The organism is Flavobacterium sp. GW823-FHT06G12, from assembly GCF_058794775.1.
The window spans coordinates 732,760-902,684 of sequence record NZ_JBXAHE010000002.1 but is presented as its reverse complement, the minus strand read 5'-3'; the positions used below and the strand labels follow the sequence as shown (position 1 = coordinate 902,684).

At 33.2% G+C, this 169,925-nt stretch carries 136 protein-coding genes and 3 tRNA genes (1 of these 139 running past the window's edge); 83 read left to right on the top strand and 56 right to left on the bottom strand.

Annotation, left to right across the window (positions count from 1 at the left end; all coding sequences use genetic code 11):
- Positions 1-136: 136 nt before the first annotated feature.
- Positions 137-277, top strand: coding sequence for an rSAM-modified peptide (locus AC1Q5Z_RS10795; RefSeq protein WP_198854836.1), 141 nt, complete (start codon positions 137-139; stop codon positions 275-277).
- A 17-nt stretch (positions 278-294) separates the two neighbouring features.
- Here AC1Q5Z_RS10795 and AC1Q5Z_RS10790 read toward each other — a convergent pair whose 3' ends face one another.
- Positions 295-2,067 carry a helix-turn-helix domain-containing protein gene (locus AC1Q5Z_RS10790; RefSeq protein WP_198854837.1) on the bottom strand — a complete coding sequence of 591 codons (1,773 nt, stop codon included), beginning with the start codon at positions 2,065-2,067 and terminating at the stop codon, positions 295-297.
- 166 nt (positions 2,068-2,233) lie between these two features.
- Between AC1Q5Z_RS10790 and AC1Q5Z_RS10785 the strand changes: the two genes are divergently transcribed.
- The 3 genes from AC1Q5Z_RS10785 to AC1Q5Z_RS10775 all read left to right on the top strand — a co-directional run bounded on the left by AC1Q5Z_RS10785 (position 2,234) and on the right by AC1Q5Z_RS10775 (position 5,107).
- Positions 2,234-3,412, top strand: a complete 1,179-nt coding sequence (locus tag AC1Q5Z_RS10785) for an acyl-CoA dehydrogenase family protein (RefSeq protein WP_492444746.1) — start codon at positions 2,234-2,236, stop codon at positions 3,410-3,412.
- A gap of 88 nt (positions 3,413-3,500) precedes the next feature.
- Complete coding sequence (locus AC1Q5Z_RS10780) at positions 3,501-4,283, top strand: DUF3050 domain-containing protein (RefSeq protein ID WP_198854839.1); 783 nt, start codon at positions 3,501-3,503, stop codon at positions 4,281-4,283.
- A 68-nt stretch (positions 4,284-4,351) separates the two neighbouring features.
- Complete coding sequence (locus tag AC1Q5Z_RS10775; protein ID WP_492444744.1) at positions 4,352-5,107, top strand: SGNH/GDSL hydrolase family protein; 756 nt, start codon at positions 4,352-4,354, stop codon at positions 5,105-5,107.
- A 7-nt stretch (positions 5,108-5,114) separates the two neighbouring features.
- Here AC1Q5Z_RS10775 and AC1Q5Z_RS10770 read toward each other — a convergent pair whose 3' ends face one another.
- The gene (locus AC1Q5Z_RS10770) at positions 5,115-5,462 is read right to left on the bottom strand and encodes an S-adenosylmethionine decarboxylase family protein (protein WP_492444742.1); all 348 of its coding nucleotides are present in this window, start codon (positions 5,460-5,462) and stop codon (positions 5,115-5,117) included.
- A gap of 317 nt (positions 5,463-5,779) precedes the next feature.
- On the opposite strand from AC1Q5Z_RS10770, the gene AC1Q5Z_RS10765 reads away from it, so the two are divergent.
- The 4 genes from AC1Q5Z_RS10765 to AC1Q5Z_RS10750 all read left to right on the top strand — a co-directional run bounded on the left by AC1Q5Z_RS10765 (position 5,780) and on the right by AC1Q5Z_RS10750 (position 8,767).
- A complete protein-coding gene (locus AC1Q5Z_RS10765; protein WP_492444740.1) occupies positions 5,780-6,322 on the top strand; it encodes a cysteine hydrolase family protein in 543 nt (180 codons plus the stop codon).
- A gap of 15 nt (positions 6,323-6,337) precedes the next feature.
- Entirely contained in the window at positions 6,338-7,150 is an 813-nt protein-coding gene (locus AC1Q5Z_RS10760; protein WP_492444738.1) for an AraC family transcriptional regulator, read from the top strand.
- A gap of 71 nt (positions 7,151-7,221) precedes the next feature.
- Entirely contained in the window at positions 7,222-8,187 is a 966-nt protein-coding gene (locus AC1Q5Z_RS10755) for a nitrilase family protein (RefSeq protein WP_492444736.1), read from the top strand.
- 73 nt (positions 8,188-8,260) lie between these two features.
- On the top strand, positions 8,261-8,767 hold the full coding sequence (locus AC1Q5Z_RS10750) for a GNAT family N-acetyltransferase (protein WP_198854845.1): 507 nt from the start codon (positions 8,261-8,263) through the stop codon (positions 8,765-8,767).
- A gap of 47 nt (positions 8,768-8,814) precedes the next feature.
- Here the strand turns inward: AC1Q5Z_RS10750 and AC1Q5Z_RS10745 are convergent.
- Positions 8,815-8,901, bottom strand: a tRNA-Ser gene (locus AC1Q5Z_RS10745).
- A 61-nt stretch (positions 8,902-8,962) separates the two neighbouring features.
- Positions 8,963-9,832 carry a LysR substrate-binding domain-containing protein gene (locus AC1Q5Z_RS10740; RefSeq protein WP_278019817.1) on the bottom strand — a complete coding sequence of 290 codons (870 nt, stop codon included), beginning with the start codon at positions 9,830-9,832 and terminating at the stop codon, positions 8,963-8,965.
- 90 nt (positions 9,833-9,922) lie between these two features.
- Here AC1Q5Z_RS10740 and AC1Q5Z_RS10735 point away from each other — a divergent pair, with 90 nt between their 5' ends.
- Positions 9,923-11,164: an MFS transporter gene (locus AC1Q5Z_RS10735; protein ID WP_198854847.1), complete on the top strand. Its 1,242-nt coding sequence runs from the start codon at positions 9,923-9,925 to the stop codon at positions 11,162-11,164.
- Between the two features lie 373 nt (positions 11,165-11,537).
- Here AC1Q5Z_RS10735 and AC1Q5Z_RS10730 read toward each other — a convergent pair whose 3' ends face one another.
- The 6 genes from AC1Q5Z_RS10730 to AC1Q5Z_RS10705 all read right to left on the bottom strand — a co-directional run bounded on the left by AC1Q5Z_RS10730 (position 11,538) and on the right by AC1Q5Z_RS10705 (position 17,939).
- Positions 11,538-12,566 carry an asparaginase gene (locus AC1Q5Z_RS10730; RefSeq protein ID WP_198854848.1) on the bottom strand — a complete coding sequence of 343 codons (1,029 nt, stop codon included), beginning with the start codon at positions 12,564-12,566 and terminating at the stop codon, positions 11,538-11,540.
- Positions 12,556-13,692: a 1-acyl-sn-glycerol-3-phosphate acyltransferase gene (locus AC1Q5Z_RS10725; RefSeq protein WP_198854849.1), complete on the bottom strand. Its 1,137-nt coding sequence runs from the start codon at positions 13,690-13,692 to the stop codon at positions 12,556-12,558. Before AC1Q5Z_RS10725 ends, AC1Q5Z_RS10730 begins: the two co-directional genes overlap by 11 nt.
- 63 nt (positions 13,693-13,755) lie before the next feature.
- The gene (locus tag AC1Q5Z_RS10720; protein WP_286964884.1) at positions 13,756-14,535 is read right to left on the bottom strand and encodes a TatD family hydrolase; all 780 of its coding nucleotides are present in this window, start codon (positions 14,533-14,535) and stop codon (positions 13,756-13,758) included.
- Positions 14,536-14,851: 316 nt separating this feature from the next.
- Complete coding sequence (locus AC1Q5Z_RS10715) at positions 14,852-16,495, bottom strand: S41 family peptidase (protein WP_343589564.1); 1,644 nt, start codon at positions 16,493-16,495, stop codon at positions 14,852-14,854.
- A gap of 131 nt (positions 16,496-16,626) precedes the next feature.
- The gene (locus AC1Q5Z_RS10710; RefSeq protein ID WP_492444732.1) at positions 16,627-17,352 is read right to left on the bottom strand and encodes a tetratricopeptide repeat protein; all 726 of its coding nucleotides are present in this window, start codon (positions 17,350-17,352) and stop codon (positions 16,627-16,629) included.
- A 2-nt stretch (positions 17,353-17,354) separates the two neighbouring features.
- Entirely contained in the window at positions 17,355-17,939 is a 585-nt protein-coding gene (locus AC1Q5Z_RS10705; RefSeq protein ID WP_198854853.1) for an RNA polymerase sigma factor, read from the bottom strand.
- Between the two features lie 130 nt (positions 17,940-18,069).
- Here AC1Q5Z_RS10705 and AC1Q5Z_RS10700 point away from each other — a divergent pair, with 130 nt between their 5' ends.
- From AC1Q5Z_RS10700 to AC1Q5Z_RS10680, 5 genes are all read left to right on the top strand, one after another.
- A complete protein-coding gene (locus tag AC1Q5Z_RS10700) occupies positions 18,070-18,369 on the top strand; it encodes a hypothetical protein (RefSeq protein ID WP_343589561.1) in 300 nt (99 codons plus the stop codon).
- A 173-nt stretch (positions 18,370-18,542) separates the two neighbouring features.
- The gene (locus AC1Q5Z_RS10695; RefSeq protein ID WP_492444731.1) at positions 18,543-19,526 is read left to right on the top strand and encodes a hypothetical protein; all 984 of its coding nucleotides are present in this window, start codon (positions 18,543-18,545) and stop codon (positions 19,524-19,526) included.
- A 112-nt stretch (positions 19,527-19,638) separates the two neighbouring features.
- Positions 19,639-21,591 (top strand): DUF7849 domain-containing protein, encoded by a 1,953-nt coding sequence (locus AC1Q5Z_RS10690; RefSeq protein WP_492444729.1) that lies wholly within the window; start codon positions 19,639-19,641, stop codon positions 21,589-21,591.
- A gap of 135 nt (positions 21,592-21,726) precedes the next feature.
- Positions 21,727-24,354 (top strand): CHAT domain-containing protein, encoded by a 2,628-nt coding sequence (locus AC1Q5Z_RS10685; RefSeq protein ID WP_492444727.1) that lies wholly within the window; start codon positions 21,727-21,729, stop codon positions 24,352-24,354.
- Complete coding sequence (locus AC1Q5Z_RS10680) at positions 24,314-24,751, top strand: retropepsin-like aspartic protease (RefSeq protein WP_198854858.1); 438 nt, start codon at positions 24,314-24,316, stop codon at positions 24,749-24,751. Before AC1Q5Z_RS10685 ends, AC1Q5Z_RS10680 begins: the two co-directional genes overlap by 41 nt.
- A 51-nt stretch (positions 24,752-24,802) precedes the next feature.
- On the opposite strand, the gene AC1Q5Z_RS10675 is transcribed toward AC1Q5Z_RS10680, so the two are convergent.
- Complete coding sequence (locus AC1Q5Z_RS10675) at positions 24,803-26,101, bottom strand: TCR/Tet family MFS transporter (protein ID WP_492444725.1); 1,299 nt, start codon at positions 26,099-26,101, stop codon at positions 24,803-24,805.
- A 406-nt stretch (positions 26,102-26,507) separates the two neighbouring features.
- Between AC1Q5Z_RS10675 and AC1Q5Z_RS10670 the strand changes: the two genes are divergently transcribed.
- Both AC1Q5Z_RS10670 and AC1Q5Z_RS10665 read left to right on the top strand, forming a co-directional pair.
- A complete protein-coding gene (locus AC1Q5Z_RS10670) occupies positions 26,508-27,479 on the top strand; it encodes a glycosyltransferase family 2 protein (protein ID WP_343589552.1) in 972 nt (323 codons plus the stop codon).
- A 981-nt stretch (positions 27,480-28,460) separates the two neighbouring features.
- Entirely contained in the window at positions 28,461-29,132 is a 672-nt protein-coding gene (locus AC1Q5Z_RS10665) for a transmembrane-type terpene cyclase (protein WP_492444722.1), read from the top strand.
- Positions 29,133-29,136: 4 nt separating this feature from the next.
- Here the strand turns inward: AC1Q5Z_RS10665 and AC1Q5Z_RS10660 are convergent, their stop codons facing one another.
- From AC1Q5Z_RS10660 to AC1Q5Z_RS10635, 6 genes are all read right to left on the bottom strand, one after another.
- Entirely contained in the window at positions 29,137-30,093 is a 957-nt protein-coding gene (locus tag AC1Q5Z_RS10660) for a Wzz/FepE/Etk N-terminal domain-containing protein (RefSeq protein WP_343589548.1), read from the bottom strand.
- A gap of 276 nt (positions 30,094-30,369) precedes the next feature.
- Positions 30,370-33,546, bottom strand: a complete 3,177-nt coding sequence (locus AC1Q5Z_RS10655) for an efflux RND transporter permease subunit (RefSeq protein ID WP_198854860.1) — start codon at positions 33,544-33,546, stop codon at positions 30,370-30,372.
- 92 nt (positions 33,547-33,638) lie between these two features.
- Positions 33,639-34,706 (bottom strand): efflux RND transporter periplasmic adaptor subunit, encoded by a 1,068-nt coding sequence (locus tag AC1Q5Z_RS10650; protein WP_286971416.1) that lies wholly within the window; start codon positions 34,704-34,706, stop codon positions 33,639-33,641.
- A 12-nt stretch (positions 34,707-34,718) separates the two neighbouring features.
- Positions 34,719-36,053: a TolC family protein gene (locus tag AC1Q5Z_RS10645; protein WP_198854862.1), complete on the bottom strand. Its 1,335-nt coding sequence runs from the start codon at positions 36,051-36,053 to the stop codon at positions 34,719-34,721.
- Positions 36,054-36,146: 93 nt separating this feature from the next.
- Positions 36,147-36,746: a TetR/AcrR family transcriptional regulator gene (locus tag AC1Q5Z_RS10640; RefSeq protein ID WP_492444719.1), complete on the bottom strand. Its 600-nt coding sequence runs from the start codon at positions 36,744-36,746 to the stop codon at positions 36,147-36,149.
- A 108-nt stretch (positions 36,747-36,854) separates the two neighbouring features.
- Positions 36,855-37,376 carry a YceI family protein gene (locus AC1Q5Z_RS10635; protein WP_492444717.1) on the bottom strand — a complete coding sequence of 174 codons (522 nt, stop codon included), beginning with the start codon at positions 37,374-37,376 and terminating at the stop codon, positions 36,855-36,857.
- Between the two features lie 320 nt (positions 37,377-37,696).
- Between AC1Q5Z_RS10635 and AC1Q5Z_RS10630 the strand changes: the two genes are divergently transcribed.
- The 4 genes from AC1Q5Z_RS10630 (at position 37,697) to AC1Q5Z_RS10615 (ending at position 41,949) form a co-directional block, all read left to right on the top strand.
- Positions 37,697-39,211 carry a matrixin family metalloprotease gene (locus AC1Q5Z_RS10630; RefSeq protein WP_492444715.1) on the top strand — a complete coding sequence of 505 codons (1,515 nt, stop codon included), beginning with the start codon at positions 37,697-37,699 and terminating at the stop codon, positions 39,209-39,211.
- Positions 39,212-39,355: 144 nt separating this feature from the next.
- The gene (locus AC1Q5Z_RS10625; protein WP_278019833.1) at positions 39,356-40,330 is read left to right on the top strand and encodes a polyprenyl synthetase family protein; all 975 of its coding nucleotides are present in this window, start codon (positions 39,356-39,358) and stop codon (positions 40,328-40,330) included.
- A 66-nt stretch (positions 40,331-40,396) separates the two neighbouring features.
- Complete coding sequence (locus AC1Q5Z_RS10620) at positions 40,397-40,750, top strand: hypothetical protein (RefSeq protein ID WP_091490550.1); 354 nt, start codon at positions 40,397-40,399, stop codon at positions 40,748-40,750.
- 74 nt (positions 40,751-40,824) lie between these two features.
- Complete coding sequence (locus tag AC1Q5Z_RS10615; protein WP_492444712.1) at positions 40,825-41,949, top strand: SprB repeat-containing protein; 1,125 nt, start codon at positions 40,825-40,827, stop codon at positions 41,947-41,949.
- 24 nt (positions 41,950-41,973) lie between these two features.
- Here the strand turns inward: AC1Q5Z_RS10615 and AC1Q5Z_RS10610 are convergent, their stop codons facing one another.
- Positions 41,974-42,525, bottom strand: a complete 552-nt coding sequence (locus tag AC1Q5Z_RS10610) for a hypothetical protein (RefSeq protein ID WP_198854868.1) — start codon at positions 42,523-42,525, stop codon at positions 41,974-41,976.
- Between the two features lie 116 nt (positions 42,526-42,641).
- On the opposite strand from AC1Q5Z_RS10610, the gene AC1Q5Z_RS10605 reads away from it, so the two are divergent.
- From AC1Q5Z_RS10605 to AC1Q5Z_RS10575, 7 genes are all read left to right on the top strand, one after another.
- Positions 42,642-45,416 carry a 2-oxoglutarate dehydrogenase E1 component gene (locus tag AC1Q5Z_RS10605; protein WP_198854869.1) on the top strand — a complete coding sequence of 925 codons (2,775 nt, stop codon included), beginning with the start codon at positions 42,642-42,644 and terminating at the stop codon, positions 45,414-45,416.
- 86 nt (positions 45,417-45,502) lie between these two features.
- Entirely contained in the window at positions 45,503-46,741 is a 1,239-nt protein-coding gene (gene odhB / locus AC1Q5Z_RS10600) for a 2-oxoglutarate dehydrogenase complex dihydrolipoyllysine-residue succinyltransferase (protein ID WP_343588643.1), read from the top strand.
- A 218-nt stretch (positions 46,742-46,959) separates the two neighbouring features.
- Entirely contained in the window at positions 46,960-49,452 is a 2,493-nt protein-coding gene (locus AC1Q5Z_RS10595) for a TonB-dependent siderophore receptor (protein ID WP_343588644.1), read from the top strand.
- 64 nt (positions 49,453-49,516) lie between these two features.
- Positions 49,517-49,849 carry a hypothetical protein gene (locus AC1Q5Z_RS10590; RefSeq protein ID WP_343588645.1) on the top strand — a complete coding sequence of 111 codons (333 nt, stop codon included), beginning with the start codon at positions 49,517-49,519 and terminating at the stop codon, positions 49,847-49,849.
- A 13-nt stretch (positions 49,850-49,862) separates the two neighbouring features.
- Positions 49,863-50,162, top strand: coding sequence for a hypothetical protein (locus AC1Q5Z_RS10585; protein WP_198854873.1), 300 nt, complete (start codon positions 49,863-49,865; stop codon positions 50,160-50,162).
- Between the two features lie 5 nt (positions 50,163-50,167).
- Complete coding sequence (locus AC1Q5Z_RS10580) at positions 50,168-51,718, top strand: PepSY-associated TM helix domain-containing protein (RefSeq protein ID WP_345156884.1); 1,551 nt, start codon at positions 50,168-50,170, stop codon at positions 51,716-51,718.
- A 64-nt stretch (positions 51,719-51,782) separates the two neighbouring features.
- Entirely contained in the window at positions 51,783-52,895 is a 1,113-nt protein-coding gene (locus tag AC1Q5Z_RS10575; protein WP_492444708.1) for a PepSY-associated TM helix domain-containing protein, read from the top strand.
- A gap of 53 nt (positions 52,896-52,948) precedes the next feature.
- Here the strand turns inward: AC1Q5Z_RS10575 and AC1Q5Z_RS10570 are convergent, their stop codons facing one another.
- Both AC1Q5Z_RS10570 and AC1Q5Z_RS10565 read right to left on the bottom strand, forming a co-directional pair.
- Complete coding sequence (locus AC1Q5Z_RS10570) at positions 52,949-53,296, bottom strand: toxin-antitoxin system YwqK family antitoxin (protein ID WP_198854876.1); 348 nt, start codon at positions 53,294-53,296, stop codon at positions 52,949-52,951.
- 211 nt (positions 53,297-53,507) lie between these two features.
- Complete coding sequence (locus tag AC1Q5Z_RS10565; RefSeq protein ID WP_492444706.1) at positions 53,508-54,500, bottom strand: TlpA family protein disulfide reductase; 993 nt, start codon at positions 54,498-54,500, stop codon at positions 53,508-53,510.
- 156 nt (positions 54,501-54,656) lie between these two features.
- On the opposite strand from AC1Q5Z_RS10565, the gene aspS reads away from it, so the two are divergent.
- The 18 genes from aspS to AC1Q5Z_RS10475 all read left to right on the top strand — a co-directional run bounded on the left by aspS (position 54,657) and on the right by AC1Q5Z_RS10475 (position 74,683).
- Complete coding sequence (aspS, locus tag AC1Q5Z_RS10560) at positions 54,657-56,408, top strand: aspartate--tRNA ligase (protein ID WP_198854878.1); 1,752 nt, start codon at positions 54,657-54,659, stop codon at positions 56,406-56,408.
- A gap of 308 nt (positions 56,409-56,716) precedes the next feature.
- Positions 56,717-56,911, top strand: a complete 195-nt coding sequence (locus tag AC1Q5Z_RS10555; protein ID WP_007137066.1) for a cold-shock protein — start codon at positions 56,717-56,719, stop codon at positions 56,909-56,911.
- A 242-nt stretch (positions 56,912-57,153) separates the two neighbouring features.
- Positions 57,154-57,519 (top strand): NADH-quinone oxidoreductase subunit A, encoded by a 366-nt coding sequence (locus AC1Q5Z_RS10550; protein ID WP_095929654.1) that lies wholly within the window; start codon positions 57,154-57,156, stop codon positions 57,517-57,519.
- Positions 57,520-57,669: 150 nt separating this feature from the next.
- Positions 57,670-58,218: an NADH-quinone oxidoreductase subunit B gene (locus AC1Q5Z_RS10545; protein ID WP_111378918.1), complete on the top strand. Its 549-nt coding sequence runs from the start codon at positions 57,670-57,672 to the stop codon at positions 58,216-58,218.
- A 1-nt stretch (position 58,219) separates the two neighbouring features.
- Complete coding sequence (locus AC1Q5Z_RS10540; RefSeq protein WP_198854880.1) at positions 58,220-58,741, top strand: NADH-quinone oxidoreductase subunit C; 522 nt, start codon at positions 58,220-58,222, stop codon at positions 58,739-58,741.
- Between the two features lie 21 nt (positions 58,742-58,762).
- The gene (locus tag AC1Q5Z_RS10535; protein WP_111368854.1) at positions 58,763-60,001 is read left to right on the top strand and encodes an NADH-quinone oxidoreductase subunit D; all 1,239 of its coding nucleotides are present in this window, start codon (positions 58,763-58,765) and stop codon (positions 59,999-60,001) included.
- A gap of 56 nt (positions 60,002-60,057) precedes the next feature.
- Positions 60,058-60,588 (top strand): complex I 24 kDa subunit family protein, encoded by a 531-nt coding sequence (locus AC1Q5Z_RS10530; protein ID WP_492444702.1) that lies wholly within the window; start codon positions 60,058-60,060, stop codon positions 60,586-60,588.
- Position 60,589: 1 nt separating this feature from the next.
- Positions 60,590-61,960, top strand: a complete 1,371-nt coding sequence (nuoF, locus tag AC1Q5Z_RS10525) for an NADH-quinone oxidoreductase subunit NuoF (protein WP_179003261.1) — start codon at positions 60,590-60,592, stop codon at positions 61,958-61,960.
- A gap of 92 nt (positions 61,961-62,052) precedes the next feature.
- On the top strand, positions 62,053-63,081 hold the full coding sequence (locus AC1Q5Z_RS10520; RefSeq protein WP_091490522.1) for an NADH-quinone oxidoreductase subunit G: 1,029 nt from the start codon (positions 62,053-62,055) through the stop codon (positions 63,079-63,081).
- Between the two features lie 6 nt (positions 63,082-63,087).
- Positions 63,088-64,140 (top strand): NADH-quinone oxidoreductase subunit NuoH, encoded by a 1,053-nt coding sequence (gene nuoH, locus AC1Q5Z_RS10515; RefSeq protein ID WP_198854881.1) that lies wholly within the window; start codon positions 63,088-63,090, stop codon positions 64,138-64,140.
- A gap of 88 nt (positions 64,141-64,228) precedes the next feature.
- A complete protein-coding gene (locus tag AC1Q5Z_RS10510; protein WP_109191389.1) occupies positions 64,229-64,774 on the top strand; it encodes a NuoI/complex I 23 kDa subunit family protein in 546 nt (181 codons plus the stop codon).
- Entirely contained in the window at positions 64,775-65,314 is a 540-nt protein-coding gene (locus AC1Q5Z_RS10505; RefSeq protein WP_008466105.1) for an NADH-quinone oxidoreductase subunit J family protein, read from the top strand.
- Entirely contained in the window at positions 65,314-65,634 is a 321-nt protein-coding gene (gene nuoK / locus AC1Q5Z_RS10500) for an NADH-quinone oxidoreductase subunit NuoK (protein WP_008466103.1), read from the top strand. Before AC1Q5Z_RS10505 ends, nuoK begins: the two co-directional genes overlap by 1 nt.
- Positions 65,635-65,640: 6 nt before the next feature.
- The gene (gene nuoL / locus AC1Q5Z_RS10495; RefSeq protein WP_343588649.1) at positions 65,641-67,524 is read left to right on the top strand and encodes an NADH-quinone oxidoreductase subunit L; all 1,884 of its coding nucleotides are present in this window, start codon (positions 65,641-65,643) and stop codon (positions 67,522-67,524) included.
- Positions 67,525-67,534: 10 nt separating this feature from the next.
- On the top strand, positions 67,535-68,974 hold the full coding sequence (locus AC1Q5Z_RS10490) for a complex I subunit 4 family protein (RefSeq protein WP_343588650.1): 1,440 nt from the start codon (positions 67,535-67,537) through the stop codon (positions 68,972-68,974).
- 66 nt (positions 68,975-69,040) lie between these two features.
- Positions 69,041-70,432 (top strand): NADH-quinone oxidoreductase subunit N, encoded by a 1,392-nt coding sequence (locus AC1Q5Z_RS10485; protein ID WP_492444698.1) that lies wholly within the window; start codon positions 69,041-69,043, stop codon positions 70,430-70,432.
- Between the two features lie 162 nt (positions 70,433-70,594).
- Complete coding sequence (locus AC1Q5Z_RS10480) at positions 70,595-71,365, top strand: Bax inhibitor-1/YccA family protein (RefSeq protein WP_198854885.1); 771 nt, start codon at positions 70,595-70,597, stop codon at positions 71,363-71,365.
- Between the two features lie 468 nt (positions 71,366-71,833).
- Entirely contained in the window at positions 71,834-74,683 is a 2,850-nt protein-coding gene (locus AC1Q5Z_RS10475; protein ID WP_492444696.1) for a pectate lyase family protein, read from the top strand.
- 55 nt (positions 74,684-74,738) lie between these two features.
- On the opposite strand, the gene AC1Q5Z_RS10470 is transcribed toward AC1Q5Z_RS10475, so the two are convergent.
- From AC1Q5Z_RS10470 to amaB, 5 genes are all read right to left on the bottom strand, one after another.
- The gene (locus tag AC1Q5Z_RS10470) at positions 74,739-75,140 is read right to left on the bottom strand and encodes a hypothetical protein (RefSeq protein WP_492444694.1); all 402 of its coding nucleotides are present in this window, start codon (positions 75,138-75,140) and stop codon (positions 74,739-74,741) included.
- Positions 75,124-75,687, bottom strand: coding sequence for a LemA family protein (locus AC1Q5Z_RS10465; RefSeq protein WP_343588655.1), 564 nt, complete (start codon positions 75,685-75,687; stop codon positions 75,124-75,126). Before AC1Q5Z_RS10465 ends, AC1Q5Z_RS10470 begins: the two co-directional genes overlap by 17 nt.
- A 6-nt stretch (positions 75,688-75,693) precedes the next feature.
- A complete protein-coding gene (locus AC1Q5Z_RS10460) occupies positions 75,694-76,737 on the bottom strand; it encodes a hypothetical protein (protein WP_492444691.1) in 1,044 nt (347 codons plus the stop codon).
- Between the two features lie 33 nt (positions 76,738-76,770).
- The gene (locus AC1Q5Z_RS10455; protein ID WP_343588657.1) at positions 76,771-77,583 is read right to left on the bottom strand and encodes a leucine-rich repeat domain-containing protein; all 813 of its coding nucleotides are present in this window, start codon (positions 77,581-77,583) and stop codon (positions 76,771-76,773) included.
- Between the two features lie 156 nt (positions 77,584-77,739).
- The gene (gene amaB, locus AC1Q5Z_RS10450) at positions 77,740-79,293 is read right to left on the bottom strand and encodes an L-piperidine-6-carboxylate dehydrogenase (RefSeq protein ID WP_492444689.1); all 1,554 of its coding nucleotides are present in this window, start codon (positions 79,291-79,293) and stop codon (positions 77,740-77,742) included.
- A gap of 180 nt (positions 79,294-79,473) precedes the next feature.
- On the opposite strand from amaB, the gene AC1Q5Z_RS10445 reads away from it, so the two are divergent.
- Positions 79,474-80,430, top strand: a complete 957-nt coding sequence (locus tag AC1Q5Z_RS10445; RefSeq protein ID WP_492444687.1) for an MBL fold metallo-hydrolase — start codon at positions 79,474-79,476, stop codon at positions 80,428-80,430.
- 51 nt (positions 80,431-80,481) lie between these two features.
- Positions 80,482-80,772: a type II toxin-antitoxin system RelE/ParE family toxin gene (locus AC1Q5Z_RS10440; protein ID WP_343588660.1), complete on the top strand. Its 291-nt coding sequence runs from the start codon at positions 80,482-80,484 to the stop codon at positions 80,770-80,772.
- A 2-nt stretch (positions 80,773-80,774) separates the two neighbouring features.
- On the opposite strand, the gene AC1Q5Z_RS10435 is transcribed toward AC1Q5Z_RS10440, so the two are convergent.
- The 3 genes from AC1Q5Z_RS10435 to AC1Q5Z_RS10425 form a co-directional block, all read right to left on the bottom strand.
- The gene (locus AC1Q5Z_RS10435; protein ID WP_091128812.1) at positions 80,775-81,086 is read right to left on the bottom strand and encodes a hypothetical protein; all 312 of its coding nucleotides are present in this window, start codon (positions 81,084-81,086) and stop codon (positions 80,775-80,777) included.
- A 138-nt stretch (positions 81,087-81,224) separates the two neighbouring features.
- The gene (locus tag AC1Q5Z_RS10430; protein ID WP_343588661.1) at positions 81,225-81,764 is read right to left on the bottom strand and encodes a 3-hydroxyanthranilate 3,4-dioxygenase; all 540 of its coding nucleotides are present in this window, start codon (positions 81,762-81,764) and stop codon (positions 81,225-81,227) included.
- Positions 81,765-81,867: 103 nt separating this feature from the next.
- Positions 81,868-82,965, bottom strand: coding sequence for an endonuclease/exonuclease/phosphatase family protein (locus tag AC1Q5Z_RS10425; RefSeq protein WP_343588662.1), 1,098 nt, complete (start codon positions 82,963-82,965; stop codon positions 81,868-81,870).
- A gap of 129 nt (positions 82,966-83,094) precedes the next feature.
- On the opposite strand from AC1Q5Z_RS10425, the gene AC1Q5Z_RS10420 reads away from it, so the two are divergent.
- From AC1Q5Z_RS10420 to AC1Q5Z_RS10365, 12 genes are all read left to right on the top strand, one after another.
- A complete protein-coding gene (locus AC1Q5Z_RS10420) occupies positions 83,095-84,171 on the top strand; it encodes a serine hydrolase domain-containing protein (RefSeq protein WP_492444684.1) in 1,077 nt (358 codons plus the stop codon).
- A gap of 154 nt (positions 84,172-84,325) precedes the next feature.
- Positions 84,326-85,225 (top strand): S66 peptidase family protein, encoded by a 900-nt coding sequence (locus AC1Q5Z_RS10415; protein ID WP_286971473.1) that lies wholly within the window; start codon positions 84,326-84,328, stop codon positions 85,223-85,225.
- 182 nt (positions 85,226-85,407) lie between these two features.
- Positions 85,408-85,779: a YraN family protein gene (locus AC1Q5Z_RS10410; RefSeq protein WP_492444682.1), complete on the top strand. Its 372-nt coding sequence runs from the start codon at positions 85,408-85,410 to the stop codon at positions 85,777-85,779.
- 122 nt (positions 85,780-85,901) lie between these two features.
- Positions 85,902-86,558, top strand: coding sequence for a hypothetical protein (locus AC1Q5Z_RS10405; protein WP_008466087.1), 657 nt, complete (start codon positions 85,902-85,904; stop codon positions 86,556-86,558).
- A 385-nt stretch (positions 86,559-86,943) separates the two neighbouring features.
- A complete protein-coding gene (locus AC1Q5Z_RS10400) occupies positions 86,944-87,507 on the top strand; it encodes an RNA polymerase sigma factor (protein WP_345156869.1) in 564 nt (187 codons plus the stop codon).
- 470 nt (positions 87,508-87,977) lie between these two features.
- The gene (locus AC1Q5Z_RS10395; protein ID WP_492444681.1) at positions 87,978-89,156 is read left to right on the top strand and encodes a FecR family protein; all 1,179 of its coding nucleotides are present in this window, start codon (positions 87,978-87,980) and stop codon (positions 89,154-89,156) included.
- Between the two features lie 190 nt (positions 89,157-89,346).
- Complete coding sequence (locus tag AC1Q5Z_RS10390; RefSeq protein ID WP_492444679.1) at positions 89,347-92,574, top strand: SusC/RagA family TonB-linked outer membrane protein; 3,228 nt, start codon at positions 89,347-89,349, stop codon at positions 92,572-92,574.
- 8 nt (positions 92,575-92,582) lie between these two features.
- Entirely contained in the window at positions 92,583-94,076 is a 1,494-nt protein-coding gene (locus AC1Q5Z_RS10385; protein WP_343588669.1) for a RagB/SusD family nutrient uptake outer membrane protein, read from the top strand.
- A 99-nt stretch (positions 94,077-94,175) separates the two neighbouring features.
- Positions 94,176-95,258 carry a SusE domain-containing protein gene (locus AC1Q5Z_RS10380; RefSeq protein ID WP_286971485.1) on the top strand — a complete coding sequence of 361 codons (1,083 nt, stop codon included), beginning with the start codon at positions 94,176-94,178 and terminating at the stop codon, positions 95,256-95,258.
- A gap of 113 nt (positions 95,259-95,371) precedes the next feature.
- On the top strand, positions 95,372-96,766 hold the full coding sequence (locus AC1Q5Z_RS10375) for an alpha-amylase family glycosyl hydrolase (RefSeq protein WP_343588671.1): 1,395 nt from the start codon (positions 95,372-95,374) through the stop codon (positions 96,764-96,766).
- 44 nt (positions 96,767-96,810) lie between these two features.
- On the top strand, positions 96,811-98,991 hold the full coding sequence (locus AC1Q5Z_RS10370) for a glycoside hydrolase family 97 protein (RefSeq protein ID WP_492444676.1): 2,181 nt from the start codon (positions 96,811-96,813) through the stop codon (positions 98,989-98,991).
- A 277-nt stretch (positions 98,992-99,268) separates the two neighbouring features.
- Positions 99,269-102,385: an Ig-like domain-containing protein gene (locus AC1Q5Z_RS10365; protein WP_492444674.1), complete on the top strand. Its 3,117-nt coding sequence runs from the start codon at positions 99,269-99,271 to the stop codon at positions 102,383-102,385.
- Between the two features lie 155 nt (positions 102,386-102,540).
- Here the strand turns inward: AC1Q5Z_RS10365 and AC1Q5Z_RS10360 are convergent, their stop codons facing one another.
- The 3 genes from AC1Q5Z_RS10360 to AC1Q5Z_RS10350 all read right to left on the bottom strand — a co-directional run bounded on the left by AC1Q5Z_RS10360 (position 102,541) and on the right by AC1Q5Z_RS10350 (position 107,309).
- Positions 102,541-103,095: a DUF5683 domain-containing protein gene (locus tag AC1Q5Z_RS10360; protein WP_198854900.1), complete on the bottom strand. Its 555-nt coding sequence runs from the start codon at positions 103,093-103,095 to the stop codon at positions 102,541-102,543.
- Between the two features lie 244 nt (positions 103,096-103,339).
- Positions 103,340-106,705, bottom strand: coding sequence for a transcription-repair coupling factor (mfd, locus tag AC1Q5Z_RS10355; RefSeq protein ID WP_492444672.1), 3,366 nt, complete (start codon positions 106,703-106,705; stop codon positions 103,340-103,342).
- Entirely contained in the window at positions 106,698-107,309 is a 612-nt protein-coding gene (locus AC1Q5Z_RS10350) for a hypothetical protein (protein WP_198854902.1), read from the bottom strand. The genes mfd and AC1Q5Z_RS10350 overlap by 8 nt, the downstream gene beginning before the upstream one ends.
- Before the next feature lie 311 nt (positions 107,310-107,620).
- Between AC1Q5Z_RS10350 and AC1Q5Z_RS10345 the strand changes: the two genes are divergently transcribed.
- Both AC1Q5Z_RS10345 and AC1Q5Z_RS10340 read left to right on the top strand, forming a co-directional pair.
- Positions 107,621-108,559: an L-threonine 3-dehydrogenase gene (locus AC1Q5Z_RS10345; RefSeq protein WP_343588675.1), complete on the top strand. Its 939-nt coding sequence runs from the start codon at positions 107,621-107,623 to the stop codon at positions 108,557-108,559.
- Between the two features lie 174 nt (positions 108,560-108,733).
- Positions 108,734-109,930 carry a DUF418 domain-containing protein gene (locus tag AC1Q5Z_RS10340; protein WP_492444669.1) on the top strand — a complete coding sequence of 399 codons (1,197 nt, stop codon included), beginning with the start codon at positions 108,734-108,736 and terminating at the stop codon, positions 109,928-109,930.
- Positions 109,931-110,018: 88 nt separating this feature from the next.
- Here AC1Q5Z_RS10340 and AC1Q5Z_RS10335 read toward each other — a convergent pair whose 3' ends face one another.
- Entirely contained in the window at positions 110,019-111,899 is a 1,881-nt protein-coding gene (locus AC1Q5Z_RS10335) for a M1 family metallopeptidase (RefSeq protein WP_492444667.1), read from the bottom strand.
- 64 nt (positions 111,900-111,963) lie between these two features.
- Positions 111,964-113,598 carry a S8 family peptidase gene (locus AC1Q5Z_RS10330; protein ID WP_198854906.1) on the bottom strand — a complete coding sequence of 545 codons (1,635 nt, stop codon included), beginning with the start codon at positions 113,596-113,598 and terminating at the stop codon, positions 111,964-111,966.
- A 302-nt stretch (positions 113,599-113,900) separates the two neighbouring features.
- Here AC1Q5Z_RS10330 and AC1Q5Z_RS10325 point away from each other — a divergent pair, with 302 nt between their 5' ends.
- The 3 genes from AC1Q5Z_RS10325 (at position 113,901) to AC1Q5Z_RS10315 (ending at position 123,842) form a co-directional block, all read left to right on the top strand.
- Entirely contained in the window at positions 113,901-119,894 is a 5,994-nt protein-coding gene (locus AC1Q5Z_RS10325; protein ID WP_492444664.1) for a T9SS type A sorting domain-containing protein, read from the top strand.
- Positions 119,895-119,897: 3 nt separating this feature from the next.
- The gene (locus AC1Q5Z_RS10320) at positions 119,898-120,599 is read left to right on the top strand and encodes a glycoside hydrolase family 78 protein (RefSeq protein WP_198854908.1); all 702 of its coding nucleotides are present in this window, start codon (positions 119,898-119,900) and stop codon (positions 120,597-120,599) included.
- 132 nt (positions 120,600-120,731) lie between these two features.
- The gene (locus tag AC1Q5Z_RS10315; protein ID WP_492444662.1) at positions 120,732-123,842 is read left to right on the top strand and encodes a T9SS type A sorting domain-containing protein; all 3,111 of its coding nucleotides are present in this window, start codon (positions 120,732-120,734) and stop codon (positions 123,840-123,842) included.
- Between the two features lie 77 nt (positions 123,843-123,919).
- Here AC1Q5Z_RS10315 and AC1Q5Z_RS10310 read toward each other — a convergent pair whose 3' ends face one another.
- Both AC1Q5Z_RS10310 and AC1Q5Z_RS10305 read right to left on the bottom strand, forming a co-directional pair.
- Positions 123,920-124,777, bottom strand: a complete 858-nt coding sequence (locus AC1Q5Z_RS10310; protein ID WP_343589569.1) for an MBL fold metallo-hydrolase — start codon at positions 124,775-124,777, stop codon at positions 123,920-123,922.
- Between the two features lie 76 nt (positions 124,778-124,853).
- Positions 124,854-125,774 (bottom strand): DUF8428 domain-containing protein, encoded by a 921-nt coding sequence (locus AC1Q5Z_RS10305; protein WP_198854910.1) that lies wholly within the window; start codon positions 125,772-125,774, stop codon positions 124,854-124,856.
- Between the two features lie 321 nt (positions 125,775-126,095).
- Between AC1Q5Z_RS10305 and AC1Q5Z_RS10300 the strand changes: the two genes are divergently transcribed.
- The 5 genes from AC1Q5Z_RS10300 to sufD all read left to right on the top strand — a co-directional run bounded on the left by AC1Q5Z_RS10300 (position 126,096) and on the right by sufD (position 130,594).
- Positions 126,096-126,425, top strand: a complete 330-nt coding sequence (locus tag AC1Q5Z_RS10300; RefSeq protein ID WP_026727150.1) for a HesB/IscA family protein — start codon at positions 126,096-126,098, stop codon at positions 126,423-126,425.
- A gap of 83 nt (positions 126,426-126,508) precedes the next feature.
- Positions 126,509-127,957, top strand: a complete 1,449-nt coding sequence (gene sufB / locus AC1Q5Z_RS10295; RefSeq protein ID WP_198854911.1) for a Fe-S cluster assembly protein SufB — start codon at positions 126,509-126,511, stop codon at positions 127,955-127,957.
- Positions 127,958-127,964: 7 nt separating this feature from the next.
- Positions 127,965-128,453, top strand: coding sequence for a flavodoxin family protein (locus AC1Q5Z_RS10290; RefSeq protein WP_198854912.1), 489 nt, complete (start codon positions 127,965-127,967; stop codon positions 128,451-128,453).
- Between the two features lie 11 nt (positions 128,454-128,464).
- On the top strand, positions 128,465-129,211 hold the full coding sequence (gene sufC / locus AC1Q5Z_RS10285) for a Fe-S cluster assembly ATPase SufC (RefSeq protein WP_008466070.1): 747 nt from the start codon (positions 128,465-128,467) through the stop codon (positions 129,209-129,211).
- A 66-nt stretch (positions 129,212-129,277) separates the two neighbouring features.
- Positions 129,278-130,594, top strand: a complete 1,317-nt coding sequence (sufD, locus tag AC1Q5Z_RS10280; RefSeq protein WP_111368792.1) for a Fe-S cluster assembly protein SufD — start codon at positions 129,278-129,280, stop codon at positions 130,592-130,594.
- A 290-nt stretch (positions 130,595-130,884) separates the two neighbouring features.
- Here the strand turns inward: sufD and AC1Q5Z_RS10275 are convergent, their stop codons facing one another.
- Entirely contained in the window at positions 130,885-132,234 is a 1,350-nt protein-coding gene (locus AC1Q5Z_RS10275) for a serine hydrolase domain-containing protein (protein ID WP_492444658.1), read from the bottom strand.
- A 219-nt stretch (positions 132,235-132,453) separates the two neighbouring features.
- On the opposite strand from AC1Q5Z_RS10275, the gene AC1Q5Z_RS10270 reads away from it, so the two are divergent.
- From AC1Q5Z_RS10270 to AC1Q5Z_RS10245, 6 genes are all read left to right on the top strand, one after another.
- The gene (locus AC1Q5Z_RS10270) at positions 132,454-133,668 is read left to right on the top strand and encodes an aminotransferase class V-fold PLP-dependent enzyme (protein WP_492444656.1); all 1,215 of its coding nucleotides are present in this window, start codon (positions 132,454-132,456) and stop codon (positions 133,666-133,668) included.
- 12 nt (positions 133,669-133,680) lie between these two features.
- Entirely contained in the window at positions 133,681-134,106 is a 426-nt protein-coding gene (locus AC1Q5Z_RS10265) for a hypothetical protein (protein WP_492444654.1), read from the top strand.
- Positions 134,107-134,108: 2 nt separating this feature from the next.
- The gene (locus AC1Q5Z_RS10260) at positions 134,109-134,534 is read left to right on the top strand and encodes a SufE family protein (protein WP_492444653.1); all 426 of its coding nucleotides are present in this window, start codon (positions 134,109-134,111) and stop codon (positions 134,532-134,534) included.
- Positions 134,535-134,621: 87 nt separating this feature from the next.
- Positions 134,622-134,945, top strand: coding sequence for an SUF system Fe-S cluster assembly protein (locus tag AC1Q5Z_RS10255; RefSeq protein ID WP_012023258.1), 324 nt, complete (start codon positions 134,622-134,624; stop codon positions 134,943-134,945).
- Positions 134,946-135,027: 82 nt separating this feature from the next.
- Positions 135,028-135,537, top strand: a complete 510-nt coding sequence (locus tag AC1Q5Z_RS10250; RefSeq protein WP_492444651.1) for a DUF2480 family protein — start codon at positions 135,028-135,030, stop codon at positions 135,535-135,537.
- A gap of 77 nt (positions 135,538-135,614) precedes the next feature.
- Positions 135,615-136,565: a DUF3078 domain-containing protein gene (locus AC1Q5Z_RS10245; protein ID WP_433765106.1), complete on the top strand. Its 951-nt coding sequence runs from the start codon at positions 135,615-135,617 to the stop codon at positions 136,563-136,565.
- Between the two features lie 141 nt (positions 136,566-136,706).
- On the opposite strand, the gene hflX is transcribed toward AC1Q5Z_RS10245, so the two are convergent.
- On the bottom strand, positions 136,707-137,939 hold the full coding sequence (gene hflX / locus AC1Q5Z_RS10240; RefSeq protein ID WP_492444648.1) for a GTPase HflX: 1,233 nt from the start codon (positions 137,937-137,939) through the stop codon (positions 136,707-136,709).
- Positions 137,940-138,080: 141 nt separating this feature from the next.
- Between hflX and AC1Q5Z_RS10235 the strand changes: the two genes are divergently transcribed.
- Together AC1Q5Z_RS10235 and AC1Q5Z_RS10230 are read left to right on the top strand one after the other, a co-directional pair.
- Entirely contained in the window at positions 138,081-139,172 is a 1,092-nt protein-coding gene (locus tag AC1Q5Z_RS10235; RefSeq protein ID WP_343589600.1) for an acyltransferase family protein, read from the top strand.
- 48 nt (positions 139,173-139,220) lie between these two features.
- The gene (locus tag AC1Q5Z_RS10230) at positions 139,221-140,366 is read left to right on the top strand and encodes an SGNH/GDSL hydrolase family protein (protein ID WP_492444646.1); all 1,146 of its coding nucleotides are present in this window, start codon (positions 139,221-139,223) and stop codon (positions 140,364-140,366) included.
- Between the two features lie 216 nt (positions 140,367-140,582).
- On the opposite strand, the gene AC1Q5Z_RS10225 is transcribed toward AC1Q5Z_RS10230, so the two are convergent.
- From AC1Q5Z_RS10225 to AC1Q5Z_RS10200, 6 genes are all read right to left on the bottom strand, one after another.
- Complete coding sequence (locus AC1Q5Z_RS10225) at positions 140,583-141,440, bottom strand: hypothetical protein (protein WP_343589604.1); 858 nt, start codon at positions 141,438-141,440, stop codon at positions 140,583-140,585.
- Between the two features lie 137 nt (positions 141,441-141,577).
- Positions 141,578-142,915, bottom strand: coding sequence for a DUF5689 domain-containing protein (locus AC1Q5Z_RS10220; protein ID WP_492444644.1), 1,338 nt, complete (start codon positions 142,913-142,915; stop codon positions 141,578-141,580).
- A gap of 19 nt (positions 142,916-142,934) precedes the next feature.
- Positions 142,935-145,754 (bottom strand): carboxypeptidase-like regulatory domain-containing protein, encoded by a 2,820-nt coding sequence (locus AC1Q5Z_RS10215; protein WP_492444642.1) that lies wholly within the window; start codon positions 145,752-145,754, stop codon positions 142,935-142,937.
- A 205-nt stretch (positions 145,755-145,959) separates the two neighbouring features.
- Positions 145,960-147,174 (bottom strand): MFS transporter, encoded by a 1,215-nt coding sequence (locus tag AC1Q5Z_RS10210; protein WP_343589609.1) that lies wholly within the window; start codon positions 147,172-147,174, stop codon positions 145,960-145,962.
- A gap of 262 nt (positions 147,175-147,436) precedes the next feature.
- The gene (locus AC1Q5Z_RS10205) at positions 147,437-148,480 is read right to left on the bottom strand and encodes a Gfo/Idh/MocA family oxidoreductase (RefSeq protein WP_343589611.1); all 1,044 of its coding nucleotides are present in this window, start codon (positions 148,478-148,480) and stop codon (positions 147,437-147,439) included.
- Positions 148,481-148,688: 208 nt separating this feature from the next.
- Positions 148,689-149,759: an NADH:flavin oxidoreductase/NADH oxidase gene (locus AC1Q5Z_RS10200; RefSeq protein WP_492444639.1), complete on the bottom strand. Its 1,071-nt coding sequence runs from the start codon at positions 149,757-149,759 to the stop codon at positions 148,689-148,691.
- A gap of 200 nt (positions 149,760-149,959) precedes the next feature.
- Between AC1Q5Z_RS10200 and rseP the strand changes: the two genes are divergently transcribed.
- The 4 genes from rseP to AC1Q5Z_RS10180 all read left to right on the top strand — a co-directional run bounded on the left by rseP (position 149,960) and on the right by AC1Q5Z_RS10180 (position 151,911).
- Positions 149,960-151,303: an RIP metalloprotease RseP gene (rseP, locus tag AC1Q5Z_RS10195; RefSeq protein ID WP_343589615.1), complete on the top strand. Its 1,344-nt coding sequence runs from the start codon at positions 149,960-149,962 to the stop codon at positions 151,301-151,303.
- 83 nt (positions 151,304-151,386) lie between these two features.
- Positions 151,387-151,460, top strand: a tRNA-Asn gene (locus tag AC1Q5Z_RS10190).
- A gap of 39 nt (positions 151,461-151,499) precedes the next feature.
- A tRNA-Asn gene (locus AC1Q5Z_RS10185) sits at positions 151,500-151,573 on the top strand.
- Positions 151,574-151,626: 53 nt separating this feature from the next.
- Positions 151,627-151,911: a GIY-YIG nuclease family protein gene (locus AC1Q5Z_RS10180; RefSeq protein WP_343589707.1), complete on the top strand. Its 285-nt coding sequence runs from the start codon at positions 151,627-151,629 to the stop codon at positions 151,909-151,911.
- 776 nt (positions 151,912-152,687) lie between these two features.
- On the opposite strand, the gene AC1Q5Z_RS10175 is transcribed toward AC1Q5Z_RS10180, so the two are convergent.
- Both AC1Q5Z_RS10175 and AC1Q5Z_RS10170 read right to left on the bottom strand, forming a co-directional pair.
- Positions 152,688-153,371 (bottom strand): hypothetical protein, encoded by a 684-nt coding sequence (locus AC1Q5Z_RS10175; protein ID WP_492444637.1) that lies wholly within the window; start codon positions 153,369-153,371, stop codon positions 152,688-152,690.
- A 120-nt stretch (positions 153,372-153,491) separates the two neighbouring features.
- Positions 153,492-153,770, bottom strand: coding sequence for a hypothetical protein (locus AC1Q5Z_RS10170; protein WP_343589709.1), 279 nt, complete (start codon positions 153,768-153,770; stop codon positions 153,492-153,494).
- A 192-nt stretch (positions 153,771-153,962) separates the two neighbouring features.
- On the opposite strand from AC1Q5Z_RS10170, the gene AC1Q5Z_RS10165 reads away from it, so the two are divergent.
- Together AC1Q5Z_RS10165 and AC1Q5Z_RS10160 are read left to right on the top strand one after the other, a co-directional pair.
- Entirely contained in the window at positions 153,963-154,358 is a 396-nt protein-coding gene (locus AC1Q5Z_RS10165) for a helix-turn-helix domain-containing protein (protein WP_198854942.1), read from the top strand.
- 208 nt (positions 154,359-154,566) lie between these two features.
- Complete coding sequence (locus AC1Q5Z_RS10160) at positions 154,567-156,762, top strand: S8 family peptidase (protein WP_343589711.1); 2,196 nt, start codon at positions 154,567-154,569, stop codon at positions 156,760-156,762.
- Between the two features lie 72 nt (positions 156,763-156,834).
- Here AC1Q5Z_RS10160 and AC1Q5Z_RS10155 read toward each other — a convergent pair whose 3' ends face one another.
- From AC1Q5Z_RS10155 to AC1Q5Z_RS10105, 11 genes are all read right to left on the bottom strand, one after another.
- A complete protein-coding gene (locus tag AC1Q5Z_RS10155; RefSeq protein ID WP_198854945.1) occupies positions 156,835-158,031 on the bottom strand; it encodes a C1 family peptidase in 1,197 nt (398 codons plus the stop codon).
- A gap of 222 nt (positions 158,032-158,253) precedes the next feature.
- Entirely contained in the window at positions 158,254-159,414 is a 1,161-nt protein-coding gene (locus AC1Q5Z_RS10150) for a BamA/TamA family outer membrane protein (protein ID WP_278019894.1), read from the bottom strand.
- A 69-nt stretch (positions 159,415-159,483) separates the two neighbouring features.
- Positions 159,484-160,452, bottom strand: a complete 969-nt coding sequence (locus AC1Q5Z_RS10145) for a SphA family protein (RefSeq protein ID WP_492444633.1) — start codon at positions 160,450-160,452, stop codon at positions 159,484-159,486.
- Positions 160,453-160,518: 66 nt separating this feature from the next.
- The gene (locus tag AC1Q5Z_RS10140) at positions 160,519-161,694 is read right to left on the bottom strand and encodes a helix-turn-helix domain-containing protein (RefSeq protein ID WP_492444631.1); all 1,176 of its coding nucleotides are present in this window, start codon (positions 161,692-161,694) and stop codon (positions 160,519-160,521) included.
- A gap of 123 nt (positions 161,695-161,817) precedes the next feature.
- Entirely contained in the window at positions 161,818-162,396 is a 579-nt protein-coding gene (locus tag AC1Q5Z_RS10135; RefSeq protein ID WP_343589714.1) for a DUF4136 domain-containing protein, read from the bottom strand.
- A 247-nt stretch (positions 162,397-162,643) separates the two neighbouring features.
- The gene (locus AC1Q5Z_RS10130; RefSeq protein WP_492444630.1) at positions 162,644-164,044 is read right to left on the bottom strand and encodes a DUF2252 domain-containing protein; all 1,401 of its coding nucleotides are present in this window, start codon (positions 164,042-164,044) and stop codon (positions 162,644-162,646) included.
- Positions 164,045-164,089: 45 nt separating this feature from the next.
- A complete protein-coding gene (locus AC1Q5Z_RS10125; RefSeq protein WP_198854951.1) occupies positions 164,090-164,893 on the bottom strand; it encodes a hypothetical protein in 804 nt (267 codons plus the stop codon).
- Positions 164,894-164,964: 71 nt separating this feature from the next.
- The gene (locus AC1Q5Z_RS10120; RefSeq protein WP_492444628.1) at positions 164,965-165,975 is read right to left on the bottom strand and encodes an HAD family hydrolase; all 1,011 of its coding nucleotides are present in this window, start codon (positions 165,973-165,975) and stop codon (positions 164,965-164,967) included.
- 56 nt (positions 165,976-166,031) lie between these two features.
- On the bottom strand, positions 166,032-167,714 hold the full coding sequence (locus tag AC1Q5Z_RS10115; protein ID WP_286972119.1) for an arylsulfatase: 1,683 nt from the start codon (positions 167,712-167,714) through the stop codon (positions 166,032-166,034).
- A 600-nt stretch (positions 167,715-168,314) separates the two neighbouring features.
- Positions 168,315-169,748, bottom strand: a complete 1,434-nt coding sequence (gene pyk, locus AC1Q5Z_RS10110) for a pyruvate kinase (RefSeq protein ID WP_492444626.1) — start codon at positions 169,746-169,748, stop codon at positions 168,315-168,317.
- Positions 169,749-169,753: 5 nt separating this feature from the next.
- Positions 169,754-169,925: the end of an IPExxxVDY family protein gene (locus AC1Q5Z_RS10105; RefSeq protein WP_198854955.1), read on the bottom strand. 317 nt of this gene lie beyond the right edge of the window; 172 of the gene's 489 nt are visible here — the last part of the coding sequence; its start codon lies off the right edge, out of view — the gene reads right to left on this strand; it ends in the stop codon at positions 169,754-169,756.

The window sequence follows — 169,925 nt, the reverse complement described above, 5'->3', positions numbered from 1 at the left end:
AGAGCAAAAAACTATTAAAGGAGGAGATGATCCAATTGATCCGAACGAACCTAAAAAAGGTGGCGGAGGAAACGGAAATAACTAAAACGATATCTGAATAAACCTTTTTAAAACTAATCCAAAAAAATATAAAGTCATGAAAAATAGCAAATTAACATTCAAAGATTTTCAATTAGATACAATCTCTAAGAAAGAGCAAAAAACTATTAAAGGAGGAGATGATCCAATTGATCCGAACGAACCTAAAAAAGGTGGCGGAGGAAACGGAAACAATTAATAAGCCAATACTTTTAACTAAATATTATTCGCAAATTGAGCTGGAGACACTCCAGTTCTTTTGCGAAATGATTTTGCAAAAGAAACTGCATTTTTAAATCCAACACTTTCTGCAATTGCTTGTGTAGAATATTTACGATACAAATGATTCGTAATCATCTGGTTAATAACATAATTAATTTTCAACTCATTAGAATACTCACTAAAAGATTTTCCAAATCTTTTATTTACTACATAAGACAAATAAGTGGTATTAGTTTTGATTTTTTTTGCCGCATAAGCAAGTGTAAAATCGGCATTTAGATATTCTAATTTCTCTTCTAAAGCCAATAATTTCTCTACAATTTTATTCTCTTTAGCTTCGTCAATACTCAAATTCGCATTTTCTTTTTTCAAAATAGCATCATCCGTTTCAGGAACTTCAACTATTTTTTCGAGAGCGACATTTTCTATTTCGACTTTTTCATGTTCCTTTTTCTCCAGATTAGCTTTGAACTCTTCAATTAAAGCGTTCATTTTCTTTTGAGCTCTATTTTTGTCCCTAATATTTTTGATAAGGAAAAAGACAATTCCAATTACCAGAATTACATAAAATACCTTTAAGGCTTTGTTCCAAAATACCTCATATTTATATTTCTCCTGAACATCAAGCATTTCTTGGCTTAAATCTGCGGTACCTAATTTATAGTTTACCTCTAATGCTTCTTCTCTCAGATTTCCTTCATATTTTTCATAAGAATCTAAGTATAATTTAGAGTGTTTATAAGCCAACTCTGGTTCATTTTTAATACTGTAAATTTTAGCCTGTAAATAGTTGGATCTAAAAAAGTTAATATCAACCGTTTTGTTTTTTTGGCTAATAGAGTCTACTTTCTTTAAAAAAATAAGAGCTCTATCATATTTTTTTATCGAATAATAAAGGTCTCCTAAATTAAATGCAGCAATTTTATATAGGCTTTCATTTTCAACCTGTTTGGCATAAAAAGAGATATCATAATAAATTTTCTCGGCATTGGTATAATCCTTTTTAAATACATAAATATTACCCAAACTAAGTTTAGAAGTAATCTTATTGTCGATAAATTTATCCGAAAAAGCTATACTCTTCTTATAATAGTACTCTGCAGAATCTAGTAAATAAGTCTTTTCCCTATTTTTGGTATAATATCCTTCATAAGAATTCCCAAGATTGATATAGCTATTACTTTTTGCATTCTGAAACTGATCTTTATCGTACAAACCTTCGTTCTTGTCCAAAAACGCTTCATTCTGTCTTAAGATCTTTATTGACAATTGATAATTGCCAACGCTCTCATTCAATAACGCAATATTTGCTTTAAATTTTACAATTTGTACAACATCATTTATCTTAGAAGAAAGCTTAACTCCCTCCTGGTAACTGCCAAGCGCTTTACCATAATTAGATCTCTTCCAATATGTAAGTCCTCTATAGTTACATAAATAAGCGTGCAGTTTTATTTTATCAGTAGACTCAGGAATTTTATTTAAATGCTTTAAAGCCTCTGCATACATTTTTTCAGACTGGGCAGCATTTTCTTTTAGCTGATACAAATAAGAACCTGCCCCATAAGCAAAAGTCTTATGAGCCTCATTATCAGATTTAAGGACCTGATTAACATAAATCAAACCGTCATCATAATTTCCGTTTATACTAAAACGAATTTTATCCCGTAATTCTAAGTACTTTTGTTCTGTAAGCTCTCCATTGGTCTGAGCCGTTCCATTGCAAAATATTAGTAAGAAAAAGACAAAAGAGATTATCAGCCTCATTTAAATTGTTTTTGGAATTCAAAAATAGTCTATAAATTATCAATAAACTACAATTAATTTGCCAAATTCCTATTAATTTTATTTTTGCAATAAATAAATATAACATTTTAACACGTATTTGTTATATTTATATTATGTAAATTTGTTTGCTAAAAAATTATATAACATGAAACCAGACCTATTTCAATCTCCAGATTACTATAACTTAGATGATTTGTTAACAGAAGAACACAAATTAGTTCGTGAGTCTGCCCGTGCTTGGGTTAAAAGAGAAGTTTCTCCTATAATAGAAGAATATGCTCAAAAAGCAGAATTTCCAAAACAAATTATAAAAGGTCTTGGCGAAATTGGTGGTTTCGGTCCTTATATTCCGATAGAATATGGAGGCGCTGGACTAGACCAGATATCTTATGGTTTGATTATGCAGGAAATCGAAAGAGGCGATTCTGGTGTAAGATCAACTTCTTCTGTACAGTCTTCTTTGGTAATGTATCCTATTTGGAAATACGGAAACGAAGCGCAACGAATGAAATATCTTCCAAAACTGGCAACAGGAGAATTTATTGGTTGTTTTGGTTTAACAGAACCAGATCACGGTTCTGATCCTGGAAGTATGATTACTAATTTTAAAGATATGGGCGATCATTATCTTTTAAATGGTGCCAAAATGTGGATATCAAACGCACCTTTTGCAGATATCGCTATCGTTTGGGCTAAAAATGAGGAAGGCCGAATTCACGGTTTAATCGTAGAACGTGGCATGGAAGGTTTTACAACTCCAGAAACTCATAATAAATGGTCACTTCGTGCATCTGCAACAGGAGAATTAATTTTTGACAATGTAAAAGTTCCTAAAGAAAACCTTTTACCAAACAAATCTGGTTTAGGTGCTCCGCTTGGCTGTTTAGATTCTGCTCGTTATGGAATTGCTTGGGGAGCAATTGGCGCAGCAATGGATTGTTATGATACTGCTTTAAGGTATTCTAAAGAGAGAATCCAGTTCGGAAAACCAATTGGAGGAACACAATTACAACAGAAAAAACTAGCAGAAATGATTACCGAAATCACAAAAGCACAATTATTAACTTGGCGTTTAGGTGTTTTAAGAAACGAAGGCAGAGCAACAACAGCACAAATTTCTATGGCAAAACGCAATAACGTAAACATAGCAATTACCATTGCACGCGAAGCAAGGCAAATGCTTGGAGGTATGGGAATCACTGGAGAATACTCGATTATGCGTCATATGATGAACCTAGAAAGTGTAATCACTTATGAAGGAACTCATGATATACATTTATTGATTACTGGAATGGACGTAACCGGAATTCCTGCGTTTAAATAATTGATAATTATTAAAATATATACAAAATCAATCTAAAAAGCTTCTTCTTGACGGAGAAGCTTTTTATCTTTGCATCAAAATTTTTAAAATGAATATCGAAACGATAAACAAAAGCATACAATCACAAAAAGACCAACTATTAAACCATTCTTTATACAATAAGATTCAAAACATAGATGATTTACACAGCTTTCTAGAAACTCACGTTTTTGCTGTTTGGGATTTTATGTCGCTTTTAAAAGCATTACAAGCCAAACTTACTTGTACGACAACACCGTGGTTTGCAACCAAAAATCCAGAAACTCGTTATTTAATTAATGAAATTGTTCTTGCAGAAGAAACTGACTTAACGATTGACGGAAGAAGACAAAGTCATTATGAAATGTACTTAGAAGCAATGGAAGCTTGTGGCGCTAATACCACTGGAGTTTTAAGCTTTTTATCAGAAGTACACTCTCTTCAGAATATATTTGTTGCCATCAAACAAAGTTCATTGCATCCAAACGTAAAATCATTCTTAGACTTTACTTTTAGAGTTATCGAAGAAGGAAAACCACACGAAATTGCTGCAGCATTTACTTTCGGGAGAGAAGATTTAATTCCAAGCATGTTTACTCAGATTTTAAAAAATTTCCAAAAAAACCTTCCAGATACGGATCTAACAAAATTGCTTTACTATTTTGAAAGACATATCGAATTAGATGCCGACGAACACGGACCAATGGCAATGCAAATGATTACAGAATTGTGCGAAGAAGATGCTCAAAAATGGAAAGAAGTTGAAGAAGTTTCAATTCTTGCCCTAGAAAGACGCATTGCACTTTGGAATGCCATCGAAGAAGAAATCGTGATGAAAACCGAAATGGTTTAAAATCCAAACCCATATATTTAACGTAACTATTTGTTTAAAGCGACTTCACAATCTTATTTAAACAAATTATGAAACCACATTTTAAACAAATAGTTACCATTATATTTTCAATATTTCTTTTGAGTTGCAACGCCGAAGAAAACTCCACTCCTACTGCTACAAATCCTCCAGTTGTAACTCCACCCAAAACACCAGAACCTCCAATTGCCAGCAAAGTAAATTATTTAGCTTTAGGCGACAGTTATACCATTGGTCAAAGCGTTTGTGCAACTTGCCGTTTTCCAGAACAACTTAAAACAAGTTTAGCCACAATGTATTCCAGCACCGTTTCACTCAAAATAATTGCAACAACAGGCTGGACAACATCCGATTTGATTTCAGCAATCAATTCCCAAAATTTGGACTCCAATTACGACTTGGTAACACTTTTAATTGGTGTCAATAATCAATATCAGCACAAAAATTTCTCTGTTTACGAAAAAGAATTCCCAGAATTGGTCAACAAAGCCATAATGCTTGCCAAAGGCGATAAAAAAAATGTTGTCGTCATTTCTATTCCAGACTACTCGTATACCCCATACGGGCAAGCGCTTGTAGGAAATCAGAGCAACAAAATTTCAGCAGAAATCACACAATACAATAACTTTGCAGAGAACTATTGCAACACCAATCAAATTGCTTTTGTATCGATTACAGAAATCACTCGAGAAGGGCTTAATAAGCCAAGTCTTGTTGCTTCAGATGGTTTGCATCCTTCAGAAGCTGCTTATAAAATGTTTGTGGATAAAATGATGCCTAAAATCAAAATAGCACTGCAGGATTAATTAAATATTAGCGGGTAATTTCGAAATCTTTGATAACCTCTGCTTCAAAATATTCAATATAATCAACTATTATAGCACGAACTTTTTCTACATCTTGAAGATAAACATCCAAATTAAGTAAATTATATTCAGGCCAAGTGTGTATACAAATATGTGATTCTTTCAAAAAGTATGAAATCGTAAAACTTTCGTTTTCAAAATCATGCACCGCCACTCCAACTTTTTCCAATTCGTGTTTTTCTAAAATGAAATTGGTAACCGCAACAAAACCTCTGCTATTGGTAAGCTTCGAAATTTCGCCGACATGTAAAGTAACCAATTTATGCAATCCTGGCGAATAAGGAGGTAAATCCATCAAATTATTTATATTACACAGGAGCCAAATATATAATATTTCTACAATAAAGTAATGTGGGAAACCGTATTTTAAAAATAACTTTTTAGGCCTATGTGTTTGTGATTTTTTCTTTTTTAAGGAGCAGAAATTTTGTTTTTCAGTACGGCTTTAGTCCCGCTATCCGCTTTATCTTTTGTGGTGAACCCCACCACAAAAGGATGCCGCTACTATCGGGGCTAGATTAGAAGTATCCGTTTTTTATAGAAAATATATCTACTTTTGTTAAAGTTGATTCTTTATGATTCAAATTCCACAAAAGCAGATTAAAAACTTCCATGAAATTAGCTCCCGAAGAATTACTAGTAATTATTGATCCTCAAAAAGATTTTACAGATCTTGACGGAGATTATGCAAAAAGACATCCAATTAGTCATATACAACGAGTTCAAAGTCAACTAAACGATTTAATCAAAAAGCTCGATAAGAATAAATTCGTGATTATTTTTTCCAATTATCAAAAAGACCAATTTGGGCCTGGAACTTCCATGTGCATTGAAGAAACAAAAGGCCATGAAATTGATCTCGACTTTGATGATTCTTCAATCCTAATTTCAAAAACACAACATAGTAGTTTTTCATCTGAAGAATTTAAAAACTTTCTAAAAGAAAATCAAATTCGCAGACTTGTTTTATGTGGCTTTTTGGCAGAATACTGCATAAAACAAACAGCACTGGACGGACTGAAAAGCGGTTATGAAATAGTGCTCCTAAAAGAATTAATTCAAACCGGAGACGATGTCCAGCACAGAATTGAAGAAGTTTTAGTAAATTTAGAAAATCAAGGCGCTATAATAAAATACAATCTTGATTTCGAATAAACATCGATTTTAAACATGCAAGTTTCACCCCCAAAAGAGTTATCTCCTTATATTAAGCATTATCTGTTTTTAGATAATAACGAAATTGCTGTACAAAAATTTCGCCTGTTTTCTGATGGTAATACTGGCCTTGTATTTTCTGTAAAAAGCAAACTTATTTCTGGAATTAATAAATACGATATAAAAAAATATCTGCCCGATTCCTTTTTATACGGACAACTTAACGGTTTTAAAGATCTTTATTCTGAAAATGAAATAACGCTCATTATTGTCGTTTTTCAGCCCAACGGAATCCATCAATTATTAGACATTCCGGCCAATGAATTTCACGATGCCATTGTTCCTGTTGAAGATGTTTTCGATGAAAAAATCAGAACGCTTCAAGAGAGCCTGTTTCAGCAAAACAACTCAACACGCGTTCTGTTGTTAAATTCTTTTTTTAAGTCCTTAATCGCAGCAAAACCAGCCTCAAATCAATTCATAATTGATCATTCTTTACACTTTATTATAAATAATAAAGGACATTTCTCTATAAAACAATTAGTTGAATACACCGGTTATACCGAAAGACATCTGGAAAGAAAATTCAAAGAATGCATTGGACTAAATCCGAAGAAATTTGGTAACGTTGTAAGACTACATCATTTTTTAAAATTATTAAAAGACAAGCCCGACAATACCAATCTCACCACAATTTGTTACGATGCCGGATTTTCAGACCAATCACATTTAATAAAGGAATTTAAAAAACATACTGGAATTACTCCGACGGAATATTTTTATAACACTGGGAAATTAACCAATAATCTCATAAAAAGAACATTCTAAAATGTCGGTTTTGTACAATTCATCACGTATTCATAAAGCTATTTTTGATTTAATTATTAATAGCTTACAATATGAAAAATCTAAAAATAGCCACAGCACAGTTCGAAAATAAAAGTGGCGACAAAAACTATAACTTATCTGTAATCGAAAAACTTTCTCAGAAAGCATCTGCCGAAGGCTGCGATGTGATTTCATTTCATGAATGTTCTATAACCGGATATACATTTGCAAGAAACTTATCAAAAGAACAAATGCTAGACTTGGCAGAATTGATTCCGAGTGGTAAAAGCATTTTAAAATTAATCGAAATTGCCAAAAACAATAACATCGTAATATTGGCCGGACTTTTTGAAAAAGATGAAAACGACAATCTATTCAAAGCGTATGTTTGTGTAGACAAAAATGGTTTAGTCGCAAAATACCGAAAACTGCATCCGTTTATAAATCCGCATTTAAAACCTGGAGATCGTTATTGTATTTTTGAAATTGGGGGCTGGAAATGCGGTATTTTAATTTGTTATGATAATAATATCATAGAAAATGTTCGCGCCACAAAACTTCTAGGCGCCGATATTATATTTATGCCTCACGTGACCATGTGCACACCTTCTACCCGACCGGGCGCTGGTTTTGTCGCACCTCAGCTTTGGAAAAACCGCGAAGCAGATCCAACATCATTACGATTAGAGTTTGACGGAATGAAAGGTCGTGACTGGTTAATGAAATGGCTTCCGGCAAGGGCTTACGACAATGCAATTTATACCATCTTTTCAAACCCAATTGGCATGGACAATGATCAATTAAAAAACGGCTGTTCTATGATTATTGATCCTTTTGGAGATATTCTGGCAGAATGCCGCACTTTTGAAGATTCTTTTGCAACGGCAATAATCACTCCCGAAAAATGCAATCTTGCTGGAGGAAATCGTTATATAAAGGCTAGAAGACCAGAATTATACAGAGATATTATTGGCAAGAACCATCAATCAGAACAAAATGTTGTTTGGTTGAACTCTGATAAAAAAAGCATAAATTAAACATTTTTCCTCTCTAAAGCTATTGAAAGATTTACCTTTGAAGATTCATTAATCGACAGAATAAAGCTTAATAATGGAATTTTTTAAAACTACAAACGAAGATATCGATGCTGTTTTCGATATTTATAACAAAGCGACATCATATCAAAAAACAGTAAACAATAAAAGCTGGAGAGGTTTTGAAAAAGCATTAATAGAAAAAGAAATTGCCGAAGATCGTCATTTTATAATCAAAGAAGGAAACGAAATTGCCTGTACATTTGTACTTACTTTTGATGATTTAATTATCTGGAAAGAAGCCAGTAAAGATCCTGCAGTTTATTTACATCGTATTGCTACAAACCCGAAGTTTAGAGGACAATCTTATGTCAAAAAAATTATTGATTGGGTTAAGCAATATGCTAAAGAAAATAATAAAGAATATATTAGACTTGATACGCACAGCGGTAACGAAAGAATAAATAAATATTATACCAGCTGTGGTTTCGAATACAAAGGAATAAGCACCATCGAATGGACAAACGAATTACCAGAACATTATAAAGAAGGTTCTTTTAGTTTGTTTGAGATTAAGCTTTAAAAAAACAAACCCTTATGAAAGACTTCATAAGGGTTTGTTTTTTCTCGCAGAAAGGAAGGGATTCGAACCCTCGATACAGTTACCCATATACTAGCTTTCCAGGCTAGCTCCTTAAACCACTCGGACACCTTTCTATTTTGGTCTGCAAATAACACAAAAAAATCTGACTTTACAAAGGTAAAATCCAAGTTACTTTTAGATGCTTTTTTTGAATTCTTCCATAAACAGTTTTACCGCTTTTTTCTGATAGCCGCCCATTGTCAGCATGTACGAATCTCTTTTTGTGGAAACTCCCGTAATTTGAATGGCTTGTAAGTTATCCCAATCTTTTAGAGCCATTTCGGCTACTATTGTTGCCCAATCGCTGTTTTCTACCATTTGCAGTAATGCATGAATTGATTGCAGTTCTATCGAAATTTTAGGTTTCATATTAAACTTCTTAAACAGCTCTTCGACATATTCTCTCGAATTAGAACCTTTTCCTGGCAATATCAACGGAATCTCTTCTATTTTCTTGAAAGCTATTTTATCTAAATTGGCCAAAGCATGATTTTTAGAAACTACCATAACCATATTTGAAGTAAACAAAGGCACTTTCTGAATCGGCATTTCAATTTCATGTGATGAAATAACGAATACCAAATCCAATTCGTTGTCAATCAGTTTTTGCTCTAAAACTTCTGTTGTGCCATACTCTACAATAATTTTGAGATTTTGGTATTTTTTAGCAAAAGCATTTACAACAGGCAGAATCAATAACCCAAAAATATAAGTCACGCCAATGCGTAATTCGCCGCCAATCATCTCATTTAAATCTTCAATGGCCTGTTTTCCGTTTTCTACATTCTCTACTACTTTTTTAGCATGAATTAAAAAAACCGAACCAGCTTCTGTCAATTGCACTTTTTTGCCGATTCGCTTAAACAAAGGCAAACCAAGTTCTTCTTCGAGTTTTTTAATTTGTTGTGAAAGTCCCGATTGGGTTACAAAACACAATTCTGCCGCTTTGGTAAAGTGCAAAACCTCAGCTGTTTTAATAAAATATTGCAGTTGATAAATTTCCATATTGATAAGTTTTACTACTTATTATCAGTAAAATTATTAATTTTTCTAATGAAATCATAATCCCGACCTTTGTATTAAATATTTAGAGTCATGTTTAAAGCCTTAAAATCAAAAAATTTCAAATTATTTTTCTACGGTCAGTCCGTATCTGTTATCGGAACTTGGATGCAAAAAACAGCGGTAAGCTGGATGGTTTATAGCATAACAGGATCTGTTTTTTTATTAGGTTTAGCTACTTTCTTAAGCATGATTCCGTCTTTGTTTCTAGCACCTCTTGCAGGAAGCATTATTGGCCGTTACGATAGACACCGTGCCATGATGGTTTTGCAATCTTTGGCGATGCTTCAAGCCGGAGCTTTGGCTTTGCTTATTTATCTTAAAATTTACAATATCAATTTTATTTTAGCCTTGAGTTTAATTCAAGGAATTATAAATGCTTTTGATATGACTTGCCGTCAAACCATGATGATTGATATTGTCGACAATAAAGAAGATCTTCCAAATGCTGTGGCGCTTAACTCTACTTTGAACAACTTTGCACGTATTGCAGGTCCTGCGCTTGCCGGAATTATTTTGCACCAATATGGAGAAGATATCTGTTTTATTGGAAATTTTGTGAGTTATGTTCCTGTCTTGATTTCATTAATGATGATGAAAATCACTCCACATATTAAAGCCGAAAACAAGCTGAATATGATAGACGATTTAATGGAAGGTTTAGATTATGTAAAAAAAGAAACCGAAATGGCCAGAATGCTTTTGATGTTAACTTGCAGTAGTTTATTTGTCATTTCTTTTAATACTTTGATGCCTGTTTTTGCAAAAGATATTTTTAATGGAAATGCCCAAACTTTTAGCTGGTTCGAAAGTGCTGCCGGAATTGGTTCTGTTTTATCTGCAATTTATTTGGCCAATCTAAAATCAGCTGAAAACATGAGCAAATTAATGATTTCGGCAAGTTTACTTCTTGGTTTTAGCGTAATTATTCTAGCTGTTTCAAGCAGTATAACAATTGCTTTAATCTGTATGACTTTAAGCGGAATCGGAATGATGGGACAAACTTCTTCTATCAACATTTATATTCAGACTCATAGTGCTGTCAATATGCGTTCAAGAAGCATTAGCTACTACATGATGGCATATCAGGGAATGATTCCTGTAGGAAGTTTAATTATCGGTTATGTTTCTCACTTTTTAGGCGTAAGAGCTACAGTTGCTATTCAGGGAATTATATGTATTATTTCTGTAATTGTTTATGTGTATTATAAAAAACACAAAGCAATTGACGATTTGGAAACTTGTCCGGTTGAGTATAGAAATTCCAAATTTTAAAAGTTCAAAAAAGAAATTTCAAATTCCAATTACACACAATCTTGTCATTTCGACGAAGGAGACCCGAGCGATAGCGAATTGGCGAAGCAAATCTTCGCGAGAAACTCTACAAAGGTTGGCTTATTGGAACGGAGTTACTTGTGGAGATTTCTCCTTCGTCGAAATGACAAACTGAACGTTTAATCCATTAAAAACAAACCCGACAGGTTTTAAAACCTGTCGGGTTTCGCTATCTTAATGTTGCCGAGTTTCTTGTGTGATCCTTCCTACGTCAGGATGACAAACTGCGTGGTTAAGCGGAATTTTCAATAAAAAAATCCCAAATTCCAACCTTATTTTGGAATTTGGGATTTTTAATATTGTAATTTAAACTTTAAGATATTTCTCCGCGAAGAGCAGTTTCAAAAATATCTTTAAATTCATTTTCTGGAATATTGTGTCCAAGCAAATACATCAATTTGGTAATTGCTGCTTCTGTAGTAATGTCTTTTCCTGAGATCACTCCAAGTGATTTTAGGGCTGTACTGGTTTCGTATTGCCCCATATTCACACTTCCTCCAGAACATTGTGTTACGTTTACGATATACATTCCAGATTTGATGGCTTTTTCAATTAAATTTAAAAACCAATCTTCGGTTGGTGCGTTTCCTGAACCGTAAGTTTCCAGAATAATTCCTCTTAAACCTTTTGTTGCAAGGATTGAAGCCAAAACAATTTCGCTCATTCCTGGGAACATTTTTATGATGGCAACATGATTGTCTAAGTTTTTATGAACGATCAGATTGGCATCTTTATTTACTGGAAGAAATAAATGTCTGTTTAGTTTTAAATGAACACCAGATTCTACCAATTCAGGGTAATTTGGTGCTGTAAAAGCTCTAAAATGCTCCGCATTTACTTTAGAAGTTCTGTTTCCTCGGTATAATTTGTATTCAAAATACAAGCAAACTTCAGTAATAACTGGCTTTCCGTTTTCTTGAAGAGATGCAATCTGAATTGCTGTTATCAAGTTTTCTTTTGCATCTGTACGCAAATCTCCAATTGGCAATTGCGACCCTGTAAATACTACTGGTTTTGCCAAATTCTCCAACATAAAACTCAATGCTGATGCCGAATACGACATAGTATCTGATCCGTGAAGGACAACAAATCCGTCGTAAGCGTTGTAATTTTCCTCGATAATAGTGGCAATTCTGGTCCACATTTCGGGATTCATATTCGAAGAGTCAATTGGATGCTCGAATGAAATTGATTCTATTTCGCAGTCCAATTGCTTAATTTCTGGAATTTTTTGAATTAATTTACCAAAATTAAAGGCTTTTAGCGCTCCAGTTTCAAAATCTTTGCTCATACCGATGGTTCCTCCGGTATAAATCAATAATATTTTTGCTTTAGATGACATCTTGGTATTTTAATTTGTTGACAACAGGATTGGCATACATTGCTAAAAATCCTTGTCTTGTCACAGGATTATCGCTTCCGATTCTCATTTCTAAACGACGCTCAAAAAGCTGTTTTTCACTCTCTTTATACTTATGAGCGAATTTGTCTGTTTCGTTTAAAATATCGTACGCAATAAAGTTTGTTGGCCATAATTGGTAGTTTTTCAAAATCACATCATCGATAGTTTGTGCCAAAGCCTGAACTTGCTTGTTTGCATTGTCATTTTCGGCCACAATCTGATCGATTTCTGTATCTAGAACATCGCCAACAGAAATATGTATTCTTTTTTTAGTTCCCATGATACCACTTATAATGGTCATGAAATCTTCATTTTTATCTTTTACGTAAACTTCGTTGTTTGCTTCTGCCATTAATTGTGGCATTTTAAGAACATCAGTCGGATCATATTCGTACGAAATAGAAACTGGAACAATTTTCAATTTCTTGAAATAATCCATTAAATTAGGTTCATCAGACCCCATTCCTATCATTTTTAAAACTCCTGGATTGGTTTCGTCGTTTCCATCTTTTGTTCTTCCTTCTCTTTGTGCAATCCAAACCGAACGATTTTCGCGAAGCAATAATTGTCCCATATATTCAGACAATAATTTTGAACTTTGCAACATTTCACGAGGCGTTAATCCTCTTAAAACCAAAAAGTTTCTATTTAATTTTGCTAAAGTTGCCAAGAAAGCTTTCTTTACCAAATTATCTCCAATTGCCGAAGCTGTCATTACTAAACCGTGTTCAAATAAACAAACGTTTAATAATGTGGTATCCAAAAGAATGTCTCTATGGTTTGAGATAAACAAATAAGAAGTATTTGGTTCTAGCTTTTCAAAACCTGAAGTTGTTAAACCTTCTGAGCTTTTTTCTAAAACTTTTTGAATTGTATTGTAAATAAAGTTGCACTGAAAATCACGAATAGAATGTGTTTTCTTCAATTGTTCCTTCCAAACCTCATCTTCTACATCCGGAAAAGTAAAGTTCATCATGGTTTTCATCATCGGATGATTGACAACACCATGAAGTGCTTCATTTATTTCGGAATCATAAAACGGTCGAATGGCATCAAATCTCTGCATTATTTATTTGGGTTTAAGTGGGCAAAAGAACAAAAAAAAAATTAAAGTTTTGTAAGGTCTGGGTTAAATCCCAAAAACGTCCTTTGAATTTTGAGTCGTAATCTTGGCAATTTCTTCTGCAGAAACTCCATAAATGTCGCTTAACTTAGCAATAACGTTGACTAAATAACTACTTTCATTTCTTTTTCCTCTATACGGAATTGGTGCTAAATATGGAGAATCTGTCTCCAAAACGATGTGCTTTAAATCGATTTGGTTTAAAAACTGATCGATTTTTCCGTTTTTAAACGTTACAACACCGCCAATTCCTAATTTCATTTTGTAAGAAATCGCACGCTCTGCTTGTTCTAAAGTTCCGGAAAAACAATGAAAAATCCCAAATAAATCTTCAGATTTTTCTTCTTCTAATACTTCAAAAATTTCATCAAAGGCTTCTCTGCAATGAATTACGATTGGCAATTTGTATTGTTTTGCCAACTGAATTTGTCTTTTAAAAGCAATTTGCTGTTCTTTTAAATGCGTTTTATCCCAATACAAATCGATTCCGATTTCGCCAACTGCATAGAATTTTCTTTTGGACAGTTCGTTTTCAACATGTGCCAATTCTTCTAGATAATTATCTTTCACATAAGTGGGATGCAAACCCATCATTAGAAATATATTTTCTGGATAATTTTTCTCTAAATCGTACATAGATTGTGTGGCAGCAGCATCAATCGCGGGAATAAAAAAACGTGTAACTCCTGCATCAATGGCGCGCTGAATCATGGCATCGCGATCCTGATCAAATTCTTCAGAATATAAATGGGTGTGGGTATCGGTAATAATTGGTGTTGAATTCAAGACTATAATTTTAAAACGCCAAAATTACGACAATATTAAAAGAATAGCAATTCGGTGTGGTTTGGTAGGCGAATGAAACGGATTCACTTTCGTAAAAACGCTGATCTAAACGGATTTTTCTCGTTTTATGCCCCTTTTAAAAAAGAAAAACCTTTGTCAAGACTTAGAACTTTGACAAAGGCCAGAACAATAATCACCTAATTTTTGTTATTCTGAAGAACAAAGGGCCTCACAAGAAGCTTCGAAAAGAAAACCCCCATTTTTTCTCTCGATCAGCTAGTGCGACCCCTCGTTCTTCAGTATGACAAACGAGGTTTTATTTACCTGTTTCAACATATAGCAAAGCCCGTTCCAAAACTTCGTCTTTGCCTTGCTGAATACCTAAAATTGTTGGTTTTATTTCAATATCGGGTACAATTCCTACACGCTGCGTTTCTCTGCCATCAGGATAATAAACGCCAACTCCAGTATATCTTGTATGAAATGTTGCAAAATCAAGCTCAGTCACATTTCCATCTGCTCCCGCAGTCTGACTTCCTATTATTGTGGTATTACCTGCAGTTTGAAAACACATTGCTGTCCATTCTGCTTGACTCATCGATTCTTCGTTAAGCAAAACAATAACTTTTCCTTTATAATTATCTTTGTTTTCAGAACCGCATGTTGATCCCTTTGTCCATTTAAATTTTCCTGGATAACTAAAGTCTGGATGAGTGTAAATCGCAAATTTTTCTTCGTGAGCATTTAAAAAATTAGCAATCTCGTAATACGTTCCATTCGGATAATTTCGCATATCAAAAACTATTGCTTTTGTCGATTTGAGCGCTTCAATCATATCAGGAATGTTTTTAGGTTTAATAACACCCATGTCTACATATCCAATATTATTATCTAAGAGTTTAAATCTTTCCTTTTTCTTTTGAGCTCCTTTTTTAAATTCATTTCTATGAGAATCGTGATAATTATACCATCTCATTGATTTTGAAATTAACTTGCCATCTTTTAAAAACTCAATTTCAACACTATCTGAATAGCCCGTTAAAATTTTTCTCACGGCTTTATTTAGAAATACAGGTTCATTTGAGGCTGTACATAAATCTCTATATTCTGAAGTAAGTTCAGCAATTGTCTTATTATTTACTTTTGTAATTACATCTCCGACCTTTATATCATCAGCTTGAGCCAAACTGTCTGCCAGTATTTCGGTAACTACCATCTTATTATCAATTATTTTACAGTCAGCTGGAAAAAATCTTCTGCTTTCATCAAAAATACTATTCTTATAAAGAGCAAACTCAACGTGACTATCGTTTAGTTTTGTCGATACTTTTCTAATCACTTTGTAAAAATCGTCTTCGCCCTTTGCATTAAGAACAGCTGGAATAGACTCATTTAAAGTCAAATCCCATTTTTGATCCATTATATATTTGTATGGAAAAAAGTATTCTACTAAATTCCAATACATAAAAAACCATAAAACTCTTGAGTTCTTATCTTCATAGTTTAGCTTAAAGTAGTTTCCATTTTTTAAAGGATTGTATCCAGGCCCGATTTCTTCATCAGTTTGGAATCTATTTTCTTCAATAAATTTTAATTTCTTCGAAAGCTTTTTAGAGAACAACTTATTATTAAACCAACTCAGATCAAAATTCTTATCAAAAAACTTAACGTCTTTTGGTATTGCAATTGGTGCGATTTCTTCTACTGCGCCCAAATCATCAATCCAATTTTCTAAGATTAATGAAAACTCTTCTTTCGTTTGTGCTTTATCTATTAAAGGTAGTTTTTCTAAAAGCTGTTTATCCCAATCTGTCTGTCCGTTAGCAACCTTTGGATGATAATATTTCAAGAATCCCCAAACTTTACAAGTTGCAGCCAACTTTTCAGTCTCAGTAATTTTATTGAAACTAAAAATGGTTTGAGAACAAACAAGTAAAAATAGTAGGACAACTTTTTTCATTTTGGGTTTATATAGCTTGGTAAAATGTTTTTGGGTTAATTCTTAAAAAAGAAAATCGAATTTAGAACTAAAATTCCAAATTCGATTGAGGTTTTCCGTAAAGAGATAAAATTTTTCTTAATAATTAAAAATTATTCCAATTCTTCCAAAAGTTGTTCTACATCATCATAGTCTTCGTAGTCTTGCGAAATGGTCTGTAAAATGGCTTTACATTCGTCATATTTTCCTTGTTTTAGCTTCGACAACGCCAGATTCCATTTTGCTTTTTCTTTATAAACAGAATTTCCAGCTTCTAATTCTTTAAAAATCGTTTCCGCTTTTACGTATTTGTCAACTTGCAACAACGAAACTGCATAAAAGTATTTTATTTCGTCTGAGTTGTTTTCTTTCAAAATCATTTCAAAAATCGGAATAGCGGTTTCATATCTTTTTCCGTTGAAATTATTCTCAGCCTGTTTTAAAATTGCTTCAGATACTCCTCTTTCTGTAAAATAAGCACTTTCTGGGTGGTTGTAATCATCAAAATTCGGATAATGTTTATAATCAAAGAAAAACAATCCAAACATAATGATTATCGAGGCTGCAACGGCAAAATACCAAGGCTTAAGCGAAGCCACTTTATTTTTCTTTTTATTGAAATATTTATTCGAAATTTTAGTCAGGTTTTCTTCAAAAACTTCGCGCTGTTGTTCTATGCCGAATTTATTTTCCAGCTGAAAATGTATTTCTTTGAAACTTTCAAACTCCGAAGCCAATTCGGAATCCGCAGATAACTGTTTCTCGAAATTGTTTTTTTCATCAACGGTCAGTTCGCCTTGAAGATATTGGTCAAATAATATATAGCGTTCTTCGTTCATGATTAATTGTTTTTTAAAGAGTTAAAATTTTTCGCTTCCTGAATCCACTGCGTCAGCTGTCCTACACACAACGATTTCTTTTTTCGGACATAACCATACGTTACATTGAGTTTTTGAGCCACTTCTTCCATCGATTTTAGAGAAAAACTGAGCTTCAGAACTTCCTGGCATTTCTCTCCCAGTTTCTGAAACATCGAATCAAAAAGCTTCTGTTTTTCATCAAATTCTTCGGCTTGTGCAACCAATTCGTGAGCAGATTCATTGATAGATACTACATTCTCATAAATTGTTACCCCTTTATTGGCAGAATTTTTCAGCTCGTTAAGCCACTTTCTTTTGCATAACAAGAAAAAATAAGCATCAAACGGACAGGTTAATTGAAGTTTACCGGCTTTCGCCTGATTAAAAAGCAAAATCATGATTTCCTGAATCACATCCTGCGCTTGGTCTTTATCTCCGGAGTTATTGGTGATAAACTGAACGACTTTGGGCGCAAACTTTTTATATATCATTTCAATTACTACCGAATCATTTGCAGCAAGTCCGTCGATATATTTTTGATCAGGATGAATTCTATTTTGATCCATAAAAAAACATTTTACAGCTAATTTAAAAAAAGAATCTTAGAAATTTTTAAAAATACGAGGTAACAATATTACAATCAATTGTATATATCTAAATAAAAGTCTTTTAAAAACCTTTAAAAAATTAAAAGAAATGGAAAGTTACCAATTTATTACTGAAAAAAACCTAGATCGATTTTACGAAATAATCGCTGCCAAAACTCGCAACGGCTTTGTAATTACAGAACAAAATGAGAAACTACCTTATGTGGTTTTGTCTAAAGAAAAGAAAGCCATCAATCATACTTTTCATTTATTTCTCAGCATCATCACTTTTGGTTTTTGGGCAATTGTCTGGATTTATCTTATTCTAAAATTCTCTCGCAAAAAAGACATTTTGGTTGCTGTTGACGAAGACGGAAATCTTTTTGAAGACAAATGCATTTCTATCTAAGGGGTAACAAATTTTAAAGTCAGCTTATATAGCAGTATAAAAGCCTTCAAAAATATTTTTTCAAACCAAGGGTAACAAAATCAAACCCAAATTGATTTAAGATTGAAATTAATTAACCAAATCTGAAAATCCTCTGAAAAGATTCAGAACAGATTTATAAAAAACTAGAAATTATGAAAACAAATTTTAGAAAAATCGGACTTTTAATAGTAGCAATGGCAGCTTTTACAAGCTGCGATAATAGTGATGGAGAAGATATTAAACTTTCGCCACCAACTTCTGCAGCATTCAAAAGCATTAGCGAAAAAGGCCTAAAAAGAAACACGCAAAATTTTACCATAACAGCAGGAACTGGCGCTGTAACCCTAACTTCTGCAAATGGTGTAAAGCTTACTATTAACGGAGATTGTTTAACTAAAAATGGAAATCCCGTAACAGGACAAGTCGATATAGAATACATTGAACTTTTTGACAAAGGAAATATGCTGGTAACCAATAAACCAACTATGGGACTTACAACAGGCGGAAAGAAAAATCTTTTGATTTCTGGAGGAGAATTCTTCATCAAAGCAACTCAGGGGGGAGTCGAATTACAAACTTCATGCAGTATGAACATGATTGTTCCGACGGCATTGACAAATGGTCTTGATAATTTAATGACTTTATGGACTGGAGTTATTGATGAAGATGGCGAATTGGCCTGGAGAGAAGCAAAAACAAATGCTGATGGAACTGGCGGAAAATGTGGCGTACAAGGCGAAGGGAACAATTACTATGTAACGTTTGGAAACTTTGGATGGACAAACGTAGACCGTTTTTACAGCGATCCAAGACCAAAAACAACTCTTTTGGTAGATGTACCAGATGGATACAATAATACAAACAGCGCAGTTTACCTTTCTTACGATGGAGAAGGCACAAATGCTCTTGCTAAATTGGATACTTTTACTGCTGAAGGTTTGTTTAGCGAACATTATGGACAAATTCCGATTGGATTAGCTTGTCACATCATTTTTGCTACTGAAGATAATGGTAACTGGCGTTATGCGATAAAAGGAGTGACAATTTCTGCTAATGCGGTTTACGAATTTAATTTATCCGAAACAACAGTCGGTACCGAAGCTCAACTGATTGCTGCAATTAATGCCATACAGTAGCTTACAAATGTTTTTTTTAAGAAAAAGTGGTGATTTGCTCATCACTTTTTTTTACATTTAATCTTGTTTGAGATTTCATTCAGAAATTTTTAAACCTCAAAACTATCTAGTTATGAAACCACAACTGTCTATTTTCTTTATTCTATTTTCTATTCTCGCAATAGGACAAACCAAAGTGAAAGACACCATAACGCGAAGAGCCAATATAGGTTTTATCCAAAACGGAAATCAGGTTTCTTTTAAACCCGAAACACCTCCTTTGATTCCGATTGCAGGTGCTCCAAAACCAAGTTATTCTTATTTATGGGAATTGGGAGACGGGCATTACAGCAAAGAAGCTGAACCTAAACATGTTTATAAAAACAAAGGCACTTATACCACAAGACTTGCTGTAACCAATAATTACGATAACGGAAAACCTCCAGCAACTCGCCCTAAAAAAGTAGCGGTAAATGACATTACTGACACCAATTATAAAGACATTGCTTCTATTGCCGATCAAAACGGTTTTGCAATTATCAAGAATTGTGATCCTATTCCAGAACAGGAAATGGTAGTCGTTGTGAGTTATCAAAATCTGGAAAATTATGTTTCAAACGGAAAGCTTTATTTGTTTTATAATGAAAAGCAATTCAAACACAATAATTTCGAGTTAAGCGATTTTAGAACTTATGCGGGCGAACGTGAAGTAAAAGAAAACTTGGTCGCTGCGGTTGATGATTTAAATGATTCGAATACTTTTCTGGCTTCCGCCGAAGGGAATTTCAAAACCAAAAAATACAGAAATACCACAACCGAAGAAGATTTAGATGCTTCTCTTTTAGACGCCAATAAAACGTATCATAATGTTTCGATTTTAGAATTTGATGATGCAAATCCTGGAGAAACCCGAAATGTATTTTATACTTTCAAAACTACTCCCGAAATGATAAAAGATACAAGTGCAACAGTTACGATGCGTGGTATTTTTGTGCCGAATAGAAGTTATAAAAACCATAAAGTGAAAAATCTGGAAATGGAAATTGTGACTTCTCACGATCCAAACAAAATGGGTTCTAACGGAAGTTTTATGAATTATAGATTGGTTCGTTTTAAAAGAGTAAATTTTAAAACCCGTTTTCAGAATAATGGTGAAGGTCCAGCAAGAAAAATTCGTCTAGAAACCGATGTTCCAGAGATGTTTGACAAAAAAACTTTTCAGATTGAAAGCATGTATCCCGAATGTCCAATTTGCCCAAAAGGAGAAGAACCAACTGTTAGCTGTCTCGATACGATTATCAAACAAAAACAAATTATTTTTACCTTCAAAAATATTTATCTGCCCGGAAGCGAACAGAAAAATGTACAGGAAAAGGATTCTACAAAAGGTTTTGTAAAATACTCTATGAAGTTTGGCGAAGATTTTCATAAAGTAAAAACCAAAAGCCGAACTGCCATTATATTTGATAAAAACGAACCTATAATCACCAATTACGCGACTACCCGATTCCTTCCGGGAATTTCGATTGGAGCAAAAGCGGGTTATAATTTTTATCCCGATTTAGATAAGTCGACCAGTTATTTTGTCGGTGCTACGCTTTCGCCTTTTAAATCGTATCGCTTTTATTGGCAGGTAGAATGGGAAAATGCTTTAAACAAATATAATAGTGACGTAAATGTCTCCGAAGAATTTAATACAAATGCCAACGGAACAAGGCAATTGGTGCGGACCACAACTGCAACTGAAAATAAAAATATCAATTGGGAAATTCCAGTTTTAATTCGCTACAACATCAATAATTATATCGGAGTTGGAGCAGGAATTCAGGCAAATGTCAATGTTTATTCAGAACAAAATCAAACGATCACAGTTGATACTTACGAAGGCGAAAAAGGAAATTCTTTAATCAGTTCGACAACGAATTCAAATACCATTAAAAATAATTTTACAGATGTCAAAGCTGGGCTTTTATTTGATTTAACAGCAGGTTTTGCCAGAATCGGACCAAGTTTAGGCGCGCGTTATGTGATTAATTTTGAACAGAATTTTAATTATTTTCAGGTTTATGGAATCTGGAAATTTTAGAGGTTATCTCGCAAAGATGCGCTGCACAGAGAATCTTTTGCCTCGAATTTCACTAATTTCCACTAATTTTAATTAATGTTATTTTGAGTTTCGATTTGTGAAAATTCGTGAAATTCGTGGCAAAAACAATTTAATATGAACTTACATCGCTTATATGGTTTTATCCTTCTTTTCCTGAGTCTGAATGTTTTCGGACAAAATCAGGAAGATAAAATATATAATGCTGTGGATAGTTTTACCGCAAATCCTTCCGCGGAAGCATTACAAAATTTAAGAAAAATTGAAACTGATTTTTGGAAAAGCGCTAAAACCAAAACCAAAGAAGAATTACTGGCAATTGTAATTTTAAATTGCAACAAAGCGTATTATGAAAATCAGTTTGGGCAGACTTTGGATGCTATAAAAAGCTATGAAAAAGCTTGGATGATTTATCAGAAAAACAAATTAAAAAACTACGATATTACCGAATTCTGCCTGAAGCCTTTAGGCAATTTGTACACGATTTTAGGCGATTATAAAAATGCCGAAAACACTATTAAACAATATTATTTTATTGCCAACGAAGAGAAGAATGAAAAGCAGAAAATTGCGGCCATCCTTAATTTATCAAATGTTTATCAAAATTCAGGAAAAGTCCAAGAGGCTATTGAAATAATTGAAAAAACACTTCGTTCAGAAAAAATAACCTCTTCTCAAAAAGGACTTTTATTAAACAATCTAGGCGCAAATTATCTCTTAAGAAATATCAATGAAGATTTTACTGAGGCTGAAAATGCTTTTTTAAGAGCGATTCCATTACTAAAAAAAGATAAGGCACTTTCAGAAAATTTATATAATACTTACATTAATCTTTATAGAATAAAACTCAACTTTAATTTAAAAGATGCTACTTTATATTTTGCAAAAGCACAAGCCATTTTTGAAAAATTACCTCAACAGGAACCTAGAAAAAAAGCACAATTTCATCTAGAAAAATCCTTTTTATTATTGAAACAAAATAGTTTTGAAGAAGCGCAAAATGAACTTACGATTGTTTATAAAACATTATTGCCAAATTATCAAAGCCAGAAAAATATCCTTCCTAATGAAAGTTCTCTTTATGCCGAAACTGTTCTACTCGATGCTTTAGATTTACAAGCAGAACTTTATCTATCTCAAAATGAACCCAAAAATGCATTAAAAAGCTATACTCTTTCTTTCTATATTGAAGAATTGTTTCAGTCACTTCTAATCTATGAAGATTCTAAAATTATAACTCAAATTAGAAATCGAAACCGAACAGAAAAGTGTCTTGATATTTATAAATCTCTTTTTGACAGCGAAAAAAAACAAAGTTATATTGAAGATGCTTTTAAACTTGCAGAAAAGACAAAATCTGTAGTTTTAAAAGATCATATGAAAAATGTTGAATTACTTTCGAGAGAAGAAAAATTGATTTTGCAGCAGATGCAAAACTGGAACACTATTATTTTGAAAGAACAGCAAAAACAAGATCTTGCAGATATTTCAAAAATAAATGAAGCCATTCAGAAACAGAATAAATTAATGTTGCTGCTAAAATCAAATGAAGAAAAAAATAACAAAAAAAATCAAACTTCATTCGACTTACAAAAGCTTTATGCCAAACTTGATAAAGATGATGCTGTACTGTATGAATATTTTATGGGTTATAAAGCAATTCATCTATTTGTCGTTCAAAACAACAAAATTCAATTAAAATCAATTTGTATTGGTCATATATGCAGTGAACCGATAATAAGATTTATAAGTTTTTTTGATAATCCCGAGAGTATTGTAAGCAATGTTGGAAACTACCAAAAAACAGCATTTTTTACTCATAAAAAACTTCTTTTACCTGCAAAATTGGATTCTAAAAATCTCATTATTATTCCTGATGGGCTGTTAAACTTCTTACCTTTTGAAGCTTTAATAACAAAGGAATCTAAAACAACAAATTTTGCCAAAATGCATTATTTATTGAATGATTTTGACATTTCGTATAATAATTCTGCCGAATTGTATTTGAATGCGAATACGCTTTCAAGTGGCAAAAGAAATATTCTAGGTCTTTTTCCTGTTTTCGGAAAAACCAATTATGAACTTCCTTTTTCAAAAAATGAGTTGCAATCTATAAAACACAATTTTGACGGACAGTTTTTTGAAAATGAAAATGCCACTTTTTTAAACTTTAAAAATAATGTTACGGGAAAATCAATTATTCATCTGAGCACACATGCCTCTTCAGGAGATTTTGAAATTCCGGCAAGCATTAAATTTTACGATCAGGAAATCCTGCTTTCTGAATTGTACAATTTACAGCTCAGTCCAGATTTGGTGGTTCTGAGCGCCTGCGAAACAGGAATTGGAAAACTCTATAAAGGTGAAGGCGCTATGAGCATTGCCAGAGGTTTTCAGTTTGCAGGAGCGCAAAATCTATTATTTTCTTTGTGGAATGTAAACGATTATACGACTTCTGTTTTTATGGATTATTTTTATAAAGATCTCAAACATAATTCTTCTTTTACACATGCAACAGCAAATGCAAAAAGGAAGTTTTTGAAAGATGAAAATATTCCCAATGCAAAGAAATCTCCTTATTACTGGAGTGCTTTTGTCTATTACGGCACTCTTGAAAAACCCGAAACGCAAACCAATTATATCTTATACATCATTAGTTTTTTGGGTTTAATTGGCTTATTTTTGGGTTTCAATCATTACAGGAATGGAAAATCTTCACGAAATTCTCAAAAAAGAGAATTATAAAAAAATAAAATTCAAAATCACTAAAACTCAACATTTACAGATAAAAGCCAAAATTAATGGCATTTCTGGCAATTTCATTTTAGATACGGGAGCATCCAATACTTGCGTGGGTTTTGAGTCTATTGAACGTTTTGAACTTTCTGCAAAAAACTCTAAAACAAAAGCTTCTGGCGCAGGCGGAACCGGAATGACAACACAGATTTCATCTCAAAACAAATTGCAGTTAGGAAGCTGGAAAAACAAAGATTTTAGCATCGTAATTTTTGATCTTTCGCATGTAAACGAAGCTTTAGAATCGTACAAGGCAAAATCTGTACACGGCATTATTGGCGCTGATGTTTTATTAGAAGGAAAAGCAATTATTGACTATTTTAATCATTATTTGTATTTAAAATAATGATATTCCAAATAATAAAAAAGTCTTCATTTTACTGAAGACTTTTTTATTTTATATTATTTCTTGATTCTCAATTTCTATTTTTGGAGCAGCATGTTTTTTCAATGAAAAATAAGCTACAACTGTACTAAGTAACATTAAAACTCCTCCTAAAATAAAAGGTGCTCCTGCAAATTTAAACGGCGCATAATCATGAGTGAAGAAATAAAATGTATTGGCCATCATTGGCGGACCAATAATAGAAGAAGCGCTCATTAAACTGGTTAAAGTTCCTTGAATTTCTCCTTGCTCGCTTGGTGCAACTTTACTGGCTACAACAGATTGCAACGCTGGCCCAGCGATTCCGCCAAGGCAATACGGAATTAGAAAGACAAACATCATCCAGCTTTCTGTTGCAAAAGCAAACAATAGCATTCCGATGGTATACAAAGCTAAACCAATGTAAATGCTTTTCTCATTTCCTATTTTCGGATTAATATAACGCACCAATCCACCTTGTACAACTCCTACCAATAAACCAATTATCCCTAATGAAATTCCGATCATTCTTTCGTCCCAATTGAATTGATAAATAGTAAAGAAACTCCAGTTGCTTTGCACAGCATGAGAACCAACATACAGAAGAAATATTGCGACAATTAAACCAATTAAAGTTGGATGTTTTCTTAATCCTAAAATAGCTCCAATTGGGTTGGCACGTTTCCAATCAAAAGGTCTGCGGTTTTCTTTTTTAAGTGATTCCGGCAGAATGAAAAATCCGTAAAGGAAATTTAGCATGCATAAAACTGCCGCTGCATAAAAAGGCACTCGAGATCCATATTGTCCCAAAAGCCCACCAATAACTGGTCCGATGATAAAACCTAATCCGAAAGCTGCACCTACTAATCCAAAGTTTTTAGCTCTGTTTTCGGCAGTACTAACATCGGCAATATAAGCTGAAGCGGTTGTAATACTGGCACCGGTAACTCCAGCAATAATTCTTCCGATAAAAAGCCAAATAATAGTTGGTGAAAATGCTAATAAAAGATAATCTAATGAGAATCCGAAAAGGGAAATTAAAATGATTGGCCTTCTTCCGAATTTATCACTTAAATTTCCAATCACTGGAGCAAATACAAATTGAGTTATCGCATATGCGAAAGTTAACCAGCCTCCAATTTTTGCGGCTTCACTAATATCTCCGTGAATTAATTCTTCTATTAATTTTGGTATTACAGGAATAATAATTCCCCATCCTGTAATGTCTATTAACATGGTTATAAAAATAAAACCAATTGCTGCTGACTTGTCTTTTTGTAGCATAGTTGTTTTTGTAAGGTGATGCAAATAAACAGATTTTTCAATTAACATTAAAAAAAATCCCAAATTCCAATTTGAAGAACGTAGTATTGAATTATTAAAACTTATATTTTTTTCACGCAGATTTAAAAAAGACTTAAGCAGATAAACACGGATTTATAATCTGATCTGCTAAAATCTGCGTGAAATAATTTTAAAGAATCAATAAAAAAATCCCAAATCCCAATTTAAAGGAACTTGGGATTTTTATTGTGAAATTCCAATTTCGGACTTTGGAATAAATTAAAAAGTCAAGTTGAAACAATACAAATGGTAAAGAAGTAAGGTATGTATTATAAATTATAAAAAATATTCTTTTAAGATTTTTGATGGAATACAATTTAAGTTGGATATCTAAATAATTGATTAGATTTGCGTTCCAAAAAAACAAATAAATTCTAAAACCAAAACTACAACATTGAATAATATTAATGATTATCCTCTTGTTTCGATTATTATTCCCACTTACAATCGTTCTTATTGTTTACGTGCTACAGTCGAAGCAGCCATAAATCAAACTTATAAGAATACTGAAATTATTATTGTTGATGATGGCTCAACAGACAATACCGGACAGCTAGTCTCTACTTTTGGAAATAAAATAGTTTATATTCAAAAAACACATACAGGACAAGCAGATACTAGAAACATAGGGTTAAAGTATGCTAAGGGAGAAATTATTGCACCACTTGATTCAGATGATATTTGGCATGATACCTATCTTGAAAAAAGTGTTGCATATGTATTGGAGCATAAGTTGGACCTTTTCTTTTCAAATTGGGAGCTTTGTATATCAGATATTTACCATGAGAATATTTTTCCTAATCTTTCAAAAAATAGTAATATTTCAAAAAAAGGTTGTTATATTTTTGACTATGCTGAATTTAGAAAACTTTTGTTGATTGATTCTATGGCTCCTAGTTCTAGCTTAATTGTAAAAAAATCTTCAATTCCATTTGGTTGGAATTCTCAAGTAAACATTGGTGATGATTGGTTTTTGCAACTGGAAATGATTTTTAAAAATTTAAATTGTCAGGTTGGTTTTACGAAAGAAGTTTTCTGGAAAAAAAGTAGAGATACTACTAATATCAGTGATGGCAGAAAAGGAATTGAATTTAGAAAACTTCACATCCAAGATCTAAACTTAATTCTGAACAAATTTAGCTCCTATATGGACAAAAAAGAGCAAGAAATGATTGATCTGAAAATTATTCAAAATAAAATTCTGGTAATCTATTTATCAGTATTAAAAGGAGATATTGGTAGAGAAATTTGGCAACTGTTCATTTATATTATTAAAAAACCTACTTTATTCCTTACAGCTTTTAAAAGTGGGGTTCAAAAAGAAATATCTAGAAAAAATTATCAATTTATTTTTGCTAAGAATTAATGAATTTTTTAAAGTTTATTCGAATTGGCACATGGTGGTTTAAGTTGCCTCCTTTTTTGATCTTAATTTATTCTTATTTTGTAAAGACCAACATTAAGGATATTAGATATGAAATCTACCCTATTTTATTTCTTTTATCAGGACTGATAATTGGTGCCGTTTTTGCTAGTTTAATTAATAATTATTACGATCAGGGGGATGATGTCATTGCTGGCAAGGAGAATCTTATGACAAACCTCAATAAAACGTCTCAATTAATAACTTTAGGGAGTATTTTTTCATTAGGCCTTTTTTACTCTTTTCTTTTATTGGACAATATGTATGCTTTACTATTTTACTGGCTAGGCTGGATTTGTTTTTATCTTTATTCTAGCAAAAAATTTAGATTAAAAGAGAAAACCTACTTTGGCATAATCTTAGACGGCTTGGGATCTCAATTCTTTCCTTCCCTTTTTATTTTTACATTTCTTCTTAATGGTTACATCAATAATAATCTTACTTACATACTTAGTGGTAGTTTATGGATGCTGTTTTCATTTGGGATGCGCTCTCTAATAATCCACCAATATTATGATTATGAAAATGACATGAAAGCTGGCGTTTCTACTTTTGTGACTAGTTCTCCTAGATCTGTAAAAAATGGTTTCAAATTCTTTATTCTAATCATAGAAATTGCATCTTTTCTCATCTTTAATTTGTGTATTGACTTACGGATTTTAATCTTACCATTGATTTTATATGCTTCCTCACTTATAATACTTAGAATGATGTTTAATGTAAAGTATTATTTTTTTAAACCATATTTTAATCATAAATCAAGAAGTTTGTTTTTCGATTTTTATATAACAATTCTTCCTCTTTCAATTTTATTATTACTCTGCCTAAAAAATCGTGAAAATATTTTATTATTAGTTTTATCTATTCTAATCTTCAATATTCCTACTTTGTTTAATCTAATATTTTTTTTAAAAAAGACTTAAAATGAAGTATCTTTTTATATTATTGGGCCTAATTGGAGGGGGGGCTTGGATTTTTGCTTATGTCCTTATTGTTTATAAAGGATTGAAAGATAAAACATATGGAATGCCTCTTATTCCTCTTGTTCTTAATTTTAGTTATGAATTTATTTATTCTTTTTGTCATCCTGTTAATATACTCTTTAACATACCGTGGTTTTTATTAGATCTGGGAATTGTTTATACATATTTTAAATATGGATACCCATATTTTAATAAATTTTATTTCATTAAAAAAAGACAATGGTATCTCATTAGTATATTTACTTTTATTGCTGGTTTCTTAATAACTTTTTTTACACACCAATTTTTTTCTCAAAATCTAACTACTATACCCAACGAACAAATTAGTGTCATTTTAGGTTTTATCTGGGTCTTATTTATTCCAACATGTATGACAATAATGTTTTTTCAAAGAAAAAATATAGAGGGGCAATCTTTTTTGATTTCATTTTTAATATTAATAGGTACCTTTTCCTATATTATACAAATATTATCTGATCCACTTTTTATTAATTGCGTCAGTCCTCTCCTAATTTTACTTAATGTACTCAGTATTATTATTGCTATATATCATAACAGATTACTTTATAGACAGCTTGTAAAAAAAGGTCTCAATCCATGGAAAACGTTCTAGTATTTTACTCTTTATAAGTAGGGGAGCTAGAATTCAATATTGTTTTGTAATTATAGTTTTTTAGAAGTACAATAATCACTCCTGTTAATAAACCCAAAAAGATGAATTCAGCAAAAACTCTAAGTGTTGGTGGTTCACTACTAAAAACAGGAATTTGTGGTTTTTCTAAGACTTGTATTGTAGGTGTATCTTCTTGTATTTTTATTTTCATTTGTATTACTGATGCCGATAAACTGCTCTGTATTTCGGCTTTTAATTGCATATTTTTTGATGAATCATTTGAAACATCTTTTTGTAAACTTTCAATAAAACGTAATTCTTGACGAGTTTTTTCTGTACGGTATTTAGTAATATAATCTATTAGGTAAACAATTGTAAAATTAGCAATATCTGCTGCAACAACAGGATCTTCCATTTTTACTGAAACAGAAATTAAATTATTCCTTTTAGCAATTGTAACGGCAATTCTTGTTTGAATATCCTTTGCTATATTATAATGTGTCATTTTATCATTAGCCTCGAAGTTTGATTTTTCTCTGTTGAAAAATGATGTTTTACTTTTAAGTTTCAAATCATAATATGCTTTAAAACTTATCTTTTCATTCCTTTTTGTGTTTATTTCTTTAGCAAGAATATAATCACAAAATTCATTTGTGTTTATAATTTCAGCATAAAGCTCGGGACTAGTAATTTCAGTATTATATACATCAATATTGCCATTATATTTTTTTAACAATTCATTCAATCCTCCCATACCATTAGAAGCTTTATAAGAAACCTCTGGCATGATTTTACCAGTAGAAATGTATTCTTTAGGAATGGTTAATATATATGAAATACTAATAATTAGAAAAAACAAAATAACTAACAAAATTATTTTATATTCTTTTTTCAATACAACGAATAGTGCTGCTGTAGAAATTGACAAAGTTTCATCATTTTCTTTATGTTTTTGTATCATTCTTTTTATTAAATTTTAATTGAAAATTCCAAAATCTAAAAGTCTTTCACTCCTATATAATTTATTTAAAAGATATATAAATAATAGTCAGGCCAAAGATGATTAAAAATCATTTTAATTACTAATAATTATAATTCATTTTATTTAAGAGTCATTTTAAATCTACAACTTGCTATTACTAAAAAAAATCCCAAATTCCATTTTGAAGGAATCTGGGATTTTTCATTTTGAAATTCCAATTTCGGACTTTGGAATTTCTATCGTAAATCAAAACTATTAATGTGTATGTTTCGGATTAAAACCGTCTTCGCTTAATTCTGCCGCTTCATAATCGGCATGCATTTCAGCTTCGTAGTCGATTTTTTCTCCTTTAGAGAACTTACGGATAATTTTCTCCATAATATCGTAGATAACTGGTACCACGATCAAAGTAAGGAATAATGAAGAAATCAAACCTCCAATGATTACCCATGCCAATCCGTTTTTCCACTCAGCTCCTGCTCCAGATGCTAATGCAATTGGGAACATACCAAACACCATCGCAATTGTCGTCATCAAGATCGGACGTAAACGAGCGTGGTTTGCTTGAATCAAGGCATTTCTGATAGATTCTCCAGCTGCTCTACGCTGATTCGTATAATCGACAAGCATGATCGCATTCTTACACACAAGACCAATCAACATGATTACCCCTAAGATCGTAAAGATATTTAAGGTGTTGTTTGTTAATGCTAAGGCGAATAAAACTCCAATGAACGAAAGCGGAATAGCGAACAATACAACAAACGGGTGAACGAAACTATCATATAATCCAACCATTACAAGGTAAACTAAAATAATAGCCGCTAATAATGCGATTCCTAAAGTACCAAATCCTTCTGATTGATTCTCTTGGTCACCACCCCAGATGTAATTAACTCCTGTAGGTTTTTGCAATTTATCTAATTTTGCTTGCCATTGCTGAACGATTGTTCCTGCTGGAACCCCAACGTTCTGACCTTGTACGGTTACAGAAGCTGTTTTATCTCTACGCTCTAATTTACTTGGCCCAGAACCTTCAGTAATTGTAGCAAATTGGTTTAATTTAATTTGCTGACCTGCATTGTTGATGAAAATTAAGTTACTAACGTCTGTGATGTTTTTTCTATCAAATTCGTTGTATTTGATGTTGATGTCATATTCGTATTCACCAGCTCTAAATTTACCATCTGTATTACCACTGTAAGCAGTTTGCATTGTTAAACCGACTGTTTGAAGTGTTAATCCTAATGCAGCCATCTTATCTCTATCAACCTGAACGTTGATTTCAGGGTTTCCGTCTTCAACTGTTAATTTAATCTCAGTTGTTCCAGGAATAGTACGTAATTCGGCTTCAGCCATTTTAGCAAATTTCATTGCACTTTCTACGTTTGGACCTGTTACAATCAAACCTAAAGTTGCATCTTCAGCAGTACCTAAGATACCTACTGGAACCGTTTTTACTTTTGCACCAACTAAAACTTTTTCTAGTTTACGTTTTACTTTTGCAGCGTATACGTTAGCGTCATCTGTACGATCTTTTTGATCGATCATTTTAACGTCAATCTCTGCTTTGTATGCAGTTGCCTGAGCAGCTCCTAAACCTTCACTGGTTTGACCAACTGTTGTAATCTGGCTGAAAACATATTTCTCTCCTTTTAAGAAAGCTTCTGCTTTTTGCGTCATAAAGTTAGTTTGCTCTAACGAAGCATCTTTTGGCATCTCGATTTGTACTAAGAACTCACCACTATCAGATGATGCGAAGAACTCTCCTCCAATATATCCGCCTCCCATTAACCAGAAGATTGTACCAAAGAACATTACTACGATAGCCACCATTGTTTTGATATAGTGATCTAAACACCAGTTTAGTAGGTTAGAAACCCAGTCAGTAAAACGAGTTAAGTAGCTTTCAAATCCTAAAATGATTCTTCCAAAAAGGTTTTTACCTTCAATATGCTCTAGTTTTCCAAAACGAGAAGATAACCATGGAATAATTGTAAATGAAGCCAACAATGAGAACATTGTAGAAATAATTACCGTAACACAGAATTGCGTAATAATGTTTGATACCAATCCGGTACTCATTGCAATTGGCAAGAACACTACCACAATTACTAAAGTAATCGAAGTTACGGTTGCACCAATTTCGGCAGTTCCGTCATAAGCCGCACGAATTCGGCTTTTACCCATCTCCATGTGTCGGTAAATATTCTCTAGTACCACAATCGCGTCATCTACAAGAATACCTACAACAAGAGATAAACCAAGTAAAGACATTAAGTTAAGCGTGTAACCTAACAAATAGATTCCGATAAAGGTAGCAATCAAAGATGCTGGAATAGATACCATTACGATTAACGAGTTTCGAATACTGTGCAAGAAGAACAACATTACGAAAGCCACAAGAATAACCGCAATTAATAAATCGTGTACAACAGAATCTGCTGCTTCAAGAGTAAAGACTGTACTGTCTTTTGCTACCTCCAATTTCAATTGAGCCGATTTGTAATCGTTTTCTAGTGTTTTAATTGTCTTAATCAATTGCTCACTTACCGCAACAGCATTGGCATCTGATTGTTTTACAATTTGAAGTACAATTGCACTTTTTTGATCTACACGTGCAATTTTCTCTGCAATTTTTTGTGTATCCTGAACGTCGGCGATATCTCCTAAACGAACCTGAATTCCGTCTTTAGAAGAAACCACTAAGTTTCTTAATTCGTCAACGTTTTTATATTTACCTGCTAAACGGATTAAGATCTTTTGGTTACGAGTCTGGATGTTTCCTGTTGGGAAATCTAGATTCGAAGTTAAAATAGTCTGTTGCACTTGTGGAACTGAAAGTCCGTAACCTTGCATTTTTACTGCATCAAGGTTTACTTGAATCTCACGCTCTTGACCTCCAATAATATTTACCTGAGCAACCCCTTGTACACGAGATAAAACAGGAGCAATCTTTTTATCGATCAAATCGTAAAACGCTGCTTCGTCCATTTTTCCATTCGCACCAAGCGTCATAATTGGTAAATCACTCAAAGAGAATTTAGTCAATGACGGTGGATCTGCATCATCTGGAAGATCACTTAAAATAGCATTAATTTTACGCTGTGCATCATTCATCGAAATATCAACATTGGCATTTGAAGTCAATGTAATTGATACAATCGAAAGACTCTCATAAGATTTCGAATCAATTTTTTTGATATTTTCCAGAGATGCAATCGCATCTTCAATTTTCTTTGTTACTGTATTTTCAACCTCACTCGGAGAAGCTCCAGGATATACAGTTGAAACTGTAATTACGTTAGTTTCGAATTTTGGGATCAGCTCGTAGCCTAATTGGCTGTAACTGAACAATCCACCAAGAGTCAGAATTGTAAACAATACAATTACCAACGACGGACGTTTTATGGATATTTCGGCTAATTTCATATATTTTGTTTTTTGCTGTAGGCTATACGCTATAGGCTTTAGGCATTTTTAAAATGCTTAAAGCTTTATGGCTTACTGCTTAAGGCTTAAAATTATTTAATAATTTCTACTTTATTTCCGTCTTGTAGGTTGATTTGACCAGTAACAATTACAGTTTCTCCGTCATTTAAACCACTAATGATTTCAACTTTATCTCCTAAAATTCTTCCAGCCACTACTTTTCTTAATTTAGCAACACCGTTTTCTACAACAAATATTTCGTTACTGCTTACACTTCCAACAAAAGCATTTCTAGGAACAACTTTCAAGTTTTGTTTTTGGTTTTTAGCGCCAAAGTTTGCAGTTCCGTACATACCCGCTTTTAAGTCGTTGTTAGCGTTGTTTGTAATTTCGATTTCAACTGGGAAATTTAAAGAAGCATCTGCTTTTGCAGCGATGAAAGTAATTTTTCCGCTAAAAGTTTTATCAGGATAAACACTTGCAGTAATGTCTACACTGTTTCCTAATTTTAAACTAGCAACTTGTCCTTCATTTACAGTAACTGTTAATTTTAATTTAGAAACATTTACAATGTCAAATAAAGCAGTTGCAGGCATTCCAGTTAAAATAGAACCTGGCTCTATATATTTTTTATTGATATATCCGTTAATTGGAGCTTTTACTCTTGTATCTCCAACATTGATTTTAGCTTGAGTATAATTAGATTGCGCATTAGTTAAAGCTAATTTTGCTTGATCTAATTGTTGTTTTGTAACACCACCTGTTTTAAAAGCATTTTCATATCTCGCATAATCAGATTTTGCGTTTTGATATGCTGCTTCTGCTGCTTGAGCGCTTACATTAATAACATCGCCTCTCATTGTTAAAAGTGTTTGTCCTACTCTTACATAGTCACCTTCTTTTGCTAAAACACTAATTACTTTTCCTGATTTTTCAGCAGAGAAAGTCAATTCTTGAATTGGTGCGAAGTTTCCGTTTGCAGTAAAACCTAAATTAACATCTTCTGTTTTTACTGTCGCTACTTTTACAGAAACCGCTGCATTTTTTTCTGCTACAATTGCAGTTTTAGCTTCGTTTTCTGCTTTATTTTTATTTAAAATGTAGTTAATCCCGACAAAAGCCACGACTATGATTACGATTGTTATAATTATTTTCTTCATTGTAATAATTTGTTATTTAGTAAGAGATTTTAGTTCGCCTTTCGATTTGATTAGAGATATTTCGGCAATTTTATAATTTAAAACCGCTCTTGTAAAGTTATTTTGAGCTTCAAGCGATGCATTTTCTGCGTCTAGCAAATCGGTTAAAGATGCTAAACCTTGAAGATAATTGTTTTTGGTATTGCTTAGAATTTCAGTTGCCAAACGCATATTTTCTCTCTGATTTTCAATAGTCACAAGATTATTGTTAATCTGCGTCATTGCATTTCTATAATCTAAATCAAGAGAAAGTTTAGTGTCTTTGATATCTTCTTGTAGTTCTCTAATTTGAACATCTGCTTGCCTTACTTTAGCACGAGTTCCAAAACCAGTAAAGATTGGCACATGTAAGTTTAAAGCAATAGCTGAGAAATCTGACCAATAAACTCCTTTTTCTGGTTTTGCAAACCAAGGCATTTCTGGTCCTTGCCCGATATAATTATAACCTGCAGATAATGAAAGTGTAGGATAATAACCCGCTTCAACAGCTTTTTTATTGAATACTAAAAGCTCTTCTTGTTTTTTCAAAAGCAAATATTCTGTTCTGTTTTCAATATTTGGCTCTTGTGTTAAAGCAGCTGGTACAACTTCAAATTCTTCTTTTGGCATAACGATTTGAGTTTCTATAGGCATACCCATATAAAACTTTAATGCATTTTCCTGTAACTCAATCTGATTTTTAACCTGCTGGCGATCTGTATCAATGTTAGACATTTTTACGATAATACGATCTAAGTCAATTTTTTTAGCTAAACCGTTGTTAAACTGCCCTTGAACAATATCACGAACTTTTTGAGTATTTACATAGTTGCTGTCTAAAAGAATAAGTCTTTCTCTTTGTACATAAACTGAATAGTAGTTATTTGCAACTCTTTCAATAACTTGTTCTTCAGTTAACTGATCATTTATTTGATAAAACTCACGTGTAGTTTTTGCTGCTCTTAAACCTGTAAAAACAGATTGATCAAATATGGCTTGAGTTAAAGAAAGTCCAGCAGTCGATGTCCATTTTTGACCAAAAGCTGCCTGAATAGTAGTTCCTGGTGCACCAAAAGCTGCTCCATCAATAACTGTTGTTTGAATTACTGGATTATAAGTAAGACTTCCGTTTGCACTAATTTGTGGTAAAGCTCTCGAACGTATTTCTTGAATTTGGTACTCACTATTTTCAATCTGAAGTTTTGCCTTTTTTGCATCAGCTTTATTTTGAAGTGCATAATTGACCGCGTCTTTCAGAGTTAAAGTAGTGGTTTGTGCGGCGGCAGATAAGCCTATTGTACACAAAACTATAAGAAAGATTCTTTTCATAAGTAGTTAATATTTATTTTAAAAATTTGAGATGGCATCGTCATTTTATCTTTTACAACTCTCTAGAATAAATGACGACAATTTGGATAATAATTAATTTCTAATTTTTTTTAATTGCTTTTCTAATTCCTCTACTCCTTTTTCAGTCGCCATTGCACGAGTATGATACTCTAAGGCTTCCAACTCTATTCTTTGCGCTTCACTTTCAGAAACCGTATTTTCGTTTATATGAAAAACCAGAGTGTAATAAAACTTAACATAAACCTCTACATTTAAGTCACTTCTATAAAGTCCCTCACGAATTCCTTTTTCAATATTATCTCTAAAACATTGTGTACACTGATCAATTTCGAAAGACAAAATGTTCTGATAAATTTCTGGATAATGTTTTTTTAACTGATAGATTGGCGAAGTGTCAATATTGTTTTTAAACATATCACGAAACATTTCTCTAATCTCAAAATTCTCATGAATAGCATTGTAATTTTTAGCAATAATAGTATCCATGATTTCGTGCACTTGGCCATGAACCAACGATGTGCTCTCTTCAATTAGAACTTCTTTGTTGAAGAAATATTTGTAAATCGTTTTTTTCGAAATACACATTTCGCCTGCAATGTCGTCCATTGTAACACTCTTAAAACCAAGCTTTAAAAACAATTCGCTTGCTTTTGCTATAATCTTCTCTTTCATTTTAAATTCTCGAATTGCCTTACAAATATACTCTGGAAACTAAAATCAAAAAAATAGTTTCCGATATATTTGTAATAATTTTACATTAATTTATTGGTTTAGTAAGATTTATCTTGCAAACTCTAAATTTGCAATAAGTTTAATCTCTTTACCCAAAGCAGTTCCCGAAGAATGATTAAAAGAATTGAAATCTAAACCAAAGTCTTCACGTTTGATATTTCCTTTAATTTCAAAAGCTACTTTCTTTTCTCCGTTATAAATATTTTCTCCTAGAAATTCAGCATCCAATTCAACTACTCTTGTAATGTCTTTTATGGTCAAATCTCCTTTGAAGAAATTAATATTCTGATTTACTTTTTGAAATGAAGTCGATTTAAAACTTATAATGGGATGCTCATCTTCTTCAAAAAAATCTTGAAGTTGTAAATAAGCGTCTATAGATTGGAAACTTTCATTTTTGTTATTGATATCTAATGAGAATTCGACAGAAGCGTCTTCAATCTCATTGTCTTCAATATTCACATACCCATCAAATTTATTTGCATCTCCTCCCAAATAAGCAGTTCTTGATCGTCTCATTTTCAATAAAACATCTGACTGACTAGAATCTAAAGTCCATTTTGTTTTCATAAATACTTGATTTAATTGAGTTTATAAATCTTTAAAACTCTAAATGGAAACTTTTACAGTGTTCTGAGTTTCCATTTTAACGCTGCAAATATAGACAGGAAACTCTGAATACCAAAAAAGTTTCCAAGTTTTTTACAAAAAATTTTAATCAGATCAAATCCAGTGTTTTTACAACGATTCATAACTGTTAAAAATCGTCGTTTATCTATAACTATCTGACAATGTAGATTTAATACTGCTATTTGTTAAAATAATACTACAAATCTTACAGCAATACATATAATTTTAGCGCAACTATTTAACCCTAAAAATTTTACATTATGAGAAAAAAAATTACTTTACTTCTATTCTGCATTTTCGGTATCTCCCAGATAAATGCGCAGATTTTGTATGATAATGGCCCAATAGACAACAATCCAAGTTTTAGCCTTGACGGAAGAAAATGGGATCATACCAATCTTACCTACTTTTTTGAAAATGGGACAAATGATATTGCAGGAACAGATGAAAAAACTGCTTTAGTCCAAGCAATGCAAGTATGGTCAAGTGTTACAAGTTTGACTTTTACAGAGGTTACGAGTGCAGCAAACGCCGATATTGTCATTAAATGGGCCGTTGGAGATCATGGAGATGGAGCTCCTTTTGATGCAGTAAATGGTGTTTTAGCGCATGCTTTTTTCCCTCCACCAAACGGAGCATATGCTGGCGACTTACATTCTGACGACTCTGAAACTTGGACAACAAGCGTACAATACACATCTTCGCAGCCTATAGATTTAGTTACAGTCGCCATTCATGAATTAGGACATTCATTAGGATTACAACATAGCAATGTACCAGGAGCAATCATGTATGCGTATTATAATGGATCGCAACGAACATTGTCAACCGATGATATACAAGCTATTAGTGCAGTTTACCCTAAAATTTATAGTTTATATGGAGGTAATCCCGTTTGTGGTTCGCCATCTCAAACTTTTGTTGGCCTGACTCCTTCTCCTCCTGCTGGAAGTTCTATAGTTTGGAGCACATCGCCGAATCTTACAATTGCTATGACTTTACCTCCAAATACACCAAATACCGCACAAATAAATGTACAAAGCACTGTAGGAAATACTTACCAAACAGGAACAGTAACAGCAACGATCAACGGAGTTCAAACCATAACAAGAACTGTAGATATAGGAGAAAAACCTCTTTATTTTGGCACAAAGAAAACCGCTACGACTGATTATACCGAGTATTGCGACAATACATACCATTATGTTCCTATAGACATTGTTAATTCAGATAATACAGTAAGTTATAATTACACATTTGGAAATTTCTCCACTGGAATTAGCAATCCCGGAATTACTTATACTCAAATCAATTCTAAAAGATATCTTTTCAAAATCCCATTAAACAAAATTCCATCTGGAACTTATCCTGTTTTTAGCTTCTCTGTTACTACCAATACAACTTGCACTGGTGTTCCGTACACAATTTACGGACAAGTGGTAACCTTAAGTTCTTGCAATGGTACATTTGCGGCAAAAACAACTGCAGAAACATCTGCAATAGAAACGTCTGCAATACAATCTGAAGATCGTGTCACTATTTACCCAAATCCTGCTACAAATATTTTAAACATTTCCGTTAGTAATTCAAAAAACAATATTGCTAATGCTAAAATTATTGGTAAACTATATGATTTAAATGGCAGTGAGCTGACACAAATTTCTATTTTAAGCAATACAGCTTCGCTCGATGTAAGCAAATTCAAAAAAGGAATTTATATTTTAAAAGTTGACATTAACGGCGAAATTGAAAGCCATCAAATTATCATTCAATAATATCCCGAAAAGACGCCTTCAAATTCTGAAGGTGTTTTTTTTCTTAAGATTATCTCCCAAAAAGAATCTTGATTAAGATTTTCATTTCAATCTCATAATTCATATTTGAATTGTATCTTTGGGGCACGAAATCAGAAATTCATTATGCACGATATAAGTCAGTACCAAGATTTTTTCATCAATTATCTAGAAAGCCAAAACATACATAAAGAGCCTAAAAATCTTTACGAACCTATAGAATATATTTTAGGACTTGGCGGAAAACGTATACGTCCGGTTTTAACTTTAATGGCAGCCGAGGTTTTTGATACTGATTATTTAATTGCACTTCCCGCAGCAATGGCGGTTGAAGTTTTTCATAACTTCTCGTTAGTTCATGATGACATTATGGATGATGCGCCTTTAAGAAGAGGTCAAGTTACAGTTCATGAAAAATGGGATTTAAACACTGGTATTCTTTCTGGAGATGCAATGCTAATTTTAGCGTATCAATATTTTGAACAATACGAACCAATAGTTTTTAGAAATCTTGCAAAATTATTCAGCAAAACAGCACTTGAAGTTTGCGAAGGTCAACAATGGGATGTAGATTTTGAAACGCGTAAAGACGTTACAATTTCTCAATATCTTAAAATGATTGAATATAAAACTGCGGTTTTGGTTGCCGCTGCCATGAAAATGGGTGCAATTGTAGCTAAAACTTCTGAAAAAGAAGCCGATTTAATTTACGATTTCGGATTAAATTTAGGATTGGCTTTTCAACTTCAAGATGATTACTTGGACGCTTTTGGAGATCCTGAAACTTTTGGAAAACAAGTTGGCGGAGATATTATAGAGAATAAAAAAACGTATTTATATCTAAAAGCCTTGGAGTTTTCTTCTAAAGAAAAAGCTTCAGAATTAGAACAATTATTTACTTTACAATTAGAAGATAATTCAGAAAAAATAGAAACTGCCAAGACTATTTTTAATGAATCTGGAGCATCAAAAGCTACTCAAGAAGCAATCGAAATGTACACTTTTAAAGCTTTTGAAACTTTAGAAAAAATGGATATAAATACAGAAAAGAAAGATGTTTTGAGAACTTTTGGCGAAAATTTAATGGGACGAAAAGTCTAGTTTTCAGCATTCAGTGTCAGTATTCAGTAAAAAATCTACAATCATCAATCTAAAATCAAAAATATCATGTTTGTAGCACCGGTAAATACAGAATCTTTGTTAGCACAAGCGCAAGCAGAGACTTTATATTTGAATCTTATCGAACAGATTAATAAGGATTTTAATTTGGCAAATGAAGGAATTGATTTTCCGTTAAGCATTTCGCCTGACGAATTAAAAATTCAGCTTCACGAAAAAATCTATCGAATGATTCAGTATAAATTTGCTGAATATTTAAATCTATTATACATCATTGACGTTCCTGAAAACGAAATCAAACAGCTCGACGGATCTGATTTAGTTATTCTTGCTGAACAAGTTGCCTTTCTGATTTTAAAAAGAGAATGGCAGAAGGTTTGGTTTAGAAATTATTATAAATAAGGTTCTTTTTTCAAACGCATTATTTCTTTTATTTAAAAAAAAGAATAATATTTGTCAGATAATTTCCTAAATCTATGAGAAAAATTACGCTGATTTTATCTTTCTTTCTTTTTCTAATAATATCCTGTTCTTCAGAAGATTCTCCTGTCACACCAGAAAAACCAACTCCTGAAGAAACAAAACCTTTAACTGCAACTTTCACACAAGTTGATGTTGCCGTTTATGGCGCAAAAACAGGCTCAGTAACCATTACTCCTGCTGGAGGAACTCCACCTTATACCATTACACCATTACAAACAGAATTGGCTGCTGGAGATTATACTTTTACCATAAAAGACAGTAAAGGACTAACAACAACTGTAACGGCAAAAATTTTACAGCCTAAAGCCACGCTTCCACAATCGTCTTTACTTAGACCTGCTGTTAAAAACATCAATAAAAATACTGTAGCTTCAAAAACGAAAGCAGTTACAAAACATTTAGTTCAATCAATTCAATACAAAAAAAGCGATTATAAAATTGACGAAACTTCAGATTACTCATTAACTGATAATTTATATTCTGATAATGAAAATACCCTTAACACAAATACACCTAAAGGAGACGTTAGAAATTATATTTATAATAATGCAGGACAATTAACTCAAATTGAAATTCAAAAAGGTCCAGAATCAATGGGATCTTCTGGAATTGAATTTTCTTATGAATATGACAGCAATGGAAATGTCATAAACAACAGTACTCCATATACATATGAAAATGGTTTAATTACTAAAGTTTTAATTGATAATTATTTAACTGTCTACAACTATGATTCTGAGCAAAGAGTCACTAAACGAACAGGAAAATTAAATGCGTCTCCTTTTGAATATACTGATACTGAAGTTAAAGAAACCCGATATGAAATTATTGAATCATTAGGCGAAGTTGCCAATGGAAGAGTTATTCTCACAAAATACGACAAAACAAAGGCTGGTATCTATAATAACGAACCTTATTATAAAATCGCTACTACTTTTTCGTCTTTATTAGGCCAGACATTGCCAAATCCTTATCTACATATTATTGAACAATCTATAGTTGACAATGGTATTACGCAAAAAACACAATCGTTCAAATATTTTTATGATGCAGAAGGTTATTTGATAAAAGTAGATGATGGCGAGTTTGTAACCATTTACATTTATCAGCAAATCTAGAAAATAGAATTTTAGTAACTTAGATTAAAAATATACCCTCACAAAAGGCATAAATCCAGAACCGTAAAGGCTTTTATTAGGATTATATAAAACGTCATAACGAGCACCAATTGTTACGTTTTTTGTTCTATAACCTGCTCCAAGATACAAAGCCGTATTCCAGTAACTATCTGAATACGATGGGAAATTGTAGGTGGCTTCATATTGGGTATCAACCCTTACTTGTTCCAATTCAGCGGATAACTGGATTTCCGGAATAGGATTTACTAGACCAATAAGACTACCTCCCCAAACGAAAGATTCGTAATAATTTTTTTGATATAAATAACCAAATTGAAGGCCTGCTCCTACAGCTACAATTTCGTTGATATTGTAAATAGCGCTTGGCATTACAGAAACATTAGTATATCCTGAACCAAATCCGAGACCTAATCCTCCTCCAAACTGAACCTTATCCCAAAAATGATTACTGTTGTCTATAACATATTTTTGTTGTGCAATACTATAACTTGAAAATAAGACGGCCAAAATCACAAAAAAATATCTGCAATCGATTGAAAATTGAATTTTATTCATAGTTAACGTTTATTTTAACAAATTTTTACGTAAAAGTACGTAAAAAAAAGATTTAAATAAATGTGATTGTTGTACTTTTGCCTTTCTATATAACAAAAAGTATATTCACTCATATTATGGATAGGTTTTCATTTTTAAACGCAGCGCATACCGAGTTTTTTGCACAATTATACGATCAATATTTAGTAAACCCAGACAGCGTTGAGCCTAGCTGGAGAAGTTTTTTTCAAGGTTTTGACTTTGGACAAACAACTTATAACGACGAAAACCCTGTGCAAACTATCGTTGAGTACGTGACTAGCGATAACGCAGACTGTAGTTTGGTTTCAGAAAAACTGCAAAAAGAATTCAATGTACTAAAATTAATTGACGGATACCGTACGCGCGGGCATTTATTCACAAAAACAAATCCTGTTCGTGACCGTAGAACTTCATCTCCAACTTTGGATATTGAAAACTTCGGATTATCTGCAGCAGACCTTTCAACTGTTTTTGATGCTGCACAAACAATTGGCATGGCGCCATCTTCTTTACAAGATATCGTAAATCGTCTTAAAGCTATTTACTGCCAGCATATCGGTATTGAATATATGTATATTAGAAATCCTGGCGTTGTAAAATGGATTCAGGATAAATTGGCTGTCAATGTTAATCAGCCTAATTTCTCTACAGAAGAAAAGAAAACAATCTTAAATAAATTAAACGAAGCTGTTTCTTTTGAGAATTTCCTTCATACTAAATATGTTGGACAAAAACGTTTCTCATTAGAAGGTGGAGAATCTATCATACCAGCTTTGGATGCTTTGATCGAGCAAGCTGCTGAAAAAGGTGTTGAACAATTCGTAATGGGAATGGCTCACCGTGGTCGTTTGAACGTTTTGGCAAACATCTTCGGAAAATCGACTCAAGATATCTTTGGTGAGTTTGACGGAAAAGATTACGATCAAGAATATTTTGACGGTGACGTAAAATACCACTTAGGTCTTACTGCCGACAAAAAAACAAGATCAGGAAAAAGCATCAACATCAATTTAGCACCAAACCCTTCTCACTTAGAAACAGTTGGAGCTGTAATTGAAGGTATTACAAGAGCTAAACAAGATAAATATTATGCTGATGATTTCTCTAAAGTGTTGCCAATCGCAGTACACGGAGATGCTGCAATCGCAGGTCAAGGTATTTTATATGAAATCATTCAAATGGCTCAACTTGATGGTTACAAAACTGGAGGAACAATCCACATTGTAATCAACAACCAAGTCGGATTTACAACAAACTACTTAGACGCTCGTTCTTCTACTTATTGTACAGACGTTGCTAAAGTAACTTTATCTCCAGTATTACACGTAAATGCTGATGATGCAGAAGCTGTTGTACATGCTGTGTCTTTTGCATTAGATTACAGAATGCAATTTGGACGTGACGTATTTATTGACTTATTAGGTTATAGAAAATACGGACACAACGAAGGTGACGAACCTCGTTTTACACAACCTGTTTTATACAAAATCATTGCTAAGCATAAAAATCCAAGAGACATCTACGCAGATAAATTACTTTCTGACGGCGTAATCGATGCATCTTATGTTAATGCTTTAGAAAAAGAATATAAAGCTAGATTAGAAGAAAACTTAGAAGCTTCTCGTAAAAAAGACTTAACAATCATTACTCCATTCATGAAAAATGAATGGGACGGATTTGTTCAGGTAACAGATACGCAAATGCTTCAAAAAGTGGATACTACTTTTGCTAAAGAAGGATTAGATTCTATAATCAATACAATCTCAACTTTACCATCAGATAAAAAATTCATCAACAAAATCAGTAAAATTGTTACAGACAGAAAAGCTGGTTACGATAACAATACTATAGATTGGGGAACTGCAGAAGCATTGGCTTACGGTTCACTTCTAACAGAAGGATTTGATGTTCGTATTTCTGGTCAAGACGTTGAGCGTGGTACATTCTCTCACCGTCACGCTGTTGTAAAAGTAGAAGATTCTGAAGAAGAAGTAATTTTATTAAACGCTATTGAAAACAAAAAAGGAAACTTTGGCGTATTCAACTCGCTTTTATCAGAATATGGTGTTTTAGGTTTTGATTATGGATATGCATTAGCAAACCCAAAAGCATTAACAATTTGGGAAGCACAATTTGGAGATTTCTCTAACGGAGCTCAAATTATGATTGACCAATACATTTCTTGTGGCGAAGATAAATGGAACAACCAAAATGGTATTGTGATGTTATTACCTCACGGATATGAAGGCCAAGGTGCAGAACACTCTTCTGCAAGAATGGAGCGTTATTTACAACTTTGCGCAAGACACAACATGTATGTTGCAGATTGTACAACGCCAGCTAACTTCTTCCACTTATTAAGAAGACAGATGAAAACGAATTTCCGTAAACCTTTGGTAGTTTTCTCTCCAAAAAGTTTATTGCGTGATCCAAGATGTGTATCTACAGTTGAAGAAATCGCAAGCGGAAGTTTCCAAGAAACAATTGATGACAACACAGTTGATAAAAAAGGTGTAAAAACTTTAGTTTTTGTTACAGGTAAATTCTACTATGATATTGTAGCAGAAAGAGAAAACAACGGAAGAAATGATGTTGCAGTGGTTCGTATCGAACAATTATTCCCTTTCCCTGTAGATCAAATCAAAGAAATTATTGCACAATATCCAAATGCTGATGATTATGTTTGGGCGCAAGAAGAACCTAAAAACATGGGAGCTTACAGCTTTATGTTAATGAATTTTGATCTTGTAAAATGGAGATTGGCCTCATTAAAAGCATATTCTGCTCCAGCATCTGGAAGTTACACACGTGCAAAACGCCGTCATGCAGATGCTATTAGAATGGTATTCGATAAAAACTTATTTAGATAATTAAAAAAATAATTGTTTCAAGTTTAAAGTTTCATGTTACACAAAGCCTGAAACTTTAAACTGACTAAACTTTAAACAAAAACAAGATGATTTTAGAAATGAAAGTCCCATCACCAGGGGAATCAATAAAAGAAGTTGAAATTGCAACTTGGTTAGTAAAAGACGGAGATTATGTAGAAAAAGATCAGGCTATTGCTGAAGTTGATTCAGATAAAGCTACTCTTGAATTGCCTGCTGAAATGAGCGGTGTAATTACACTAAAAGCTGAAGAAGGTGATACAGTTGCAGTAGGTGCTGTAGTTTGTTTAATTGATACAGATGCTGCTAAACCAGCAGGAAGCACAGCTCCAGCAGCTGAAGCGCCAAAAGCAGAGGCTCCAAAGACTGAAGTAAAAGCAGAAGCTCCAAAAGCAGCACCAGCTCAAGCTCCAGCAGCGACAAGCTATGCAGCAGGAACTCCATCTCCAGCAGCAAGAAAAATATTAGACGAAAAAAATATTGCTCCAGCTACAGTTTCAGGAACTGGTAAAGGCGGAAGAATTACTAAAGAGGATGCTGTAAATGCAGTACCTTCTATGGGAACTCCAACAGGAGGAAGCCGTGGAACTGAGCGTACAAAATTATCTATGTTACGTCGTAAAGTAGCAGAAAGACTAGTTTCAGCTAAAAATGAAACTGCTATGCTTACTACTTTCAACGAAGTAAACATGACACCAATCAACCAAATTCGTAATGAATACAAAGATGCTTTCAAAGCTAAACATGGTGGTTTAGGTTTAGGCTTCATGTCATTCTTTACAAAAGCAGTTACAAGAGCTTTAGAATTATATCCAGATGTTAACTCTATGATGGATGGTGATTACAAAATTGCTTATGATTTTGCTGACATCTCAATCGCAGTTTCTGGACCAAAAGGATTAATGGTTCCTGTTGTTCGTAATGCTGAACTTTTAACTTTCCGTGGAATTGAAGCTGAAATCAAAAGATTAGCTTTAAGAGCTCGTGATGGTCAAATTACAGTTGACGATATGACTGGAGGAACTTTCACAATTACAAATGGTGGTGTTTTCGGAAGCATGTTATCTACTCCAATCATTAACCCTCCTCAATCAGGAATCTTAGGAATGCACAACATCATCGAGCGTCCGATTGCTGTAAACGGAAAAGTTGAAATTCATCCAATGATGTATGTTGCTCTTTCTTACGATCATAGAATCATTGACGGACGTGAGTCTGTTGGTTTCTTAGTTGCTGTAAAAGAGGCTTTAGAAAACCCAGTAGAATTATTGATGAATGGCGACGCTAAACGTGCTTTAGAGTTGTAATTTTTAAAGTAATTTTTGACAATAATAAAAACCTGTTCATTAATTTGAGCAGGTTTTTTTGCTTAAGATTAGCTTAATTTTAGCTTAAGTTGTTAATTTTTTGAAAAAATGTAAATTTTACCCTTTAAAAAATATTTAATTTAGAATAAATAAGAATAACTTGTTTAGTTGCTATCCAACAATTAAATTTGCACTATCAAAATTAATTCTAAATAAAAATGAAATTAAAATTTACAGTTTCTTTTTTGAGTTTTTGTTTTGCTTTAATGACCAGCGTATCAGCTTTGGCTCAAGAAAAAGCAACTATTAAAGGCCAAATTAGCTTAACAAATAATCAAGCAGCAGACAACGTATCTGTAATATTGAAAGGAACAAAAATAGGAACTAGCACAGACGCGAACGGTTTCTATGAAATTAAAAATATTAAACCAGGCAACTATGTAATCAAAGTTTCTGGAATTGGTTATTCTTCTAAAGAAAAAAGCGTTAACCTTAATGGTGGCGACTCAATTATTGAGGATTTTAGAATTAGTGAAAACTCTCAAGAATTAAATGAAGTTGTTTTAAGCTCAAACAGAAAAAACCCGTTGGCTCGTAAAGAAACAACACAAGTATCAAGATTACCTCTTAAAAATCTTGAAAACCCTCAAGTTTATACTACAATTACTGGTGAACTTTTAAAAGAGCAAGTTGTTACAAATATAGATGACGCTCTTAAAAATGCACCAGGATTATCTCCGCTTTGGGCTTCTACTGGACGTGGTGGCGACGGTGCAGGATATTTCTCTCTAAGAGGATTTGCTGTGCAGCCAACAATGACAAATGGTTTACCTGCTTTGAATAACGGAAGTATCGATCCTGCAAATATTGACAAAATTGAAGTTATTAAAGGGCCTTCTGGAACTTTATTCGGAAGTAGTTTAATTTCTTATGGAGGTTTAATCAACTTGACTACTAAAAAACCTTATGATCACTTTGGAGGAGAAGTAAGCTATACAGCAGGAAGTTACGGATTAAACCGTGTAACTGCAGACATTAATACTCCTGTAGATGATGAACACAAAATTAATTTCAGAGTTAATACTGCATATCATACAGAAAACAGCTTTCAAGATGCTGGATTTAGAAAATCATTTTTCTTTGCTCCATCTTTATCTTACCAAGCGAGCGACAGACTTTCGTTTTTTATTAATACTGAATTCATGAACAACAAACAGACGAATCCGACTATGCTATTTTTAGATAGAGGAGCACCTCTGAGAGTTCATAATATGGATGAATTAGGTTATGATAACAAACGTTCTTATACAAGTAACGAACTTGCAATTGAAACTCCTTCTTACTCTCTTCAAGGACAAATGAATTACAAAATCTCTGATCAATGGACTTCTCAAACAGTTCTATCAAGAGGATCATCTAAATCTGAAGGGTATTACACTTATCTTTATGAAGGCACACAATATTTTCCTGCAGAAGTAAATCAAGGAATTGTTTTAGGACGTTCAATGAATTACCAAGATACAACAACTTTAACAACAGATATTCAGCAAAACTTTATTGGTGATTTTAAACTTGGAAACTTAAGAAACAGAATTGTTGTTGGTTTTGATTACTTTAATAGAGGGCAAGTTGATAATGGTTCTGGATATGTATCAAATGGAAGAGTTTATATCGGAAACTTAGATGTAGCAACTGTAAACCAATACGTATTTGGCATAACAGATCCTGCAAAATATATTACAAATGGTGACAGTGGTATCCTAACAAAAGCTGGTTCTGATAAACTTTTAGCAGAAGCTGGCGCAAACAGTAACAAAACAAAACAAGAGGTTATTAGTGCTTATGCATCAGATGTAATCAATATTACTCCTGCATTATCTGCAATGGCAAGTTTACGTGTAGATCGTTTTATGACTGCTGGTGATGTTACTACAAATGCTGATGATTTTAACCAGACTTCTTTTTCACCAAAATTTGGTTTAGTTTATCAGCCAATTATTGACAAAGTTTCGATTTTTGCCAACTATATGGATGGTTTTACTAATACAGCTCCAACAACTGATACTGGTTTAAATGGTGCAGTTATTCCAAGAACTTTCAAACCAGAACACGCTAATCAATTTGAAATCGGAACTAAATTGAATGTTCTTAAAGATAAAGTTTACGCAACATTTAGCTATTATGATATCAAAGTAACAGATCAGGTTTATACTGTTTATGGTTCTACAGGCGGAGTGCCAACTCAAACTTCTTTCCAAGATGGAGAACAAAGAAACAAAGGTTTTGAAGCAGAAATCGTTGCAAATCCAGTTGCTGGTTTAAACATTGTTGCTGGTTACAGTTATGTAGATGCTGTATTAAATGCTGGAGATCCTTCGTTCGTAGGAAACAGACCTGAGAGTTCAGGACCAAGAAACACAGCAAACTTTTGGGCAAGCTACAAATTCCCTCAAGGAGATTTACAAGGATTTGGTTTAGGTTTTGGTGGAAACTATGCTGACAAAAACCTAATTATGAACAGAAATGTTGTAGGTCAGTTTACAATTCCTTCTTACACTGTTTTAAATTCTTCTATTTTCTACGGAACAGAGAAATTTACATTGACATTAAAATTAGACAATATTGCTAATGTTGATACTTACGATGGTTGGTCAACAATTCACCCAAAAAACATGAGAAGCGTATCTGCTAACTTCGCGTACAGATTCTAATAAAAAATAATGAAAACACCTTTCTCTTCTTATAGGAAAGGTGTTTTTTTAAATTTTAAAGATTATGATTACAACTGCCAGTCTTATCGTTTTTTTAGCTTTTTACACGTTGTATTACACTTCAAAAAGAGCTGTTTTGTCTTATGATTTAGGTTTTGAAAAATGGATGCAGAAAAATCCGAAACCAACTAAAATCATCGGCTTAATGCTTTTGCTTTCCGCTTATTCAATGTGGCTTTTTACGCAATCACTAGGCTGTGGCACTTTGATGTTTTTTATTCAGCTCATGACTGTAGGAAGTTTAATCATTATCCTTACACCACTAAAAAAAATAAACAGTAAGTTACTTTTGGCGCTACTGGTTTTTATTGCACTAACAGAATTCTATTACCAGTAATCATTATCAAATTATGCCAGCAAATTCAAAATATCTAAATCCCTCTTTTTGGCCACGTTTTTCCAAAATTACTGCTGCAATTTTAGGAGGATACTTTGTTTCTGTCACTTTTCATTTGGCTCTAGCTTCTTGGTTTAACCGCGCCAATGTTTTAATGACAATGGCTTTTACTGGTTTTATTTTATGGGTTGCCTTAATGATCATTGCTTTTTTAGCCAAAAGCGGTTGGAAAATATGGGGAATTTACATCTTGCTTTCTTTACTTTTTTGTCTTTTTATTTATTTGGGTCAAACCTATAATACGGCACAATAATATATATGAATAACCGTCATTACAATATCTATTTTCATACACATACTGTCAGCGGAATCGTTATCAGTGTAATTCTTTTTGTAATTTTCTTCGCTGGATCTTTTTCTTTTTTTAGAGATGAAATCATCAATTGGGAAAGAAGTGAATCTACAGCAATCACAAGAGAAATTCAATTGGATTACAATGACGCCCTGCAGCATTTAGATAAAAAATATGTTTTGCACGGAAGAAATATCACTATTTCTAAACCTTCAATAGAAAATCGAGTTGCTGTTTATATGGAAGGAACCAAAGACACATTGGCTCCCAAAAAACAACAAGCAGGAGAGTTTTTCTATTTAGACAATAAAAATTACAAATCTTATACTTACGAAGAATCTTATTCTCTTGGTGAACTTTTATACCGTCTCCACTTTTTGGCGCAAATTCCATATCCTACCGGATATTATTTAGCCGGATTTACCGCTCTGTTTTTTTTATTCGCAATCGTGACAGGAGTTTTATTGCATTGGAATAAAATCGTTTCTAACTTTTATATCTTCCGTCCAAAAGAAAAATTAAAAACACTTTGGACAGATGCACACACAGCATTAGGAATGATTGGACTTCCGTTTCAATTTGTATATGCCGTTACAGGTGCCTTTTTCATGATTAAACTTTTAATAGTAGCGCCAGCTGTAGCTGCTTTATACAATGGTGATCAGGATAAATTATATAAAGAATTAGAATACACAGATGCCGATTATAAATTTGAAAATAAAAAGTTAGCCAATCCATTTAATATTGATGAGCTAGTTGCCAAAACCAAAAAGAACTGGAAAGATTTTGAAATTACTCGTGTTTTTATCCAGAATTATGGAGATGCCAATATGCACGTTTTGGTCGAAGGAGAACTTTTAAGCAATAAGAAATTTACAGGAATTGGGAAAGTAGTTTATAGAATTGCCGATGGAAAAGAAATTGCTAAAAAAGACCCAATTGCCCAAACTAATTACCTAGATGTTGTAAAAAATGTTTTGTACCGAATTCATTTTGGCGATTATGGTGGATATGCTTTAAAAATCGTAAGTTTCCTTTTAGGAATTATAACCTGTTTTGTTATTATTTCTGGAGTCATGATTTGGCTTGTTGCGCGACAAAAAAACAATATGCCGGAAAAGAAAAGACGTTTCAACAATGCCGTTGTTCGTATTTATCTGGCAATTTGCTTAAGCATGTATCCTATTACGGCATTAGCTTTTATTGGAAGTAAGATTTTCTATCCTTTAAGCCAATCTAATTTATATGCTCTTTATTTTGGAGGTTGGCTATTGCTTGCCATTTTCTTTATTATTAAAAAGAATGATGCTTTTACGAATAAGTTCTGTTTGGTTTCAGGAAGTATTTTAGGATTCTTAATTCCAATTACCAACGGAATTGTTTCTGGAAATTGGTTTTGGACTTCATTTATAGAAAACAAATTTCAGATTTTCTTTATCGACGTTTTTTGGATTTTCTTAGCAGCAATTACATTATATACAGCTTATCATTTAAAACCCAAAAAAGCAGTTTCTTAAAAATTAGCTCAATTTATTTGTCCTCTATTGATTTTGCGTATAATTTTACGTTTTTAATCAAAATATGGGATTCAAAACCAAAATACGTTTTATACACAAATGGCTCGGATTAATTTCTGGGCTTATTGTTTTTGTAGTTTGTATAACGGGCTGTATTTTTTGTTTTCATGATGAAATAAAAGATATTACAAGAAAAGATTGGCGTTTGGTAGAACCTCAAAACAAATCTTTTCTATTACCATCTGAATTGCAGCAAAAAGCAAAAGAAATTGCTCCTGCGAATAAAGCCAGTATGGTTGCTTATTACGGAAAAAACAGATCGGCAATTGTTTATACCTATTCAGATACAGAAAATTTATATCTCTATTTCAATCCCTATACAGGTAAATATTTAAAAACAGAAAATCCAAAAACCGATTTCTTTATTATAGTAGAATACATTCATTTGTATCTACTCCTGCCCGATTATATCGGAAAACATATTATTGGTGTTTCAACCATCATTTTTATTTTATTGCTTATTTCAGGAATTATACAATGGTGGCCAAAACGAAGAAGTGACATCAAAAGAAGTTTTACTGTAAAATGGTCCGCAAAATGGCGTCGCGTAAATTATGACTGGCACAATACTTCTGGTTTTTATATTTCGTTAATTGCTTTAATTCTAGCCATAACTGGACTTACTTTTACATACGAATGGGTTGGCGACGGAATTTATAAATCTTTCAATTTCGGTGGAGACAAAGCAACCGAGACAAAAACGCCTACAATTGATACAACCACTTTCAAATCAAATTCGGCCACAGCAATTGACAAAGCTTTTATTCAAACCTTAAAATTACAGCCAAAAGCAGAAATGTTCTTTGTAATGATTCCACAACAAAAAGGTGACATTGTGAGTACAGGCGCATATCCGCACACATTGCGTTACGACCAGCAGAGCAATTATTATTTTCATCCGTCAAGCGGAAAACTTATTCAAAGTCAGACATTCGATAAAAAGAGTTTAGGATTGCAAGTTGTCGAAATGAATTACGGAATACATACAGGACAAGTTTTAAATCTTCCAGGAAAAATTATCGCTTTTATAGTAAGTCTAATTGCCGCAGCGCTTCCCGTCAGCGGATTTGTAATTTGGTTTGGAAGAAAAAAGAAATCTAAAAAAGTAAAGCCATAAAAAAACCGCTCATTTAAAGCGGTCTTTCTATAATTGGTACTGAAATTATATGATTAATTTCTGTTTGCTAAAGCATTTTTCTGTAAATTTTTAACCGAACTTACTTTGTTGTCAACATAAGCAACTTCTTTCAAGCTGTCTTCATTAAAGTAAATCCATTTCCCAGTTTTAACTCCGTCTGCGTATTCTCCAACGGTTTTTTTGTTTCCATTTTCGTCATAAGATACCCAAACACCGTCTAATTTACCATCTTTAAAAAAGCCTTCTTGCTGCACTTTACCATTTTCATAGTAATAGGTTGCTTTTACCTTGTTCCCAGCAGCTTCTAATTCAGGCTTTCCTTCTTGTGCAACTACAATTCCAGAGAACAATATTGCAGCTAAAATTACACTCTTTTTCATATCTTTAGGTCTTTAATGTTAAGAAATCTTTATCAAATATAGTTAATTGTTTACATTAAAAAAACTTTTGCTTAACAATTTGGTAACATTGATTAAAAACTTAACATTGGAAAAATCCATAAAATAAAAAAACCAGCGCTCAAGCACTGGTTTTACTGGTATTTTAGAACTATTTAAATTTTACGATAACGTTGTAAATTTCGTAAATAAATTAGTTCAATAATGCTGTAAGCTGTTTATCTAATTCTGGGTCTGAAGGTCTTTCTGCATCATATTTTAGAATATTACCACTTGGATCTACCAAAATGAATCTCGGAACTCCAGTAATATTATAATTAACAATAAATTCAGATTCCCAATCCTTATCTGCTAAAAGCTGTGTACCTCCAAGACTTTTATCGGCAATAAATTTTCTCCATTTGTCACTGTCTTTTAGTTTATCAATAGAAATACTCACAAATTCAATATTTTTTCCATGATACTTTTCTTCAAGTTTTTTTAAATAAGGAATCTCAGCTCTGCAAGGCGCGCACCAAACTGCCCAAACGTCTATAAAAACGTATTTTCCTTTAAAATCAGAAAGCTTGGTTTTCCCTCCTTTATAATTTTCATAATCAAACCCTGGAGAAACTTTCCCCGTAAATTTGTTTGCTTTTGAAACTCTTTCATACTGTCGAGCGACTAATTCATGGTAACTTTCAAAACTGCGTTTTAAAGTTGTTTTAAAATCTGCCGAAAAATCACTCTTCTCTATTTTTTCTGTATCCGATTTCAATTTGTCATCAAGCAAAGCATTAAACTCATTCGGTTCTTTTGTAAAAGCATCTTTTGTAAAGTTTTCGTTTCTTATAGCTTGCTGTGCTAAAAAGATGCTTTCTTCTACTCCTTTACCTTTATATACAATCGTTTTATAAAATTCCTGAGCATTCAGCGTTAAATTGATCTCAGAATTTGGTTTCAAATATAGATTAGAGGATTCCTTGCCATCATAAAACACATAAAATCCTTGAGGAGCATCAAAAGAAGAAACAAAAACTCCTTTTTTATCAATCGGAATTACTTTCTCAAAATCTCTTCCTTTAATTACTAAAGTGTCGCTATTTCTATTATCTATTTTAGCTGTGAACTTAATAGAATTTCCACTTTGAGCGGCAATATTCAAAGCATTAAAAATTACTAAACCTGCAACAAAAAGTTTTTTCATAGGTATTTCAATTAGTTTTAGATACTCAAAACTAAATAAATTAAACCTTTCCAATTTGAGAATTAACAAAATATTTAAAATTATTCTGCATCAACTTTCCACTTTACTATATTATCTTGAATTTTGTATTTACTTTTGCAGTCTAAAATTTTGATTATGTATAGAAGTCATAATTGTGGCGAATTAAACGCTTCAAATATTAATACCGTAGTTACACTTGCGGGCTGGGTTCAAAAATCACGTGATAAAGGATTTATGAATTGGGTCGATTTACGCGACCGTTACGGAATTACGCAACTTATTTTCGACGAAAGTCGTACTGATAAAACCGTTTTTGAATTGGCTAAAACTCTAGGAAGAGAATTTGTAATTCAAGTAAAAGGAACTGTAATTGAGCGTGAAGCTAAAAACAAAAACATTCCAACGGGTGAAATCGAAATTTTAGTTTCAGAATTAACGATTTTAAATACTGCACTCACTCCTCCTTTCACAATCGAAGATGAAACAGATGGTGGAGAAGATATCAGAATGAAGTACCGTTACTTGGATATTAGAAGAAATCCAGTAAAAAACAGTTTATTATTCCGTCACAAAGTGGCAATGGAAGTTCGTAAATATTTATCTGATTTAGATTTCTGCGAAGTTGAAACTCCTTATTTAATTAAATCGACTCCTGAAGGAGCAAGAGATTTCGTTGTACCAAGCCGTATGAACGAAGGTCAGTTTTATGCATTACCGCAATCTCCTCAAACTTTTAAACAGCTTTTGATGGTTGGAGGTATGGATAAATATTTCCAAATCGTGAAATGTTTCCGTGATGAAGATTTACGCGCCGACCGTCAGCCTGAGTTTACTCAAATTGATTGCGAAATGGCATTTGTAGAGCAAGAAGACATTTTGAATATTTTTGAAGGATTGACAAGACACTTGCTTAAAGAAATTAAAGGTATTGAAGTAGACAAATTCCCAAGAATTACTTACGACTACGCCATGAAAACATACGGAAACGACAAACCGGACATTCGTTTCGGAATGAAGTTTGGAGAACTAAACGAATTTGCACAACATAAAGAATTCCCTGTATTCAATGCAGCAGAATTAGTTGTCGGAATCGCTGTTCCTGGCGCTGGAAATTATACTCGTAAAGAAATCGACGGATTAATTGACTGGGTTAAACGTCCACAAGTTGGTGCATCTGGAATGGTTTATGTAAAATGTAATGAAGATGGAACATACAAATCATCTGTAGATAAATTCTACGATCAAGACGATTTAGCAAACTGGGCAAAAGCTACAGAAGCAAATCCTGGCGATATGATTTTTGTTCTTTCTGGACCTGCAAACAAAACACGTGCTCAACTTTCTGCATTGCGTATGGAATTAGCAACTCGTTTAGGATTACGTAATCCTGAAGAATTTGCTCCATTATGGGTTGTAGATTTCCCATTATTAGAACTAGACGAAGAAAGCGGTCGTTACCATGCAATGCACCATCCATTTACTTCTCCGAAACCAGAAGACATGGCTTTACTGGAAACAGAACCAGGAAAAGTTCGCGCAAATGCATACGATATGGTTTTAAACGGAAACGAAATTGGAGGTGGATCTATTCGTATTCACGATAAAGCGACACAACAATTAATGTTTAAATATTTAGGATTTACCGAAGAAGAAGCAAAAGCGCAATTCGGATTCTTAATGGACGCTTTCCAATTTGGAGCACCACCTCACGGAGGACTTGCTTTTGGTCTTGATAGACTTGTAGCAATTCTTGGAGGTCAGGAAACAATTAGAGATTTCATCGCTTTCCCTAAGAACAATTCAGGACGCGATGTTATGATCGATGCACCTGCTGCAATTGACGATGCACAATTGAAAGAACTTCGTATTAAAGTAGATATAGCTTAATTAGAAGTAATTTATTCATAAAAAAACAAAAAGCCGCCGAAATTTCAGCGGCTTTTTTAATTTAATCAAATATTAAGAAAAATCTTAAGTCATTATTTTTTTGAATTATCATATTCTTACAAACGTAATGTTTTCTTATTCTTACAATTAATGATTCGCAAATTATGGTATTTTATAAACAAATTGACGCAATAAACCACGTAAAAACACTGTAAATCAATAATTTTTACAAAAAATTAACACGTAGATGTCTTTTGTATGATATTATATACTACATTTGTTTATTATAAATTATTATTACATTACAAATGCGTACAGGTACAGTAAAATTTTTCAATGAATCTAAAGGTTATGGATTCATTACAGACGAAGAAACAGGAAAAGACATCTTCGTTCACGCTTCAGGAATTAACGCGGAAGAATTACGCGAAGGTGACCGTGTAAGCTATGAAGAAGAAGAAGGAAGAAAAGGGAAAGTTGCTGCTAAAGTAGCAGTAATCTAAGAAAAATATAGCAATTTATTTTTTTTGCCTCTGAATGGTCTCAGAAGACGTCCCGAAGTATCGGGACGTTTTTTTTTGCCCATTTCTTAAAAAAATATTAAAATAACGCAATGTTATTTATAATGAATAAAAATTAGACATAAACGCGGTTTACTACCCTACTTAAATCCTTTTTTAGCTTGTGTTTTACAGAGTTCCAAGTTATCTTTGTGGCTCATTTTTTAAGTATAAAATCGAAGTTTATGCAATCTGATCAATACAGTTACATTCCTATTTTAATGCAGTTTATTCTAGCTGTTGGTTTTGTGGTAGGAACAATCATTATTTCTGGAAAATTAGGACCAAGAAGAACCTCTGAAGTTAAAGATAAAAACTTCGAGTGTGGTATCGAATCTGTTGGTAACGCCCGTATTCCATTCTCTGTAAAATACTTCTTAGTTGCCATTTTGTTCGTATTATTCGACGTAGAGGTTATTTTCCTTTATCCTTGGGCAGTAAACTTCAAAGACTTAGGAATTGAAGGAATGCTAAAAATGTTAGTTTTCATGTCTTTGCTTTTAGTTGGTTTCTTTTACATCATCAAAAAGAAAGCATTAGAGTGGGAATAATGATTTTAGATTTTAGATCTGAGATTTTAGATTTATCTAATATTGAGATTTAAAATTTGAATTCAAATTTAAAGTACTGATTTAAAAAATTGATTTTACCTTTTACGATTTCAATGAATCTAAAATCTAAAATCAGAAATCTAAAATAAAATGAGCGATTCAAAAGTAAATATGGTTGCACCACCAGAAGGAGTTACTGGTGAAGGTTTCTTCGCCACAAAACTTAGTGATGTTGTTGGTTTAGCAAGAGCTAACTCATTATGGCCGCTTCCTTTCGCGACTTCATGCTGTGGTATCGAATTCATGGCAACAATGGCATCTCACTATGACTTAGCTCGATTTGGTTCTGAGCGTGTGAGTTTCTCGCCAAGACAAGCCGATATGTTATTAGTAATGGGAACTATTTCTAAAAAAATGGCTCCTATTTTGAGACAAGTTTACGAGCAAATGTCAGAACCTCGCTGGGTAATTGCTGTTGGAGCATGCGCTTCTTCAGGAGGAGTTTTTGATACTTACTCTGTTCTTCAAGGAATTGACAAAGTAATTCCTGTTGACGTTTATGTACCAGGATGCCCGCCAAGACCAGAACAAATTGTTGATGGAGTTATGAGACTTCAGGACTTGGTTAAAAGCGAATCTGTGAGACGAAGAAGCTCACCAGAATACCAAGAATTATTAGCTTCATATAATATCTCATAAGATGGCCTTAGAAAATACCCAAATTCAAGACAAACTTGTAGAAACATTCAGTAACGATGTTTTTAACTTTCAACAAGAAAGAGATATTTTTTCTTTAGAAGCTTCGGCTGATAAAATTACACCGTTGATTCTTTTCCTTAAAAACGATCCAGAATTACGTTTTCATTTCTTAACAGATTTGTGCGGCATTCATTATCCAGATAACGAAACAGAACGTCAGTTTGCAGTTGTTTATCATTTACACAACTGGTACGAAAACAAAAGATTAAAAATCAAAGTTTTCTTAAACGGCGAAAAACCAGAAATTAAAACAGTTTCAAATATTTTCTTGTCTTCTAACTGGATGGAAAGAGAAACTTTCGATTTCTACGGGATTGACTTTATAGGACATCCTCAGTTGAAACGTATTTTAAATATGGACGAAATGCAGTCTCATCCAATGAGAAAAGAATTCCCAATGGAAGACAGCGGAAGAACAGATAAGGATGACCGATTCTTCGGAAGAACAACATCAAATTGCTAAAAAATAATTCAACATTATAAAATGTCAGAACTATTATTACCACCAGAGCATCGTTATGCTAAAATAATTAAGGAGAGACTAAACGACGACGGAAGTGAACTTTCTGTACTAAATTTAGGTCCGACTCACCCTGCTACACACGGTATTTTCCAAAATATCTTGTTGATGGATGGTGAAAAAATTCTTGAGGCTGAGCCAACTATTGGTTACATCCATAGAGCATTCGAAAAAATTGCCGAAAATCGTCCTTTTTATCAAATTACACCTCTTACAGACCGTATGAACTATTGTTCCTCTCCTATTAATAATATGGGATGGTGGATGACAGTAGAAAAACTATTAGGCATTGAAGTTCCAAAAAGAGCACAATATTTAAGAGTTATCGTTATGGAATTGGCTCGTATTACGGACCACATTATCTGTAACGGAATTTTAGGGGTTGATACTGGTGCGTATACTGGTTTCTTATACGTTTTTCAATTTAGAGAAAAAATCTACGAAATCTACGAAGAAATTTGTGGAGCTCGTTTGACTACAAATATGGGAAGAATCGGTGGTTTTGAAAGAGACTGGTCTCCAGAAGTTTTCAAAAAACTAGATAAATTCCTTGAAGAATTCCCTCCAGTTTGGCAGGAATTCCAAAACTTATTCGAGAGAAATAGAATTTTCCTTGATAGAACTGTAAACGTTGGTGGCATCACTGCCGAAAAAGCAATGGCTTACGGATTTACAGGTCCAAATTTACGTGCTGCTGGAGTTGATTACGACGTACGTGTAGCACAACCTTATTCATCTTACGAAGATTTCGACTTTATCGTTCCTGTTGGAAAATCAGGAGATACTTACGATCGTTTCTGTGTTCGTAATGCTGAAGTTTGGGAAAGTTTAAGCATTATTCGTCAGGCTTTAGAAAAAATGCCTCCAGGAAACGAATATCACGCTGAAGTTCCAGATTACTACCTTCCTCCAAAAGAAGATGTTTATACTTCTATGGAATCTTTAATTTATCACTTTAAGATCGTAATGGGAGAAGTTCCTGTACCAGTTGCAGAAATCTATCACCCTGTAGAAGGAGGAAATGGAGAACTTGGTTTTTATTTAGTAACAGACGGAAGTAGAACTCCATATAGATTACATTTCAGAAGACCTTGCTTTATTTATTATCAAGCATTCCCAGAAATGATTAAAGGTGCCATGCTTTCTGATGCAATTATCATTCTTTCAAGTTTGAACGTAATTGCAGGAGAATTAGACGCCTAAACAATTTAGATTAAAAAAATTGTGCCTTTGCGCCCTTGCGGCAAAACAAGAATAAAATGGAAAGAAAACATTACAAACAAGAAATAAATATGACTGAAGCATTGATCGCTCGTATCAATGAATTAATCAGTCATTATCCTGAGGGCAAACAAAAATCAGCTTTATTGCCTGTTTTGCACGAAGTTCAGGATGCACATAACAACTGGCTTAGTATTGAATTGCAAGACAAAGTTGCTGAGATTCTTCAGATCAAACCAATTGAGGTTTATGAAGTTGTAACTTTCTATACGATGTTCAACCAAAAGCCAATTGGTAAGTACATGTTTGAGTTCTGCCAAACTTCTTGTTGTTGTTTAAGAGGTGCCGAAGATTTGATGGATTATACTTCTGAAAAACTAGGCATTAAAATGGGAGAAACAACTCCAGACGGAATGTTTACCATTGCTGGTGTAGAATGTTTAGGTGCTTGCGGATACGCTCCGATGATGCAATTAGGTGATTTCTACCAAGAAAAACTGACAGAAGAGAAAATCGATCAGATCATTGCTGATTGTAGAGATGATAAAATAATATTACACGATAAATAAGATGTCACAAAAAATATTATTAGATAAAATCAATATTCCTGGAATTAAAACCTACGAAGTTTATCGCCAAAATGGTGGTTACGCTTCTGTAGAAAAAGCTTTAAAAACCCTTACCCCAGACGAAGTTACTGAAGAAGTAAAAAAATCAGGATTACGTGGTCGTGGTGGTGCAGGTTTCCCTGCTGGAATGAAATGGAGTTTTATCGATAAAAAATCAGGAAGACCAAGACACTTAGTTTGTAACGCCGACGAATCTGAGCCAGGAACATTCAAAGATAGATTTTTGATGGAATACATTCCTCACTTATTGATCGAAGGAATGATTACTTCAAGCTACGCTTTGGGCGCTAACCTATCTTATATCTACATCCGTGGAGAATATATGTGGGTTTTCAAAATTTTAGAAAGAGCAATCGCCGAAGCAAAAGCTGCCGGATGGTTAGGAAAAAATATATTAGGTACAGGTTATGATCTTGAACTTCACGTACACTGTGGAGCTGGAGCTTATATCTGTGGAGAAGAAACAGCATTAATAGAATCATTGGAAGGTAAAAGAGGAAATCCTCGTATTAAACCACCTTTCCCAGCAGTTTCTGGTCTTTGGGCAAATCCAACTGTGGTAAACAATGTTGAAACAATTGCGACGGTGCCTTGGATTGTAAACAATTCTGGTGATGATTATGCTAAAATTGGAATTGGGCGCTCTACTGGAACTAAATTAATTTCTGCTTCAGGACACATTAAAAATCCTGGTGTTTACGAAATTGAATTAGGTTTAAGTGTTGACGAATTCATGAATTCTGATGAATATTTAGGAGGAATGTCTTCAAGCCGTCCGTTAAAAGCATTTGTACCAGGAGGTTCTTCTGTGCCAATTTTACCAGCTGAATTGATTTTCAAAACAGCAAATGGCGAAGACCGTTTAATGACTTACGAATCTTTAAGTGATGGTGGTTTTGCTACCGGATCGATGTTAGGTTCTGGAGGATTTATTGTTTACAATGATACAGCTTGTGTTGTTAGAAACACTTGGAACTTTGCTCGTTTTTACCACCACGAATCTTGCGGACAATGTACTCCTTGCCGTGAAGGAACAGGATGGTTAGAAAAAATCTTATGGAGAATCGAAAACGGTCAAGGCCGTGAAGAAGATATCGAATTATTGTGGAGCATTCAAAGTAAAATTGAAGGAAACACAATCTGTCCACTTGGTGACGCCGCTTCTTGGCCAGTAGCTGCAGCGATTCGTCACTTTAGAGATGAATTCGAATATCACGTTCGTTTCCCAGAAAAAATTAAAAATAGAGATCACTTTGTTGCCGAGCCTTTCTCACAAGTTAAGCATTTAGTAGGCGGTAAAGTAATCGTATAAAAATATATAGAGAAAGTTATAAAGTTAAAAATATTAAAAAGGACAGCAACTCTTTTAAATATTCCGACTTTCAACATTCAAATCAATAAGAGATGAAAGTAACCATAGACGGTCAAAGTATAGACGTAGAACCAGGAACAACGATCCTGCAGGCTGCACGTATGATTGGTGGAGATTTAGTTCCGCCAGCCATGTGCTATTACTCAAAATTAAAAGGCAGTGGCGGTAAATGTCGTTGTTGTTTAGTTGAAGTTTCTAAAGGTAGTGAAGCTGATCCACGACCAATGCCAAAATTAATGGCATCTTGTGTAACAGGATGTATGGATGGTATGGAAGTAAACAGTAAATCGTCTGCAAGAGTAACTGAGGCTCGCAAATCTGTAACAGAATTTTTATTAATCAATCACCCATTAGATTGTCCAATTTGTGATCAGGCTGGAGAATGTGATTTACAAAATTTAAGTTTCGAGCACGGAAATCCGAAATCACGTTATATTGAAGAAAAAAGAACATTTGAACCAGAAGATATTGGTCCAAATATTCAACTTCACATGAATCGCTGTATTTTATGCCAAAGATGTGTACAAGTTGCAGATCAATTGACAGACAACAGAGTTCATGGAGTATTAGATCGCGGTGACCACGCTAATATTTCTACTGGAATTTCTAAAGCAATTGACAATGAGTTCTCTGGAAACATGATTGACGTTTGTCCGGTTGGAGCTTTAACAGATAAAACTTTCCGCTTTAAATCAAGGGTTTGGTTTAACAAACCTTATAACGCGCACAGAGAATGTACTACTCCAGGATGTTGCGGTAAAACTACAGTTTGGATGTTTGGTGGAGAAATTCAACGTGTAACTGGTCGTAAAGACGAGTACCATGAAGTTGAAGAATTCATCTGCAACAGCTGTCGTTTTGATCACAAAGATGTAAATGACTGGGTTATTGAAGGTCCGAGAGAATTTGAAAAAGATTCTGTTATCAACCAAAATAACTACACTCAAAAATTAGAGAAAGTTACAATCGATACAGAAAAGAATATCCTTTTAGGTAGAGATATTGACCGTAAAAAGATTAGTATGGCTGCAATTCCATTAACTGATAAAGATCAAAAATAGTAAGAAATGGAAAGTGCATTTATTATAGAAAAAAGTGTTGTAATTGTTGTCGTTTTTGCGGTAACAATGATTATGGCGATGTATTCTACTTGGGCAGAACGTAAAGTTGCTGCTTTCTTGCAAGATCGTGTTGGACCAAACCGTGCTGGATGGGGAGGTTTATTACAACCGCTTGCAGATGGTATGAAATTATTCTCTAAAGAAGAGTTTTTCCCAAACACACCAAATAGATTTTTATTCGTAGTTGGACCTGCAATTGCAATGAGTACTGCTTTGATGACTAGTGCTGTAATTCCGTGGGGAGATCGTTTACACCTTTTTGGAAGAGACATTATTCTTCAAGCTACAGATGTTAATATCGCATTATTGTACATTTTTGGAGTTCTTTCCGTTGGAGTTTATGGTATCATGATTGGCGGATGGGCTTCTAACAATAAGTTCTCTTTGATGGGAGCTATTCGTGCTGCTTCTCAAATGGTTTCTTACGAGGTTGCAATGGGATTATCAATAATCGCTTTATTGATGATGACTGGAACAATGAGTTTAAAAGAAATCTCATTACAGCAGCAAGGAATGAACTGGAATGTTTTCTATCAGCCATTATCATTCTTAATTTTCTTAATCTGTTCATTTGCTGAAACAAACAGAACTCCTTTCGATTTAGCAGAATGTGAAAACGAATTAATTGGAGGTTACCACACAGAATATTCATCTATGAAAATGGGATTCTATTTATTTGCTGAATATGCAAGTATGTTTATCTCTTCTACTATTATTTCTGTACTATTCTTTGGTGGATACAACTACCCAGGAATGCAATGGATGGTAGAAAATGTAGGTGTAAATGTGGCTAACTTATTAGGTATTGCTGCATTATTTGTAAAAATATGTTTTTTCATATTCTTTTACATGTGGGTACGTTGGACGATTCCAAGATTTAGATATGACCAATTAATGCACTTAGGATGGAGAATTTTAATTCCGCTTTCGATCATTAATATCATGATTACGGGTGTTGTTATTTTAAGACACGAAATCTTAGCTGCTTTAGGATTCTAAGAACCGAAGTTAGCTTCAAATAAAAAACAAAATAGATTTTAAATTTGATTCGATATCAAATTATAAATCATAAACTATAATAGTAAAAATGTCAATAGAAACTATATCATTATCGGGTAGAAAAAAGGTGGTGTCAAATAAGGACATGTCTTTTGTTGAACGATTGTATCTTGTGGCGATTGTAAAAGGTTTAATTATTACTGTAAAACACCTTTTTAGAAAGAAAGTTACCATTCATTACCCAGAGCAGGTTCGTGAAATGAGTCCAGTTTATCGTGGTCAGCATATGTTGAAACGTGATGAGCAAGGCCGTGAAAACTGTACTGCTTGCGGATTATGTGCGTTATCATGTCCAGCAGAAGCTATAACAATGAAAGCTGCTGAACGCAAGCCTGATGAAAAACACTTATACAGAGAAGAAAAATATGCTGAAATCTATGAGATCAACATGCTTCGTTGTATTTTCTGCGGTTTATGTGAAGAAGCTTGTCCAAAAGACGCTATTTACTTAACAGAATCTAAAGTATTGGTTCCTGCTAATTACAATAGAGAAGATTTCATTTTCGGGAAAGATAAATTAGTGATGCCTTTAGAAATGGCTATGAAAAATGCTCAACTTAAAAACGCTAACTAAATGATACATATTCCTGATTTTGCACACGCGACAACTATACAAGTTATCTTTTGCTTTTTAGCGTTCATTACCGTTATTACTGCTTTCTTGACTATTTTCAGCAGAAATCCGATTCATAGTGCCATTTACTTGGTAATTTGTTTCTTTTCTATTGCTGGTCATTATTTACTATTAAATTCTCAGTTCTTAGCTGTTGTACATATAATAGTCTACTCCGGAGCTATTATGATTCTGTTCCTGTTTACCATCATGCTGATGAATCTGAACGAACAGCGAGAAGTTCACCGTCCTAGAATTACACGTTTAGGTGCTATTGTTTCTTTCTGTTTAATATTGATTGTTTTAATTACAATCTTTATCAACTCGAAACCAATTGTTGGTGAATACGATTCTACTGGAGAAGATTTCCAATCAATTAAAGTTTTAGGTAAAATATTATTGAACGAATATATGGTTCCGTTCGAATTTGCTTCAATCTTACTTTTGGTTGCTATGATTGGAACAGTTCTATTGTCTAAAAAAGAAAAATTAAATAAATAATGGGTAATATATTAAATCAAATAGGTATTGAAAACTACATCTTTTTGAGTGTTGTACTTTTCTGTATTGGAATTTTTGGTGTATTGTACAGACGAAATGCTATTATCGTTTTCATGTCTATCGAAATTATGTTGAATGCGGTAAACCTTTTATTTGTTGCTTTTTCAACTTATCATCAAGATGCACAAGGACAAGTTTTTGTGTTCTTCTCGATGGCGGTTGCTGCAGCCGAAGTTGCGGTAGGATTGGCCATTTTAGTTTCTATCTTTAGAAATATCGGATCAATCAGTATCGATAATTTAAAAAATTTAAAAGGATAATCAGAAATGGATACCAATTTAGCTTTAATTTTAGTTTTAACTCCTTTACTAGGATTTCTAGTAAATGTCTTTTTTGGAAAAAGCTTAGGCAAAACAGTTTCTGGTGCAATCGGAACTATTGCTGTAGCAATTTCTTTTGTAGTTTCTCTTTTACTTTTTAATCAAATAACTTCAACTGGAAAAGGAATCGAAGTTACTTTATTTGATTGGATTCAAATTAGCAACTTAAAAATCAACCTTGGATTTTTATTAGATCAATTATCTGTTCTTTGGTTACTTTTTGTAACAGGAATCGGATCTTTGATTCACTTATACTCTATCAGCTACATGCACGATGATGAAAATATGCATAAATTCTTTGCTTATTTAAATCTATTCGTATTCTTCATGATTACACTTGTAATTGGAAGCAACTTATTAGTTCTTTTCATCGGATGGGAAGGTGTTGGACTTTGTTCTTACCTATTAATTGGATTCTGGCATAAAAACCAAGATTACAATGATGCTGCGAAAAAAGCTTTCATCATGAACAGAATTGGAGATTTAGGTTTATTAATCGGAATGTTCATCATTGGATCAATGTTTTCAACATTAGATTATGCAACTTTAAAAACTGCAATTGCTGGAGCTACAAATTTAAATTTACCTTTACTTTCTTTAGCTGCTTTATGCTTGTTTATTGGAGCTTGCGGTAAATCTGCTCAAATTCCTTTATACACTTGGTTACCTGATGCGATGGCTGGACCAACTCCAGTTTCTGCTTTAATCCACGCGGCTACGATGGTTACTGCTGGTATCTTTATGGTAACAAGATTAAACTTTGTTTTCGACCTTGCAACAGATGTTCAATCTGTAATTGCAATTATTGGAGCAATCACTTCATTAGTTGCGGCTACAATTGGATTAGTTCAAAACGATATCAAAAAAGTATTAGCTTACTCTACAGTTTCTCAATTAGGTTTAATGTTTTTAGCATTAGGATTTGGAGCTTATGAAGTAGCGGTTTTCCACGTAATCACTCACGCTTTCTTTAAAGCTTGTTTATTCTTAGGTTCTGGATCTGTAATTCACGGATTACACGGAGAACAAGATATGCGTAACATGGGAGGTTTGCGTAAAGCAATGCCAATCACTTTCTGGACAATGTTGATTTCTTCATTAGCAATTTCAGGAGTTCCATTCTTCTCTGGATTCTTCTCTAAAGACGAAATTTTATTGACTGCATTCCACCACAGTATTCCATTATACGTTGTTGGATCTGTTGCTTCAATCATGACGGCTTTTTATATGTTCCGTTTAATGTTCTTGACTTTCTTCAAAGAATTTAGAGGAACAGAAGAGCAAAAACACCATTTACACGAAAGCGGTTCATTAATTACTATTCCGCTTATCATCTTAGCTATTTTAGCAACTTTTGGTGGATTAATCAGTTTACCTGGAAACAGCTGGTTAAATGGTTACCTTGCTCCTCTTTTCACAAAAGTGGCAGGCGAAGAACATCATTTAGGCACAACAGAATACACTTTAATGGGTGTTGCAGTTTTAGGCGGATTACTAGGAATTTTAATTGCTTACGTAAAATACTTTAAACAAGATAATGTTCCAGAATCTGATGAAAACATTACTGGTTTAAGCAAAGTGTTATACAACAAATACTATGTAGACGAAGTTTACGACGCTGTATTTGTAGCACCAGTAAATAGTTTATCTAAATTCTTTAGAGATTATATCGAGACAGGATTGTCTGCTCTTGTTTTTGGATTAGGTAAAATAGCAAACGAAATTGCTTTCCAAGGAAAAAAATTACAAACCGGAAGTATAGGATTATATCTATTTGTATTTGTTTTAGGACTTTGTGCAATTGTTTCCTATATATTTTTAGCTCAATAATATTATTACTATGAACGTTTCTACTATATTAATTATACTTTTAATTGGTGCATTTGCCACTTATTTTTCTGGTGACAAACTAGCTTCAAAAGTTGCTTTATTTTTTAGTTTAGCCGCTTTAGGATGTTCAATTGTATTATTGAATAATTATAACGCAGGTGAAAATATTAGCGTAATCAACAGCTGGATTAATCAACCTAAAATTTCATTCGCTTTAAACGGTGATGGACTTGGACTTGCAATGGTTTTACTAACTGCTGCTTTAACTCCGATTATTATATTTTCGTCTTTTGGAAATGAATATAAAAATGCAAAAGGATTTTATGCTTTGATCTTATTCATGGCTTTTGCTATGACTGGAACTTTCTTAGCTTCTGATGGTCTTTTATATTACATTTTCTGGGAATTAGCTCTTATTCCAATCTACTTTATTGCTTTGATCTGGGGTAACGGAGATGCTGAAGAGCGTAGAAAAGCAGTGGTTAAATTCTTTATTTACACGCTTGCTGGTTCGTTATTTATGTTAACTGCTTTCATTTATTTATACCAAAAAGCAGGTTCTTTCTTAATCGAAGATTTATACAAAGTAAACTTATCTGCTTGTGAGCAATTCTGGATTTTCTTGGCTTTCTTTTTAGCTTATGCTATCAAAATTCCAATTATTCCTTTCCATACTTGGCAAGCAAATGTATACCAAAAAGCACCAACCGTTGGAACAATGCTTTTATCTGGTATCATGCTAAAAATGGGATTGTATAGTGTACTTCGTTGGCAATTGCCAATTGCGCCAATCGCTGCAAAAGAATACATGTATATATTTATAGCTTTAGGAATTGCTGGTGTTATCTACGGATCAATCGTTGCATTAAGACAAAAAGATTTAAAGAAATTATTGGCTTATTCTTCTCTTGCTCACGTTGGATTAATTGCTGCAGGATCTTACACTTTAACTCTAGATGGTTTTAGAGGTGCAGTTATGCAAATGATCGCTCACGGTTTTGTTGTAGTTGGATTATTCTTCGCTGCTGAAGTAATTTTCAGAAGGTACGAAACTAGAGAAATTGAAGAAATGGGTGGTATTCGTACTCAGTCTCCAAAATTCACATCAATGTTTTTAATCTTAGTATTAGCTTCTGTTGCATTGCCAAGTACATTTAACTTTGTTGGAGAGTTTACAGTATTATACAGTTTATCTCAAATTAATATCTGGTTTGCTATTCTTGGTGGAACTACTATTATTTTAGGAGCTTACTATATGTTAAGAATGTTCCAGCATGTAATGTTAGGAGAAACAAATGCAAAAACTTTTGCTGATGTTACACTTAACGAAGGAGTTTCATTTGTTGTAATCATTGCGGTTTTATTGTTTTTCGGATTCTATCCAAAACCAATTACAGATTTGATTACACCAAGCTTGGAAACCATTTTACAAGTTATCAATAAGAACTAATATTTTAAACAAAAAATAAATTAGGATTACACTTAAAAATTGGAATCCTAAATCAAAAAGATAAAAATGAATACATTAATAGCTATAACAGGATTGGGTATTTTCTGCCTATTGTTTGAAATTCTTAATTTAAGAAAGGCCATTGTTCCTATTACCATTTTGGGTTTAATAGGTGTTTTGGCTCTTAATTACTGTGAATTTGGAACAGAACAAAGTTATTACAACAATATGATAGCAGTGAGCAAGTTTTCTACAGCTTTTTCATCATTGTTTATCGTTTTGACTATATTCCTTGTAGCATTAAGTCATAATTTTTACCACAATCACCCAACGAAAATTTCAGATTATGTGGCAATTAAAGTTTTCTTACTAGCTGGTGCTGTAGCAATGGTTTCTTTTGGAAACTTAGCAATGTTCTTTTTAGGAATTGAAATCTTATCTATTGCTTTATATGTACTTGCTGCAAGCGATCGTTTAAATATCAAAAGCAATGAGGCTGGTATGAAATATTTCTTAATGGGTTCTTTCGCTTCAGGAATTATCTTATTCGGAATCTGTTTGATTTACGGTGCAATGGGAAGTTTTGACATTAGTGACATTCACGAAAGTGCACTTTCTGCAGAGTTACCAATATGGTTTCCAATTGGAATGATTTTAATGGTTGTTGGAATGTTATTTAAAGTAGCGGCAGTTCCTTTCCACTTCTGGGCTCCAGACGTTTACGAAGGTTCTCCTGCTTTAACTACAGCTTTAATGAGTACTTTAGCAAAAGTAGTCGCAATTGCAACTCTATTCAAGTTGGTTTCTGGTATGAACTTAATTGCTTCATTAGACAACCAAGACCTTCTACATACATTTGAAGTTATCGTAGTTATTATTTCTATTGCGTCTATGTCTGTTGGTAATATTATGGCATTAAGACAAGTAAACGTAAAACGTATGCTTGCTTTCTCTGGAATCTCTCACGCAGGTTTCATGTTAATGACATTATTAACTGTTTCAGCTTCTGCTGGAGTTTTATTATACTACACTGCTGCTTATGCATTAGCTGGTATAGCTGCTTTTAGTGTAATTTTATATGTTTGTAGAGATCATGACAATGAAGATATTACAAATTTCCACGGTTTAGGAAAAACAAATCCGCTATTGGCTGCAGTTCTTACAGCTTCATTATTATCAATGGCCGGAATTCCTATTTTCTCTGGATTCTTTGCTAAGTTATTTTTATTCAACCAAACTATTCAAGCAGGATACATTGGTTTAGTAATTGTTGCTGTAATTAACTCTATCATAAGTGTTGGATACTATTTCAAACTAATCATAGCAATGTATTCTAAAGAACCAAATCAAGAAAGAACAGGAAGACCATTCCTTATTTATGCTACAGCTGTGGTGTCAATTGTTTTAAATATTGCTTTAGGTTTATTTCCATCATTAGTTTTAGACTTATTGAAATAAAATTATTTCTTTAAAAAATACTCAAAAATCCATTAAATCAGTTTTAATGGATTTTTTTTTATGCCTTAAATTAAGAACAGAAATTCATGTTAAAAATTTCTTCTAGACAATTGCACTTCAAAAAATCTCCATATATTTGAGTTCAATTAAATGTATTAAATTATGAACTTTAATTCAAAAAATCCATTTTTAAACAGTAAGCGTTTTTCGTCTAATGCTGAACCAAGAACAGAAGTACACCACGCTCAGATTATTGATTACAATCAAGAAATGACGGTGTCTGGAACAATCAACAAAACAGCAATCCTATTCCTAATCTTATGCGGAGCTGCTATGGTGACATGGTGGATGACTTTTAACGGAATAAACCCAATGCTTCCTACAATTGGAGGTGCAATTGTTGGTTTCATTTTAGTATTAGTTTCTTCATTCAAACCACAATTATCTCCTTACCTAGCTCCAGGATATGCATTATTTGAAGGATTATTCATAGGAGGTATTTCTGCAATATTTGAATTAAAATTTCCTGGAATCGTAATCAATGCAGTTGGTGCAACTCTTGTTACTTTCTTGGTTTGTTTAGGTTTATATAAATTTAGAATCGTAAAAGTTACAGAACAATTCAAATCTGTTGTTGTTGCTGCAACATTGGCTATTGCTACTTATTATTTAATTTCTTGGGTTGTATCAATGTTTACAAGCTGGACACCTGTTCATTACGGAAATTCTATGATGAGTATTGGTATTAGTGTTTTTGTTATCATCATAGCTGCTCTTAACCTTTTCTTAGATTTTGATTTAATTGAAAAAGGTGCAAGAGAAAAAATGCCAAAATTTATGGAATGGTATGGAGCAATGGGATTGATGATTACATTAGTTTGGTTGTATATTGAATTCTTAAGACTTTTATCAAAACTTTCTAGCAAAGACTAAATAAGTCTCTTTTAAATAATCTAAAGCCTTTTTGAGTAAAATCAGAAAGGCTTTTTTTATACTTATAGATTACTTTTTCGCAAAATTAAATTTAAAACTTCTAAGAATAATCTGTTATTCGAAATAAGAAAATAATTTATTTCTTACAAAAATAAAAATGTAATTTATTGTAATTAAAAAAAATTATAAATCTTCTATATTCTTCCTGCCTAAAGATAGAAATAATCAAAAGCTAGAAAAACATGGCTTTTCTCAAGAAATTAAAACATGTAATAAATTACAATTCATGCAATTTGTTGCATTTTTAACATTTAAAAAGCCAAAAAAATAAAGTATACTATTTTTTTGGCTAAAAAAAATAAAGAATTAAGAATTAATATATAATTTCGTGTAATCGATTACAATTAAACCACTTGAAGTCGAAAGTAAAACCACTTACTTATTATTAACTATCTTAAACAAACAATTATGAAAAAAAACCTACTTTTCATGACTGTCTTTCTCATGACAGTTCAATTATGGGCCCAAACTATCCAAATTAATGAAGCTTCTGGCTGGCTAGAATCGGCTTTTGTAAAATGGCAACCGGTCACTGGTGCCCAGACTTACAATGTGTATTACACTGGTAACGGATTTACAGATCAGAAAATAGACGACCAACTTATTAGAAGTTATGGTTCTTATTTCCGTGCTGACATTCCGGGACTTAAAGCCGGAACTTACACTGTAAAAGTAAAACCTGTTGTAAATGGGACAGAAGGAACTGGAGCTACAACAGGAAATCTAACTATAACCGCACACGACAGAAACGGATTTGCTTTTGAAGGTGGTCGTGTTCCTGGAGGATACAAAGCAGACGGAACGCCTAAAGACAATGCTGTAGTTTTGTACATTACCCAAAATACGAAAAACACAATTTCAATGAATATTACTGGTGCAAGTGCTAATCCTTGTATTGGTTTACAAAATATTCTTTACGCTATCAAAAAAGGAAAAGACACTCGCCCATTTATTATCCGTCTAATTGGAAATATTACAGATATGACTGTTATGGAAGGTGGCGATGTTGTTATTGAAAACTCCAACAATGCTTCAAGCTATGTTACAATCGAAGGTATTGGCGATGACGCTGTAGCAAACGGGTGGGGAGTTAGATTAAAATCGGCTTCAAATATAGAAGTAAACAATCTTGGATTTATGAACTGCGACAGTACTGCAGGTGATAACGTGGGAATGCAGCAAAGCAATGATCACGTTTGGGTTCATAACTGTGATTTATTTTATGGAAATGCAGGAAGCGATGCTGACCAAATAAAAGGCGATGGAGCATTAGATAATAAATCTTCAACTTACATTACAATGTCTTACAACCACTTTTGGGATAATGGAAAAGCAAGTCTTCTTGGTTTAAGCGAAGGAACAACTTCTGGTTTGTACGTAAGTTATCACCACAACTGGTTTGACCACTCAGATTCTCGTCATCCACGCGTGCGTTATTATTCAGCACATATTTACAACAACTATTATGATGGAGTTGCTAAATATGGAGCGGGCTCAACTATGGGCTCATCCCTTTTTGTTGAAGGAAATTACTTTAGAAACAGTAAACATCCAATGCTAACTTCTCTACAAGGTTCTGACATTTGGGATGAAACCAACCAAGTAAATAATGCAGGAACAATGGGAACATTCTCTGGCGAAGCTGGAGGAAGCATCAAAGCTTATAACAATACATTTGATGCTTCAAACGGAACAAACAACATGCGTTTTGTTGCTTACAATGATCCAAATCCGTTATACAATATCTCTGGAAAAATTAGCTCTACAACCGATTTTGATGCTTATGTAGCAAGCACAAGAAGCGAAGTTGTAAGTAGTTCTGTAAAATCTAAATCTGGTGCAAATACTTATAACAACTTTGATACAGATGCTAATTTATATGTGAAAAATTTAGTAATTGATACTCCAGCTGCAGCGAAAACAAAAACAACGCAATATGCAGGACGTGTTTCTGGAGGAGATTTAAAATGGACATTCAATAATGCTACAGATGACACTTCTTCTTTAGTCATCACAGCATTAAAAACGACACTTACAAACTACACAGGAACTTTAGTTGCTGTACAAGGCGAAGGAAATCCACCTGCTGGACCACAAACTTTAACTTTAACTTCTGCTTCAAACAACAATCAAACCGTTGTAAGCGGAACAGCAATTTCTTCAATTGTATTTACATGGGGCGGAGATGCAACTGATGCAACCGTAACTGGATTGCCTGCTTCTGGATTGACTTTTGTAAAAAATACTACAGCTAAAACGATAACTATTTCGGGTACGCCAACTGCAACAGTTTCGTACTCCATTGCAACTTCTGGAACTAGTGGTTCCCCAGCTACTGGTTCTGGAACTGTAACAGTAACTCCAGCTGGAACACAAACATTAGCTTCATCTGGCAATAACAGCCAAACCGTTTCCTCTGGAACTTCTATTGCTTCGATTGTATTTACTTGGGGCGGAAATGCTACAGATGCATCTGTAACTGGATTACCTGCTTCTGGGTTGTCTTTCGTAAAAAATACAACTGCAAAAACGATAACTATTACTGGAACTCCAACTGCAAATGTTTCTTATACGGTAACCACTTCAGGAACAGCTGGAACACCAGTATCTGCATCGGGAACCATAACAGTTACTACAGGCTCGGGTGGCGGATCTGAATTACATAATTTTACTACATCTGGTAAAACAAGTACATTCTACTCTATTACAGGAAATATGAATTCAACTCCAGGTTCTGTAACTTACAATGGACTAACACTTACTGAGCGTCTAAAAATCGAATCAAGCACATCTATAACGTATACAACAACTAGCGCGTCGACTTTAACTTTAGTATTTGATTCGAGTTTTACTGGAACTATTAAAGTAGATAATGTTTCGTATACAGCCTCAGCTGGTATTGTAACTGCTTCAATAGCTGCTGGTTCTCATACCATAACAAAAGGTTCTGTTGCTAATTTATTCTATATTAGCACAGTTTATGGCGGAACGACTCTAAAAATGGTTGCGATCGCCGAGACAAAAACCATAGAAACTTCAAAAATAATTTTATATCCCAATCCAGTTTCAAGTACTTTATATTTATCAGATTCCGAACAGAAGGTACAAAAAGTACTTATTTACAATGTTTCTGGAAATCTAGTAATTACTTCTGGAAATTCTCAAAGTATTGATACAAGCGGTTTAGTTCCTGGCACTTATCTAGCCAAAATTTATACTGTCGATGGATCATTTAACCAAACACTAATTAAAAAGTAAAAACTAACTTAATTTAAAAAGGCTTCCAAAATTGGAAGCCTTTAGTTTTCTTAATTTATCTTTTGCGGTTTCTAAACTCTTCTTGTTCACTTACTTTTCCAAATTCGTTCAAATATTTTTTAATCGTCTCCAAATTAAACCCAACAAAAAAAAACATTCCAATAAAAATTACAATCCAGATGTATATAATTTTTACAAATGAAATATTTGATGTGACAACATAAAATATTACTGTGGGTAGGATTGATATTAAAAACGTTAACCCCAATACAAGCATTAATGGATTTATAATATAACTGTTAATAAAAGCAAGACCCAGTTTTCTAATAAGAATTCCTAAAAAAAGCAAAGCCAAACCACCAAAAACAATACCTGCAAAACTATAAATTAGAACCTGATCCGGCTGATTATTTATATAATCTTCGTAACCAAAAAAAGTATTAAAATTGAATTCCATCGTACTTCTTCTCTTCTGGTGTTACATCAAATAAACTCTGTGATTTGTAACCTAACATTTTTGCTAAAATAAAATTAGGAAATTCTTCAATTCCAACATTATAAAGATTAATACTGTCATTAAAAAACTCTCTTCTATCTGCAATTTTATCTTCCATTTGCGATACTCGTCTCTGCAGTTCGAGAAAATTGCTGTTAGATGCCAGCGTTGGATAATTTTCTGAAACAGCAAATAGATTTTTCATTGTTTTTGAAAACTCATTTGCATTCTCAATCTTCTCTCCTACTGATTTAGAATTCAGAAAGTCAGTTCTTAATTTAGTTAAATTGGTAAGTAACTCCGTTTCATGTTCCATAAATTTAGATGCCACTTTTACAAGTTCCGGCACTTCTTCTGCTCTCTGCATCAGAATAACATCTATATTTCTAAACGCTTTTTCGTAATTATTTTTAAGCATGACCAGCTTATTATAAATTCTTATAAAAAAATTAAAAAATACAATAAGCAGAATTAATCCCGTAATTAAAGCGATATTTTGAACAGTCATATTTGTTTATTTTAAGATGATGTAAATAATTATAAGTGAAATAAAAAATAAGGTTATTAAAAAGGAATCTAACAAAGGTTTGTATTTGTTTCTAAACGAAATATTTCTTGGAACTGCGATTCCAAACACATTATCTGGATTTCCTTTTTTTATAATTGTTTCTCCATTATCTGAAGCTGCATAACCAACAAGAAACATGTAATCATTATTTCTTAAATAGGTTTCAGAATGTCGGGTTTTTCCTCCCTGCTGATTATCGACTCTGTCAAAAAAATATTCTATTCCTTCTCCATCAACGGTAACAGTCCCTGTTTCATCTTTAATTCTAAACTTACCCGTTTTAACTTCACTAAAAATTGTCGAATAAGTTGTTCTCCCATCATCGTCAGGCTTACTTTCTTCTTCGATTTTATAGTAATATCCAATACAGGGTTTATTAAAATAGGGAGAAATAATAGGTTCAATTTCTTCCAGATCACCTTCAACTTCAACCATTCCCATTGCAATTGCATCGATTTTTGAAGTTGGAAGAATTGACTGCAAGCGCATAAATTTACTTTTACTACTTGGAAAAAAAATATTCTTTAACACAATAAAACCAGGAATAATTAAAAAAAGAAGCTTTAGATTTTCAGACTCTGCTAATAAAATAAAAGCGCCAAATATGCCTGCTATTATAAAAACTCCCAAAATCTTTTGACCAAACGTCGTTTTAGGAATGTTATGTTTTTTATTAAACTTTTCTCGTTCTATTTTTTCTTGTTTACTGTTTTGAATGCCAGAATAAATCATTCCGACAATAGCAAAGAAGAAAACAGAAATAAACAATAAGAACATAGCTGCAAGAGGAAAAGCAGGGTTTATTAGATAGCTAATTCCAACTATTGCAGGAGATAAAATAAAAAATAGCCAATTGGGAAATTTCAAATTAAAAAGTCCTGAAAAGATTAAAGTCTGAAACAAAGCAATTCCTAAACTAAAAAGCATCAGAAAAACAGTCTCTACAATATCTACACTATTTTGAGTTAAAAATTCTAAAAAATTGTTCATGGTAAAATGGCTAATAATTATGCTTTTAAGGCCTTAAAATACGATTTCGACTTCCTTCGAAAGTAATTTTCTAATTCTATTACGTTCCAAATCAGAAATCGGATTATGACTCAAATCCAAACCAACAAGTCTCTTTAATTTATTAATTTCATTTGGAATAGCAGTAATTTCATTATGACTTAAAATAAGAAATTTCAAATTTTTAAAATGCAAAATTTCCTCTGGAAATAGTTTTAATTTAGTTTTAGATAAATCCAGTTCTATTACTAATTCTGCTCTTAATTTAGCCTGCTCCAGATTATAGAAAGTTGTTTTTTCTTTTTTCTTCTCATCATTGTTTTTATTTAAAAGACCAACACCTGCTAAAATCAAAGATGCTACAAAAAAGATACACAAAAAAGCAACCCAAACCGGGTCTTCATTTTTTTCTGTGGTAAACATACGTACATAAATATAATAGACCATGCCAAAAAACAGCGTAAGAAACAGCCCAAAAGAGACTAGATAGAAAATGTACTTTAAGATAGAGAAAATGATTTTTTTTGCGGGTGTTGTATTTTTTGCGGTCAAGAAATAAGCAATCAAACCTAAAAGCAAGATCCAGAAAACTGCAACTGCAATGATCGCTAATTCATTGCCGCTTTCTATTATGGCAAAACTGAAAAAAACAGGAAACATTAGAGCAAAACAAATTAAAAGCGCTGCTAAACCAAGAGATAGACAACCTGATTTTTGTTCTTTATTAGACGATTTAAGCCAAAAATAGGCAATTAAAAAAGAGAGTAGAATAACACCAATAAATCCGTATCCAAAAGGAGTAAGTCCAGCCAAAAAAATCAAAGTCATTTCTAGTTTCTTATAAATTACGCATCAATAAATGATGCTTGAGAAATAAAGGCGAATAAAAAATGAATAAAAATACTACAAATTTCCCCATTAAAAAAAACCGCTTTCCTCAAATAACGAAAAAAGCGGTTTTATTTATTTTAAAAACTTCTTGTACTACAAATCAAATTTAATTCCCTGTGCCAACGGAAGATTTGTTGTATAGTTGATTGTATTCGTTTGACGTCGCATATATATTTTCCAAGCATCAGATCCAGATTCTCGTCCTCCTCCAGTTTCTTTTTCACCTCCAAAAGCACCTCCAATTTCAGCACCAGAAGTTCCGATGTTTACGTTTGCAATTCCGCAGTCAGAACCTGATGCAGATAAAAATCTTTCGGCTTCACGTAAGTTATTCGTCATTATTGCAGAAGATAATCCTTGTGCAACACCATTTTGAATTTCTATCGCATTTTCTACATCACCAGAATATTTAATTAAATATAAAACTGGAGCAAAAGTTTCATGCTGTACGATTTCAAACGAATTTTCAGCTTCTGCAATTGCAGGTTTTACATAGCAGCCGCTTTCATAACCTTCACCAGATAATACTCCTCCTTCAACAAGGATTTTTCCGCCTTCGGCAACTACTTTATTTAATGCTGCGGCATACATTTCTACAGCATGAGTATCAATTAGTGGTCCAACATGATTTTTTTCGTCAAGCGGATTTCCGATTCGTAATTGTTTATAAGCCGCAACCAGGGCATCTTTTACTTTATCATAAATACTTTCGTGAATAATCAATCTTCTAGTAGAAGTACATCTTTGTCCAGCAGTTCCAACAGCTCCAAAAACGGCTCCGATAACAGTCATTTTAATATCTGCGTCTGGAGTAACAATAATGGCGTTATTTCCTCCTAATTCTAACAATGATTTCCCTAATCTTCCTGCAACAGTTTGCGCTACAATTTTTCCCATTCTAGTTGAACCTGTGGCAGAAATAAGCGGAATGCGAGTATCTGCAGTCAACAACTCTCCTATTTTATAATCTCCGTTTATTAAACACGAAATTCCTTCTGGAAGATTGTTTTCTTTTATAACTTGAGCAATTATATTTTGGCATGCAATACCGCAAAGAGGTGTTTTTTCAGATGGTTTCCAAACGCAGACATCACCAGAAATCCAAGCTAAAGCTGTGTTCCAAGACCAAACTGCAACTGGAAAATTAAATGCTGAAATAATCCCAACAATTCCCAACGGATGGTATTGTTCATACATTCTATGTCCTGGTCTTTCAGAATGCATTGTTAATCCGTGAAGTTGGCGCGATAATCCTACTGCAAAATCACAGATATCTATCATTTCCTGAACTTCACCATATCCTTCTTGCAATGATTTCCCCATTTCGTAAGAAACCAATTTACCAAGAGCTTCTTTATTTTGTCTCAATTTTTCTCCAAACTGACGCACAATTTCACCACGTTGTGGAGCAGGAATTAATCTAAATGTTTTAAAAGCTTCTGCTGCGGTTTGAATTGCTTTTTCGTAATCTGCTGCCGTTGACATTTTTACCGAAGCAATTAATTTTCCATCAACTGGCGAATAACTTTCCAAAATTTCTCCAGAAGAAAAATTGTTAATTCCTGTTGATGTTCCTTCATTTATTGTCTTGATGCCCAATTTATCAAGAGCTTCCTTCATTCCAAATTGCGATGCTATTGTTGTCATTGTAACTTTTTTAGTTAAAATTGTTATATTTTTATGTAAAGGTATTGTTTTAGAATTAATTTTTGATTGAAGTTAATTCATAAATGAACGTAAATTTAAGCTTATTTTATAGTATTAACAGAAACGAAACTTCAATATTGAATTTATTTAATGAAATTTGCAGTACTTAAAATTAAAAATATGACCCATTCTTTTAGGCTTCTGCTTTGTTTTCTCTTAATTTCAACAAATATATTCTCTCAAAAAGGAAAAAGTTCTTTTTCTGTAGTTCCATTAGGCGTAATGGGTGGTATTGACGAAAAAAATCTTTCTGCTTATTTAATCGCTCCAGCCAACACAACTGATTATATCTGCCTTGATGCTGGAACTGTAAACGCCGGAATTGAAAAAGCTATTGAGAAGAAAACTTTTAAAGTTTCTACAAGTGAAGTTTTACGAAAATACATCAAAGGATATTTGATTTCGCATGCACATTTAGATCATGTTTCAAGTTTGATAATTAATTCTCCTGCCGATTCTTCTAAAACAGTTTATGCTACAAATAAGTGTATGGAAATGATGGAAAACCATTATTTCAACGATCAGACTTGGGCTAATTTTGGAGACGCAGGACCAGGATTTCCTTTAAAAAAATACCATTTTCAGACTTTAAATTTGGGAGAAGAAACTTCTTTGACGAATACCAAAATGACAGTTAAAGCATTTTCGTTAAGCCATGTTAATCCGTTTGAGAGTACTGCTTTCTTAATTAAAAATGAAAATGATTACGCTTTATATTTAGGCGACACAGGACCAGATGAAGTAGAAAAAAGTAATAATCTTCGTGATTTATGGACCGCAGTTGCTCCATTGGTTAAAGCCAAACAATTGAAAGGAATTTTTATTGAAGTTTCTTTTCCAAATGAGCAACCAGATAAATTCTTGTTTGGTCATTTGACTCCAAATTATTTAATGAAAGAACTTCATGTTCTAGAGGATGTAGCTGGAAAAGGTTCTCTTGAAAACTTTAAAATTATTATCACACATTTGAAACCGCCTGCAAAGAATATTGCAAAAATTAAAGAGCAGTTAAAAGGGCAAAATGATTTAGGATTGAATATTATTTATCCTAAACAAGGGGAAAAGCTTGAGCTATAGATATTATTTTGTAAGTTATTTTTTATATTTTAGCCAGATAAATTATATTAAATGGAAATTATTTGGTCAAAAAAAGCAAAATATAACTTTTACTCTATTCGAAATTATTTAGAATTATATTGGTCACCATTAATAGCAGAAAAATTTATTCTCGATGTACTAAGAGTAAATAAGTTATTAGAAAAAAATCCTCAAATAGGAAAATATAGGGATGATTTAGAATGCCGGGAAATAGTAATCTCAAAACATATTACTTTATATTATGCAATAAAAGAAAATCAAATAAAACTGATTGCTTTTTGGAATAATCGCCAACGACCTTTAAATCCTTATGATTTGTAAATCTATATAAGTTTTTTACTTCTTAATTCTGCCAGCATTTCTTCATGAGTAATAAAATCTCCATTTTCGAGATCACGTTTACCCTGCTCGATTTCCTCTTTTAATTCTAATCTAAAGTTTTCTTCTGGAGAAAGAATTTTAGCAATAGAAAGCATTTCATCGGCAGAAAAAGTCTGAGTCTTTAACTTACGATAGAACGTTGGACTTGGAATACCAACTTGCTCAATAATATAGCTTTTTTTAAAGGGTGATTTGTTCATTAAACTCTCAATATTATCGACAATATTTTTATATGCAATTATTTCTTGTATCATTTTTGATATATTTATGAGTTATTTGTAATACAAATATACTTCAAAAATGATACAATCTTCTTTTTTAGCGTTAAAAAAATAACCCAACAAGCTTACAATAGTTGTTGGGTTATTTTTTATGTAATTAACATTATTTCTTCATTTCTTCGCCACAAACCTCGGATCAGTTTCCATAACAGTTCCGCAATTATCGCAGGTTCTTAATTCTTCTGAATTATAAAAATGTTCAAAATGAGGAAGGAAATCTTTTTCGATATTATGAAGTTCAAAATACACTTCGTACAGTTTATGATTGCAGTTATCGCAATGCCAAATCAAACCATCTGTAAAACCTTGTCCAGCACGTTTACGTTCTATTACAAGTCCGATAGAACCTTCTGAACGAACAGGAGAATGAGGCACTTTTGCAGGATGTAGATACATATCGCCCGCATTTAATTCCATCTCTTTACGCTGTCCATCTTCCTGAATAACAACCTTAATATTTCCTTCTAACTGATAAAAAAGTTCTTCTGTTTCGTTATAATGGTAATCTTTTCGTGCATTTGGTCCTGCAACAATCATTACAATATAATCTCCAGAATCAACATATAAGTTTTTATTTCCAACAGGCGGTTTTAGTAAATGACGGTTTTCGTCAATCCATTGGGTCAGGTTAAAAGGTTTTGCTATAGCCATTTTTATTCAAAATTTATGAAAAGCTAAGGTAGTGAAAAGTATTCAGTCTCAGTCGCAGTTTTCAGTTTTGCTGAGATTGATTACTGTGGCTGAGACTTAATACTTATTTAAATTCTTTTATCAAATAAATATAAACTGGAAAATGATCACTAAAGCCAGCTTCCGCCAAAGTGTTCCGCAACGGATAACCTTTGTATTGCCCCGAATTTTGAATAAGATAAGGTCTGCTGAAAATGCCCGCTTTCCAAAAATTAAAAGTCGAAAAATCCGATTTAACCAAAGAGGCTGTCATAATAATTTGATCAAAAATATTCCAAGAATCACGATAAGCAATAGTTCCTAAACCTTTATTGGCAAGCTCTTCAAACGGATTAAAAACTCCAAATTCCGAAACTTCAGCTCTTATTCCTTTTGCACCTAGTCCTGATTTTATGCTTTTGTTTGATGGTGAATCATTAAAATCTCCCATTGTCAATACTTTTGCCTGAGGATTAATCCTTTGCAAAGAATCAATAATTTTCCTGTTCAATTTTCCCGCTGCTTCCCGAAATAAACTAGTTGCCTTTTCGCCGCCTGATCTCGATGGCCAGTGATTGACAATAACATGTATTTCTTCATCTTCTAAAAATCCCGAAACCAAAAGTTGATCTCTTGTAAAAACTCGATTTTTATTTTCTTTCTTAACCTCTATTTCGTCATCTAAAATTTCTGTTTCTTCTTCTTTTTTAGGAATTTCTTTTCTATAAATAATTAAAGGAATATTCGAATAAGAAGTTGGTCTGAAATACTTTTTCTGATAAAGTAGCGCCACATCGATACCACGCTTATCTGGAGAATCAAAATGAATGATTCCTAAATCCAACGGCTGTAATTTTGGCTCTTTTATCAAATCTTCTAAAACGGCTCTATTTTCTATTTCTGCTCCCCCAATTAAAGTTGGCGCATTTGAATTATCTGGTGTTCCAATTTCAGATAGAACTCTTGCCAAGTTCTTTAGTTTCTGCTGGTATTTCTCTATTGTCCAATGCTGTGCCCCGTTTGGAGTCCATTCATCATCATTTGTAAATTCATCATCTACAGTGTCATAAAAGTTTTCAAAATTGTAAAAAGCAACTGTATGTATTTTGTACTTTTTGGATTGGCTAAAAAGAACTGACGTTCCAAAAAGAAAAAGCAGAAAAAATCTAAATTTTAAAGGCATATATAAGATTTTAAAAAGACAAATCTAATTAAAAAATGTAAGATTTTTACTTAAATAAAATTTCAAAATATTACATTTGTTTCTTGTAAAAGTCTTGTACCTTGCTCAAAAAATCTGATCATTTATAACATGAAAAAAATACTGTTTTTTACTTTCTTCTTAAGCTCTTTAAATACATTTTACGGACAAAAAAACAGTTCTCGAGCAGAGGAAATCAGAAAACAATACAAAATTCCAGAATTGGCTTATGCAGTTGTTTCTTCAGATTCTATTCTTGAAATTGAAGCTTTAGGATTTCAACGTTACAAGTCTTCTCATAAAGCAAAAATTAATGATATATTTCGTTTAGGATCCATCACAAAAACGATCACAAGTTATATCGCAACGACTTTAGTTAAAGAAGGGAAGATAAAATGGGATACCAAATTCTTTGATTTGTATCCTGAATTAAAAGCAGAAAGTAATCCAGAAATCTATAACGTAACCTTGCAAGATTTCTTGACATTTCGAGCCCCAATTCCAACTTGGTCTTATGGAAATGAAACGCCAAATCAACAAGAAATAAAAGGAAACAATCAAGAACAGCGTTATGAATTTATAAGCTGGTTTTTTAAACAAAAACAAATTGTTACTGAGAAACAAGATTGGTATGGTTCTAATCCAAGTTTTGTTGCTGCAGGTTTAATGCTCGAAAAAGCAACTGGAAAAAGTTATGAAACTTTAGTACAAGAATTAGGTAAAAAGTTAAGCATTAACTTCGGTTTTGGACAGCCAAACGTTACTGATATAAACCAGCCTTGGGGACATGATGAAAATTTGAAGCCTGAAAAACCATTTGTAAATTATAAATTAAATTGGCTTTCGTCAGCAGGAAATATCAATGTAAATCTTCCAGATTTTTGCAAATTTACACAGATGCAACTACAAGGTTTGTTAGGGAAATCAAAAGTATTGTCTGAAGAAGAATTTAATAAAATGCATTTCGGTTTTCCAGAATTTTCTTTTGGATGGTATTCCGAAATAAATGAAAAATCGGGTTTAAAATATTCTTTTCATTATGGAAATCCAGGAACATTTTTAACCAAAGTGTATATTTGCAAAGATATCGATAAGGCTTTTATACTATTTGCGAATGTGCAATCTGAAGAAGCTGACAAAGGTTTAATGCTGCTTCTTGCCGAATTGCAAAAACAATATGGAGGTTAAATTATTAAACCTTAAAAATTAATTTTATAATTTTAAGCAAAAGAAAAAAATGAATAAAAACTGCTTTCACCATATAAAGAGACACTTTGTCTTTTGTAAACTCGCATTTCTTATTTTTGCTTTACAATCATTCAACTGTCAATCTCAACAAAACATGATAACACCGCCTTATTTACAAAAGGGAGATACTGTCGCACTTTTGGCAACAGCAAGAAAAAACATCGACGATAACTTAAAACCAACAATAGATTTATTGCACAGTTGGGGTTTAGAAGCCGTAATTGGGTCAACAATTGGTTTAGATTATCATCAATTGGCTGGAACAGATGAACAGAGAGCTGCCGATTTTCAGAAACAAATGGACAATCCAAATATTAAAGCCATTTGGTGCGTTCGTGGCGGATATGGCACTGTTAGAATGTTAGATTTACTAGATTTTACGAAATTTAAACAGCATCCAAAATGGGTAATTGGTTTTAGTGATGTAACGGTTCTTCATAATCATTTGAACACGATGGGTTACAAATCTATTCATGGTATTATGCCAGTAACAGTCCCTAGAGCAACTCCAGATGCTGTGAGCTCGTTAAAAGCCGCTTTATTTAACGAACCTATTTCCTACTCTATTAGTCCAAATCCGATGAATCGTTTAGGAAGTGCAACGGGAGAATTGGTTGGAGGTAACTTGTCTATTTTATACAGTTTATTAGGATCTCCGTCTGCAATTGACTGTAAGGATAAAATTTTATTTATCGAAGATTTGGATGAATATCTGTATCACATCGACCGTATGATGATGAATCTAAGACGTAACGGATGTATCGAAAATCTAAAAGGAATTATCATTGGCGGAATGACAAGCATGAAAGACAATGAAGTGCCTTGGGGAAAAAATGCTTTAGAAATTATAGATGACGTAACCAAAAAATACAATATTCCTGTAATTTTTAATTTCCCAGCAGGGCATATTAGAGACAACAGAGCTTTAATTATGGGAAATACCGTTTCTATAGAAGTTACTGCTTCTGGAAGTACAGTTACTTTTAAAAAGTAATATCACATTGCTTGTTATTTAAGCAAATCTAACAATACCACATAAAATCTCGCAAAGACGCAAGATCGCCAAGTTTTAAAATGCTTTGTGATTTTGCGTTTTTTCGTGCAATAATTTCATTTAGTAAAAATAAACTCAAAGATTCACAGTGAAAACTATGGCTGAGACTGAATACTACAATAATGGCAGAACATAACGATTTAGGAAAATTAGGTGAAGATCTCGCAACGGATTATTTGGAAGAAAATGGATATTCAATTCTAGAACGAAACTTTGTTATCCAAAAAGCAGAAATAGATATAATTGCACAAAAAAATAATGTTTTGGCAATTGTTGAAGTTAAAACTCGTTCGAGTTTAGATTTTGGTTCTCCGCAAGATTTTGTGAAGCAAAAAAAGATTCAATTACTCATAAAAGCAGTAAATGCCTACATAAACGATAGGGAAAAGGATTTTCAGGAAGATTTAGAAATCCGTTTTGACATCGTTGCCATCCATAAAAATGGGGAATCATTTGCAATTGAACATCTTACTGACGCTTTTTATCACTTTTAACATAATTTTTTATTGTTATAATTGTAACAATTTGTTTTTTTATTTATATTTGCAAAGAATTATAACATCGTAATGTTAAATTAACTACCAACTCAACTGTTACCAAAAAAAAAAAAAGAATTATGAAAACTGTTTCTTCTATTGTAGAAAACTACATTAAAACAAAACCATTTTTATTAAATGCCCTGTCACTTGGAATTATCAACCTAACTTCACTTTCGCGAAATATTATGACCGAATTAGAAAGTGAGTTTGGCAAAGAAGTAAAACAAGGCGCTGTTGTAATGTCTTTAAAACGACTGACGGAAGAACTAGATTTTAAACTAAATCACAAAATCAATAAAGTAATTAAAAACATTGGTGAAATCACGGTTCGCTCTGAACTTACAGATTACACTTTTGCAGCATCTGAAACTGTTTTAAACAAACAAGCAGATTTGATCTCTGATATTAATGCTTTGTCTGATATTTTTTATACCTCATCTCGTGGAGTAAACGAAACTAATATCGTTGTCAGCAGTAGTGTAAATCACTTAGTTGAGAAACATTTTATGAGAGAAAAATTAATCCAAAAATTAGATAATTTAGCTTCTATTACAGTAAAATTACCAAAAGAAAACATTGTTGTTCCTGGTATTTACTACTTTATTTTCCAACGTTTGGCTTGGGAAGGAATCATCATCAATGAGGTAATTTCAACTTCAAATGAGTTTACCATTTTAGTTGGAGAAGATCAAGTTGATGTTGCTTTTAAAGTAATTAAAGACTTAAAAAACTAATTTAGAAAATATCTAATTTAAAAATCAAATTAGAGTTTATAACACTAAAATCCTTTTGTCTTCTATAGATAAAAGGATTTTTCTTTTGAAATAAAATGAGATAAAAGACCAAATTTCATATTTCGTAGATAAGAATATTCTCAAAAGTCAAATTCATAATTAAAATTTATTTTGCAATAGCGTCAAAATAACACTTACTAGTGCGACTGCGACTTAACAAGAGTTTTTGTTTCTTTCTTTAAAAAACTAACAAAAAATCCGAATTAAGTTTTTTTATATATAATTTGTTGCGAATATTATTTTTATATATTTGCGATGAAGTCAGACATCAGACCTCGCATTTTGATAGTTTAATACCATTGGAATTAAATAAACGCAAATTAAATTGTTAGAAGCGGCCAACCATAGTGAAAAATTATTGGTAAGTGAACTCAAAAAAGGAAACGAAAAAGCCTTTCGCCAACTTTTTGATTTATTCCACCAAGATATTTATGGATATAGCATCAGTCTTCTAAAATCAAAAGAGGCTGCAGAGGAAAATGTACAGGATGTTTTTTTGAAAGTCTGGCTCAATCGCGAAAGTTTGAATGTAGAACAATCTTTTAAATCCTACATTTTTACAATTGCCAGAAATCAGGCTTTTAATGTTTTGAATAAGGCTGCGAATGAAATTTTATTGAAAGAAGCCGTTTTCTACGAAAGTCAGAAATCACATGAATACGGAGATTATGCTATCCGGGAAGCCGATTGCAAAAAACTCCGAAAACAAGCTATGAAACAGCTCCCGCCCAAACGACGGCAGATTTTTAAAATGTCGCGGAAGAAAGGAATGAGCTACGAAGAAATAAGCGAGGAACTCGGAATCTCGATAAATACAGTCCGGAACCAAATGAGTAAAGCGCTCGAATCGATGCGCGGTTTTTTTCAACTTCACGATGAAATTATCTAACCAAAACCACAAATATTGCCCTTAAAATCACTCTTCGGAGTGATTTTTTTTGATTGTTTTTTTGCCACAGATTTAATGGATTTAAACAGATTATTTTTTTTAATCTGAAATGAGAAGAATTTCAACGTATTAAAATCCTTTTAATCTTTTTAATCTGTGGCAAAAAAAAAATCTATTGCCTCCAGCTTTAGCTGGAGGTTTATGAGAAATTAAGATTTAGGCTTTAGCCAAAATTATCTCATTTGGCTAAAGCCATAATTTGACACTAATTTTTTTTGACCTCCAGCTAAAGCTAGAGGCAATTGAAATTATTTTCGAAAATTATTTCACTCTTTTCTTATTCACAAAACACTAACAATCAAACATATAAAAAACACAAAATGTTAAAATTTAAAAATTTATAACGTTTGAGTAGTACTCAATTGCATCTCAGCTGTATTATAGAAACACAGAACCTAAAAACATTCTTAATGAATTCAAATTCTGAAATAAAAACGCTTTTAGAGAAGTTTATTTTAAATCAATGTACTGCCGAAGAAACAGAGCAAGTTGTTGCCTATTGCCGCAATAATAACCTTACCGATGAATTTCCGACAGTAGAGGAAGTAAAAAATCTCTTAAGCGAAATGCCAAAAATGGATGAGCAGAAAGCCAATTTAATTTTTGACAACATTTTATCTACAGCAAAAGATCAAGAAACAATTATCAAATTAGAGCCTCAAAAATCAAATTACAGAAAGTACATTTCTATTGCAGCTTCTGTTTTGGTTCTTCTTGGAGTTGGATTTGCTTACAAACAAGGTTTTTTTAGTAAAACTGCAGATGTCCCGTTCGATTTTAAAAGTTCTGACATTGTTCTTCAAATGGAAGACGGTAGTGTTCAGATTATTTCTGAAAATGGAAAAGTTCAAGTTCATGACAAAAACGGAAATATTGTCGGGAATCAAAGTGGTGATAAATTGGTTTACCAAAATCAAACTAATTCTGATAAGTTGGCTTACAACACTCTTAAAATTCCGTTTGGCAAAAAATTTCGTCTACAATTATCTGACGGAACTATGGTTCATATAAACTCTGGCTCTACTTTAAAATATCCTGTAAAATTTATTGCTGGAGAAAATCGTCAAGTATATCTTGATGGAGAAGCTTTTTTTGATGTGGCAAAAGATAAAAAACACCCTTTTATTGTAAATGCTGACAACTTAAATGTACGCGTTTTAGGAACACATTTTAACGTTTCTAATTATCCTGAAGATACATTTACAGATGTTGTACTTGTTGAAGGTTCTGTTGGTATGTACAGCTCTAACGAAGAATTTAATGCCGATAAAAGCACTATTTTAAAACCGGGTTATAAAGGAAGCTTCAACAAAGAAAATGCTTCAATCTTTACCAGACAGGTTATTACAGAAATTTATACTTCTTGGATAGATGGCGGACTTACTTTTAGAAATATGACTTTCAAAAACATTATTACTAAACTAGAAAGACGCTACAACGTAACGATCATTAATAAAAATGAAAAACTGGCTAATGAGAAATTTAATGCCAGCTTTAAAGAAGAATCAATTGAAAATGTTATGAGTTATTTTAATGACGTTCATGGCATTAATTACACCATAAAAAACGATCAAATACTAATTAAATAACCACTAAAACCAATACTATATATGATGAGATAACATTACGGGAATAAAAAAATCGGAAAGAGCTGCGAACAATTTCCGATTAACTAAGTGATTGAATATAACGAATTAACTACAATCAATTAACAAAATTATGAAAAAAAAATCTAAGAATAATGGGTTTCTATACTCATTGTTCCAAAATGACCTAAAATTGAAATTAACTACACTACTTATTTTGGTCGCCATGTTTAATATCAAAGCAAGTACTTATGCCCAAAAAACAAAAGTTACTCTTGATTTGAACAATTCAACAATCGAAAAGGTTATTGAGACCATTGAACAAAAAACGGATTTCAGATTTATTTACAAAATGAGTGATGTCGACTTAGATCGAACGGTTTCGATTTCTGTAAAAGAACAATCGATCTACACTGTTTTGGATAAAATTTTTAAAGGAACGTTTACTGAATTTAAAATTCGTGACACGCAAATTATCCTTAAAAAGCCAGAACTAAAATCACAAAATATTGAATATGAAAAAGAAACTATTTCTGGAATTATTACTGACGAAAATGGTGCCCCACTTCCTGGTGCGTCTATTTTAGAAGAAGGCACAAAAAACAGCACTGTAACTGATTATGATGGTAAATTCAAATTTATTGTCGAAAGCAGTTCTTCTGTGATTGTAATAAGTTTTGTAGGATATAAAACAAAAAAAGTTGCCGCTGGTAATGGTACTTTAAATGTTCAACTGGAACCAGATGCAACAAATTTACAAGAAGTTGTATTGGTAGGTTACGGTACCGCAGCTCGTAAAGATGTTACGGGAGCAGTATCTTCTATCAATTCAAAAGATATGAATCAAGGAGCAATTGTAAACCCTTTGCAATTGATTTCGGGAAAAGCTGCGGGTGTAAATATCAATCAAATTGGTAGTGAGCCAGGAGGTGCTCCGAGTGTGCGTATCAGAGGTATTTCTTCTCTTATTGGGGGAAACGATCCTTTAGTTGTTGTAGATGGAATTCAAGGAAACTTAGACTTATTAAGTCAGATTCCACCAACTGAAATCGAAAATATCGATATCTTAAAAGATGCATCGGCAACAGCTATTTATGGTTCTAGAGGTGCTTCTGGTGTAATTATGGTTACTACTAAAAAAAATAGAGCAGGCAAAACTACTATAGAATACATTGGAAATACTTCTATTGATTTTATCCCAAAAAAATTGGATATGCTAGATGCAAATCAATGGTGGGAAGCTGCACAAAAAGTTGGTGTTCCTGCATCTGCAAATCATGGTTCTGACACAGATTGGTATGGTCTTTTGACTAAAACTGGAGTAACTCAAAACCATACTTTGTCTTTTGGCGGTGGTGCTGATAAATTTAGTTATAGAGCCTCAATTAGTGCCATTTTGCAAGATGGGGTTGTAATTAACTCAAACAATAAAAAATACATTGCCCGTGTTCAGGCATCACAAACTGCCTTGGACGGAAAATTAAAACTGACTTATAATTTAAACAACGGAACCGATTTTACAACATCTAGTATTCAATCTATTGGGCGTGTAAATTATGTTTCTAACTTAATTACAAATGCATATTTAATGCGCCCAACTGATCCTGTTTTTAATACTGACGGAACGTATTTTACAGATCCAAACGTTTTTCAATACTTAAATCCATACGCTGCGCAACAGGAAATTATAAATGAGTCTGAGGCTGATAATTTATTTGGAAGTTTAAAAGCTGACTTAGATTTATTTGATGGATTAACTGCTGGATGGTTTGGAAGCTGGAGAAAAACCAATAAAACTATAGGCTTTTATGATCCTGCAAAATCTACAGATTCGCACGCAATTGATCAAAAAGGCTTTGCTAATATTACAGATAGCAGACAAAATGAAAAATTGATGGATATTAGCCTGAATTACAAAAAGACTTTTGGTCCTCACAGCCTTAATGTTTTGGCTTTGTACGAATGGCAAAAACAATTATATCAAGATAATTATTCTCAAATAAGAGGTTTTATTAACGACATAACAACTTATAATAGTCTACAGCTTGGAGATTTCTCTAAAGTTCTTCCTGGAGATATGAAATCGTCTAAATCAGACAGAACTTTAGTTTCTTTCTTAAATCGTATTAACTACTCTTATGCAGATCGTTATTTATTTACGGCAAGTTTAAGAAAAGATGGTGCTTCTGTTTTTGGATCTAATCAAAAATGGGGATATTTCCCTTCTGCTTCTGTAGCTTGGCAAGTAACTAAGGAGTCATTCATGACAAACCAAACACTATTTAATGAGCTTAAATTACGTGCAGGATATGGAGTTACAGGAAATCAGCAAAATTTATTGCCACAAGGTTCAATTGCATTAGTTGGACTTGGAGATCCTTCAACAATTTATTTTGGAGGTCAGCAAATCACAAACTTTTTTCCAAGTCAAAATGCAAATCCTGATTTGAAATGGGAAACAAAAAAACAAACCAACATTGGTCTTGACTTTGCTTTGTTAGAAAGTAGATTACGAGGAACTATCGATGTTTATACTTCTACAACTGATAATTTATTATTTGATTATACAGTACCTCAGCCTCCATATCCTTACAATAAAATTAAGGCAAACGTAGGAAGTATTTTGAATAAAGGTCTTGAAGTTTCTCTTGCTTATGATGTAATTAAAAATGAAAATACAACTCTTACACTTGCAGGAAACGTTTCGCTAATAAAAAACGAAGTGCTTAATTTAAGCGGAAGCATCAATGGAGTTCCTTTAAACACAGATTATGTTGCTTGGGGAGCAAATGGCGCTAACTCTTATTTAATAAAAGGACAGCCTGTTGGAACTTACAATATTTTACATCATACGGGTGTAGATGCTGCAGGAATTGAAACTGTTGAAGATCGTGATGGAAATGGTATAATTGATCAAGGTGACAGAAGCCCAGATAGAGTTATTAGCGGATCTGCATTACCAAAATATACTTATGCATTTAATCCAACTTTTGTTCATAAAAATTTTGATGCTTCAATGTTGTGGAGAGGTTCGGGAGGAAATAAAATCTATAACCAAGTACGTGCCAATATAAGCCGTCTTGAAAATATTGGTAAATCTAACATTTTAGCAAGTGCTGTAGACGAAGGAATTTATTCTTCTCCTTATGCCTCAGATATGTATTTAGAAGATGGTTCATTCTTGCGTCTAGAAAATGTTACTGCTGGATATAATTTTCGTTTCACAGATGTTAAATACATCGAATCTGTTAGAATCTCACTTACTGGAAACAATCTTTTACTTATTACCAACTATTCTGGTATAGATCCAGAGGTAACTTTGAGTGGAAGTGGAAAACCTGAGGACAACTTTGGTGCAGATAGAGGAATTTATCCTCGTACAAGAAGTATCGCTATAGGTTTAAATGTAAAATTTAAATAGTAAAAGAAATGAAAATCAAAAATATATTAATACTAGGGAGTTTAACTTTCCTGTCTCTTGTTGGTTGCACCAATATTGATGAAAATGTGTACGATAAATACCCTCAGAACGATTTTTATAATTCACCCGAAGGTGCTGATGTCGCCCTTGCCAGTGTTTATGGTCAAATTGGAGGAAATTGGGATGGAAAGGGTTATGCTGGAGCTGATAACGGCTGGTACGATTTAAACTGTATGTCGGCAGATGAACAAGTTATTCCGCATAGAAATACAGGCGATTGGCAGTTAGATTTTGCTCGTGTTTACATGCATCAATGGCTTCCAACAGATTTAATGGTAAACAATACTTGGAATTGGCTTTACAAATCTATTTTCGCTGCCAATTTAGCTGTTTCTCAACTGGAAACCGCCAAAGCCGATGCTTCAAAGATTGCAGAAGCTAAAGTATTGCGCGCTTTTTTCTATTATCTATTAATGGACGATTACGGAAACATTCCTTTCTACACAGACAATAACACAACCGTAGATAAAATTCCGCAAGTGAGTCGTAAAGAAGTTTATGATTTCATCGTAAAAGAATTGACCGAAAACGTAGAATTGCTTTCTGGAACAAAAGGAGGAAATTATTACGGGCGTTTCAATAAATGGGCTGCTTATACCTTATTAGCAAAAGTATACTTAAATGCAGAAGTTTATACAGGGCAAGCAAAATGGGCTGAGTGTTTAGCTGCTTGTCAAAAGGTTTCTGAAGGAAACTTTAATCTTCACCCTGCATCAAACAATGCCTCAAGTCCGCTTGGAAATACGTATTATGAATTGTTTGGCGATGTGCTACCAGATGACGAAACTATCCTTTCTATATACACTACTGTAGATGTTGTGTCTAGAAATATTTTTACTGTTAGAAGTTTATATGGGCCTCACTGCCAAGCTCTTTTTGGATACAGCGGATGGAATGGTACAATTGTTCCAAAAGATTTTTATCTAAAATATACTGACAATGATATTCGTAAAAAACAATTCTTAATAGGAGAACAACCAGGTGGAACAAACTATACTCTTGATATAAGTTCATTGGATAATCCTGGAGCTGGTGCGCAAGAAGGTGTTCGTAACGTTAAATTCTACCCAGCAACTCCAAGAAACGGCGGAGGAGCATCAAACGACTTTCCTATTTACAGATATGCAGATGTTCTTTTAATGATGGCAGAATGTAATGTTCGTTTAAATAATCCTGCTGCTGCAAAACCATCTATCGATGCTGTTAGACAACGTGCTGGTTTAGGCGCTTTGGATAATGTGCCAACTCTAACTGATATTTATAACGAAAGAGGATTAGAATTGAACTGGGAAGGTCACAGAAGACAAGATATGATTCGTTTTGGTACTTTCTTATCGACAAAACAATTCATGGAAAGTTCAGAAGAATATAGAAAAATATATCCTATTCCAACTTCGGCTTTAAATGCTAATCCAAGTCTTAAACAAAATCCAGGTTACTAATTAAAAGTACTTGATATGAAATTGCCGTTCCTCAAAAATAAATTCAATAAAAGAAGTTCGGCAGTCTCATGGTACTTTAAAAACAAATAATAACTACATATGAAAAAATATATAAATAGATTATTTGCACTTACAGCCTTGCTTATTGTTGGAGCTGCTTGTGAAAATGATGCCGAATTGACCTATCTAAAAGATGTTCAGTTCCCATCTGAAATAAAAATTACACCAAGTACCACTTTTGTGCTTCTGGAAGACAATGCAGATACAGATGCAATTACCATTTCTTGGGATAAAGTTACTTTTCCTATTGAAGCGCCTGTAACATATGCAGTACAATTTGATGTTCCTTCAGATATTACAGGCTCAAATGCATGGCTAAATGCAACTCGTATTGAAGTAGGACAAGATGTTTTGACTAAGACTTTTTCTGTTAGAGATTTCAATAAAATTGCAACAGATTTAGGTTTGCCTGCAGATAAAGCCAACAAACTTATTGTGCGTGTTGAGGCTCAAATGGATAGAAAAGTTTTTTCAAAAAATGTTGAATTAACGGTTACTCCTTACGAAAAAGCAATTGTTTTTGGCGAAATTTACATGCCAGGTTCTTACCAAGGCGAATGGAATGTTGAAACTGCTTCTGTTTTAACCGCTATTGAAAAAGGCGTTTACCAAGGTTATGCCTCAGTTCTTCCAGGTTATGGAACAGGATTTAAAGTAAATACTGCTAGAAACTGGGAAGAATTTTATGGTTCTAGTGGCGGCGATAACATCCAGAAAATGAATACAACAGACTTACAAATGCCTGGCGAAGGTTCTTATCAAATTAAAGTAAATCTTAATACTTTAAAATGGTCTGCAACAGCTTATGCTTGGGGAATTGTTGGAACAGCTCAAACTGGCGGATGGGATAACAGCACACCAATGAGTTATGACCACCAGACAAAAACATGGAAAGTAACAGCAGATTTGGTTCCTGGAGCATTAAAATTCAGATTGAACAACAAATGGGATGTTAATTACGGACCAAAAGATGCTACAACAAATACAATTAATCGTGACGATCAAGGTTCTTATACCATTACCGAAGCGGGAACTTACGACGTTACATTCACGATTGATGAAACAGATCCAAACACAAATGGCTATCCTGCAACAGCAACTTGCACTATAGTTAAAAAATAATCTAACATATTCATACATGATAGATTAGTTTTGAGTGATACCTGCCTTTCTGAGCAAAAGGCAGGTTATCTAAAAACTAAAGCTCAAATTCTATCAAATTTAATTCTAAAATTATGAAGTCTAACACCAACATTTTTCTTGCTTTACTGCTTTCTTTAGCTTTTATATCGTGCAGTTCTTCTGAAGAAAATCCGAAACCAGATCCAAACACGGGAACAGAAAACGAATATCAGCAATATGGATCCCCATTTGATAAAGTTGCAGCCAATGAAGATGCCGTAATTTATCAGGTAAACGTACGTTCTTTCAGTCCAGAAGGAAACTTAAAAGGTGTTCAGAAACGACTTGGAGACATTCAGAAATTAGGTGCAAACGTCATTTATCTAATGCCTATTTATCCTGTTGGAAAAATAAAAATGGCAGGAAAATTAGGTTCTCCTTATTCAATTAAAGACTATAAAGCCGTTAATTCTGATTATGGAAACTTAGAAGACCTTCGCGCTCTAGTTACAGAAGCACACAGCAAAAATATGGCGGTAATTTTAGACTGGGTTGCCAATCATACTTCTTGGGATAATCAATGGATTACAGCACATCCAGACTGGTACCAGAAAGATGCCAGCGGAAACATTACTATTCCGCCAGGAACCAACTGGCAAGATGTTGCACAATTAAATTATACTAATGCAGAAATGAAAAAAGCCATGATTGATGCCATGTCTTATTGGGTTTATAATGCCAATATTGATGGTTTCAGATGTGACGCTGCCGATTTTGTTCCTGTAACTTTCTGGTCAGAAGCAATAACTAAAATCCGTAAAATCAAAAACCAAAGAATGATTTTAATGGCCGAAGGTTCAAGAGCCAATCATTATGATGCTGGATTCGATTATACTTTTGGTTTTGCTTATTTCGGCGCTTTAGAAAAAGTATTCTCAGAAGCGCAGCCTGCAAGTTATCTTCAAACAGAAAGTTCTAAAGAATACGGACAACTAGATTCTTCAAAACGCATTGTGCGCTATACCACAAACCACGATGTTAATCTTTCTGACGGAACTCCACTTGAGCTTTTTGGAGGCAAAAAAGGTTCGTTAGCAGCATTTGTAATTGCATCAAGCATGAAATCTGTCCCTATGATTTACAATGGTCAAGAAATTGGCTATAACAAACGCATTGATTATTTTGACAATGTGCCAATAGATTGGTCTACTGCAGATAATGATATGCTTTTAGAATACCAAAAAATAATTGCATTTAGAAATTCGAGTGAAGCACTTCGAAAAGGAAAACTAACGGGCTACAGCAGTAACGATGCAAGTGTTTTTACTATGGAAACTACAACTGATAAAGTCTTAATTGTGGCCAACATTAAAAACAAATCAGTTAAATATACCGCTCCAACAGCTTTGGCCAACACCAATTGGACAGATGCATTAACTGGCAATCCAATTTCTATTGCTTCAGAAATTAATTTAGAAGCTTATCAATACCTTATTCTTAAAAAATAACAAAAGCTTCTTATAATCCTAAGATTTGAAAAAAAGTAAATAACATGAATTTTCAATCCAAAAAAATACAGTTCCAAATTCGTTTGGGCAAAAAACTAGCGCTTTTATTTTTCGTTTGCACCTGTACATTTGCAGTAAAAGCACAAGAAATAATGTCGCCAGACAAAAATCTTTCGCTAAAATTTGAATTGAAAGAAGGCGGAATTCCGTCTTATCAATTATCATACAAACAAAAACCGGTTATTAAACCTAGTTCTTTAGGTTTAGAACTTCAAAATATGCCTTCGTTTTTGGATGGTTTTACCGTTACAAATACAGCACAATCTTCTGTCGATGAAAGTTGGAATCCGGTTTTAGGTGAAGAAAAAACAATTCGCAATCATTACAACGAATTACTTGTCACTTTAGCGCAAGCGAAAAACAATAACAGATTTATCAGAATCCGTTTCCGTTTATTCAATGACGGATTAGGGTTTCGATATGAATTTCCAAAACAAAATGACCTAAATTATTTTGTAATTAAAGAAGAACGTTCCGAATTCAATTTAGCTGGAAATCACAAAATTTTCTGGATTCCAGGAGATTATGACACCAACGAATATGCTTATACTACTTCAAAAATTTCAGAGATTCCTTCGCTGATGAAAAAAGCCACAATCGAAATCAATTCGCAATGGCCAATTGCAGCATTATCGGTACAAACGCCGTCAATGATGAAGTCTGATGATGGTTTGTACATCAACATTCACGAAGCAGCATTGATTAATTATCCAGCAATGTATCTTGAAGTTGATCCTGTAAACAATAAAATGATTAGTCATTTGGCGCCAGATGCTGTTGGAGCAAAAGGTTATATGCAAACCGACGCACAATCACCTTGGAGAACTATTGTGGTAAGTGATAAAGCAACAGATATTTTAGCTTCAAAATTAATCTTGAATTTAAACGAACCAACAAGTTACAAAGACGTTTCATGGATTAAACCTGTAAAATTTATCGGAATTTGGTGGGAATATTTTGTTGCAGGAAGAAGTACTTGGGCTTTTGGAAAAGAAACCAATGTAAAATTAACCGATGATTTTACCAAACTTACGCCAAACGGAAAACATGGAGCCACAACAGAACGTGCAAAAGAATACATTGATTTTGCGGCTAAAAATGGTTTCGATGCAATTCTTATCGAAGGATGGAATATTGGCTGGGAAGATTGGATTAACAACTGGAAAGAAGAAGTTTTTGATTATGTAACAGCTTATCCCGATTTTGACGTAAAAGCGGTTCATGAATATGCCGCTTCAAAAGGAGTGAAAATTATCATGCACCACGAAACTTCTGGTTCTGCAACCAATTATGAAAGGCGTTTAGATCGTGCTTTTCAGTTTATGAATGACAACGGTTACGATGCTGTAAAAACAGGCTACGTAGGAAAAATTATTCCGCGTGGCGAACATCACGACGGACAATGGATGGTGAATCATTACATTAATGTTGCCAAACGTGCAGCCGATTATAAAATTATGATTGACAGCCACGAAGCAGTTCGTCCGACTGGATTAAACCGTACTTTTCCAAACTGGATTGCCCAGGAATCTGCACGCGGAACTGAGTTTGAATCTATGGGAGGTTTAGCACCAGATCACACAACCATTTTACCTTTTACAAGATTAATGGGCGGACCGATGGATTACACTCCGGGAATTTTTCAGACCGATCTTTCGTATTATGGAACAGGAAGTACACAACGCGTAAATACCACTTTAGTAAAACAATTGGCATATTATGTAACTATGTACAGTCCGTTGCAAATGGCTGCTGATATTCCTGGAAATTATGAGCGTTTTCCAGATGCATTTCAGTTCATCAAAGACGTTGCCGTAGATTGGGATAACAGTTATATTCTAGAAGCCGAACCGGGGGATTATATTACAATTGCAAGAAAAGCAAAAGGCAAAAACGAATGGTTTATTGGCGGAATTACAGATGAAAATGCAAGAACAGCAAACATTTCATTTGATTATTTACCTGCAGGAAAAAATTTCGTTGCCACTATTTATGCAGATGCTAAAGAGGCTAATTGGAATCATGATCCACAAAAATATACGGTTACTAAAGTTATCGTAAACTCAAAAACAAAATTAAAACAGTATTTAGCTCCTGGCGGAGGTGTTGCCATCAGCATTAAAGAAGCCACTGCTACAGAATTAAAAGGATTGAAAAAATTATAACTTAAGATTCTAAGGTTCTGAGCCACTAAGTTTCTAAGCTTTTTGCTACGACTCGAGCGATAGCGAACAGGCGAAGCAATTACACGAATTAATACTATTTAAAAAATTAGTGAAAATTAGTGCAATTCGTGGCAGAAAAACTATGCTCATTTTTGAGCAAAAAAAACTTACTATTTTGAAAACTATTAACCACAAAATGTTTGTCGAATTTAAATACAATGCGAGTGAAAATGAATTTTAGTTAAGAAATGCCGACAAGCATGCAAAAACTATTATTATGAAAATAAACAATACCCCTAGATTATTTCATATTACCAAAGCATTAGTTTGCTTTCTACTATTATTTGCAGGTTCAGTTTATGCACAAGATCCTGCACAATACGGGACACCTTTCGCTGGTGTTCCTGACACGAGAGATATCAACATGTATCAAGTGCATATTCGTCCGTTTAGTGCCAACGGAGATTTAGCCGGAGTAACCGCCCGATTAGACAATATAAAAGCACTTGGAACAAATGTTATTTATTTAATGCCGATTTTTCCGCATGGCACCGATTCCCGAAGTTCGGCTTCACCCTATTGTATCAAAGATTTTAAAGCCGTGGGTTCTGAATATGGCTCCTTAGCCGATTTAAGAACTTTGGTTGATGGCGCTCACAGCCGCGGAATGGCTGTAATTCTAGACATTGCCATCAACGGAACTTCTTGGGATAATGTTTGGATTGCTTCACATCCTGAATATTATAAACGAACAGGAACTACGATCCAGCAATTAGGAAACTTCTCCGATATTGCTGCGCTTGATCTTAATAGTTCTGCTACACGAGCGGCCATAAAAGACGCCATGCGTTACTGGATTTTTGCCGCCAATATTGATGGTTACCGCTGCGATTATGCCAACAATCCACCTTTAGATTTTTGGTCTGAAGTGAATTCAAATCTTCGAAGCATAACTTCTCATAATTTATTAATGCTAGCCGAAGGCGATAGACAAGAAAACTTTCAAGTTGGTTTCGATATGAATTATGGAGACAGATGGTTTCATAGCGGTTTATATGATATTGCTAATGGAGGTCCTGTTTCTCAAAGAATCCAAGATCAGACTACTTATGAATATGCTAAAGCTACTGGAAATCAGCAAATCGTTAGATATACTGGTAACCATGATACTTACACCAATGATGATGGTGTGAGAAGGCCATTTGTTGTATTTAAAAATCACAACGGAATTGTTGCCAATTTCTTGGTTTCGGCTTATATGAGAGGTGTTCCTTTTTTAATGAGCGGACAAGAAATAGATTACGAACCAAAAACCGATTGGCCTTGGACAAACTTTAAATTCAACTGGTCACAAAACCCGACTGCTGCAGCCGATTTTGCTAAAATTTTAAACTTTAGAACAACAAGTGCTGCCATCAGACGTGGTGATTTAACAACTTATGCAAATGACGATATCAGTATTTTCACTAAAACATTAGGTTCAGAAAAAGTAATCGTAATGTCGAATTTAAGAAATGCGGCTAAATCGTATGTTATTCCAGCAGCTTTGGCAGGAACTTATGTTAATCCTTATAACAATAATGCTTCTGTGACTTTAACTGCAGGTGCTACACGTAATTTTGCTGCTTACGAATATTTAGTTTTAACCAATACAAATGCACCTGTTGTTGCAGTAACAGGAGTTTCTGTTAGTCCAACTACGGTAACTGTTGGTTTAGGATCAACACAGCAATTAAATGCCACAATTGCTCCAGCAAATGCAACCAATCAAAATGTAACTTGGACATCGAGCAATACAGCTGTTGCAACTGTAAATGCTTCTGGTTTAGTTACGGCTGTTGCTGCAGGAACCACAACAATAACAGTAAAAACAGTTGACGGAAATAAAACAGCAACTTCGGCTATAACTGTTGCTGCAATTCCTGTTTCTTCTGTAGCAGTATCTCCTACCTCAGCAAGTTTGTATGCAGGAAATACACAACAGCTTACAGCGATAATCTCGCCTGCAAATGCAACAAACAAAAATGTAACTTGGAGTTCAAGCAATACCGCAATTGCAACTGTAAATTCAAGCGGACTTGTGACGGCAGTTGCGGCAGGAACAGCAACTATAACAGCTACGACGCAAGACGGAAACAAAACTGCTTCGGCCACCATTACCGTTAATCCAAATACAAATTTTACGGTTTATTTCTACAAACCATCAAATTGGGGAACTGGAATTAAAATCTACTATTGGAATGCTTTACCAACAGGAGTTTTAGCAACTGTAAACTGGCCAGGAGTAAATATGACTGACGCTGGAAACGGCTGGTACAGCTATACTTTTACCAATGTAACTTCGACCAATTTAATTTTCAATGATGGAACAAATCAAACAGCCGATTTAAGCAGAGATAAAAACGGATGGTATATGAACAGCGCTTGGTACGATTCTAATCCAGGAACTGGTGTTGCGGTTACAAGTGTTAGTTTAAGTCCAACAACAGCTTCATTAAACGTTGGCGGAACACAGCAATTAACCCCAACAATTCTTCCAGCAAATGCTACTAACAAATCGGTAACTTATAGTTCAAATAATACAGCTGTAGCAACTGTAAATGTTTCTGGTTTAATTACCGCTGTAGCGAATGGAACGGCGACAATTACCGTTGCAACTGTTGACGGAAACAAAACTAGTACATGTCTGGTATCGGTTACAACTGCTTCTGGAGGAGGAAATTATTATACGATCAAAAATAGATGGACTGGCGCTTATTTATCTGATGCAGGAACAAATACAGGTTACGGAACATCTGTTTCTGGCAACAATTACAAATGGCAAAAAATCGCAATTGATGCCACTTATTTTGTTCTTAAAAATGTTGCAACAGGAGAATTAATGAATATTGAGGGCCAGACAGGAAATGTACAATGTAACATAACCGATACTACTTTCTGGAGCGCGCAATGGTCTAGCGATTACATTGACGGAACTTGGGTTCGTTTAAGAAACAGATGGCAGACAGGAAATATTATTCATATTGAAAACCAAACGGGTGCTGCACAATACGGAAATTCTCAAGACGGCTGGTACAGCGCTCAATGGCAATTGGAAGCGACAACAGTTGGTACATCAAGAATGATTTCAAGCGCAGAAGAAGTTTCTGCAACAGAACCAGTAATCGGTATTTACCCAAATCCCGCTACAAACAATGTATTTAATATTCTAATGCCAGAATTAGCAAGTGGAGATGCTGCAGAAATTTTTGTTTCTGATTTGAACGGAAGAACTCTTCTAACTGAAAGACTTTCGTCTTCAGGGCAAGTAAATCATCATTTATCTTCTGGAATTTATATTGTAAATATTATTTCTAAAGATTTTAATGTGACCAAAAAACTGATTGTTAAATAAGCTGGTTTTAGCTGAAAAATCAAAGGCGTATGAAAATTTCATACGCCTTTTTTTATTTTATTTTGCCACAAATTGCACGAATTGACACGAATTTATTTAAATCTGTGGAAAAAAAGAATTCGTGAAAATTCGTGAAATTCGTGGCAAATCTTTTTTTAAAACGAATAATTCAGAGCAACTCCAAAATCATTCTTTAAATTGATATCATTTTTTATGATTGCAGGTTTAAACGCCAATCTTTCATCTACATTAAATTGAGATAAAGCTGCATCAACATTAGCATCTATAATGTTTAAAACATAAAAACCAATCATAAACAGAGCCGATAAATCTCTGTTTCTTTGATAACCTTTTTGAGCTGTAATTAATTGGCTTTCACTTAAACCAGCCAAAAATTCCGAATCACTTTTTTTTCCTTCCAATCTGTTTTTATATTCATCTCTGTACAAATTGTAGCTTTTCTGATTATCAATGTACAAATATGCACTTGTACCTATTGCGCCATAAACTAAAGGAAGTTTCCAATATTTTTTATTGTAGATCTGACCTAAACCAGGCAAAACAGCCGAATAAAATGCTGCTTTTGCCGGACGAAGCGGGTCAATGGTTTCCGATTTTAGAGAATCATTTAAAATGTTTTTATTTTTTCCCTGAGCGAAGATTGTAGTTAATCCTAAGAATAGAAAAAGGAGAATAAATTGGTTCTGCATATAAAGTTGTCTTTGAAAATTTGACTCAAAGAAAACTTTTTAGTTCTAAGATTTTTCTTAAATAAAAGATAAAGAAAGCTTAATTTTTTTTTAGCCACGAATTGAACGAATTCACACGAATTATTTTAAAAAATTATTGCCACAGATTAAAAGGATTTAAATGATTTTTTTAATCTTCATAATCTTTTTAATCTGTGGCAAAAAAATTCGTGTGAATTCGTGCAATTCGTGGCAAACTTTATTTTTACTCCTCAAACAATTCCATCAACTCCAAAGCACGTTTTATCGACTTCACATTTTCAAAAGTCAACAATAAACGTAAGCCGTTTACGGTTTGTTTTTCTTTCATTTTACAAAGATTACTATGCTTTTGAACAAAGTTCAAGACATTTCTAAACTTCACAGATTGATAATAATCTGATTGTTGATCAGATACAAAATAACCTATCATTTTACCTTGCTTCAGAACCAATTTTTCGATTCCTACTTTTGTTGCAATCCATTTTATTCTAATGCTGTTTAATAAGGCAACAGCAGGTTTTGGCAATGGTCCAAAACGGTCAATTAGTTTTTTCTCAAATTCCTGTAATCCAGCTTCGTCTTTTATAGCGCCTAATTCGTTGTATAAAACCAAACGTTCTGAAACGTTATTGATATATTCATCCGGGAACAATAATTCGAAATCGGCATCGATCTGAATATCTTTTACATATTCTTTCGTATCGATATCATTTTCTTCAGGATACAAATCTTTGAATTCGTTTTCCTTCAATTCTTCAATCGCTTCATTCATGATTTTTTGGTACGTATCAAAACCAATTTCATTAATGAAACCGCTTTGTTCTCCACCTAATAAATCTCCTGCTCCACGAATCTCCAAATCTTTCATCGCAATATTGAAACCACTTCCCAATTCGCTAAATTGTTCCAACGCCTGAATACGTTTTCTCGCATCTTCGGTCATAGATGAATAAGGCGGACAAATGAAATAACAGAATGCTTTTTTATTGCTTCGTCCAACACGCCCGCGCATTTGATGCAAATCTGATAATCCGAAATTATTGGCATTATTGATGAAAATCGTGTTGGCATTTGGAACGTCCAATCCACTTTCGATGATTGTGGTTGCCACCAAAACATCAAAATCTCCGTTCATGAAACCTAACATCAATTCTTCGAGTTTGGCACCATCCATTTGTCCGTGACCAATTCCGACTCTTGCATTTGGAACCAAACGCTGAATCATTCCTGCCACTTCTTTTATATTTTCGATTCGGTTATTGATAAAGAAAACTTGTCCGTTTCTCTGAATTTCATACGAAATCGCATCACGAATTATTTCTTCATTAAAACCAACTACATTCGTTTCAATCGGATATCGATTTGGTGGTGGCGTTGTAATTACCGATAAATCTCGCGCGGCCATTAACGAAAACTGAAGCGTTCTCGGAATTGGCGTCGCCGTCAAAGTCAATGTATCGACATTGGCAGCGATAGTTTTCAGTTTATCTTTTACGTTTACTCCAAACTTTTGTTCCTCATCAACAATCAATAAACCTAAGTCTTTAAAAATGACATTTTTGTTTACCAATTGGTGCGTTCCAATTACAATATCAAGCTTTCCTTCGGCTAAATCTTTTAAAGTCTGCGTTTTTTGTTTTGCTGTTCTGAATCGGTTTAAATAGCCAATAGAAACCGGCATATCTTTTAAACGTTCCGAGAAAGTTCTATAATGCTGGTACGCCAAAATAGTTGTTGGTACTAAAACTGCGACTTGTTTACTATTATCAACGGCCTTAAAAGCAGCACGAATTGCAACTTCTGTTTTTCCAAAACCAACATCACCACAAACCAAACGATCCATTGGGCGATCGCTTTCCATATCGGCTTTTACTTCTGCCGTCGATTTCATTTGGTCTGGCGTATCTTCGTAAATAAACGAACTTTCTAATTCGTTTTGTAAATAACTGTCAGGCGCAAACTGGAAACCTTTTTCTAAACGTCGTTTTGCATACAGCTGAATCAAATTGAATGCAATATGTTTGACGCGCGCTTTGGTTTTCTGTTTTAAAACTTTCCAAGCGTTTGATCCTAGTTTATATATTTTTGGAGGCGTTCCGTCTTTTCCGTTGTATTTCGAGATTTTATGAAGCGAGTGAATACTTACATACACAATATCATTATCGGCATAAACCAATTTAATGGCTTCTTGCGTTTTACCTTCGACTTGAATTTTCTGCAAGCCGCCGAATTTTCCAATTCCGTGATCGATATGCGTTACATAATCGCCAACCGAAAGTGCAGTTAATTCTTTAAGCGTGATATTCTGTTTTTTCGAATATCCGTTTTTGATATTGAATTTATGATAACGCTCAAAAATCTGATGATCGGTATAAGCCGTTATCTGATTTTCTTCATCAATAAAACCTTGGTATAAAGGCAATACAATGGTATGATATTGTTTTCTGATATTTTCTGAATTGGCTTCATCCAAAGATTCAAAAATATCATGAAAACGTTTTGCCTGCGTATCATTCGAACAAAACAGATAATTGACATATCCGTTAAAATGATTATCGCTTAAATTATTCAGCAATAAATCAAATTGTTTATTGAAAGATGGCTGTGGCTGAATATGAAATTCAAATTTTTTAGTGGTTTTATAAACAGGTCTTGAGGCCAATTCTACAACCGAAAAGTCTAAAGATCTTTTTATAAATGACGCCTGATTTAAAAATAATTGTTCTGGCGTAGCATGTTTTATTTCTTTCGACAATTTCTCAAAAGCTTCTTCTGCTCTTGCAAATTGTTTGTCTAATTGACTAAAAAGTCCTTCGGTATTTTGAATGAAAACAACTGTTTTTTCGGCAATATAATCTAAGAAACTCTCACGGTTTTCCTGAAAAAGTTTATTTTCAACATTTGGGATAATCGTGATTTTTTTATGCGTTTCTACAGATAACTGCGTTTCAACATCAAAAGTTCTTATGCTATCTACTTCGTTTCCAAAAAACTCAATTCTGTATGGGTGATCGTTTGAAAAAGAAAATACATCGACAATTCCTCCACGAACCGAAAATTCGCCAGGTTCTGTAATAAAATCTACTCTTTTAAATTCGTATTCGAATAAAACTTCGTTGATAAAATCAATTGAAATTTTATCGTTCAGCGCCACTTTCAGCGTGTTTTTATCAAGTTCTCTTCTCGTAACTACTTTTTCAAAAAGTGCTTCAGGATACGTAACAATTACGGCTGGTTTTTTTCTTGAGTTAATTCGGTTTAAAACCTCAGCGCGAAGCAGAACATTGGCATTATCGGTTTCATCAATCTGGTACGGACGGCGAAATGACGCTGGATAAAACAATACATCTTGTTCTCCAATCATTTGCTCGAGATCGTTTAGGTAATAAGCCGCTTCTTCTTTGTTGTCTAAAACAATTAGAAAAGGCAATTCTGTTTTCCTGAAAACAGAACGTATAATAAATGAAACAGCAGATCCTAATAATCCGCTGATATTCATTTTTACTTGGTTTCCTTCCAGTAAACTTGATGCAATCTGCTGTGCTTTTGGCAGATTATCGTATGTAGTATATAAGGCGTTTTTACTCAACTTTCTGTATATTATTTTGATCTATTGGCGGAGCAGAACTTGGAATTGCGCGCGTTGTGTCTAACATTTTAAGAAAATCGGCTTCTCCTTCTTCTTTCGGAATCTTAGCTCTCTCAACAATTTTGTCCATTTGTCTTTCTAACGAAATCAGCTCTTTATTGATTTCTTGTATCAAAAACACCACTTTATCATCTGGAATGGTGCTCAAATGAATAAATAAATCCAGCATTTTAATTTTGGTAATCAAAATAGAAATACGGCTTTTAATCTGTGGTTGATTGAATTGAGCCGGAATATTATTGTTTAAAGCCATTGCTTTCTTAGAAATCGCAGTCGATTTTTTCTGAAACGCACCAATGGTTTTTCTAGGCTTTTCTCCAATTTCTTTTATAAACTCGCGCCATTCAGTCCATGAATTCAATTGTGATTCTGAAATTTCATTAATAGGCTCGTCTAGAAAAGTCCAGCCTTTATTTATATTGTTAAAAATAGCTTCTTTCTTTTTTGCCTCTTTTGCATTTTCCGCAAGGCGTTTTTCATTTTCATTTTGGCAAGAAAACAATACAGTTGTCAAAAGCAGAAAAAGAGATATTTTGTATTTCATTTATTAAAATGTTAGGCTGCAAAGTTACGAAGTAAATTTACAATTATGAATTCTGTTTTTATGCTAAAGATTCTATAAATCAAGGTTATTTTTTTCGTCTTTGCTGACGTTAATTAAGACGCTTTTTTCTGTTTTATCCTCTTAAAAAATGAACTTTATTTCAGAAAATAAAAAGGCACAAAGACACACCCCTGTAAAAGTGAATAATCCAACAAACAAACTTTTAAATTATTGAATTAATAATTTATACTCCAAAAAAACGCATTTGATTACGAAAACGTTATATTTGTCTATCTAAAAATCATGAAAAAATGAATCCAAAAATATTGATCATTGGCGCTTGCGGACAGATCGGAACGGAGCTGACTCAAAAGCTGCGCAAAATATACGGAACAGAAAATGTAATTGCTTCTGACATCCGAAAATTAAATACTGATGTCGTGAATTCGGGACCTTTTGAAGTGGTCAATGCTTTAGATTTTAATCAGATCGAACATTTGGTAGAAGTGCATAAAATTACCGATGTTTATCTGATGGCTGCACTTTTATCGGCAACTGCGGAGAAAAATCCAGCTTTTGCTTGGGATTTGAATATGAATTCACTTTTTCATGTTTTAAATTTAGCTAAAGCCAAAAAGATTCAGAAGATTTTCTGGCCTTCGAGCATTGCTGTTTTTGGACCAACAACTCCAAAAGAAAATACGCCTCAATATACCGTAATGGAACCTTCTACGGTTTACGGAATCAGTAAACAAGCAGGTGAAAGATGGTGCGAATATTATCATAATATTTATGGTGTTGATGTTCGCAGTATTCGTTATCCTGGTTTAATTAGCTGGTCTACTCCTCCAGGTGGCGGAACTACAGATTATGCAGTTGATATTTTCTATAAAGCTATTGCCGATAAAAAATACGAGTGCTTTTTGTCATCTGAAACCAAAATGCCAATGATGTACATGGATGATGCAATTGATGCAACAATTAATATTATGAAAGCACCGGTTGAGGAAATCAAAATACATTCTTCGTACAATTTGGCTGCTATGAGTTTTACTCCAACTGAAATTGCAGCAGAAATTAAAAAACATATTCCAGAATTTGAAATTACTTATAATCCAGATTTCCGTCAAAAGATTGCAGACAGTTGGCCGGCAAGCATTGACGATTCTTCTGCTAGAGAAGACTGGGGATGGAATCATAAATTTGATTTAGAAACTATGACAAAAGATATGCTGGAACATTTGGCATAATCTAAAAGCGATAAGATTTTAAAAGCGTGTTATTTCAGAATGACACGCTTTTTTTGTGAAAATTATTATAAGAAAAAACATTGAATCTATAATTTGTCTACTTTTGATTGCGTTAAACATTAATCAAGTTTATTCTAAAATCATCAATCAAATCACAACAAAATCATCAATCAAATGACAAATTCTTATCATCCTGTCGAGCAGAGCAAAAGAACTGCAATTGTCGACATACTTCGGGGCTGGGCCATATTGGGCGTAGCAATTGGAAATTATTTAGATTTCCTGTACATCGGTATAGAGAAAGAAATTAAACATAGTACTTTCTCTGAAATTCTTCTATACATTAACCGCTATTTATTTGCGGCAAAATCTTGGACATTATTAACTCTTTTATTTGGCTTCGGATTTGCCATTTTAATTAATAACGTGGCTTCTAAAGGAAAAAATCCTATCGCTTTTTTTGCTTGGCGAATGTTTTTGCTATTTATTTTAGCATTTATTAATTCTGCTTTTTGGCTGGGCGACATTTTAAAAGATTATGCCTTTTTAGGACTTGTATTATTGCTTTTTTATAGATGTTCTGCCAAAACTTTAGCTATTATTTCTGGTGTAATTGTACTTACAGTTCCTTTTGTAATGGCTTATGTAAATGGTATTAAAATTGAACATCCTGTAATTGCATCAAATCCTGAATATCTAAAACTATATCATTCTGGAAATTGGATTGACTTTTTTAGATTTAACTTGTTAGCTTCATTTTACGAGCAAATTATTATTCCTGGTTATGCTATTACTGCCCATTATGTAATGTTGGGCTGTATGCTTTTTGGTTTTTTACTTCAAAAACTAAACTTTTTCAATCGCTTAAGAGAATTAAAAGGACTTTTAAAAAATATCTGCGTTATTAGTTTTGCATTGGCTGTCATTATCGGAATTGCATTTAATATGATAATAATATACAAAGTAGAATTTCTAAAAATCTTCCACCCGCTTTACTGGCTGGTTTTAAGTACGATGATTTTTATATCAACCGGAATTTGTCTTTTGTATATCAATGGCAAATTAAAAACGGTTTTCAGCTATTTTAGCGCAGGCGGAAAAATGACATTGACCAATTATATGACTCAAAATATATTGGCAGGTATTATTTTCTCTGGAATCGGATTCGGAATTGCAGATTCAATGCCGTATTGGTTTTACTTTTTCCTTGCTATTTCTGTCTTTGTAATTCAACTATTCATTAGCAAATGGTGGCTTTCAAAATACAATTATGGCCCAATTGAATGGTTATGGAGATCTGCTAGTTACAGAGAATGGGTTCCGTTTAAAAAAGCACAACCAGAGGTTGTTGCAGATATGAAAATGGTATGAAAAACTAGAAAACTGGAATAAACTTAATTATAAAAGAAAAGCCCTTAAAACTAAATTTAAGGGCTTTTTTTATGTCTAAAAGAGAGATTTACTTCACTTCAAAAACGTTATTTGTTTGTTTTACATCAGCCATTAATCCGCTTGGATCGATCGTGATTTTTTTGATTGATGTCTTGTTTTTGTCAATTGTAAAACTATAGTTTTGCTGTGCCCAAGCCCAGTCTTCTAATACTGTTCTTTTTTCGTTCGGGTTTGGATTTGGTTTGATGAAGTTCATCATTCTTAACGGAATATAGAATGTCTCAGATGTTCCATCAGTATAATCAACTTTTAAATCGATAGGCATTGGCATTCTTCCGATTCTTTCTAAAGAAATTGTTGTTTTTCCTGCATTATCTACCACGTCTTTAATTCCGTAATCAATAGTATTTGTAGTTTGTGTCCAATCAACTAAATACCAATCTAACTCAGCTCCAGAAACTCTTTCTGCTGTTCTTTTAATATCGTTTGGAGTTGGGTGTTTGAATTTAAAATCGTTGAAATATCTTTTTAAAGTTGCATCAACATTCTCTTTTCCGATTACATATTCTAATTGAGAAAGGAAAAGGCTTCCTTTAACATAAGAAGAAATACTGTACGGACGATTTTCATCATAACGATCTCCGTGAGTAGTTTGTGGCTGTTCTTTTCCAGAATTTACTAAACTGTAATACGCTTTATAATTCCCTACAAAAGGGTTTGTCTCTTTTTTATCTCCTTTTAATTCATTCAAAGCACTATCTTCTATGTACGTTGTAAAACCTTCGTCCATCCAAGGGTGTTTTGATTCATTTGAAGCTAAAATATGCTGGAACCAAGAGTGCCCTAATTCGTGTGTTGCAGTTCCTAAAATTCCTTCAAGAGTTCCGTTTCCTAGCATTAAAGTACACATCGCGTACTCCATTCCGCCGTCTCCACCTTGAATAAATGAGTATTGTTTGTATGGATATGCTCCAACTCTTTGGTTGTAATATTCCATTACTTTAACCATTAAAAGCTCTAACTGTTTCCAGTTTGCAGTTGTTTTTTCGTTGTTTTTGTAAAAGAAATGCAAATCTACACCGTTTGGTCCTTTTACAATATCATGGTTGTATTCTTTATCTGCAGCCCAAGTAAAATCGTGAACATTTGGCGCGATAAAATGCCAAGTAAGTGTTTTTGCTTTTTTAGGATATGTAACAGTTACACCTTCATCTTGGTAACCATGTCCGATAGAATTTTTGTCTTGTAAATATCCAGAGCCTCCAATTGTATAGTCTTTATCGATTGTAATTTTTACATCAAAATTACCCCAAACTCCATGAAATTCTCTTGCGATATAAGGATCTGCATGCCATCCTTCGAAATCAAATTCGGCTAGTTTTGGATACCATTGTGACATAGAAAGTTCTACTCCTTCAGAATTGTTTCTTCCAGAACGGCGAATTTGAACTGGAACTTGTCCGTCAAAATCTAATGTAAAAGTTGTTTTAGAATTTGGCAAAATTGGTTTAGCCAAAGTTACTTCTAAGATTGTTCCAGAAACTCTAGTTTGAGCTACAGCACCATCTTGTTTAAAGTTTGTAATTTTTAGATAACCTGTTTCGTTTGGTTTTAAAGTTTCAATACGGCTTTGTTTTATTTCTTTTCCGTCGGCTCCTTTAACTTTGTTTACCATTCTTCCGTCTGGATCTTTAATAAAATGAAGACGTGCATCCATTTCGCTTCCTGGCTGAAAAGCATTTGGATATAAATGATAGAATACTTTTTTCAACGTATCAGGAGAATTATTGGTATATACCAATTCTTGTTTTCCTTTGTACTGATAGTTTTTTACATCCATCGAAACCTCCATTTTATAGTCAGCGTGCTGCTGCCAATATGGAGCGCTTTGTGCAAAAGCCGAGTTAAAGCCTAAGCTTAGGAAAGAAAGTAAAATAATTTTTCGCATGTTTATATGTAATAGAAAATGGAAGAGCGTTAGCCCTTCCATTGGATTAATCGTTTATTATAGTTTATTTTTTAGACATCTTTTCTGCCATTAATAAAGCATTGTAAGCATTTACCATCTTTGCTGTTTTTGATGATTCTACAGAAGAAACGGCCGGTGTTTTTTCGTTAGGATTTTCGCTTTTCCCTAAAACAACCATTGAAGGAAGCGCAACTCCAGAGTCCATTAAAATCTTTTTAACTTGAGCCGCTTTTAATTTTGGATAGTAAGAACGAATTAACGCCGCAACACCTGCTGCATTTGGAGATGCCATTGATGTTCCTTGTAAGTATTTGTATTTATTGTTTGGAACTGTTGCATAAATTTCTTCACCTGGAGCAAAAACGTCTACGTTTATTTTTCCGAAGTTTGAAAATGAAGCTACAACATTTTCTCCGTATGATTTATTAATCGCTCCAATTGTAATTAAATTACTTGCAAATTCTTTTACATTGTCTTTAGAGTCGTTTGGATAATTGATGTTTTTTATTTCGTCAATATTATAACCATCGTTACCTGCAGCATGAACAATTAAAACGTCTTTCTTTTCTGCATATTTAATAGCATCATAAACCCATTCTTTGTGTGGAGAGAAGCTTTTTCCGAAACTTCCGTTAATTACTTTTGCTCCGTTATCTACTGCGTAACGAATGGCTAAAGCGATATCTTTATCATACTCATCTCCGTCTGGCACGGCTCTAACAGTCAAAATTTCAACGTTATTTGCTACTCCGTCTCCTCCTAAATTATTTCCTCTAATTTGAGCAATAATTCCAGCAACGTGAGTTCCGTGAAGTGCTTTTTCTTTGTCTGGACCAAAAACAACATTATTTCCATAATGGTTGTTTTTAATATCTTCTGGATTATCTCCTACGATTTTTCTTCCGTCGTAATCTTTGTTTAAATTGTATTTTAACTGATCTTCAACTTGCTCGCTGTATTCAGTCAATTCAGATTCTGGATCAAAAGTTGGCCCTGCATTAGTAAAAATCTGAGTCATAATTGCTTTACTTCTTGCCACTTTTGGATCTGTTGAAGTAATTGCGCTTAAATCTTCGAGTTTATAATCTGATTTATTAAGTTCTTTTTTAATTGTATTATGAACATCAAGTAAAAAATCTGCTTGCTGTTTGTCTTGAAGAGCCTCTTCATACTTTTTAGTATATTCTGCTAGAGCAGCTTTGTATTCTGGAGAACCATCATCGGCTTTTTTTACGATGCGAGTCAATTCTAGATTTTCGTGAACAGCATCTCCAAGAAAATTCCATCCATGAACATCATCGATAAATCCGTTTTTATCATCATCGATTCCGTTTCCTGGAATTTCTTTTTTATTAGTCCAAATCATTCCTTGTAAGTCTTCGTGCTCGATATCTACACCAGAATCTACGATTCCTACAATTACTTTCTGCCCTTTTTTACCTTGTAATAGTTCAGCATAAGCTCTATCAACGCTCATTCCTGGAATTGAGTCTTTTATCAAATCAAGATGGCTCCATCTTTTTAATTCATTTTCGCTAAGAGGAGCTTTTTTTACAACTGTTGTAGGTGCTGTAATAAACTCTTTTGAAGTAGAAACCTGCGCTTGAACTGTAGCGCTACATCCTGCTAAAACAAGTAGTGCAAAAGCAGATAATTTAAGAGGTTTTATATGACTCATGTATCTATATTATAAGTAAAGTTAAAAGATGGGTCTAAATTATGCTTTTTTGTTACAAAAAACTAACTGTTAACAATGTGTTATGAAATTTTGACGAAAATTACTCAAAACTATACGATTTGCAAACATTTACGAATCAAACCATTAGAAATAGGGGTTTGATAAACTAAAAATATATTTTTTGCATGTATTTGTTGCTGAATGATGAAAAAATCAACAAAAAATATATTGCTTACGGCTTCCCGTAAAGATTATTCCTTTAATTATCTTATAATTGCGCGACTGAATTCTAAATTTTTTCTATGAAAGCAAAACTACTCTTATTGCTGTTTCTGGCAACTTTTTCTACTTACGCACAAACCAATCTAGTTTCCAACGGAGGACTAGAATCTTGGGGAACTGGCCCTTCAATCATAGGCTGGACCATAGCAAACAATGTTACTCGCAATTTGACCAGTTATAACGGATCATTTAGTGCAGAATTGTCTTATGTAAGCGCGTCTCCTAAAATTACGACACAAGTTCCGTTACAGGCAGGCGTTACGTATAAGATTAAGTTCAAATACAAGTATGTAGATAATAATTATGATGGGACTCATCCTATTGCATTAAATATCTCACAAAACGGAAGTTCTAGTACTTTATCTACAAGTACTTTTGCGACTAATAATTCGTGGACCGAAAAGGAAGCAACTTTTACTCCAGATGCAAATCTTTCTTACGATTTATCTATTTCTACCTTTAGTTTTGATAGTGCTCCTTTTTCTGTTTTAATAGACCATGTTCAGGTATATGTAGAAGGAACAGAACAATACACGAAAATTCCTGATGTAAATTTTGAAAATAAATTGATCGCTTTAGGTATTGATTCTGGAGTTGCTGATGGGAAAGTACTAACTAATGATATCAATTCGATAACCATATTGGATGTTTCAAGTTCTGATATTACTGATTTAACAGGTATTGAAGATTTTACCTCTTTAACTCAATTATATACTATGTCAAATAAATTGACATCATTAGATGTATCTAACAATTTAGAATTAACGACATTGAGATGTGATTCAAATGGTACTATAACAAGTTTGAATGTTTCTAAAAACACTAAACTTATAAATTTGTTTTGTGGCAACAACCAAATTACAAGTTTAAACCTTTCTAATCTTACAAACTTAATAGATCTATACTGCTATGAAAATCAATTAAATAGCTTAGACCTTTCTGCAAATACAAATTTACAGCATCTGTATGCAAACAGAAACCTTCTGACATCATTGGATCTGAGTAAAAACAAATTTTTAAATCTCTTATATTGTCAAGATAATAGTAGACTTGAAACCTTAAATCTTCAGAATGGAAACAATACTTTACTAAATAATATAAACTTAACATATACTCCAAGTTTATATTGTGTTTTAGTTGATGATGTTGCTTACTCTAACGCCAATTGGAGCTCATACAAACCAAATAATGTTGCTTTCTCGACAGTTTGCCAAACTCCTGAGTATCTTTTAATACCAGATCCAGAACTTGAGAAAGTTTTAATAGCTAATAATGTTGATGGTGTAGTTGATGGTAAGGTTATAAAATCTAAAGTTTTAGCTACCGAAACATTATACTTAAATATCACTACTGTAACCGATTTGACAGGTTTAGAATATTTTGAAAATTTAAAAAAATTAGATCTTTCAACAAGTGGTGGATCTACTGCTATTAATAAAATTGATCTAGCCCCTTTTACTCAGCTGACGTCTTTTTCAAGCAGATTTACTAATTTCTCTGAAATTAATGTGTCTAAGAACGCAAATCTTAAGGATTTGGATTTGAACAATAATAAGCTTACAAAAATTGATGTTAGTTCAAATTTAGCTTTAGAAAATTTATCCATTGCAAGAAACTCAATAAGCGAGCTAAATGTTACAAAAAACACCGCTTTAAAGGTGTTAAATTGTATCGAAAATCCTTTAACGGAAATAAACGTTTCTAATAATACTGCACTGCAAGAACTTTACTGTTATTATAACAGGCTGAAAACGTTAGACGTTACGAACAATCCTAATTTACAAGTTTTAAATGCAGAACTTAACGATTTGAAATTATTAGATGTTTCTAAAAACTTACAGTTATTAACTCTTAATGTCGATCAAAACGATATAAGATCATTAGATGTCTCTAAAAATACTGTATTAACAAAATTTACTTGTGGTTATAATAATAACTTAATTTATTTGAACGTTAAAAATGGTAATAATAAAAATTTCATAACTAACACAAGTAATTACAGAGGTTTTATAAGTAATAAATTAAGTTGTATTGAAGTTGATGATGTTGACTATTCTAATGCGAACTGGTCAGGATTGAAAGATAGCAACGCTAGCTATTCTACTTCTTGCGATGTTGTATTGGCATATACCGCAATTCCTGACGCGAACTTTGAAGAGGCGTTAATTTTACAAGGAATTGATAAAGATGGTAAAAATGGAAAAGTTTTAACTTCTGATATCCTTAACGTTACATCTTTAAATGTATCTAACAGCAATATTAAAGATCTAAAGGGAATTGAAGATTTTGCTTCTTTAACTTCATTAGATTGTTCTAAAAACAATTTGACAGCACTAAATGTTGAAAAAAATACACTTTTAACGCAACTTAAAGCTAGCAACAATAATCTTTTTGATTTAAACGTATCAAAAAACACGAAACTAACTAATCTAAGTGTAAGTTTTAATAAAATAGTAAGTTTAGATCTTTCTAAAAATACCATTCTAAAAGAGGTAGACGCAGCTTCTAATAACCTGCACAATCTAAATTTAAAGAATGGCAACAACGTAAACATGCAACGTATGATTTTTGGAAATTTCACCGAAAATCCTCATTTAGCTTGTATCGAAGTCGATGATGCTGCCTTTTCTGAAGCAAACTGGATTGCAAAAGATGCAACTGCAAATTATTCAACTCAAGCTTGTCCTTTAAACGAACAGCAAACTTTAATTCCTGACTTAGCTTTTGAAAGAATATTAATTGCTAAAGGTTTAGACACAGATGGTGAAAACGGAAAAGTGCGCACTTTAAATATTTCAAATTTAAGTAGTTTGTCTTTAAATGATAGCAATAATAAAATTTCTGACCTAACAGGTATTCAAGACTTTAGATCTCTAACTTCATTAGAGGCAAATGATAATAATATTACAACGGTTGACCTTTCTAAAAATACCGAATTGATTGTTTTAAATCTTGATCGTAATAAATTAACATCAATTGATTTATCAAACAATACTCGATTATGGTATGTGACTACAAGAGACAATCAATTAACAACGTTAGACGTTTCTAGGAATTTAGAATTAGAAAGCTTAAATATTAACGGTAATCAATTAACCGCTTTAAACGTTTCTAAAAACACAAGACTAAGCGGTTTATCTGCAAACTATAATAAATTGGCAGATATTAATTTAGCTGCAAATACAAAATTGAGTTCTTTGTCTATTGATGGCAATTTGCTAGCTTCTTTAGATGTTTCGAACAATGTATTGCTAACTCAAATATTATGTTCTGGTAATGAAATAACAACTTTAGATTTATCTAAAAACACTAAACTAACATCTATAAACGCTGCTAATAATAAGTTATTCAAGCTAAATATTAAAAATGGTGCAAACAATTTGATTAATACAGCTTATTATTTCAGCTTCATAAATAATCCTTATTTAAAATGTATTCAGGTTGACGATGCAGATTTTTCTAATACAAATTGGAGCAAAATAAAAGATGATGCTACAGTTTACTCATCTGATGCTTGTCCAGACGCAGAACCTTTTACACTAATTCCTGACGCTAATTTTGAAAATAAATTAATCGCTCTTGGAATTGACAAAGATGGTCCAAACGGAAAAGTTGCCACTTACAGTATTGATAGTTTAACTTCTTTAAATGTATCAAAAAGCAATATTTCTGACTTAACAGGATTACAAGATTTTAAGGCCTTAACTTCCTTAGAAGCTTCAGACAACAAATTGACAGCTATTAATATTTCGAAAAATACATCGCTGACCAATTTAAATGTTAGCAAAAACCAATTGACTTCTTTAGACATTTCTGCAAATTACTTATTAGCTACCGTAGACTGTAGCGCAAATAGTATTGCAACTTTAAATCTTTCTCAGAGCAACTTTTTAAGTGATTTGAACTGCAGTAATAATAAAATTACAACATTAGACCTTTCTTATCTTTATGGATTAACTAATTTAAATTGCAGCAATAATGCTATTACTGCTTTGAATCTTTCTAGAAATAGTAAGTTAACTGTTTTAAGCGCAAGCATTAATAAATTAGAAAGTTTAGATGTTTCTAAAAATACTGCTTTAAAAGAAATTGACTGTGCAGGTAATGAGCTATACAACTTAAACTTGAAAAACGGAAACAATGTTAATATGGAAAGAGTGATTTTTGGAAATTTCACACAAAATCCAAACTTGCTTTGTATTCAAGTAGACGATGCTGCATTTTCAAATGATAAATGGATCGCAAAAGATGCAACTGCAACATACTCTACTGAAGCTTGTCCGCTAAACGGAAAGTTCACTTTAATTCCTGATCCAAGTTTTGAAAAATTATTAATTGCCAAAAACATTGATAAAGATGGCGAAAATGGAAAAGTTTTAACTTCAAGTATTGAGAAAATAACATACTTAGATCTTACCGACACCGACCTAAAAGTATCTGATTTAACAGGTATTCAAGCCTTTAAATCTTTAGCAACTTTATACTGTTCTTCTGCCAATTTAACTTCTGTAGATTTATCTAAAAACGTAAACTTGGAAGACGTTAACTTATCAAATAATAAATTAACTTCTTTAGATTTATCTGCTAATATAAATTTAACAAACGTAGCAGCATATTATAATGAACTAACCAGTGTAGATGTTTCTAAAAATACAGCTTTAAAAACTTTAAGTATTTACAGAAACAATTTGACTAGTTTGAATATTTCTAAAAATACCGCATTAACAAGTTTAGATGCTGGTAATAATCAGTTAAACACTTTAGATCTTAGCACAAACATAAATCTGACAAAAATAGATGTTTATAATAATCAGCTAACTTCTTTAGATTTTTCTAAAAATCCGCTTCTAAAAGGGATAAGAATTACTAGCAATAAGATTGAAAACATAAATGTATCTAATCTAAATGCTTTAACATCATTATTGGCAAGTTACAATCAACTTAGTACGATTGACGTTTCTAGAAATACCGGATTGCTTGTCCTGGAAGTTTCTAATAACAAATTAAATACTATTGATGTTTCCCCAAATACAGCCATTACTTCGTTAGATGTTTCGAAAAATCAATTAAAAACTTTAGACATCGCAAAAAATACAGCTTTGGTTGGTCTTTATGCAAATGATAACCAATTAACAAGTTTGGATTTAAGAAATGGAAAAAATACTTTGATTAAAAATTACAATCTATCTCTTACTGGTAACTCGCAATTATATTGCATTCTTGTTGATGATGTTGCTTATTCAAATTCAAATTGGTCTAGTAACAAAGATGCAATTGCTAAATACAACACAGAATGTACTGGCGAGTTAGTTTTAGCTTCAAACAACTTTACTGTAGAAACTAAAGGAGAATCTTGTTTAGGCGAAAATAATGGAGAGATTAGCATTGTTGGAAAAGCTTCTTTTGCTTACAATGCAATGATAAACGACAAGCCTTATACGTTTACAAATAATGCTTTAAAAATTACTGCATTAACTCCAGGCGTTTACAAAATTAAGATTACTATTCCTGACATGATTTTTGAGCAAAACTTTAATGTAACCATTCAAAAAGGTGCAACAATTACAGGAAAATCTAATGTATCTGCTAAGAATGTAGAAGTTGAAATTACAGAAGGAACTGCTCCTTTTACAATATTTATTGATGGCGCAGAGCAATTCCAGACAACAGACAAGAATTTTACAGTTTCTCTAGACAAAGCAGCATTAGTCGAAGTGGCTACTGCCAAAGCTTGTGAAGGTGTTTTTGCTAAAAAAGTTACTTCTTATGAACTAGGAACTATACTTGCAGCTTATCCTAACCCTACTACTGGAACTATTGAAATCGAAATTCCAAGTACTAAAACTGAAATTGCAATTGAATTGTACAATTTTGGCGGTCAATTAGTTTCTCACGGAACTTATAATATTGAAAGCGGAAAAGCTCTTTTAAATCTTGAAAAATTACCTTCAGGAATTTATGCTGCCAAAATCAATTTAGACACTCCAGAATACGTTAAAATCATAAAAAAATAAAAAATGAAGAATTCTATATATCTTTCAATAATCTGTTTAGTATTTGCAGCCTGCGGAAGCGGAGGTGGAGATGATCCTGTCACTCCACCAGTAGTAAATACAGCTCCTACAGTGCCAGTATTAAGCCTTCCTGCAGATAATAAATTATGTTTAGACAATAATGTTTCTTTTCAGTGGAATGCTTCAACTGACGAACAAAAAGATGCTATTGTTTATCAGATTCAAATTGCAAAAGACAATGCATTTAGTCAAATTGTGAGTACGTTGGATAATTCGTCTCTTTCAACAAGCGCTTTAGCTTTAGACAAAAACACAGCTTATTACTGGAGAGTAAAAGCAACAGACAGCAAAGGTCTGTCTAGTGCTTATTCTTCCACTTTTAAATTTTATACTGCTGGTGTCGCTGTTGTCAATCATTTGCCTTTTGCTCCGGCGTTAATTTCTCCAGAAATGAATGTTGCTTTGAGCACAACAACTGCAAGTTTGCAATGGAATGCATCAGATGTTGATACAGCAGATGTACTTACCTATGACGTTTATTTCGGAACGGCAAATCCGCCAACTGAAAAAGTAAGTGATAGCAAATCTGAAAAAACTGTTGATGTTACAATAGAACCAGGAAAACAATATTACTGGCAAGTAACGGTCAAAGACAATAAAGGTGGCGAAACCGTAGGCCAAGTTTGGAAATTTAAAACCAACTAAGCTTAAGAATTACAATTAGTTAAGATAAAAAAAGTCCCATTTTCTAAATACTGAAAATGGGACTTTTTTGTTTTCCAATTAGTAAGAAAATCAGTTACAATTCGTATACTTGTACAACCAAAAACCTAACCTATGAAAATAAAACTACTCTTACTTCTTTTATTGGTAAATGTTTCAATTTACGCCCAGCAATACACATTAATTCCAGATGTTAATTTTGAAAAATCGTTAATTCTTAAAGGAATTGATTCGGGAGCTCCAGATGGTAAAGTCTTAACCTCAAATATTAGCTCTGTAACCGATTTAAGCCTTTATGATTACACGATATCAGACTTAACCGGAATAGAAGGTTTTACATCTTTAGCTAACTTGTATGTCTCTAACAGCTTATTAACCAGTATAAATATATCCCAAAATACAAACCTAAAAGTTTTAAATATTGGAAATAGTAAGTTAACTTCTTTAGATGTTAGTGCCAATATTTTGTTGGAAACACTTGACTGTTCAAGAAACACAGTAACAAATTTAAATCTTTCTAGTAATAGCAATTTGAAAATTTTAAATGTAGCAAACAATCAAATAACAAGCCTTGATTTATCACAAAACACCCAATTGCTAGATTTAAATATTGCAAACAACAGAATTCTTAGTTTAGATATTCAATCTAATCTTTTATTGCAAAAGCTTGACTGTCGAAAAAATGCAATCACAACATTAAATGTTTCAAATAATACAAAACTGGCAAATCTAAACGTCGCGTCAAATCAGCTAGGAATTTTAGATTTATCTCAAAATACGCAATTAAAAAATTTAACCGTTAGCTTTACTAAATTAACAAGCTTAAATGTTGATAATAATATTGCCCTAACCACTTTAACTTGCGATAATAATCTCTTGACCAGTTTAAATGTCTCAAAAAATACACTTTTAACTTCTTTAATTTGTCATTACAATAAGATTGATGTTCTTGATGTTTCTAAAAATACTTTATTAGAACAGTTAATGTGTCATGGCAATAAACTAACGGCTTTAGATGTATCATTAAATCCAGAATTGAATTTATTGGATTGTTTAAACAATAATTTGACTTCTCTTGATATTTCAAAGAACCCAAAAATAACCGAATTGGCTTGCCAAAATAATCAGCTGGAAACTTTAAACTTAAAAAACGGCAACAATAGCATTTTAGATTTAACTTTTTCAGATTTTACAAATAACCCAAATTTGTCTTGCATTAAAGTTGATGATATCGCTTATTCTAACGCAAATTGGATGAGTATAAAAGATGCTGCAGCAACTTATAATACAAATTGCTTTCCTACGTATACATTAATACCCGATATCAATTTTGAAAAAAAGCTAATTTCTAGAGGTCTAGATTCGGGAGTTCCTGATGGAAAAGTTTTGACTGCCAATATCACTTCCGTAAAAAGCTTAGACGTTAATAACGCTCAAATTAAAGATTTAACTGGTATTGAAGCGTTTATTAATTTAGAGTCACTTTTTTGTGGAACCAACGAATTGACAACTCTTGATCTATCAAATAATTTAAAACTTAAGCAATTAGAATCCTATAAAAATAAGCTTACTAGTATAGACCTAAGCAAAAACACAGAACTGTGGTATCTAGATCTTTTCACAAATCAATTAACCACTTTAGATCTTTCAAAAAACAAACTTTTAACAACAGTATATTGCTACGACAATTTATTAACTTCTCTTAATGTTACAGGACTTACTGCATTAGAAGGTTTAGACTGTCCTAACAATCAACTTTCAAGTTTAAATATCAGCACCAATACAAGTTTACAGCAATTATATTGTTATTCAAACAAATTAACAAGTCTGGATATTTCTAAAAACCCAGCTTTGATTCATCTTAGTTGCTATTCAAATGAATTGACTTTTTTGAATCTAAAAAATGGAAACAACAAGAATTTCACTCCGAACAGTTATCTAAAATTTACAAATAATCCAAATTTGACTTGCATTCAAGTTGATGATGCTGATTATTCAACTACAAATTGGTCTGCTCTTAAAGATCCTACTGCAACTTTCAACACCACTTGCGAAACAACAGAAGTGGTACTTTTTGATCCTAATTTAGAGCAAAAATTAATTGATTTAGGAATTGACACCGATGGCTTGGATGGAAAAATTTCAATTACAGATATACAAAATGTTACTTCACTTGATCTTTCAAATAGTAATATTAGTGATTTGACAGGAATAGAAAATTTTACCAATTTAACTTATCTTGATTGTAGTTTTAACAACTTAAGTACAATAGATGTAAGTAAAAATGTAAATCTTACCAAGATAGATGCAAATTCTAATAATCTAACTTCACTTAATGTTACGAAAAACACAAAACTGCTAAATCTAACAATTTACAATAATCAAATTTCGACAATTGATCTATCTAAGAATCCTGAACTTTTATTTTTAATAGCTGAAAATAACAATCTTACTTCGATAGATTTAGCTGCAAATACGAAACTGGAAATTGTTTCGGTTCAACAAAATAACTTATTGGAACTCGATGCAAAAAATGCTCCAAACCTACAAACTTTAACTTGTGGATTTAACAATCTCTCAACAATAGATTTAACGCAAAATAAAAAGCTAGAACAACTTTTTTGTTACAACAATCAAATAAACGAATTAAATCTTACACAGAATATAGAACTAAAAACTCTTAGTGCTGCCACTAATAAACTAACAAGTTTGGATTTATCTCAAAACACAAAATTAGAGATCGTTCATCTTGTAGCAAATCCATTGACAAGTTTAAATGTTCAAAATGGCAATAATCAAAACTTCATTTTGCCTTCAGTAACAGCTAAAAAAGCAACGGCAAGCTTAGCAACAAGTTTCTTAGGAAATCCAAGTCTTACATGTATTCAGGTTGATGATGTTAATTACTCTAATGCAAACTGGAGTACAATCAAAGATGCGACAGCAACTTACTCTTCAACTTGTAAATCATTAGGTATTGATGATTCTGTTTTTTCTAAAGTAGTTTTATATCCAAATCCAACAAAAACCATTATAAACATCAACAATATTGCCTTAGACAAAGCAACAGTTTACAATTCTTTAGGACAATTAGTAAAATCTTTTACTTTAAACAATGCCAATACAGACAATACTATCGATTTAACTGGCGTGCCTAGAGGTGTTTATTATGTATATCTAATTAACGGAGATGCTGCTTCTGCTAAAAAAGTTATCGTAGAGTAATTATCTCTTTCAAACATAAAAATCCCATTTTCAGCAGTAGAAAATGGGATTTTTTATTTTTTGTAAATGATCTATTTTTAAAGAATCTCTTCGCAGGTAAAAACCTCTTTTAATCGAACACCTTTTTCGGTATGCTCCACAGTTATAATTTGATTGTGGGCATCGTGTTCTAAAAACAAATAATGATTGTTATCTGCCGCCGCATTTAAAAATTTTGACTTTTCTGGCATTGTCAGCAACGGTCTTGTATCGTATCCCATAACATAAGGAAGCGGAATATGTCCGGCTGTAGCCAACAAATCGGCGCAAAAAACAATCGTTTTATCTTGATATTTGATATGTGGAATCATCTGTTTTTCGGTGTGTCCATCAACATAGTAAATATCGAAACCTAATTCCTTCGAAAAACCAAAATCAGAATCTGGCCTTTCAACAAAATTCAATTGTCCGCTTTCTTGCATTGGCAGAATATTTTCAGACAAGAAAGAAGCTTTTTCTCTAGCGTTTGGTTTCGTTGCCCATTCCCAATGATTTTCGTTTGTCCAGAATTTAGCATTTTTAAAAGCCGGCTCGTAACCTGTTTTATCCGAATTCCATTGAACACTTCCTCCACAATGATCAAAATGAAGATGCGTCATAAAAACATCTGTAACATCATCACGATTGAAACCATATTTTGCTAGGGATTTATCTAAAGAATGCGAACCCCAAAGCGAATAATATCCAAAGAATTTTTCTGATTGCTTGTCGCCCATTCCAGTATCAATTAAGATAAGACGATTTCCATCTTCAATTAATAAACAGCGTGCAGCAATATCAATAAGATTATTGGCATCTGCAGGATTGGTTTTATTCCAAATTGTTTTAGGAACAACGCCAAACATTGCGCCTCCATCTAACTTAAAATTTCCAGATTCTATTGGGTAAAGTTTCATGAGAATGATTTTCTAAAAGAACAAAGCTAGAAAATTCAAACTCCTTTTACTAAAATTTAAGGTTAAAAACTTCAGATTATTCTAATGTAATCGAAGTGCTTCCCATTATTTCTTGCTTATCAAAATAATTCACAAAATAAGTTCCTTTCTTAAATTGGTCTGCATTTAGAATTCCATAAGCATTCAGAGATTTTCCTTGAAAGTCTGTGCTAACAATAAAACTGTAAACAAGTGCTTTATCATTTCCAAATTCAATCAGCTTATTATCGCCCATAACCGTATTTTTCTGATCTAAAACCTGAACATAAAAAACTCTCTTTCCTGGCTTTGCTACTGCATTTCCGTTAAGTGTGAAACTAGCCTTAAGCTTTTTTGTATTCTTTGCCTTGGTTGTTTCCAATTCGGCTCCAGAGCTTTTTTCGCGAAGTGCAACAACTTTAAAATTACTTAAATACAATTTTGAAGCATCTTTTAAAGTCGATTCTAATGTTTTTTGTTTTGAAATCAAAGTGTCATTTTCTGCTTTTTGCTTATACATGACAACATTTTGGCTTTCAATCTCTGTCAGCAAACTTTTATTCTGAGATTTTAATTTTTTAATTTCCTGAACCCTGTTTTCTAAGGAAGTGTTTAGATCTGAAAGCTGATTTCGATAAATTCTAATCTGCTCAGTCGAAGGATTATTTGAAGCTTTAATAATCGCCATCAAATTTTCAACATTCTTACGCTCTAATTCTAATTCTTTAGACAAAGCTGTTTTTTCTAAAATAGCCTCATCATAAGCCATTTTTAATGTATTTAAAGAATCTAAAATATTCTTCTGCACATCTGTTTCTTTGCTTCCAGAAGAGATTATATTGGCAATACTTTCTTCTTTAGCTCCACTATCATTCTTTTCAGGTTCACTGCTAAAAACCAAAACCACAGCACCTACTCCTAAAACAAAAATCATAGCAAACAAAGGTTTAAACCACTTTATTTCATTTTGTTTTTTCATAATTACTCCTAATTTTCTGCAAAAATATTGAATAAAAAACGACTATAATCAGTAGAAATACTTGTTTTTTAACATTTAGGAGCGATATTTGCAGCTCGATTGAAAAACAATTATTCTTTTCTAATTTTGATTCCTATTTTATCAAAATAAGTATTATCTATTTTCACATTTGTTATAATAATGTGAACCGTTATGGAAAAAGGTTTTTAAGTCGTATCTTTGCAGATAATTTCTATTTAACATTGAAAATTAGCGTTTTAAATCTGTACTAAATTCATTACAGACCAAAAAATGTTCATTAAAAACAAACATCTAAGAACAATGATAAAAGTTTCTGATACTGCCAAAAAGAAAATCATCGATTTGATGACTGATGATGGTTTTGACGCCGCGCACGACTACGTAAGAGTAGGCGTAAAAAGTGGTGGATGCTCTGGTTTGTCTTACGATTTAAAATTTGACAAAACCAAAGGAGATGACGATAAAATATTCGTTGACAACGACATACAAATTGCTGTTGAAAAAAAATCATTCCTTTATTTAGCTGGAACAATTTTAGAATTTTCTGGCGGATTAAACGGAAAAGGATTTGTTTTCAATAATCCTAACGCGAGCAGAACTTGCGGATGCGGAGAATCATTTTCTCTTTAGTCAAAAGCCGAAAGTCATAAAGTCGTAAAGACTTCCAAATGACTTATAGACTTTAAAAACTTTAAGACAACATTAAAAATATAATGAGCAAATACACCGAAGACGATTTAAAAATCGAACTGGAAACTAAAGAATATGAGTACGGATTTTATACTAATATAGAATCTGAAACTTTCCCTATTGGCTTAAACGAAGAAATCGTGAGAGCTATTTCGCTTAAAAAAGAAGAACCTGAATGGATGACCGAATGGCGTATCGAAGCTTTCCGCGCTTGGAAAGAAATGATCGAACCAGAATGGGCAAACGTACATTACGAAAAACCAGATTTTCAGGCGATTTCTTATTATTCAGCTCCAAAACAAGTAGATCCTAATAAAACTTTGGACGATGTTGATCCGGAATTATTAGAGATGTACAAAAAACTTGGAATTTCTGTTGACGAGCAAAAAATGATGAACAATGTCGCTATGGATATTGTTGTCGATTCTGTTTCTGTAGCTACAACTTTCAAGAAAACTTTAGCAGAAAAAGGGATTATTTTCTGTCCAATTTCTGAAGCAATTAAAGAACATCCTGAATTAGTAAAAAAATATTTAGGAACTGTTGTACCTCAAAAAGACAACTTCTACGCAGCGTTAAACTCAGCTGTTTTCTCTGACGGAAGTTTCTGTTATATTCCGAAAGGCGTAAAATGTCCAATGGAACTTTCAACGTATTTCAGAATCAATCAAGCAGGAACTGGACAATTCGAAAGAACTCTAGTTATTGCTGATGAAGGAAGCTACGTTTCTTACCTTGAAGGATGTACAGCTCCAAGCCGTGACGAAAACCAATTACACGCTGCTGTGGTTGAATTAATCGCTTTGGATGATGCTGAAATTAAATATTCTACAGTTCAAAACTGGTTCCCTGGAAATAAAGAAGGAAAAGGTGGAGTTTACAACTTCGTAACCAAAAGAGGTTTATGCGAAACAAACGCTAAAATTTCTTGGACGCAGGTTGAAACGGGTTCTGCTGTAACCTGGAAATATCCTTCTTGTGTATTAAAAGGAGATAATTCGGTAGGAGAATTTTATTCGATTGCTGTAACAAATAATTTCCAACAAGCTGATACTGGAACTAAAATGATTCATTTAGGAAAAAATACTAAATCGACTATTATTTCTAAAGGTATCTCGGCTGGAAAATCACAAAATAGCTACCGTGGTTTGGTGCAAATCTCTCCAAGAGCTGAGAATGCAAGAAACTTTTCTCAATGTGACTCGTTGTTAATGGGTAACAATTGCGGTGCACATACTTTCCCTTATATCGAAAGTAAAAATCCATCTGCAAAAATTGAGCACGAAGCAACTACAAGTAAAATTGGAGAAGATCAGGTTTTCTATTGCAACCAAAGAGGTATTCCAACCGAAAAAGCGATTGCCTTAATTGTAAACGGTTTCAGTAAAGATGTCTTGAACAAACTGCCAATGGAATTTGCTGTTGAAGCTCAAAAATTATTAGAGATTTCTTTAGAAGGATCTGTAGGTTAATTGGAAGATGCAAAATAAAAAAGTCATCATTTTAGGTTCTTCTAGAAAAAACGGAAATACAGCAAAAATTGTAGATAAACTTTCGAAAGAACACAACATTGATGTAGTTAATTTAAGTGATTATAATATTTCCCATTATGATTACGAAAGCAAAAATTTAGGCGATGATTTTTTACCTCTGATAAGAGGAATTATCGAAAAGTACGATACTTTAATTTTTGCAACGCCCATTTATTGGTATAATATGAGCGGAATTATGAAGGTCTTTTTCGACAGGATTTCAGATTTAATCCGAATTGAAAAAGAAACCGGAAGAAAACTGAGAGGAAAAAAAATCGGAGTGATATCAAATTCTCACGATGATGAAACTGACGAAAGTTTTTATATTCCGTTTCAAAAATCAGCCGATTATTTAGGCATGGAATATTTAGGACACACGCATTTTAATGCCGACACCCTAAACCAACAAACAAAAATAGAATTGACATTTATATAAAATAAAAAACAATGTTATCAATAAAAAACCTTCACGCCGCGATTGGTGATAAAGAAATTCTTAAAGGAATTAATATAGAAGTTAAAGCTGGAGAAGTTCACGCTATCATGGGACCAAACGGTTCTGGAAAAAGTACACTTTCTGCTGTTATTGCAGGAAATGAAAATTATGAAGTTACAGATGGAGAGGTTATTCTTGACGGAGAAGATCTTGCTGATTTAGCTCCTGAAGAAAGAGCACATAAAGGTGTTTTCCTTTCATTTCAATATCCAGTAGAAATTCCTGGAGTTAGCGTTACTAACTTCATGAAAACTGCTATCAACGAAACTCGTAAAGCAAACGGTCAGGAAGAAATGCCAGCAAACGAAATGCTGAAAGTAATTCGTGAGAAATCTGAATTGTTAGAAATCGACCGTAAATTTCTTTCTCGTTCTCTTAATGAAGGTTTTTCTGGAGGAGAGAAAAAAAGAAACGAAATTTTCCAAATGGCAATGCTTGAGCCAAAATTAGCAATCCTTGACGAAACAGATTCTGGTCTTGATATCGATGCTTTAAGAATCGTTGCAAATGGTGTAAACAAATTAAAAAGCGACAAAAACGCTATTATCGTGATTACACACTACCAACGTTTATTAGACTATATCGTTCCTGATTTCGTTCACGTTCTTTACAACGGAAGAATCGTAAAATCTGGTGGAAAAGAGCTAGCATATGAGCTAGAGGAAAAGGGTTACGATTGGATCAAGGCAGAAAACTAGTTTACAGTTACAGTTTGCAGTTTGCAAAAACTCATAACTCATAACTCATAACTTACAACTAAGAAAATGGATTTAAAAGAAAAATTAGTATCGTCTTTTATGGCTTTTGAAGAGCGTGTCGATGTACATTCAGATTTACATGACATACGCACAAATGCTTTAAAAAACTTCGAAAATAAAGGTTTCCCAACCAAAAAAGAAGAAGCTTGGAAATATACATCGCTAAATGCCATCTTAAAAAATGACTTTACGGTTTTTCCAAAGCAGGAAAATGCAATCGAATTTAACCAAGTAAAAAAATACTTTTTACACGAAATCGATACGTACAAATTAGTATTTATCGATGGCGTTTTCAGTTCGCATTTGTCTTCTACAACGCATGACGGAATCGATGTTTGCTTGATGTCATCAGCATTGACCAAACCAAAATATAAAATGGTTATTGATACGTACTTCAACCAAATCGCAAGTAAAGATGATAGCTTGACTTCATTGAATACTGCTTTTGCAATTGAAGGTGCTTTTATCAATATTCCGAAGAAAAAAGTGGCTGACAAACCAATTGAGATTATGTATTTCTCAACTGGAAATGAAGCGGCTTTAATGGTTCAGCCTAGAAATTTGGTTATTGTGGGTGAAAATTCACATGTTCAAATTATCGAGCGTCACCAAAGTTTGAATGAAAATCCAGTTTTAACAAACTCTGTTACTGAGATTTTTGCTCAAAAACGTGCGATTGTTGATTATTACAAAATTCAAAACGATAATAGTGAAGCCAATTTAATTGACAACACTTACGTTTCACAACAACAAGAAAGTCATGCTTATGTGCACACTTTCTCTTTTGGTGGAAATTTAACTCGTAACAACTTGAACTTTTACCACTTTGGTGAAAGATTGACAAGTACGTTAAACGGAATTTCAATCTTAAACGACAAACAACACGTTGACCATTATACTTTGGTAAACCACGCACAACCAAATTGCGAAAGTTTCCAAGATTATAAAGGAATTTTCTCTGATCGCTCAACAGGAGTATTCAACGGAAAAGTCTTGGTAGAAAAAGAAGCTCAAAAAACAAATGCTTTCCAAAAAAGCAATAATATTTTATTGAGTGATAAAGCGACTATCAACGCAAAACCTCAATTAGAGATTTTTGCTGATGACGTAAAATGTTCTCACGGCTGTACTGTTGGACAGCTTGATGAAACAGCAATGTTCTACATGCAGTCTCGTGGAATCCCGAAAAAAGAAGCTAAAGCTTTATTGATGTACGCATTCTCAAATGCTGTTATCGAAAGCATTAAAATACCAGAATTAAAACAAAGAATTACTAAAATCATTGCTACGAAATTAGGTGTGAATTTAGGATTTGATTTGTAGTCAGGTTTTACCGCAAAGGCACAAAGGTTACGCAAAGTTCGCAAAGGTTTATTATAAAACTTTGCGAACTTTGCGCTTTTAAAACAATTTTATTCTTCTACTTTTTTAAATCTTCTCTTAAAAAAGAATACAAACAATGAAAAAATACTGCAAAAAACAATAGCAGTAATTTCATTAATCCATATACTATCTATTAAAAACCCAAGACTCCCAATAAAAATTATTGTACTAACTAAATAATACAAAAATCTAAGTTCTTCATTTAATTTTACTTTCATAACTGCCCTAAATTACTTTTTCACAGAAGAAATAACCTCCTTCAAAAACCCGTTAAAATCAAATCCAGGCTCTTCTTCTCTTACTCCCATTCTCACAATCACCATATCCAAAGACGGAATAATCGCCACCATTTGACCTTGGTAACCACTGCAATAAAACATATCACGAGGAACATCTGGGAATTTCCCTCCAGCATTTAGCCAAAATTGTGCTCCGTATTTCCCTTCAGAAGTATTCGTTGGAGTTGATGTGTATTTTACCCAACTTTCGTCTAAAATTTGTTCTCCGTTCCAGTTTCCTTTATGAAGATATAACAATCCAAATTTTGACCAGTCTCTTGGTGTTGCCCATCCGTAAGACGAACCTACGAAAGTTCCCGACATATCTTGTTCAACAATCATAGAGTTCATTCCAATTTTGTCGATTACTGCGCTGTACCAAAAATCAAGATATTCCTGTTGTGATTTAAATTGGCTTCTTAAAATTCGAGATAATAAATTGGTTGTTCCAGAAGAATAATACCAATGAGTATTTGGTTTATATTTTGCTGGTTTGTCCATTTGAACTTTTCCCATATCTTCAGCCTGAAAAAGCATTTTTGTAGCATCGCAAATTGTACTGTAATTCTCTTCCCATTCTAGACCAGAATTCATGTGAAGCAAATCATTGATCGTAATATTTTTACGCTCATCGTTCTGCCATTCTTTAACTGGAGCAGGTTTATAAATATCAATTTTTCCTTGTTTCGCCAAAACTCCAAAAGCTGAACTCGTAATACTTTTTGTCATTGACCATCCTAAAATTTTGCTGTTTTTATTGAAACCTGTATCGTATTTTTCGCCGATTAATTTGTCTTTATATAAAACGACAACGGCGCGCGTGCGTTTTGCTTTTCCTCCATTTTTATCAAAAGAATCATCAATTGCTTTTTTCAATTTTGCGTAATCCACATTCGCGAAAGCGGTATCTTTTGGTTCATTATTTCCGTAAGGGAAAGGAAGATTGTTTTCTAGTTTTGTTCTTTTTGGAAGCAAATAAGGCTTCGAAATATCAAAATTATCATTAATCAAAGTTGCTCCTAAACCTTCACGATAAATCGCTTTTCTTTCTTTTAATCCATAAACAGAAGCGACCGCAAATTTCCCAGCATCATCAATTGCATTTTTCGCCAGATCAATCATTTTAATATCATTATCCGTTTTCTCAATTAAATCCAACGGACGATTATCAATAAAATGCCCTGATGCAACACTTTTAGCCGAGAAACCAGAAATCAGATCAAGTTTCGGATACGTTGTGAAACCGAAATACAAAAAAGCCAGAACTAATACAAGAAGGAATACTTTGAGAATTTTTTTCATAATGATTAGATATTTTTACTGCAATATAAATAATTTATGTTCACGATTTTAAGTGTCAAATTAGAAAACCATTTCAGATAATTCAGAAAACCTAATTGATTTTTACAGAATCAGCATTTACAGCTTCAAACAATGGCATCATAAAAGGAAATTATAGAATTTCTGTATAAACAAATTTAGTTTTAGTACTTTTGTAAATAGATTTTTTCTAAATAAGACATGCTAGATATTCAAAAAATAAGAGCTGATTTCCCAATACTTTCTCAAATTGTAAACGGAAAGCCATTAGTATATTTCGACAACGGAGCTACTTCGCAAAAACCACAAGTTGTAATTGATGCAGAAGTAAAATATTATCAAGAAATCAACGCGAACATTCACCGTGGCGTTCACACTTTAAGCCAGTTAGCAACTGATGCTTACGAGATTTCTCGTGGAAAAGTAAAAGATCACATCAATGCTAAACATGCGCACGAAGTGCTTTTTACTTCGGGAACAACTCACGGAATTAATTTAGTTGCAAATGGATTTGCTTCGATTTTAAAACCTGGTGACGAAGTGGTTGTTTCTTCTTTGGAACACCATAGTAACATTGTGCCTTGGCAAATGTTATGCGAAAAAACTGGAGCAATTTTAAGAGTTATTCCAATCAATGATAACGGAGAATTAATTATTGAGGAATTTGATAAATTACTTTCGGATAAAACGAAAATTGTTACCGTAAATCATATTTCAAATGCATTGGGAATCATTAACCCAATTAAATATATCATCGATAAGGCACATTCAGTTGGAGCTGCGGTTTTAATTGATGGCGCACAGGCTGTTCCGCATTTAAAACCAGATGTTCAGGAATTAGACTGCGATTTTTATGCTTTTTCTGGTCATAAAATGTGCGGTCCAACCGGAACTGGAATTCTTTTCGGAAAAGAAGCTTGGCTGAATAAACTTCCTCCTTACCAAGGCGGCGGAGAAATGATCAAAGAAGTTACTTTCGAGAAAACAACTTACGCAGATTTACCGCATAAATTTGAAGCTGGAACTCCAAATATCGCTGGCGGAATTGTATTAGGAACTGCAATTGATTATTTGAACAACATTGGCTTCGAAAATATTGAGGCATACGAACACGAACTTTTAGAACACGCTACAAAACGTCTTAATGAAATTGAAGGTATCCGAATTTACGGAAACACCAAAAACAAAGCTTCTGTAGTTTCGTTTAATATTGATGGAATTCATCCGTATGATATTGGTTCTATTATAGATAAGTTAGGAATTGCAGTTAGAACAGGACATCACTGTGCTCAACCAATTATGAACTTCTTCTGTATTCCGGGAACAATTCGTGCTTCTTTCTCATTTTATAATACAAAAGAAGAAATTGATGCCATGGTTGATGCTGTTAAGAAAGCACAAACTATGTTAAGCTAAAAAACAAATTATATGCGAATAGTATCATTATTGCTCCTGACACTTTTTATTGCTACGGGATGCTGCAGTCAAAAAAAAGCCGATATGAAATCGACTCAAATTGAATACTCTGCGCTTTCTAGAGGTTATTATAAAGTAATAACTGTAGAAAACAAATCGGTTTCTGTTGTTAAGGAACGTAATGCTGAAGCTGTTAAAAGCAAGATTAATGATGCGAAATGGAACGAAATTGTTTCAGCATATTCAAAAGTTAATTTAGATAATCTTTCTACCTTAAAAGCACCGACAGACAAACGCACTTATGATGGCGCTGCAATAGGAAATTTAAAAATAACTAAAGAAGGAAAAACATACGAAACACCAGGTTTTGACAATGGTTTTCCACCGAAAGAAATCGAAAAACTAGTAAATTTATTAGTTGATTTTTCTAAAGAATAATTATGACAATAAAAGAAATACAAAACGAAATAATAGACGAATTTTCAATGTTCGACGACTGGATGCAGCGTTATGAGTATATCATCGAACTAGGAAAAAGTCTTCCGTTAATTAAAGAAGAATACAAAACGGAAGATAATTTAATCAAAGGCTGTCAGTCTAAAGTTTGGTTGCAAGGTGAACAGCAAGATGATAAAATTGTTTTTACGGCAGATAGTGATGCTATTTTGACTAAAGGAATAATTGCAATTTTAATTCGTGCTTTCTCTAATCAAAAAGCAAAAGATATCTTAGAGGCTGATACTGATTTTATAGACGAAATCGGCTTAAAAGAACATTTATCCGCAACACGTGCCAATGGATTGGTTTCGATGATAAAAAACATCAAAATGTACGCTTTGGCTTTTGATGCTAAAAACAAAAATTAAATTTCTTCTGCCACAAATTACACGAATAAACACTAATTTTTAATTCGGGAAATTTGTGAAATTCGTGGCAAAAAAACAAATAACAAAATGGAACAAGAAATAGACACAAACGAATTAGGAGAATCAATCGTAAGAGTTTTAAAAGGAATATACGATCCAGAGATTCCTGTAGATATTTATGAATTAGGATTAATTTACGACGTAATGGTAAACACAGATTACGAAGTAAAAATCCTGATGACACTTACTTCACCAAATTGCCCAGTTGCAGAAAGCTTACCAAGAGAAGTAGAAGAAAAAGTAAAAACAATAGAAAACATCAAAGATGTAGACGTTGAAATTACTTTCGATCCGCCTTGGAGCAAAGATTTAATGAGCGAAGAAGCAAAATTAGAATTAGGAATGCTTTAAAAAATAGTCATAAAGTTGAAAGTCATAAAGTTCAAAGTAAAAAGACTTTATGACTTTCGACTTTCGACCTTCAGACTAAAAAATGGAAGAAATTATCAATAAAGTTGCCAATAGTGCTTTAGAGGTTTTTGATCTTGAAGATTATTATCCAAAAGGAATACGTGTGCAGATTGACATTTCGCAATGGCTTTTGGAAGGATTTTTATTGAAAGAAAAAGACTTTAGAGAACATCTTAAAAATCACGATTGGTCACAATATCAAGATCAATATGTGGCTGTACATTGTAGTACAGATGCCATAATTCCTGCTTGGGCATTAATTTTGGTGAGTGTTCATTTGGCTCCTTTTGCAAAAAAAGTCGTTAACGGAACTATTGAAGATCTAGATGCAAGTCTTTACGAAGAAATTTTAAGTACAATTGACTATTCTGCCTACAAAGGCAAACCTGTCATTGTAAAAGGCTGTTCTAGAAAACCAGTTCCAATGCGCGCTTATATTTTAGCAACAAATAATCTTCAGCCTTTTGCCCGAAGCATTATGTATGGCGAAGCATGTTCTGCAGTGCCATTATACAAAGAATCTAAGAAATAACCTTCAATAACACCTAGTATCCCTTAACTTTTCATTGGTTTTTAGTATATTTGATAATACACTCTAAACTAAAAACCATGAGAAAGATACTATTATTACTCTTCGTTTTAGCAAATCTTACATTTGTACAAGCCCAAAATACAGAAAAAGAACTAGCACAAAATACCGAAAAAGCCGTAAAAAAAATCAATGATACAATTGAAGAAGAAGGCTGGAAAGCAAAAGGAACGGTATCTCTTTTATTAAACCAATCTAGTTTTAACAACTGGATTGCTGGAGGTGAAGACAGTTTCTCAGGAACACTCGGAATCAATTATGATTTCAACTACAAGAAAGACGATTTAACCTGGGATAACAAAGTTCTCGCCTATTACGGTTTACTTCAAACTAAAAACGCTGATTTTGAAAAGAAAACAGATGACCGTTTAGAATTCAATTCAATCGTCGGAAAAAGAGCATTTGGAGAATGGTATTACTCTTATTTCCTAAACTTTAGAACGCAATTTACAACAGGTTATATCTACGGTCAAGACGAAAACGGAAAGGAAATTAGAACCGAAAACACTAAATTCATGTCTCCAGGTTATCTAACAACTGGTCCAGGTATTTATTGGTCTAAGGATGAAAATCTTAAAATAAATTTCGCTCCGCTAACTTCAAAATTCACCTTTGTAGACAAAGCTTACACCACGGCCATTGATCCTGCGACAGGTTTACCTTTTCCTGACGGATATTATTTTGGTGTCGATGCCAACAAAAGCATGCGTTACGAGCTCGGATTCTATGCTTCTGTATATTACAAACTGGCTATTATGACTAATGTTACTGCCGAAAATACTCTGAATTTATATTCAAATTATTTAGAAGACCCGCAAAATGTCGATATTAATTATTCCTTAAACATTGTCATGAAAGTAAATAAATTTCTGTCAGCAAATTTTTCTTTCCAGACAATCTACGATGATAATGCTTTTAGAGGTTTTCAAACCAGAGAAGTATTTGGTTTAGGAATTAATTTTGGATTTTAATTATTCATCGCACTAGATTTCGGTAATTAAAAATTATTAGTGCCACAGATTAAAAGATTTAAAAAGATTTTTTAATCTAAATAATCCTTTAATCTGTGGCAAAAAAAAACGGCTTTTGATCTCTCAAAAGCCGTTTCTATTTTATTCTTCATCTTCTTTTTCAACTGCATCCTTATAATCAGGATACAAGAAATTATTATACGGAAAGCGCGTAATATGAATCTGGCGAACCGCTTCATAAACTCTTTCTCTAAACTCTTCAAAGTTTTCTTTGTTTCTTGCAGAAATAAATAGTGCTTTGTCCTCACCAACATTACTCATCCAAGTCTGTTTCCATTCTCCAAGCGTATAATGTTTACGAGTTCTTTCGGTAATCAAATCATCTTCATCGATAGTAAGATGTTTATAAGTATCGATTTTATTAAAAACCATTATAGTTGGTTTATCGTTACTTTTTATTTCCTGTAAAATCTTGTTTACCGATTCGATATGATCCTCAAAATCTGGATGCGAAATATCTACAACATGTAAAAGTAAATCTGCCTCACGAACCTCATCTAGAGTACTTTTAAAAGAATCTACCAATTGTGTCGGCAATTTTCTAATAAACCCAACAGTATCCGAAAGCAAAAAAGGAAGGTTTTTAATAACCACTTTTCTAACCGTTGTATCTAAGGTTGCAAACAATTTGTTCTCAACAAAAACATCACTTTTACCAATTGCATTCATCAAAGTTGACTTTCCAACATTGGTATATCCAACCAAAGCGACACGAACCATTGCGCCACGGTTGCTTCGCTGAATTCCCATTTGTTTATCAATCGTTTTGATTTTCTCTTTCAATAATGAAATTCTGTCGCGTACGATACGTCTATCTGTTTCGATCTCTGTTTCTCCAGGTCCACGCATACCGATACCTCCTTTTTGACGCTCAAGGTGTGTCCATAAACCAGAAAGTCTTGGCAATAAATATTGGCATTGCGCCAATTCTACCTGAGTTCTTGCGTATGAAGTTTCTGCTCTTTGCGCAAAAATATCCAGAATCAAATTCGTTCTGTCTAGGATTTTACAATCAATAATTCTTGAAATATTTTTTTGCTGAGATGGCGTTAATTCATCATCAAAAATTACAGTCGATATTTTATTTTCAACCACAAAAAGATTGATTTCATCAATTTTTCCCGTTCCCACAAAAGTCTTCGGATTAGGGCGCTCCATTTTCTGCGAAAAGCGTTTAATAACTTCACCTCCAGCAGTAAAAGTCAGAAACTCCAATTCGTCTAAATATTCATTTAGTTTTTCTTCACTTTGACTTTGAGTAACAATCCCAACGATTACTGTTCGCTCAAAGTTTATAACTTCTTTTTCTAACATAGTCTCGAATAAGTTGCAAATTTAATGATTTGTTAGATACTAACATATAGAATTAATTTTACATATAATTGATTGTTTAAATACAATATTAAGTAGCATTTGCCTACTTTTTCTTTTTTATTATTTTTGTAGAAAAACATTATGAACATACAAGAACTACAGTCTAAAACTGTAGATTGGTTAAGATTCCCTCTTATTGTAGGGGTTGTATTTATTCACACTAAATATTTTGCTCCTGAAGCTGTTCCCTTAGCAGATATTAATTATGCCAATCTTTCGACTGAAGATATCGGTGTTATTATTTCTTCTATTTTCTCAATATTTATACCTTGCGTCGCTGTTCCTTTGTTTTTTATGATCTCTGGATATTTTTTCTTTTACAAATTAAATATGTGGAATAAATCTGTATACTTAGATAAAATAAAAAGCAGAATTAAAACCCTTGTAATTCCATACCTATTATGGAATACTATAGCCTTAGCTGGTATTATTTATTTAAATTATAATATTCCTAATGAAACAATAATCGAAAAAAACAACAGTCTTTTCTTCTATATTAGAGGTTATATTATCCATACAGGTTTTACTCCATACCTTCAACCTATGTGGTTTATTAGAGATTTAATCATTTTATCTATTGGATCCCCTATTTTATATTTTTTGATAAAAAAAATGAATTATTATATAATTTTTGTTTTTCTCTTAATTTATATATTGTTCTATATCTTATCCATAAATCCTATTTTTATGATTTTTGGACCATCTTTATTTTATTTCTCTTTAGGCGCATTTCTTAGCATAAATAACCTAAACATGATAGAAGAGGCTAGAAAAATTAAATCTATTTGCGAAATGATTTGCGTGATTTCATTGTTTCTATTTTTATACCTAAAAGGAAATGGGTATTGGAAATATATAACTCCTTTTTATATAATATCTGGAATTATAGTCACTCTAAAAATAGTTTCTTATTTATATGAAAACCAAAAAATTAGACTTAATCCATTTCTTTCAAAAGCAAGTTTTTTTGTGTTTGCTGTTCATGAATTATTTTTACTAAATAGTTGGAAAACCATATTTATAAAATTAAATGAACCACTAACAGCATTAAGCGGCATCACAGGATATTTTGTAGTGCCAATCTTGACGATATTTTCTGCTTTAATCATATTTTACTTACTCCAACGCTACTTTCCTAAAATCACAAGTATTCTTACTGGAAGTAGATCTTAAGGGATATTTTTTTATTTTACTGTAAATTTTAAAAGATAATGGAATCTTATGAAAATCTTATTTAAATATTTACTATTCACCATTATTATAAATTCATTTTACTCTTGTACGGATGAAAATTTAAATTCTGGTGAAATTAATAATAATAATTACATTAAATTTTTATATAATGATCAAACTTCTGATTTTAAAAGTACAGATTTAAACAACAATGGAACAAATAAGTCTATATTAGTTTTCGATCAAGACTTATACATGCTTGATATATCATTTTTTACCGAATTTGAAATTTTAGATGATGAGTCTGTTGTAATATCAACAGGAAAATCATTAGGTTTTATTAAATTAGTAAATGATAAAATTGAAGTTTATAAAAGTAATTTTAATCTCAATTCTACAGAATTGAATGAAAAAATTGATTTACCACATTCTTTAAAAAAAAATACAGCATATACTATAGGATTTATTAAAACACTTAATGGATTAACTTTTTTCTTAAAAGGTGGATCAATTTCATTTGAAAAATATTATGCAATTGATGCTGATGTTTTCCAAAATGTAATGAGAGGAAAACCGTTTTTTGAACTTCATTCAGGAAGTATTAGAATTCATAAATCTACTATATCCTCTGATTATAATAGAGAGCCTAAGGTAAGTATTTATGGAGATTCTTTTATTGAAGGAATTGATTTAAATACATTTGGCTCGAGCCTAAATAGCCGTTGGTGTGTGAGATTCGCTAATGAAATAGGCACAGATAACTGCTTTATTGATGGAAAAGGTGGAGAAAGTGTTTCAAAAGAATGGCTTAACCGATTAAAATTAGAAAGCACATGGTTTAAATCTAAATATGTAATTCTTTGTATGGGAACTAATAACTACAAAAGTATTAATGACTATGTAGAATATATGTCACAAGCCATAACTTATTTAAAAAAGAATAACCAAATACCCATTCTTGTTACTGTTACTCCTCGACCAGGTTTTGAATACAACTCAACTGTAGGCAAAATTAATAACTGGGTTATTACTTCAGGAGAAAAATACATTGATTTTCACAAAGCGCTAACAAAACAAGAAAATGTTAATCAATGGCGAGACGGTTATGTACAGCCAGATGCTATTCATCCAACTGTGAAGGGTTATGAAGCAATGTATGATCAAATAAAGAAAGATTGCATATTTCTATTTTAAATATAACTTACATAAGTAAAAAGTAGAACCCGATATATTCTGCTTTTTCATAAAGCATCTAACCTAAATAATTATTCATAAATGAAAGCTTTTTTCTGTTTTTACATTTGCATACAAATGTTCTAATGGAAAATAAATTTCCAAAAAAAATGGAACCCGTCAAGATAAACTCAACAAGGTTCCACTTAATCAATAAATGGTCTATTTTTAAAACTTTTATTCGTAAATAAACGTTTTTTCCGTTTTCACAATTCCGTTTTCTTCTATTTGAGAACAAGAAATTGGGTAGTTTAATTTATTGTATTTGTATTTTCTGCTCACCGCAACTAATGCTGCAGATGATGGACTGAAATTCATTTCGTTATTATAAGAAATCGATTCAAACTCAAATTCTTCTTCATGATAAGAAATCATTGGTACAATTACTTTGTAATTATCTCCAAAAAGGTTTTGAACGATTAACTGATCAACCGACTTTTTATCATCGTAAGTATATGATTTTGAAATTTTGTCTCCAACCAATCCTTTGTGTCTTGACACATTGTCGTTTACATAAACATATTCCAATTTTCCAATGATTGCCTTATTTCTATCACGGGAAGTGCGTCTTACAATAATTCCGTTTTCAACAAGGTATTCAATATCGTCTACTAAATTCTGATGATTAGTACTCTTTTTTGTTGTTGCTTTTATTCTTGCTCCTTCATATACAAACGAAACTACTTTTGTAATATAGTTTGGTCCTTCTTGATATTTTTTTACAAATTTGGTAATGTTGTTGTCAGCGTCGTAAGTATAGTTTATTACCTCTTTCCAGTCGCTTCCCACTTTATCTTTTACAGTCATATCTAGCAAACCATTTTTGTTATAAAAAAAATGCTGTACAACATCTGAAGTAGTTATGGTTTGAAGTTTACCTTCTTTAAAAACCATTGTTTTGTTAACAATTTCACCGTCTTTAGAGTTTTGGTAATTTGTTTTTACAATGTTAATCTGCTTTAGTCTAACGTTGTCTTGACTGTGCATCAAGAAAGGAAATACCATCCATAAGATGGCAATAAAGTAGGTTCTCATATTTGTTTTTGTATTGATTTGGGATGACCAAAATACAAAATTCAATTAGATTTTAACGTTTTGAAATACAAAAACTACAAACTTTTCAATAATGCTTTAAAAATCAATCTATTAATTTCATTATTCTAAATTAGTTCTTACTTCTCTCCAAATATCTTTATGTCATCAACCATAAAAGCCCCATTTAATGTTTTGTCTTTCCCAGAACCGATATATTTAAAAGCAATATTTATATTTCCTGAATAAGCAGATAAATCTATTCCGCCAGAACTCATAAACTCACGGGAAGGTGTTGAGAGCGTAGGTACTTTTGCTTCAAGTTTTACCCATCTTGCTTTGGCCAGGCTTGCACCGTCAAAATTGGTTGATATATATATTTCTAAAGTATTTAAAGGCGAATCTACTTTCAAATCGTGTTGCGCGCTTCTAAACGAAAGCACTGCATTTTTATATCCTGTAAGATCTATTTTTGGCGAAACAAGCCAAGCCACATTCTCGGCTGCGGTTGTGCTTGTAGTATTAAACTCTGCATAACCATTTCCAGAATAGACCATGCTTTTCCAAAGTTTTGAAGCTTTTTCTACAATATTGCTCCAGCCGGGAAGCGTAAAATTTACATTGTTTTTAACCGATTGAAAATCTTCTGAAAAAAACGGAGTGCTTCTTTTTCCGTTCATCACAACGTCACTTTCAGAACGTACCATAAATTGATAATCTGACCCAAATTTTGTCATAATCCCTCGTGCTTTTCCATTTCCTTCGGGCACAAAATGATCGGCAAATTTTGCATAAGAACTTGTTCTAAAAATAACTTGATTTCCTGTTTTATCTCTCAAATACCAATTGGTAGAGCCTCCGACATTATTAGACTCTTCAAAATAATGACGCCCCAATGCTGCCTCTGTAAACTCAACATCGTTTAATTCGATCAGAGTATTTAATTTAGAATCTGAAAGTGCTTCTTCAATAGTAAGCGATTTTACCAATTGATCCTCTTCTAAATTTGCACATGAAGCATTTAGTACATTTTTATATTCGTTTTGAGAAATTCTTCCAATTGTTGGGTCTCCTGCGTTACTTACATATAAACTTCCGATTCTTAAACCTCCATAATACAAATCTGTAAATTGATTTTTAAGTTTTACATATACTTTATTACCAATACGATAGTCAATATAAGTATTTGTAGCATCTACTGGAACACTAAAACCAAGAGCTGCTGTATTTTCGGTTTCTATTGTTTGCAATGAAATCGTTTTGAAAAAATTACCTCCTTCATCGCTCGAAACCACATAAGCTTCTATTATATCATCATATAAATATTGTTTGGCAGTTGTTCCTGTAAGCTCGTATATTTTTTCTACTGTTTTGCTTACAGTAAGGTTGGGCTGTGTACATGCCAATTTTGGATTTTCAACTTCGTTACTGCAGCTATATAGTAAGCATAAGCCAAAAAATAGAATTAATTTTTTCATGAGAAATAAATTTTTCAGTTTATAAACCGATTGTAAGATTTAAAAAATAAGTTCGGCCATAGCCATAATAATACCTAGATCCGAAAGAAGGTGTTCCACTGGTCATATCTTGATTTAAGGCTCTAAAATTTGCATTTCTTGCCTGTTCAAAACCACCTGTTTTATATATCAAACCCAAAACATTATTTATACTGGCAAAAAGTCCGATATATTTTTTATGAATGCGCCAAGACTTGCCACCATTAAAATTCAACAATGTAATGGGTTGAAATTTTTCCTGCTTTAATAATTCATTTCCTCTTTCAGAAGTTGCTTCAGGAAAAGGAAAACCATTAGCTGGATTGATGTAAAATTGAGAAGTCCTAGAAATTGGTGAAACATCAATATAGCTTTCTGACAAATAATTTATATTCCCGCCAATCCACCAGAACTTCGGATCACGATATTCTAATCCAAAAGAATACGCCTGTTGCGGAGTTCCAGGTTGCTTGTAATTTTTTAAAAAAGCGGACCCAAAATCAAACGTAGTTTGCGCTCCATCTTTTGATCTGTTGGCATCATTGGTAATTGTGACATTGGGATTACTGCTATAAATGTAATTTCCAAATGCCGCCGATAAAGTTGTTTTGAATGTTGATGAGATTTGATACTCAAAACTTAATTCTGCTCCTGTATTTTTCTTATCCAATTTTGTCAAGGTCTGACTAACAAATGCGTTTGTAGGATCGTAGCCAGAACCGTTATCAAAAATTCCTTCAGCATAGAAATAAGAAGTTTTAGAAGTATTTTTAATTGCAGCATAATAAGCCGTTAAACGCAATTTTAGTTTTGATGAGCGGTATACATAATTAGCCTCTGCACTACTCGTATTCTCACTTTCGATCCCATCAACAATGTTATTATTTAACCGTGCATTCGAAAAAGTATTTCTGAGTGAAGGCGCTCTAGTAAAATGTGCTGCATTAAAAAACAGTAATTGTTTTCCTGAAATTTTATAGGTAAATCCGCCTTTGAAACCAAAATTTTCAAAATTTACGTTCTCGCTTTTTCCTAAAGATGTTGTTGCATAGAGTCCGTTTTGATATAATCCTTCCCTCTGATAATTGGATAACGAATAAGACTGTGTCAAGAAAAATTCGGTTTTGTTATAACTAAATTTAAATTGGGTAAAAACATCCAAAGTGTTAGCCAAAAGATTATAATTATATCCATAAACATCTCCTTTGACAACTTGCCGATTTGGATGTTGCAAATCTGATTGAGAGAGATTTCCTTTGTAAAACGGATCAATATCTTCAAAATATGCTCCGCCAAGAAGATCTAGCAAATATTGAAAATTATGCGATTTTAGTTTCTTAAAAGTAAAACCGCCATCAAAAGAAATATTAGGTGTAATCTGTATATTTAAATTTGAATTTACTGCTAAAGTCTTGTCGTCAGTTCTGTCTTCATAAAGGACATAATGGCTTTGTGCAGGTTCATATCCATTGGGTCCAAGCTTCTGATTGGCAAAATACAATTCATCCCAATTTATCCTCGGATTTGCTAAAAAAGCTGTTTTACTATTTTCTGCATTTTCATAATCTGGGGTAAACGCACCTGAAAATTCGCCTTGATCTTTCGCGTAAAGCGAACTAAAATAGCTTGGCATTTTTCTATAATATACAGGGTCTGGACTATCTGCGTTTTGATAATCAATATTGCTGTTTCCGACTTTTCCGAACTGGTACATTACACCCGAATTAAGATTCGTTTTATCATCAATTTTAAAGTAATGATTCAGCATAAACAGTGGTTCTTCTACATTTTTTACTCTGGCATTTCGTTTTTCACTGTTCTGAAATCCCCAATACGAATTGTATTTTTCACCCATTAAATTGGTAACTTCATTTGTATTGGCTGAATTTTTTCCTCTTGAATTTGGCGTATAAAACCCTGTAAAATTGAGAGAATGTCTTTTGTTTACTTTTTTTTCTACACTAATAAAGAATGAATCTGCATCGAAACTTGTACCTTCAAAATAGCCTTCATCTGCCCAACGTTTTCCTGCTGAAACGACAAAAGCCCATCCAGACAAATTCATTCCCGAAGCATAAGTAGCAACTGCCCTCCATAAATAAGTGGTATTGCTCCCAGAAAACGTAAAAGATTCTCCCTTTCTGTACAAAGAAGCACGAGTAAAAATTTGTTGTGTGCCTAAAATTCCTCCAAAGGTATAATTGGAAGCAGCTGTACCGATTGAAAATTCCTGATTGCGAAGCACATTGTTTAAACCGCCCCAATTACCCCATTGCGGTCTGCCATCGTAGATTTTATTCATTGGCATTCCGTTAAGCATTGTGATTGCATTTTCGCTATCCAAACCACGAACGCGAAATCGAGCTTGCCCCCAATTGAATGCCGATGCCTGCATAAAAGCATCTCTTGAAGATTGCAAAAGACCAGATGTCATTTCAGAGGAACTGTTATCATCTGAAAAATCATTGTCTGACAACGTAATCAATGCAGCTGGAACTTCATCTGAATAAGTATCTTCTAATTGTAAAATTCCGAGATCTATATTTTCTTTTAAATTAGACTGGACTTTTAAAAGAAAATCTTTGTAACCTTGGCTTCTCAATAAAAGAAGCTGTTCTTTTTTAGGAAATATGTGAAGTTCAAATTTCCCTGTTTTTGAAGTAAGCTGCATCACAGCAGTATTTTGTATGGTTACCACGACACTTTCTAGCGGATTTTGCGTTCGAGCATCAATAACAATTCCTGTTACTGTGATTTCCTTCTGCGAAAAAGCAAAATTAAAAAACCATACAAAAAAGAAGACAACGTATTTTTTTACCATCAAAAAATCCAATTTACTTTGAAAAATAATCTTAGGATCGAAATCCTTTATTCAAAAGATAAAATTGGTTTTTGGAAAAAAAGAGCGTTTTAAAAACTCTAAGCTATTGCTTGGATTCAAATGTAGGAAAAATATTTAAATTATAAATAAATTCCTACATAATTGTTTGTTTTTAATAAATTTTAATCGAAAAATAGAGTTATGCTTAAGTTCTAATTTTAGAAACCATAAAAGCAATCAGAACACCAAAAATTCCGATGAAGGCAAAAGAAAACTGCAATCCGAAACTTTGTGCAATATGTCCAATTACTGGAGGTCCCATTAAGAAACCTAAGAAACTTACACTAGAAACAATAGTTAAAGCTTCGCCCGCAGGAACGGTTGGATTTTTACCTGCAATACTATAAACAGTAGGAACGATCGTTGCAACGCCCAAACCTACAAACATAAAAGCGATTGTACACGGAATGATATAAGGAAGAAAAACAGCCGTAAAAAGTCCAGCCGAAATCATGACACCACTAATCTGCATAACACGTTCACGTCCGAATTTATTGATTAATCCGTCGCCTAAAAATCTTCCGCTAGCCATCATAATCATAAAAGAAGTATAGCCCAAAACTACCAATGGTCCTGGAGCTTTTACAATGTCTTTAAAGTAAACGCCACTCCAATCGAACATTACACCTTCGCTCGCCATACTACAGAATCCGATTACTCCTAACCAAAGCAAAGCTGTGTCTGGTTTTACAAATAGTTTTTTGCCTTCTTGTTTTGGCTTTACTTTTTCTTTGGCTCTAATTAAAAATTTAAAATTAAGTGCGACCATCAATAATACAATTCCGGCTACAATCATAAAATGATGCAACGGACTTAAATCTAAAGCCAGCATTCCTAAACCTACCAATGCACCGGTAAATCCAGCAAAACTCCACATTCCGTGAAAAGAAGACATGATTGTTTTTTTGAATAAAACCTCTGTATAAACTCCTTGAGTATTTACGGCAATATTGGCAAGATTCCCGAACACACCAAACAAGAATAATCCTAATGATAATTGTAACGATGTTGTTGCCAAACCTAAATTGATTAAGCACAAAACATACATTATTAAAGAGAAAACCAAAATACGATGACTACCAAATTTAGTTACCATTTTTCCTGAAAATGGCATAACAATAAGCTGTCCAACCGGAAGCGCAAAAAGTATAGAGCCCAAATCGCCTTCTGACAAATGTAAAGCACTTTTGATGTCTGGAATTCTACTTGCCCATGTAGCAAAACTCAAACCCATTCCAAAATAAAACATTCCAACAGCAAAACGAATTCGGTTTAAATACGAAGCTTTGGCTTCTCTAAATACTTTCTTGATTTTGGCTTTGGTCTGAAAAAGCGATAATGGATTAATGTTTATCAGCATATTGAATTTTTATTGGAATGTTGTCAAAAATACTAAAAACGCTCGTCAAAGTGCATAAAGCCTCAGGTTATACACAATATACAACGTTATTGTTTATAAATTCAAAGGTTTTTAATTGAATTTGGTCTATTAAAATTACAATTTTTCGGGTTTAATGGAATTATAATTTGTTTCATTTTTTCAAGAAAATAAAAAGGGATTATCTCAAAAATTGAGATAATCCCTTTAATTATTTATATTTCATTATTCCGTAGGAACATTTTTATGATATACCTATTACCTTTTGCTGGGCATTACTTGCAATTGCGGCTTCTATAACCTGCATTACTTTTACCCCTTCGTCTGCAGTAACAGGTTCTTTTTTATCGTTTGCAATCGAGTCGTAAACGCCATCGAAGAAACTAAAATAATTGCCTTGAAGCGTTGGGATTTTTTCTCTCACAATTTTACCGTCTATTTCGGTGTGCAAAAGTCCCTGCAAGCTTTCATCTTCTGTCCCCCAAGAATCTAGGTTTGGTTTTTTACCTACTTTTAAATCATCTTCCTGAACATCTCCGCGAGGTTTTAAGAAAGAGCCTTTTTTTCCGTGCAAAGTATAAGCTGGGTTGGCTTCTCTCACAAAAAATCCTGCTTTTAAGCGTACTCTAAAATTAGAATAAAACAAAGTCAAATCGATCCAGTCGTCTACAACAGAGTTTTCTCTCGTTACACGAATATCTCCAAATACCGCTTTCGGACATCCAAATAAACTTACTGCCTGATCTATGATGTGCGGTCCTAAATCTTTTAAAACTCCTGCGCCATCATTTGCTGTTTCTTTATGTGCTTTCGGACTCAATAACGGATTGTATCTGTCAAAATGGAATTCGGCTTCTACTAAATCTCCCAAAAGACCATCATCAATTACTTTTTTAACGGTTTTAAAATCGCTGTCCCATCTTCTGTTCTGAAAAACAGCCAATTTTAAACCTTTTTCTTTTGCAATTTTTGCCAATTCTTTTGCTTCGGCTGCAGTCGTAGTAAAAGCTTTTTCTACAACGGCATGCTTTCCTGCCAAAAGCACTTTTTTAGCGTACTCGTAATGCGTTCCAACTGGCGTATTTACGATTACTAAATCTACATCGTCTGCTAAAAGTTCGTCTAGCGACGCATAACTTTTTACGTATGGGTAATCTTCCTGAATTAGTTTTTTACTTCTTTCCCAAGAGCCTAAAAGTTCAAATCCTTCGTGAATATCTAAAAACGGAGCGTGAAAAACTTTCCCCGACATTCCGTATGATAATAATGCTGTTTTAATTTTCTGCATGTTGTTATGTTTTTTTGCCACAGATTATATGGATTAAAAAGGATTTTCTGTCTGCCACGACCCGAGCGATAGCGAATAGGCGAAGCAATTACACAAATCATAATGTTCAAAAACTTAAATAAATTCGTGAAAATTTGTGCAATTCGTGGCGAAAAAAAAATTGAAAAAAATCATTTTAATCTGTGTAATCTGTGGCTAATAAAAATATTTAAAGTTTAGCTCTTTCGTATTGTTTTGGCCATTGAATATCGTCGTTTAGTTCTTTAGCGAAATCCAAAGGAAGATTTGGGTTTCTTAAAGATTCTCTTGCGAACAAAATTAAATCGGCTTGACCGTTATTTAAAATTTCTTCCGCGTGTTTGGCTTCTGTAATTAAACCAACTGCACCAGTTGAAATTCCTGCTTCTTGTTTCACTTTTTCTGCAAAAGGAACCTGATAGCCTGGCCCTAATGTAATTTTCTGATGCGAAACCAATCCGCCTGATGAAACATCGATTAAATCTACTCCTTTTTCTTTTAATATTTTAGAAAGCTGAACAGATTCTTCTGGATTCCATCCGTTTTCTGCCCAATCAGTTGCCGAAATTCTAACCAACAAAGGCAGATCTGATGGCCATTCTGATTGAACCGCTTCTACAATTTCTAATGTGAAACGGATTCTGTTTTCAAAACTCCCTCCATATTCGTCTGTTCTTACGTTTGTTAATGGAGAAAGAAATTGATGCAGTAAATAACCGTGAGCCGCATGGATTTCTACAACCTGATATCCTGCTTCGACCACTCTTTTTGTTGCCGATTTAAAATCTGAAATTACTTTTTGAATTCCGTTTTTATCTAATGCTTCTGGAAGAAACGGTTCGTTGTCGTGATACGGAATCGCGCTTGGCGCAACAGTCTGCCATCCGCCTTGAGCGAAATCTAACTTTTTATTTCCCAACCACGGAGCCGAAACACTCGCTTTTCTTCCTGCATGTGCCAACTGAATTCCGGGAATCGAATTTTGAGAAACAACAAAGGCGTTGATTTGTTTTAGTTTTTCGATATGTTCGTCTTTCCAGATTCCTAAATCGGCTGGAGATATTCGGGCTTCTGGAGAAACTGCCGTAGCTTCCTGAATAATAAGTCCTGCGCCTCCGCTGGCACGGCTTCCTAAATGAACCAGATGCCAATCGTTTGCATATCCGTCAACTGCAGAATACTGGCACATGGGCGAGATTGCAATTCTATTTTTTAAGGTGATATTTTTTATAGTAATAGGAGAAAATAATTTCGTTGCCATAAACTTGTAACTTTTAATGAGTTTATACTACCAATGAGTAAGGCAGTGTTCGAAAAGTAAAGTTACGGCATCTTGTTAAAAAGAGAAATCGAAATGTTTATTAATTAACAAACATTTAAAACCTTAAACACTATCTTGCACTCTTATATTAAAATAGAAAACGCTACTTTTGTGCGTTAAATACGAATTAAAAACAACAAATGGATATAGTTATCAAACTCTCTCAATTTCTATTGAGTTTATCTTTACTTATTATTCTTCATGAATTAGGGCATTTTATCCCTGCTAAATTGTTTAAAACTAGAGTCGAAAAATTTTACTTGTTTTTTGATGTTAAATATTCACTTTTCAAAAAGAAAATCGGAGAAACAGAATACGGTATCGGATGGCTTCCGCTTGGTGGTTATGTGAAAATTTCTGGAATGATTGACGAAAGTATGGATAAAGAGCAAATGGCGCTTCCGCCTCAGCCTTGGGAATTTCGTTCTAAACCAGCTTGGCAGCGTTTAATTATTATGCTTGGTGGTGTTACCGTAAACTTTATTCTAGCTTTTATTATCTATATCGGAATGGCATTTGCTTACGGAGATACTTATATCGCAAACTCTGACTTAAAAGACGGTGTTGCAATTGAAAATCCTGCAATGCTTAAAGCAGGTTTTAAAACTGGAGATAAAATTATTTCTATTGATGGAAAAGCTGTAGAAAATTTTGACAGCGATATGAACATGAATGTGATCATGGCAAAACACGTTTTGATCGAAAGAGACGGAAAACAGCAAACGATTACTATGCCAACAGATTTTGTTGATCAGCTTTCTAAAACTGAAAAAGGCTTATTAATTGGCATTAGAATGCCTTTTGTTGTGGGCAAAATTAGTGAAGAATCTGAGAATACTGCTCTAAAACCAAAAGATTTAGTGGTAAGTTTGAACGGACAGAAAATTAAATATTTTGATGAAGCTAAAGCTATTTTAGAAAACAATAAAGGAAAATCTATTCCTGCTGTTGTTTTGCGTGATTTAAAAGAAACTCCTATTACTGTAAAAGTATCTAATGCAGGAAAACTTGGAGTTGCTGTTGGCGGTTTAGGAATGGATTCTTTAGAAAAATTAGGTTATTATAAAGTAAGTAAAAAAGAATACGGTTTCTTCGAATCTATTCCGGTTGGTCTTCAAAAAGGAAAAGATCAATTAGTTGGTTACGGAAAACAATTGAAAATGATTTTTAATCCAGAAACTAAAGCTTACAAACAAGTGGGTGGTTTTGCGGCTATTTACAACATTTTCCCTAGTTCTTGGAGCTGGGAAGTTTTTTGGTCAATCACAGCTTTATTGTCAATTATGCTTGGTGTTATGAATTTATTGCCAATTCCTGCTCTTGATGGTGGACACGTAATGTTTTTATTATATGAAATTGTAAGCGGCAAAAAACCGAGCGATAAATTCCTAGAGAATGCGCAAATGGTTGGTTTTGTTTTACTTATTTCACTACTACTGTTTGCTAACGGTAACGACATTTACAAGGCGATTGTTGGCAAGTAAAAAAAAGTCAAAAAAAGAGTGAAAATGTTTTTGAGAAACTAAAAATAGTTTTATATTTGCACTCGCTAAAAAGAGCAACACTTTCCTCCTTAGCTCAGTTGGTTAGAGCATCTGACTGTTAATCAGAGGGTCCTTGGTTCGAGCCCAAGAGGGGGAGCAACTTTTTTTAGCAAACATATTAACCTTTTAAGGTGATTCCTCCTTAGCTCAGTTGGTTAGAGCATCTGACTGTTAATCAGAGGGTCCTTGGTTCGAGCCCAAGAGGGGGAGCTTATTAAATACCACTTACAAATTGTAAGTGGTATTTTTTTTACCCCTATACCATGAATCATATTGTATATATTCTACACTCCCTAAAGCTTAATCGCTATTATATTGGCTATACAACTAATTTTGACTTAAGATTAGAATTTCACAAAAATTCACCTTCCAACAAATTTACTGCAAATGCAAATGACTGGACTTTGTTTCTTAGTTTTGACTGTGCCAACAAAACCCAAGCACTTTCAATAGAAAAGCATATCAAAAACATGAAGAGCAAAACTTATATTGAAAACTTAATCAAGTATCCAGATATTATTTTAAAACTGAAAGAAAAATACAAATAACCTATTAATCAGAGCCCCGATAGCTATCGGGGTTGGTTCGAGCCCAAGAGGGGGAGCTTAAAAAAAGACGATCAAATTTGATCGTCTTTTTTTTGTTCAAATTCCAAAGTTTAAAAATTCCAAATTCCAATAATAGGGTTGTTTATTTAACCGCAAAGAGCGCAAGGTTTTTACGCAAAGGTCGCAAAGATTTAACGCAGAGGTCGCTAAGAGTTTTTTTTATCCGAGACTTAATAGGAATCTATAAAAGAGATCGCAAAGATTGCCAATCTTTGTCGATATGCGAGTGTGATCCTTCGTTCCTCAGGATGACAAACTGTAGGTAAAACAAAAAAATTCGCAAAACTTTATAAACACAAAGCTTTGCGAACTTAATCTTTAGATTTATCTCAAAATAACCTTTGCGAACTCTGCGTAAAACCTTAGCGCTCTTTGCGGTTGAAAAACTTCACACAAAAAAGCTCGCAAAGCTTTATACACACAAAGCTTTGCGAACTTAATCTTTAGATTTTGGCTAAACCCCACATTAAAATAGCTTTGTGCTCTTTGCGTAAATCTTAGCGTACTTTGCGTTAAAAAACTTTACGCAAAACCTCAGCGCCCTTTGCGGTTAAAAAACTTCACACAAAAAAGCTCGCAAAACTTTATAAACACAAAGCTTTGCGAACTTAATCTTTAGATTTTGGCTAAACTCCACATTAAAAATAGCTTTGTGCTCTTTGCGTAAATCTTAGCGCACTTTGCGTTAAAAAAATTTCACACACAAAGAAAAAATCTTATTTCATTGTCAAAGTTTCGCTCTTGAACCTTTTCATTAAAGTATTGGCTTTTTCATCTTCGTTTATTGCTTTTAAAGACTGGGCGTATCTATAATAATAAATAACTTCTAGATTAGGAGATTCTTCAAATAGCTGCGCATAATAACCTACTGCTTCCTTCAAATTTCCTTCAAAATACAGTCGGTTGGCAACTTTTTTTAGCATATCGGTAGATTTATATCCTTTATCAATAACTTTTGCATACGTGTTGACTACATCGACTTTTACGTATTTTGAACTTATAGATGCAGGAGCTGTAATTTCTACCTTTACAGGTTCTAAAGAAGCAGATGCGCTTGCAACAGTTGTTTTGGCCTCTATGGCATTTGGAGCTACTTTAGGTTTTCTTTTTACGTAATTCGGAATTACTGTTCTAGTATTATTAGGCCCAAGATCGTAAGTGTCGACCATGTCCAATTTTGAAACTTGGTAAGTAATAATTCTACCTCCAAATAACTTATTTATTCTTTCTTCTACATAATACGATTGTATTACAAAATCGCTATTATTAGCAAGACTATCCGTCAATAATGTCGTTTTTCCTGTTACTGGCGAAGCGGAGGCATGGTTGGTGCGCTGGGCAAAACAGCCGAGAGAAAATACGAACGCAAGTGTACATAAAATTGCTTCATACTTTTTCATGATTTTTTTGAATAAAATTAGATGCCCCAATTAAAAAACTCAGATCAAAGTTACTGATTTTCTTTTACTTAGCTTTACACACACCATGAATTACTTAGAAAGCCGATAAAGTACTTCTTTTTACGCATTTATCATTTGAACGCAGGCTTTTTGTATTTCTTCGTCTGAAAATGGTTCTAGCGCTTTTGCCAACATTTTACTGGTTCTAATACAGCTTAACATTTTAATTCGTAAAGAACGGTTGTCTCCCGATTCTGTTTCTAGAAGATGCTCAAAAATCTCGGTTAAGTATTCTGGATGGTTTTTATATTCTCCGTCGAAACAAATATCTGATACCAATCTCGCTACCGATTCTATTATTTTGTTCTCATTTGCATTGCTTTCGTTTTCTGTTTTCATGGCTTTGATTTATGGCTTTGATTTATGGCTTTGATTAATGAATAATTATTGTACGAAAAATTGTATTTTTGTTCTGGCTAAATAAACGATAGAATACATTTTAACAAAATAGATTGAGATTTTATCTCACAGCTAAAAAGATTGTATTTTACTACATTCCTAATTTTTAAGGATTTTTAATATCTTTGAAGTATGAGCACAGCAACAAAACCAAAACATATCGGGAGAAACATAAGCCGCATTCGTGAGCTTAGAGGAATGAAACAAGAAGCACTTGCTATTGCAATAGGTGTTAGCCAACAATACGTTTCTACAATTGAAGGAAGCGAAAATGTTGACGACGAAAGACTAAACTCTATTGCTGAAGCTTTGGGAGTTTCGGCTGATGCAATTAAGAACTATAGCGACGAGGTTGTATTAAACAACATTCAAAATAATCACGAAGGTTCTGTTATTCATAGCGGACCAACTGTAAACCATAATTGCAACTTCAATCCACTTGATAAAGTTGTGGAACTTTACGAGCGTTTGGTTCAGGCTGAAAAGGATAAAGTGGAGTATTTGGAGAGGTTGATGAAGGGGAAGTAGATTTCTGATTTTATATATATAAAAAGAGGCGCATTGAATGCGCCTCTTTTTTTGTTTAAATATTCTTTACTCTATCTTATAAATTTACTTAATATTTTACGGAAAACCGTAAAACAACTAAAAATCAATATTTTATATTTACAAAATGTAAATTGTATTTTGCCCTATAAAAATTTATTTTATTATTAATCATTAAATTTCAAATATTATGTCAAAAGATAAATTCCATTTTGAAATTCCAAAAGACAATATTAGAAATGAAAAATATGAAAAAACTGGCGGTGGTGTTTCTGTCGAAAGAAGCAACCACAAAGAACATGGATTAGTTTTATTGACAGAAGTTAACGAGCTAAAAGAAATAGAATATGACAAAAGAGATTTTCACTACACTTCCGACATTTATCTTCAAATAGAAACTCCGAGAGGATATTCATTGAAAAATCAAAAACAAAAAATCGAACATTTAGGGCTAGAAATTTTAAGTTATTCAACAACGAATAAATCACTTGGAACTGCTAGAATAAAAAAAGATAAAATTGAAATTTTTGAAGAAAAACTAAATGAATACATTAATAGTCAAGACAATACTGGAAAAACGTATTTCTCTCCAATTGAGCACATTTATACTATTCCTTCTGAAAATAAGATTAAATCAGAAATTGACGTGACATCATTAACAGAAGTATCCATTATAATAAATCTATTTAATGCTCTTGAAAAAAAAGAGAGACTTGCAATAAACAATAGAATTGTAGAGGAGATAAAACAATATACTGAAAATGTAAGTTTTCAAAATTTCACAAATGGAATAAGCTCTATAGAATGCACTATTAAAGGTGTATTTATATCAAAAATTGCATCCGAATTTACAACAATAAGGGAAATAAAAGTAAATCGAACTTTTTTTGTGGAAAATTCTATTCCTGCTGAAAAAGTGCCAAGTGAATTAAAAGTAATGCCTGTCCAATCAAATTCGACAATTTGCATAATTGATTCCGGAATAAATAGAAATGGAATTTTCAAAAATATTGTACAAGGGCAAATTCTTTATCTGCCTGCTGGATCAATTGATTGTGGATATAATCATGGAACATTTGTCGCTAGCAGATGCGTTTTTGGTGATAATATAGAAAATTGTTTAGGAACCTATATTTTAGAACCATACTGTTACCTGTTAGATGTTCCTGTCTTTGGCATTGACAATCAAGGAAAAGAAAAAAACCCAACAGAATTTGAACTTAGAAAAGCAATCGAAGAAGTTGTTCTAGCAAATTATAAGCACATCAAAGTTTTTAATTTGTCTTTAGGAATTCCAAATCCAATCGCAAATTTTGAGTTTTCTGAATTAGCTAAATTATTAGATTTTCTTTCAAAAGAATACAAAGTTTTATTTGTAATTGCAGCAGGAAATATAAATCGAATGTTAGGCCCTTTTCCTGTAGATCATTTTAATCATTTTGAATCAAGAATTGGTTCTCCTGCAGAATCTTTACTTGGGCTAACTGTTGGATCAATTGCAAAATATTCAAATCCTAATTCATTATCTCAAAACAACTTTCTATCTGCCTTTTCAAGAATAGGTCCAGGAGCTGACATGGGTATAAAACCCGAAGTTGTAGCTCATGGAGGAAATCTAATATTACCGTATACTCCCTCACCTCGCACTTCAACTTATGGAATTAGTAGTGATGGATTAAATTTAGCCCTAGATGTAGGAACGAGTCATGCTGCCCCTATAATTTCTCAATATGCTCAGAAACTATTTGATTACTACCCCAATAGCGATCCAAATCTAGTAAAAAGTTTAATATGTCATTTTAGTGATAAAAGAGATAAGCATAATCAACTTACTGACGCAAATTCAAAATACGTAGGATTTGGCGAACCAAATATCGAAAATGCAATTAGAGCTAATGATCATAATGCTGCTTTTATATTTGAAGGAGAGCTAGATCAAGAAAATTACCAATACATTTCTTTTCATGTTCCTAAAACACTAGCATGTGAAGAGGATTCTAAATTAAAAATTAAAATAACAATAACTTATGATCCTTCCGTGAACCCAGACAATGAGTATGAATACTCAAATTCAAGAATTTCTGCAAAATTATTTAAGCCATCTACTAGAGGATTTTCTCCTATAAATATCTCTAGGGATAAGTACAATTTACCTTGGAATCCTATAATTCAATTTGAAAAAAGTTTCACAAGAGCATACTTAACAGGTTTATGGGATTTAAGATTGAGATTATACACGAGAGGCAATGTTGATGAAAATTACAAGCAAGATTATTCTGTTGTAATCGAAATAATTGATGAAAAAAGTAATAAAAACGTTTATGAAGATATAATATCTGAATTTGGAAAAATATATAAACAAATTGAGATAAATATTGCTGCATAATAGTAAAAACAAAAAGCGCCGCAATCCAAAGATTACGGCGCTTTTCTATTTTCTGTAAAAACTCTAAGGTAATTAAACCCCTAATTTCTTAGCAATTTCAGCAGGAATTCCTCCTTTGTTTACTAGTAATGCAGTAGTTTTATATTTTACGAAGTTCTTAGTTACAAACAAGAAACCTTTGTAGTCGTTTGTTTCTCCCCAAGAATTTTTTACGATATAGTATTCTTTTCCAGTTTGATCTTTTGCAAGACCAATAATGTGCATTCCGTGGTCGTCTGTTGTAGTGTAGTTATCAAACGCAGCCTGACGCATTTCTGGAGTAATTTCTGGTTCAGCTTTTGGTCCGTTAAACATGTCTGCTTTTTCTTCAGCTGTCATGTCGTCGAATTTTTTAGATGCTACATAAGCTACACCGTTTTTCCAGCTAAAGCTTTTCTCGCTCACATCTGTTGCCCAAGCTACAGTATATCCTTTTTTAAGTGCATTGTCGATAACGTCTGTCATATCGTTCAATTTTACGTTGTAAACTTGATCTAATGACCAGTTGTCTGGCACCATCATAGTTGTTTTTTGGTAGTAAGGAGCGTTTGTAAAAGATGACATTTCTACATAATCATCTGGGTTAATTCCTACTACTTCTTTAGCAAAAGATTGTGGCGTGTAGTTTTTTCCTTTGTATGTAAAGTTATCTGGCACTTTTCCTAAATAAGAATCAATAACTGCTGCATACGCTTTTTGCCAGTTTGGAGTCAATTCTCCGTTCGGGTTTTTTACCACTGCTGTAAGAACACCTTCCATAAGAGCGCCCATTTCAGCAAATTTGTTTTTGTCTGTTCCGTAGTTTAATCCTGTATAAACTTCTCTAGGCACAGTTCCATATTTTTTATACATATTAATTACATCGTGAAGAGCTCCTCCGTCTCCAAGCGTAATTGCTCCGTGCATACGAACATAGTTTACTCCTTTTTCTACATATACGTTTCTTGCAGAATAAATTTGAGATAGCTCAACTGGCTGTTTTCCTAAACGAATCATTTCTGACTCTAAGAATGAGTTTGTTGAGTAGCTCCAGCAAGTTCCAGATGATCCTTGAGATTTTACAGATGTTGTACCTAGGTTAATTACTTCTGTGAATTTGAAGTTTTCTTTACTTTTGTCGCTTGCATTTAGTTTAAGTGAATTTACTAAAATGTCTTGCGCAAAGCAGCCTGCAGTTCCAGCCAAAAATACTGAAGCAGCAAACACTGATTTGAATGAAAATGTATTCATAATTTATGTTTAAGATTTAACAAAATTAGTCTTCAATGTTTCCAATTTGTTACAAAACAATTAAATATTATACAATTTGTGTAATCTTAAATTGTTAATATTTTCTTAACGGCATAAATTATTAAGTTATTTAATACAAAAAGCCTCCATAACGCATTATTGAGGCTTTTTGTGTGTAGTATTTTATAAATTAACTTCTTACAAGTTTTTTTGCTTCAAAATTTATCGCATCCAGTTGCTTCCAAAAACGATATAGTATGCCCAATCTTCTGGTCCTTTGGCAACGTCTATTCCCATTCGGAGTTTAAATTTTCTGGCAATTAGGTATCTAAAACCGCTTCCGTAGCTGTAAACGACAGGTTTTGCAAAAGCTTGATCCCAATCGTTAAAGGCGCTTGCGAGACCTCCGTAGCCCATAAGACTCCATCTTCGGTACAAATCCCATCTAAACTCGAGTTCAGATACAATACTGGTTTTTCCCATATAACGGGCAGCGGGAATTCCTCGCATATTAATTCCTGGCTGTAAATAAAAAGGCGGACTCCCCAACGCCTGTTCTCCTTCAATCCTGAGCCCACCAATTAAGGTTTTCGCCAACGGATAATATCCTATTGCCGATAAATTTATTCGCCATGCCTGGTAATCGCTGCCAATTGCCTTGTCTGACCAGAAAAAATCGGACTGAATTCTTACTCCTTTATCTGGTGTAAATATATTGTCACGTCCGTCAAACTGAAGCGCAAGTCCCAGCTGGCTTATGGTGCTCTTAATGTCTTTAGGGTCAACAAATGGCGGCGGAAGATTAAAATCGGGCAGGTTTATCTTGGAGTTTAAAAATAGATATTGCGGTCCTGCACTCCATTTTGCATTTTTAAACTGTTTGAGCCATTGCGTATAAAAAATAGTTGATTTAAAGTTGAGCTTAAATTCTTCGTCATTATGATTGGGAAGATTATTGGCGTAAAATGATAAATTCATATCGCCATAAGCGGCAAAACCACGATACAATATTTTAGATTTTACCAATGTTGCAGAACGAAAAGCACCTGCCAACCAGCTTTTATTTGCGGTATACATTCCTATTCCTCCTGTTATATCTGGATTTACAAGGCGTTTGGTTCCGTCTTCCTCAATAACAGGCGGACGTTTTTTTAAGAAAACCGGTGCGACTGCACCTCCAAATCCTCCCAGCGCAGGTTCTGTAACAATGGTAGGCACAACTAAGAATCCGTTGGCATAGATAAGAAAGTCACTCAAATCGAAAGCTCCATCTAGAGAATCTTTAAAAACTACTTGGTGTTTTTGCGCGCTTAAAACATTAAACGATAAGATAATCCAAACCAAAAATAGAATGCTTTTTTGTGTCGGTTTTTTGTTTTTCATATAAGATTTTTATCGTTTATATTTAAAATTTCACCTCATCTACAAAACCCGAAATTCTTAATTAAGAAATTATTTTTTCTTGAAACTGAAAACATGTGCCAACGTAATAAAAAAGGTATTTCCTTGAAATCTATTTTCGGCATTGACTTCTCCAACCCATCTAAAACCTGCCGATGTCATACAGCCAATGTGCAGATAATTAATCTCTGCGCCAAGTCCTGCAACTTTATCTTTGTCTGGTTCAATAACAAGAATGCTTCCTACTGGAATCTTGTCTTCAGAAACTTTGTATTGCAGATAGTAAATTAAACCCGCATTGAGTATGCCTTTTGGAGCTGTTTTTTCGGCATTCATGCAATAAAAAGTTTTTCCTAAACCCCCTTCAATGCTTAAAATATCTCCTGTTTTTATATCGGTGTCTTTCTTTTTTCCGTTGATTTCATAAGAGGCTAAAGCCGAAAAATGAAATGTTTTCTTATCATTAAAAAACAATGTAGTTCCTGCAGAGAATTCGTTCATAAACATTCCTAAACCGCTATTGTTGCTTCCGCCAAGTTCATATTTACCAGTGGGCAAATACAATTGATAACCAAATACAAAATCGGCTCTTTTGTTATGCCAGCCTAACTGAATGGGCTGTATATACATATCTGTAAAAGCAAAATCGCTTTTAGAATCGATGTAACTTCCTTGAATTGTGTTAGAAGCGCCAGCTATCAGAATTGTGGCTCCATAATTGGCTCCCAAAATTTTAAAATCGCTTACATAATTAGCTCCAATACCTGTTATAAACATCGTAAGATCTGGATTGCCAACTTTGTCTCCGTTAGAATCTCTTAAAGAAGATGCGCTATAAATATAACCTGGAATATATACGCTAAGTGTGTTTTCTGGTGATTGAGTTCCCGATTGAAGCCCCAGTGACCCCAAAATATGTCCGCCTTTTAACTGGGCATTACCACAAAAAGCAATCAATAGCAATGTTGCTGTTAAAACCGATTGCGCTAGTTTTTTCGGATTACTAATTTTTGCCTTCATAATGAAATATTTTGAATGGATTACGGCTTGGTAACAGGCATCAAATAATTATTATTGGAGAAAACTTTATTTGAAATAATAGACCTCTGAACGATCCGGATTTATGCGAATCGTTTTAAAGTATTCTGAAGGAGATTTTCCGGTGTGTTTTATAAATGCCCTGAAACAAGTTGTTCGAGATTTAAAACCAGAACCCCAAGCCATGCCTTCTAAGGATAAATCTTTCCATTCTGGATCGTTTATTTTCTCTTTAAAATATTCAATCCTTTTAAGATTTACATAATCCTGAAAATGAAGTCCGAATTCAGAATTAATTAAATTGGATAAATGATGCACAGATATTCCTGTTTCTTCAGCCAAATCTCTTATTACAAAATCCTTTTTTAAGAATAAACTTTTAGAGTTTAATTCGTAATCTAGTTTCATAAGGTATTCCTCCCTTTTTTCGAGAGTCAGTTCGTTTGCAATTGGAAGCGTACTTTTTGTTTCTTTCGCTTTTACTACTACTGTATTGTCTACAACAAAATCGAATGTTTCTTCTTCGTCATGAAAGATTTGCGGTTTGAAATAAAGCCAACCAACGGTAAAAAACAATACAGAAGAAATGAGAATATAACACGAAAGATCTGTTGGCTCTACTTTTTGCAATAAAAAATGATGAACAAAAAGTGCCGAAAATAAAACCAAAATCATGAGATTGTATACTCTAATCCAGTTAATTACTTTAATATGATGAAATTGGTTTCCTGCAAATTTTTTCAGATCATAGTTTAAAATCAACATGGTTTGAAAAAAGACATAGAAAAGCCAAATCGTCAGTGTTAAAACAGAAAATGGATTTTTGATTAATCCTGCAATATAATGAACCGCTTTTATATTAGTATAACTTCCGACATAAACAACCAGCGTTAAAAAGAAATAAATGCCAAATGGAACAAAATGCAACCAATCGTATTTTCTGAAACTTTTATTTAATGATAAAATGTTTCTAACGTACAAAAATGAGCAAGGAGCGGTTAAAAATATAAACGCTTTTGTAATGGTAAATAGATCTGGAAAATCTTTAAATAAGTTGGCCGACAAATAAAAATTGTAGATACTTACTACCGCAAGACTCAATAAAAACATTCCCAAAAAGAAACTCTTTGAATAGTTTTTTCTAGAAAATAAAACCATAATTGAAGTTGCCAGACCAGCAATTGTGGCTACGAAAAAGAAAAGTGAGAGTAATATATCGATCATTTTTTTAAGCTTAATTAGTGAATGGTTTTCTTAAAATCTTAAAAATAGAATGCGAGAAGGGGCGTGTAGTATAAAATTGCACTTGCCGAAGCTTGGCAAGTACAATATTTATTTCTGTTTTAATTATTTTTTAACTGTTCCCGGAGGGAAATCAGCTAGTATTTTTTTAATTGCATCGTTGATGAATTGTTCTGGATTATCTGGCTTGCTGTCAATTTCAGCATTTCCGATTCCTTGCCAAACCAATTTGTCTGTTTTTGCAGATACGATGTCGATAATTAATGATCCATCAACATAATCATAAGAATTGAATGTTGTAGTACCGCCACCCATCATAGCACCGCCACCCCAATATCCGTATGGACGATACATTCCGCCATAGCCATAAAAATTACTATCGGCTGTGACTTGAGTTTTGTTTTTTAAAATAGAAACAGCATTTACTTTTAAATCTGGATTACTCGATTCTGTAAAGCCTTTTGCGAGCATTTCGTTTCGGATTGCTTTTGCAACACGATCAACATTTAACTGATTTACTTGGCCTTGCTGTGCTTTTAAGTCATAAACTGCAAAAGTTTTGTATTCGCTAAAGTTCGCCGCATGATCATAATCAGTTGTAACTTTTACAGTTGGAGAGCAGCTGTAAAACAAACCCAAAAATAAAATTGGGATTATACGAAGACTTGTTCTTTTAATATTCATGTTGTGGTATTTATTAAATTAATAATTAAATCAGTTTAACTCGAATGTATTAAAATCATAAAAATCTTGAACGAAAGGGGGCTAAAACAGCCTAAGAATTGCCAACGCAACACAAGTGCTTACTAAACAATTACTTAGATCACTCTCAAAGATAAATCATTTTCTTTAATTAACACTATTAAATAAATAAAATCTTACTTTACTCTTGTTTGATTTTTTTGTCTATTTAACTTTGCATAACTATACCCTAAATTTCGGATGCTATTGGCAGTTTACCGTGTTTTATTGCTTCTAACATTTTATTGTAATCCGATTCGTTCTGATCAGCATATAAAACTGAAAATTCTGAAATGGCGTCGGCAAATTTATCTGTATCTCCAATATAACCCGAAATCATTGAAGGATCTCCTGAGCGTGCATGTGCTCTTGCAAGCGCCCATCCGCAAGCTTTGGCATAATCTGCCAGATTTTTGGGTTTCATTACTTCTAAAACCGGTTTTATTTTAGCATCTCTAAGTTGTCTTATATAGAAAAATCTGTCCTTACTATCGTTTGTCCAACCCAAAAACATATCAGATGCAGACTGCATCAGCTTTTGTCCCATTACAATACGTTCTCCCTGATGAGTGTATTTACTTTTAATTTTTACATTTTCTTCTATCACACTTTTTCTGGCTTCTTTAAACTGTAAAAAAATAGGTTCGCCTGTAGCAGACATTAGCAAACTAATTCCGCAAAGAGTTCCAACACTTCCTACACCCACGACCTTAATGACAATATCGTGAAGCTTATATCTGCTTAATAAAATCTGCTTCTCTTCTGAAAGAGATTCTATGTATCTTTTATGAATAATTTCACCTTCTTTAGCGACTTGTTTTTCAAGATCTCCACTTGGGTGAAATATCAACGGTGGATCATCTTTTATTCGTGCTCTGGCTCCGTCAAAATAAGTCATCTTTGCAAATTCTTTTTCGTGAGCTGTATATTCTGATGCTTTTTTTATTCTCTTCTGGTCAAACTCTTTCTGTTCTTTATCATGACCTAATTCAATCATTTCTGCCAGATCAATATCTGCATACCAAATTTGAAGGGCAGATAATTTACTATAATCCAACATATGCCGTTTGTAACTATCAGCAGCATGCCAAGCAAATTCTTTGCAATTTTTATTAGAAAATTTTCGCCATCTTCCTGCAATGACAAAACTTGCTGCCAGTCGTTTTATATCCCATTCCCATGGTCCAGGAAACGTTTCGTCAAAATCATTTATATCAAAAACCAATTTACGTTCGGGAGTGGCAAAACCTCCAAAATTCATTAAATGGCAATCACCGCAAAGCTGTAAATTTATTCCCGATATTGGAGTATGCGCTAAGTCGGCAGCCATAATTGCCGCTGCTCCTCTGTAAAATGCAAAAGGCGATTCCATCATTCTGCTATACCGAATTGGCACTAGACTTTCAACTCTTCCTTCACTGGTTTTGATTAAAATATCTACTGGATCTTTTCGATTTTTAAAAGAATTCCATTCCTGATGCTTCTCTAAAGGAATTTTCTTTCTAATCGAAGCTCCTTTTTCATAACGTTCTGCCTTTGATGCTATCGGGTTAAATGGGGTTTCGGCTGTATGTTTTGAATCTTCTTCCATAATTCCGATAAATAAAATTAAAAAGACCTTTTTAAAACGGTTTTATTATTGTGGAAATATAAATGCTACAACCGCTCTTAATCCCCAATCTGGTCTTATGTTTGAATGTCCAACAACAGGAATTAGAGGCATAACGGCAAATTGCATCGTCTGACCTCCTAATTTTGTAATTGCACCAACATTTGGACTAACGGTAATAAGAGTTGTATTTCCTTCCCAGTTTTGTGTGATCTCTGAAGTGATTCCTAAACTTGCACCGCTCTTATAACTATGCGTTAAGAATATTTGTGTGTAAAACTGATTGAAATCTGCTCTATCTGCATTTCCTGCAACAGACCAAATTTGATTGGCCAAAAAACCAATAGAAAGTCCTTTTCCTTGATGCATAACTAAAACGCTTGGTCCAATTCCGAATTTTTCTGTTCCTAAAAGTTTGTCTGTAGCAGTTGGAACTAAAAAAGCAGGACCAACTCCTAAGATGATTCCTTTAGTTTTAGGGGCAAAAAATGCGGTTACGGTGGCATCACTTAAACCAAACTCGTGTGTGTTTTCTCCCGTTACATCCTGCTGATCTACAACTGGAAGAATATAACGAGTAATCAAGTTTAGATTCTCACTTAACTTGAATGGAACAACAGGCTGTATATTGATCTGATATTTTGATCCATTATAAGCGCCAATTCCGTAAGTAAGATTATTTTGCAACGGAACACTAATTAAACTTGCCACGGGATTTGCCATTTTATCTGCTAATTCCTGTGCACTGTTTCCCGCTTTTGCCGGTTCTTCTTGAGCTGAAATTGTAAAAGTGACAAATAGCAGCAATATTGCTAGAAAAGAATTTTTCATACGGCTTAAAACTTATTAATTAAAAAACTTCAACTCTTTGACCCTTTAATCTGCAAACAATTCTTTTTTTCTTACTCTGCGAAAACTTTTTTCCAGTCTTTCTGCATATCCACAACATGCCATTTATTTTTTGCAGCTGCATTTAATGAAGCATTATCTTTCTCCTGATATTTATACTCTCTTATTGAATCATTGTGATTTACGAGTAATTGAAAAGATGGATATTTATTTCCCTGCGAATAAGTTAGCATTGCAATATCACCTGCTCCGCCTTCATTACCACAAGCAAAAACAGGTCGCTGTCCAATGTGCAATTGAATGCCAACTGGTTTTCCTTCTTTATCATTAAAATGGTCTAAAGCCGCTTCTCGTTGTACCGCATTTTTAGCTGCATCATATTTATATTTGAAAGAAGTTCCTACTACATGATCTTTCGGAATTCCGTAAAAATCCTGAGATATTGCTCTTACTACTTCGATTGTTCCACCAGTAACGATGTATGTTTTAAATCCGTTGGCACGGAGATAATTCAGCAGTTCTAATTGCGGCTGATAACGTATTTGTTTTACTGGAATATTTTTACCCGGATATTGCGCACTTTTAAAAAAGTCATTCACCGAAGTTTCAAATTCATCTTCAGTCATTCCTGTATGAGTTGCTGCAACCAATTCTATTAGTGCTTTATCGCCTCCTTTTTCAAAAAAGGTTTTATCTTTTTCTATAACTGCCTTAAAAGGTTGTTTTTGCGCCAATTCAGGTTTGGCTTCTACCATTTTTTTTACTCGATAAAAAGCAAATAATTCCTGAACATAAGGCTTTTCAGCCCAAAGTGTTCCGTCATTATCAAAAGTGGCAATTCTACTTTCTGTTGGAATAAAGTCTGGACTTCCTTCTTTGGTTACTTTTTCAACATAAGCGATTATATCTTTCTTTAAAGCTCCGTCATTCCAGCTTGGTAGAGGATCACCATTTGCCTCTGTTTGTGTCTGCTTGCTTTCTGCCGTAGATGTTGCAGGTTCTGATTTTTTACAAGAAACTAAAAATAAAGTGACAATAGATAAAATAAATATTCTTTTTTTCATGATACTTTTATTTTATAAAAGAGATTCAGATGGATAATCTGAATCTCTTTTCGAATTTATTTTTTCTTTTTTGAAGCTGCCTCTTCTTCTTCTTTTAACTTAGGTAAAACATTTTTCTCTACATATTTTTGAGCTTTGATATCTTTCATTGCTTCTTCCATAATAGTATAAGCAGAGAAACTTGGCGGAATTGATCTTGGAGGATATTCTTTAAATGTTTCTGCGAAAACAACCACATCTTGTATGGCTCCATACATTAACTGCACGTGATTCATTTGCCAATCCCAAAAAGTATTAGATGTTATATCTGCTCTTTCAAATGGATCTTGATACAAATTGAAGATCTTTTGTAAACGAAGTTTAGTAAATGGTTCTGCCCAAACCCCCATTGTTCCGCCTAAACGCTGTTCTGCAAAAACATACTTATAATCTCCTTCTCTTAATCCTACCAATAAACCATCATCATCTGTATAAAAGAATTTATCTCTTGCACTTTTTGCTGTTTTGCCTTCTAAAAATTTACTTTGGTCATAACCATCTAAATGCACTTTATAAGTTTTACCATTTGCGCTATAACCTTTTAAAAGTTTATTTACGATATCTGGTTCACCTGCAATTGAAGCGAATGTAGGAATCCAATCATTATGGCTCATTAATTCAGTAGTTACAGTTCCTGGTTTGATATGTCCTGGCCAACGTACAATACATGGTACACGGAAAGCTCCATCCCAGTTAGTATTTTTTTCTGAACGGAAAGGTGTCATAGCACCATCAGGCCAAGTATTCATGTGAGGTCCATTATCTGTAGAATACACTACAATTGTATTGTCAGCAATTCCTAAATCGTCTAATGCTTTTAAAATGCTTCCAATAGTTTCATCGTGTTCAATCATACCGTCAATATACTCGCTGTCTCCATGAGTATATCTTCCTCTGTGTTCTGCTCTTACGTGTGTACGAAGGTGCATACGAGTAGCATTGAACCAGCAGAAAAATGGTTTTCCTGCAGCATTTTGTCTCTTAATAAAGTCGATTGCAGCGGCAGAAGTTTCGTCATCAACAGTTTCCATTCTTTTTTTAGTAAGCGCGCCTGTATCTTCAATTTTTTGCTTTCCAACTCTTCCAAAACGAGGATCTGTAGTTGGATCATCAACATTCGTTGCTGTACATTTTAAAACCCCTCTTGGTCCAAATTTTTTCAAATATTCTGGATCTTTTGGATAATCTGGCAATTCTGGCTCTTCTTCTGCATTTAAGTGATACAGATTTCCGAAGAATTCATCAAAACCGTTTACAGTTGGCAAACTTTCATTTCGGTCTCCAACGTGGTTTTTACCAAATTGTCCCGTTACATATCCTAAGCTTTTCATAATTCCTCCAACTGAAGGATCTAACTGGCTCATTCCCATTGGTGCCCCTGGGAAACCTACTTTTGTAAGACCAGTACGAAGACCATGTTGTCCTGTTAAAAAAGCTGCGCGTCCGGCAGTACAGCTTTGTTCTCCATAATAATGTAAAAATCTAAGCCCTTCATTGGCTAAACGATCAATATTTGGAGTTGTGTAGCCCATAAGTCCATCACTGTATGCACTTATATTAGTTGTTCCAATATCGTCACCCCAAAGCACCAAAATATTTGGCTTTTTGCTTTGCGCTATAATAGAAACCCCAGAAAAAAATAGTAACACAAATACCTGTAAGGCATTTGAAAATCCGCATTTTAATTTGATTTGTTTCATGATAAAAAAATTCGTTAATGATCTTGTTATGATATGAGCTTGAAAATCCAAAAAAATAAATGGGAAAATTGCAATCTTTCAAAAAACACTTTCAACCTTAGGTTGCATTTTTTTGATGTGTTTCAAATTCATTTTATTTTAAAATCTGAAACAAAATGTTTTTAACTTTTTTTTAAGTATCTCAAATTTAACTAGTAAAAGGGCGAACTATTGAATTTATAAGGCATGAACTTGTTTCATATTATAATATGAAACAAGAAAATTGGAGAATTTGCACCAAAATGTTTCACTTTATAAAATGAAACATCGAAAAACGTCAGAAAATTAAGCAGTTAAGTCTTTGGCGGAAAAGTACCAAAAAGAGAGAAATAACCATGAGAATTCTATTTTGACATCAATATTTTTTAAACTTTTAGTCAAATGGAACAAAAAAATCTTCTTTTTAAACTAAAAATTTATCAGATTATCAAAATATTATACTATAAAATGTCTAGTAGAAGATAAAAAGTCTAACTAGCAAACTAATTTTTTAAAAAAGGTTTAGTAACGAAAAAGCCGCTTAAAAAATTAAGCGGCCTTTTTTACATATCTTAAGAAATGTTACTCGATTTCAGAAACTCTCATCGTGTTAACCATTCCTCTATCTTTAATTGGCATTGCAGCAAGGTTGATTAAGTAATCTCCTTTTTGTGCATAACCTTTATTGATTGCAATTTGATTTACATCTGTTACAGTGTCATCAGTACTTTCTTCATTATCATAGTAGAAAGATTTAACTCCCCATAATAAATTCAATTGTGTTAAGATTCTTCTGTTTGAAGTAAATACTAAAATATGAGCTGTAGATGGTCTCCAAGCTGAAATTTGGAATGCTGTATAACCGCTGTTTGTTAAAGTACAAATTGCTTTAGCTTCAATTTCATTTGCTAATAAAGCTGCTTGGTGGCAAACTGTTTTAGTAACAAAACGTTTTGTTTTAATTTGTGGCGTATTTTGTGGAACCTGGATAAGTGGTGAATTCTCAACAGCTTCACAAATTTGCGCCATTCTTTGAATTACTTGTACAGGGTAGTTTCCTGTAGCAGTTTCTCCAGATAACATTACAGCATCTGCACCATCCATTACAGAGTTTGCAACGTCGTTTACTTCTGCTCTTGTCGGAGTTAAACTTGTAATCATTGTTTCCATCATTTGTGTAGCAACGATAACAGGAATTCTAGCTGTTTTAGCTCTTCTGATCAAATCTTTTTGTACCAATGGAACTTCGTGAGCAGGAAGCTCAACACCAAGATCTCCACGAGCAACCATTAAACCATCGCAATATGCTACAATTTTATCCATGTTCTCAAGAGCTTCTGGCATTTCAATTTTAGCAATGATTGGAATTTTTACATCTGAATGTTTAGCAATTAATTCTTGTAAATCTTGCAAATCGCGTGGAGTCTTTACAAATGAAAGTGCGATCCAATCTACTTTTTGCTCGATTGCGAAAATCGCATCAGCAATATCTTTTTCAGTTAAAGCTGGTAAAGAAATTTTTGTGTTTGGAAGATTAACTCCTTTTTTAGATTTTAATTCTCCACCTTGAATAACTTTAGCAACAACTTCTGATTTTTTATCTGTAGAAACAATTTCGAAAATAAGTTTACCATCATCAAGCAAAATGCGCTCTCCAACATTTACATCATTTGGGAAATTTTGATATTTCATGAATGCTTTTTTTGCATTTCCGATAATATCCTCTGCAGTTGTAAAAGTAATTTCGTCTCCATCGTGTACAACAGTTCCTTCTTCCATTACACCAACTCTAAGTTTTGGTCCTTGCAAATCTCCTAAGATTGCAGTTGTGTAGCCAAACTCTTCGTTTAATCCTCTAATGATGTCGATTTTTTCTTTTACTCCTTCGTAATCTGCATGCGAAAAATTGATTCTAAACACATTAACCCCAGCATCGATCATATCTTTAATGATCTCTCTTGTACTACAAGCGGGCCCAAGTGTAGCAACAATTTTGGTTTTCTTGTTTGTTAGCATTTTTTTTAAAAAATTAGATTGTTTTTTGATTTTATTTTGTCTGTATCAACAGCATAAATAGCCGCAATACTTTCTATTGTGTTTAATTTTTGTTGAATTTCTGAAAAATTAAGCGCCTCTTCGCTATTATCAATTTTCAGGAAAAAATCGACTTTTTTAAATTCAGGAAGTAAATGA

Bases quoted from the DNA above. Each gene is read 5' to 3' on its own strand.
- amaB (WP_492444689.1), bottom strand. From the start codon at position 79,293: ATGACAACAATAGCATCGCAATTTGGAATGAAGGAAGCTCTTGATAAA.
- AC1Q5Z_RS10365 (WP_492444674.1), top strand. From the start codon at position 99,269: ATGAAAATAAACAATACCCCTAGATTATTTCATATTACCAAAGCATTA.
- AC1Q5Z_RS10790 (WP_198854837.1), bottom strand. From the start codon at position 2,067: ATGAGGCTGATAATCTCTTTTGTCTTTTTCTTACTAATATTTTGCAAT.
- AC1Q5Z_RS10585 (WP_198854873.1), top strand. From the start codon at position 49,863: ATGCCAGCAAATTCAAAATATCTAAATCCCTCTTTTTGGCCACGTTTT.
- AC1Q5Z_RS10475 (WP_492444696.1), top strand. From the start codon at position 71,834: ATGAAAAAAAACCTACTTTTCATGACTGTCTTTCTCATGACAGTTCAA.
- AC1Q5Z_RS10230 (WP_492444646.1), top strand. From the start codon at position 139,221: ATGAAAATCTTATTTAAATATTTACTATTCACCATTATTATAAATTCA.
- AC1Q5Z_RS10135 (WP_343589714.1), bottom strand. From the start codon at position 162,396: ATGAATATTAAAAGAACAAGTCTTCGTATAATCCCAATTTTATTTTTG.
- AC1Q5Z_RS10420 (WP_492444684.1), top strand. From the start codon at position 83,095: ATGAAAAAAATACTGTTTTTTACTTTCTTCTTAAGCTCTTTAAATACA.
- AC1Q5Z_RS10575 (WP_492444708.1), top strand. From the start codon at position 51,783: ATGGGATTCAAAACCAAAATACGTTTTATACACAAATGGCTCGGATTA.
- AC1Q5Z_RS10270 (WP_492444656.1), top strand. From the start codon at position 132,454: ATGCTAGATATTCAAAAAATAAGAGCTGATTTCCCAATACTTTCTCAA.
- odhB (WP_343588643.1), top strand. From the start codon at position 45,503: ATGATTTTAGAAATGAAAGTCCCATCACCAGGGGAATCAATAAAAGAA.
- AC1Q5Z_RS10520 (WP_091490522.1), top strand. From the start codon at position 62,053: ATGAAAGTAACCATAGACGGTCAAAGTATAGACGTAGAACCAGGAACA.
- nuoH (WP_198854881.1), top strand. From the start codon at position 63,088: ATGGAAAGTGCATTTATTATAGAAAAAAGTGTTGTAATTGTTGTCGTT.
- AC1Q5Z_RS10210 (WP_343589609.1), bottom strand. From the start codon at position 147,174: ATGCTGATAAACATTAATCCATTATCGCTTTTTCAGACCAAAGCCAAA.
- AC1Q5Z_RS10615 (WP_492444712.1), top strand. From the start codon at position 40,825: ATGAGAAAAATTACGCTGATTTTATCTTTCTTTCTTTTTCTAATAATA.
- AC1Q5Z_RS10125 (WP_198854951.1), bottom strand. From the start codon at position 164,893: ATGAAAAATTCTTTTCTAGCAATATTGCTGCTATTTGTCACTTTTACA.
- AC1Q5Z_RS10245 (WP_433765106.1), top strand. From the start codon at position 135,615: ATGAGAAAGATACTATTATTACTCTTCGTTTTAGCAAATCTTACATTT.
- AC1Q5Z_RS10205 (WP_343589611.1), bottom strand. From the start codon at position 148,480: ATGCAGAAAATTAAAACAGCATTATTATCATACGGAATGTCGGGGAAA.
- AC1Q5Z_RS10545 (WP_111378918.1), top strand. From the start codon at position 57,670: ATGAGCGATTCAAAAGTAAATATGGTTGCACCACCAGAAGGAGTTACT.
- AC1Q5Z_RS10690 (WP_492444729.1), top strand. From the start codon at position 19,639: ATGAAACCACAACTGTCTATTTTCTTTATTCTATTTTCTATTCTCGCA.
- AC1Q5Z_RS10330 (WP_198854906.1), bottom strand. From the start codon at position 113,598: ATGAGTCATATAAAACCTCTTAAATTATCTGCTTTTGCACTACTTGTT.
- sufC (WP_008466070.1), top strand. From the start codon at position 128,465: ATGTTATCAATAAAAAACCTTCACGCCGCGATTGGTGATAAAGAAATT.
- AC1Q5Z_RS10725 (WP_198854849.1), bottom strand. From the start codon at position 13,692: ATGCAGAGATTTGATGCCATTCGACCGTTTTATGATTCCGAAATAAAT.
- AC1Q5Z_RS10165 (WP_198854942.1), top strand. From the start codon at position 153,963: ATGAGCACAGCAACAAAACCAAAACATATCGGGAGAAACATAAGCCGC.
- AC1Q5Z_RS10470 (WP_492444694.1), bottom strand. From the start codon at position 75,140: ATGGAATTCAATTTTAATACTTTTTTTGGTTACGAAGATTATATAAAT.
- AC1Q5Z_RS10180 (WP_343589707.1), top strand. From the start codon at position 151,627: ATGAATCATATTGTATATATTCTACACTCCCTAAAGCTTAATCGCTAT.
- AC1Q5Z_RS10755 (WP_492444736.1), top strand. From the start codon at position 7,222: ATGAAAAATCTAAAAATAGCCACAGCACAGTTCGAAAATAAAAGTGGC.
- AC1Q5Z_RS10260 (WP_492444653.1), top strand. From the start codon at position 134,109: ATGACAATAAAAGAAATACAAAACGAAATAATAGACGAATTTTCAATG.
- AC1Q5Z_RS10610 (WP_198854868.1), bottom strand. From the start codon at position 42,525: ATGAATAAAATTCAATTTTCAATCGATTGCAGATATTTTTTTGTGATT.
- nuoF (WP_179003261.1), top strand. From the start codon at position 60,590: ATGTCACAAAAAATATTATTAGATAAAATCAATATTCCTGGAATTAAA.
- AC1Q5Z_RS10250 (WP_492444651.1), top strand. From the start codon at position 135,028: ATGGAAGAAATTATCAATAAAGTTGCCAATAGTGCTTTAGAGGTTTTT.
- AC1Q5Z_RS10255 (WP_012023258.1), top strand. From the start codon at position 134,622: ATGGAACAAGAAATAGACACAAACGAATTAGGAGAATCAATCGTAAGA.
- AC1Q5Z_RS10695 (WP_492444731.1), top strand. From the start codon at position 18,543: ATGAAAACAAATTTTAGAAAAATCGGACTTTTAATAGTAGCAATGGCA.
- AC1Q5Z_RS10415 (WP_286971473.1), top strand. From the start codon at position 84,326: ATGATAACACCGCCTTATTTACAAAAGGGAGATACTGTCGCACTTTTG.
- nuoL (WP_343588649.1), top strand. From the start codon at position 65,641: ATGGATACCAATTTAGCTTTAATTTTAGTTTTAACTCCTTTACTAGGA.
- AC1Q5Z_RS10385 (WP_343588669.1), top strand. From the start codon at position 92,583: ATGAAAATCAAAAATATATTAATACTAGGGAGTTTAACTTTCCTGTCT.
- AC1Q5Z_RS10440 (WP_343588660.1), top strand. From the start codon at position 80,482: ATGGAAATTATTTGGTCAAAAAAAGCAAAATATAACTTTTACTCTATT.
- nuoK (WP_008466103.1), top strand. From the start codon at position 65,314: ATGGGTAATATATTAAATCAAATAGGTATTGAAAACTACATCTTTTTG.
- sufD (WP_111368792.1), top strand. From the start codon at position 129,278: ATGGATTTAAAAGAAAAATTAGTATCGTCTTTTATGGCTTTTGAAGAG.
- AC1Q5Z_RS10555 (WP_007137066.1), top strand. From the start codon at position 56,717: ATGCGTACAGGTACAGTAAAATTTTTCAATGAATCTAAAGGTTATGGA.
- AC1Q5Z_RS10550 (WP_095929654.1), top strand. From the start codon at position 57,154: ATGCAATCTGATCAATACAGTTACATTCCTATTTTAATGCAGTTTATT.
- AC1Q5Z_RS10140 (WP_492444631.1), bottom strand. From the start codon at position 161,694: ATGATCGATATATTACTCTCACTTTTCTTTTTCGTAGCCACAATTGCT.
- AC1Q5Z_RS10740 (WP_278019817.1), bottom strand. From the start codon at position 9,832: ATGGAAATTTATCAACTGCAATATTTTATTAAAACAGCTGAGGTTTTG.
- AC1Q5Z_RS10150 (WP_278019894.1), bottom strand. From the start codon at position 159,414: ATGAAAAACAAAAAACCGACACAAAAAAGCATTCTATTTTTGGTTTGG.
- AC1Q5Z_RS10265 (WP_492444654.1), top strand. From the start codon at position 133,681: ATGCGAATAGTATCATTATTGCTCCTGACACTTTTTATTGCTACGGGA.
- AC1Q5Z_RS10635 (WP_492444717.1), bottom strand. From the start codon at position 37,376: ATGAAAACAAAATGGACTTTAGATTCTAGTCAGTCAGATGTTTTATTG.
- AC1Q5Z_RS10335 (WP_492444667.1), bottom strand. From the start codon at position 111,899: ATGCGAAAAATTATTTTACTTTCTTTCCTAAGCTTAGGCTTTAACTCG.
- AC1Q5Z_RS10115 (WP_286972119.1), bottom strand. From the start codon at position 167,714: ATGAAACAAATCAAATTAAAATGCGGATTTTCAAATGCCTTACAGGTA.
- AC1Q5Z_RS10155 (WP_198854945.1), bottom strand. From the start codon at position 158,031: ATGAATACATTTTCATTCAAATCAGTGTTTGCTGCTTCAGTATTTTTG.
- AC1Q5Z_RS10620 (WP_091490550.1), top strand. From the start codon at position 40,397: ATGTTTGTAGCACCGGTAAATACAGAATCTTTGTTAGCACAAGCGCAA.
- AC1Q5Z_RS10565 (WP_492444706.1), bottom strand. From the start codon at position 54,500: ATGAAAAAACTTTTTGTTGCAGGTTTAGTAATTTTTAATGCTTTGAAT.
- AC1Q5Z_RS10410 (WP_492444682.1), top strand. From the start codon at position 85,408: ATGGCAGAACATAACGATTTAGGAAAATTAGGTGAAGATCTCGCAACG.
- AC1Q5Z_RS10435 (WP_091128812.1), bottom strand. From the start codon at position 81,086: ATGATACAAGAAATAATTGCATATAAAAATATTGTCGATAATATTGAG.
- AC1Q5Z_RS10665 (WP_492444722.1), top strand. From the start codon at position 28,461: ATGAAGTATCTTTTTATATTATTGGGCCTAATTGGAGGGGGGGCTTGG.
- AC1Q5Z_RS10730 (WP_198854848.1), bottom strand. From the start codon at position 12,566: ATGTCATCTAAAGCAAAAATATTATTGATTTATACCGGAGGAACCATC.
- AC1Q5Z_RS10445 (WP_492444687.1), top strand. From the start codon at position 79,474: ATGACCCATTCTTTTAGGCTTCTGCTTTGTTTTCTCTTAATTTCAACA.
- AC1Q5Z_RS10360 (WP_198854900.1), bottom strand. From the start codon at position 103,095: ATGCAGAACCAATTTATTCTCCTTTTTCTATTCTTAGGATTAACTACA.
- pyk (WP_492444626.1), bottom strand. From the start codon at position 169,748: ATGCTAACAAACAAGAAAACCAAAATTGTTGCTACACTTGGGCCCGCT.
- aspS (WP_198854878.1), top strand. From the start codon at position 54,657: ATGTATAGAAGTCATAATTGTGGCGAATTAAACGCTTCAAATATTAAT.
- AC1Q5Z_RS10630 (WP_492444715.1), top strand. From the start codon at position 37,697: ATGAGAAAAAAAATTACTTTACTTCTATTCTGCATTTTCGGTATCTCC.
- AC1Q5Z_RS10200 (WP_492444639.1), bottom strand. From the start codon at position 149,759: ATGGCAACGAAATTATTTTCTCCTATTACTATAAAAAATATCACCTTA.
- AC1Q5Z_RS10225 (WP_343589604.1), bottom strand. From the start codon at position 141,440: ATGAGAACCTACTTTATTGCCATCTTATGGATGGTATTTCCTTTCTTG.
- AC1Q5Z_RS10785 (WP_492444746.1), top strand. From the start codon at position 2,234: ATGAAACCAGACCTATTTCAATCTCCAGATTACTATAACTTAGATGAT.
- AC1Q5Z_RS10605 (WP_198854869.1), top strand. From the start codon at position 42,642: ATGGATAGGTTTTCATTTTTAAACGCAGCGCATACCGAGTTTTTTGCA.
- AC1Q5Z_RS10700 (WP_343589561.1), top strand. From the start codon at position 18,070: ATGGAAAGTTACCAATTTATTACTGAAAAAAACCTAGATCGATTTTAC.
- AC1Q5Z_RS10350 (WP_198854902.1), bottom strand. From the start codon at position 107,309: ATGAAATACAAAATATCTCTTTTTCTGCTTTTGACAACTGTATTGTTT.
- AC1Q5Z_RS10505 (WP_008466105.1), top strand. From the start codon at position 64,775: ATGATACATATTCCTGATTTTGCACACGCGACAACTATACAAGTTATC.
- AC1Q5Z_RS10325 (WP_492444664.1), top strand. From the start codon at position 113,901: ATGAAAGCAAAACTACTCTTATTGCTGTTTCTGGCAACTTTTTCTACT.
- AC1Q5Z_RS10570 (WP_198854876.1), bottom strand. From the start codon at position 53,296: ATGAAAAAGAGTGTAATTTTAGCTGCAATATTGTTCTCTGGAATTGTA.
- AC1Q5Z_RS10655 (WP_198854860.1), bottom strand. From the start codon at position 33,546: ATGAAATTAGCCGAAATATCCATAAAACGTCCGTCGTTGGTAATTGTA.
- AC1Q5Z_RS10130 (WP_492444630.1), bottom strand. From the start codon at position 164,044: ATGGAAGAAGATTCAAAACATACAGCCGAAACCCCATTTAACCCGATA.
- AC1Q5Z_RS10645 (WP_198854862.1), bottom strand. From the start codon at position 36,053: ATGAAAAGAATCTTTCTTATAGTTTTGTGTACAATAGGCTTATCTGCC.
- AC1Q5Z_RS10160 (WP_343589711.1), top strand. From the start codon at position 154,567: ATGTCAAAAGATAAATTCCATTTTGAAATTCCAAAAGACAATATTAGA.
- AC1Q5Z_RS10765 (WP_492444740.1), top strand. From the start codon at position 5,780: ATGAAATTAGCTCCCGAAGAATTACTAGTAATTATTGATCCTCAAAAA.
- AC1Q5Z_RS10320 (WP_198854908.1), top strand. From the start codon at position 119,898: ATGAAGAATTCTATATATCTTTCAATAATCTGTTTAGTATTTGCAGCC.
- AC1Q5Z_RS10775 (WP_492444744.1), top strand. From the start codon at position 4,352: ATGAAACCACATTTTAAACAAATAGTTACCATTATATTTTCAATATTT.
- AC1Q5Z_RS10275 (WP_492444658.1), bottom strand. From the start codon at position 132,234: ATGAAAAAAATTCTCAAAGTATTCCTTCTTGTATTAGTTCTGGCTTTT.
- AC1Q5Z_RS10465 (WP_343588655.1), bottom strand. From the start codon at position 75,687: ATGACTGTTCAAAATATCGCTTTAATTACGGGATTAATTCTGCTTATT.
- AC1Q5Z_RS10340 (WP_492444669.1), top strand. From the start codon at position 108,734: ATGACAAATTCTTATCATCCTGTCGAGCAGAGCAAAAGAACTGCAATT.
- AC1Q5Z_RS10310 (WP_343589569.1), bottom strand. From the start codon at position 124,777: ATGAAACTTTACCCAATAGAATCTGGAAATTTTAAGTTAGATGGAGGC.
- AC1Q5Z_RS10460 (WP_492444691.1), bottom strand. From the start codon at position 76,737: ATGAACAATTTTTTAGAATTTTTAACTCAAAATAGTGTAGATATTGTA.
- AC1Q5Z_RS10590 (WP_343588645.1), top strand. From the start codon at position 49,517: ATGATTACAACTGCCAGTCTTATCGTTTTTTTAGCTTTTTACACGTTG.
- AC1Q5Z_RS10675 (WP_492444725.1), bottom strand. From the start codon at position 26,101: ATGTTAATTGAAAAATCTGTTTATTTGCATCACCTTACAAAAACAACT.
- AC1Q5Z_RS10640 (WP_492444719.1), bottom strand. From the start codon at position 36,746: ATGAAAGAGAAGATTATAGCAAAAGCAAGCGAATTGTTTTTAAAGCTT.
- AC1Q5Z_RS10760 (WP_492444738.1), top strand. From the start codon at position 6,338: ATGCAAGTTTCACCCCCAAAAGAGTTATCTCCTTATATTAAGCATTAT.
- AC1Q5Z_RS10120 (WP_492444628.1), bottom strand. From the start codon at position 165,975: ATGAAAAAAAGAATATTTATTTTATCTATTGTCACTTTATTTTTAGTT.
- AC1Q5Z_RS10580 (WP_345156884.1), top strand. From the start codon at position 50,168: ATGAATAACCGTCATTACAATATCTATTTTCATACACATACTGTCAGC.
- AC1Q5Z_RS10650 (WP_286971416.1), bottom strand. From the start codon at position 34,706: ATGAAGAAAATAATTATAACAATCGTAATCATAGTCGTGGCTTTTGTC.
- AC1Q5Z_RS10535 (WP_111368854.1), top strand. From the start codon at position 58,763: ATGTCAGAACTATTATTACCACCAGAGCATCGTTATGCTAAAATAATT.
- sufB (WP_198854911.1), top strand. From the start codon at position 126,509: ATGAGCAAATACACCGAAGACGATTTAAAAATCGAACTGGAAACTAAA.
- AC1Q5Z_RS10540 (WP_198854880.1), top strand. From the start codon at position 58,220: ATGGCCTTAGAAAATACCCAAATTCAAGACAAACTTGTAGAAACATTC.
- AC1Q5Z_RS10395 (WP_492444681.1), top strand. From the start codon at position 87,978: ATGAATTCAAATTCTGAAATAAAAACGCTTTTAGAGAAGTTTATTTTA.
- AC1Q5Z_RS10405 (WP_008466087.1), top strand. From the start codon at position 85,902: ATGAAAACTGTTTCTTCTATTGTAGAAAACTACATTAAAACAAAACCA.
- rseP (WP_343589615.1), top strand. From the start codon at position 149,960: ATGGATATAGTTATCAAACTCTCTCAATTTCTATTGAGTTTATCTTTA.
- AC1Q5Z_RS10485 (WP_492444698.1), top strand. From the start codon at position 69,041: ATGAATACATTAATAGCTATAACAGGATTGGGTATTTTCTGCCTATTG.
- AC1Q5Z_RS10455 (WP_343588657.1), bottom strand. From the start codon at position 77,583: ATGACTTTGATTTTTTTGGCTGGACTTACTCCTTTTGGATACGGATTT.
- AC1Q5Z_RS10490 (WP_343588650.1), top strand. From the start codon at position 67,535: ATGAACGTTTCTACTATATTAATTATACTTTTAATTGGTGCATTTGCC.
- AC1Q5Z_RS10315 (WP_492444662.1), top strand. From the start codon at position 120,732: ATGAAAATAAAACTACTCTTACTTCTTTTATTGGTAAATGTTTCAATT.
- AC1Q5Z_RS10530 (WP_492444702.1), top strand. From the start codon at position 60,058: ATGGAAAGAAAACATTACAAACAAGAAATAAATATGACTGAAGCATTG.
- AC1Q5Z_RS10770 (WP_492444742.1), bottom strand. From the start codon at position 5,462: ATGGATTTACCTCCTTATTCGCCAGGATTGCATAAATTGGTTACTTTA.
- AC1Q5Z_RS10375 (WP_343588671.1), top strand. From the start codon at position 95,372: ATGAAGTCTAACACCAACATTTTTCTTGCTTTACTGCTTTCTTTAGCT.
- AC1Q5Z_RS10380 (WP_286971485.1), top strand. From the start codon at position 94,176: ATGAAAAAATATATAAATAGATTATTTGCACTTACAGCCTTGCTTATT.
- AC1Q5Z_RS10345 (WP_343588675.1), top strand. From the start codon at position 107,621: ATGAATCCAAAAATATTGATCATTGGCGCTTGCGGACAGATCGGAACG.
- AC1Q5Z_RS10780 (WP_198854839.1), top strand. From the start codon at position 3,501: ATGAATATCGAAACGATAAACAAAAGCATACAATCACAAAAAGACCAA.
- AC1Q5Z_RS10710 (WP_492444732.1), bottom strand. From the start codon at position 17,352: ATGAACGAAGAACGCTATATATTATTTGACCAATATCTTCAAGGCGAA.
- AC1Q5Z_RS10305 (WP_198854910.1), bottom strand. From the start codon at position 125,774: ATGAAAAAACAAAATGAAATAAAGTGGTTTAAACCTTTGTTTGCTATG.
- AC1Q5Z_RS10685 (WP_492444727.1), top strand. From the start codon at position 21,727: ATGAACTTACATCGCTTATATGGTTTTATCCTTCTTTTCCTGAGTCTG.
- AC1Q5Z_RS10705 (WP_198854853.1), bottom strand. From the start codon at position 17,939: ATGGATCAAAATAGAATTCATCCTGATCAAAAATATATCGACGGACTT.
- AC1Q5Z_RS10235 (WP_343589600.1), top strand. From the start codon at position 138,081: ATGAACATACAAGAACTACAGTCTAAAACTGTAGATTGGTTAAGATTC.
- AC1Q5Z_RS10175 (WP_492444637.1), bottom strand. From the start codon at position 153,371: ATGAAAAAGTATGAAGCAATTTTATGTACACTTGCGTTCGTATTTTCT.
- AC1Q5Z_RS10145 (WP_492444633.1), bottom strand. From the start codon at position 160,452: ATGAAGGCAAAAATTAGTAATCCGAAAAAACTAGCGCAATCGGTTTTA.
- AC1Q5Z_RS10680 (WP_198854858.1), top strand. From the start codon at position 24,314: ATGGAAAATCTTCACGAAATTCTCAAAAAAGAGAATTATAAAAAAATA.
- AC1Q5Z_RS10595 (WP_343588644.1), top strand. From the start codon at position 46,960: ATGAAATTAAAATTTACAGTTTCTTTTTTGAGTTTTTGTTTTGCTTTA.
- AC1Q5Z_RS10290 (WP_198854912.1), top strand. From the start codon at position 127,965: ATGCAAAATAAAAAAGTCATCATTTTAGGTTCTTCTAGAAAAAACGGA.
- AC1Q5Z_RS10735 (WP_198854847.1), top strand. From the start codon at position 9,923: ATGTTTAAAGCCTTAAAATCAAAAAATTTCAAATTATTTTTCTACGGT.
- AC1Q5Z_RS10750 (WP_198854845.1), top strand. From the start codon at position 8,261: ATGGAATTTTTTAAAACTACAAACGAAGATATCGATGCTGTTTTCGAT.
- AC1Q5Z_RS10510 (WP_109191389.1), top strand. From the start codon at position 64,229: ATGTCAATAGAAACTATATCATTATCGGGTAGAAAAAAGGTGGTGTCA.
- AC1Q5Z_RS10220 (WP_492444644.1), bottom strand. From the start codon at position 142,915: ATGAAAAAATTAATTCTATTTTTTGGCTTATGCTTACTATATAGCTGC.
- AC1Q5Z_RS10370 (WP_492444676.1), top strand. From the start codon at position 96,811: ATGAATTTTCAATCCAAAAAAATACAGTTCCAAATTCGTTTGGGCAAA.
- hflX (WP_492444648.1), bottom strand. From the start codon at position 137,939: ATGTTAGAAAAAGAAGTTATAAACTTTGAGCGAACAGTAATCGTTGGG.
- AC1Q5Z_RS10215 (WP_492444642.1), bottom strand. From the start codon at position 145,754: ATGGTAAAAAAATACGTTGTCTTCTTTTTTGTATGGTTTTTTAATTTT.
- AC1Q5Z_RS10480 (WP_198854885.1), top strand. From the start codon at position 70,595: ATGAACTTTAATTCAAAAAATCCATTTTTAAACAGTAAGCGTTTTTCG.
- AC1Q5Z_RS10425 (WP_343588662.1), bottom strand. From the start codon at position 82,965: ATGCCTTTAAAATTTAGATTTTTTCTGCTTTTTCTTTTTGGAACGTCA.
- AC1Q5Z_RS10660 (WP_343589548.1), bottom strand. From the start codon at position 30,093: ATGATACAAAAACATAAAGAAAATGATGAAACTTTGTCAATTTCTACA.
- AC1Q5Z_RS10715 (WP_343589564.1), bottom strand. From the start codon at position 16,495: ATGAAAAAAGTTGTCCTACTATTTTTACTTGTTTGTTCTCAAACCATT.
- AC1Q5Z_RS10170 (WP_343589709.1), bottom strand. From the start codon at position 153,770: ATGAAAACAGAAAACGAAAGCAATGCAAATGAGAACAAAATAATAGAA.
- AC1Q5Z_RS10625 (WP_278019833.1), top strand. From the start codon at position 39,356: ATGCACGATATAAGTCAGTACCAAGATTTTTTCATCAATTATCTAGAA.
- AC1Q5Z_RS10795 (WP_198854836.1), top strand. From the start codon at position 137: ATGAAAAATAGCAAATTAACATTCAAAGATTTTCAATTAGATACAATC.
- AC1Q5Z_RS10300 (WP_026727150.1), top strand. From the start codon at position 126,096: ATGATAAAAGTTTCTGATACTGCCAAAAAGAAAATCATCGATTTGATG.
- AC1Q5Z_RS10430 (WP_343588661.1), bottom strand. From the start codon at position 81,764: ATGGCTATAGCAAAACCTTTTAACCTGACCCAATGGATTGACGAAAAC.